Origin of the sequence: Roseovarius sp. MMSF_3281, assembly GCF_030733685.1 — a bacterium.
Lineage (GTDB): Bacteria > Pseudomonadota > Alphaproteobacteria > Rhodobacterales > Rhodobacteraceae > Roseovarius.
On sequence record NZ_JASHIM010000001.1, the window covers coordinates 50,233 to 268,985 of the forward strand.

250 protein-coding genes, 6 tRNA genes and 2 riboswitches (2 of these 258 only partly in view) are annotated in these 218,753 nt (G+C 61.1%); of the genes, 123 read left to right on the forward strand and 133 right to left on the reverse strand.

The features are described 5' to 3' along the window. The 3 genes from RBB32_RS00350 to RBB32_RS00360 form a co-directional block, all read left to right on the forward strand. A protein-coding gene (locus tag RBB32_RS00350; protein ID WP_306150684.1) for a hypothetical protein crosses the window boundary here: on the forward strand, nt 1-95 show its end. Its footprint begins 1,225 nt before the window's first position; only the last 95 of its 1,320 coding nucleotides appear in the window; its start codon lies off the left edge, out of view; its stop codon occupies nt 93-95. After that, nucleotides 53-295, forward strand: coding sequence for a hypothetical protein (locus RBB32_RS00355; RefSeq protein WP_306150685.1), 243 nt, complete (start codon nt 53-55; stop codon nt 293-295). Before RBB32_RS00350 ends, RBB32_RS00355 begins: the two co-directional genes overlap by 43 nt. A gap of 213 nt (nt 296-508) precedes the next feature. After that, nucleotides 509-1,171, forward strand: coding sequence for a hypothetical protein (locus tag RBB32_RS00360; protein ID WP_306150686.1), 663 nt, complete (start codon nt 509-511; stop codon nt 1,169-1,171). Here the strand turns inward: RBB32_RS00360 and RBB32_RS00365 are convergent. From RBB32_RS00365 to RBB32_RS00555, 40 genes are all read right to left on the reverse strand, one after another. Continuing rightward, the gene (locus RBB32_RS00365; RefSeq protein ID WP_306150687.1) at nt 1,092-1,517 is read right to left on the reverse strand and encodes a hypothetical protein; all 426 of its coding nucleotides are present in this window, start codon (nt 1,515-1,517) and stop codon (nt 1,092-1,094) included. The genes RBB32_RS00360 and RBB32_RS00365 overlap by 80 nt on opposite strands. 342 nt (nt 1,518-1,859) lie before the next feature. Then, nucleotides 1,860-2,204: a hypothetical protein gene (locus tag RBB32_RS00370; protein ID WP_306150688.1), complete on the reverse strand. Its 345-nt coding sequence runs from the start codon at nt 2,202-2,204 to the stop codon at nt 1,860-1,862. 56 nt (nt 2,205-2,260) lie between these two features. After that, nucleotides 2,261-2,701, reverse strand: a complete 441-nt coding sequence (locus RBB32_RS00375) for a hypothetical protein (protein ID WP_306150689.1) — start codon at nt 2,699-2,701, stop codon at nt 2,261-2,263. Next, nucleotides 2,698-2,934, reverse strand: a complete 237-nt coding sequence (locus tag RBB32_RS00380; RefSeq protein ID WP_306150690.1) for a hypothetical protein — start codon at nt 2,932-2,934, stop codon at nt 2,698-2,700. Before RBB32_RS00380 ends, RBB32_RS00375 begins: the two co-directional genes overlap by 4 nt. Beyond that, nucleotides 2,931-3,161, reverse strand: a complete 231-nt coding sequence (locus RBB32_RS00385) for a hypothetical protein (protein ID WP_306150691.1) — start codon at nt 3,159-3,161, stop codon at nt 2,931-2,933. The genes RBB32_RS00380 and RBB32_RS00385 overlap by 4 nt, the downstream gene beginning before the upstream one ends. Next, nucleotides 3,158-3,367, reverse strand: a complete 210-nt coding sequence (locus RBB32_RS00390; RefSeq protein WP_306150692.1) for a hypothetical protein — start codon at nt 3,365-3,367, stop codon at nt 3,158-3,160. The genes RBB32_RS00385 and RBB32_RS00390 overlap by 4 nt, the downstream gene beginning before the upstream one ends. Before the next feature lies 1 nt (nt 3,368). Beyond that, the gene (locus RBB32_RS00395; protein ID WP_306150693.1) at nt 3,369-3,629 is read right to left on the reverse strand and encodes a hypothetical protein; all 261 of its coding nucleotides are present in this window, start codon (nt 3,627-3,629) and stop codon (nt 3,369-3,371) included. 2 nt (nt 3,630-3,631) lie between these two features. Beyond that, entirely contained in the window at nt 3,632-3,811 is a 180-nt protein-coding gene (locus RBB32_RS00400) for a hypothetical protein (protein WP_306150694.1), read from the reverse strand. 7 nt (nt 3,812-3,818) lie between these two features. Beyond that, nucleotides 3,819-4,211 (reverse strand): hypothetical protein, encoded by a 393-nt coding sequence (locus RBB32_RS00405; RefSeq protein WP_306150695.1) that lies wholly within the window; start codon nt 4,209-4,211, stop codon nt 3,819-3,821. Nucleotides 4,212-4,222: 11 nt separating this feature from the next. Then, nucleotides 4,223-4,504 (reverse strand): hypothetical protein, encoded by a 282-nt coding sequence (locus RBB32_RS00410; RefSeq protein WP_306150696.1) that lies wholly within the window; start codon nt 4,502-4,504, stop codon nt 4,223-4,225. Nucleotides 4,505-4,551: 47 nt separating this feature from the next. Further along, on the reverse strand, nt 4,552-4,974 hold the full coding sequence (locus RBB32_RS00415) for a hypothetical protein (protein WP_306150697.1): 423 nt from the start codon (nt 4,972-4,974) through the stop codon (nt 4,552-4,554). A 133-nt stretch (nt 4,975-5,107) separates the two neighbouring features. Next, entirely contained in the window at nt 5,108-5,488 is a 381-nt protein-coding gene (locus tag RBB32_RS00420; RefSeq protein WP_306150698.1) for a hypothetical protein, read from the reverse strand. Between the two features lie 128 nt (nt 5,489-5,616). After that, a complete protein-coding gene (locus tag RBB32_RS00425) occupies nt 5,617-5,910 on the reverse strand; it encodes a hypothetical protein (protein ID WP_306150699.1) in 294 nt (97 codons plus the stop codon). Between the two features lie 216 nt (nt 5,911-6,126). Further along, nucleotides 6,127-6,849, reverse strand: a complete 723-nt coding sequence (locus RBB32_RS00430) for an exonuclease domain-containing protein (protein WP_306150700.1) — start codon at nt 6,847-6,849, stop codon at nt 6,127-6,129. Continuing rightward, nucleotides 6,846-7,208, reverse strand: a complete 363-nt coding sequence (locus RBB32_RS00435) for a helix-turn-helix domain-containing protein (RefSeq protein ID WP_306150701.1) — start codon at nt 7,206-7,208, stop codon at nt 6,846-6,848. Before RBB32_RS00435 ends, RBB32_RS00430 begins: the two co-directional genes overlap by 4 nt. A 22-nt stretch (nt 7,209-7,230) precedes the next feature. Next, nucleotides 7,231-7,599: a hypothetical protein gene (locus tag RBB32_RS00440; protein WP_306150702.1), complete on the reverse strand. Its 369-nt coding sequence runs from the start codon at nt 7,597-7,599 to the stop codon at nt 7,231-7,233. After that, the gene (locus RBB32_RS00445; protein WP_306150703.1) at nt 7,596-7,928 is read right to left on the reverse strand and encodes a hypothetical protein; all 333 of its coding nucleotides are present in this window, start codon (nt 7,926-7,928) and stop codon (nt 7,596-7,598) included. Before RBB32_RS00445 ends, RBB32_RS00440 begins: the two co-directional genes overlap by 4 nt. Then, nucleotides 7,925-8,347 (reverse strand): hypothetical protein, encoded by a 423-nt coding sequence (locus tag RBB32_RS00450; protein WP_306150704.1) that lies wholly within the window; start codon nt 8,345-8,347, stop codon nt 7,925-7,927. The genes RBB32_RS00445 and RBB32_RS00450 overlap by 4 nt, the downstream gene beginning before the upstream one ends. Then, entirely contained in the window at nt 8,325-8,507 is a 183-nt protein-coding gene (locus RBB32_RS00455; protein ID WP_306150705.1) for a hypothetical protein, read from the reverse strand. The genes RBB32_RS00450 and RBB32_RS00455 overlap by 23 nt, the downstream gene beginning before the upstream one ends. Then, a complete protein-coding gene (locus RBB32_RS00460; protein ID WP_306150706.1) occupies nt 8,504-10,267 on the reverse strand; it encodes a DNA cytosine methyltransferase in 1,764 nt (587 codons plus the stop codon). Before RBB32_RS00460 ends, RBB32_RS00455 begins: the two co-directional genes overlap by 4 nt. Continuing rightward, nucleotides 10,264-10,533: a hypothetical protein gene (locus tag RBB32_RS00465; protein WP_306150707.1), complete on the reverse strand. Its 270-nt coding sequence runs from the start codon at nt 10,531-10,533 to the stop codon at nt 10,264-10,266. The genes RBB32_RS00460 and RBB32_RS00465 overlap by 4 nt, the downstream gene beginning before the upstream one ends. 1 nt (nt 10,534) lies before the next feature. Beyond that, nucleotides 10,535-11,101 (reverse strand): hypothetical protein, encoded by a 567-nt coding sequence (locus RBB32_RS00470; RefSeq protein WP_306150708.1) that lies wholly within the window; start codon nt 11,099-11,101, stop codon nt 10,535-10,537. A 72-nt stretch (nt 11,102-11,173) separates the two neighbouring features. Next, nucleotides 11,174-11,704: a hypothetical protein gene (locus RBB32_RS00475; RefSeq protein WP_306150709.1), complete on the reverse strand. Its 531-nt coding sequence runs from the start codon at nt 11,702-11,704 to the stop codon at nt 11,174-11,176. 14 nt (nt 11,705-11,718) lie between these two features. Further along, nucleotides 11,719-11,949, reverse strand: a complete 231-nt coding sequence (locus tag RBB32_RS00480; protein ID WP_306150710.1) for a hypothetical protein — start codon at nt 11,947-11,949, stop codon at nt 11,719-11,721. A gap of 52 nt (nt 11,950-12,001) precedes the next feature. Beyond that, nucleotides 12,002-12,280, reverse strand: a complete 279-nt coding sequence (locus RBB32_RS00485) for a hypothetical protein (protein WP_306150711.1) — start codon at nt 12,278-12,280, stop codon at nt 12,002-12,004. Nucleotides 12,281-12,296: 16 nt separating this feature from the next. Continuing rightward, nucleotides 12,297-12,545 (reverse strand): hypothetical protein, encoded by a 249-nt coding sequence (locus RBB32_RS00490; protein WP_306150712.1) that lies wholly within the window; start codon nt 12,543-12,545, stop codon nt 12,297-12,299. Between the two features lie 102 nt (nt 12,546-12,647). Beyond that, nucleotides 12,648-13,055: a hypothetical protein gene (locus RBB32_RS00495; RefSeq protein WP_306150713.1), complete on the reverse strand. Its 408-nt coding sequence runs from the start codon at nt 13,053-13,055 to the stop codon at nt 12,648-12,650. Further along, a complete protein-coding gene (locus RBB32_RS00500; RefSeq protein WP_306150714.1) occupies nt 13,052-13,636 on the reverse strand; it encodes a hypothetical protein in 585 nt (194 codons plus the stop codon). The genes RBB32_RS00495 and RBB32_RS00500 overlap by 4 nt, the downstream gene beginning before the upstream one ends. An 11-nt stretch (nt 13,637-13,647) precedes the next feature. Then, a complete protein-coding gene (locus tag RBB32_RS00505) occupies nt 13,648-13,842 on the reverse strand; it encodes a hypothetical protein (RefSeq protein ID WP_306150715.1) in 195 nt (64 codons plus the stop codon). Beyond that, the gene (locus RBB32_RS00510) at nt 13,839-15,230 is read right to left on the reverse strand and encodes a DUF4942 domain-containing protein (RefSeq protein ID WP_306150716.1); all 1,392 of its coding nucleotides are present in this window, start codon (nt 15,228-15,230) and stop codon (nt 13,839-13,841) included. Before RBB32_RS00510 ends, RBB32_RS00505 begins: the two co-directional genes overlap by 4 nt. Further along, complete coding sequence (locus tag RBB32_RS00515) at nt 15,227-15,529, reverse strand: hypothetical protein (protein ID WP_306150717.1); 303 nt, start codon at nt 15,527-15,529, stop codon at nt 15,227-15,229. Before RBB32_RS00515 ends, RBB32_RS00510 begins: the two co-directional genes overlap by 4 nt. Beyond that, the gene (locus RBB32_RS00520; protein ID WP_306150718.1) at nt 15,516-15,800 is read right to left on the reverse strand and encodes a hypothetical protein; all 285 of its coding nucleotides are present in this window, start codon (nt 15,798-15,800) and stop codon (nt 15,516-15,518) included. The genes RBB32_RS00515 and RBB32_RS00520 overlap by 14 nt, the downstream gene beginning before the upstream one ends. Continuing rightward, nucleotides 15,787-16,089, reverse strand: coding sequence for a hypothetical protein (locus tag RBB32_RS00525; RefSeq protein WP_306150719.1), 303 nt, complete (start codon nt 16,087-16,089; stop codon nt 15,787-15,789). Before RBB32_RS00525 ends, RBB32_RS00520 begins: the two co-directional genes overlap by 14 nt. Then, complete coding sequence (locus RBB32_RS00530) at nt 16,086-16,304, reverse strand: hypothetical protein (protein ID WP_306150720.1); 219 nt, start codon at nt 16,302-16,304, stop codon at nt 16,086-16,088. The genes RBB32_RS00525 and RBB32_RS00530 overlap by 4 nt, the downstream gene beginning before the upstream one ends. Before the next feature lie 2 nt (nt 16,305-16,306). Next, a complete protein-coding gene (locus RBB32_RS00535) occupies nt 16,307-16,516 on the reverse strand; it encodes a hypothetical protein (protein WP_306150721.1) in 210 nt (69 codons plus the stop codon). A gap of 177 nt (nt 16,517-16,693) precedes the next feature. Further along, the gene (locus tag RBB32_RS00540; protein ID WP_306150722.1) at nt 16,694-16,942 is read right to left on the reverse strand and encodes a hypothetical protein; all 249 of its coding nucleotides are present in this window, start codon (nt 16,940-16,942) and stop codon (nt 16,694-16,696) included. Nucleotides 16,943-17,197: 255 nt separating this feature from the next. Further along, the gene (locus RBB32_RS00545) at nt 17,198-18,070 is read right to left on the reverse strand and encodes a ParB/RepB/Spo0J family partition protein (protein ID WP_306150723.1); all 873 of its coding nucleotides are present in this window, start codon (nt 18,068-18,070) and stop codon (nt 17,198-17,200) included. A 72-nt stretch (nt 18,071-18,142) separates the two neighbouring features. Beyond that, nucleotides 18,143-18,373 (reverse strand): hypothetical protein, encoded by a 231-nt coding sequence (locus RBB32_RS00550; RefSeq protein ID WP_306150724.1) that lies wholly within the window; start codon nt 18,371-18,373, stop codon nt 18,143-18,145. A gap of 2 nt (nt 18,374-18,375) precedes the next feature. After that, nucleotides 18,376-19,080, reverse strand: coding sequence for an HNH endonuclease (locus tag RBB32_RS21315; RefSeq protein WP_371931000.1), 705 nt, complete (start codon nt 19,078-19,080; stop codon nt 18,376-18,378). Further along, nucleotides 19,038-19,511 (reverse strand): DUF488 domain-containing protein, encoded by a 474-nt coding sequence (locus tag RBB32_RS00555; RefSeq protein ID WP_306150725.1) that lies wholly within the window; start codon nt 19,509-19,511, stop codon nt 19,038-19,040. Before RBB32_RS00555 ends, RBB32_RS21315 begins: the two co-directional genes overlap by 43 nt. On the opposite strand from RBB32_RS00555, the gene RBB32_RS00560 reads away from it, so the two are divergent. The 25 genes from RBB32_RS00560 to RBB32_RS00680 all read left to right on the forward strand — a co-directional run bounded on the left by RBB32_RS00560 (nt 19,510) and on the right by RBB32_RS00680 (nt 35,746). Beyond that, nucleotides 19,510-20,841, forward strand: a complete 1,332-nt coding sequence (locus RBB32_RS00560) for a hypothetical protein (RefSeq protein WP_371931006.1) — start codon at nt 19,510-19,512, stop codon at nt 20,839-20,841. The two genes, RBB32_RS00555 and RBB32_RS00560, sit on opposite strands and share 2 nt — an antisense overlap. After that, nucleotides 20,822-21,595 (forward strand): ParB N-terminal domain-containing protein, encoded by a 774-nt coding sequence (locus tag RBB32_RS00565; protein WP_306150727.1) that lies wholly within the window; start codon nt 20,822-20,824, stop codon nt 21,593-21,595. The genes RBB32_RS00560 and RBB32_RS00565 overlap by 20 nt, the downstream gene beginning before the upstream one ends. Beyond that, nucleotides 21,592-21,777, forward strand: coding sequence for a hypothetical protein (locus RBB32_RS00570; RefSeq protein WP_306150728.1), 186 nt, complete (start codon nt 21,592-21,594; stop codon nt 21,775-21,777). The genes RBB32_RS00565 and RBB32_RS00570 overlap by 4 nt, the downstream gene beginning before the upstream one ends. 244 nt (nt 21,778-22,021) lie before the next feature. Further along, nucleotides 22,022-22,417, forward strand: coding sequence for a helix-turn-helix domain-containing protein (locus RBB32_RS00575; RefSeq protein ID WP_306150729.1), 396 nt, complete (start codon nt 22,022-22,024; stop codon nt 22,415-22,417). Continuing rightward, nucleotides 22,407-23,972, forward strand: coding sequence for a phage terminase large subunit (gene terL / locus RBB32_RS00580; protein WP_306150730.1), 1,566 nt, complete (start codon nt 22,407-22,409; stop codon nt 23,970-23,972). Before RBB32_RS00575 ends, terL begins: the two co-directional genes overlap by 11 nt. 7 nt (nt 23,973-23,979) lie before the next feature. Continuing rightward, entirely contained in the window at nt 23,980-25,467 is a 1,488-nt protein-coding gene (locus RBB32_RS00585; protein ID WP_306150731.1) for a DUF4055 domain-containing protein, read from the forward strand. Continuing rightward, nucleotides 25,445-25,774 carry a hypothetical protein gene (locus RBB32_RS00590; RefSeq protein WP_306150732.1) on the forward strand — a complete coding sequence of 110 codons (330 nt, stop codon included), beginning with the start codon at nt 25,445-25,447 and terminating at the stop codon, nt 25,772-25,774. The genes RBB32_RS00585 and RBB32_RS00590 overlap by 23 nt, the downstream gene beginning before the upstream one ends. A gap of 137 nt (nt 25,775-25,911) precedes the next feature. Continuing rightward, complete coding sequence (locus RBB32_RS00595; RefSeq protein ID WP_306150733.1) at nt 25,912-26,712, forward strand: DUF6651 domain-containing protein; 801 nt, start codon at nt 25,912-25,914, stop codon at nt 26,710-26,712. Between the two features lie 118 nt (nt 26,713-26,830). Further along, nucleotides 26,831-28,000, forward strand: coding sequence for a P22 phage major capsid protein family protein (locus tag RBB32_RS00600; protein WP_306150734.1), 1,170 nt, complete (start codon nt 26,831-26,833; stop codon nt 27,998-28,000). An 83-nt stretch (nt 28,001-28,083) separates the two neighbouring features. Further along, entirely contained in the window at nt 28,084-28,464 is a 381-nt protein-coding gene (locus tag RBB32_RS00605) for a hypothetical protein (protein ID WP_306150735.1), read from the forward strand. Next, on the forward strand, nt 28,464-29,000 hold the full coding sequence (locus RBB32_RS00610; RefSeq protein WP_306150736.1) for a DnaT-like ssDNA-binding protein: 537 nt from the start codon (nt 28,464-28,466) through the stop codon (nt 28,998-29,000). The genes RBB32_RS00605 and RBB32_RS00610 overlap by 1 nt, the downstream gene beginning before the upstream one ends. Next, nucleotides 28,997-29,374 (forward strand): hypothetical protein, encoded by a 378-nt coding sequence (locus tag RBB32_RS00615; RefSeq protein WP_306150737.1) that lies wholly within the window; start codon nt 28,997-28,999, stop codon nt 29,372-29,374. Before RBB32_RS00610 ends, RBB32_RS00615 begins: the two co-directional genes overlap by 4 nt. Then, entirely contained in the window at nt 29,374-29,976 is a 603-nt protein-coding gene (locus RBB32_RS00620; protein WP_306150738.1) for a glycosyltransferase family A protein, read from the forward strand. Before RBB32_RS00615 ends, RBB32_RS00620 begins: the two co-directional genes overlap by 1 nt. Further along, nucleotides 29,973-30,539 (forward strand): class I SAM-dependent methyltransferase, encoded by a 567-nt coding sequence (locus tag RBB32_RS00625; RefSeq protein WP_306150739.1) that lies wholly within the window; start codon nt 29,973-29,975, stop codon nt 30,537-30,539. The genes RBB32_RS00620 and RBB32_RS00625 overlap by 4 nt, the downstream gene beginning before the upstream one ends. Then, nucleotides 30,536-31,093: a hypothetical protein gene (locus RBB32_RS00630; protein ID WP_306150740.1), complete on the forward strand. Its 558-nt coding sequence runs from the start codon at nt 30,536-30,538 to the stop codon at nt 31,091-31,093. The genes RBB32_RS00625 and RBB32_RS00630 overlap by 4 nt, the downstream gene beginning before the upstream one ends. Then, on the forward strand, nt 31,086-31,445 hold the full coding sequence (locus tag RBB32_RS00635) for a hypothetical protein (RefSeq protein ID WP_306150741.1): 360 nt from the start codon (nt 31,086-31,088) through the stop codon (nt 31,443-31,445). The genes RBB32_RS00630 and RBB32_RS00635 overlap by 8 nt, the downstream gene beginning before the upstream one ends. 116 nt (nt 31,446-31,561) lie before the next feature. After that, nucleotides 31,562-31,957 (forward strand): hypothetical protein, encoded by a 396-nt coding sequence (locus RBB32_RS00640; RefSeq protein WP_306150742.1) that lies wholly within the window; start codon nt 31,562-31,564, stop codon nt 31,955-31,957. Next, entirely contained in the window at nt 31,954-32,172 is a 219-nt protein-coding gene (locus RBB32_RS00645; RefSeq protein WP_306150743.1) for a hypothetical protein, read from the forward strand. Before RBB32_RS00640 ends, RBB32_RS00645 begins: the two co-directional genes overlap by 4 nt. Beyond that, the gene (locus RBB32_RS00650; protein ID WP_306150744.1) at nt 32,169-32,306 is read left to right on the forward strand and encodes a hypothetical protein; all 138 of its coding nucleotides are present in this window, start codon (nt 32,169-32,171) and stop codon (nt 32,304-32,306) included. The genes RBB32_RS00645 and RBB32_RS00650 overlap by 4 nt, the downstream gene beginning before the upstream one ends. Before the next feature lie 10 nt (nt 32,307-32,316). Beyond that, entirely contained in the window at nt 32,317-33,366 is a 1,050-nt protein-coding gene (locus tag RBB32_RS00655) for a phage minor head protein (RefSeq protein WP_306150745.1), read from the forward strand. A gap of 41 nt (nt 33,367-33,407) precedes the next feature. Then, the gene (locus RBB32_RS00660) at nt 33,408-33,800 is read left to right on the forward strand and encodes a hypothetical protein (protein WP_306150746.1); all 393 of its coding nucleotides are present in this window, start codon (nt 33,408-33,410) and stop codon (nt 33,798-33,800) included. Beyond that, complete coding sequence (locus RBB32_RS00665) at nt 33,797-34,198, forward strand: phage tail terminator-like protein (RefSeq protein WP_306150747.1); 402 nt, start codon at nt 33,797-33,799, stop codon at nt 34,196-34,198. The genes RBB32_RS00660 and RBB32_RS00665 overlap by 4 nt, the downstream gene beginning before the upstream one ends. Nucleotides 34,199-34,293: 95 nt before the next feature. Continuing rightward, nucleotides 34,294-34,746: a hypothetical protein gene (locus RBB32_RS00670; RefSeq protein WP_306150748.1), complete on the forward strand. Its 453-nt coding sequence runs from the start codon at nt 34,294-34,296 to the stop codon at nt 34,744-34,746. Nucleotides 34,747-34,838: 92 nt separating this feature from the next. Further along, the gene (locus RBB32_RS00675; protein WP_306150749.1) at nt 34,839-35,369 is read left to right on the forward strand and encodes a hypothetical protein; all 531 of its coding nucleotides are present in this window, start codon (nt 34,839-34,841) and stop codon (nt 35,367-35,369) included. A gap of 116 nt (nt 35,370-35,485) precedes the next feature. Further along, entirely contained in the window at nt 35,486-35,746 is a 261-nt protein-coding gene (locus RBB32_RS00680; protein ID WP_306150750.1) for a hypothetical protein, read from the forward strand. Here the strand turns inward: RBB32_RS00680 and RBB32_RS00685 are convergent. Next, nucleotides 35,740-36,123 (reverse strand): hypothetical protein, encoded by a 384-nt coding sequence (locus RBB32_RS00685; protein ID WP_306150751.1) that lies wholly within the window; start codon nt 36,121-36,123, stop codon nt 35,740-35,742. The two genes, RBB32_RS00680 and RBB32_RS00685, sit on opposite strands and share 7 nt — an antisense overlap. A 260-nt stretch (nt 36,124-36,383) precedes the next feature. Here RBB32_RS00685 and RBB32_RS00690 point away from each other — a divergent pair, with 260 nt between their 5' ends. The 9 genes from RBB32_RS00690 (at nt 36,384) to RBB32_RS00730 (ending at nt 48,670) form a co-directional block, all read left to right on the forward strand. Then, complete coding sequence (locus tag RBB32_RS00690) at nt 36,384-39,857, forward strand: phage tail tape measure protein (RefSeq protein WP_306151138.1); 3,474 nt, start codon at nt 36,384-36,386, stop codon at nt 39,855-39,857. Beyond that, nucleotides 39,854-40,786: a hypothetical protein gene (locus RBB32_RS00695; RefSeq protein WP_306150752.1), complete on the forward strand. Its 933-nt coding sequence runs from the start codon at nt 39,854-39,856 to the stop codon at nt 40,784-40,786. The genes RBB32_RS00690 and RBB32_RS00695 overlap by 4 nt, the downstream gene beginning before the upstream one ends. After that, complete coding sequence (locus RBB32_RS00700; protein ID WP_306150753.1) at nt 40,786-41,946, forward strand: pyocin knob domain-containing protein; 1,161 nt, start codon at nt 40,786-40,788, stop codon at nt 41,944-41,946. The genes RBB32_RS00695 and RBB32_RS00700 overlap by 1 nt, the downstream gene beginning before the upstream one ends. A 2-nt stretch (nt 41,947-41,948) precedes the next feature. Further along, on the forward strand, nt 41,949-42,488 hold the full coding sequence (locus RBB32_RS00705; protein ID WP_306150754.1) for a hypothetical protein: 540 nt from the start codon (nt 41,949-41,951) through the stop codon (nt 42,486-42,488). Nucleotides 42,489-42,560: 72 nt separating this feature from the next. Next, nucleotides 42,561-42,797: a hypothetical protein gene (locus tag RBB32_RS00710; protein ID WP_306150755.1), complete on the forward strand. Its 237-nt coding sequence runs from the start codon at nt 42,561-42,563 to the stop codon at nt 42,795-42,797. After that, on the forward strand, nt 42,794-43,216 hold the full coding sequence (locus RBB32_RS00715; protein ID WP_306150756.1) for a hypothetical protein: 423 nt from the start codon (nt 42,794-42,796) through the stop codon (nt 43,214-43,216). Before RBB32_RS00710 ends, RBB32_RS00715 begins: the two co-directional genes overlap by 4 nt. Next, the gene (locus RBB32_RS00720) at nt 43,213-43,968 is read left to right on the forward strand and encodes a lysozyme (RefSeq protein WP_306150757.1); all 756 of its coding nucleotides are present in this window, start codon (nt 43,213-43,215) and stop codon (nt 43,966-43,968) included. Before RBB32_RS00715 ends, RBB32_RS00720 begins: the two co-directional genes overlap by 4 nt. Next, nucleotides 43,965-44,228 (forward strand): hypothetical protein, encoded by a 264-nt coding sequence (locus RBB32_RS00725; RefSeq protein ID WP_306150758.1) that lies wholly within the window; start codon nt 43,965-43,967, stop codon nt 44,226-44,228. Before RBB32_RS00720 ends, RBB32_RS00725 begins: the two co-directional genes overlap by 4 nt. A 1,172-nt stretch (nt 44,229-45,400) precedes the next feature. Next, complete coding sequence (locus tag RBB32_RS00730) at nt 45,401-48,670, forward strand: Hint domain-containing protein (RefSeq protein WP_306150759.1); 3,270 nt, start codon at nt 45,401-45,403, stop codon at nt 48,668-48,670. A gap of 112 nt (nt 48,671-48,782) precedes the next feature. Here RBB32_RS00730 and RBB32_RS00735 read toward each other — a convergent pair whose 3' ends face one another. The 5 genes from RBB32_RS00735 to RBB32_RS00755 form a co-directional block, all read right to left on the reverse strand. Then, entirely contained in the window at nt 48,783-49,376 is a 594-nt protein-coding gene (locus RBB32_RS00735; protein ID WP_306150760.1) for a nucleotidyltransferase family protein, read from the reverse strand. A gap of 307 nt (nt 49,377-49,683) precedes the next feature. Beyond that, a complete protein-coding gene (gene dctP, locus RBB32_RS00740) occupies nt 49,684-50,769 on the reverse strand; it encodes a TRAP transporter substrate-binding protein DctP (protein ID WP_306150761.1) in 1,086 nt (361 codons plus the stop codon). Between the two features lie 24 nt (nt 50,770-50,793). Further along, nucleotides 50,794-52,119 carry a TRAP transporter large permease subunit gene (locus RBB32_RS00745; RefSeq protein WP_306150762.1) on the reverse strand — a complete coding sequence of 442 codons (1,326 nt, stop codon included), beginning with the start codon at nt 52,117-52,119 and terminating at the stop codon, nt 50,794-50,796. After that, nucleotides 52,116-52,610, reverse strand: coding sequence for a TRAP transporter small permease subunit (locus tag RBB32_RS00750; RefSeq protein WP_306151139.1), 495 nt, complete (start codon nt 52,608-52,610; stop codon nt 52,116-52,118). The genes RBB32_RS00745 and RBB32_RS00750 overlap by 4 nt, the downstream gene beginning before the upstream one ends. Before the next feature lie 361 nt (nt 52,611-52,971). Further along, nucleotides 52,972-55,389, reverse strand: coding sequence for an FAD-dependent oxidoreductase (locus tag RBB32_RS00755; protein WP_306150763.1), 2,418 nt, complete (start codon nt 55,387-55,389; stop codon nt 52,972-52,974). Nucleotides 55,390-56,147: 758 nt separating this feature from the next. Here RBB32_RS00755 and RBB32_RS00760 point away from each other — a divergent pair. After that, the gene (locus tag RBB32_RS00760) at nt 56,148-58,580 is read left to right on the forward strand and encodes an FAD-dependent oxidoreductase (protein WP_306150764.1); all 2,433 of its coding nucleotides are present in this window, start codon (nt 56,148-56,150) and stop codon (nt 58,578-58,580) included. Nucleotides 58,581-58,641: 61 nt separating this feature from the next. Here RBB32_RS00760 and RBB32_RS00765 read toward each other — a convergent pair whose 3' ends face one another. The 5 genes from RBB32_RS00765 to RBB32_RS00785 form a co-directional block, all read right to left on the reverse strand. Continuing rightward, nucleotides 58,642-58,989, reverse strand: a complete 348-nt coding sequence (locus RBB32_RS00765; RefSeq protein WP_306150765.1) for an antibiotic biosynthesis monooxygenase — start codon at nt 58,987-58,989, stop codon at nt 58,642-58,644. Nucleotides 58,990-59,000: 11 nt separating this feature from the next. Then, nucleotides 59,001-60,311, reverse strand: coding sequence for an HlyC/CorC family transporter (locus RBB32_RS00770; protein WP_306150766.1), 1,311 nt, complete (start codon nt 60,309-60,311; stop codon nt 59,001-59,003). A gap of 249 nt (nt 60,312-60,560) precedes the next feature. Beyond that, nucleotides 60,561-61,517 (reverse strand): site-specific tyrosine recombinase XerD, encoded by a 957-nt coding sequence (locus RBB32_RS00775; protein ID WP_306150767.1) that lies wholly within the window; start codon nt 61,515-61,517, stop codon nt 60,561-60,563. Then, nucleotides 61,514-63,046, reverse strand: coding sequence for a hypothetical protein (locus RBB32_RS00780; RefSeq protein ID WP_306150768.1), 1,533 nt, complete (start codon nt 63,044-63,046; stop codon nt 61,514-61,516). Before RBB32_RS00780 ends, RBB32_RS00775 begins: the two co-directional genes overlap by 4 nt. Further along, entirely contained in the window at nt 63,033-63,182 is a 150-nt protein-coding gene (locus tag RBB32_RS00785; protein ID WP_306150769.1) for a hypothetical protein, read from the reverse strand. The genes RBB32_RS00780 and RBB32_RS00785 overlap by 14 nt, the downstream gene beginning before the upstream one ends. A gap of 110 nt (nt 63,183-63,292) precedes the next feature. On the opposite strand from RBB32_RS00785, the gene RBB32_RS00790 reads away from it, so the two are divergent. Both RBB32_RS00790 and aroB read left to right on the forward strand, forming a co-directional pair. Beyond that, nucleotides 63,293-63,853 (forward strand): shikimate kinase, encoded by a 561-nt coding sequence (locus RBB32_RS00790; protein WP_306150770.1) that lies wholly within the window; start codon nt 63,293-63,295, stop codon nt 63,851-63,853. Then, nucleotides 63,850-64,965, forward strand: a complete 1,116-nt coding sequence (aroB, locus tag RBB32_RS00795) for a 3-dehydroquinate synthase (protein ID WP_306150771.1) — start codon at nt 63,850-63,852, stop codon at nt 64,963-64,965. The genes RBB32_RS00790 and aroB overlap by 4 nt, the downstream gene beginning before the upstream one ends. A 291-nt stretch (nt 64,966-65,256) precedes the next feature. Here the strand turns inward: aroB and RBB32_RS00800 are convergent, their stop codons facing one another. Continuing rightward, nucleotides 65,257-65,601, reverse strand: a complete 345-nt coding sequence (locus RBB32_RS00800) for a cupin domain-containing protein (RefSeq protein ID WP_306150772.1) — start codon at nt 65,599-65,601, stop codon at nt 65,257-65,259. 595 nt (nt 65,602-66,196) lie between these two features. On the opposite strand from RBB32_RS00800, the gene RBB32_RS00805 reads away from it, so the two are divergent. Further along, nucleotides 66,197-66,433, forward strand: coding sequence for a hypothetical protein (locus RBB32_RS00805; RefSeq protein ID WP_306150773.1), 237 nt, complete (start codon nt 66,197-66,199; stop codon nt 66,431-66,433). 190 nt (nt 66,434-66,623) lie between these two features. On the opposite strand, the gene arsH is transcribed toward RBB32_RS00805, so the two are convergent. The 6 genes from arsH to tyrS all read right to left on the reverse strand — a co-directional run bounded on the left by arsH (nt 66,624) and on the right by tyrS (nt 71,224). Beyond that, nucleotides 66,624-67,340 carry an arsenical resistance protein ArsH gene (gene arsH / locus RBB32_RS00810; protein WP_306151140.1) on the reverse strand — a complete coding sequence of 239 codons (717 nt, stop codon included), beginning with the start codon at nt 67,338-67,340 and terminating at the stop codon, nt 66,624-66,626. Further along, the gene (gene arsC / locus RBB32_RS00815) at nt 67,333-67,755 is read right to left on the reverse strand and encodes an arsenate reductase (glutaredoxin) (protein WP_306150774.1); all 423 of its coding nucleotides are present in this window, start codon (nt 67,753-67,755) and stop codon (nt 67,333-67,335) included. The genes arsH and arsC overlap by 8 nt, the downstream gene beginning before the upstream one ends. Then, complete coding sequence (arsB, locus tag RBB32_RS00820; protein ID WP_306150775.1) at nt 67,752-68,807, reverse strand: ACR3 family arsenite efflux transporter; 1,056 nt, start codon at nt 68,805-68,807, stop codon at nt 67,752-67,754. Before arsB ends, arsC begins: the two co-directional genes overlap by 4 nt. 81 nt (nt 68,808-68,888) lie before the next feature. Further along, nucleotides 68,889-69,380 (reverse strand): arsenate reductase ArsC, encoded by a 492-nt coding sequence (locus tag RBB32_RS00825; protein WP_306150776.1) that lies wholly within the window; start codon nt 69,378-69,380, stop codon nt 68,889-68,891. Nucleotides 69,381-69,392: 12 nt separating this feature from the next. After that, on the reverse strand, nt 69,393-69,725 hold the full coding sequence (locus RBB32_RS00830; RefSeq protein ID WP_306150777.1) for a helix-turn-helix transcriptional regulator: 333 nt from the start codon (nt 69,723-69,725) through the stop codon (nt 69,393-69,395). 245 nt (nt 69,726-69,970) lie between these two features. Beyond that, entirely contained in the window at nt 69,971-71,224 is a 1,254-nt protein-coding gene (gene tyrS, locus RBB32_RS00835) for a tyrosine--tRNA ligase (protein ID WP_306150778.1), read from the reverse strand. A 63-nt stretch (nt 71,225-71,287) separates the two neighbouring features. On the opposite strand from tyrS, the gene RBB32_RS00840 reads away from it, so the two are divergent. From RBB32_RS00840 to RBB32_RS00850, 3 genes are read left to right on the forward strand one after another with little or no spacing between them, the layout of a single operon-like run. Next, entirely contained in the window at nt 71,288-72,391 is a 1,104-nt protein-coding gene (locus tag RBB32_RS00840) for an anhydro-N-acetylmuramic acid kinase (RefSeq protein WP_306150779.1), read from the forward strand. Between the two features lie 15 nt (nt 72,392-72,406). Beyond that, nucleotides 72,407-73,159, forward strand: coding sequence for an aspartate/glutamate racemase family protein (locus RBB32_RS00845; protein WP_306150780.1), 753 nt, complete (start codon nt 72,407-72,409; stop codon nt 73,157-73,159). Next, nucleotides 73,156-74,289, forward strand: a complete 1,134-nt coding sequence (locus RBB32_RS00850) for a PLP-dependent aspartate aminotransferase family protein (protein WP_306150781.1) — start codon at nt 73,156-73,158, stop codon at nt 74,287-74,289. The genes RBB32_RS00845 and RBB32_RS00850 overlap by 4 nt, the downstream gene beginning before the upstream one ends. Before the next feature lie 422 nt (nt 74,290-74,711). On the opposite strand, the gene RBB32_RS00855 is transcribed toward RBB32_RS00850, so the two are convergent. The 4 genes from RBB32_RS00855 to RBB32_RS00870 form a co-directional block, all read right to left on the reverse strand. Beyond that, nucleotides 74,712-75,896, reverse strand: coding sequence for a VWA domain-containing protein (locus RBB32_RS00855; protein WP_306150782.1), 1,185 nt, complete (start codon nt 75,894-75,896; stop codon nt 74,712-74,714). Nucleotides 75,897-75,902: 6 nt separating this feature from the next. Next, nucleotides 75,903-76,070: a hypothetical protein gene (locus RBB32_RS00860; protein ID WP_306150783.1), complete on the reverse strand. Its 168-nt coding sequence runs from the start codon at nt 76,068-76,070 to the stop codon at nt 75,903-75,905. Between the two features lie 15 nt (nt 76,071-76,085). Then, the gene (locus RBB32_RS00865; RefSeq protein WP_306150784.1) at nt 76,086-77,453 is read right to left on the reverse strand and encodes a DUF2927 domain-containing protein; all 1,368 of its coding nucleotides are present in this window, start codon (nt 77,451-77,453) and stop codon (nt 76,086-76,088) included. A gap of 282 nt (nt 77,454-77,735) precedes the next feature. Further along, complete coding sequence (locus tag RBB32_RS00870) at nt 77,736-78,575, reverse strand: MoxR family ATPase (protein WP_306150785.1); 840 nt, start codon at nt 78,573-78,575, stop codon at nt 77,736-77,738. A 161-nt stretch (nt 78,576-78,736) separates the two neighbouring features. Between RBB32_RS00870 and dksA the strand changes: the two genes are divergently transcribed. Further along, nucleotides 78,737-79,192: an RNA polymerase-binding protein DksA gene (gene dksA, locus RBB32_RS00875; protein ID WP_306150786.1), complete on the forward strand. Its 456-nt coding sequence runs from the start codon at nt 78,737-78,739 to the stop codon at nt 79,190-79,192. Between the two features lie 73 nt (nt 79,193-79,265). Further along, a complete protein-coding gene (locus RBB32_RS00880) occupies nt 79,266-80,432 on the forward strand; it encodes an FAD-dependent monooxygenase (RefSeq protein ID WP_306150787.1) in 1,167 nt (388 codons plus the stop codon). A 154-nt stretch (nt 80,433-80,586) separates the two neighbouring features. Here RBB32_RS00880 and xth read toward each other — a convergent pair whose 3' ends face one another. Beyond that, complete coding sequence (gene xth, locus RBB32_RS00885) at nt 80,587-81,369, reverse strand: exodeoxyribonuclease III (protein ID WP_306150788.1); 783 nt, start codon at nt 81,367-81,369, stop codon at nt 80,587-80,589. Between the two features lie 334 nt (nt 81,370-81,703). On the opposite strand from xth, the gene RBB32_RS00890 reads away from it, so the two are divergent. From RBB32_RS00890 to RBB32_RS00905, 4 genes are all read left to right on the forward strand, one after another. Continuing rightward, complete coding sequence (locus tag RBB32_RS00890) at nt 81,704-81,922, forward strand: DUF6749 family protein (protein WP_306150789.1); 219 nt, start codon at nt 81,704-81,706, stop codon at nt 81,920-81,922. A gap of 58 nt (nt 81,923-81,980) precedes the next feature. Next, nucleotides 81,981-83,060 (forward strand): hypothetical protein, encoded by a 1,080-nt coding sequence (locus tag RBB32_RS00895; protein ID WP_306150790.1) that lies wholly within the window; start codon nt 81,981-81,983, stop codon nt 83,058-83,060. Next, complete coding sequence (locus tag RBB32_RS00900) at nt 83,057-83,953, forward strand: DMT family transporter (protein ID WP_306150791.1); 897 nt, start codon at nt 83,057-83,059, stop codon at nt 83,951-83,953. The genes RBB32_RS00895 and RBB32_RS00900 overlap by 4 nt, the downstream gene beginning before the upstream one ends. A gap of 99 nt (nt 83,954-84,052) precedes the next feature. After that, on the forward strand, nt 84,053-84,394 hold the full coding sequence (locus tag RBB32_RS00905) for a hypothetical protein (protein ID WP_306150792.1): 342 nt from the start codon (nt 84,053-84,055) through the stop codon (nt 84,392-84,394). 12 nt (nt 84,395-84,406) lie between these two features. On the opposite strand, the gene RBB32_RS00910 is transcribed toward RBB32_RS00905, so the two are convergent. Further along, on the reverse strand, nt 84,407-84,730 hold the full coding sequence (locus RBB32_RS00910) for an iron-sulfur cluster assembly accessory protein (protein WP_306150793.1): 324 nt from the start codon (nt 84,728-84,730) through the stop codon (nt 84,407-84,409). A 77-nt stretch (nt 84,731-84,807) separates the two neighbouring features. On the opposite strand from RBB32_RS00910, the gene RBB32_RS00915 reads away from it, so the two are divergent. From RBB32_RS00915 to RBB32_RS00955, 9 genes are all read left to right on the forward strand, one after another. Beyond that, nucleotides 84,808-85,977: a deoxyguanosinetriphosphate triphosphohydrolase gene (locus RBB32_RS00915; RefSeq protein ID WP_306151141.1), complete on the forward strand. Its 1,170-nt coding sequence runs from the start codon at nt 84,808-84,810 to the stop codon at nt 85,975-85,977. A gap of 2 nt (nt 85,978-85,979) precedes the next feature. Further along, nucleotides 85,980-87,809 carry a sodium:proton antiporter gene (locus RBB32_RS00920; protein ID WP_306150794.1) on the forward strand — a complete coding sequence of 610 codons (1,830 nt, stop codon included), beginning with the start codon at nt 85,980-85,982 and terminating at the stop codon, nt 87,807-87,809. Between the two features lie 33 nt (nt 87,810-87,842). Continuing rightward, on the forward strand, nt 87,843-88,496 hold the full coding sequence (locus RBB32_RS00925) for an SDR family NAD(P)-dependent oxidoreductase (RefSeq protein ID WP_306150795.1): 654 nt from the start codon (nt 87,843-87,845) through the stop codon (nt 88,494-88,496). Between the two features lie 11 nt (nt 88,497-88,507). Beyond that, nucleotides 88,508-90,253, forward strand: a complete 1,746-nt coding sequence (gene argS / locus RBB32_RS00930) for an arginine--tRNA ligase (RefSeq protein ID WP_306150796.1) — start codon at nt 88,508-88,510, stop codon at nt 90,251-90,253. 80 nt (nt 90,254-90,333) lie between these two features. After that, on the forward strand, nt 90,334-91,245 hold the full coding sequence (locus tag RBB32_RS00935; RefSeq protein WP_306150797.1) for an SPOR domain-containing protein: 912 nt from the start codon (nt 90,334-90,336) through the stop codon (nt 91,243-91,245). Then, complete coding sequence (gene nagZ, locus RBB32_RS00940) at nt 91,221-92,252, forward strand: beta-N-acetylhexosaminidase (RefSeq protein ID WP_306150798.1); 1,032 nt, start codon at nt 91,221-91,223, stop codon at nt 92,250-92,252. Before RBB32_RS00935 ends, nagZ begins: the two co-directional genes overlap by 25 nt. Further along, on the forward strand, nt 92,245-93,033 hold the full coding sequence (locus RBB32_RS00945; protein WP_306150799.1) for a ScpA family protein: 789 nt from the start codon (nt 92,245-92,247) through the stop codon (nt 93,031-93,033). Before nagZ ends, RBB32_RS00945 begins: the two co-directional genes overlap by 8 nt. 4 nt (nt 93,034-93,037) lie before the next feature. After that, nucleotides 93,038-93,721, forward strand: a complete 684-nt coding sequence (gene scpB / locus RBB32_RS00950) for an SMC-Scp complex subunit ScpB (RefSeq protein ID WP_306150800.1) — start codon at nt 93,038-93,040, stop codon at nt 93,719-93,721. 77 nt (nt 93,722-93,798) lie between these two features. Continuing rightward, nucleotides 93,799-93,939 (forward strand): hypothetical protein, encoded by a 141-nt coding sequence (locus RBB32_RS00955; RefSeq protein ID WP_306150801.1) that lies wholly within the window; start codon nt 93,799-93,801, stop codon nt 93,937-93,939. 15 nt (nt 93,940-93,954) lie between these two features. Here RBB32_RS00955 and RBB32_RS00960 read toward each other — a convergent pair whose 3' ends face one another. The 8 genes from RBB32_RS00960 to RBB32_RS00995 form a co-directional block, all read right to left on the reverse strand. Further along, nucleotides 93,955-95,028, reverse strand: coding sequence for a 2'-deoxycytidine 5'-triphosphate deaminase (locus RBB32_RS00960; RefSeq protein WP_306150802.1), 1,074 nt, complete (start codon nt 95,026-95,028; stop codon nt 93,955-93,957). 77 nt (nt 95,029-95,105) lie between these two features. Then, nucleotides 95,106-95,182: transfer RNA gene (locus RBB32_RS00965), tRNA-Pro, on the reverse strand. Between the two features lie 66 nt (nt 95,183-95,248). Then, on the reverse strand, nt 95,249-96,283 hold the full coding sequence (locus RBB32_RS00970; RefSeq protein WP_306150803.1) for a MerR family transcriptional regulator: 1,035 nt from the start codon (nt 96,281-96,283) through the stop codon (nt 95,249-95,251). Nucleotides 96,284-96,294: 11 nt separating this feature from the next. Continuing rightward, nucleotides 96,295-96,597: an integration host factor subunit alpha gene (gene ihfA, locus RBB32_RS00975; protein WP_306150804.1), complete on the reverse strand. Its 303-nt coding sequence runs from the start codon at nt 96,595-96,597 to the stop codon at nt 96,295-96,297. A gap of 110 nt (nt 96,598-96,707) precedes the next feature. Continuing rightward, a complete protein-coding gene (locus RBB32_RS00980) occupies nt 96,708-97,682 on the reverse strand; it encodes a beta-ketoacyl-ACP synthase III (protein ID WP_306150805.1) in 975 nt (324 codons plus the stop codon). After that, nucleotides 97,679-98,785 (reverse strand): phosphate acyltransferase PlsX, encoded by a 1,107-nt coding sequence (gene plsX / locus RBB32_RS00985; RefSeq protein WP_306150806.1) that lies wholly within the window; start codon nt 98,783-98,785, stop codon nt 97,679-97,681. The genes RBB32_RS00980 and plsX overlap by 4 nt, the downstream gene beginning before the upstream one ends. A gap of 25 nt (nt 98,786-98,810) precedes the next feature. After that, a complete protein-coding gene (rpmF, locus tag RBB32_RS00990) occupies nt 98,811-99,017 on the reverse strand; it encodes a 50S ribosomal protein L32 (RefSeq protein ID WP_306150807.1) in 207 nt (68 codons plus the stop codon). 167 nt (nt 99,018-99,184) lie between these two features. Beyond that, on the reverse strand, nt 99,185-99,739 hold the full coding sequence (locus RBB32_RS00995; protein WP_306150808.1) for a DUF177 domain-containing protein: 555 nt from the start codon (nt 99,737-99,739) through the stop codon (nt 99,185-99,187). An 88-nt stretch (nt 99,740-99,827) separates the two neighbouring features. Between RBB32_RS00995 and RBB32_RS01000 the strand changes: the two genes are divergently transcribed. From RBB32_RS01000 to RBB32_RS01015, 4 genes are all read left to right on the forward strand, one after another. Beyond that, nucleotides 99,828-100,286: an outer membrane protein assembly factor BamE gene (locus tag RBB32_RS01000; protein ID WP_306150809.1), complete on the forward strand. Its 459-nt coding sequence runs from the start codon at nt 99,828-99,830 to the stop codon at nt 100,284-100,286. A gap of 71 nt (nt 100,287-100,357) precedes the next feature. After that, nucleotides 100,358-101,098: a GNAT family N-acetyltransferase gene (locus RBB32_RS01005; RefSeq protein WP_306150810.1), complete on the forward strand. Its 741-nt coding sequence runs from the start codon at nt 100,358-100,360 to the stop codon at nt 101,096-101,098. An 89-nt stretch (nt 101,099-101,187) separates the two neighbouring features. Further along, complete coding sequence (locus RBB32_RS01010) at nt 101,188-103,011, forward strand: ABC-F family ATP-binding cassette domain-containing protein (protein WP_306150811.1); 1,824 nt, start codon at nt 101,188-101,190, stop codon at nt 103,009-103,011. A 53-nt stretch (nt 103,012-103,064) separates the two neighbouring features. After that, nucleotides 103,065-103,847 carry an ion channel gene (locus RBB32_RS01015; RefSeq protein ID WP_306150812.1) on the forward strand — a complete coding sequence of 261 codons (783 nt, stop codon included), beginning with the start codon at nt 103,065-103,067 and terminating at the stop codon, nt 103,845-103,847. A 4-nt stretch (nt 103,848-103,851) separates the two neighbouring features. Here RBB32_RS01015 and RBB32_RS01020 read toward each other — a convergent pair whose 3' ends face one another. The 7 genes from RBB32_RS01020 to RBB32_RS01050 form a co-directional block, all read right to left on the reverse strand. Further along, complete coding sequence (locus RBB32_RS01020) at nt 103,852-104,607, reverse strand: 3-hydroxyacyl-CoA dehydrogenase (RefSeq protein WP_306150813.1); 756 nt, start codon at nt 104,605-104,607, stop codon at nt 103,852-103,854. Between the two features lie 58 nt (nt 104,608-104,665). Then, nucleotides 104,666-105,718 carry an AbrB family transcriptional regulator gene (locus RBB32_RS01025; RefSeq protein WP_306150814.1) on the reverse strand — a complete coding sequence of 351 codons (1,053 nt, stop codon included), beginning with the start codon at nt 105,716-105,718 and terminating at the stop codon, nt 104,666-104,668. 41 nt (nt 105,719-105,759) lie between these two features. Then, nucleotides 105,760-108,000 carry a xanthine dehydrogenase family protein molybdopterin-binding subunit gene (locus RBB32_RS01030; protein ID WP_306150815.1) on the reverse strand — a complete coding sequence of 747 codons (2,241 nt, stop codon included), beginning with the start codon at nt 107,998-108,000 and terminating at the stop codon, nt 105,760-105,762. Between the two features lie 3 nt (nt 108,001-108,003). After that, nucleotides 108,004-108,462, reverse strand: a complete 459-nt coding sequence (locus RBB32_RS01035; protein ID WP_306150816.1) for a (2Fe-2S)-binding protein — start codon at nt 108,460-108,462, stop codon at nt 108,004-108,006. A 150-nt stretch (nt 108,463-108,612) separates the two neighbouring features. Beyond that, entirely contained in the window at nt 108,613-109,041 is a 429-nt protein-coding gene (locus tag RBB32_RS01040) for a heme-binding protein (protein WP_306150817.1), read from the reverse strand. A 20-nt stretch (nt 109,042-109,061) separates the two neighbouring features. Next, nucleotides 109,062-111,209 carry a malate synthase G gene (locus tag RBB32_RS01045; protein ID WP_306150818.1) on the reverse strand — a complete coding sequence of 716 codons (2,148 nt, stop codon included), beginning with the start codon at nt 111,207-111,209 and terminating at the stop codon, nt 109,062-109,064. 193 nt (nt 111,210-111,402) lie between these two features. Next, nucleotides 111,403-111,492 (reverse strand) — tRNA-Ser (locus RBB32_RS01050). Between the two features lie 128 nt (nt 111,493-111,620). On the opposite strand from RBB32_RS01050, the gene RBB32_RS01055 reads away from it, so the two are divergent. From RBB32_RS01055 to RBB32_RS01095, 9 genes are all read left to right on the forward strand, one after another. Beyond that, complete coding sequence (locus tag RBB32_RS01055; RefSeq protein ID WP_306150819.1) at nt 111,621-112,466, forward strand: DUF2059 domain-containing protein; 846 nt, start codon at nt 111,621-111,623, stop codon at nt 112,464-112,466. A gap of 2 nt (nt 112,467-112,468) precedes the next feature. Continuing rightward, the gene (locus RBB32_RS01060) at nt 112,469-113,293 is read left to right on the forward strand and encodes a DUF2059 domain-containing protein (protein WP_306150820.1); all 825 of its coding nucleotides are present in this window, start codon (nt 112,469-112,471) and stop codon (nt 113,291-113,293) included. Nucleotides 113,294-113,482: 189 nt separating this feature from the next. Then, entirely contained in the window at nt 113,483-114,166 is a 684-nt protein-coding gene (locus tag RBB32_RS01065; RefSeq protein WP_306151142.1) for a 50S ribosomal protein L21, read from the forward strand. Between the two features lie 11 nt (nt 114,167-114,177). After that, nucleotides 114,178-114,447, forward strand: coding sequence for a 50S ribosomal protein L27 (rpmA, locus tag RBB32_RS01070; protein ID WP_306150821.1), 270 nt, complete (start codon nt 114,178-114,180; stop codon nt 114,445-114,447). Between the two features lie 75 nt (nt 114,448-114,522). Further along, nucleotides 114,523-115,128, forward strand: a complete 606-nt coding sequence (locus RBB32_RS01075) for a LysE family translocator (RefSeq protein WP_306150822.1) — start codon at nt 114,523-114,525, stop codon at nt 115,126-115,128. Next, the gene (locus RBB32_RS01080) at nt 115,125-115,664 is read left to right on the forward strand and encodes a GNAT family N-acetyltransferase (protein WP_306150823.1); all 540 of its coding nucleotides are present in this window, start codon (nt 115,125-115,127) and stop codon (nt 115,662-115,664) included. The genes RBB32_RS01075 and RBB32_RS01080 overlap by 4 nt, the downstream gene beginning before the upstream one ends. 31 nt (nt 115,665-115,695) lie before the next feature. Next, complete coding sequence (gene obgE / locus RBB32_RS01085; RefSeq protein WP_306150824.1) at nt 115,696-116,733, forward strand: GTPase ObgE; 1,038 nt, start codon at nt 115,696-115,698, stop codon at nt 116,731-116,733. Continuing rightward, nucleotides 116,721-117,827 carry a glutamate 5-kinase gene (gene proB / locus RBB32_RS01090; protein WP_306150825.1) on the forward strand — a complete coding sequence of 369 codons (1,107 nt, stop codon included), beginning with the start codon at nt 116,721-116,723 and terminating at the stop codon, nt 117,825-117,827. Before obgE ends, proB begins: the two co-directional genes overlap by 13 nt. A gap of 21 nt (nt 117,828-117,848) precedes the next feature. Next, the gene (locus RBB32_RS01095) at nt 117,849-119,114 is read left to right on the forward strand and encodes a glutamate-5-semialdehyde dehydrogenase (protein ID WP_306150826.1); all 1,266 of its coding nucleotides are present in this window, start codon (nt 117,849-117,851) and stop codon (nt 119,112-119,114) included. On the opposite strand, the gene RBB32_RS01100 is transcribed toward RBB32_RS01095, so the two are convergent. Continuing rightward, on the reverse strand, nt 119,111-119,707 hold the full coding sequence (locus tag RBB32_RS01100) for a histidine phosphotransferase family protein (protein ID WP_306150827.1): 597 nt from the start codon (nt 119,705-119,707) through the stop codon (nt 119,111-119,113). The genes RBB32_RS01095 and RBB32_RS01100 overlap by 4 nt on opposite strands. A 39-nt stretch (nt 119,708-119,746) precedes the next feature. On the opposite strand from RBB32_RS01100, the gene RBB32_RS01105 reads away from it, so the two are divergent. The 3 genes from RBB32_RS01105 to RBB32_RS01115 all read left to right on the forward strand — a co-directional run bounded on the left by RBB32_RS01105 (nt 119,747) and on the right by RBB32_RS01115 (nt 121,638). Beyond that, entirely contained in the window at nt 119,747-119,923 is a 177-nt protein-coding gene (locus RBB32_RS01105; protein WP_371931001.1) for a DUF3553 domain-containing protein, read from the forward strand. A 117-nt stretch (nt 119,924-120,040) separates the two neighbouring features. Beyond that, a complete protein-coding gene (locus tag RBB32_RS01110) occupies nt 120,041-120,805 on the forward strand; it encodes a GNAT family N-acetyltransferase (protein ID WP_306150829.1) in 765 nt (254 codons plus the stop codon). Then, complete coding sequence (locus RBB32_RS01115) at nt 120,802-121,638, forward strand: lysophospholipid acyltransferase family protein (RefSeq protein ID WP_371931002.1); 837 nt, start codon at nt 120,802-120,804, stop codon at nt 121,636-121,638. The genes RBB32_RS01110 and RBB32_RS01115 overlap by 4 nt, the downstream gene beginning before the upstream one ends. Nucleotides 121,639-121,727: 89 nt before the next feature. On the opposite strand, the gene RBB32_RS01120 is transcribed toward RBB32_RS01115, so the two are convergent. From RBB32_RS01120 to RBB32_RS01130, 3 genes are all read right to left on the reverse strand, one after another. Beyond that, entirely contained in the window at nt 121,728-122,351 is a 624-nt protein-coding gene (locus RBB32_RS01120) for a thiamine phosphate synthase (RefSeq protein WP_306150830.1), read from the reverse strand. Between the two features lie 132 nt (nt 122,352-122,483). Further along, nucleotides 122,484-124,091 (reverse strand): peptide chain release factor 3, encoded by a 1,608-nt coding sequence (locus RBB32_RS01125; protein ID WP_306150831.1) that lies wholly within the window; start codon nt 124,089-124,091, stop codon nt 122,484-122,486. A 167-nt stretch (nt 124,092-124,258) separates the two neighbouring features. Continuing rightward, nucleotides 124,259-125,272 (reverse strand): Hint domain-containing protein, encoded by a 1,014-nt coding sequence (locus RBB32_RS01130; RefSeq protein WP_306150832.1) that lies wholly within the window; start codon nt 125,270-125,272, stop codon nt 124,259-124,261. Between the two features lie 152 nt (nt 125,273-125,424). Here RBB32_RS01130 and RBB32_RS01135 point away from each other — a divergent pair, with 152 nt between their 5' ends. The 7 genes from RBB32_RS01135 (at nt 125,425) to RBB32_RS01165 (ending at nt 132,075) form a co-directional block, all read left to right on the forward strand. Continuing rightward, nucleotides 125,425-126,204 carry an SDR family oxidoreductase gene (locus tag RBB32_RS01135; protein WP_306150833.1) on the forward strand — a complete coding sequence of 260 codons (780 nt, stop codon included), beginning with the start codon at nt 125,425-125,427 and terminating at the stop codon, nt 126,202-126,204. Nucleotides 126,205-126,443: 239 nt separating this feature from the next. Then, nucleotides 126,444-127,490: an ABC transporter ATP-binding protein gene (locus RBB32_RS01140; protein WP_306151144.1), complete on the forward strand. Its 1,047-nt coding sequence runs from the start codon at nt 126,444-126,446 to the stop codon at nt 127,488-127,490. A 375-nt stretch (nt 127,491-127,865) separates the two neighbouring features. Further along, a complete protein-coding gene (locus RBB32_RS01145; RefSeq protein ID WP_306150834.1) occupies nt 127,866-128,099 on the forward strand; it encodes a twin-arginine translocase TatA/TatE family subunit in 234 nt (77 codons plus the stop codon). A gap of 6 nt (nt 128,100-128,105) precedes the next feature. After that, nucleotides 128,106-128,588, forward strand: a complete 483-nt coding sequence (gene tatB, locus RBB32_RS01150) for a Sec-independent protein translocase protein TatB (RefSeq protein ID WP_306150835.1) — start codon at nt 128,106-128,108, stop codon at nt 128,586-128,588. Beyond that, on the forward strand, nt 128,585-129,568 hold the full coding sequence (gene tatC, locus RBB32_RS01155) for a twin-arginine translocase subunit TatC (RefSeq protein WP_306150836.1): 984 nt from the start codon (nt 128,585-128,587) through the stop codon (nt 129,566-129,568). The genes tatB and tatC overlap by 4 nt, the downstream gene beginning before the upstream one ends. Then, a complete protein-coding gene (locus RBB32_RS01160) occupies nt 129,565-130,407 on the forward strand; it encodes an ATP-binding protein (RefSeq protein ID WP_306150837.1) in 843 nt (280 codons plus the stop codon). Before tatC ends, RBB32_RS01160 begins: the two co-directional genes overlap by 4 nt. A 111-nt stretch (nt 130,408-130,518) precedes the next feature. Beyond that, complete coding sequence (locus RBB32_RS01165) at nt 130,519-132,075, forward strand: trimethylamine methyltransferase family protein (RefSeq protein ID WP_306150838.1); 1,557 nt, start codon at nt 130,519-130,521, stop codon at nt 132,073-132,075. 281 nt (nt 132,076-132,356) lie between these two features. Here RBB32_RS01165 and RBB32_RS01170 read toward each other — a convergent pair whose 3' ends face one another. The 10 genes from RBB32_RS01170 to RBB32_RS01215 all read right to left on the reverse strand — a co-directional run bounded on the left by RBB32_RS01170 (nt 132,357) and on the right by RBB32_RS01215 (nt 143,328). Then, the gene (locus RBB32_RS01170; protein WP_306150839.1) at nt 132,357-133,322 is read right to left on the reverse strand and encodes an ABC transporter ATP-binding protein; all 966 of its coding nucleotides are present in this window, start codon (nt 133,320-133,322) and stop codon (nt 132,357-132,359) included. Beyond that, nucleotides 133,319-134,332, reverse strand: coding sequence for an ABC transporter ATP-binding protein (locus tag RBB32_RS01175; protein ID WP_306150840.1), 1,014 nt, complete (start codon nt 134,330-134,332; stop codon nt 133,319-133,321). Before RBB32_RS01175 ends, RBB32_RS01170 begins: the two co-directional genes overlap by 4 nt. Beyond that, a complete protein-coding gene (locus tag RBB32_RS01180; RefSeq protein WP_306150841.1) occupies nt 134,332-135,291 on the reverse strand; it encodes an ABC transporter permease in 960 nt (319 codons plus the stop codon). The genes RBB32_RS01175 and RBB32_RS01180 overlap by 1 nt, the downstream gene beginning before the upstream one ends. Beyond that, entirely contained in the window at nt 135,288-136,277 is a 990-nt protein-coding gene (locus tag RBB32_RS01185) for an ABC transporter permease (protein WP_306150842.1), read from the reverse strand. Before RBB32_RS01185 ends, RBB32_RS01180 begins: the two co-directional genes overlap by 4 nt. 88 nt (nt 136,278-136,365) lie before the next feature. Beyond that, complete coding sequence (locus RBB32_RS01190) at nt 136,366-137,943, reverse strand: ABC transporter substrate-binding protein (RefSeq protein ID WP_306150843.1); 1,578 nt, start codon at nt 137,941-137,943, stop codon at nt 136,366-136,368. Between the two features lie 143 nt (nt 137,944-138,086). Next, nucleotides 138,087-139,430 (reverse strand): FAD-binding oxidoreductase, encoded by a 1,344-nt coding sequence (locus tag RBB32_RS01195; protein ID WP_306150844.1) that lies wholly within the window; start codon nt 139,428-139,430, stop codon nt 138,087-138,089. Beyond that, nucleotides 139,427-140,185: an NAD(P)-binding domain-containing protein gene (locus RBB32_RS01200; protein ID WP_306150845.1), complete on the reverse strand. Its 759-nt coding sequence runs from the start codon at nt 140,183-140,185 to the stop codon at nt 139,427-139,429. Before RBB32_RS01200 ends, RBB32_RS01195 begins: the two co-directional genes overlap by 4 nt. Further along, nucleotides 140,185-141,681 (reverse strand): aldehyde dehydrogenase, encoded by a 1,497-nt coding sequence (locus tag RBB32_RS01205; protein ID WP_306150846.1) that lies wholly within the window; start codon nt 141,679-141,681, stop codon nt 140,185-140,187. The genes RBB32_RS01200 and RBB32_RS01205 overlap by 1 nt, the downstream gene beginning before the upstream one ends. Before the next feature lie 3 nt (nt 141,682-141,684). Then, on the reverse strand, nt 141,685-142,602 hold the full coding sequence (locus RBB32_RS01210) for a dihydrodipicolinate synthase family protein (RefSeq protein WP_306150847.1): 918 nt from the start codon (nt 142,600-142,602) through the stop codon (nt 141,685-141,687). A gap of 15 nt (nt 142,603-142,617) precedes the next feature. Then, a complete protein-coding gene (locus RBB32_RS01215; RefSeq protein ID WP_306150848.1) occupies nt 142,618-143,328 on the reverse strand; it encodes a GntR family transcriptional regulator in 711 nt (236 codons plus the stop codon). A 105-nt stretch (nt 143,329-143,433) separates the two neighbouring features. Between RBB32_RS01215 and RBB32_RS01220 the strand changes: the two genes are divergently transcribed. Continuing rightward, nucleotides 143,434-144,384, forward strand: a complete 951-nt coding sequence (locus RBB32_RS01220) for a GlxA family transcriptional regulator (RefSeq protein WP_306150849.1) — start codon at nt 143,434-143,436, stop codon at nt 144,382-144,384. A gap of 125 nt (nt 144,385-144,509) precedes the next feature. Here the strand turns inward: RBB32_RS01220 and RBB32_RS01225 are convergent, their stop codons facing one another. Beyond that, complete coding sequence (locus RBB32_RS01225) at nt 144,510-144,845, reverse strand: multidrug efflux SMR transporter (RefSeq protein ID WP_306150850.1); 336 nt, start codon at nt 144,843-144,845, stop codon at nt 144,510-144,512. A 121-nt stretch (nt 144,846-144,966) separates the two neighbouring features. Between RBB32_RS01225 and RBB32_RS01230 the strand changes: the two genes are divergently transcribed. Further along, the gene (locus RBB32_RS01230; protein WP_306150851.1) at nt 144,967-145,563 is read left to right on the forward strand and encodes a LysE family translocator; all 597 of its coding nucleotides are present in this window, start codon (nt 144,967-144,969) and stop codon (nt 145,561-145,563) included. Between the two features lie 82 nt (nt 145,564-145,645). Continuing rightward, entirely contained in the window at nt 145,646-146,017 is a 372-nt protein-coding gene (locus RBB32_RS01235; protein WP_306150852.1) for a GFA family protein, read from the forward strand. Here RBB32_RS01235 and RBB32_RS01240 read toward each other — a convergent pair. Genes RBB32_RS01240 through RBB32_RS01255 form a run of 4 tightly spaced genes read right to left on the reverse strand, consistent with a single transcriptional unit; the run spans nt 146,014 to nt 149,749 of the window. Next, the gene (locus tag RBB32_RS01240) at nt 146,014-147,219 is read right to left on the reverse strand and encodes a multidrug effflux MFS transporter (RefSeq protein ID WP_306150853.1); all 1,206 of its coding nucleotides are present in this window, start codon (nt 147,217-147,219) and stop codon (nt 146,014-146,016) included. The genes RBB32_RS01235 and RBB32_RS01240 overlap by 4 nt on opposite strands. Then, the gene (locus RBB32_RS01245; protein WP_306150854.1) at nt 147,216-147,590 is read right to left on the reverse strand and encodes a potassium channel family protein; all 375 of its coding nucleotides are present in this window, start codon (nt 147,588-147,590) and stop codon (nt 147,216-147,218) included. Before RBB32_RS01245 ends, RBB32_RS01240 begins: the two co-directional genes overlap by 4 nt. A 4-nt stretch (nt 147,591-147,594) precedes the next feature. Beyond that, nucleotides 147,595-148,239: a DsbA family oxidoreductase gene (locus RBB32_RS01250; RefSeq protein ID WP_306150855.1), complete on the reverse strand. Its 645-nt coding sequence runs from the start codon at nt 148,237-148,239 to the stop codon at nt 147,595-147,597. Continuing rightward, nucleotides 148,226-149,749 carry a class I adenylate-forming enzyme family protein gene (locus RBB32_RS01255; RefSeq protein ID WP_306150856.1) on the reverse strand — a complete coding sequence of 508 codons (1,524 nt, stop codon included), beginning with the start codon at nt 149,747-149,749 and terminating at the stop codon, nt 148,226-148,228. The genes RBB32_RS01250 and RBB32_RS01255 overlap by 14 nt, the downstream gene beginning before the upstream one ends. 65 nt (nt 149,750-149,814) lie before the next feature. On the opposite strand from RBB32_RS01255, the gene RBB32_RS01260 reads away from it, so the two are divergent. Continuing rightward, nucleotides 149,815-150,438: a helix-turn-helix domain-containing protein gene (locus tag RBB32_RS01260; RefSeq protein WP_306150857.1), complete on the forward strand. Its 624-nt coding sequence runs from the start codon at nt 149,815-149,817 to the stop codon at nt 150,436-150,438. 52 nt (nt 150,439-150,490) lie between these two features. On the opposite strand, the gene RBB32_RS01265 is transcribed toward RBB32_RS01260, so the two are convergent. The 6 genes from RBB32_RS01265 to RBB32_RS01290 all read right to left on the reverse strand — a co-directional run bounded on the left by RBB32_RS01265 (nt 150,491) and on the right by RBB32_RS01290 (nt 156,123). After that, the gene (locus tag RBB32_RS01265) at nt 150,491-151,795 is read right to left on the reverse strand and encodes a branched-chain amino acid ABC transporter permease (protein ID WP_306150858.1); all 1,305 of its coding nucleotides are present in this window, start codon (nt 151,793-151,795) and stop codon (nt 150,491-150,493) included. Then, nucleotides 151,792-152,802 (reverse strand): branched-chain amino acid ABC transporter permease, encoded by a 1,011-nt coding sequence (locus tag RBB32_RS01270; RefSeq protein WP_306151145.1) that lies wholly within the window; start codon nt 152,800-152,802, stop codon nt 151,792-151,794. Before RBB32_RS01270 ends, RBB32_RS01265 begins: the two co-directional genes overlap by 4 nt. After that, nucleotides 152,802-153,173 (reverse strand): hypothetical protein, encoded by a 372-nt coding sequence (locus RBB32_RS01275; protein ID WP_306150859.1) that lies wholly within the window; start codon nt 153,171-153,173, stop codon nt 152,802-152,804. Before RBB32_RS01275 ends, RBB32_RS01270 begins: the two co-directional genes overlap by 1 nt. 10 nt (nt 153,174-153,183) lie before the next feature. Beyond that, nucleotides 153,184-153,900 (reverse strand): ABC transporter ATP-binding protein, encoded by a 717-nt coding sequence (locus tag RBB32_RS01280; RefSeq protein ID WP_306150860.1) that lies wholly within the window; start codon nt 153,898-153,900, stop codon nt 153,184-153,186. A 148-nt stretch (nt 153,901-154,048) separates the two neighbouring features. Then, the gene (locus RBB32_RS01285) at nt 154,049-154,831 is read right to left on the reverse strand and encodes an ABC transporter ATP-binding protein (protein ID WP_306150861.1); all 783 of its coding nucleotides are present in this window, start codon (nt 154,829-154,831) and stop codon (nt 154,049-154,051) included. 104 nt (nt 154,832-154,935) lie between these two features. Next, complete coding sequence (locus RBB32_RS01290) at nt 154,936-156,123, reverse strand: ABC transporter substrate-binding protein (RefSeq protein WP_306150862.1); 1,188 nt, start codon at nt 156,121-156,123, stop codon at nt 154,936-154,938. Nucleotides 156,124-156,275: 152 nt separating this feature from the next. On the opposite strand from RBB32_RS01290, the gene RBB32_RS01295 reads away from it, so the two are divergent. Together RBB32_RS01295 and RBB32_RS01300 are read left to right on the forward strand one after the other, a co-directional pair. After that, a complete protein-coding gene (locus RBB32_RS01295) occupies nt 156,276-157,367 on the forward strand; it encodes a PQQ-dependent sugar dehydrogenase (RefSeq protein WP_306150863.1) in 1,092 nt (363 codons plus the stop codon). A 55-nt stretch (nt 157,368-157,422) separates the two neighbouring features. Further along, complete coding sequence (locus RBB32_RS01300; protein WP_306150864.1) at nt 157,423-158,043, forward strand: hypothetical protein; 621 nt, start codon at nt 157,423-157,425, stop codon at nt 158,041-158,043. A 53-nt stretch (nt 158,044-158,096) separates the two neighbouring features. Here the strand turns inward: RBB32_RS01300 and RBB32_RS01305 are convergent, their stop codons facing one another. Continuing rightward, nucleotides 158,097-159,104, reverse strand: coding sequence for a GlxA family transcriptional regulator (locus RBB32_RS01305; RefSeq protein WP_306150865.1), 1,008 nt, complete (start codon nt 159,102-159,104; stop codon nt 158,097-158,099). 179 nt (nt 159,105-159,283) lie between these two features. On the opposite strand from RBB32_RS01305, the gene RBB32_RS01310 reads away from it, so the two are divergent. Next, the gene (locus RBB32_RS01310) at nt 159,284-160,657 is read left to right on the forward strand and encodes a class II 3-deoxy-7-phosphoheptulonate synthase (RefSeq protein ID WP_306150866.1); all 1,374 of its coding nucleotides are present in this window, start codon (nt 159,284-159,286) and stop codon (nt 160,655-160,657) included. A gap of 50 nt (nt 160,658-160,707) precedes the next feature. On the opposite strand, the gene RBB32_RS01315 is transcribed toward RBB32_RS01310, so the two are convergent. After that, nucleotides 160,708-161,379, reverse strand: coding sequence for a PAS domain-containing protein (locus RBB32_RS01315; RefSeq protein WP_306150867.1), 672 nt, complete (start codon nt 161,377-161,379; stop codon nt 160,708-160,710). Nucleotides 161,380-161,537: 158 nt separating this feature from the next. Between RBB32_RS01315 and RBB32_RS01320 the strand changes: the two genes are divergently transcribed. From RBB32_RS01320 to phoB, 10 genes are all read left to right on the forward strand, one after another. Continuing rightward, entirely contained in the window at nt 161,538-162,428 is an 891-nt protein-coding gene (locus RBB32_RS01320; protein WP_306150868.1) for a YicC/YloC family endoribonuclease, read from the forward strand. Between the two features lie 83 nt (nt 162,429-162,511). Next, on the forward strand, nt 162,512-163,150 hold the full coding sequence (gmk, locus tag RBB32_RS01325; protein WP_306150869.1) for a guanylate kinase: 639 nt from the start codon (nt 162,512-162,514) through the stop codon (nt 163,148-163,150). Then, complete coding sequence (locus RBB32_RS01330; RefSeq protein WP_306150870.1) at nt 163,147-163,668, forward strand: gamma carbonic anhydrase family protein; 522 nt, start codon at nt 163,147-163,149, stop codon at nt 163,666-163,668. The genes gmk and RBB32_RS01330 overlap by 4 nt, the downstream gene beginning before the upstream one ends. A 6-nt stretch (nt 163,669-163,674) precedes the next feature. After that, nucleotides 163,675-164,727 (forward strand): ATP-binding protein, encoded by a 1,053-nt coding sequence (locus tag RBB32_RS01335; RefSeq protein WP_306150871.1) that lies wholly within the window; start codon nt 163,675-163,677, stop codon nt 164,725-164,727. Nucleotides 164,728-164,924: 197 nt separating this feature from the next. Then, nucleotides 164,925-165,968, forward strand: coding sequence for a substrate-binding domain-containing protein (locus RBB32_RS01340; protein ID WP_306150872.1), 1,044 nt, complete (start codon nt 164,925-164,927; stop codon nt 165,966-165,968). 89 nt (nt 165,969-166,057) lie between these two features. Next, nucleotides 166,058-167,530 (forward strand): phosphate ABC transporter permease subunit PstC, encoded by a 1,473-nt coding sequence (pstC, locus tag RBB32_RS01345; protein ID WP_306150873.1) that lies wholly within the window; start codon nt 166,058-166,060, stop codon nt 167,528-167,530. Then, nucleotides 167,527-168,855 (forward strand): phosphate ABC transporter permease PstA, encoded by a 1,329-nt coding sequence (gene pstA, locus RBB32_RS01350; RefSeq protein ID WP_306150874.1) that lies wholly within the window; start codon nt 167,527-167,529, stop codon nt 168,853-168,855. Before pstC ends, pstA begins: the two co-directional genes overlap by 4 nt. A 17-nt stretch (nt 168,856-168,872) precedes the next feature. Further along, nucleotides 168,873-169,670, forward strand: a complete 798-nt coding sequence (pstB, locus tag RBB32_RS01355) for a phosphate ABC transporter ATP-binding protein PstB (protein WP_306150875.1) — start codon at nt 168,873-168,875, stop codon at nt 169,668-169,670. A gap of 19 nt (nt 169,671-169,689) precedes the next feature. Further along, complete coding sequence (gene phoU / locus RBB32_RS01360) at nt 169,690-170,412, forward strand: phosphate signaling complex protein PhoU (RefSeq protein WP_306150876.1); 723 nt, start codon at nt 169,690-169,692, stop codon at nt 170,410-170,412. An 18-nt stretch (nt 170,413-170,430) separates the two neighbouring features. Further along, the gene (gene phoB / locus RBB32_RS01365; protein ID WP_306150877.1) at nt 170,431-171,120 is read left to right on the forward strand and encodes a phosphate regulon transcriptional regulator PhoB; all 690 of its coding nucleotides are present in this window, start codon (nt 170,431-170,433) and stop codon (nt 171,118-171,120) included. Between the two features lie 366 nt (nt 171,121-171,486). Here phoB and RBB32_RS01370 read toward each other — a convergent pair whose 3' ends face one another. Continuing rightward, complete coding sequence (locus tag RBB32_RS01370; RefSeq protein ID WP_306150878.1) at nt 171,487-172,395, reverse strand: LysR family transcriptional regulator; 909 nt, start codon at nt 172,393-172,395, stop codon at nt 171,487-171,489. Between the two features lie 105 nt (nt 172,396-172,500). On the opposite strand from RBB32_RS01370, the gene RBB32_RS01375 reads away from it, so the two are divergent. Together RBB32_RS01375 and RBB32_RS01380 are read left to right on the forward strand one after the other, a co-directional pair. Beyond that, nucleotides 172,501-173,724, forward strand: coding sequence for an acyl-CoA dehydrogenase (locus RBB32_RS01375; RefSeq protein WP_306150879.1), 1,224 nt, complete (start codon nt 172,501-172,503; stop codon nt 173,722-173,724). A gap of 107 nt (nt 173,725-173,831) precedes the next feature. After that, the gene (locus tag RBB32_RS01380; protein ID WP_306150880.1) at nt 173,832-175,091 is read left to right on the forward strand and encodes an FAD-binding oxidoreductase; all 1,260 of its coding nucleotides are present in this window, start codon (nt 173,832-173,834) and stop codon (nt 175,089-175,091) included. 105 nt (nt 175,092-175,196) lie between these two features. Here the strand turns inward: RBB32_RS01380 and nrdF are convergent, their stop codons facing one another. The 4 genes from nrdF to nrdH form a co-directional block, all read right to left on the reverse strand. Then, nucleotides 175,197-176,177 (reverse strand): class 1b ribonucleoside-diphosphate reductase subunit beta, encoded by a 981-nt coding sequence (nrdF, locus tag RBB32_RS01385; RefSeq protein WP_306150881.1) that lies wholly within the window; start codon nt 176,175-176,177, stop codon nt 175,197-175,199. A gap of 63 nt (nt 176,178-176,240) precedes the next feature. Next, nucleotides 176,241-178,373, reverse strand: a complete 2,133-nt coding sequence (gene nrdE, locus RBB32_RS01390; RefSeq protein WP_306150882.1) for a class 1b ribonucleoside-diphosphate reductase subunit alpha — start codon at nt 178,371-178,373, stop codon at nt 176,241-176,243. Beyond that, nucleotides 178,355-178,783, reverse strand: a complete 429-nt coding sequence (nrdI, locus tag RBB32_RS01395) for a class Ib ribonucleoside-diphosphate reductase assembly flavoprotein NrdI (protein WP_306150883.1) — start codon at nt 178,781-178,783, stop codon at nt 178,355-178,357. Before nrdI ends, nrdE begins: the two co-directional genes overlap by 19 nt. A gap of 5 nt (nt 178,784-178,788) precedes the next feature. After that, a complete protein-coding gene (gene nrdH, locus RBB32_RS01400; protein ID WP_306150884.1) occupies nt 178,789-179,010 on the reverse strand; it encodes a glutaredoxin-like protein NrdH in 222 nt (73 codons plus the stop codon). A 106-nt stretch (nt 179,011-179,116) separates the two neighbouring features. Beyond that, a riboswitch (cobalamin riboswitch) is annotated at nt 179,117-179,311 on the reverse strand. Between the two features lie 126 nt (nt 179,312-179,437). Beyond that, nucleotides 179,438-179,638: riboswitch (cobalamin riboswitch) on the forward strand. Between the two features lie 113 nt (nt 179,639-179,751). On the opposite strand from nrdH, the gene RBB32_RS01405 reads away from it, so the two are divergent. Together RBB32_RS01405 and RBB32_RS01410 are read left to right on the forward strand one after the other, a co-directional pair. After that, nucleotides 179,752-180,978: an aromatic ring-hydroxylating dioxygenase subunit alpha gene (locus RBB32_RS01405; protein WP_306150885.1), complete on the forward strand. Its 1,227-nt coding sequence runs from the start codon at nt 179,752-179,754 to the stop codon at nt 180,976-180,978. A gap of 4 nt (nt 180,979-180,982) precedes the next feature. Beyond that, the gene (locus tag RBB32_RS01410) at nt 180,983-182,059 is read left to right on the forward strand and encodes a hybrid-cluster NAD(P)-dependent oxidoreductase (protein WP_306150886.1); all 1,077 of its coding nucleotides are present in this window, start codon (nt 180,983-180,985) and stop codon (nt 182,057-182,059) included. A gap of 187 nt (nt 182,060-182,246) precedes the next feature. Here the strand turns inward: RBB32_RS01410 and RBB32_RS01415 are convergent, their stop codons facing one another. From RBB32_RS01415 to RBB32_RS01425, 3 genes are all read right to left on the reverse strand, one after another. Further along, nucleotides 182,247-182,540, reverse strand: coding sequence for a hypothetical protein (locus RBB32_RS01415; RefSeq protein WP_371931003.1), 294 nt, complete (start codon nt 182,538-182,540; stop codon nt 182,247-182,249). A gap of 191 nt (nt 182,541-182,731) precedes the next feature. Beyond that, entirely contained in the window at nt 182,732-183,508 is a 777-nt protein-coding gene (locus tag RBB32_RS01420; RefSeq protein WP_306150887.1) for a DeoR/GlpR family DNA-binding transcription regulator, read from the reverse strand. A 104-nt stretch (nt 183,509-183,612) separates the two neighbouring features. Then, nucleotides 183,613-186,945, reverse strand: coding sequence for an autotransporter domain-containing protein (locus tag RBB32_RS01425; RefSeq protein ID WP_306150888.1), 3,333 nt, complete (start codon nt 186,943-186,945; stop codon nt 183,613-183,615). A 949-nt stretch (nt 186,946-187,894) separates the two neighbouring features. Here RBB32_RS01425 and aroQ point away from each other — a divergent pair. Together aroQ and RBB32_RS01435 are read left to right on the forward strand one after the other, a co-directional pair. Next, a complete protein-coding gene (gene aroQ / locus RBB32_RS01430; protein WP_306151146.1) occupies nt 187,895-188,329 on the forward strand; it encodes a type II 3-dehydroquinate dehydratase in 435 nt (144 codons plus the stop codon). Between the two features lie 4 nt (nt 188,330-188,333). Further along, on the forward strand, nt 188,334-189,077 hold the full coding sequence (locus RBB32_RS01435) for a LuxR family transcriptional regulator (RefSeq protein ID WP_306150889.1): 744 nt from the start codon (nt 188,334-188,336) through the stop codon (nt 189,075-189,077). Between the two features lie 303 nt (nt 189,078-189,380). Here the strand turns inward: RBB32_RS01435 and tsf are convergent, their stop codons facing one another. The 3 genes from tsf to parA all read right to left on the reverse strand — a co-directional run bounded on the left by tsf (nt 189,381) and on the right by parA (nt 191,983). Continuing rightward, complete coding sequence (tsf, locus tag RBB32_RS01440; protein WP_306150890.1) at nt 189,381-190,256, reverse strand: translation elongation factor Ts; 876 nt, start codon at nt 190,254-190,256, stop codon at nt 189,381-189,383. 74 nt (nt 190,257-190,330) lie between these two features. Further along, nucleotides 190,331-191,113: a 30S ribosomal protein S2 gene (gene rpsB / locus RBB32_RS01445; RefSeq protein ID WP_306150891.1), complete on the reverse strand. Its 783-nt coding sequence runs from the start codon at nt 191,111-191,113 to the stop codon at nt 190,331-190,333. A gap of 231 nt (nt 191,114-191,344) precedes the next feature. Next, a complete protein-coding gene (parA, locus tag RBB32_RS01450; RefSeq protein ID WP_306150892.1) occupies nt 191,345-191,983 on the reverse strand; it encodes a ParA family partition ATPase in 639 nt (212 codons plus the stop codon). A 212-nt stretch (nt 191,984-192,195) separates the two neighbouring features. Between parA and RBB32_RS01455 the strand changes: the two genes are divergently transcribed. Next, entirely contained in the window at nt 192,196-193,116 is a 921-nt protein-coding gene (locus RBB32_RS01455; RefSeq protein WP_306150893.1) for a pseudouridine-5'-phosphate glycosidase, read from the forward strand. A 114-nt stretch (nt 193,117-193,230) separates the two neighbouring features. Further along, on the forward strand, nt 193,231-193,926 hold the full coding sequence (locus RBB32_RS01460) for a DUF502 domain-containing protein (protein ID WP_306150894.1): 696 nt from the start codon (nt 193,231-193,233) through the stop codon (nt 193,924-193,926). Here the strand turns inward: RBB32_RS01460 and RBB32_RS01465 are convergent. Together RBB32_RS01465 and RBB32_RS01470 are read right to left on the reverse strand one after the other, a co-directional pair. Further along, the gene (locus RBB32_RS01465) at nt 193,923-194,945 is read right to left on the reverse strand and encodes a patatin-like phospholipase family protein (RefSeq protein ID WP_306150895.1); all 1,023 of its coding nucleotides are present in this window, start codon (nt 194,943-194,945) and stop codon (nt 193,923-193,925) included. The two genes, RBB32_RS01460 and RBB32_RS01465, sit on opposite strands and share 4 nt — an antisense overlap. Before the next feature lie 96 nt (nt 194,946-195,041). Beyond that, nucleotides 195,042-195,815 carry a 3-hydroxybutyrate dehydrogenase gene (locus RBB32_RS01470; protein ID WP_306150896.1) on the reverse strand — a complete coding sequence of 258 codons (774 nt, stop codon included), beginning with the start codon at nt 195,813-195,815 and terminating at the stop codon, nt 195,042-195,044. Nucleotides 195,816-196,111: 296 nt separating this feature from the next. Here RBB32_RS01470 and RBB32_RS01475 point away from each other — a divergent pair, with 296 nt between their 5' ends. Together RBB32_RS01475 and RBB32_RS01480 are read left to right on the forward strand one after the other, a co-directional pair. Next, a complete protein-coding gene (locus tag RBB32_RS01475) occupies nt 196,112-197,938 on the forward strand; it encodes an extracellular solute-binding protein (RefSeq protein WP_306150897.1) in 1,827 nt (608 codons plus the stop codon). A gap of 33 nt (nt 197,939-197,971) precedes the next feature. Next, the gene (locus RBB32_RS01480) at nt 197,972-198,085 is read left to right on the forward strand and encodes an entericidin EcnA/B family protein (RefSeq protein WP_154148210.1); all 114 of its coding nucleotides are present in this window, start codon (nt 197,972-197,974) and stop codon (nt 198,083-198,085) included. An 80-nt stretch (nt 198,086-198,165) separates the two neighbouring features. Here the strand turns inward: RBB32_RS01480 and RBB32_RS01485 are convergent, their stop codons facing one another. Then, entirely contained in the window at nt 198,166-198,750 is a 585-nt protein-coding gene (locus RBB32_RS01485; protein ID WP_306150898.1) for a hypothetical protein, read from the reverse strand. Nucleotides 198,751-198,909: 159 nt separating this feature from the next. On the opposite strand from RBB32_RS01485, the gene RBB32_RS01490 reads away from it, so the two are divergent. From RBB32_RS01490 to RBB32_RS01525, 8 genes are all read left to right on the forward strand, one after another. Then, nucleotides 198,910-199,551: a hypothetical protein gene (locus tag RBB32_RS01490; RefSeq protein WP_306150899.1), complete on the forward strand. Its 642-nt coding sequence runs from the start codon at nt 198,910-198,912 to the stop codon at nt 199,549-199,551. A gap of 13 nt (nt 199,552-199,564) precedes the next feature. Further along, nucleotides 199,565-199,858 (forward strand): DUF1330 domain-containing protein, encoded by a 294-nt coding sequence (locus RBB32_RS01495; RefSeq protein ID WP_306150900.1) that lies wholly within the window; start codon nt 199,565-199,567, stop codon nt 199,856-199,858. A gap of 5 nt (nt 199,859-199,863) precedes the next feature. Further along, on the forward strand, nt 199,864-200,313 hold the full coding sequence (locus tag RBB32_RS01500; RefSeq protein ID WP_306150901.1) for a TerB family tellurite resistance protein: 450 nt from the start codon (nt 199,864-199,866) through the stop codon (nt 200,311-200,313). 37 nt (nt 200,314-200,350) lie between these two features. Beyond that, a complete protein-coding gene (locus tag RBB32_RS01505) occupies nt 200,351-200,791 on the forward strand; it encodes a TerB family tellurite resistance protein (RefSeq protein ID WP_306150902.1) in 441 nt (146 codons plus the stop codon). A 136-nt stretch (nt 200,792-200,927) separates the two neighbouring features. Then, nucleotides 200,928-201,704, forward strand: a complete 777-nt coding sequence (locus RBB32_RS01510; protein WP_306150903.1) for an ABC transporter ATP-binding protein — start codon at nt 200,928-200,930, stop codon at nt 201,702-201,704. Between the two features lie 26 nt (nt 201,705-201,730). Continuing rightward, the gene (locus RBB32_RS01515; RefSeq protein WP_306150904.1) at nt 201,731-202,447 is read left to right on the forward strand and encodes a transporter substrate-binding domain-containing protein; all 717 of its coding nucleotides are present in this window, start codon (nt 201,731-201,733) and stop codon (nt 202,445-202,447) included. A gap of 56 nt (nt 202,448-202,503) precedes the next feature. Further along, nucleotides 202,504-203,388: an ABC transporter permease gene (locus tag RBB32_RS01520; protein WP_306150905.1), complete on the forward strand. Its 885-nt coding sequence runs from the start codon at nt 202,504-202,506 to the stop codon at nt 203,386-203,388. After that, nucleotides 203,385-204,191 (forward strand): ABC transporter permease, encoded by an 807-nt coding sequence (locus tag RBB32_RS01525; RefSeq protein ID WP_306150906.1) that lies wholly within the window; start codon nt 203,385-203,387, stop codon nt 204,189-204,191. The genes RBB32_RS01520 and RBB32_RS01525 overlap by 4 nt, the downstream gene beginning before the upstream one ends. Nucleotides 204,192-204,300: 109 nt before the next feature. Here the strand turns inward: RBB32_RS01525 and ispG are convergent, their stop codons facing one another. The 3 genes from ispG to hemA form a co-directional block, all read right to left on the reverse strand. Continuing rightward, nucleotides 204,301-205,431 (reverse strand): flavodoxin-dependent (E)-4-hydroxy-3-methylbut-2-enyl-diphosphate synthase, encoded by a 1,131-nt coding sequence (ispG, locus tag RBB32_RS01530; RefSeq protein ID WP_306150907.1) that lies wholly within the window; start codon nt 205,429-205,431, stop codon nt 204,301-204,303. Nucleotides 205,432-205,499: 68 nt separating this feature from the next. After that, complete coding sequence (locus tag RBB32_RS01535; RefSeq protein WP_306150908.1) at nt 205,500-206,741, reverse strand: helix-turn-helix domain-containing protein; 1,242 nt, start codon at nt 206,739-206,741, stop codon at nt 205,500-205,502. 112 nt (nt 206,742-206,853) lie between these two features. Then, a complete protein-coding gene (hemA, locus tag RBB32_RS01540; RefSeq protein ID WP_306150909.1) occupies nt 206,854-208,083 on the reverse strand; it encodes a 5-aminolevulinate synthase in 1,230 nt (409 codons plus the stop codon). A gap of 249 nt (nt 208,084-208,332) precedes the next feature. Here hemA and RBB32_RS01545 point away from each other — a divergent pair, with 249 nt between their 5' ends. Further along, on the forward strand, nt 208,333-209,727 hold the full coding sequence (locus tag RBB32_RS01545) for a M20/M25/M40 family metallo-hydrolase (protein ID WP_306150910.1): 1,395 nt from the start codon (nt 208,333-208,335) through the stop codon (nt 209,725-209,727). Nucleotides 209,728-209,806: 79 nt separating this feature from the next. Continuing rightward, nucleotides 209,807-210,676, forward strand: coding sequence for an alpha/beta fold hydrolase (locus tag RBB32_RS01550; protein ID WP_306150911.1), 870 nt, complete (start codon nt 209,807-209,809; stop codon nt 210,674-210,676). A 41-nt stretch (nt 210,677-210,717) separates the two neighbouring features. On the opposite strand, the gene RBB32_RS01555 is transcribed toward RBB32_RS01550, so the two are convergent. From RBB32_RS01555 to RBB32_RS01570, 4 genes are all read right to left on the reverse strand, one after another. Further along, nucleotides 210,718-210,939, reverse strand: coding sequence for an RND transporter (locus tag RBB32_RS01555; protein ID WP_306150912.1), 222 nt, complete (start codon nt 210,937-210,939; stop codon nt 210,718-210,720). A gap of 29 nt (nt 210,940-210,968) precedes the next feature. Next, a tRNA-Asp gene (locus RBB32_RS01560) sits at nt 210,969-211,045 on the reverse strand. Nucleotides 211,046-211,213: 168 nt separating this feature from the next. Further along, nucleotides 211,214-211,290 (reverse strand) — tRNA-Asp (locus RBB32_RS01565). A gap of 19 nt (nt 211,291-211,309) precedes the next feature. Beyond that, nucleotides 211,310-211,462, reverse strand: a complete 153-nt coding sequence (locus RBB32_RS01570) for a hypothetical protein (protein ID WP_306150913.1) — start codon at nt 211,460-211,462, stop codon at nt 211,310-211,312. Between the two features lie 16 nt (nt 211,463-211,478). Between RBB32_RS01570 and RBB32_RS01575 the strand changes: the two genes are divergently transcribed. Next, entirely contained in the window at nt 211,479-211,610 is a 132-nt protein-coding gene (locus tag RBB32_RS01575; protein ID WP_306150914.1) for a hypothetical protein, read from the forward strand. A gap of 24 nt (nt 211,611-211,634) precedes the next feature. Here the strand turns inward: RBB32_RS01575 and RBB32_RS01580 are convergent. The 4 genes from RBB32_RS01580 to RBB32_RS01595 form a co-directional block, all read right to left on the reverse strand. Next, nucleotides 211,635-211,710: transfer RNA gene (locus tag RBB32_RS01580), tRNA-Val, on the reverse strand. Nucleotides 211,711-211,900: 190 nt separating this feature from the next. Further along, complete coding sequence (locus tag RBB32_RS01585) at nt 211,901-212,479, reverse strand: hypothetical protein (RefSeq protein ID WP_306150915.1); 579 nt, start codon at nt 212,477-212,479, stop codon at nt 211,901-211,903. A gap of 130 nt (nt 212,480-212,609) precedes the next feature. Further along, nucleotides 212,610-212,684: transfer RNA gene (locus tag RBB32_RS01590), tRNA-Val, on the reverse strand. Between the two features lie 19 nt (nt 212,685-212,703). Continuing rightward, nucleotides 212,704-212,994 (reverse strand): HU family DNA-binding protein, encoded by a 291-nt coding sequence (locus tag RBB32_RS01595; RefSeq protein WP_306150916.1) that lies wholly within the window; start codon nt 212,992-212,994, stop codon nt 212,704-212,706. Nucleotides 212,995-213,004: 10 nt separating this feature from the next. On the opposite strand from RBB32_RS01595, the gene RBB32_RS01600 reads away from it, so the two are divergent. Together RBB32_RS01600 and RBB32_RS01605 are read left to right on the forward strand one after the other, a co-directional pair. Beyond that, nucleotides 213,005-213,241, forward strand: a complete 237-nt coding sequence (locus RBB32_RS01600) for a hypothetical protein (protein ID WP_306150917.1) — start codon at nt 213,005-213,007, stop codon at nt 213,239-213,241. A 100-nt stretch (nt 213,242-213,341) separates the two neighbouring features. Then, a complete protein-coding gene (locus RBB32_RS01605) occupies nt 213,342-213,542 on the forward strand; it encodes a hypothetical protein (protein WP_306150918.1) in 201 nt (66 codons plus the stop codon). A gap of 235 nt (nt 213,543-213,777) precedes the next feature. Here RBB32_RS01605 and lon read toward each other — a convergent pair whose 3' ends face one another. After that, a complete protein-coding gene (gene lon, locus RBB32_RS01610; protein WP_306150919.1) occupies nt 213,778-216,186 on the reverse strand; it encodes an endopeptidase La in 2,409 nt (802 codons plus the stop codon). A 238-nt stretch (nt 216,187-216,424) separates the two neighbouring features. Next, complete coding sequence (tgt, locus tag RBB32_RS01615) at nt 216,425-217,555, reverse strand: tRNA guanosine(34) transglycosylase Tgt (protein ID WP_306150920.1); 1,131 nt, start codon at nt 217,553-217,555, stop codon at nt 216,425-216,427. 66 nt (nt 217,556-217,621) lie between these two features. On the opposite strand from tgt, the gene rimK reads away from it, so the two are divergent. Next, nucleotides 217,622-218,753: the 5' portion of a 30S ribosomal protein S6--L-glutamate ligase gene (gene rimK / locus RBB32_RS01620; RefSeq protein WP_306150921.1), read on the forward strand. It continues 296 nt past the right edge of the window; only the first 1,132 of its 1,428 coding nucleotides appear in the window; its start codon is at nt 217,622-217,624; its stop codon lies off the right edge, out of view.

A 218,753-nucleotide genomic window follows, 5' to 3' on the forward strand; every position in this document is an offset into this window, starting at 1 on the left:
TCGATGCGATGTCAGGCGGTAAGCGCGAGACCCACTGCGGGAGCTGCGGCGTATGCTGGTCTTCTTCCGTTCCCATCGCCTTCATTTTGCATTGATGTCGGCTATGGGGCGGCAAGAAAAATGCGCGACGGTGTCTGAGGCGCTGGACAACATTGGGTCGCTGGCCGAGCTGGAAGGTTTCACTGATCACATCAGAAACCCCATCGCCGGGATGGACGTCAAGCAACCGACAAAATCTGAGTGGCAACGTATCGCGCAGATGAAACTACGCTTTCAGCAGGAGGGCAAAAGGTGAAGGGGCAGCCATCTATCAGCAGCATTTATCGCTTGGGCACGCCTGATGAGCAGGAAGACCCATTGCGTCAATGGGGGAGGATTGAAGCCATGCGGCGCCGTGCATGGCGCATGTGCGGGGTTATCGCGGTGACACTGAGCGAACTCCCGCCCGACCTAGAAACCCAACTGCGCCAATGGGCAGAGGACCGGTATGGAAAGAGATAAACGTAGCATGTCGATCCGCAGCGCAATTGAGTGGGCGTTTGGAACGGAAAAGGCGCAACTTGAGTTCGACGAGTCCGATGTTCAGTATCGCGTCGGCGTCGGGACCGAATACGTTTTGATGCAGCGCGCTCTTTTGGGCGGTGTGCAGATCGACGTCAGCAAGGGTCGGTCATATCCTCACGATGATGCGGAAATCATTGCTGCGGCTGTTTCGAGACTACCTCGATCACATGGCGCGGCACAGGCAGCGATTCTGGTCGCAGAGCATGGTCGGGTTTGGCGCGCGCCAGACTGGATGCCAGGCGCAGAGCCTAAGCTCGTGCCCAGAGAATGGCGGGCGCGCAACCATTTGGGCCGATGGGCGAAAACCGAGGTCGTGCGGCGCGGTTCGTACTTGGTGTCGACACCGCACCCTAAGAACCCCAAGCGACGCATTGAACGGTGGGTTAAATTCGTCGAAGAGTGGTGCCCGATCACATGGGAGCTTCACCCGCAGGAGATCGAGTCGGCCCGCATGACCTACCTACGCTGGTGGCGTGCTCTTCACTATTTGCGCGGAACGCTTGCAGGCAAGCTTGATACGATTGAGATCAATCAAACGATGCCTGAAATGAAGCCGTGGGAAGATCAATCGGCGGATTCCGAGAGGTCAGCCACCACATCGCCTTAGCGACGAAGCGCGGGGGGCCGCCGAAGCTGCCTTCCCACTTGATAACGGTTTCGGTTTCGACGTCCAGAATTTCTGCCAACTCGTCTTCTGTAAGCTCTAGTCTCTCACGCATGGCTTTGAACCGTTCGCCGGTGATATGAAAGTCGGCAGGACGATAGCCTTCAATCAGCCAATCGAGCATTCGCGCGGCGGTCGGATGAACCGGGCGCCGCCCGCGCACCCAACTTCGAACGGTATCGTCAGGCGTCGAGATCAAAGCCGCAAACTGGCCAGTTGTCATCTGGATTGTTTTCAGGCCCTCAAGGAACCCTTCGGCGGTGCTGGTGTCGATTTCGTCGTTTTGCATGTTTTGTTATCCCGGTTTTCCTGTCGTTGCGCGCGTGTGGCGGTCGGAAAGTGAGGTTTTACGTTTTTTGGGTTGTAGGGGTGGCTAGGCGTGTTTTTTGAACTGTATGGGGCTTATATCGCCTCGTTTTGCAATCGCCACCTTCTCTCACGTTCTGGCCAGTAATGTTCGCGGGCCCAATCGCTGCATTTGCGGGCGACGCTTTCAGCGCTATTTGCCAGTCGCCCCGTTCCCCCACAAGTGTTGCATGGCACCGGTGATGCGTCCCATGGATCGCGGCTTTCCCGACGCAATTCGCAAGCCGGGCAGTGTGAGCCGTTTTCGTGCAACGTGTGATCCATGTCAAAATAGCTCCAATTGCGTTTCGGTTTGCAGGCTGTCGATGTGCATCACGACGGCAAAACCGTAGTGCAGGTGGTTGTGTTTCAGGCTGCACGCCGAATTTGGCTCGTTGTAGGTCGTTTCGAGCCACGACCACGGCCCGGCGACTGTACGCCAGCGGCGCAGATCGCGGACAACAGCGCGATAGCGGTGGAGGTCACGATTGATGCCCTCGATGGTCGCCTTTCGTATCCGGTTCAACTCGGCGGATCGGCGTGGTTCGGTCATGGCGATAGCCTTCTCGACGCTGGTGGTAACGATGGGGTGTTTCACCTCGTCGCGGATCTGCTTTGGCGTCAATGGCATGCCGCCGAGTTGATAGTACCACGGGTGCCCACTTGAATATCCGCAATGCGTGGCCATCAGAATAGGCTCAGTTGCGTAGCCCCGGTGCGCTCGTCGTCGCGTTCGCATCCGGGGATGATGGATTGCTCACCGGCGTCGGTCAGTTCCGAGCGGTAGGCTTTTCGATGGGCCTCACGGCGCATCCATTCGGCAAACTCTTCGCGCCGGCGCTTTCGCTCGGCTGCCGCGGCCTTTCCGAGATCCGAGACATGCGCCAGATCGGCCGCCGTTTTGTGCCACGGCACGTCCTCGTATTGCTCGTAATTGCGAAACATATGGTGGATCATCACGCGCAGCGCCTCGTTTCCCTCGGCCTCTCGCATGATTGCCGCGACAACATAAGCGCCATCATACATTTCAAAGCAGTTATCGAAGGCGCGGCTGTCCTCGGCGCGCAGAATGCCTTGGATCGCGTAGCGGACGCGGGCAGGAAAGCTGGCGGTCGTATTGCGGGTCATTGGCCATCCTTCCAGTCGTAAATCTGCAAGGCGTCGCGTTTGATGCTAAGAACAAAAGGGGCTCCATCAACTTCACGAACTATCGCCAGGTAACTCGGAATGCCCGGCTTATACGCTTTTGCTAGAGTTTCCCCAATATACTCACCGCCAAATTGCTCGTGGCGCGTCACTACGACTTTATCGAAAACGGGAAGAATCGCGTTTGCCGCCATGATGATGTCTAAATCAGTCATTGTTGTGTCCCTTCACTATCGCGCGGCAGCGGGTATCGTCTGCGAGTCTCGAATTTCGCCTTTTGCTCGGCGCGCTCCAACACGAGACCATCAAGAATCGCTTCGGCGTAAACCATTCTTGCGAATGTCTCCGGGTCAACATGCGCGGTTGCCACGTAGAAGGCTTCTGGGGTGGCGATGCGCAGCAACGCAGCTCGCAGGTGCTTAACCTTTTCGGCATCGGTCATTGTTGCGTCCTTTCCAATTCCATGTGCCGCCGGATCGCGTCGGCCTGTGGCGGCAAATCGTTCTGGCCTTGCCGGATGCCGCGTTCGATGGAAGCGAGGCACCACGTCCGCGCCCCGTCCGTTCCTTCGATGTCGCGGCTGATCGGATGCGTCTTGCCGCAGCCATCGCAAAACCATGTGTTCGGGGTGGCGTAGGGGCCGGGCATGTCAGAATAATGCTTCTGTGATCTCGGTCGGTATTTTGTCGCCCCACGCACGAAACGCCGCTTTTTGCGCCTCTTCCAGTGTCGGCGGGGGGCCACCCCAATACCCTGTCTGCTGGATATAATGCCCCACCTTCATTGCTGCGGTGGCCTTGTTCTCGCAATCCCGTGCGCCCCGGCCATCGGCAGCGCCATGTGCGGCAGTTTTCATAAGGCCCTCGAAATCGAAGGCCACCTTTGCGGCTTTGTCCATATCGTCAGTCATCGTCATTTTTCCTTCGTTGGCGGGAATAGCCCACGCATGATCCGCGCGAACAGGTTGCCGGTGAGGCGTCGGCCGACCCGCTTGGGGATGGCCTTGCCCGGTTCCTTGTGGGTCGCCGCCTGCACGTCGCCAAGTAGCTTGGCGGTGCGGTATAGCAGGCGGCGGGTGCGGTTGATCGACATGGCGAGATCAGAAGCTGAAATCGTGGTAGTGATCGCGCTTTCCAACGATCAGCCCGCCACGGCCGACCTTGTTCCAGCGCTTGGTCTGGTCGTTCCAGTGCACGGGGTCGTATCCGCCCTGGCCGTCGCGCCGGAATGTCTCGATGCAGCCACCGGGGTTGCGTTCGTAGCGGTAGCTTTGGCAGTCGGTCATCCCGAGATCGTCAGTGCGGATCGCCGTGTCGTGCTGGACTTTCACGATCTTGCCATCGACCTCGATCACGGTCGCAGCCTTCCGGTCGGTCCAGCTCAGCAAGGTTGCGCCCATGCCGACCTCGGGTTCCGGTGCCCCCTTCGTCATGCGGCTGTAGATGTGATTGATACCGCTTCCTGTATCGGTGCCGGGTTTCATCGTGCTCATGGTGCTTCCCTTCAATCAAATTTGGCCAGAAGGTCGTAACCCTCTTGGCGCTCGGTTTCAGTGAGTTGATCATGGTGCTGGGCAAGCCATTCATCCAATGACATCGGACGAAGATCGGGGCGCCGGTCCATGAATGCCTTTGCCTGAAAGTCGAGATACGTCCCCGTGGCCATGTCACGGCCCCAAGACCATTGCTCGATGGCGCGGAGCTGGTCCCACGTTTTGCGCGGGGTTCCATCGGGATAGTTCGGCTGCCGCGCGACGTCGGCTTCGTATGCTTTGCGTCCATTCATCGTTTTGCTCTCCAAGGCTGGCCGGGGCCGAAGCCCCGGCGCAGGTGTTACGCGGCGCGTTCGGCCATCATTTGCTTGATCCGGGCGATGAAAGTCCGCATCCGTCCCGCCATCCATTTGCGGTAGCCATGAAGCGGCGCATTGAATGCGAGGAAGTAGCTTTCACCGATAGGACGATGCCAGACTTCGACCTTCGGCTCTTCGCGATGATGCAGGGTGATTTCGTAATGCCATTCGGTATCGCCATGATCCGAGGCGCGAGTGGTGAACTCGTAGCGCCCGGAGCCGAAGGGCTGGCCCTCTTTTGCGGTGATCAGCGTGCCGACCAGTTCTTCGGCCGAGAGGCTTTCGAGGTTGTTCATCGCCCATGCCAGATGCCGCCCGGTGCATTCCGGGTAGCCATCCCAATGCCGGTACAGGTGAACGGTTAAGCGGTTGGTTTTGACGGTAATTGTGGAGCGGGTTGCCATTGTCTGTGTCCTTTCTGATGGGCTTCATTGCCCGATAACCTATGCTTATCAAATATACGGATGGTTGTAAAGGGGTGTGACTGGAAAAATACAATCACACCAATGACTTACAGGAAATTTCCTGTGGTGCGGATCATGCGCCTGTCAGCCTTCCGACCAATCCGCCGCTTTCACACCATTCCTGCACGGCCTTGCTCGATCCCCAACAGGACGCCGGGCATCCGTTTTCGAGGAAATGCCGATAGGCGGGCAGGGCTGGCAAGTTTGTATCGTCAGCCTTGTACCGCGCGATCTCGAACTCGTCTGCGAATACAGCACAGAGAAACGATCCGGGGCGGATGCCGAGGATCACATGGCGCGCGATGCCTGGCTGCATGTATTTCGGCAACTTGGTCAATTCGTCAGCTTCCATGCCGCGATAGGCGCGATACGTGGCCACCGGATCTTGATCAATCGCTTTGGCGACATCGGCCCGGTGAATAACAGCGTCTTTGACGGGGTTCGGTGCATTCATTTTTCTTACCTTTCAGGTTTGGGGGTTACTCAGCTTCGGGCAAAGAGGCCCAGAGCGCTTCAAGGGCTGGCGGCTGATAGACAACGCCGACCAGGCCTGCCCGTATTCCATTGGCGTTGTTCACTAGATCACTGTTGTCGGCCGCCAGCGGTCATCGTGTCGTTTGTTCGCTTGTGGAATCGCTCAAGCTCGTTGACCCATTGCTCCATGAAGGCCAGGTCGCCATCGGTTTCCGATAAGCCATCGTCGAGTCCGGCATGCATCAGCGCGAAAAGCTCTGCGGCACCGGCGAAGAAACAGATCCGCATTGCCTGCACTTGATCATCCGGGGCGCCCGGGTAGACCGTCCGCTGAAACACCTTAAAGCTCTCGTCAATCAGTTTGCCGCGCCGGGCAAGTTTGCGGACTTCGGATCGGGTCATGTGGTCAATTGATGGCATTTGCTCTTTCCTCGAATGTTGCGTTTGGCATTTCGCGCCGGAACGCGCGAAAATCGTCTTCGGGCATGACCAACGACCCGCAGCTTGCGAAAGTCTGTCTGGGGTGGTTGGCCACGAAAACGGCGGCGTGAATATGCGCGCCGCGCTTTTCCCACCGGATCTTGAAACAACGGTAGGGGGCTTTTGGCGGGCGAGGCATCAGGCCTCCCCCCGCTCGTTGAGCCAGTGCATGCAGGTGTGCTTGACGTCCTGGTCGAAATCCTGACGCAAGACCCATTGCATGTAGCCAGATGGGATGTTGGCCCATTCTTCGCCGGAGTGTTTTCCAAATCGGCATTTCTTGAGCACGACCGGCGCAGTCGAAAGCTCGATCAACTTCTGCACGGCGATGTCCAGACGATCCTCCCACGATCCGTCATCCGGCATGACCTGATCGGTCATCCACGTCATCAGGTCGGAGGTCATCAGGGCATCGAACAGCGCCCGGTGCGGCATGTGACCGGCCTCGGGTGGCATGTCGTGGTGAAGGCCCAACTCATACCACAAGGCACCGTTCGAATGGCTCTCGGCGTCGGGCAGAAGGTGCAGCGCGCAGCGATAGGTGCAAATCCATGACTTTTCGCGCAATTCCGCTGGCAAGAAATCACGGTCATAGGCGGCATTGTGAAATACCAGCACAGTATCAGGTGCGAGGTTGCTCAGCCCGATCACCTCTGCCACTTCGACGGCAAGAGGTGCATCCATGACCATTTCGTGCGTGATGTGATGGGTGGCCATCGCGCCAAAGCTGATCTGCCTATCCTCTGGATACACAAGGCTTTGCGCGAATGTGCCATCATCCCAGACCGCGGCGATCTCGACCATCTTATCGGCCTCTGGGTCCATGCCGGTGGTTTCTGTGTCGATCACAACGTATCTCATGCGGCGCCTCCGGTCGCGGCGGCAATCGAGATCAGGTCTTTCTTTGCGCCTTTGGGGCAGCGCCGGAACGCAGAGAGCATATCAATCTCGTCACGATCCATGGCGCGCTTGCTGTCGATTGTGCCGCTGACGGCGAAGCGCGAGTCGATACCTTCCCAGAAATAGGCGATTTCGACTTGCAGGGTTTCTGCCATGAGGAACAGCTTGGACGCGCTGACGCGGTTCGCACCGGTCTCGTATTTCTGGACCTGCTGGAACTTCACGCCAATGGCTTCGGCCAGCTCGGTTTGCGTAAGGCCGAGGACGTGACGCCGGGCGCGGATTTGCTTGCCAACGTGCTTATCTACTTCGTGTGTCATGTGATCTTTCCTTGTGGTGGTTTCAGGTTTCGGCGATCTCAAAGAGTGCTTTGCGCGCTTTCCGCATGATCTTGTTTTTGATCCTTATGCGGCGGATCACCTTTGCGCGCGGGCAGGCAAAGCTAAGGCCTGGCTGCCTGCAATCAGGGTCATGGAGAAGCGGCTCGTCTGGCTTCACCAGATAAACCGCGCCCCGGTTGGAAGGGTGGCCGGCCGCAAATAGCATCGCGGCTTCGATGTCGGTGGTGACGTAGACCATCTGAGGATCGCAGACCCCAGAAGCGCCGTAGAGCGCACAGGATCGAACACCTGTGGTCACAGGTGGCAGGATCATCCGGCCGGGCAGCAAGTCTGGAACGCCGCCGTGGTAGTATCGAACGGGTTTACTCATGGTTGGTAGATGTCGAAGATATGTCCGGGGTAGATAGCCACAGGTTCCAAGGCGGATTTGCGCTGCTCGATATCTTCTTGGGTCAAGTAAGGGTCGGACACATCCCAACCGAACAATGCAGCGAGCTTGTCGCGAGCCTCTTCGATCATGGATTCGATACCTTGATCGCCACCCTGTCCATAAACCCAGACACGGCGCACCCAATCGGCGGCGTTGCTTTCATCTGAACGGATGTCGTCTGACATCATCATAATCACGGTGAAAGGTTGATGCGTGCCGTCGATAAATTGTCGATCTGCGGTTATCGCTGGAACGTCGTGCGTGCTCATAGATTTTTCCTCCAATTGAATAGGCCGAGCGCGCCCTTGACCGGGATGAACTTGACGGGTTGCACGTTTTCCAGCACGAGCCCGTAGGGGCCGAAGAACCAAGGATCATCGCTTTGTTCGACACAATCCACGATCTCGGCGGTTCCGATGATCCCGCCTTTCATTTCGGGCGGCATGGTAGAGGCTTGCCTTGCGAATTTTTTGAAGTCGGGCACCGCCTTTATCAGCGTTTGGGTGAAATCTGCTCCGTCCTGCGCATTTGGCTTATACAGGCTGGCGTGTAGGCAGATCAGGCCGCGATAATGAAACCGGCGCGGGCGGTTCTCGATCCGCTTTCCGGCGTTCAGGATAGCCCAGACCCACGGCTGGCGTATTGAAAGAGCTTTTGCGGGTAGGTCAGGAAAATCTGTGTCCGGCATTGCTTTGATCCTTTGGCTTGGTTTCGGTGAAGTCGTGCAGGGCAGCGTGTGCCTTGATGATTGCGTCATGCGCCTCGCGATTGCCGAAGGCGTTGTTGCCTAAGACCATGAGCTGGCGCTCGATCCTGCGCATTTCGGAAATGGCTTCTTGCTCGGTCATGCTGCGGCCTCGTGTTCTGGTGTCGGTGTTGGCGCGGCCATGTCGGCGCAGTTCGCGCGGACCAGGGCGGCGGCGACGTCTGGCGGGACGCTATTGCCGCACATGCGGGTCTGTTCCGTTTTAGTGAAAGCCCGCCCGTCCGACCCGTTTTCGATCTCGTAGGATTCCGGGAAGCCCTGCGCGCGGAACTGTTCGCGCGGCGTCAGCATCCGCATACCGATATCGGTGATCGCATAAATCTGGCCGTCGATCTCGACCGTGACCAAACCGAAGGTGTCGCGGGTGCCGAGCGTATGCAGCGGATCGTCGGCCCACTGGCCGAGGCCAGAGCCATAGTATTTTTGCAGGAAAGTGGCGATCATGGCGCTGTGCTGGCCGCCGGCGCAAAGCGTCGGGTGGGGTTCCTCGATCGAGGCATCGCGGCGTGCCGTGCCGTGCAGGCTTAGAAGGTTCGCCGCGACCACCTGTTGTTGTGTCCCGCGTGTGGTCAACGTGCTGAGCGGGACCGTGGCCGCGCGCCCGGCGTTGTTCTGCATCTTCGGCCCGGAATTGTGTTGGGCGAGGAAAGCTGAAACCAGAGCATGCTTTCCGCTACTCGCAACCATGTTGCCGATTGGCTTTTCGAGGCCGGGGACACGAGGCGCTTGCCCTGGGCGCTCACCGTACCCGGTTTGAACCAGTGTAGGAACGACGATGGCGTTCTGATCCTTGGTGCTGGCCGTGATCGTGTGGTGCGGTGCGTCGATCCGGCGATTGGCCCCGCCATGCTGGCCATAGGTCGAGAACGGGGCCAGGGTCGGCATGACAACGCCATGTGCGTCACGCGCCGCCGTCACCGTCTTGAACGGTTCATTCAGACCTTGGCCACGGAAATGCGGCCCCTGATGGTTGCAGGTGACGATGAACGGCTCTTTCGCCTCCAGCACGTAGCGCATCACGCCTCGCGCGATCCGGCGCAGGGTGGCATCCTTGAGGGGGCGCACGGCGCGCAGGCCATATTTCTCTTTGATCTCGGCGGCGGTGTCGAAAATCGACGGGCAGGGCAGGGACCAGTCAATGATCTCAGCAGCGGTGCGCCATGGCAGGCGCGTCCCGGCAAGAACCTCGGGGCTGTCCGGTGCGCCATGTGTCGGCTCGGGCCAAACGATGGGCTTGCCATCGCAGCGCGCGATCACAAAGAGGCGCTTGCGGATCGTCGGGGCGCCATAGTCGCAGGCCCGCAACTGGCGCCATTCCACCTTGTAGCCGAGGCGGCGCAGCCGCTTGACCCATGCGCGGAACGTATCGCCCTTGCGTTCCGGGTCTGGCTTGCCCTCCGGCGTCAGGGGGCACCAGTCCTGAAATTCCTCGACGTTTTCCAGCATGATCACTTTGGGTCGCACCCGCTCAGCCCAATGCACCACGACCCATGCAAGATCCCGGATGTTCTTGGATAGCGGCTTGCCGCCCTTCGCTTTGCTGTGGTGCTTGCAGTCCGGGCTGAACCACGCCAGCCCGACATTGCGGCCCTGGCATACTTCGCTGGGGTCCACTGCATAAACCGAATTGATCAGGTGAATGGTGTCGGGGTGGTTTGCCTCGTGCATGGCCAGTGCAACGGGATCGTGATTGATCGCCACATCAGGGCTGCGGCCAAGGGCCATTTCGATGCCGGTTGACGCCCCGCCGCCCCCTGCAAAGCTGTCGATGATCATGTCGGTGCCAACGGCCCGTGCGGGCTGCTGCGTGTCAAGGTCGAGGGCGCTTAGAGGAAGCGTCATGTGTCACCGCCTTCCGGATTGCTGCCATCCTCCGAATTTGGCGCCGGTTGCGTACAGAGCATCACGGGCGGGTGCGCAGTTCCGAGCACCATGAGCTGGACCGTGCCGCCAGATTTCAGATCCTCGATTTCCCTTGGGGTCAGTTCCCAGACGCTGATCATGTAGTTTTGGCCGTTGATCTTTTCATCGCGGATCGCCAGAGCGTGGTATTCGTCCTGGCTTTCAGCGAGAATGCGGGTCGCGTTGCGAATGCGGAGCGGCAGCATGTCAGCTAGCCTCCCGAAACAGGTGCAGGCCCTCATGGTGATCTACGGCCTGCGTCACCAGATCGAACGGATCATCGCCGACCAACAGGAAACCCTGATCGTCGCCCTCTGGGTCCCACACGATCCAGTCACCATTGAGAACTGCGGCCCGGGCCAACAGGCCTTCGACGTCACTTTCGCATGCCTCGTCGCACCATGCCGCGCACACGCTGGCCTCGAAGGTTTGACGGTGGTCGATTGCGCCGTTGCCGATTGACCAGATTTGCGCGTCATCGGAATACGGGACCAGCCACCCAGGCGCGGGGGCGTTCCACCACATCGCGCCGTTGCTGGGATGGAAGGTGCAGTCGTTCGCGAGGTGCTTGCCCTCGGCGTCGAGCCATTTGACGAGCGGCACGCCGTCACCGAACGACATCGACACTCCGGCGCAGGTAAGCACTGTGCCGACCTCGAGCGCCATCGACCATCCTTGCTGCGCGCAATAACCCGCCGGCTGCATGCCAGAGAGCCGCGCGCCCTGCTTGATTACTCGCCATTGCTGGCCTGCCTTAAAGATACGCTGTTTCATGGTCTGTGACCTCCTGTGTCACCCCAAGACGGGCTTTGTGCCTGCCAATGGGGTTTGATGTATGTGCGCCGATTACGCTGCTTGTGAGGGCTTGTATGGATCGCGGGCCGTGTTCAGGCCCGAGTAGTCCGAGAACTCGACAAAGGCCTCGCGCATAGGGGCGAGGGTGTGATTGTCGAAGTCATCGACGCGGCCGAAATCACTGGCGTCCAGATCCGGCAGTTCATCGTGGATTTCCTCGGTCAGCGCCTCGGCTATGCGAGTGAAGTCCAGATCGGCGCCAAAGCTCGGTACGCAGCCATAGCGTTCATCGCGATAGAAAAACGGTTTGCCGGTTTCGAGATTGATCTGCTTGGCGATCCGCACGATTTCTTGGGGCTCGTGCGCATCGTGAACGGCCATCCATTGGCATCCGGATTCGCTAATCGCCGATCCGTAGATCGTATAGAACTCGGCTTCGCCCGGTTCGCATTGAACAATCTCTGTCGGGGCGGGAAGGCTGTCGATCTCGGCCGAGCTTCGGTCATCGCGTACCGGGGCAACATAGAAGGCCGAGAAGGTTTCGATTTCGGCGTCGCTGGTCAGGCAGTTGAAGCGGGTCATTTCGGAATCTCCCTTTAGGCGTCGTATTTGAAGAGGCGCGGCAGGCATTCATCGACACAGGCCTCATCGACCTGCTCAGCCATTGCGAGCCATTCATCATCGGTGATCTTGCGGCCCTGTGCCTTGGCGGTGCGGGCGATGTCGCGGATCAGCTCAATCGCATCGTTCACGCTGTCGCTGTCGGGCAGGCAGGCGCGGTGCGACCAGAACATCTGGACGGCTTGGCGGGCATCTTGGGTTTGCATCGCTCTCTCCATCGGTTTGCAATCGTGGTGATTGGGGGCGCGTGACCCCCGGTTATCCGTTGGCGCCGTGCAGCATCATGCTCTCGCTGCGCTCGTCACCGTCCGCGTAGTGCTCGTTGAATGCGGCCGGGTGCATGTGACGCTTGTCGTAATCAACGATTGCGTCGGCGGGGCCGCCGTAGGAAACGTACCCGTCGCGGTGGTAGACCGTGCGACCATCCTCTCCGAGCGTGAGATCGTTGTTCTTATCGAAGGTTTCGCCGAGGCGAGGTTTGATCTGCGGGACGCCGAATTTCGGCTTGAGATCGTCGCGGAATGCGTTGGGTATCATGTGCATCGTTCTGCCCTCACACGTCTGCGGTGAATTTGTGGATTGGCACGAAGCGCTGACCGTCATCGGTGTAGATGATCGTCTTGCCATCATCGCGCTGGACTTGGACGGTGGCAGCGCGCCCGTACATTTCGTCCATCCAGTCATCGACCTCGAACTCGCCGAGGAAGGCGCTTTCGGTCAGGCTGTCATCGAGCATGACGCGATGCGCGGTGAATGTGTGAACCGGAAGTTCGGGGAAAAGTTCGGAAGGTTGAAAGGCCATCGGCTGTCTCCATTTCGGTTGGGCTTGATTGCCCGATGACCTATAAATATCGCTATTTGCGATGTAATTCAAGAAAAAAATACACCAATAGCGATAAAATAGCTATCCAGTGTCGCCATCGTCGATCAGATCGAAGTCGTCACTTTCGGCCTTTTGAGAATAGCCCATCTTGTTCGCCTTGGACCCGGCTTTGAGCACGTATGCCTTCCGCTGCTTCTTCGCTTCGCTGCGCGACATTCCATGAGCGCCGACCATATGATCCGTTGCGCCCTGCCGTGACTTGAGCAGCTTGTGGCAGATCGGACAGCGCCGGTCGGCTTGATGATCGTCGTTTAGTTTGCCTGTGAAGCGATCCGGTTTGCCCGCTGCGATGTCTTGAGCGCGGTAGACACGCTCGACGTGGTTTTTGCGCTGCGCGCGGTCGCTGCCGTCGCCTTTCCGGCATGGCTGCCCCGGCTTGGCGCCGCATTTCGGGCAGTCGGTGGTTTCGATGATCTCGTCGCGGGTCATTGGTTTGCATCCTTTGCCAGTAGGCGTTTGCGTGTTTCGTCTGCGGTTTCCTGATCGACCAGCTTGAAGCGCCCTTCCGCGGCTTTGTTCTTCCAATAGCGCTCGACTTTTAGGCCAGGTTGGAAATGACGGTCGTATCCGTACTTCCCGGGCAGTGATTTGTACGGTTCACGGCTGGCGATCTCGTCCCACTTGAGAACCAGAAACTTACCTTGGCCCTTCTCGATTGCCTTGCTGATTAGCGAGTCGATAGGTTGAAGGGCCCATGTGGTCGGCTTGTAGTCAATTTCAGGCACGGGCTTATCCGCGCTGATCTCCCGCCATACCCATCCGTTCCAGTCGCCGTTTTCAGCCCCGAACGAATATTCAACACCGCCCAACCAGAACGTCCCGGTGAACGCGTGGTTGCAGGCGTTCATTTGCACGATGTCGGCGATGAACACGTATCCGTCCTCGCCTTCCTCGGCCTCGCTGATGCGGTCCCGGTCCCACAGGTGTTCCGTGATCTCTTCGGCGATCTCGTCTAGGGCGCCGGGGTGTTTCTGTTCAATCTCTTCGGCTTCCGGGCAATCAATGCTCATGTGTTCCGTTCCTAGTTGTCAATTACGTCGAAATCGTCTTCTGACGTGAGTTCAGCGAATGCTTCGTTGAAGGCGTCGATGGCGACGATCAGACAGCGTGAGTTGATCTTTTCTGGATCACGCCGCAGGCGCCGCGCCTCGTTGCTATAGGCCTTTCGCGCCTCGAAAAGCGCTTTGGACCTGGCTTCGCCGACGGGGTCACTCATTGGCCCGGCCCGATGCTGATGAACCCGGTCGGGATGTTCGTGCCGGATTCGGCGAAGCTGGCCACTGGCAGGTCGCGCCAACCGCTGTCGATCCAGCCGCGGTCGCGCGTATGGGCATCTTCCCGCACAAGTCCGAGCTTTCCGAGGTGGCCATCGTAGAACGCTGTCGCGGGCAGGATGCAGATCAGGGTGCCGCCGCCGAAACGTCGATCCTCGGGATGGGGTTTCAGGAACTTGCGCGCATGCAGCAGGTGCTTTTGCCAGTGCAGGCCGTAGAACGGCGGGTTCATCACGATCAGGTCGTAATCTGGCGTCGGCGTGGCTTCGAGGAAGTTTCTGATGTAGACCGAATGCCCTTTGGCCCGCGCCTCTTCGGCCCGTTCATGGTTGACCTCGACCCCGCCCATGCGAACTCCGGTCAGGCATTTTTCCTGCACGGCTTCACGTATCGCATCCATGATCCGGCCGTCACCGCAACTCGGTTCAAGGATTGTCTTGACGTCCCGCCAATCCACACCACGCAAAACCTCGTCAATCACCTTGCGCGGGGTGGGGTAGAATTGCAGGTCTTTCGAGACTTCCCGAGATCGGAACAGATCGCGGTACTGATCGGGCTCGGCGTCGGGCGTGTCGGGCAGCACGTCGCCGTAGAACTCGGCCAACGCCAGATTGATCGCGCGCAGCTTTTCCGGCGTGAATTGCAGGTGGCCATTGCCGTTCTTGTAGACTTGCAGCTTCATTCCTTCGAACTCGACCTGATCGCGCTTCGCGTCCTTCACGAGATCCGAGATTTCATTGTAGCTGGTATGCGGTTGGCCCTCGAACACCCGGATCGCGTTGAGCGTGTCGCGCAGCTTCTCAAAGCCGTACCCCTGTCCATATTCGGCGCCGACGCTGCGAAGGATGATCCGTTTGGGCAGGCCCTCGACGCCCACCTTGACCTTGCTGTGCGATTTGAATGCCGGGTCCAGATCGACAAAGCATTCCGCCAGGCCTTTCAGGATATGGTGACGCGGATCTGCCACGTAATGGCCAAAGGTCGCCCGGATATTGCCGAGCGTGAACTCTGGCGGGTTTTCGAATGATCGCTCAAAGGCGTTGCGATCCGATGCGCTGGCGATCTTGTCGAGGTTCAGGCCCTTATAGACGTGCATCCACGCGGACTTGAGCAGGTTGTCGAGGATCGCCCGCTCGTGGACGTAAGGACTGCCGCGGCCCCAAACTGAATGCGCATAGGTGCCGCCAATGGTCGATTGCATTTCAATTTCGGTCACAGTGGCTTTGAACGCGGCCACGGTGTCGGCGACAGAGTCACGCTTGGTTTCGTATTCTTTCACGAGATCGGGAAGCGACCGCAGGACGGCCGGCATGTTGCTTTGGTCGGTCATGTAACCTCCAATTCTGCGGCTTTGGTTTTGGATTGTTTGGCGGGAACGATCCGGTAGCGGTAGCGCAATACCTTTGGCGCTCGGCCGATCTGATATTTCCTTGGCATTACCCACAGCCAGCACGACAACTCGTTAGGTTGCAGAGGCCCGATGTGCTCTTGCGTTGGTTTCACGCGGTCTCCGTTGATGATGTCTACCGCGTGATCGAAGAAGCGATGCACCATTGTTCCGGTCGCAACCGGAAACCCGCTGCCATCGTGATCAATCCAATCGCTCCATTGCGGCTTAGGAAAAGGCATCGGCCTGACCTTCCTGCAAATCCTCAAGCATGATTGGCCGGTCGCAATCCAAAATAATTTCCGATGCGAACGGTAGATTTGCGCCCATTCTCATTTCAGGCCCGAAAATGTGCATAAGCTCGTGAAGCTGAAACCGAGACCAACCGTCTATGCTGACTTTTGCAGGCTGGTAATTACCGTTTGAATAGGGCTCCCAATATTTACGGTGTATTTTGTGGCCCGTTTTGGTCAGCTTGACCCATACGTAATCGTTGATATTAAACTTCGGCATCGTCGGCCTCCTTTCGCGAGATCGGTTGATCGTCAGGTCGTTCGCACGCGAGCAGCATGGCGCGCATTGCGGCTTTGATGTCTGCGCGCAGGTTGGCACCGAATGCTTTGCTTTCCGCATCCATGGCCAGCGTTTCGTCGATTATGTCCCACGCCCACCTGGGCGCGCAGCGGTCGACCAGTTCGTTCCTAAAATGATCATCATGGCACTCAGGATGGTCGCAGGTGCCTGCTTCGCACATGGCGGTGATTTCGGCCTGCTCAGCGTCGTGTTCTTCAAGGGTACTCATGGGGTGTTCTCCTTGATCTCAAACGTGTCGAACGGCGCATCGCAGGCGTCGACAAGGCTTTCGCCCTGCGCAGGGTTGATCGCGTGGGAGTGTTCGAGATCCCGCAAGCGGCGATGGATCGCTTCACGCAACATTTCGTGGGTGACGTCGCTGGCATCCTCGCACGCGCTGATCAGCGAGAATCCGAGCGTGAAGGCGTGGTCATATTTTTGCATGGTTACTCTCCCTCCAATTCGATTTCCTCGCCATCGGCGCGTACTGCGATGTCCGCGCTGGCCCGATAAACGTCGATTGAGCGGACGCCCGCAGTGGTGCAGATCGAGATCAGGCAGCTTGTGCCATCGGGGAACATGACCTCTGCGATACGTTCGCCCGGTCCCGACCAATTGTCGGCCACGCAAGGGCTTTTGATGCTAGGTCGCTTCATGGGGTAATCCTTTGCTTTCGGCCCAATGGAGCTTCTTTAGGACGCGCTTGGCTGCACGTTTCTCTGCGCCATGTGGGTAGATGATGCGGGTTGACTCTTCGTGCCTGAGAACGGCCATGATGGCCCGTTCAATAGCCCTGGCTTCCTCGGGTTGAAGGGTGATCGTCAGCGCTGGCATTAGCCTGCACTTTCGGCCTGATTGGCGTGATCAAGCAGAGCTTTGGCCAAGCGCCTGGCCTCGGCCGCGGTCAATTGCGCCGCGTGAAGATTGACCGAGATCGTCACGCTCGGGGTCTCTTGCCCGTGCCAGTGCTCGGGCACGGCAAAGACAACGACTTCGTCGCCCGCCTTGGTTTCTGGAAGGGCTGTCCCGTTGCTGCCTGCCTGCCCGATGCGTGATTGATAGATGTTTCCCATGTGCGCCATGTCTGTCTCCATTTTGGCTGGGCTTCATTGCCCGATGATTAAAGTATATCGCAAATAGCGATGGATGCAAATAAAAAAACACACAAATACAATAGCTTGCCGATTGGCGTTGTCTTTGCCTTATTTGTATATCGCTATTATTGACATTTCGTGGCTTTGTTGACAAATTACCCACAGGCGCGAAAATCGTCTTGATCATGATATCCCGTCACGATGCGATGGCCGGCCCTCTGGGTCGGCCATTTCATTTGGCGGTCATGCTGCCGCCGATACCGTGGCTGAGCGGGTCAGCTCGCTTTCGATCTGGGCGATGTTCCGGCGCAGGAGTTTCAACTTCTCAATGCACCGCTGCGCCTCGTCTGGGTCGATGCTTTTCGGCGCCTTGAATGGGCCATCTTTGAACAACGGCTGCATCGCTGTCCCGAGCTTGTCGATCCGCTCGTCGAGAGACTTGAGCGACGCGCGCTTGGGGATCTGCGCCACCATCGGCATTTCGGCCTGGGCTTCCTTCGTGACTATGGCATCAGCGGCTTCGGCCGCGGCCTTGTCGGTTGACGCAAGCCCGGCCATGCAGAGTTTGAGAAACGTTTGCTGGCCATTCGGGCTGAGCCCCGCCATATGATAGGCCTGCGTGTGACTAACCACGCCGCGCGAAAGCAGATCACGGTTGTCGTCTGTCAAGCCGAGCAACTTCGTGCGATAGGTAATCCGCCACGCTTGGCTGATGCCGAGCTTCGTCGCTAATGTCTCAGGCGTGAAATCAAATTCGTCCAGCATCCGCTGGTAGGCGATTGCCTCTTCCAAGGGGGAAACCTCGGCGCGTTGCAGGTTCTCAAGGATTGCGTTGATGTGCATGTCGCGATCATCCATCCGGCGCACATGGCACAGGATGTCGAACAACTCGCCATCGGCTTCGAGTAACTTGTGGGCGCGGAAACGTCGTTCGCCCATAATGACTTGGTACTCGTGGCCCTCACCGTCACGCTCAATGGGTCGCACTGTGATCGGTTGCTGCAACCCGTTCTCGTGGATCGAGTTGGCCAATTCTTCCAGCGCGCGCTGATCGAAGTGCTGACGCGGCTGATCAGGGTTGCGGGTTATCAGATTCAGGGGTATGCGTTTGAGCATTCGCTCATTCCTTTTTCCAGAGGTTGCGATGTACTGGCGGGCCGATGCGGCAAACTGAGGCCCGCCAGTTATTTAAACAGGGTAAAGAGATCGAACGGCCTCAATGCCCTGCTTTACAAGACGATCTGGGTCGCGTCCCAATGACCTCGCAAAACGCGGGTTCTGATATGCGTCCCACCCACGCTGAACGGCGACCTTGAAGTCGCCCAACATGCGGAAAGACTTGGCGATCCTGAGCGCGTCGATCTCTCGACCCTCACGAAGCGCCTCACGCAGAAGATCGGTTTTGCGGGTGATGGTCATGGCTAGACGTCCAGTTTGGCTTGTCGGTTCGACTCCGGCGCCCCGCTCCATTGTTTCAACATGGTTCTGGTCTCCTTTGATCGGTAGTCAGTTGATTTGAGGCGCTTTCGCGCGTTACAGGAACGACAAAGCGGTTGAATGTTGTCGATCCAGTTTGTTCCGCCCTTTGCAAGCGGGATGACGTGGTCGGGTTCTAGGTCAGCATCGATCCCGCAGCATAAGCATCGGTTCCCGGTGACGTGTTGCAGTGCGGCCCATTGTTCAGCGGTGTAAGCTCCTTCCGCTTCCATGACGCGGAGGCGGCGCCGACGCCGTCGGGCGCGGTTCTTCTCGACATTCTCTCGTGGCCACCGCTTGTTCTTCTCGGAGTAATACGCTGTCCAATATGCCTCATGGTGTTCGATGCACCGAGCGGGTCCGCGGGCGGGGATTTGGGCATCGCAGTCGACGCAGGTTTTCGAGTTAGAGCGTGGCCGATACCTTTTGCGTTTAAGCTCTCGAGCTCGCTCCCTGTTGGCGATATCGTAAGCACGTTTCTTTGCTTTGTGGTTCGGGTCGGCGTCTCGAGCGAGCCTGGTGAGCGCGGCATTGCGCCGCGCACACTCTTGGCACCGTGTCGGTCCTGCTGCGGGAATCCGCGTTGGGCAGTTCCGACACTTCTTCATCAGAGAAGGGCCTTTTGATCGCCGTGGATCGCCGGGTCCCATTCCGGCACCTCGATCCCCAGACGATCTTGGAGGTATTCAGCCACCATACTTCGATGACACCAGTTCCGCTCATGCAGCGGAGCTCGCTCGAAGCACATCAGCACGGCCAAGCCGTCCTGTGATCGTTCTTCGAGGTCTTTCAGCACTTGTTGCGGATCGAGCTGCTCCAATACCTCAGAGAAAAACCGGCGACGATACTCGGGCTGTTCCTTGCACTCACGCAGGATTTCCCGGGTCGGAGCGAGTTTTTTGTAGAGGCGATACCCGGCGCTAAGGCCGCGCGGATTGCCGCGACTGATCCCGATGCGACCGGGACCGAAATACTGAAACCAACATGACGTGTAGATTTGCATTCTGCTCTCCTTTTTCCAGTGAGGATAGAATAGCAGATTACGCACGCTGTTAAAGTGTAAAGGCTTGAAATCGCTCATGTTTTTGGGAGTTGTGCCAACCGAGTGCATCCAGCAGATATTTAAGGTGATCGACTTCACCAAGGAACGGGATGTGCATATCTGTTGTTCTGGCACCTTCCGCCTTGAGCGCGCGTTGCAGGCGCTGGCGCCACAGGTGAAGGTTCACTCGAACGATGTCTCGCTCTTCTCCTGCGTGATGGGCGGCCTGGCCACGGGTGCGCCTATCGAGTTTACGTTCACGGGTGAACTTGCCGGCAAGGAAAAGCTGCTGGAAAAAGCGGACCCGGTTACGCGCGCTGCGGCTGTCATGGTGGCCTTTGAGATGGCTCGCTATGCGCGGCGCAACAACGCCTACAACGTGAAGCATTTCGACTACTATGATCGGAACTTCCTGCATTACGTCGATCGCACCGTTCCTAAGATAACGCGTACGCTTGAGGCGATGGAGGTCAATTCGTTCTTTCCGGGCGATTGGCTCAAGCATGCCCATAGTGCGATTGAGCGCGACGCGATGATCTTGGCCTTCCCGCCATTTGCCAAGGGCGGCTACGAAGCGCAGTTCAAGTTCCTCAACGAAAACGTTGAGTGGGACGAACCTGCATACGGTCTTTGGGATCCAAAGGATTTGCGTGAAGAAACGCGCAAGCTGGAGAGGGCTGGCGCACGCTATTGCATGTTGACCGATCAATATTGGGACGACCACAAGGCGGTGCTCAAATTCGCGGCCGGGCGGCGCCTACCGCACTACTGCTACGCCAAAACCAAGGCTTCGAGCTTTATCCACAAGCGTGGGCGAGCCGACGCATTCCGCTACAAGCCGGTCGATCCCGAGAAGTTGACCGCAAAGAGCAAGGTCGAGATCCTGCTGGCCGACGGCGCCAAGATGAATTTCATCAAGGACGTCTACCTCGCCAAGTCGATCACCCACGTGTCGGGCATGGTCAATTTCCTGATCCTGATCGACGACATGCTAGTCGGGTCGGTGATCTACGACGAGGGGCCCAAGACCCGGCTGGCCTATGGCGACCACACGGTGCTGATCCTTTCGGACCTCGCCATCATCAACGAGGGCAAGCTGTCGAAGTTCGTGGCAATGCTGGCAACCTCCCGCGCGCTCGTCCGCGCGATGGAGTTGAAGCTACTCAAGCGCTACGACCAGGTGGTCACGACCGCCTTCTCGCGTAACCCAAGCTCAATGAAGTACCGCGGTGTGCTCAAGAAGCTATCCCGCCGGGAGAACGATGCTGGCGACGGCTACGTGATCCAGTATGGCGGGCCGGTGTCGGATCGCACGCCTCAGCAACTCTATCAGGACTGGTGGAAGAAACATGGCCCCAAAAAAGGATAAGCTCGACACCGCCATTGAGCGGTTGCCGATCAAGCAACTCCGGCACCTCAAAAAGAACGCCCGATACATGACGGCCGAGCAGCAACAGCGGCTTACCGAGAACATCACCCGCGACGGGGCCCTGACGAGCCTGCCGCTTGTCTGGCTGATGCAGGCCAAGAACGGCAAGCCCACCGAAGACCCGCCCGTGTACGAGATCGTGAGCGGCAATCACCGCGTCATGTCGGCGCGCGAGGCCGGTCTTGAGGACATCGACTGCATCGTGATCCGCAACTGGATCAGCGCAGAGCGTCGCGTCGAGATCCAGCTCGCGCACAATGCGGTCAACGGCCAAGACGACCTTTCGGTTCTCGAAGAGCTGTACGAGGGCTTGAGCTTGTCTGGTAAGGAATACTCCGGTCTGACCGATGATGTCTTCTCCGGCCTGAAAGACCTGAGCCTGTCGGGCTTTAATGTCGACGGCCCGGATTATCAGGAAATCACGCTGTCATTTCTGCCCGAAGACGCCACGCAGTTCGAAGACCTGGTGAAGCGCGCGGGCAAAAGCCAGAAGGCTCTGTTCTACGCGGCTCGCCTCGAGGATTTCGACACCATGTTCGACGCCATCGTGCGCACCAAGGAAGCGCACAACATCCAGAACAACGCCATGGCTATCGCGGCCCTGACCGAACTGGCAATGGAACGCCTTGATCAGATTGAGGCCGAGGCCGCCGAACCCGTTGATGACGGCGACGTCGTGGAGAAGAGCGCATGAGCGCCCTTGTCGCCTATCGCATGGGTGACGCCCGCATCTTCGGAGTGGATCGCGGCTCTACCGATTACCACATCGAGGTCGAAGCGGAGGTCTTGTCTGACGGTGTCCTGCTTGTGCATGACATCAGGCAGTTTTCTGCACCTGTAAGCCCTCAAGCAACCGTGGATGACCGCAGGCGGTGACCAATTCCGGCTGAAACCTGCGAATCCTTATATTTTGGCAACATGGCCTCCGGGGCGAGTATTCGGTTTTCCGCAAAATGCTTACACAAACCGAACAATTCCGGCCTGTGATCGCCTTACCAGGGCAGTGAAGAGAACAGCGCGCCGTCGCAACAGACGCAACATTCACACGCATATGGGCTGATTAATGACTGAAACCACGGAACCAACATCCCGTCGCGGCGGGTCTCAAAAGAAGCTGACAGTGCAATCCGTTACAACGGCGCTTGAGGCTGTGGGCGGTATCATGACCGCTGCGGCGCATTACTTGGGCGTCGATAGATCGACGGTCTACCGCTTCATCAATGAGAACCCGGAACTCAAGGATGTGCGCGCGGACATCGAAGATCAAACCAAGGACATGGCCGAGGGCAAAATCGTCACGGCGATCAAGAACGGCGAAATGGACACGGTGCGCTGGTACGCGGATCGCAAGATGCGTGACCGGGGGTATGGCCACCAGGCGAAGGTTGAAGGGCCGGGCAAAGACGGGGCTTTCAGACATGAGGTCGCGACGATTGACCCAAGCAAGATGAGCACCGAGGCGCTGCGTGAACTGCGGGCCGCAACGCTCGATCAAGACGCCGCTGATGCTGAATGAAACAGATTTCGTCAATATCGACCGGGAGCTTGCAGCGCGCAGCCTGAGCGACTTCATCAGCATGTCGTGGCCGGTGATTGACGCCGAGGTGTACCAAGACAACTGGCACATGGACGTCGTCAGCGATCACCTGATGGCCTGCCATTCTGGCGAGATCAATCGCCTGCTGATCAACGTGCCGCCCGGCACCTCGAAATCCTCGGCCGCGTCGGTGTTCTTTCCCGCGTGGCTTTGGGGGCCGGGTGGGGCCCCGCATTCACGCTATATTGGCGCGGCCCACGAGCAGGGCCTCGCCACCCGAGACAACCGCCGCACGCGATTGCTGATCGAAAGCGAGTGGTATCAACGGCGCTGGCCGACGAAAATCACCAGCGACCAGAACGAAAAGACCAACTTCGAGAACAATAAGGGCGGGTTTCGGCAAAGCTCGGCCGTTGCCGGCATGACCGGCAAGCGTGGCCACTTCGTTACGTGGGACGACCCGATCAATCCCGAGGGGTCGGAATCGGACACCACCCGGGAAACCGCTGTGCGGATTTTCAAGGAAACGCTGACGTCGCGCCTGGTGAACCCGAAGACATCGGTGATCATCATCATCATGCAGCGTTTGCACGAAGATGATGTGGCCGGGCACATCCTCGCCAGTGACTACGGTTATCACCACGTCATGCTGCCGATGGAGTTCGAGGTTGAGCGGCGTTGTTACTCGGTGGTCAAGCCAAGCTGGATGGACGTCAAGCCCGTCATGGCCCGGTACGACGCGGCGCATCAACGCTGGTATCTCGAAGGCGAAGCGGTCGACGCTGACCGTCGCCAAGTGATCGAGAGCAAGCCCGTGCAAGAGGTCTACCTGCAAGACCCGCGCGAAGCCGATGGCGATCTGCTGTTCGAAGATCGGTTTTCGCGTGAGGTGGTCGAGCGCGACAAGCGGGTGATGGGATCATATGCCACCGCTGGTCAGCTCCAACAGCGTCCGACACCACGCGGCGGCGGTATGTTCCATCGGGAATGGTTCATGCCCGTTCGGGCTGCGCCCAACTGCGTGCGCTACGTGCGCGGCTGGGACATTGCCGCCTCGACCGAAAGGGACTCGGCCTACACCGCTGGCGTTCTGATCGGCGAAACGAGGGACGGCGATTACGTCATCATCGACGTTGTTCGCGACCAATTGAGCGATGCGGGGGTCAAGCGGCTCATGCGCAGCACGGCCGCCGCTGACTTCCAAAAGTACGGGGGCAGGGTGATGGGGTCGGTCCCGCAAGACCCCGGCGCCGGTGGCAAGGTCTGGGCGCAACAGCTCATCAAGGCCTGCGCTGGCTTCAACTATCGGTCTAGCTCGGAAAGCGGTGACAAGGTCACGCGGGCCTCGCCCGTATCCGCACAGGCCGAGGCCGGCAACGTGATGATCGTGCTCGGCGATTGGAACAAGGACTATCTCGAAGAACTGAGCTTGTTTCCTTTCGGCAAGTTCAAGGACCAGGTGGACGCCACCAGCCGCGCCTTCATGGAAATCTCAAAGCCGCAGGGCGTCGCCCTGACCGGCACGCAGTCATAGGACGATCATGGAACAAAAACCGGATACCCGCGCATCCGACATGGAGGCGATGCTCCCGAAGTGGCAGAAGGTCCGCACTATCCTTGATGGCCTCGCGTCCATGAGGCGTCAAGCGAAGACCTATCTGCCGCAACTGCCCAAGGAAACGGACGCACGGTATAAGTTTCGCATCGAGGTATCCAAGCTCACGAACGTCTTTGCCGACATTGTGGAAAACCTCGCGCACCGCGCCTTTGCAAAAGAGGTGACGATCAAGGAGGACACCACAGACAGCACCTTTGACGAGTTCATCGAGGACGTGGACGGCCGCGGCAACAGCCTGCACGTCGTCGCCTCCGAGAGCTTCTACGATGCCATTGCCTTTGGCGTGGACTGGATCTTGGTAGACTACACCAAGAACGTCCCTCAAAACGCCACGGTTGCCCAAGAGCGCAAGATGGGCGCGCGGCCCTATTGGGTTCGCTACCCGGTTGAAAGCGTCCGCGCCGCCTACACGGCGATGATCGAGGGCAAGGAGCAATTCGTTCACGTTCGCCTGCTTGAGCACAAGACAGTTCGCAAGGGGTTTTTCGAAACAACCGAAAAGCGTGTGCTTGAGTTCAATCGTGAGAAAGAGGGCGAAGCATGGGGCGGCGCCACGATCACGGTCTGGAAAGAGGTAAAGGGCGATGACGGTCAACTAAAGTGGATCATTGAAGAGCCAAAACGGCCACTGACCATTCAGGTCATCCCGCTCGTCGCGGTCTTGACCGGCCGTCGCAAGGGGAAAGGCTGGACGTTCAAACCTCCGATGCAGGACGCGGCCGATCTTCAAATCACCTTGTTCCAGCAGGAAACCGGGCTTGAGTTTGCAAAGACCATGTCGTGCTATCCGATGATCGCGGGCAACGGGGTTTCACCGTCCATTGGTGAAGATGGCAAGCCCGAGCCGATTGAAACCGGCCCCGGCATCGCGCTTTACGCCCCCAACACCGGGGAAGGTGGGTCGGCAAGCTGGGAAATCCTTGAGCCATCGGCCGCCTCGCTGAAATTTCTGGCTGATGACGTCAAGAACACGACGAAAGAGTTGCGTGAACTCGGGCGTCAGCCCCTCACGGCACAGTCAAGTGGCAACCTGACAAAGATCACTACGTCTTTCGCTGCCAGCAAGGGCAACAGCGCCATTCAGGCGTGGGCGATCAATGCCTCTGACGCCTACAACACCGCGATGGCATACACGGCTATGTGGCTCAAATCCGAGTTGCGCCCATTGGTCCAGATCGACACCGACTTCGATACATCTGACAGCGAAGACGATGGGTTCAGCCACGTTATGAGCCTGCGCAAGTCGGGCGACATCAGCCGCGATGCCACGCTTCACGAAGCCAAGCGGCGCAGCATTCTCGACAAGAAGTACGACCCCGAGGCCGACGCAGATTTGATCCTTGATGACCTTGAGGACGGCGACGACGAAACCGAAGACGAGGACGATGATGACGGAATCGTTGATCCATAAGCGCATCGGAATTGAGGGCGGTGATCTGGTGATCGAAACGGTCAGTGAAGCTGGCCCGATGACCCACACGGATCGCTTTTCAATCGGACTAAACCCGGACCAAGCGTACGACCTGTTTCTTGAACTCGACGAGCACTTCAACCTTGCTGGTCGCGCGCCAAAGCTCTTGCCCCGCAAGGTATTCGAAGCCCTGCCGCCGGAGGACCAGCAAGACGTGATGGCGCGCGGCTATCAGCTCTACGATTACCCGGAACATCTCGATGATGACGCGCTTGAGTACGACATCAAGCTGCGCGCACGCGGCTGACCCACACACAGAGATTCCGCAATTATGGGATTTTCCCACCATTGCGGTGAACCTGCCGCCTCTGCGGATGCAAGCGGTGCAACGGGGCTGGATAGCCTCACACAACCGGGCTGGATAGCCCAAGGAGACCAAGACCCATGCCAATGGAACTGAAAACCATCGAACACGACGGCAAGACCTTTGCAGAGGTGAAGGACGGCAAGCCCGTTTATATCGACGACGACGGGAAGGAACTTAGCTTCGACGCCGAGTTTACCCACAACAAGATCAAGGAGCTCAATTTCGAAGCGCAGAAGCATCGCGAGGCCAAGGATGCCGCCGAGGGCGCGCTCAAGAAGTTCGAAGGCATCGAAGATCCCGAGGCGGCGATCAAGGCCATCGAAACCGTCAAGAATATCGACGAGTCGAAGCTGATCGAAGCTGGCAAGGTCGAAGAGATCAAGGCCGCGGCGGTCAAGGCCGCCGAAGAGCAGCGTGAGGCGGCGATCAAGGCCAAGGACGAAGAATATGCCCCGATCATGGAAGAGCGCGACAAGCTCAAGCAGCGGCTCGACAATGAGCTGATCGGCGGTGGGTTCGCCCGCTCGAAGTTCGTGGCCGAAAAGGTCGCGATCCCTCACGACATGCTGCAATCGCGCTTTGGCCAGAACTTCAAAGTCGAGGATGGTGAGCTGATCGCCTACGACAACCAAGGCAACAAGATTTACTCGCGCGAAAAGCCGGGTGAGATCGCCAGCTTTGACGAGGCTCTGGAAACCCTCGTTGATCAGTACCCCTACCGTGACAACATCCTCAAGGGCCGCGGTCACAACGGCGGCGGGGCCAACGGCGATGATGGTCGCGGCGGTGACAAGACCATTACGCGGGCCGAGTTCGAAGCTCTCGACCACGGCCAGCGCAGCCAAAAAATGTCGGACGGCTTCACGCTAGTCGACTGACGTTCTCGCTTCGGCGGGGTTTGCCGGGTGGCGGATGCCTCCCCCGGTGCAAGGGCTGGATAGCCCGTTCCAAGCGGACGTTTTGTCTCGCTCTTTCACTTAAAAACGGAGGCCTCTCATGGCTAACAACCTGACGGCAGTTATGCCGACCCTTTATGCTGCTCTCTCCGAGGTGTCTCGCGAGCTGATCGGCTTCATCCCCAACGTGAACCGTGACTCGACCACGGAAATGGCCGCAGTCGGCCAGACCGTGCAATCGCCCGTTGTTCCCCAGAACACGCTTGAGGACATCACGCCCGGCAACGACCCGGCTGACTCCGGCGATCAGACCATCGGCAACGTCAATGTGACGATCTCGAAGTCGAAGGCCTACCCGATCCGCTGGACCGGCGAGGAACAAAAAGCCCTGTCGCCCTACGGTCAGATCAACACGATCCTCCGTGACCAGTTTGCACAGGGCTTCCGCACGCTGGCAAATGCTGTCGAGTCCGACCTTGCCGCGCAGTACGTGAATGCGTCCCGCGCCTATGGCACGCCCGGCACCACGCCGTTTGCCACGGCCGACGACATGACCGACCTTTCCGAGATCAACCGCATTCTCGATGAGAACGGTGCCCCGCAGGGCGGTCGCGTCATGGTCGTGGGTTCTTCGGCGCGCGCCAAGCTCGAAGGCAAGCAGTCGCAACTGTTCAAGGCCAACGAGGCCGGTGATGCCGGGGCCCTTCTGCGCAACCGTGAAATGCGCCGCCTGCACGGCTTTGTCATGGGCTACTCGGCTGGCATCAATGCGCACACGGCTGGCACTTCGGCTGCGTCCTCGCCGGATTACCTGGTTGATCTGGGCGCTGGTTACGACGCTGGCGACACCTCGATCCACCTTGATACCGGCACCGGTGACCACCTGTCCGGTGATGTGATCAGCTTTGCGGGTGATCCCAACAAGTACGTGATCGGCACCGGTGCTGCGGGCGATGGCGACAAGGACATCGTGATCAACGATCCCGGCCTTCTGCTGGCGCTCGATGATGGCGTCGTTGCCACCACCGACGCAAGCTACACGGCCAACCTTGGCTTCCACCAGAACGCATTGCTGCTGGCCGCGCGTCAGCCCGCCATGCCGGAAGGTGGCGACGCGGCTGATGATGTGACGACTCTGGTCGACCCTGTGTCCGGTTTGACCTTCCAGGTCGCCGTCTATCATCAGTACCGCCGCGTGAAATTCGAGATCGGCCTCGCCTGGGGTACGGCCGCTCCGAATCCGAAGTGGCTGTCCATCCTGCAAGGCTAAATTGCCTGAGCTGAGTTGAAGGGAGGGCCGTTGCGGCGGCCCTCTTGATCAACCCAGACCAGCATCAAGATAGGAGACCTAAGATGCGCATTCCCACAGTGAAAGTCATTGCCGACCATCCGCGCGGTTACATGATCATCAACAAGGCCGACTTCGATCCCGAGGTCCATGAGCTGTTCGAAAATCCGAAGCGCGCAAGCGCGGACAGCGGCGCCAAGCAACCTGCCAACGTCAAAGCGGCTGGCAATGATGCAGGGTCTGGCGCCAATGAGGCCCAGAAGCCGCAAGACACCGGCAACGACGGTGAGGTCGACATGAGCGACGTCGAGGCGATGACCTGGCCCCAACTGCGCAGTGCCGCGGCCGAGGTTTCGGACTCGCCGATTTCGACGAAAGAGGACGCCATCGACGCGATCCGCGCTCACCGTGAAAAGAAAGCCGCAAGTGATGGTGGCGCTGACTGATGGCGCTGACTGTCGAAGATGGCACGGGCCTTTCCAACGCCAATGCCTTCGTGTCCCTCGCAGAGTTCAAAGCCTTCTGCGATCTGCGGGGGCATAGCTACACGACCGATCCACTGATCGAGCAAGCTATCGTGCGGGCTACGGACTTCATGTCGAATAGCTGGGCATGGGACGGCTTCAAGCGCAAAGGACGTGGCAATGCGGATGGAGAGCAGGCACTTGCTTTTCCTCGTACCGACCTTGTCGACCGGGATGGGTACGCAGTGCCCTATGACAGCGTGCCGCAGGAGATCAAGGACGCCACGATTGAGGTGGCGCGCGTCGAGTTGACCACCCCCGGCGCCATGACCCCGACCTACACGCCGCACGAGCGCGTCAAGTCGGAGAAGGTTGGGCCCCTTTCGACCGTATACGACCTTTCCAGTTACGATGCCGAGGGCGCCCGACCGGTCATTCTGGCTGTCCGCGACCTGATCGGTGCCTTCCTGAAAAACGGAGGGCAGTCGAAGCTGTCAGGGGAGACAATGCGGGTATGAGCGATCCTGTCAAAACCGAAGTCGACTGCGACCACATCATCTACAGTGATTGGCTACGTCAGTCTGTTTTTGTTTTCACTGATTTTGATCGAGCGTGCGAAGAACTGAGCCGCCTTGGCAGCCCTTCCATTGTCATGGGCGAGGCTGGGGCCGGATACAGCGATCACCCAGACGGCAGCGCGGTTTTCTGGATGGTTTTCAAAACCGACAACCCGCGGATCGCAACGGTTGTTCACGAAGCGGTTCACGTTGCGGATTACCTTTGCGAGTTCACAGGCATCCCGATCACGCCCGACAACGTCGAGGTGCGTTGCTACTTGACCGAGTGGCTGGTGAGCGAAGTGCTGGCATACTTCAACAGGGATAATCAATGATGATCCTTTTGACGCCAACCGGCGCCCGTCCAGAAGCCTTTGCTGCCTGCGTCAATCAAATGCGTTCACAGGACTATCAAGGCCCCGTTCAATGGATCATTGTCGATGACGGGCCCGAGGCCATGCCGACACCCGAGATCGAAGGCTGGGAGATCGTGCATATCCGGCCCGAGCCGCTTTGGCAGCCGGGGCAGAATACGCAGGCGCGGAATATCCTTGCCGGGTTGCCCTACTGTACCGACCGGGTGGCAATTATTGAGGATGACGACGCATACGCGCCGGACTGGCTGGCAACCTGCGATGAATGGCTGAATGACGCCGATCTGGTGGGCGAAAGTCATAGCCTGTACCGGCACCTGAACGGGACTGAGCGCGAGTGCAACAACGCCAAGCACGCCAGCTTGTGCAGCACGGCCATGAAAGGCGAGGGGGTGGCGGCTCTGGCAAAAGCGTGCCGCTCTGGCGAGAAATTCATTGATATTCGCCTCTGGGCCACCAAGGGCATCGCAAAGGCGCTATATCGGCCCGAACCGCGCCGCGTGGCGGGTATTAAAGGTTACCCCGGAAGGCCGGGAATTGGCATGGGGCATCGCCTGAAATGACTGAAACCAGCAACGGCATTCCAATTGGCACGGTTCGCGGCAATGTGCGGGCGTGGATTGAGCGACACGCCGATAAGTTGGGCGATGATGTTCTGGAAGTTGGCTCTCGGTCACACGGCCCCGGCAAGTGGTGGATCATCAACCGCGACCTTGCCCAAGGCAAATGGACGGGCATGGATTTTCAGGACGGCGAGAACGTGGATGTTGTTGCCGACCTGCACGCCATGCCGCAGGACTGGACGGGCCGCTATTCCGGGGTGCTTTGCTCCGAGGTTATGGAGCATGTGAAGTACCCGGATATTGCGCTGGCTGAAATCAAGCGTGTCCTTCGCCCCGGTGGCGTGGCGGTGTTTACGACACTCACCGCGTTCCCGCTGCATGGGTATCCAGAGGACTACCGCCGATGGACGGAAAGCGGGCTGCGCGTGGATTTGGAACGGGCCGGGTTCAAGAACGTGAAGACCGGCAAGGCTGGCAAGGTGACATTCACGCACAGCGACCACGGCGGAAAGACCGTGGTGCAGCACTGCCCGGTGCATGTGTTCGCGGTGTGCAGCGCATGAAAACCGCTCTTGTGCTTGGCGGGGCTGACTGCCTGCATGACGATATTGCGGCGTATCAAGGGGAATATCAGGGCGTTGTTGCCTGCAATGACGCCGGGGCCGAATGGCCCGGTGAATTGGATGCTTGGGTTTCGCTGCATCCCGAGTTTTTCACCCACAAGGGTTGGCTGGATAAACGGCAAGGCCCGCCGCCCAAGCGCCTGATTGCGCATCCCGCCGCCGCACAGCCGCACCGCCGGGCGCGACTGCCCGCAAACGTGGAGTTCACAGAATACGCCTTCCCCGGCCAGACGCACAGCGGATCGTCGGGCCTGTTTGCCACCAAGGTGGCGCTGATCGACTTGGGCTTTGACCGCGCTGTGCTTTGTGGTGTGCCGTTGACACAGACGCCGCACTTCTTTGGCGGTGACCCGTGGAAAGCGGCAGACGGCTTTCGGCGGCAATGGCTGGCCCTACCAGAGGAATATCGGGACCGGATGCGCAGCCTAAGCGGCTGGACTGCGGTGCTTTTGGGGAAGCCCGAGATTGAAACCAAGGAGACCGAAAATGCCTAAACTTACCAACCGAACTGACCAGCCGATTACCGCCAGCACGGGCCACACGATCCCCGCTGAGGGCGATTTGACCGTTTCGGCGGGTACCCTCGCCCGGATTGCGAAGGAGCCGTTCATCGCCCGGCATATGCGCGCGGAAACCCTGACCGTGGCCTATGATGAACCGGAGGCCAAGGGCCTGAGCCGCGCCGATGTGGCAAAGATGAACCGGGGCGAACTGCTTGACGTGATCCTTGCGCACTATGACGACAGCGTGACCGCCGAGGACTTCAAGGGCGTTAACGTCAATGACAAGGGCGACGAAGACGGCCTGCGCACCATCGCAGCCCGCCTGTTGTTTTCTGACCTATGAGCGTTTTCAGTATCGTCGTGCATAACGTGATCGTGTTTCTTCTCGGAGTGAAATTCGGCATCGCCGTTTCGTACCTAATCTGGGACTACACGAAGCGCGAAAGGAAGAACTGAGCCATGGCCTTTGACTACACCAAATCTCGGGCCACGGCGGAAAGGCTGATCGCCCGATTTGGACAGCACGCCACCCTGCGCAAGATCACGAACAGCGGGCCGGAGTGGGCGCCCACGCAAACCGAAGCGGACACGACAATCACCGCCGTTGACCTCAATGAGCAAGTGCGCGACAATTCCGGCACCTTGGTAGGCCAGACGCGGCGCACGCTCTACGTTTCGACAAGCGCAGGCATTGCCCCGGCAAAGGGCGACAAGGTATTCGTGGGGCTGGATAAAGACGCGGTGGCGGCATTGACTGAGCAGGAACAATCCGAGGCGATCCACGAGATTGACGAGGCTTGGCCATTGGCCCCCGGTGGTGTTGACGTATTCTGGGAAGTGGATTTGGTGACATGACCCCTTTATCGAAAGAGGAAATCCAACGCGCGATTGATTACATGCGCAGCACCAATCGTCACGGCGCTCCCTACCAGTGGCCGGAAGATCATAAATTTGGAAGGCTGGAGCGCGCGGTAGACGAGTTCATGTTTCAGCTTGAGCAGGTGCCGCCGTTTTCATGGATTGAGCCTTTTCTCAACTGGCTGTCCCGCGTCATTGGTGTAAAAACTTGACCCGCCGCACGATCCTTGACGATTACCCAGAAGAAAGCGCCGCCGCGTTTGAGCAGGCCCGCGCCCTTGGCGCGTGGCACATGCTGATCTGGCTTGCGGCTTGGACCGCGTGGGCGAACGGCCTCAAACGATAGGCAACCCGACATGGCAAAACGTGAAACGCTGGCGCAAATCGCTGACCGGCTGGAACCCAGTGTGCGCCGAGCTTTTCTCGACAGCGTGCAGAACATCAAGAGCGACGTTCAGCTCAACCTTCTGATCGAGGCCATTGCGGCGAACGACACCGCCCGCGTGATCCAGTTGCTCAACCTAGAGCGGGCGTATTTCGCGCCTTTGGATCGTGGCTTGACACAGGCCTATCAAGAGGCCGGTGATGCGATCATGGCGGCGTGGATGGCGGAAGCCTCGGCCGCCGGTGTGCAGGCCCGGGCGATGTTCGATGCCCGCAACCCGAGGGCCGAAGAATGGCTGCGCACGCAATCCTCTCGCTTGATAACCGAAATCATCGAGGACCAGCGCGAAAGCGTCAGGCAACTTCTCGTGGCCAACATCGAGAAAGGCACCTCACCCCGCACCACGGCCCTTGATCTCGTGGGCCGCGTGAATCGGGCCACAGGGAAGCGCGAAGGCGGGATCGTAGGCCTGCACAGCGGTGACGCCGCAAACAAAGCCCGTGCCCTGTCAGAGCTTCGCTCCGGCGATCCTGCGGCCATGCGGAACTACCTGACCCGCAAGACCCGCGACAAGCGGTTCGACGGTATCGTGCGCCGGGCCATTCGCGACGGCAAGCCGGTCCCGGCCGAGAAGGCCCGCAAGATGATGGTTGGAATGGAAAACCGCATGCTGCGCAATCGCGGCGAAGCCATCGCCCGCACGGAGCTTCTTGGAAGCACTCACGCTGCGCAAGACGAAGGGCTGGATCAGATGATCGAGGACGGCAAGTTGTCGGCCCAGAACGTCAGCGGCGAATGGGATGCGTCCGAGGATGGCGCGACGAGAGACAGTCACCGGGCCATGGATGGTCAGGTGCGCCGCCATGGCGAGGCGTTTGTGACCGGAGCGGGTTATCGCATGATGCGCCCCGGAGATCGTTCACTTGGCGCCCCGGCCAAAGAAATCATCAACTGTCGCTGCGTGAAGCGCATCGACATCGACTGGATCGCGCAGGCGGCGATGGAGTCCCGTGCCGCATGACGAAATACAGCTTTGCGGATTTGGACAAATGGGCGCGAAAGATGGAGCGTCGACAAGACGCCATTCTGCGCCAATCTACGAACGACCTGTTGAAAGGCATCGACATCCGGGCGGGCCTGACACGAGGCGGCACTTTCAAACGCGGCGTTATCCCGCGCCATCTTGGGGCTTTGGCCGGCTCTCTACAGTCGACTTTGATGGGATCGACCGCGATCAGCGGCACCGGCGAGAACAGCTATGTGATGGTGATCGGTGAACTCAAAGGCGGCGACCGAGTTCGGTTTGTCTGGGGCGGGGCCAATGCGCCATATGCTCCGGCGATCCACTACGGTTTCGACAGTTATCCCGGCACATTCTGGCGTGATGACGCGGCCGCCAAATGGCAGGGCTATGTGCGAGCTGCAACAGCAAGGGCAAAGGTGCAAATACCATGAACACGAAAGACATCCGCAACGCCCTGAAATCCCGCCTCGTATCGGCCAACATTGGCCCAAACAGAGCGCATCCAAACGTAGAGCCGACCGGTGGCCGCCCATTCTTCGAAATGTCCTTTACCGGGATCGACCGTGAGGGCGGCACGCTCAAGGGCAATGAAATCCTGTCTGAAACAGGGCAATTCACTGCCGTAGTGGTGGTGGATCAAGGCGGCGGTGAAGACGACGCTTTGGACTATGCCGACGCTGTGGCGGCGCTGTTCCCAGAAGGACAGCGCATCACCATCACTGACGGCGAGATCGTCATACGACGCCCTGCCGAAATCCGAGGCGGATACCCCACCGATGCGGATTACCGCGTGCCTGTCGCGGTCTTTTACCGCGCTAAGGCTGACTGAAAACGCGCCATCAGGCGCAACGTAATCCGGCCTCCCCGGCGGGCCGGTCCCCTGTGCGGGTGACATGCCGGGATCACTCAGCATAGGAGGCCACTATGGCAAATGCACCCACAACGCTCGTGGGCGTGACCGTCGCAATTGCGGCAAGCGTCCCGGCAACCGAAGACGCCAGTGCATATGGCGCAATCAGCACCACCGAAATCGGCAAGGTTCTGTCGGTTCCCGAAACCGGCAACACCTCGAACGCTGGCACCGTCACGCTTCTGAAAAACGGCGTGACGCAACACTACAACGGCTCGAAGATCGTGTCGCCCTTCACCGTACCGTATGTCTATGACCGCGACGACGCGGGCCAGACCATCGTTCGGGACAATGAGAACGGCACACAGGAATGCACGCTCGAAATCACCGACCCGGACGGGGATGTTTACTACATCCAAGGCGTTGTCGGCTCCGTGATGCAGGCCGCGCGTGAGCCGGACGCCTACAAGGGCGAGAGCTTCGAGTTCCGCCCGATCACGCTGTTTACCAAGGTAGACGGCTCCTAAATCCCTTCCGAGGGTAGGCGCGGCGCTGGAAGGTGGTTTCATCCTGTGCCGCGCCGCTTTTATCGAAACCTGAAACCAAAGGATTACCCAACATGGACATGAGTTCATTCGATGGCCGCAAGCGGGCCGAGGAAGGCGTTTTCGAACCCCTGCGCCACCCTTACACCGGCGAACCCCTCGCTACTGGCAAGGGCGCCCCCGGTTTTTACGTGCGCGGCACTGCGGCCCGGAGCGTGCAGATGCGTCTTGCAGAAATGCAGAAAGAGGCCAAGGACGCGGCAAAAGACGATGAGACACAGGAAGCCGCAATGGAGCGCCTGCACGAGCGCCTGATTGACGGAGCCATGAAGTACATCATCCGGGCGGATGACAAGATGGAATATGATGGTCAGCCCGTTGGCGAAGATCCCGAACTAATCCGTAAGGTTCTAGACGGCACCTTTCCCGAAATGCGGATCGTCAAAGACGTTGACGGCAGCCCGATCACGCATGAGATCAAGGACGATAACGGGGAGCTGATCGAAGTGCCGAAGTTCGAAATGGCCAACGAACCTTTTGCTCAGCAAATGATCAAGGCGGCGGAGGACGGCAGCCGTTTTTTCGGCAAAACCTCGAAAGGCTGAAACTCGCCGCGCGGCAATTGGGGTTTTATCAAGGCACGCCGGAACACGGCGAATGGAAAATCAAGTGGGATTGCACGAGATTGCAAGCCCTTGAAAAGCAGGGCAAGCGCCCGAGAATGCCAGACCTGTCGCGCGGTGAATATCTGCTAGAGGCAATGCAGGTGCTTGGCCCGATCCGCCACGGCGACATGGGTGGCATGAGGGTTGTGGACTGGCCCGAGATCGTGGCCTTTGCCCAAGGCACGCAGCGTATATCTGAGCCTTGGGAGATTGAGCAAGTCCACGATATGGCTCTGGCCTACCTGGCGGGATACCGCACTGGCTGCAAGCTCTTTGGGATCGAACCCATGGAGCAAGAAGAGGAAGGGGATCAGTAGGGCAGTTGCGCACCTTCGTGCGGATATGTCCTTCGGATCGCCTGACCGTTTTTCATCAGCACGACCCACGGCTGCGCACCTGTGTAGCCGCCAAAACTGTTCTTGGCATTGACGCTTGCGACGATGCGATACCCGGCTTGCTTTGGAATGCCCATGATCGGGATCGAGTGCATGACGGTTTTTTCGCATGTGCCGTAGGTGATCCGCGCCGATTGCGGGTCTTTCAACCCCTGTAAAATGTTCTGCTTGGCGATGGTTTCGCATTCGGACTGAGCCATCGCCCGGCCGTAATCCGCGCTTTGCCGGTCGGCGACCGTGGCTGGTTCGCTACAGGCCGCAAGCGTCAATGCGGCCCCAAGGGCAATAAATCTGATCATCTGAACTTCTCCGTTGGTTTCGGCGCTCCACGCTAAGCCTACGGCCCCGCTTTATCAAGGACTCCCCCCAAATGGATATGGCCTTTCTCGGCATGGACGTGGATTCGCGTCCTGTAAGGAAAACGCGCGAAGAAATGGATCGCTTTGTCCGGTCGGGCAAGGAGACCCAAGGCGCTGCACATGGCGTTGAAAAGTCCACCGGACTGATGGCTGCCGGCATGAAGCGCGCGGCAATTGCGATCACGGCAACGGTCGGGGCAATGGCAGCTATCGGTGGCGGCGTTCGCACTCTTGCGGATTTCGAGAAGCAGATGAGTACGGTGGGCGCAGTGTCTCGGGCCTCTGCTGATGAATTGGCGGCGATGCGTGACATTGCAGCCGATCTTGGTTCAACAACCGAGTTTACCGCCAAGCAAGCGGGGCAGGGGCTTGAGTTCCTTGCTCGCGCCGGGTTTTCGGCATCCGAGGCCGTTGAGGCGATCCCCGCTGTGCTTGACCTTGCCACGGCGTCGGCCATGGGCCTTGGCAGCGCAGCAGATATTTCTTCGAACATCATGTCAGCCTTTGCCATCGAGGCTGAGAATTCGGCTGCTGTTGCTGACGTTTTGGCTGCGGCTTCGAGCCGCGCCAATACGGACGTGCAGCAACTTGGTGATGCGATGTCCTATGTCGGTCCCGTTGCGTCTTCGCTTGAGGTGTCGATGTCAGACGCGGCCGCGGCGATTGGCGTTCTCTCTGATGCGGGTATTCAGGGCAGCATGGCAGGGACAAGCCTGCGGCGTGTTCTTTCCTCGCTGGCCAACCCGACCAAGGATGCAGTGGCAACGCTTCGTTCGCTCGGGCTGGAAATGGAAAACCTCAATCCGCAGACAAACGATCTTACCGAGATCGTGCAACGGCTATCCGATGCCGGACTTTCTGCGGCTGATGCACTGACTGTTTTTGGTGATCGAGGCGGCCCAGCGATTCTGGCGCTGACCAGCCAAACCGGTCGCCTTGAAGAATTGACCGGGGCACTGATGGATGTCGAGGGCGAGTCCGCGCGCATGGCCGATACGATGCGTGATAACCTCGGTGGCGACATCGACAGCCTTTGGTCTTCGATCCAAGGGCTTATCATCGCCTTGGGTGATGCTGGGCTGACGGCTGTAGTGCGTGGCGTGATCAAGACGATCACAATGCTTGCGCGCGGGATCACGACTGTCGTTGATGCTGTCGCCGACTTTGGTGAGGCAATTGGCGACCTCGTGCGCCCTTCCGAAAACCAACATATCATCAACGAAGCTCTGGAGGCTGGGTTCGACAACATCACGATTGCCATCGGCGATCAGATGGTGGCCCTCGAGAAATACCAGAAACTGCAAGCCGAGGGCGTTCAAATGAGCACCCGTGAGCTTGAGCTTATGGCGGCCAAGCTACGTGCCCGTCGCGAGGAAATTCTTGCCATTGAAGAAGAGCGCCGGGCCCTTGCCCTACAATCCGAGCGCTATCAGGGAATCCTTGACGACATTCAGGTTGCTCGGGATGCGCTCAATAGCGTGCGGATCGCTGATGCTGAGCAGTACGAAAATGCTGAGCAGCATCTTGTTGATATGCTTAATCGTCAAAAGCAGTTCATCGCCGATCTGGGATTGAAAGTTGCTCTGACCGAAGAAGAGCAGGCAGCGATGGCCGAGATCAACGCAGCCCTTGCCGAGATCAATGGCAAAATCGAAGATCGCAACAACAAAGAAGCTCAAGGAGTTAAGCTGAGCGAGAGGATCGCCGCCGCGTTCAATCTTACGGCAGACGCCATTGGTGAAACATCATCCCGCGCCAGCTTGCTTGTGGACACCCTTGATGGGGTGTGGAGTGCGGCCGCCAGCATTTACGACGCGCTTTCCAAGGTCGTTGGGCTGTTCCGCACTATTGGCGCAGGGCTGAGCGCCCTCAGTCCAGCATTGGGCATGATCAGCCAGTCGACCGGTGCGCTTGGCACTGTGATCAAAAGCGTCGTCGGATCGGAAGCTGTTGCCGGGTTGTCGGAAACCCTTGGGGACGTTGGCAGCAAACTTTCTCGCATGCACACTGCTTCTGTTGAAGCCGCTGGCGGGTTGAAGCGTGTTGAGACAAGCGCGGGTGGCGCCAGTAAAGCCGCCAAGAAACTCGGCAAGGATCTTCCCGTATCAGAGGCCGAGGCGTTTAACGAAGCCCTCGAGGACGCGGCCATGACCGCAGAAGACTTCGGCAAGGCAAAGGCCCAGACGCTTATCCGGGGCATCGACGATGTTTCTCATGCTTGGGCCGGCTTTATTTCCAGTGGCTTCAAGGATTTCAAAGGCTTTGTTTCGAGCGTTTGGGACGCCTTCAAGGGCCTACTTGTGAACATGATCGCCTTGGCAGCCCGCAACAAGATCATGATTGGACTCGGCTTGTCAGGTGGCGGGGTGGCTGGTGCCGCCAGCGCTGCAACCGGGGGCGTCATTGGCGGTGGCGGCGGTGTTCTTGGCGGCCTGAGCAACGCCGGTGGCCTTCTGGGCAGCATTGGCGGCATCGGCAGCGCCCTTGTTGGTGGTCTGACCAATACCATAGGTGCCACGATTAGCGGCGGTCTTGGAATGGGTCTTGCCAGCATCGGTGGGCAGATCAGCACGGCTATTGCCGCGCCGACCCTGACTTCCATTGCCGGTGCCATTGGCGCGGCCGCCCCTGTGATCGGTGCGGTGGCTGTTGCCGCACAGGCGCTGACCAAGGCTTTCAGCCGGAGTTATTATGGCAGTGGTGTGCGAGGCTCCCTTGGGCCGGATGGCGCTGATGTTCAGTCATTCGACTTCTACAAAGGCGGTGCGTTCAAAAGCTCCAAGACGGTCTACAAGCCGCTCGAAGAGGAAATGCAGCGCATGCTCGATGACACCTCGACAGGTCTCGCCGATACCGTGCGCAACATGGCCGATACGCTTGGGCTCGCATCTGAGGCCATTGACGACTTCACAGGTGAGGCTTTCACGATCTGGGCCAGCGGTCCGCACGCCGACAAGCTGCAAGAGAACCTTCAAAATGAACTCAACAAGCTGGCCGTCGGCATGGCGGACAGGGTTCTGACGACCGACGAGTTCAGCAGGGCGGGGGAAACCTCTTTCGACACGCTGGAGCGCCTGAGCAATGCCCTGAGCGCAGTAAATGGGGCTTTCGACACCCTTGGCCTGCAACTCAAGGAGATCGGCCTTGCTGGCGCTGATGCGGCGTCGTCGTTCATTGATCTGTTTGGCGGCTTGGACCAGTTCAACGCGTCGGTTTCGTCGTACTACCAGAACTTCTATTCAGACGCTGAGAGGACCAAGCGTGCCACCGAGGTTCTGACCGAGGAACTGAATGCCCTCGGCATTGACGCCTTGCCGAAAAGCCGCGCGGCGTTCCGGGCTTTGGTGGACGAAGCCAACGCGCTTGGTGACGATGAATTGACCGCTGCGCTGATCCAATTGGCCCCGGCCTTTGCCCAAATCACCGATGGCGCGGACGCCCTGACAAACAGCCTTCTTGATAGCCCGCTCTATCGCACATCTGCCGATGCGATCTACGCGAACACGGCGGATGGATACCGGGCGAATATTCAGGAGATCAGGGACGCGGAGGAAACCAAAGACCTGCTTAAAGAGGTGGTGAGGGCGATCCGCGAGGGCAACATCAACAACGCCCGCTTGAGTGACCGGCTTTATCAGGAAACGCGGCGCGGCAATTTGGAGTCGCAGGTATGAAGATTCTGACGCCATTCCCGGTGACGGACAGCACGCTGACGAGCATCAACATCACCGAAGATGATTATGCCGAGTGGGACCAAAGCACCAGCTATGACCGGGGCGATTTTGTCATCAGCACCGCCACGCATACGGTCTATCGGTCCCTGACGGATAGCAATCTGGACAACGATCCCGATGTCGAGGTTGCGGCGCTTGCCGATCCGCTCATTGATGATCCCGACCCGGTGAATTGGCAGGTCATCAGTGCCACCAATCGGTGGAAGTTGTTTGACCAGAAGCCCAGCCGATTGGCGACAAATTCAGGGTCAATCGAGATTGAACTGACGCCAGAGGTGTTCATTGGCGGCGTCGCCGGGTTCGGCCTTTCGGCAGATGACGTGCGGGTCGAGGTCTACGCCGATGCGGAGAAGATTTACGACCGAAGCGAAGATTTGCTTGATGAAAGCGCCGTCACGGACTGGCTGGCGTATTTCACGGAGCCTTATCGACCGCTGACCGAGTTCGTATTCAGTGATCTTCCCGTTTTGGCTATCCCACGCATCGTTGTGACCCTGACTTCCACATCAACAGTTTCGGCCGGTCAGATAATCTTTGGCCGATTGGACGAAATGGGGGTCGCCACGCAGGATACGCGGTTCTCTGGCCTCGATTACAGTTATGTTGAGGTTGACGAGTACGGTGACCTTACGTCCGTGCAGCGTCCAGCGACCCGCCTCTTTGACATCAACACAGTTGTCCCGCGCGAAAACCTCTTTTCCATCGTGCAGATTTTCAACCGCCTGCGCGGTGGCATCCCTGCGGTCTGGATCGCCGATGAAAACTCTCGGATCGCGGCCATCGGGTACGGCTTTTATCGCGGGTATCGCGAAGTCTATCTCGGCCCTGATCACGCAGAAATCGCAATTGAAGTACAAGGAGTCGTCTGATGGCGCAGCCTACCAAACCCACTGTTCCGGCCCCCGCCCTCCGAAGTGACCCGGATACTTTTAAGGAGCGTGCGGAAAGCAACATCCTGTTTTGGGAAACCTTCGCTGATTACATGGACCAAACCAACGAGTGGGTGTCAGAGAAGTCGGACCAAGCCACAGCGGCAGCGCTGGCAGGTGATCTTCCCGACCTAAGCGGCAGCGGCGGCAAGCTCCTTCAGGTAAAGGCCAATGAGAGCGGTCTTGGCTTTGCGGTCATCACCACAGGCAAAGATGACAACACACCAAACGCAATTACAAAGGTCGGTGACGGGGGGCACCTTGGAATTGGCCCCGACTGCGCTGACTGCGATGATCCGCTATGGGGTAGCACTCAACGCGTCGCTGTATCGACCGAAAATGCGCCACTGGGAAATTCGGCGGGCTCTTTGAGATCAGATGCGTGGACCGCAACTACTGGTACGCAATACTTCCTGTCTTTCTTCCCTGCTCCGGATAAGGGCAACCTGTATACCCGCGTTGTGGATTCCGGGGTGTGGACGCCTTGGCTTCGTGTGTACGACACGGGCAATCTCGCTGCTTTGGAGGGCCTCGGTGACCTGACGCTCGCGGAGGGCGACCTGCTCTACGTCAACGCCGACGGTGACATTGTGAACCTTGGCCTCGGCGAGTCCGGGCAGGTGCTGACCGCAAAAACGCCACTTGTTGGTGACGACAAGCCAGAGTGGCAGTATCAAGGCGGCGCTCCGGATGCTGTTCTTGAAGAGCAAACGGCGGATGGGATTGCTGGCACAACAATCACATCATCGAACACCTGGATCACCATCGAACTTAACACGACTGTCCGCAACGAACGGTCAGTTTTGTCGTTGTCCAGCAATGAGTTCACACCCAGCGTCAATGGGTGGGTGGAGTGGTCCTACCCCAACCGAGACAACTTTCAGACCCGGATCTACAACGTGACGGACAGTGTGGTCGTGCAGCAAGGCATGAGCGTTTCATCAGCAGCCGGTGGCCAGAATAACTCACTCGGCGGTGCAGAGGTTTTCTCGGGCAAAACCTATCGTCTGGAAGTCAACAAGAACAACACAGCATCTAGCGCCGCTGCGAACCGCGGTGATGGCGAGGTTTATACGCGCTTGGTCTTTTGGAGGGAATAAGTATGCCGGTATTCAAAGCAGTAGATGGAGTGGTCGTGCGGGTCTGGCGCGACGTGGCATCCATCGAGGAATTTCACGACAAGTATGGCGAAGAGGAAGGTTTGCAAGAAGGGGAGGCTCTTCCCGGCCAACTATGGGATGGGGAAAACCTAACCAATCCCTTGCCACCAGTGACGGCGGATCAAGTGGATCACGAGCGCACCAGACGCCTTGAGGCAGGCGCTGCCCTCTCCGTCACTGGCATTTCGGACCCCATTCCGCTCACCGGACGGAACTTTGATCGGACAGTGTATCTGGGCCTTCTGGCGAAGGCACAGGGTTACAAGGCGGCAGGCACCACAGACCCCGTCTTGCGCGTCCGTGACAGGGACAACGTGATCCACATGCTAACCCCTGACCAGATGATCGAACTGATCACGCAGGCGATGAACTGGTTCGAGGACATCATGGCGATCTCGTGGGCCATGAAGGACGGCACGGCACCATTCGAGGCTGGCATTCCGCAAGACGTCACAGCAGACGCGCATTGGGTGGTCTCATGACCGAACTGACCATCGCACTGCTGTTCTACGCGGTCGCCCAGATCGCCAAGAGATAAGAATTGAGGCCCGAGATTGAAAGACCCGACAAAAATTCCCGAGCATTGGGGCGACTTGGAGCCGGAGCAGCGTGCAGCACTTATGGCTATGGCCGAGGACCGGATATGGTGGGAGGGCGCGAAAACCCGAGTGCGAAAACTAGGTCCATGGATGTCATGGGCCACAGTCATCATCGGCGGCTTTGTCTTTTTCAAGGATCACATCATTTCCTTGGCCGCGTGGGTGGCCAGCTTCGGCGGGCCTGCAAAATGATTAGGCGCCCCTTAGTCCTTCTCGCGTCGATTTATCTTGCCGCTAAGCTCCTGCCCGCCACGGCGCTTGTCTATTGGCCTTCCGAGGTTTGGGTCGAAGCGGACGGGGATGTGACCGTTGATCGAACATTCCCCGGTGATTACCTCGGCCTGCCGCGCCCGCGCATTTCCTTCATCGAGACAGTTGACCCGATCTCGCCGCAGACACACGGCGGGCAGGACTGCGAGATCAAGGGTGGCCCAGACAGGTACGATGATCCGGCTGAATTGGGGCGATGGAATATCGCGTCATGGGCCGAGCCGTGCCTTGCCGATCCGCAGGGTTACCGCTGGTCCGCAACGTGGACATGGCACATCGGCAGCTTCCGGCTGGGCGGCGTGGAGCTTTCCAAGACAATCATCAAGGAGATCGAAGAATGAAACTCGTGAAAGACGCCGGGCGCATTGCTTGGCGGTCATATTCTCTATGGGTTAACCGCGCGGCCTTTGCCTGCATGATTGCGCCCGAGGCGATATTCTGGGCCACCGGCATTGATACAAATCCCCGCCTGTGGTTCCTGATTGGCGCGGCCCTTTACGTCGCGGTCGAGATCGCGCGGTACATTAAGCAAGAGACAATATCAGGCATCACCCGCAGCCCCGCCATGGTGGCCCTCATGGCCTTCCTCATGGCGGCAGGGGTGCCGGAGCAGCCGAAACCGGCCCAAGGCACCACAGAAGCCGCTACGCTGTCTGTAGCCGTGCCTCTGATCGCCAAGTGGGAAGGACTGCGCACTACGGCCTACCGAGACATCGTGGGCGTCTGGACGGTATGCTACGGCGAAACCAAGGGGGTGCGACCCGGTGATAGCTACACGAAAGCCGAGTGCCGCGCCATGCTGGCCCGTGAGGTGGCGGAATACCGCGACGGGCTGCACGAGCATTTCACGCCCGAGACAAAGCAGCACCGCCTGACGCCCGAACGGGACGCGGCCTATGTCAGCTTGGCTTACAACGTGGGTATTGGGGGGGCAGGGCGCAGCACCGCCACGCGCCGCCTGAACGCCGGGGACATCCGGGGCGGCTGCAAGGCAATTGGGTGGTGGAACAAGGCCGGGCAGCGCGTCGTTCGCGGTCTGGTACGACGCCGGGCCGATGAGGTGACTCTGTGCCTCAAGGGGCTGGCGACGTGAATTGGCTGGCCTCTCTTGTCGTGCCGAAGTGGGCAAAGTGGGCCGCCGCCGGTCTGATCGCCCTTATCATTGTCATCGCCGTTGTCAGGCAGGACGCCAAGAATGATGTGCGCACGGAACTGGCCGACGACGCCAAGGCCGCGCGGTTAGGCCATCGCGAAAACGCGGAGGATGCGAAAGATGAAGTGGATACTATGGCCGGTGATGGCCTGTTGCGTGAGCTTACTTGCCGCCTGTCCGGGGCCTGTCCTGACAAGTGACGCGCTGTTCAAGGACGTGTCGCGCCCACCACCTAAAGACGTGCCCGCGCCGGTGATCAAAAGCATTGCGACGGACGCGCCCCAACTCGGCCGATGGATCATTTACCAGGATAAAATGTGCGAGACCCACGGGTGCTTGTCTGGGTTTTGAAATAGCCGCACGTCGCGGTTATGCGCGCCCGACGCTTTCGGGCCGTTCCATGGCGGCGACCTTGGCCGTTTGGGATGTAACTGCCAAAATCAGACTTGCCCCGGCCCAAGCGGTCGGGGGTTTTTCGTTTTGGGCAATGTGCATTTTTTGCACATTGCTGGCTTGGTTCCCCGTATATTACCCACGGCATTTTCTATTTATCTGATTTAAAGCGATATTCGGACGCCCACCTTGGGCACCATTTCCCTGTCTTTTCCTGATTAACCGCCGTTGGCGGGCGCCCTGTCATGGTCTGTGCATCCATGCCGATACAGGCGACGGGCGGGGGCAACGATTCGGTGGTGGCGGGGCATAGATTCGCCGTTCATGGCCGGACTTTGTTTCGTGATCCGGGCTTTTGCGGCAAAATGCGGAAAATTGAACACGAATTAAGCGGTTTGTATTAACCAATTCATGGCCCGGGCTGCCTTTTTTTCGCCTTTTTCAATTGTTTCGCAAATGGATACAAGCTGCGGTTCATTTTCTACGTGAGCGTGTATGATTGATAGGTGACGAAAGTCCGCAAGCCACTGATATAATGTAGAAAATTCTATTTTCTGACAGTTTTAGAACGGAAAACAATGCCCGGTGTTCGATCTTTCAAATGGGGTGAAAATGGGGCGGTCCCGGCAAGATGTGCCCCGATTTGATCGTTTTTCGGACATTTTTCCCCTTCGTGATCCTTACCGCGACGGTTACAACAGACGTGCCCAACTGGGGGGTGTCGAAAAATGGTCACGGGGGCGACCGTCATGACGATCCTGCCTATCTTCGGATAGGGCGGAGTGTTGTGGACCGGGTCGCGTTGCCTTTGAATAAAGGCTCGGTTTCCACGTGGGGAACCGGGAACCGCCCGGGCATCACCAGCACTTCGTTATCTTCCGGTCAGGCAGTGAGTTGTGAAGTTTTTTTCGCCACTTGGGGGTGGCGTGTCACGCTGCCGGTTCAGCATCGGCACTAAAAGGTCGAAGGGGGGGTAGTAATGCCTGATCTTATTCTGGACTGGGGGCTGTTTGGCGCCAATGGGACAAGTCTTAACGATGGTGGAACCGTGGACACGGGGGGTGTCGAGGTCACGCTTGGGTTCACCTCGGAAGATGAAGGCGCTTTCGCGCGGTATTTCGAGTACGGTCAGTATGTAGACACCGCATCGGGCGAAACTTTCGATCCGATGTCGGCGCTCAAGCTGTATGGCGCGGGCGGTGAAGGCGGTGTCGACAACACATCGACCACCACGATTGATTTCAGCGCCAGCGACGACGCCTACAGCGACAACGTGCAGGGTGTATCGTTCCGGATCAACGACCTGGATCTGGGTCAACGCGGTGCTGACTATACCGATATCGTAACGGTGCGGGCCTATGATGCCGAGGGGAACCCGGTTGACGTGACCCTGACACCGGGGGCTGACATCCTGACCAGTGGCGATACGGCCACCGGCAACGATGTGGACAGCGATTTCGTGACCCCGCCGACCGACCCTGATACCTCGCTTCTGGTGGATGTCACCGGGCCGGTATCGCGGATCGAGATCGACTATGATAACGGCGGCACCGATAGTCAGGGTGTCTGGGTGACCGATGTGCATTTCAGCACCATGGACGCGGGCGAAGAGTTGGACGGTATCGTGTCGAACGGGGACGAGGGTGCGTTGATCGCCACCGACCCCGACAGCGACCCCGGGTATGTCTATACCGGCGACCCCGAGGGCGACCTGGTGGATTCGGGCGACGCGATCCTGCCCGGCGAAGCGCCGGAGGATGACATCATCCACGCGGGCGGCGGCAATGACACGATCGAAGCCGGTCTTGGCGACGACGAGGTCGATGCGGGCACCGGCGACGATATCGCCTTCGGTGAAGACGGCGAGGACGAGATCGACGGTGGCGAAGGCGACGACACCATCGACGGTGGCATCGGCAACGACACCCTTATCGGCGGCGACGGCAGCGACAGCGCCGTAGGGGGCGACGGTGACGACGTGATCGACACGGGCAATGCCGATCCGCTGAACGATTACGAGACCTTCTCCAACGATCCGGTCCCGGGGGCGCCCTTTGCCTTTGAAACCGGGGCAGATCAGCTCAATGACATGGACACGGTCTTTGGCGGGGCGGGTGACGATACCATTAGCACCGGTGACGATGCCGACTATATCTCGGGCGATGCGGGCAATGACAGCATCGACGGCGGGATCGACGATGACACCATCCTTGGTGGGACCGGTGACGACTATATCAACGGCAATCTTGGTAGCGATTCGATCGAAGGTGGCGACGGCAATGATACCATCGACGCCGGGGTCGATGCCTTCTCGGATTACGAGGGGGATGACCCGATCCTGCCGAATGCAGGGCTTGTCGATCCGGCCACGGGCCTCCCGGCCCTGAGCGATCCCAACCCCGACGACGGGCGCGATTTCGTCGATGGTGGCGCGGGCGATGACCTGATCACCACGGGCGACGATGCGGACACCATCCTGGGTGGGAGCGGTGACGACACCGTGAATGCCGGTATCGACGACGATATCATCGAAGGCAACGGCGGCAACGATAGCCTGACGGGTAGCCATGGCTCGGACACCGTCGACGGCGGTGCGGGCAACGACACCATCTGGGGCGGCTTCGGCAATGACCCGATTGCCGGGATCGACGGCGAGGTTCCAGATGCAACCGACCCGGTTCCGGAAAACGGGCGTGACCTGCTGCTTGGCGGCTCGGGCAATGATGTCATTTACGGTGAAGACGACGATGACACCATCGAAGGCGGCAGCGGCGATGACACGATTGACGGCGGCGTCGACGACGACCTGCTGCTTGGTCAGGGCGGCGCGGATTCCATCCTTGGCGGCCAAGGCAACGACACGGTTGTCGGTGGCGCCGATGAGGACACGATCGAAGGCGGCGAGGGTGACGACTCGATCACCGGAGACCGTGGCGATGACCTGATTGATGCAGGCACCGGCGATGACTTTGTCAACGGCGGTATGGACAATGACACGGTTATCGGTGGTCTTGGCAATGACTTCCTGCAGGGTGGTCTGGGCGATGACACGATCATTTCGGGGGTTGCGGGAGACACCGGCATTCCCGACGCGACGGACCCCGACCCGATGGATGACATGGACACCGTCGAAGGTGGGGCCGGCAATGACTTCATCTTTACCGGCGACGACGATGACGAGATCATCGCAGGCGGCGGCAATGACACGGTCGACGCGGGTATCGACGATGACTCTGTGCGGGGCAACTCGGGTAACGACTCGCTGATTGGCGGCGAGGGCAACGACAGCCTCTTTGGCGATCAGGGCGAAGATACGCTGGAGGGGGGCCTTGGCAACGATGTCCTGAACGGTGGCGCGGATAACGACGTGGCTTACGGCGGTGCCGGGAACGATACCGTTCTTGGTGGTGGCCAGGGGAACGACACCCTGTTCGGTGGTGATGACCGCGACACCTTTAGCGATGCCGGGGCTGGCGATGTGGTTGATGGCGGCACCGGCGGCGATGATTTCGATACGCTGGACCTGAGCGGACGCGGTGATTTCCGCGTGGTGGGGGAAACCGTTGACGCCGATGGTGATTCGACCTCGGGCACGGTGGAATTCCTTGATGGCGACGGGACGGTCTCGGGAACCCTCGGCTTCACCGAGATCGAGAATATCATCCCCTGCTTCACGCCGGGCACCGTGATTGCCACGCCGAAAGGCGAACGCCTGGTGGAAGACCTGCAGATCGGCGACCGGGTGATCACCCGCGACAACGGGTTGCAGGAAATCCGCTGGGTCGGGCGCCGGGATCTGAGCGGTCAGGAGTTATGCCAGTCGCCGAACCTCAAGCCGGTTCTGATCAGGGCCGGATCGCTGGGCCGTGGCTTGCCCGAGCGTGACATGATGGTCAGCCCGCAGCACCGCCTGCTGATCAACAACGACCGCAGCGCGCTGTATTTCGATGAGCGCGAGGTTCTGGCCGCGGCCAAGCACCTGACGGGCACCGAAGGTGTCGATACGGTCGAGGCCAGCAGCGTCAGCTACATCCACTTCATGTTCGACCAGCACGAGGTTGTCCTGTCGAACGGGTCCTGGACCGAAAGCTTCCAGCCCGGTGAACAGGTCATGGATGGCATGGGCGAGGCGCAACGCAACGAGATCTACGATCTTTTCCCCGAACTGCGCGACGCGGAGGGCCTGAAGGATTATCAGGCGGCGCGCCGCTCGCTCAAGAAGCACGAAGCGAAGCTTCTGGTCTCTTAAACCCGATAGGTTGCAGCGGGCCGGCGCACATCCCGTGTGCCGGTCACCAGAAATCGGGTTGGGGGGCTGTTCCGGTTTCGAGTAGGGCAGCCCCGGCAGGTGCCGGGGTTGCCTATTCGCGTGCCTGCCTGGCGCGCCATGCGGCCCAGGCTTCGGGGGTGTCGAGATCGGTGCTGGCGCGCAGGCCGGGCAGGGGGCAAAGGCGGGCCGGGTGGTCCGCCAGGATGGGTTTGGCCCCGTCGTCGCCCCGGAGGGTTTGCATCGCGTCGAAATAGCTGGCCGGAAAGATTACCGGGTGGCCGGGCTTGCCGCTGTCATCGGTGGCACGGCAGGGCCGCGTCGGGTCTTGCGCAAAATACGCGGCGACGCTGTGCAGATCGTCCGGTGTGAGATCCGGCAAATCCGCCAGCAGCACCATGAGTGCGGCCAGGTCTTGGGCCTGTGCCCAGGCCGCGCCACATCTGAGGGAGGCGGCGAGGCCTTCGGCGGCGTCGGGCACCCCGCGCGGCTCGACCCCTTCGGGCAGGACCCCGGCGCGCGCATCGCCGGGGCGCAGGGTCACGAGAACAGGCCAGCCCGTTGCCAGAGCCAGTTGCGCTTGGCGAGTGAGAAGAGGCAGTTCGCCGACGGGCTCCAGGAGCTTGTCGCGCCCGCGCATCCGCGAGGAGTTTCCCGCCGCTGGAATGACAATACCGATGCCCTGCATGGGGCCTCCCTTCGTTTTAAGGGGCGCTGCCCCTCTTGGCCTGCGGCCAATTCACCCCGGGATATTTTCAAAAAGAAGAAAGGGCTTCATCTTTCCCAGAATACCCCTGCCGGAGCGTTTGTCGTAGGGTGATGGATTTCATGAAGAAAGCAAACGTATTTTCAGGCGCTTGGCCCAAACCGCTGCCTGTGGGAAAGCATTGCGATGGCGGGCGCAACGGGCCTTTCGCGCTTCCCCCCGTGTGAATCGAAAATGCGCGCTGGATAGCAGCGCGCATTCCCATGTTCAGTGCCTTTCACGTGAAGGGTTATTCCACGCAATCACGCAGCGCGTCAGCGTCCGGCCCATTCGGGGTGCGGCCCAGGTTGAACGGCGCCGAAGCATCACGCCATTGGGCGTAATCGTTCAGGTATTCCACCATGCTCAGGTAAACCTTGGCCGAGTTCGGGTTTTCACAGGCCGTTTCGACGATGACTTCGTTTGCCATCTTTTGAACCTGCTCAAGCGTTTCGTCGTCGTAGCGGTTGATTTCGACGGCTTCGTCGAATTTTGCATAGGCTTCGGTGGCGCGCTTTTCGGTGAAGGCCAGCGACCACAGCAGGGTTGCGTCAGCCGCGATCTGGAGCTTTTCCTGGGTTTCCGCGCTCAGGGCATCCCACGAGGCCTTGTTGATCATCACACCGAAGACCGAGGCCGATTGGTGCCAGCCCGGGGTTGCCCAATAGGAGGTGACTTGCTGGAAGCCGCCGGACCAGTCGACGTTCGGGGTTGAGAATTCGGCACCGTCGATCACGCCGCGTTCGAGCGACTGATAGATTTCGCCGCCCGCCATCGAGACCTGGTTGCCGCCCAGACGTTCCAGCAGTTTGCCCTGCTCAAGACCGGACAGACGCAGCCGTTTGCCTTGCAGGTCGTCAAGGTTCACGATCGGGTCGTTGGTGCGGAAGCCGGATTCGTTGTTGGTCACGCCGTAGGGCAGGTAGACCATGCCGAAGTTGCCGTAGATCTCGTTATAAAGCTCTGCGCCGCCCCATTGCTGGATCCAGTTGACGTAGTCCACGGCGTTGAACAGCGAAGGCGTGGTTGCCAGCGGCGAGAATGCCGCGTCGCGGCCCGCCCAGTACCCGGGCCAGTCCGCGCCGGCCTGGATCGTGCCTGATTCAACCGCGCCGAAGACTTCGCCGGAGGGCACCAGCGAACCACCGTCGAAGAATTCGATCGTCAGTTCGCCCGCGGTCAGCTTGTTGGCAAGATCGACGAAATGCTTGTCGGTTTCGATCAGTTCAAGCGATGAGGGCCATGTGGTTGTCATGGTCCAGTTTTCCTGGGCCATGGTCTGACCTGCCATGGCCGTTGCCGCGGTGGCGGCAAGAGCGATTGCTTTGAAAGTCATGGTAATCTCCTCTCTGGGTTGAATTTACTTCGTATAGAGAACATCCGGCAGCCAGATCACCAACGACGGGAACAGCGCCACCAGAAGGCACATGATCACGATCAGGCAGATGAACGGCAGGACACCCCGGATAATGGCGCCTGTGCGCACCTCTGGAGGGGCGATGGCGCGCAGGTAGAACAGGGCATAGCCGAAGGGCGGGGTCAGGAAGGAGGTTTGCAGGACCACCGCCATGAGAACCACGAACCACAAAAGGCTGACATCCGGCATTTCCTGAATGATCGGCAGGAAAATCGGGAAAGACAAAAGCACGATGCCTGTCCAATCCAGAAAGGCGCCAAGGATGAAGACCACGAACAACATCATGGTGATCAGCATCCAGGGGTCCATGTCCAGGGCGCGGATCAATTCCTGAGTGGCGCGCAGGCCCCCGGTGATATTGAAGACGCCGGTAAAGGCTGTCGCGCCCACCACGATGAACAGGATCATCGCCGAGGTTCTGCCGGTTTCCAGCATCGCGCTGTAGAAGGTTGCGAGCGTGAACTTGCGGCGGATGATCACGATCAGCAGGGCAAGGGCCGCGCCGATGGCCGAGGCCTCGGTGGCGGTTGCGATCCCGGCCAGAAGCGAACCGAGGATGCCGAAGATCAGCGCCAGCGGCGGCATGGCTTCGACGACCAGCATGCGAAGCAACTCGCCGCGAGAGAGTTTTTCGTCGGGTTCGACCGAGGGGGCCAGATCGGGGCGCAGAACGGAAATGATATACACGTAGAGCGCATAACTCAGCCCCAACAAGACACCGGGGATCATCGAGCCCGCGAACAACTCACCCACCGAGAGCGGCGAGTAGCTTGCCATCAGGATCAGCATGATCGACGGCGGAATGAGAATGCCAAGGCATCCCGACGCGGCGATGACGCCGGAGGTCAGCGTGGGGGCGTAGCCATATTGCAGCATCGGACGCAGGGCCATGACCCCCATGACGGTGATCGAGGCACCGATGATACCGGTCGTCGCGGCCAACAGGATCGAGATGAAAACCACCGCCAGCGCCAGGCCGCCCCGAACGCGGCTGAGCAACAGCCGCAGGGTTTCGAACATTCGGTCCGTCACCCCGGAATCCGACAGGAAGCGCGCCATGAGGACAAATAGCGGAATGGCAATCAGCGTGTAATTGTCGAGGACATCGCCGAAAATCCGGTTGATCACGATGCCAAGCACCATCGGCTTGCCAGCGATGATGGCGGTCAGAACGGCGGTGCCCCCCAGAACGAAGGCCAGCGGGTGCCCCATGAACAGGCCCGTCACCAACAGGCCGAACATCAAAACGGCGATATATTCGGGACTCATCGGTTTGCCTCCTGACTGCCGAACAGCAGTTTGAGCACCTCGGAAATCCCCTGCAGCAAGAGCAGCCCGGCGGCGGCGCACATGGCCATTTTCAACGGGTAAACGGGCATCTGGATGGCGCCGTAGGTTACTTCGCCTTGCGACCAGGACCGCGACGCGAAATCCCACGAGCGGGTCATGAATATCCATGTGAAGGGAAAGAAGAACACGGCATATCCCAGCAGTTCAAGCGCCTTGCGGAAACGCGGGCCAAGGGTCTCGGTCAGGATATCAACCCGCACATGCGCATTGTGGCGCAAGGCGTAGCCGCCCAGCATGACGAAATAGAAGCCGAACATCTGCTTTGAAACGTCAAAGGCCCACCGGGTGGGCTCACTGAACGCGTATCTCATGATGACGTCGAAAATGATGATCGCGGCAAAGAAAAAAGCCACAACCGAAACGATCTTGCCCACAAGCTCGTTCAGGTCATCTATCAAACGCATAACCAAAAGACCCACCCCCCTTGCTTTTCCTCGATGCCTGCATTCAAGCCGTTTTGAAAGCGAACAAAGAATCTTGCAATCCTGCACGAAAGTTGGACCGTTTGTCGGATGAGTGCAAGTGAATTGCATGCTGCTGTATGCGGTGCGCGCCCATTGCCCCGATGCAGGAGGGGAGGGAGCGCGGTGCTTCCCGTCGACCCCAAGGAGCATCGGGCGATTGTCGCGGGGCGGTCGAGAGGGGCCTTAATCGTGTTCTTGGCAATGGTCTTGCGGACAGGCCCCGTTGCACGGGCGATCCCGGCCGCGCCGGGTATGACGCGGCGGGCCGCCCGTGGCCAAGGGGGCCGGGGGCTGCATGTCCGGCGGATCAGCCCCGCATGCGTGCGCCGTCCGCATCAAAGAGTGGCTCGGTGATCAGGCGGGCCGGGCGCATCTCGCCCAGGATTTCGATCTGGGCCTCCTGTCCCTCGCTGGCCTTGGCGCGGGGGATGAGGGCGAGGGCGATGGATTTGCCCGCGTGGTGCGAATAGCCCCCCGAGGTGCAAAAGCCCTGGACCTTGCCGTCGATCCAGACGGGTTCATAGGCGTTCACATCGGTATCCAGCGCGTCCACTTCGAAAACCGCAAGGCTGCGGGCGGGGGGTGTTTGGCGTTCCGCCTCGGCCGGTTTGCGACCGATGAAATCGACGTTTTTCTTGAAGGAAATGAAGCGGTCGAGGCCTGTTTCCGCAGGGGTATAATCGGGGCCGAACTCGTGCAGCCATGCGCCGAAGAATTTATCCAGTCGCAGGGACATCATCGCGCGCATGCCGAAGGGTTTCATGCCGTGGTTTTGCCCTTCGGTCCAAAGCACATCCCAAAGCGCGCGTTGCGCCATGGGATCGCAGTAGATCTCGTAGCCCAGATCGCCGGTGAAGCTGACCCGTTGGATCAGGCAATCGACCATGCCGATGCAGGCGGGGCGCACGTCCATGAAGCGCATGTCGGCGACGTTATCGCGGGTGCAGGCCATCAGAACCTCGCGCGCCTTGGGGCCAGCGATCTGGAAACCGTTGAGGCGGTCGGAGATGTTTTCGACCTGCGCGCCCTCGGTGGCGTTCTGTTCGAACCAGCGCATGTGATAGGCCTGTGCGCCGTAGGAGGCGGTGAGTTGGAAGGTCTGCTCATCAAGGCAGGACACGGTGAAATCGCCGATGATGCGGCCTTGGGGGCTGAGCATCGGGGTCAGGGAAATCCGGCCCGGTTTGGGGATGCGGCCCGCCATGATGCGATCGAGCCATGCGCGGGCATTGGGGCCGGTGACGCGGTATTTGCCGAAGTTGTGCACCTCGTTGATGCCCACGCCCTCGCGTACGGCTTTGACCTCGCGCGCCGTGGCCTCCCATGCGTTGGAGCGGCGGAAGGAGGGGGTTTCATAGCGCGGCTCATCGCCTTGGGCGAAGTAGTTTGGCACCTCAAGCCCGTATTGGTGGCCCCAGACCGCGCCCATTTGGTCGAACAGGTCGTACATCGGGGTTTGCCGGAAGGGGCGCGCGGCGGGGAGTTCTTCGTTGGGGTAGGAGACCGAGAAGCGTTTCTGGTAGTTTTCGATCACCTTGGGGCGGGTGTAGCCCGGGGTGATCCAATCGCCGTAGCGCGCCACGTCCATGGCCGAAACATCGCGTTCGCATTCGCCTTGGGTCATCCATTGCGCCAGCATCAGGCCGACGCCGCCGCCTTGGGAGAAGCCCGCCATCACCCCGCAGGCGGACCAGTAGTTGCGCAGGCCCGGCACGGGTCCCACGAGCGGGTTGCCGTCGGAGGCGAAGGTGAAGGGGCCGTGGATCACCGATTTAACGCCCGCACGTTCCAGCGCGGGGAAGCGTTGATAGGCGAAGGTGATGCTGTCTTCGATCTTGTCGAAATCGTCGGGCAGGAGTTCGTGGCCGAAATTCCACGGTGTCCCATCGACCGCCCAGGGGCGGCAGGGTTGTTCGTAAAACCCGATGCAAAGCCCGCGGCCTTCTTGGCGCAGGTAGGATTCGCCGGCGGGGTCCATGACGTGGGGGTGTTCGCCGCCTGCGTCGATTATGTCCGCGATTTCAGGGACTTCCTCGGTGACGATATATTGGTGTTCCATCGGGTGGAGGGGCAGGTAGACGCCGGCCATGGCCCCCACTTCGCGCGCCCAGAGGCCAGCGGCATTGACCAGATGTTCGGCGTGGATGGTGCCCTTGTCGGTGACCACGTCCCATGTGCCGTCGGGGCGTTGGTTGGTCTCATGCACGTGGCAGTGGGTCTCAATGGTGGCGCCGCCCATGCGGGCGGCCTTGGCATAGGCGTGGGTGGTGCCCGAGGGGTCGAGGTGGCCATCGAGGGGATCGAACAGCGCGCCGAGGATGCCATCGGTGTTGGTCACTGGCGCGATCTTGGCGATTTCCTCGGGGCCGACAATCTCGGTTTCCAGCCCCATGTAACGGTGCTTGGCGCGTTCGGCGAGCAGCATGTCGAAGCGGTCACGGTTATCGGCCAGTGTCACGCCGCCGACGTGGTGCAGCCCGCAGGAGAGGCCGGTGATCTCCTCCAACTCCTTGTAAAGCTTGATGGTATAGCCCTGAAGCGCGGCCATGTTGGTATCGCCGTTGAGGGTGTGAAAGCCGCCCGCCGCGTGCCATGTGGAGCCCGAGGTCAGCTCGGAGCGTTCGATCAGCATGACATCGGACCAGCCGAGTTTCGTCAGGTGGTAAAGCACGCTGCATCCGACGACACCGCCGCCGATGACGGCCACACGGGTGGTGGTTTTCATGGGGGACCCCTCCTTTGGCTTGATGCGCCCAGACTGTGGGTCTGAGGATGTGGCGCTTGTCAGTTTGCGACAGGGTGTGTCGTGAATGGGATCGGGGTTGATCGTGGCGCGCTTATCAGCCCTTACGGGCTTCTTCGCGGGAGCGGATGTGATGCGTGATTATCGGGTTCAGCATGCGACGGATGCCCATGGGGTCTACCAAGTGGCGGCTTATGAAACCTCTCGCCATTTTCGTTGATAGGTTGTTAACTATTTCAAGCGCGGCGTTTTGTGAGGAGGGGGTAGATTGAAACCGAAATTTGTTTTCGTCGCTTTGATGGCGTCTTTGACTGTCGCGCCTTCCCCGGGGTGGACGGGCGCGAAAATGGCGGGTGCACCGATTGGGGTGACCGTGGAGGCGTCGGAGTTTCGCGATCGTCTCAAGGCCATGAGTGGCGGGAAATATATCCCGGCGGCCTGTTGCAAGACCTGCCGCAAGGGCAAGGCCTGTGGCGACAGTTGTATTTCGAAATCGAAGGCTTGCCGGAAGGCTCCGGGCTGTGCCTGTGACGGTTGAGAGCCGAGGATATAAGGCCATGCGCTCACCGTGATTGGGGCCGCCGTGGTTGCGGGCCCGGGGGGCTGTGACGCAAAGCGAAAGATTCTGCCGCAAACAAATTGCAGATTTGTATCACCGCGACCAAGAATGTCGGGAACCGGCAATACGCGGCCCTTAAGCGGCGTCAGGTTGTCCTTTAGCAACAACCAAGGGACCAGTTATGAAAACCCATGCACAGGCTGTCGTGATCGGCGGGGGCGTTATCGGATGCTCGATTCTTTACCATCTGACCAAGATGGGATGGACGGATGTGGTCCTGCTGGAGCGTGACGAACTGACGTCGGGCAGCACGTGGCACGCGGCGGCGAATATTCACGGGCTGCACGACAGCGCCAATATCAGTCGCCTGCAGCACTACACGATGAACCTGTATAAAGAGCTGGAGGCCGAGACGGGCCAAAGCTGTGGCGTTTTCCAGCCCGGGAGCCTGTATCTGGCCCAGACCGAGGCGCGCGAGCACCAGTTGAAGCTGCAGGCCGCCAAGGCGCAGCTTTACGGCATGAATTTCGCCGAGATCAGCCGCGAAGAGGCCGAGGAAAAACATCCGCTGGTCAATTTCGACGGGGTGCGTTGCATCATGTGGGAGCCGGATGGCGGCAACGTGGACCCGTCGGGTGTGACCAATGCCTATGCCATGGGCGCGCGGCAGAAGGGGGCCGAGATTTACCGCTTTACCCCCGTCACCGCCACCACGCCGCAGCCCGATGGAAGCTGGATCGTGGAAACGCCCAAGGGCAATATCCAGACCGAGTGGGTGATCAATGCCGCCGGTCTTTGGGGCCGTGAGGTGGCCAAGCTGGCGGGGATCGAAGTGCCGCTGCAACCCACGGAACACCAGTATTTCGTGACCGAGACCATCGCCGAGATCGACGGCATGGACCGGCGCCTTCCTTCGGTCGCGGACCGGGACGGGGAATATTACTTGCGTCAGGAGGGCAAGGGGCTGCTCATCGGGGCCTATGAGCGCGACATGCGGTTCTGGGCCGAGGGGGGCACGCCCTTGGATTTCGCGCATGACCTTTTTGCCGATGATCTGGACCGGATCATGGAAAACGTGATGCGCGCGATGGACCGGGTGCCATTGGCCGCCGAGGCGGGAATCAAGCGGGTGATCAACGGGCCGATGATCTGGAGCCCGGACAGCAACGTGATCCTTGGGCCGGTGCCGGAATTGAAAAACTATTTCATGTGCGGCGGGATTATTCCCGGGTTCAGCCAATCGGCAGGTATGGGCCTGATGGTGGCGCAGTGGATTATCGAAGGGGAAATGCAATATGACATGTTCCCGTGGGATATCGCGCGCTTTGGCCTTTGGGCCAATGACCGGGACTTCGTGAAGGCCAAGGTGGAGGATGTCTATGCCCACCGTTTTGCCATTCACTATCCCAACGAGGAGCGCGAGGCGGGCCGCCCGCTGCGCACCCGTCCGGTGTACCAGATGCAAAAGGACATGGGGGCGGTCTTTGGCCTGAACTATGGCTGGGAGCATCCGCAGTGGTTTGCCGAAACGCCCGGGACCAAGGACACCAACGGGTTCACCCGGCAAAACTGGTGGGGGCCCGTGGGCGAGGAATGCAAGATGCTGCGCGAGCGGGCGGGGATCATCGACATTTCGAACTTCGCCAAGTACCGCGTCAAGGGGCCGGGGGCCGAGGAGTGGCTCAATTCGGTTTTTGCCAACCGGATGCCGAAAAGCTTGGGGCGGTCCTGCCTGACGCCGCTGATCTCGGTGCGTGGCGGGATCGCGGGCGATGCCACGGTGACGCGGGTGGCCGAGGATGAATTCTGGATCGTTAGTTCCGGGATGGCCGAGCGCTATCACAAGCGGTTCTTTGACATGGTGCCCTTGCCCGAGGGGACGACATTTGAAAGCCGGACCGAGGCGATGTGCGGGTTTAACGTGGCTGGCCCGAAAAGCCGCGAAATGTTGCAGCGTTTGACCAATACGTCACTGGCAACCGAGGACTTCCCCTTCATGCGATCACAACAGATCGAACTGGCGGGGGTGAAATGCCTTGCCCTGCGGGTGAGTTTCACCGGCGATCTGGGGTGGGAGTTGCATTGCACGACGGAAGATCAGGCGCGGTTGTATAGTGCGCTGTTGGAGGCCGGGAAGGATTTCGGCGCCGGGCCTGTGGGCGCGCGGGCGCTGATGTCGATGCGCATCGAGAAGGGCTATGGCTCGTGGAGCCGGGAATACAGCCCCGAGTATTACCCGCACGAGGTGGGTTTTGCGCCGCTGTGCAAGATGGACAAGGAGTTCCTGAACAAGGCGGCGGCGGAGGCGGCCATGGCTGCGCCCCTGCGCGAGGAGCTGGTCTTGATCCATCTGGACGAGGCGGATGTGACGGCCTCGAACGCCGATGCGACGGGGGGTGAGCCGATCCGCGATGCTGATGGCGCACCTCTGGGGCGCGTCACCTCGGGGACCTATGGCTATACCGTGGGGATGAGCCTTGCGCTTGGTTACGTGAAGGCCGGGACGGTGAAGGCCGGGGACGCGGTGCAGGTTATGGTGCTGGGGCGGCCGCACGGGGGCCGTATCCTGCATGAGCCGCCGTTTGACCCCAAGGGCGAGACGTTGCGGGCGTAAGTGCCGTTTCGGGGTGCGGGCGGGCCTTTGGGCATCCGTCGGAACCGGGGGGCAGCCTGCGTCAGCCCAGGGTGCGACCTTCGGGGCCGGAATAGGCGCGTTCGACGCGGGCGATGCGTAGGGTGTAGTGGCTGTACCAGCGGTCGATGCCTTGTTTTTGGGCGACTAGGTGTTTCGCCTCGGCTTTCCATTTGGCGATGCTGTCTTCGCTGTCCCAGTAGGAGACGGTGATGCCGAAGCGGGCGGTATCACGGGCGGTTTCGGCGCCGAGGCAGCCGGGTTGGGCTATGGCAAGGTCGAACATGGCTTCGCCCATCTCGGCATAGCCTGCGTCGTCTTCTGAAAGCTGACTGGTGAAGATGACCGCGTAATAGGGGGGCTTTGGCATTTGGGCAAAACGGTCGGTCATCCAGGCCACCTTCAGAGTTTGCGAATCTTCAGCTTGGTGATGCGGTTGTCGGTTTTTTCGATCACTTCGAAGCGGAAGCCATGGAAATTGAACACCTGGTTGGCCTCGGGGATCATCTGCGCCTCGTGGATGACGAGGCCCGCGATGGTGTTGGCCTCTTCATCGGGCAGGGTCCAGTCGGTGGCGCGGTTCAAATCGCGGATGGTCATTGCCCCGTCGACGAGGAACTGGTTGTCTTCGCTGCGGCGGATAGGGTGATCGGCGTCGGGGTCGAATTCATCGGTGATCTCGCCGACGATCTCTTCGAGGATATCCTCAAGCGTGATCAGCCCCTGCAGGGTGCCGTATTCATCGACCACCAAGGCAAAGTGGCTGCGCATGCGCAGGAACTGGCGCATCTGGTCGTCCAGCGTGGTGGTTTCGGGCACGAAATAGGGTTTCATCGCCACGCTTGAGATATCGAAGTTGTCGAGGGCATCGGCGCTGACCTGTTCGCCGCCCATGGCCAGCTTGTGCATGGCGCGCAGCAGGTCCTTGGCGTGGACCACGCCGGTGATGTTGTCGGGGTCGTCGCGGTAGACGGGCAGGCGGGTGTGATTGGATTGCAGGCATTGATCGAGGATCGCGCGGGGCTCGTCCTCGGCGTTGATCATCTCGATTTGGCTGCGATGGAGCATGATTTCCTCGACCGCGCGTTCGCCCAGGTCGAGCGCGCCAAGGATGCGGTCACGGTCTTCTTTTTCGACGACACCCTCGGAGTGACCGAGGTAAAGCGCGCCGGCGATTTCCTCGCGTACGGCGAGGATGTGGCTATCAGGGTCGGTCTTGACGCCGAAAATACGCAACACGCCCCGCACCAGCCAGCGCACGGCGCTGACCACGGGCGAAAAGACGCGGACAACCACGCCGATCACCGGCGCCACGCGCGAGGCGGCGGGTTCGGCATTGGTGATGGCATAGGTTTTCGGCAGAACCTCGGCGAAGATCAGGACCAGAAGGGTCATCACGAGGGTGGCCAGCGCGACGCCGGATTCGCCGAAAAGCCGGGTGAACAGCGCCGTTGCCAGCGATGTGGCAAGGATATTGACGAGGTTGTTGCCCAAAAGCACCGAGCCGATCAGGCGTTCGTTATCCTCGGTGATCTGAAGCGCGCGGTCGGCGCCGGTGTCGCCCTTGTCGGCACGGGCGCGCAGCTTGCCGCGCGAGGCGGCGGTGAGCGCGGTTTCACTGCCCGAGAAGAAGCCGGAAAGCACCAAGAGCGTCAGGATGGCCCCCGAGGTGACCCAGAAGGCGAGATCGAGTGATGGTGATGCGGCGTCCATGAAGTTCGGCGTCCTTTTGTGCAGGGATGTTATGGGGTGCGCGTCCGGCAGGTTCAAGGGATAGGTTGCGGTGCTTGCACGGGATTTGGGGTGGCTGGAGGGCATGACCCCGGTGCTTGGCGGTGCGTCATCCAACCCCGTGGCCTGAAAGGTGGTAGTTCGCAAACCCGGCCATGATCATCAGGTCACCCGTGCTGCGATGCAGATGGCGGGCTTGGCGCATGGGTATGGCAAGGTAATTCCGGGGGGCTATTGACCGTCGGAAGAGGTATCGCCGCGCCCGTTGCGGCGGGCCGCCTTGGACAGCGGGTGATGATCCTGCACCAGATCGCGCAGGCGGTCTTCGAGGACATGGGTGTAAATCTCGGTGGTGCCGACATCGGCATGCCCCAGAAGGGTCTGGATCGCCCGCAGGTCGGCCCCGTTGGCCAGCAAATGCGTGGCGAAGGCATGGCGCAGGGTGTGCGGCGTGACCTTGGCAGGCGACACCCCGCCCGCAACCGCCAAATCCTTGATGAGCAAGTAAAAGCGGTGCCGCGTCAGGTGCCCGGCCTTGCCGCGCGACGGGAAAAGGAAGGGCGAGGCGGGCTTGCCCTTTTGGCGGGCCGCGTCGCGGGTTTTGAGCCAATCTGCCAGGGCCACGCGGGCCGGGGGCGAAAGGGGGACCATACGTTCCTTGCCGCCTTTGCCCTTGATCAGCAGCAGGTTGGGATCGCCGCGCGCCGCCGACACGGGCAGGCCGACCAGTTCCGACACGCGCATGCCCGTGGCGTAAAGCAGTTCCATCAGACAGGTGTTACGCAAGCGGTCGGTTTCGCGCCCGTGACTGCGGGCCGCCGATAGCAGGCGGTCGACTTCGTCTTCGCCCAGGGTTTTGGGCAATCTTTTATCGCGGCCGGGCCCCTTGATGCGAATGGCGGGATTATCTTCGCGCAGGCCTTCATCGAAGGTGAAGCGGTACAATTGCTTGATCGCCGAAAGCCGTCGCGCGCGGGTGGATTTGGCCAACCCCTGAGCGTCGCAATGTACGAGGTAGGATTCGATATCCTGTTGTGCGGCCGAGGCAAGGCCAGTGTCCTTGGAGGCCAGCCAATCGGTAAAATCGCTCAGGTCGCGGGCATAGGCGGCCAACGTGTTGTGCGCCGCGCCCAGTTCGGCGGCATGAGCATCGAGGAAGGCTGACAGCCAATGGCGGTCGGTGCTCATGGCTGGCTGCTCAGTAGCAGGCGTTGCAGGGCGGCGCGCCGCGCGGTGTCTTCCAGCCCAACGGCACGCAGGGTTGAGAGCGCATCGTGCAGGTCATCGGTATCGGCAGGGCCGGTCCGATCCAGCCGTGTCGCGGCGGCAAGGATTGCCTCGCCCAGTTTTCCGGCCTCCAGTAGCGCAACGTCGCGCGGGGCGGCGGCGGTCGTGGCGAAGGCCCGGGCAATCGCGCGTTCTTCGGGCGATTGGGCAAGGGCTTCATCCGGGGTGCCTTGGGCAAGCCCTGCGTGGAAGGCAAGCGGACTGTCGGCTGTGACGTTCTGCGCGGCCGCTTCATAGCCGGGTGAGAGCAGCGCCACCCGAAGCGCCATGTCCCGTGCCGCACCTTCCAGCGCGATCTTGGCCAGGGCCTCTCCAAAGAGTTCGGCGAAGGGCACGGAAAGCCCTTGGGCCTGCATGGCCTGCCATGCCGCGGGGAGGGTTTTCGCCACTTCCTGGGGCTTTTCCCGGGTCAGCGCGTGGTCGAAGGCCTGCAGGGCCTCGACCCTGTCCCAGATGCCGCCCGAGGCGGCGGGCTGTCTGTCGGTGTAAAGGCCAATCAGGCGATTGGCGGGCAGGGCGCCGGTGCGGGCAAGCCGCTCGGCAGCCTCAAGCTCGGCCTTCCAGCCGGAGGTGCCGCGCAAATCGGCGACGGCAAAGGCGCGCGGCAGGTTGCGTGTGGGCATGGGGCGGCCAACGGCCTCGTAGAGGCGGAAGGTCAGTGGGCTCATGTCCTTGGGCGGCGCAAGGTTAAGCGTGCCCTCTATCATCTCGGGATCAAGGAACTGCGCCAGAAGGCCGGCTTGGGTTTGCGGCAGGATGCCAAGCGCCTGAGTGGTCTCGAAGGTCAGGGCGGCGGTTGTCCAATCGCCTGCGCGCGCCATGCAGAAAATGCGCGCGGCATAGTCGCTGCTGAGCGTGGGGGCTTGGGCCAGGGCGTTGCAGGGGGCATCCTCGGCCCCGTTCAGTAACGCCAGATCAAGCCATTGGTCGAACACCGTCTTGCGCTGCGGCCCCGCGCGTTCAAGAAGCGCAAGGGCCGGGGCCACGGCCCCGAAGCGGCGCAGGGCCTCGACCCGTGCCTGCAAAAGCGGCGCCCCCTGGGTGATATCATTGGGTGGCTCGGCCTCGGCCAGCAACAAGGTGTAGTAAAGCGCCTGTGTCGCGGGCAAGGGGCGATCAGGCAGGCGGTTGAAGCGCGTCACGATGCGGCTGGCGCGGCTTTTTTCCCACAGCGAGGGCGGCAGCCCGGTGGTGGATTGCGGCAGCAGGCCCACCGCGTCGGGCACGGTTTCCCCCAGCGGCATGACGGCGACGTCAGGAACGGTTGCCCCGTCGCTGACCGGGGGCGCATCCGGAGGGGCGATCCGCGGTTGCGCCACGGTCACAGGGGTCGGGGTATTGAGCCAGTCGATGGCCGAGAGCGGCTCGTCCTGCGCGAAGGCGGGCAGCGCCATAAGGGTAGCGGCAAAAGCAGGCTTAATCGGTCTCAAGAATGATGTCCTGACGAATCTCTTCCGTGGGCGGCGCGAAATCGACGCCGAAAAACGGCCCCAAATAGGCAAAGATAACCAGAGCGATGAACCCAAGAATTGCAAGGTAAATCAGCCATTTGAGTAGTCGAAACATCTTTGCCTGCCCGTTTTGCTTTTGCCTGTATTGTGTTTATAGCTGGCCTTTGATGCAAGATCACGTCATTCAGGGACGGATTTGAAAAAATTGGCAGGGGAGCGCCGAAGGTGTCAGGCACCGGGCCTTGGAAATTGAAGAAGACCGTTGTTCTGGTGGGTATGATGGGGGCCGGGAAAACTGCTGTGGGGCGGGCCTTGGCGGCGAAACTTCATGTGCCGTTCCTTGATTCGGATGCCGAGATCGAGGCGGCGGCGGCGATGAGGATCGCCGAGATTTTCGAACGCGACGGCGAGGCGTTTTTCCGGGATCGTGAAACGCAGGTGATTGACCGGTTGCTGGAAGAAGAGCGTGGCATCCTGTCCACGGGCGGTGGGGCCTTCATGGCCGAGCGGAACCGGAAGCTGATGTCCGACAAGGGGGTTTCCGTTTGGTTGAGGGCCGATTTAAGCCTGTTGTGGAATCGCGTAAAACATAAGGATACCAGGCCCTTACTACGCACAGATAATCCATATGAAACGCTGCGCGAGATATATGAGGCGCGGGTGCCGATTTATGAACAGGCTAATCTGGCGGTTGAATCGCGCCCCGAGTATTCGATTGACGATATGGCCGAGAAGGTTTTGCAGGCCCTGCGCGCGCGGCCGGATGTTTTGGAGGCAGTGAAATGATGGAAACCGTGCATGTGCCGCTTGAGGGGCGCGCGTATGACATCCACATCGGGCCGGGGCTTCTGGCGCGGTCGGGCGCCTTGATCGCGCCTTTGCTGCCCCGGCCACGGGTGGCCATCGTGGCCGATGAGCATGTCGCCGAAATACATTTAAGAACGCTTCTTAAGGGATTGGAATCGCAAGGTATTTCCGCCGTGCACATGACCCTTCCACAAGGCGAAGGCACCAAGAGCTGGCCGCATTTCGAACGGGTTGTCGAATGGCTTTTGGAGCAGAAGGTGGAACGCAAGGACGTGGTCGTGGCCTTCGGCGGCGGCGTGATCGGCGACCTTGTGGGCTTTGCCGCGGCGGTGCTGCGGCGTGGGGTGCGTTTCGTGCAGGTGCCGACAAGCCTTTTGGCGCAGGTCGATAGCTCGGTCGGGGGGAAGACCGGGATCAATGCGCCGCAGGGTAAAAACCTGATCGGGGCCTTCCATCAACCCAGCATGGTTTTGGCCGATACCGAGGTTCTGGGCACCCTGACCGAACGCGATTACCTGGCCGGATACGGCGAGGTCGTGAAATATGGCCTGTTGGGAGATAGTGAGTTTTTTCAATGGCTTGAAAGTAATGCTTCACGTGCGGCGGGCGGCGATATGGAGGCCCGGATCGCGGCCGTGAAACGCTCGGTCGAGATGAAAGCCGAAATCGTGGTGCGCGACGAAACCGAACAGGGGGACCGGGCGCTTTTGAACCTGGGGCATACCTTCTGTCATGCCCTGGAGGCGGCGACGGGATATTCGGATCGTTTGCTGCATGGGGAAGGCGTGGCCATTGGATGTGCCTTGGCCTTCGAACTGTCATCGCGGATGGGGCTGTGTTCACAGGAAGACCCAAGCCGGGTGCGCGCCCATTTGCGTGACATGAAGATGAAGGTTGATCTATCTGATATTGAAGGAGAATTGCCGGACGCCGAAGGCCTTCTGGACCTGATGGGACAGGACAAGAAAGTGGTCGATGGCAAGCTTCGATTCATCCTTGCCCGCGGTATTGGCGAGGCCTTCGTGACATCGGAGGTGGACCCGGCCATGGTGCGCGATCTGCTGCAAGAGGCGCTGGACGCGCGCGGCTAAGGCATTTTCGTACGAGTCGTACGCTTTGCCTGCGGATTTCGTACGAAAATTGAGGGGCGCGGCGCGGACATCGTACGAGTCGTACGAAAACGCGCTTGTGTTCTGTACAGATTGTACAGTGTCGGGCCGGTTTTTGTACAGAAACCGGGCCCTTGCCGGGCCAATCTGTACAGGTTGGCGGGACCGGGCGGGCCAAAGACGGGCGCCCGACGCGGCAAGATATTGTTAAGAATTTTCTGCGAAGGTCGGGTTCGACGCTGAACAACCGAGGAGATTCGAAATGCCCTGAACCTAGGCCGGTTGACGATCACCGCGTGTCGTTGGTGCGGAGATAACGAGAAAGCGGACGTCCTGCCCCTTACTTTCGTTACGTGCCTGATGCGTTTGGCCGGGCCGGATGTTCAAACTATCGAAGGGGTGCAAGCGATGGATCGCGCCCTCCACCTCGATGGTCAGCCTTCCGGCAAGGACATAGAAAACCTGATTTGCCCGGTCATGAGCGTGCATCACCTCTGACGTCGCTGGTGGCATGCGCTCTTCGATCACGGACAGGTCGTCGCCATCCAAAAGACGCCAGCCGTCGCAGGTGCCGCCCCAGTGGTAGTGGCAGGCGTTATCACGATTTTTAATGCTCATGGTGGTTTGATAGCAGCTGTTTGACGGGGTGTCATGACGCGATCATTCGGCCCAAGCGGAGAGGAGAGCCTCGCAGATCAAGGATTCGCCAAAGCGTTTCGTGAAATGCAGGGCTCCGCTCAATCGTTGCACGGGTTCCGCCTTTCGCCGGTGTTTCAGGTTAAGGGCGGAACGCCTTAAACCCCATTCGCCACAGGCGTTCCGGCGTGCGTTGATGGGACAGGTGAAAGGCGGAACGCGTTAAAGCGTTTCCAGTTATTGCTGCATCCCCAATACCCTGCCAGGCCTGCGGGTTTCTCGGGACATTGGGGATGCACTTTGGTTCAAGGTAAACTGGATACGCTTTAGGTGCCGAATGGCGGCTGTTTCGGCTTGGCACAGGGAATGGAGCGACATGGAATGGCTCCACCGTGAAGGGCGGTCCAGAAACCGGCGGCATGGTTCGGGGAAACGCATCTGCGCCAAGTGCTTCCATGCGCATTGATTTTACCGTATTTTCCTGCCTCATGATGGCATGTTTTACGGGATTGCCTTGCGCCGTTGATCGCCATGGCCGGTGCCCCGGGCATGGATTGATGAACCTTGGGGACCGTCGATGATCAGAGCGGCGTTTTTGCTGGCCTTGCTTGGGCTCTTCTGCGTGTTTGGATACCTTTACTATGTCCAGTATTTCAAATGGCGAAGCTGTTTCAACGCATTGGGCCGCTGTTACGATGCCGAGGCGGGCGTTGTATATCACGCGCAGTCCGGCACGATCTGGGCGTCATTGGCGGGTTTGATGCTGTTGGCCGCGCTGTATCAGGCGTGGCGCTTGCGCCGGGCGAAAGGCTGACGCGGTGCGCCGCCAAGCGTTTCGCGACATGCAGCGCCGCCCTTGATCCCTGCACGCCTTTGGCGGGGGCCTGGGATCAAGGGTAATGCGCTTGCGCCCGGATAAACCGGAGCCCCCCGGAGAGCGCGGCAGGCTGCGTGATCAGGACGCAAGCTTGAGGCGCGGCCCCGACGCGGGGGGCGCGGTGCGGTCAGGTGGCCTTGGGCAGGTTGACGCGTTTCGAAAGGTCTTCGGCGCTTTCCACGCGTTCGGAGTAGCGATCGGTAAGATAGGCCGATTGCCCGCGCGTGAGCAGGGTGAATTTGACCAGTTCCTCCATTACGTCGACCACGCGGTTGTAATAGGGGCCGGGTTTCATGCGGCCGTCGTCGTCGAATTCATCCCATGCCTTGGGCACCGAGGATTGGTTGGGGATGGTGAGCATCCGCATCCAGCGCCCAAGGATGCGCATTTGATTGACCGCGTTGAAGCTTTGGCTGCCGCCGCAGACCTGGGCGATGGCAAGCGTTTTGCCCTGCGTGGGGCGGATGCCGCCGATGGGGGCCAGCGGGATCCAGTCGATTTGGCTTTTCATGACGCCGGTCATGGCGCCGTGGCGTTCGGGGCTGACCCAGACCATGGCCTCGGACCACATCACCAGATCGCGCAGTTCGGCCACCTTGGGGTGGTCGGCCTGGGCATCGTCGGGCAGGGGCAGGCCCGAGGGGTTGAAGGTTTTCGTCTCGGCCCCGAGGCGCCCGAGGATGCGGGCGGCTTCCTCGCTCAGCAATCGTGAGAAAGACCTCTCGCGCAGGCTTCCGTAAAGCAGCAGGATGCGGGGGGCCTGTGTGGGGCGGTCGGAGGGGAAAAGCCGGTCTTCGTCGATCCGGTGGAATTGGCTGTCGTCGATATTGGGCGTGTCAGGCAAGGGGCTGTCCAGTCTCGTCAAGGATCATCTGGCCGTCTTCCTTGTAAAGCGGGCCGTTCGGGGGTGTCTCCAGCAGGTCGAGCACCGTTTCAGAGGGGCGGCAGAGGCGCACGCCCCTGGGGCTGCAGACGATGGGGCGATTGACCAGCACGGGGTGGTCCAGCATGGCCTCAATCAGGGTTTCGTCGGGGGTGGCCGGGTCGAGCAGGCCCAGGTCCTCGGCGGGGGATTTGCTGGTTCGCAAGGCCGCGCGCGGGGTGAGGTTTGCCGCCGCAAAGAGCGCTAGCAGTTGCGGGCGGGTCCAGCCGGTTTCGAGATAGTCGATCACCGTGGGGTCGGCGCCGCTGGCGCGGATGATGGCCAGCACGTTGCGCGAGGTGCCGCAGGCGGGGTTGTGGTGGATGACGATGCTCATCGGGCGTGGCCTGCGAATGTGCCGCGTGTGCGGTTGGCGAAGGCGACGAGAGAGAGCATCACGGGAACCTCGACCAGGACGCCGACCACGGTGGCCAGTGCCGCGCCCGAGTTGAGGCCGAAGAGGCTGATGGCGACGGCAACGGCGAGTTCGAAGAAGTTCGAGGTGCCGATCATGGCGCAGGGGGCGGCGATGCGGTGGGGCACCTTCAGCGCGTAGGCCGCCCCGTAGGCCAGGGCGAAGATGCCGTAGCTTTGCAGCAGGATCGGCACGGCGATCAGGGCGATCACGAGGGGGTTGGACAGGATCACCTCGCCTTGCAGCCCGAAGAGGATCACCACGGTCGCGATCAGGCCGATGATGGACCAGGGCTTCACCTTGGCGGTGAAGCGGTCGATGGCCTGTTGCGAGCCGAGCAAGCGACGGGTCAGCAGGCCCGCCGCCAGCGGCAGCAGGACGTAAAGCACCGTGGCGGTGACCAGCGTTTGCCATGGCACGGTGATGTCGGTGACGCCCAGCAGGAAGGCCACGATGGGGGCGAAGGCGAACACCATGATGACGTCATTCACCGAGACCTGCACCAGCGTATAGGTGGCATCCCCCTTGGTCAGTTGCGACCAGACAAAGACCATGGCGGTGCAGGGGGCCGCGCCCAGAAGGATCAGCCCGGCGGTATATTGCGCCGCATCGGCAGGGTCGATGAAGGGCGCGAAGACGTAATCGAAGAACAGCACCGCCAGCAGCGCCATGGTAAACGGCTTGACCAGCCAGTTGACGACAAGGGTAATGATCAGGCCGCGCGGTTGTTTCGCGACGCCGGGGATGGTTGAAAGATCGACGCCAATCATCATCGGGTAGATCATCGCCCATATTAGCGCGGCGACCACAAGGTTGATCGAGGCGACTTCGGCCCCTGCGATGGTTTCGACGAGGCCGGGGGCGATGCTGCCGATGCCGATCCCGATTACGATCGCCAAGGCGATCCAGAGGGTCAGGTATCTTTCGAAAACGCCAAGGCCGCTGTCCTTGGCCGTGTCGGATATGTCAGTCATGTTGGGGTCTTTCCGGGGTGAGTTGTCTTGCTGTGCGCCTCGGTGAGGCGGCGGGCAGGTCGAAGATCAGGCCGGGGATGATCAGGCCGGGGCCTCGGTGTCTTCGCCGATGTCATCGAGCCGGGCCTTAAGCGAAAGGCTGTCGAGCGTTTCGAGGGGCAGGGCGGTGAAGGCCTCGATCCGGCGGGTCAGGGCGCGGCAGGTGTCGGCGAAAGCGGCGGCGATTTCGGCCTCCGAGCCGGTGACGGCGGCCGGGTCGGGCAGGCCCCAATGGGCGCTGACCGGTTGACCGGGCCAGACCGGGCAGGTTTCGCCCGCCGCACTGTCGCAGACGGTAAAGATGAAATCCATTTGCGGCGCGTCGGGGGCGGCAAATTCATCCCAGCTTTTGGAGCGCAGGCCCGAGGTGTCATGGCCGAGGCTTTCCAGAAGGCGGATGGCATGGGGGTTGGGCTGACCCGTCGGCTGGGAGCCAGCGGAAAACCCCTGAAAGCCCGGTTGGGCCGAAACGATGGCTTCGCCCAGGATCGAACGGGCGGAATTGCCGGTGCAGAGGAAGAGGACGTTTTTCATGCGCGTAGCCTTTCAGCAGGAGCAGGTGAGGGTATCGAGGAGCGGTTCGCAGGCCTCGGGCGCGCCGCCGCAGCAATCTTCCATCAGGAAGGACAGAAGGCCGCGCAGGGCGGGCATATGGGCGCGGTAGAGGATCGAGCGGCCTTGGCGGCTGGAGGTGATGAGGCCCGCGTTGGCCAGGATCGACAGGTTGGCCGACATGGTGTTTTGCCGCTGGCCCAGTTGCGCCGCGATTTGCCCGGCGGGCAGGCCTTCGGGCCCGGCCTTGATCAGCAGGCGGAAGGCATCGAGGCGCGCGGGTTGCGACAGGGCCGCGAAAGCGGTGAGGGCGTTTGATTTATCCATATATCATGGATTATGGATATAATACGGAAAGCGCAAGTGAAGGTTTTGTGACAGGGCGTGCCGAAGCGTGGCGCGGAAACAAGGCGCGTAGCGCCGCCGCGCCATCGGCGGGCCGCCCGCACGGCCCGGCGATTGGGTTGGCCTTGATGCTGCGTGGAAAGGTTGCGCGCCAGTGGTATGGATAAAGCGCATCACATCGAAACGTGGATCGCCGCGCCGCGGCCCGCCGATGGCGCGGCTTACGCCTAGTTCCCTTCCAGTTTCACCAGCGCGTGGCGTTTCTTGCCCGCCGAAAGCTTGATCGGCGAGGCCAGCGCGTTGGCGTCCAGCATCATGCCCGCATCGGTAAGCGGGGCGTCGTCGATCTTGGCGCCGTTCTCGGCGATCAGGCGTTTGGCCTCTTTGCCGGAATTGGCCAGCCCCGATTTGACAATCAGTTGCACGATGGAAATGCCATCGCCCAATTCATCGGGGGCAAGTTCCAGGGTGGGCAGGTCATCGCCCGCGCCGCCCTTTTCGAACACCTCGCGCGCGGTGGCCTCGGCGGCCTTGGCGGCGTCGGCCCCGTGCAGCAGGGTTGTCACCTCGTTGGCGAGGATGATCTTGGCCTCGTTGATCTCGGAGCCTGCCAGCGCACCGAGGCGGTTGCATTCCTCGACCGGCAGTTCGGTGTAGTATTTCAGGAAACGCCCGACATCGGCATCGGTGGTGTTGCGCCAGAACTGCCAGAATTCATAGGACGACAGCATATCCCCGTTGAGCCAGATCGCGCCGCCCGCGGATTTGCCCATCTTGCGGCCGTCCGAGGTGGTCAGAAGCGGCGAGGTGAGGCCATAGACCTCGTGCCCGATGACGCGGCGGGTAAGGTCGACACCGTTGACGATATTGCCCCATTGATCCGAGCCGCCCATTTGCAAGGTGCAGCTGTAGCGGCGGTTGAGTTCAAGGAAGTCATAGGCCTGCAGGATCATGTAGTTGAATTCCAGGAACGACAGCGATTGTTCGCGGTCGAGGCGGGATTTCACAGACTCAAAGGATAGCATCCGATTGACCGAGAAATAGCGCCCGATGTCGCGCAGAAACTCGATATACCTGAGGTCATCGAGCCATTCGGCATTGTTGAGCATCAAGGCGCCGCCTTGCCCCTGGTAGGACAGGTAGCGCGCGAAGACCTGCTGCATGCCGTCGATGTTTTCCGAGATCTGCGCATCGTCCAGAAGCGGGCGTTCGTCCGAGCGGAACGAGGGGTCGCCGACCCGGGTGGTGCCGCCGCCCATCAGGGTGATCGGACGGTGGCCGGTTTTCTGCAACCAGCGCAGCATCATGATATTCAGCAGGTGACCGACGTGCAGCGATTTGGCGGTCGCGTCATAGCCGATATAGGCCGTCACCGTGCCCGACATCAGGCTGTCGTCAAGCGCTTGCAGATCGGTGCAGTCGGCCAGGAAGCCGCGTTCGATCATCACGCGCAGGAATTCGGACTTGGGGTGGTAGGTCATATGGCTTGTCCCGCTGTTGATTGCGCGGCATGTATAGGCAGGGATCGGGCGAAGGAAAAGGCCATGTTGAAGGGTGAACGGATTCGGGCGCTTGGGGCGATGTCGGGGACGTCTTTGGATGGCGTCGATGCGGCGGTGGTCGAGACCGATGGCGCGCGGATCTTCGGCTTTGGCGAGAGCCGTTACCGGCCCTACACCGAGGATGAGCGCGGCGTGCTGCGCGGCGCCTTGGGGCGCTGGCCCGGCGAGGATTGCGCCGCGGCGCTTGAGGTGGTGCAGCGCGCGCACCTTGAGGCCTTGGCCGGGTTCGGGGATGTGGCGCTTGTCGGGTTTCACGGCCAGACGCTGGCGCATGAGCCGCGCGGGCGCGGAACGCATCAATTGGGCGATGGCGATTCGCTGGCGCAGGGCCTTGGCCTGCCCGTGGTCTGGGATTTCCGCAGTGCCGACGTGGCCCTTGGCGGAGAGGGGGCGCCGCTGGCCCCGTTCTATCATTTCGCCTGTGCGCAATGGATGGGGGCCGAGGCGCCGGTGGCATTCTTGAACCTTGGGGGGGTGGGCAATGTCACATGGGCCGATCCGCGCCGCGCGGCCCCCGAGGAGGCCGGCGCGCTTCTGGCCTTTGATACCGGCCCTGCCAATGCCCCGATCAACGATGTGATGCAGGACCGGCGGGGGCTGGCCTTTGACGAGGGCGGCGCGCTGGCCTTGGCCGGGCAGGTGGAGCAGGGCGTGGTGGAGCAATTCCTGACCCATGGGTATTTCCACCGGATGCCGCCCAAATCGCTGGACCGGGATGATTTCAAGGGCTTGCCCGACATGGTCAGGGGGCTGGAGGATGCCGATGCCGCCGCCACCCTGGTCGAGGTCTGCGCCGCCAGCGTGGCGCGTGGGCTGGAGCATTGCCCCGAGCCGCCCGCGCAACTTCTGGTCACCGGCGGCGGGCGCAAGAACCCGGCCATCATGGCCCGGCTTGCCGCGCTTTTGCCCTGTGATGTCGCCCCCGTCGAGGAGGTGGGCCTTGACGGCGATATGCTGGAAGCGCAGGCTTTTGCCTTTCTGGCGGTGCGCGTGGCGCGGGGCCTGCCCACCTCCTGCCCGGGAACGACCGGGGTGGCGGGGGCAGTGGCCGGCGGCACCCTGAGCCGCCCCGAGAAAGCCGCATGAACAAAGAGGAATGCCATGCAGTATGAAATCGATACAGGTGCGGGCGGCGGGTGCCGCCTTGGGCTGATCGTGTTGAGCACCGACGAGACCTTGGAATACGAGGCCCGGCAGGTTCTGGCCGGGCGCGCGGTGAACCTTTTGCACGCGCGCATCCCGGCGCGGGCGGATGTGACGCCGGATGATCTGGTGACCATGGCCGATGAAATGACCAGCACGGCGGCGTGCCTGCCCGAGGGCCTGCGGGCGGTGGGCTATGGCTGTACTTCGGGGGCGACGGTGATCGGCCCGGCCCGGGTTCAGGAACTGGTGCAAAAGGCGCAGGGCGATGTGCCGGTGACCAACCCGATGTCGTCGGTGATCGCGGGGCTTGAAGCGCTTGGCGCGCGGCGCATCGCGCTGGTCACGCCCTATGTGCCCGAGGTCACCGCGCCGATGATCGCCTATCTGGCCCGGCAGGGAATCGAGGTGGTCAGCGAAGCGAGCTTCGGGCAAAGCGATGACTGGACGGTGGCGCGGATAAGCGAGGCCTCGACCCGCGCGGCGATGCTTGAGGCGGGCCGCGCGCCGGGGGTGGAGGCGGTGTTCGCCAGTTGCACCAACCTGCGGACCTTTGGCGTGATCGGCGCGGTCGAGGCCGAGTTGGGCCTGCCGGTGGTCAGCTCCAACCAGGCGCTTTTGTGGCACCTTCTGTCGATGGGCGGAATCGATGCACAGGGCTGGGGCCCGGGGCGGCTTTTTGCACGGAACAATGAAAGGATACTGGCGTGAGCAATTGGAAACCGGCCACGGTCGCCGCGCAAGCGGCCGGCGCGGCCCAGCACGAAACAGGCGGCGTGGTGCCGGGCATCTCGATGGCCTCCACCTACGGGCGCGACAAGGATTATGCGCTTTGGCGTCCCGACAACATGTATGGCCGGGATGAAAATGACACCGTGCGACAGGCCGAGGCGGTGATCCGCGCGCTGGAAGGGGCGGCGGCGACCCGGCTTTTCCCCTCGGGCATGGCGGCGATCGCGGCGCTGTTTCGCACGGTGCCGAGCGGCGGCCGGATCGTCATGCAATCGGGCATCTACTGGGGCACGGTGAAATGGGCGCGCGACTTCTGCGCGCGGCGCGGCATCGCCTTGCAAGAGGTGGATGCCTCTGATCCGGCGCTGCTGGCACGGGCCTTGGAGGCCAAGGCCGACCTGGTCTGGATCGAGGTGCCTTCGAACCCCTGGCTGAAGCTGGTGGATATCGCGCAGGCGGCAGAGATGGCCCACCGGGCAGGCGCGCCTTTGGCGGTGGATGCCACGGCGGCGACGCCGGTTCTGATGCATCCCATGGAAATGGGGGCCGACCTTGTGATGCATTCGGCCACCAAGGCGCTCAATGGCCATTCCGATGTCGTGGGGGGCGCTTTGTCGGTGGCTGACGAAAACCTGCCCGCATGGCAGGCCGTTTGCACCGACCGGCACGATGCCGGCGCCATCCTCGGGCCGTTCGACGCATGGCTTTTGATGCGGGGCATGCGCACCCTGCCGCTAAGGGTCGAGCGCAGCAGCGAAAACGCCCTGCGCCTTGCACAGGCGCTTGAACATCATGCCGGGCTCGAGGCGGTCTGGTATCCGGGCCTTGCCGCCCATCCGCAACACGACCTGGCCCAACGCCAGATGCGGGGCGGCTTTGGCTGCCTCGTGTCGATCTTGGTCAAAGGCGGGTTCGAGGGTGCGGCGCGACTGGCCTCGCGCCTGCAGGTCTTTCACCGCGCCACGTCACTGGGCGGCGTCGAAAGCCTGGTCGAGCACCGCCAAGTGATCGAACCCGACACCGGCATCCCCGAAAACCTGCTGCGCCTGTCGGTGGGGATCGAGGACGCGGGCGACCTGATCGCGGATATCGAACAAGCCCTCGAATAGGCTTTCTTCTTTTCACAAGTATCCCGGGGAGTTTGAGGGGCAGAGCCCCTCATCCCCACTAACCTGTGCGGCGCAGCCGCGCCTTTCGGTCAGGCCTGGCGGGCCAGTTTGTCGCGTTCGCGGATCATCGCCTTGGCGGCGATATGCATGCCTGCGTCGCGCAGGGATTGGATGCGGGTTTCAATTTCTTCGATGGTCATGGTCATTCTCCTTTTTCTTGTTTGGCGGCGGTCCAAAGCACGGCACGGCGCATGGGCGCCGTGGAGGAAAGGGATCGTCGCTGGTTATCGGGCGGACCGGCGGTGTCGCTCGTGGTCCGGGCGCGGATCGTGCCGCTTTCCCGTGAACGGGGCAGGCCCTTGGCCGCCCGCGGTGGTCAGAGATGTAACAGGTCTTGGCGCGGTTTCAACCGGGGTGACGGATCACCGCACCAGTTCGCGCATGCCTGCATCCAGCCCTTCAAGGGTCATCGGCACCATGCGGCCCTCGAAAATCTCGTGGATCATCTTGATCGACTGGGTGTAGGGCCAGTGCCCCTGTGGCACCGGGTTGATCCACAGGTGATCGGGCCATTGCTGCCGGGCACGGTCCAGCCATGTCTGGCCCGCTTCGGCGTTCCAGTGTTCATTCGCGCCGCCGGGATAGGCGATCTCGTAGGGCGACATCGAGGCGTCGCCGACGAAGATGCATTTATAATCCGGCCCGTAGGTGTGCATCACGTCCCATGTCGGCGTCACCTCGTTCCAGCGGCGGGCGTTGTCGCGCCAGACGCCTTCGTAGAGGCAGTTGTGGAAGTAGTAGTATTCGAGGTGTTTGAACTCGGCCCGGGCGGCGGAAAACAGTTCCTCGACCACCTTGATATGGTCGTCCATCGAGCCGCCCACGTCGAGAAACAGCAGTACTTTCACGGCATTGCGCCGTTCCGGGCGGGTTTGCACGTCAAGGTAGCCATGTTCGGCGGTGGCGCGGATGGTGCCATCGAGGTCAAGCTCTTCATCGGCGCCGTCGCGCACCCATTGGCGCAGGCGTTTGAGCGCGACCTTGATGTTGCGGGTGCCAATCTCGACGCTGTCGTCGAGGTTGCGGAACTCGCGCTTGTCCCAGACTTTCACCGCGCGGCGGTGGCGGGATTTGTCCTGTCCGATGCGCACGCCTTCGGGGTTATACCCGTAAGCGCCGAAAGGCGAGGTGCCGGCGGTGCCGATCCATTTGTTGCCCCCCTGGTGGCGGCCTTCCTGTTCCTTCAACCGTTCCTTGAGGGTTTCCATCAGTTTGTCGAAGCCGCCAAGCGCCTCGATCTCGGCCTGTTCCTCGGGCGACAGGTGCTTTTCGGCCATCTTGCGCAGCCAGTCTTCGGGGATGTCCACGGCGTTCAGGACATCCTGCGCCGTGATTTCCTCAAGCCCTTGGAAGCAATGCGAAAAGGCGCGATCGAAGCGGTCGATCATCCGCTCGTCCTTCACCATCGCTGACCGTGCGAGGTAGTAGAATCCTTCGACGTCATAGGTGACCAGATCGGCGGTCAGCGCCTCAAGAAAAGTCAGGTATTCCCGCAGGCTTACGGGCACGCCGGTTTTTCGCAGGGTATCGAAGAAGGGCAGGAACATCGCGGATCAGGCAGCGCCGCGATAGATGAAGATGGTGATGAACAGTGACGCGAGCGTGAAGACGAGGCAATAGACAAAGGCGTATTGCAGGATATCCGCCGTGTTGCCCTTGCGGCGTTTGGCGATCATCGCGCCGGTGAGGGCACCAAGGATGGCGCCAATAATCATGATCATGCTGTGCCAGCCCTGTTAGAGGTTCGCTCCTTTAAGCGGGCTGAGCGCCGAGATGTCGCGCAGTTTGGCGCGCACGGCCCAGTCCGCGCCGAATCCGTATCGTGCCCAGCCCAGACTGTCCAGTCGAACGGCCTGCGCCTCGGCGACGCGGCCGGTGAGTTCCAGCGCCTCGGCGCGCAGCATCATCAGGGTTGCCAGCAGGGCGGCGTTTTCATGGCGTTCGGCGGTGGCAAGGTGCGGGGTCAGCAGCATCAGGGCATCTTCGCCGCGGCCCTTGGCGATGGCATAGGCGGCCAGTTGCGAGGCGGTATAGGCGCGGTGCAGGCTGGTGCCCGGTGTCCGTTGGTAGAACTGTTCGGCGATGACGAATTGATCCTGGGCGAAATCGGGGTCGGAGGCCTGTGTCAGGCGGCCAAGCGCGAAATGCGAAAAGGCGCGGCGGTGATCGGTCCAGCCCACGGCCTCGGCGATGCGCAGGGCCTCGCGCGCGGCGCTGCGGCGTTGCGCCGAGCGCGCGCCCGGGCCAAGCGCCGTCTGGATGTTGCGCACCCATGCGCGCGGCGTGCTGGAGGCATGGCGCGGGGCGATTTGATCGCCCGTCGGGTTCAATCGGCTGAGGATGGCCGGCAAGCGGCGGGCCACCTGCGCGCGGGTCATGCCCGAGTGCAGATCGGGCGAATAATAGGCGCGCAGGATCAGCATATCAAAGCCGGTGAGCACGGTATGCACGTTGTCGTCGTTGAAGACGGAATCGGGCAGGCGGTAGAGGTCATTGAGCGGCCCGATGGCCTGTGCCAGTTCCTCGTGCAGGCAATCGCGCACCTCTTGCGGGGAGCTGTCGCTGGGAATGAACACGGCCAGTTTCTCGCGCGTTTTCAGCAGCGACCAGTTGGTGATCCGGCTGTGGCGGGCTTTGCGGTATTGCGACAGGCGCGAGATGTTGGGCACCACGAAACAGGCCGCTTGCGGCAGGTGGCGGCGGATTTCGCTACGCGGCACCGCCTCGATGGTGATGTTGGCGGTGTCCGAGCGGACGCGCGCCACGTCGATCCCGGCCTCGGTGCGCAGGCGGTGCACGAGGCGGTTGAGATCGGGAACGAGGGTTGGCGGCGGGCTGCCGGTCACGCGGATCGAGATCGGTTCCTCGAACCGCGAGAAATGCTGCAGGGGCCTGCCGGATTCCAACTGGAAGCTGAGTTCGAGAAAATCGCGTTGGATATCGCGATTCGAACGCTGCGGGGGCACCGGGCGCGGGGCGGAAAACCGCTTCATCGCGGGCATGGTGCTTTCGTGATGCGTGGCCGCCCGCGAGGGCATGTCGCCCGGCGTACCGGACATGCAGCCGCCCAGCATCAAACAGATAGGTAAAATGACGCGACGCATCTGCCCCCCGAAGCCTCTAGTTCCCAACACATGCGCCCACCCGGACGGGTCGGGCGCATCTGTCCTGCGTCGGCGAGATGCGGTCAGCGGTGCGTTGTTCCTGTGCGCCTGTTGTCCGGTCTGTTTGCTGCCCGTGCAGGTTCGGAGGTATTTATGCCCCTCATCCTGTCCACCGTAAGGAGCGAAAAAGGCAAAAATGTGACCGATTCGGCGGGAGGCCGAACCGGTTGCAGGAGATGGAGAATTATTGCCTTTTATCAATGGCCTGGTTTCTTTTTGGGATTAACGTTGACGTCGCGCCATGAAGGCGAGGCGCTCAAAAAGATGAACGTCGGCCTCGTTCTTGAGAAGGGCCCCGTGCAGTTTCGGCAGGGCATCGGCGCCATCCCGCTTGAGATCGGCCGGGTCGAGGTCTTCGGCCAGAAGCAGTTTCAGCCAGTCCAGCACCTCGGAGGTGGAGGGCTTTTTCTTCAGCCCCGCCTGTTCGCGGATTTCATAAAACTGCGTGAGCGCGGTTGTCAGAAGCTGATCCTTGATGCCGGGGTGATGCACCTCGACGATCTGTTTCATGGTCTCCATGTCCGGGAAGCGGATGTAATGGAAGAAACAGCGGCGCAGGAAGGCGTCGGGCAGTTCCTTTTCGTTGTTCGAGGTGATGATCACGATGGGGCGGTTTTGCGCGCGGATGGTTTCGCCGGTCTCGTAGACGTGGAATTCCATCCGGTCGAGTTCTTGCAGCAGGTCGTTGGGAAACTCGATATCGGCCTTGTCGACCTCGTCAATCAACAGCACGACTTTCCTGTCCGCCTCGAAGGCCTGCCAGAGCTTGCCCTTGCGGATATAGTTTGTCACGTCGTGGACGCGTTCATCGCCCAGCTGGCTATCGCGCAGGCGCGACACGGCATCGTATTCGTAAAGGCCCTGTTGCGCCTTGGTTGTGGACTTGATGTTCCATTCGATCATCTCAAGGCCGAGGCCCTGGGCCACTTGCCGGGCCAGTTCGGTCTTGCCGGTGCCGGGTTCGCCCTTGACCAGAAGGGGGCGTTCCAGGGTGACGGCGGCATTGACCGCGATGGTGAGGTCATCGGTGGCGACATAGGCCTCGGTGCCTTGAAATTTCATGTGTTTCCTTACCTTTGCGCTAGCGTGCATAACGTTTCAGCGCGGACAGTAAGGCCAAGCACGAAACACATCAATCCGCAGTGATTGCCTAGTGACATTGCCGCGTGGCGGGTGTAATGCGACCCCATGGAGGCGCCAACGGTCTGAGGAGACAATACGCCATGCCAGACATTGGCCTTGATGAGGGGAGCACCATGAAAGCCGAAGTCTTTCTACCTGAAGACTATCGCCCGGCTGAAGACGAGCCGTTCATGAACGAGCGTCAGGTGGAGTACTTCCGCCGGAAGCTGATCAACTGGAAAAACGAGCTGTTGGAAGGCAGCCGGGACACCATCGAGGGGCTGCAGGACAGCACCCGGGCGATCCCGGACGTGGCCGACCGTGCCAGCGAAGAAACCGACCGTGCCATCGAGTTGCGTACCCGTGACCGTCAGCGCAAGCTGGTCGCCAAGATCGACAGCGCGCTGCGCCGGATCGAAGAGGGCGAATATGGCTATTGCGAAGTGACCGGAGACCCGATCAGCCTGAAACGGCTGGATGCGCGGCCGATCGCGACCATGAGCCTTGAAGCGCAGGAACGCCACGAGCGGCGCGAGAAAGTACACCGCGACGATTGATCGTCGCCGCGGTGGGAGTTGGGGAGCGCCGGGGCGATGGCCTCGGCGTTTTTCGTCTGGGGCGGGAAATGCGATGAGCCTTGAGGGATTGAAATGCCTTGTGATCGGCGCCGGGATCGGTGGCTTGGCCGTTGCGCGCGCCTTGGCGCTGCGCGGGGCCGAGGTGACCGTGTTGGAGCAGGCCGATGCGATTCGCGAGGTCGGCGCGGGCCTGCAGATCAGCCCCAACGGCTTTGCCGTGCTGCGCGCGCTTGGGCTGTCGGATGCCTTGCGTGCGGTGGGCGTGCAGGCGCAGGCGGTCAGCCTGCGGGATTATCACAAGGGCGAGGTGACGCGGCTTGACCTGACCCGGCTGGACAGCCGCGACTATTATTTCCTGCATCGGGCCGATTTGATCGAGGTGCTGGCCGAAGGTGCCCGCGCCGCGGGGGTGCGCATCCGGTTGTTGCAGAAGGTGGCGCGGGTGGAGCCGGGCGCGCGCCCGGCGGTGTATTTGAGCAATGGTGCCGTTCTGGAGGCCGATGTCGTTGTCGGTGCCGATGGTCTGCATTCCAAGACGCGCCATGCGCTGAACGGCACGGTGGCCCCGTTTTTCACCCGGCAAGTGGCCTGGCGCGCGGTGATCCCCAATGCCGAAGGGCGCGGGCCGGAGGCGCGAATTCACATGGGGCCGATGCGCCATCTGGTCAGTTATCCGATGCGCGGCTCGAAGGTGTTGAATGTCGTCGCCGTGCAGGAGCGGGCGGCATGGACCGCGGAAAGCTGGAGCCAGAAAGACGACCCGCTGTCGTTGCGGGCGGCCTTTGGGGATTTCGGGCCCGAGGCGCAGGATATGCTGGCGCGGGTCGAGGAAGTGTATCTTTGGGGGCTGTTCCGGCATCCGGTTGCGGCCAAGTGGCATGGTGGCGGTGTGGCCCTGTTGGGCGATGCGGCGCACCCGACGCTGCCGTTCATGGCGCAGGGGGCCTGCATGGCGCTTGAGGATGCATGGGCCTTGGCGGACAGTCTGGCGGGGGCGGGCGACACGGAGGCGCGCCTGACACGATACCAGGCGCGGCGCGCGGAGCGGGCCAAGCGGGTGGTGGACGCGGCCAGCGGCAATGCATGGAAATATCACCTGAGCCTGCCGCCGCTGCGGTGGGCGGCGCATGGCTTGTTGCGTGTGGGCGGGCGTTTTGCGCCGGACCGGATGATGCGACAGTTCAATTGGATTTACGGCCACGACGAGACCGCAGTCTAAAGCGTTCCGCCTTTAACCTGATGCATCAGCGAAAGGCGGAAGGCGTGCAACGATTGAGCGGAGCACTGCGTTTCGCGAAAATCTGTTACTCAGGTTTTTCGCGAAACGCCTTAGGCGCGCTTGTCAGGCCGTTTTGGCCTGTCTCGCGCTGTCTTCAGGCGTCGAGTTCCACCCAGATGGGCACGTGATCGGAGGGTTTTTCGCGGCCCCTGATGTCCTTGTCGATCTGACAGTCCAGCAACAGGTCGGCGCATTGCGGGCTAAGCAAGAAGTGGTCGATGCGGATGCCGTCATCGCGGTTCCATGCGCCGGCCTGGTAATCCCAGAAGGTATAATGGCCGGGCCCGTGGTGGCGGGTTCGGAAGGCTTCGGTAAAGCCGAGGTTCACGATCCGGCGAAAGGCGGCGCGGCTGTCGGGCAGGGCAAGGGCATCCTTGGCCCATGCCTCGGGGCGCTTGGCGTCTTCATCTTGCGGGATGATGTTGTAATCGCCCGCCATGAGAAAGGGTTCCTCGGTTTCAAGCAGGGTTTCGGCGCGGGATTTGAGGCGCTCCATCCACTTGAGTTTGTAATCGTATTTCGGACCCGGCGCGGGGTTGCCGTTGGGCAGGTAAAGCCCGCAGAGATGCACCGGGCGCTTGTCGCCCATGACCGTGGCCTCGATCCAGCGGGCCTGTTGATCCTCGTCGTCGCCGGGCAGGCCGCGGGTGACATCCTCAAGCGGGAGTTTCGAAAGGATGGCCACGCCATTGAAGCTTTTCTGCCCGTGCGTTTCGACGGTATAGCCCATGTCCTCGAAATGTTCGCGCGGGAAATTTTCGTCGATGGACTTGATTTCCTGCAAAAGCGCGACGTCGGGCTGCGCCTCTCGTAGCCAATCAGTCAGCGCGCCGATGCGCGCCTTGATGCCGTTGATGTTGAAGCTGGCGATTTTCATGGGTGACCCCTTGGTGTTTGGCCCATCTATCGCGCAGCGTGCCCGCGGGGGCAAGGGGCACCGAACCGTCCATGGAAAACCGGAGTATCCCTTGGGTTGATTCGCGGTGTAAAAATCGTTTTTGGGTTGAAATTATCCACATTTGGGATGTGTGGATAAGAATTTATACCAGATATCGGCGCGGATTTTCCAAACGAGAACTCAGATATTTGTGCGCATGCATAGGTTGTGGATTGCGTGTGGATAACGATTAATGCGCGAAAATTCGCTTTGGAAAGCAATCTGACCGTGCAAGCGTTTGCATGCTGCAACCAACGCAACCTTGGAGAAAAACATGCTTGCACAACTGAAAACCGAAGAGCGCACCCCCCACACGGTCGAAGCCGATCTGCACGGCGGTCAGGCGGTCGAGGCCTTTACCACATCCCTGATCGCGGGCAGCGACATGGGGCTTGGTGAGGGCGTGGAACTGATGACGACCTCGTTGGGGCCGGTGGCCACGAGCGATGCCCAAACCGGTGAAGCGGTTGAGGCTTTCACCACAAGCCTTTGAGGCGTCAAGGAAACGGGGCATTCGCCCTTTGCACAGCCCTGTGAAAAGGAGATCACCGATGGATAACGTTGTTCAACTGGATGTCCCGTTTCGCCAGAACAGCATGGCCGCGCGGCAGGCGGCCATGCTGGATGTGTTCGCCAGGGAGCGCCGGTTTGACGGCGACGTGTTCTGGCTGAAGGAAAATGCCGAGGCGCTTAACGTATTGGAAAGCAGCGGCGCGGTATTGCCCGAGGGCGCGCTGGAGGTGCATCGCGCCTTTTACGACGAGATTGAGCGGCGCATGGGGTTCTTCCCGCAATATTACCGGTTTTTCCTGGGCCTTTGCCTGGACCTGGAGGACCTGGGGATTGGCGGGAACAAGGGCGAAGGCCTTGCCCGTTGGGTCGCCCAGCAAGGCCTGCCGCGGGCCGAGCTTTCGGATTTGCAACGCGCCGAGGCGCGGCGTCTGTGCCTGCGGCGCGGCGTGGACCCGGTGGCCGAGGATGAGGGGCTGACCGACCGTTTGCGCGGCTTTGCGCAGCGCTCGGAAACCTTTACGCTGCCCAACAAGAAGGCCGCCTACGAGCTGACCCATATCGTGTTTTACCTGTCGGAATATGGCCGGCGCGATCCGCAGGTGGGCAAGGATTTCATCGACAGCCTGCATTTCGCCGGAACGCTGGCGTTTCTGGAGTTGAACCTTGATTTGCTGGCCGAGATTTGCATTGCCCTGCGCTTTGCCGGAGACACCCCGCCGGAGGTTTGGGAACGCTGGCTGCGCGATCAGGCCGGGCTTTTCCGGCTGGAGGCCGTGCCGGGGCAGGGCGCGCCACAGGATGATTATCACCCGTGGCTGGTGGTGAACTGGGCGATGCAGGTGGCCGGCCAAGGCGGATTTGCCCAGCAAATCCCCGAGGGCCGCGTGGTGTTTCGCCAGCCCAGCCCGGCGGCGGGGCCGCTGCGCGAGCTGTCGGATTGCATTTACCGGATGGAGGGCGCGCGCAGTGCCGATTGGCACAAGATGCGCGACCGCGTGCAGGAGGCGCTATCGGAGGAGGCGCGCCGGGTGCTTTTGGCGGCCGAGGCCGCGACCGACCGGTTTGAGGCCTTTTTTGCCGGGTTTGCCCGGACGGGCATGCAGCAGGCCGCCCTATGACGGCGCGCCCGGTCATGCTTGGCGGGGCCTTGTGCCTTTTGTACACGCTGTTGATCACCGGGGCCGACGCCATAACCAAGCAGTTCGGCCAAGCCTATGCCGCGCCGCAACTATTTGCCCTTTCGGGGCTTTTGGTGGCGGGCCTGTGCCTTGTCATGGGCCGGGTCGGGGCTGCGCGGGGGCAGGGCCTTGGAACCCGGTGCCCAATGGCCATGACCCTGCGGGCCGGGGCCACGGTTTCGGGATCGGTCGCATTTTACTATGCCTTCGCCCTGCTGCCCTTTGCCGAGGTTTTCATCTTCATCGCACTGATCCCGCTTATGGCGGCGTTCCTGTCTGGCCCGGTTCTGGGCGAGGGGGTGCGCGGCCCGGTCTGGGGCGCGCTTGGCGCGGGGGCGCTTGGGGTGATGTGCCTGTTTCCCGGTGGGCTGTCGTCCATCGGGCCGGGGCATCTTGTGGCCATGGCGGCGGTTCTGCTTGGGACCGTATCGCTGGTCACGTCGCGCTATATCGGGCAGCGCGAAAGCAACCTTCTGGCGCAGGTGTTTTACCCCAATCTTGCGCTTGGGGTGACGATGGGCGCGGCGCTGCCGTTCGTCTTTGCGCCGATGGGCATGGCGGATGTGGCATGGGCCACGGTCTATGCCGTGTTGCTGTTCGCGGCGCGATGGGTCTTGGTGGCCGCCTTGCGGGCGCTGCCGGCCTATGTGGTGACGCCGCTGATGAATATGCAGTTCGTCTGGATGGTCGCCATCGGGGCGTTTGTCTTTGGCGAACAAACGGGGCCGGGGGTGTTTCTTGGCGCGGGGATCGTGATTGCGGCGGGCCTTTGGCTGGTGCGCGATCAGGCCCGGCCGTCGCCCGAACGTGCACCTGCATTGCCCGCGGAATAGGCAAGTCACGGCTCATGCGGTGGATTCTCATGATTTCCCCGCGAAATCCCGGCCCGAAATGCGTTAGCCTTGGCCAGATCAATAACCAAGGGGGATAATATGTTCGATTTTCTTAAGCGTCTGCGTGGGGGGGCCGAAGCCGCCAAGGAAAACCAGCGGGAGCGGTTCACACGCTTGATCGAGGAATTGAACGAAGCGATCGCCGACTTGCCCGAGAAACCGGCGGTGACGGTGACACCCGAGACCGGCAGCCTGTCGTTCGACCTGCCCGAGCAATTCCCGGACGAGGCCTTGGCGCTGCCCAAGCCGGAGGAAGACCCCGCGCCTGAAACCCGGCCCGCCGACGCGACGGAATCCGAGGATGCCGCGACGGAAGACGAGGCCAACCAAGACGAGGCCGAAGACGTTGAGGCCAAGGAAGATGAGGCCAAGGCGGCCTGAGCCGCCTTGCGTTTACATCGAAAAGGACGTGCCGCAGCCGCAGGAACTGCTGGCGTTGGGGTTCTCGATGGTAAACCGCGCGCCGATCAGTTCCTCGGTGAAATCAATCGTCGCCCCGGTCAGGAAGGGCAGGGAGATGGCATCGACCACGACTTTCTGTCCCTGACCTTCGAGGATCATGTCATCTTCGGCGGGGCTGTCCAGTTTGATGTCGTATTGAAAGCCCGAACAGCCGCCGCCTTCGACGGCGATGCGAAGGGCCTGGCCCTGGTCACCGGCGCCGATCTCGGCCAGCCGGGAGAATGCACGGTCGGTCACTTTCGGGGGCAATTGCATGGCGCGCTCCTGACGGTTCCTAATTGAATTGGTTTACAATATATGGGGCGCGTCAACAGGCGACAAGGATGGCTGTCATGCAAATGCCCTATGCCTCGGTTCCCGGTCAAAGCCGGGGCCGCTTGGTGGATGAAGAGGAAAGCGCGCATCGCTCGTGTTATCAGCGGGATCGCGACAGGATCATCCATTCCAGCGCCTTTCGCCGACTCAAGCACAAAACGCAGGTCTTCGTGGAACACGAGGGCGATTATTTCCGCACGCGGTTGACCCATTCGATCGAGGTGGCACAGGTGGCGCGGACCGTCGCCGGGGCGCTTGGCCTGAACCAGGAACTGACCGAGGCGGTGGCACTGGCCCATGATCTGGGGCACACGCCCTTTGGGCATACCGGCGAAGATGCGCTTGATGCCTTGATGCAGCCCTATGGCGGGTTCGACCATAACGCACAGGCCGTGCGCATCGTCACCAGCCTTGAGCGGCACTATTCCGAGTTCGACGGGCTGAACCTGACGTGGGACACGCTGGAAGGGATTGCCAAGCATAACGGGCCGGTCACCGGCAAGTTGCCCTGGGCCCTGGCCGAGTACAATGCGCGGCACGATCTGGAATTGCACAGCCACGCCAGCGCCGAGGCGCAGGTGGCCGCCCTGGCCGATGATATTGCCTATAACAACCACGATTTGCACGATGGCTTGCGCGCGGGCCTGTTCAGTGAGGCCGATATCCGCGCCTTGCCGATTGTCGGGCCGTGTTACGCCGAGGTGGATGCGAAATATCCCGATATCGACGATTACCGCCGACGGCACGAGGCCCTGCGCCGGGTCTTTGGCGTTATGGTGGGCGATGTGATCGAAGCCTCGCGCGAGATTCTTTCGGAGGCGGCGCCGGAGACGGCGCAGGCGGTGCGCGACCTGGGGCGCCCGGTGATCCGGTTTTCCGATCAGGGCGGGCGCGATATCCGCGCCATTCACGAGTTCTTGTTCGAACGCATGTACCGTGCGCCAAGTGTGATCGAGATGCGCAAGCGGGTGACCCATGTTGTCGAAGAGCTTTTCCCCTTTTACATGTCGCACCCGGGGCATTTGCCCGCCCGTTGGCAGGGGGATGTGGCGCAGGTTACCGATGAAACCGGGCTTGCGCGGCTGGTCAGCGACTATATCGCCGGAATGACCGATCGCTTTGCGTTGGAAAGTCATGCGCGGCTTTTGGGGGATGGCAGTATGAGTATTGAACGTGGAGGCGTGTAGACATGGCTGTTGAGACTGCTGCCGACGGGGCGTTGAGCCCGGTGATGGCAATCGCGCTTGTGGGCGCGCTTGGCGTGGGGGCGCAATGGCTGGCGTGGCGGTTGCGCATGCCGGCGATCGTGTTGATGCTTCTGGCCGGGTTGGCGGTTGGGCCGGTGTTCGGGGTTTTTGACCCCGAGCGTGATATCGGCCCCCTGATGAAGCCGATGATCGCGGTCGCCGTGGCGATCATCCTGTTTGAAGGCGGTCTGACTCTGAGCCTGCATTCCCTGCGCGGGGCGGCGGAAGGCGTGAAGCGACTGGTTGTCGTGGGCGCGCCTGTTGGCTGGCTTTTGTCCGCCTTGGCGTTGCATTACGTGGCGGGGCTTGATTGGGCCTCATCGGCTGTTTTTGGTGGTATCATGATCGTCACCGGGCCGACGGTGATCGCCCCCTTGCTGCGGCAGGCGCGCCTGCACCGGAGACCGGCGCAATTGTTGCAATGGGAGGCCATTGTCAACGATCCGATCGGTGCCCTGGCCGCGGTGCTGGCCTTCGAGGTGGTGCTTGTCCTGCAGGCGGCCGAGACCATGGGCGACGCTGTGTGGGACATGGTGCGCGGCGTGGTGGTCGCGGGGGTTTTGGGTGCTGCGTCCGGGTGGACCATATCCGAAGGCTTCCGGCGCGCCTATGTTCCCGAATACATGAAGGTGCCGGTGCTTTTCGCCGTTCTGTTGGGGGTTTTTGCCCTGTCGGATTACGTGTTGCATGAAAGCGGGTTGCTGGCCGTTACGGTCATGGGCATCTGGATCGCCAATGCCGATTTGCCCAGTTACACCGAGTTGCGCCGTTTCAAGGAACACGCAACGATCCTTCTGGTTTCGGGCGTGTTCATCCTTCTGGCCGCCAATATGGATTTCGAAACGCTGGCGCTGTTGGATTGGCGCGCGGGGCTGTTCGTTCTGGTGGTGATCCTTGCGGTGCGGCCCTTGACGGTGCTTCTGGCGCTGTTTGGCACCAATTTACCGATGAAAGAGCGTTTTCTGGTAGGGCTGACGGGGCCGCGCGGTGTGGTCCTTGTGGCCGTGGCGGGCCTTTTCGGGGAGCGCTTGGTTGCGGAAGGCATTGAAAAGGCGGCGCTTTTGACACCCTTGGCCTTTGCGCTGGTGGCGGCGACGGTTGTCTTGCATGGCTTTTCCCTGCGCCCCATGGCGCGGGCCTTGGGGCTGGCCGGGGCGGCCACGCCGGGGGTCATCATCGCCGGGGGCTCGCAGTTCGCCGCCTCGCTGGCCAAGGCGCTGCGCGATTTGGAGGTGCCGGTGTTGATCGCGGATGCCAACCGGACCCGGTTGCGGAGCGCGCGGGAAGAAGGATTGCCGGTGTTTTTCGGCGATATCCTGTCGGAGGCCGCCGAACATGGTGTTGAGATCATGAGTTTCGGCAAGGTTGTCGCCGCCTCGGACAATGACGCCTACAACACGCTTGTCGCCACCGATCTGGCGCCGGAATTCGGCCGTGACAATGTCTTTCAGCTTAAGCGCGCCAAGCAGGACAGTCGCCGCCATTCGCTGCCGTCGACCTTGGGGGGGCGCGCCATTGCCGGGGGGCTGACCTATTACGAGATCGCCTCGAAGATGAATGCCGGGTGGAGAGTGCGGGCCACGCGGCTGAGCGAGGATTTCACGCTTGATCAATGGCAGGAGACCAACCCCGATGCTATCTTGCTGGCCGAGGTGTCCGAGGGCGGGGGCCTGCGCCTTTTGGCCGAGAACGCAACGCCCAAGGCGGGGCCGGGCATGCGTGTTCTGGCCTTGATGACGCCGAAGGAGGTGGCAAAAGACGGGCAAGGATAAACAGGCGGGCGGTTTGGCCATCGGGTATGAGTGATGATGGATGCGATGGAATTCAGGGACAAGGTCGTGGTGGTCCTTGCCGCAGGCTGTACCGAAGGGCGTGATCTGGCCCGGATGGCGGCCCGTGCGGGGGCGCGCGTTGTCGTGGTGGACCATGATGAACGACAGGTAAACGCGATTGCCGCGCTGGCCCCGGACCGGATCGAGGCGCTGCGGCTTGATCTGTTCAAACCGGCGCAGTGCCGCGCGTTTTACGAGGTATGGGCGGACGAACCGTTGGATCTTTTGATCCAGTGCCATCCCCTGCGCGCGCCGCATCGCCTTGGTGCCGCTGTACAGGCCATGTCAGCCATGGCCAAGGGCTTGGCGGGGGGATTGGCGCGGGGCCGGGGCCGGGTTGTCATGCTGCATTCTGCCGTCGAGGCGGGGCAAGAGGCAGGCGACAAGGCCCTGACCCAGGCCCTGGAGGTTTTGCCGGGTGTGATGCAGGCCGAACCCTGGGCCAAGGCGCTTTGGGTGACGGGGCTGCGGTTGCCGGGGAATGGCGCCGCGCCAATGGGGCTGCGGCAGGCCCTGTGCGCGGTGATGGCGCGCGATGGTGCCTTTGCGCCGGGCCATGTCTTGCCTCTTGCGCCCGATGCCGTTGACGCGGGGCGTGGCGGTGTTAAACCGGCGCGCGACGAATGAAGGATGTGACGATGAACCTTTTCACCGAAATCCATGCGCTGGTTCTGGATGCGCTGGCCGCGATGCAGGCCGAGGGCGCGCTGCCCGAGGGGCTTGACCTTGGCAATGTGACGGTCGAGCCGCCGCGCGACCCCGCGCATGGCGACATGGCGACGAATGCCGCGATGGTCTTGGCGAAACCGGCGAAATCCAAGCCGCGCGATATTGCCGAGGATCTGGCCACCCGGTTGCGCGGTGACGACCGGATCACGCAGGCCGAGGTGGCCGGGCCGGGTTTCCTGAACCTGCGGCTGGCGCCTTCGATGTGGCAGGCGGTGATGCGCGCCGCGCTGGAAACCGGCGATGATTTCGGGCGCTCGGACATGGGGCAGGGCAAGCGCGTGAACGTCGAATACGTCAGCGCCAACCCCACCGGGCCTTTGCACGTCGGCCACACGCGCGGCGCGGTATTCGGCGATGCTTTGGCCAGCCTTCTGGATTTCGTGGGGTATGATGTGACCCGCGAGTATTACATCAACGATGGCGGCGCGCAGGTCGATGTCTTGGCGCGCTCGGTTTACTTGCGGTATCTTGAGGCGCATGGCCGCGAGGTGGCGTTCGAGGACGGCACCTATCCGGGCGATTACCTGATCGAGGTGGGCGAGGCCCTGATGCAAGAGGTGGGCGAGGCCTATGTCGATCAGCCCGAGGCCGTATGGCTGTCCGAGGTGCGCGCCTTTGCCACCGAGGCGATGATGGGGATGATCCGCGAAGACCTCAAGGCGCTTGGCGTCGAAATGGATGTCTTCTTTTCGGAAAAATCGCTGTATGGCACGGGCCGGATCGAAGAGGCGCTGGACGCCTTGGAGCGCAAGGGCCTGATCTATGAAGGCGTGCTTGAGCCGCCCAAGGGCAAGAAGCCCGAGGATTGGGAGCCGCGCGAACAGACGCTGTTCAAATCCACCGAACATGGCGATGACGTGGACCGCCCGGTGAAGAAATCCGACGGAAGCTGGACCTATTTCGCCCCCGATATCGCCTATCACTATGACAAGGTGGAACGCGGGTTCGAGATGCTGATCGACGTCTTTGGCGCCGATCACGGGGGATACGTCAAACGCATGAAGGCCGCCGTGTCGGCCCTTACGGATGGCAAGGTGCCGCTGGATATCAAGCTGACCCAGCTTGTGAAGCTTTTCAAGAACGGCGAGCCCTTCAAGATGTCGAAGCGCGCCGGCACCTTCGTAACCCTGCGCGATGTCGTGGATGCCGTGGGCAAGGACGTGACGCGCTTTCACATGCTGACCCGCAAGAACGACGCGCCGCTGGATTTCGATTTCGACAAGGTGCTGGAGCAATCCAAGGACAACCCGGTGTTTTACGTCCAGTACGCTAATGCCCGCGTGAACAGCGTGCTGCGCAAGGCACGTGAGGCCGGGATTGACGTGGAGGACGCCACGTTGGCCAAGGCCGACCTGGCCAGCCTGAGCCACGAGGCCGAGCTTTCGGTGGCCAAGAAACTGGCCGAATGGCCGCGTATGGTGGAAATTGCGGGCCGCACGAACGAGCCGCATCGCGTGGCCTTCTACCTTTACGATCTGGCCAGCGAATTGCACGCGCTTTGGAACCGGGGCAACGATGATCCGTCCCTGCGGTTCTTGCAGGAGGGCGATACGGCCACGTCACAGGCGAAAATCGCGCTGGCGCGGGCCACGACCGTTGTTATTTCCGCAGGTCTTGGTATTCTTGGTGTCACTCCGGCCGAGGAGATGCGGTAACAAAACCGCACGCATGCGCCGGGGTGAGGCAGATAAGTAATCCCCGGCGGCCATGTCCCGCCGTGGCAGTGAGGCGAGAGATGGCAGATATGCACGGGGCGCAGTATGGCGCTGCGCCGGAGCAGAACAACGGTATTGCGAAAATGGCCAATCTGGCGGGGGCGGCGGTGTCGCTGGCCCTGATCGTGGGGATTGGCGTTTGGGGCTACAAGATCATGGTTCGCGACGTCAGCGGTGTGCCGGTGGTGCGCGCCGCCGAAGGGCCGATGCGCATTCAACCCGAAGATCCGGGTGGGCGGCAGGCGTTGAACCAAGGGCTGGCCGTCAATGAGGTGGCCGCCGTGGGCACTGCCTCGGGGCCGGTCGAACAATTGATCCTTGCGCCCGAACCGCTGGACCTGACGCTGGAAGATACCCCGCCGCAAGAGGTGGCCGAGGCGGCCGCATCGGCAGAAGACGAGGCGACCCCGACCGCCGAAGCGGGCGAGCCGCGCAGCGCCGAAGACGAGGCCGTGCAACTGGCCGCGGTCGAGGCCCTGGCGAATGAGCTTTCGGATGGCGTGACGCCCTTGGAAGACCTTTCCCCGGTGACCGAGCCCGCGCCGAAGGCCGAGGTGAAAGGGGGTTTGAAGGTTTCTCTGCGTCCCAAGCTGCGTCCGGCGGGCCTGTCGAACCTGCAACAGGTGGCCGCCGCGCCCGAACCGAGCGGCCCCCGTGACGTCGACCCCGAGAGCATCCCAACCGGCACCCGTTTGGCACAGCTTGGCGCTTATGAATCCGCCGAGGTTGCCCGCAAGGAATGGACACGGATTTCAGGCCGCTTCGAGGATTACCTGCAAGACAAGGATCGCGTGATCCAGAAGGCGCAAAGCGGCGGGCGGACCTTTTATCGCCTGCGGGCCATGGGGTTTGACGACCTCAGCGATGCGCGGCGCTTTTGCTCGGCCCTGGTGGCCGAAAACGCCGAATGCATCCCGGTGGTGACACGGTGAGCGGCGGCATCGGGGCCTGTATCCTTGATGCCGAGGGCCTGCGCCTGACCGCCGAAGAAAAACGGTTTTTCGCCGGGGCCAACCCCTTTGGATTTATCCTGTTCGCGCGCAATATCGACACGCCCGATCAGGTGCACGCGCTGTGTGATGAGCTGCGCGAGGCCGTGGGGCGCGAGGCGCCCATCACCATTGACCAGGAAGGCGGGCGTGTGCAGCGCCTGCGGGCGCCACTGTGGCGCGAATGGCTGCCGCCGCTTGAGCATGTCGAGGCGGCGGGGGACCGCGCCGAAGAGGCCATGTACCTGCGCTATCGCATGATTGCGCATGAATTGCGCGATCTAGGCATCGACAGCAATTGCGCCCCCTTGGTCGACGTGGCGGGGGCGGCAACACACCCTTTCCTGAAAAACCGCTGTTACGGCACCGATCCGGCACAGGTGGCGCGCATGGGCCGGGCCGTGGCCGATGGCATGTTGGAAGGCGGGGTTTTGCCGGTGCTCAAGCATATCCCGGGCCATGGCCGCGCGCAGGCCGATAGCCATCTGGAATTGCCCGTGGTCGATGCCCCGCGCGACGATCTGGAGGCGGTGGATTTCCTGCCGTTTCGCGCGCTCAATGGCCTGCCCATGGGGATGACGGCGCACCTGGTTTATTCGCAGATCGACCCGCGCCCCGCGACCCTTTCGCCGGTGATGATGCAGCTGATCCGCGACCAGATCGGCTTTGACGGGCTGATCATGACCGATGATATTTCGATGAAGGCGCTTTCGGGGTCGTTGGAGGAGATTGCCACGGGGTCCATCGCGGCGGGCTGTGACGTGGTCTTGCTGTGCAATGCGACGCTTGAGGATCGCCGGGCCGTGGCCGAAGCGTCGGGCCGCTTGGAAGGGGCATCCGAGGCCCGCGCGGCCCGCGCCATCGCCGCCCGTCAGACCCCCACGGAGGTTGACATTCCCGCCCTTGAGGCAAAGCTGGACGCGCTGATATCAGGGCGCGGTGATGGCTGAGGACGATTTCGAGACAGAAACCACGGTGACCAGTGTTTCCGACCGCATGGCGGCGGAGGCGCTGATCGTCGATGTGGACGGCTTTGAAGGGCCTTTGGACGCGCTGTTGACCCTCAGCCGCACGCAGAAGGTGGACCTGCGCAAGGTTTCGGTTTTGCAATTGGCGCAGCAATATCTGGCCTTTGTTGACCGGGCCAAGCAGTTGCGCATCGAACTGGCCGCCGATTATTTGGTCATGGCGGCATGGCTGGCCTTTTTAAAGTCGCGCCTGTTGTTGCCACCCGACCCCGAGGAAGAGGGGCCATCGGGCGAGGAACTGGCCGCGCATCTGGCGTTCCAGCTTGAGCGCCTGCAGGCCATGCGCGAACATGCCGCGAGGCTGATGGCGCGCGATCAGATGGGCCGCGATTTCTTTGTCCGTGGCGTCCCCGAAGATGTGCAGAGGGTCAAGAAGGTCACCTATACCGCGACGCTGTTGGACCTGATGCAGGGTTATGCCCGCATCCGCACCAAGGATGAATTTCGCCCCTATGTCATGGATCGCGATGCGGTGTTCACGCTGGAGCAGGCGCTTGAACGGATGCGGCCCCTGATTGGGTTTGCAGGCACGTGGACCGATATTTCCACCTATCTGCCCGAGGAGTTCGCCGGGGATCCGGCGCGCATCCGGTCGGCCACGGCCTCGACCTTTGCGGCCTCTTTGGAACTGGTGAAAGAGGGGCGTGCCGAGATCAGGCAAAGCGAAACATTCGCGCCCATCGAATTGCGGCGCAAGGATTAAGATCATGTCGGAAGATATTGAAAACGCAGGGGAAACCGGCGACGGTTCGCAAACGGCAGAAAGCCTGTTCGAGGCCCCGCCCATCGCCGAGCAGGAACGCATGTGCGAGGCGATCCTTTTTGCCTCGGCCGAACCGGTGAGCATCAAGGAGATGGAGGCGCGCATGCCGCATGGCTGTGACGCTGCCGAGGCCATGGTGCACCTGCGCAAGCGGTACGAGGGGCGCGGGGTGCGCGTGGTCAAGGTTGGGGATGCATGGGCCATCCGCACGGCGCCCGACCTGGGGTTCCTGATGCAAAAGGAAACCGTGGAGACCCGCAAGCTGTCCCGCGCGGCGATCGAGACGCTTGCCATCATCGCCTATCATCAGCCCGTCACCCGCGCCGAGATCGAGGAAATTCGCGGTGTGTCGGTCAGCCGGGGCACGGTGGATCAACTGCTTGAGATGGAGTGGATTCGCTTTGGTCGCCGCCGGATGACGCCGGGCCGTCCGGTGACCTTCGTGGTCACGCAGGAATTCCTGGATCACTTCGGGTTGGAATCGGCGCGTGATTTGCCCGGGCTGAAAGAGTTGCGCTCGGCCGGTCTTTTGGAAAACCGCCCGCCGCCCGGGGCGATGCCGCAAGTGGGCGACGGCGAAGATAGCGAGGAAGACGACGAGGATCAAAGCGAGATGTTCGAGGAGTGAGGGAAATTTACCCTCGTGCCCTGAAAATTGCACGATTCCATGTTATATGAGCCCCAGAGGCACGGAAGGAGGGCGCAATGAACGCCAACCAGATCATCAATATGGTCATGCGAATGGTCATGCGCAAAGTGATTGGCACGGGCATCAACAAGGGCATGGGCGCTGTCAGCAAAGGTGTTGGCAAGAATCGTCGGCCCCGCGATCCCGATCAGCAATAAGCGGTTCGCGCCGTGTCAGGCGCGGAAATGCTTGGATAGCTTCAGGCCCTGACCCTGGTAATTCGATTTGATCCCCGCACCATAAAGTTGCTGCGGGGCCTGATCCATGTGTTCATAGACCAAGCGGCCCACGACCTGCCCGTGTTCAAGCACGAAGGGCGCTTCGTGACAGCGGACTTCCAGAACCCCGCGTGATCCCTTGCCGCCTGCCGCGTCGTGGCCGAAGCCGGGGTCGAAGAACCCGGCATAGTGCACCCGGAATTCGCCAACCATGGCCAGATAGGGCGCCATCTCGGCGGCATAGTCGGGGGGGATATGCACCGCCTCGCGGCTGACAAGGATATAGAACGCACCGGGATCAAGGATGATCCGCCCGTTGCCGGAATGTACTTCTTCCCAGTATTCCGCCGCGTCGTATCCAGCGATGTTATCAAGGTCGATGACCCCGGTGTGGGGCTTGGCCCGGTATCCGACCAGCGTGCCCTTCTCAGGGCGCAAATCGACGGAAAAGCCCAAGCCATCGCTGATGACGGCCTCGCCATCCACAAGCGGCGTTTCGGCGTGGAGGGCGCGAAGCGCGTCGTCGGGCAATTGCGCCTGGCCCGCGCGGAAGCGGATTTGATTGAGGCGCATCCCCGGACGGACCAGAACCGAGAAAGACCGCGGGCAGATCTCGGCGTAAAGCGGGCCGGAATAGCCCTGTGCGATGCGGTCGAATTCGGTGCCGCCATCGGTGATGGCGCGGGTCAGCAGATCAAGCCGCCCGGTCGAGGATTTGGCATTGGCCACCGCCTGCATATCGGAGGGCAGGTCGAGATGCTCCATCAGGGGCACGACATAGACACAGCCCTTTTCCAGCACCGCGCCTTGGGACAGGTCGATGCGGTGCATCTCGAACTCTTCCAGACGCTCGGCGACGGTGCGGCCATGCCCGGCCAGAAACGAGGCGCGAACGCGGTAGGCGACCGTGCCAAGGCGCAAATCAAGACTGGCGGGTTGGACTTGTTCGGGCAGGATGGCGGGTTGGGCAGAAAGACGGCCATCGGCGATCAGGGCCGAGATCTGCTGGCTTGCCAAAACACCGGTCATTGTCGCCCTCCCTGCGCGGGCGCCCTGCATCGGATCGTGCCGGGGCAGGGGCCAGAAATGTCGGGGGCGGTGTGAAATGGTCGGGCTAGCAGGATTCGAACCTGCGACCTCCCGTCCCCCAGACGGACGCGCTACCAGACTGCGCTATAGCCCGACTGAGGCGTTACATACCTGTTTTCGCACCGGGAACAAGGGGGATTCTTGCAAATTTCTTCGAAACTCAGGCCTTGGCCGAGGTTCCGTCGTGCAGCTTGCGAAGGCGATCCATCAACGGTGCCAATTCGCGTGCCGTCTCCGGGGCGATTGGCCCGGCGTGATCCAGAAGATGCGACAGGAAACCGGCCTTGGTGGCGATGTCATCCTCGGGGTCGTCGGGTATATCGACCGTTGCAGGGGCGGGCAGCGTATCTGGCGCGTCCTTCGCCGCGGTCGCGGTATCGTCCCCGGTGGCAGCGGGCGCATCTTGCGGGGCATCTTCCGTGTCGCGCTGATGCAGGAAGCTGGGCATGACGGTCTCGACCGGGGAGGCGTCGTCCTGCGCGGTTTCGGAGGCGTCTGTGCCGCTGGTTTCAGGGGGCTCTGATGCGTAGCCGGTTTCAGCCAAGGCATTCAAAACCGTGTCCTCCGCGCTGTCGGGAACGCCCCCGGCCAGGGTATCCGGGGCCTGGGTCGGTGTGGTGGCGCTGTCGTCAATTGCCACACTGTCGGGCGCGTCCGCGGCAAGGGTGTCGGGGGCTTCCGACGGGGGGCTGACGTTGTCATCCGCTGGCATGGATGAGGCGACCTTGGAGGTGGTGCTGGACGCGTGGTGCGGTTCGTCTTCCGCTTCCACGTCCGGTTCTGGTTCCGCCGCTGGCGGTGCGGATGATGTGGCATCCTCTTTCCTGGACGAGGATTTGAAATCGACAACCGTGGCGCCTGTCGATTCCAAAGGCTCTGCATCCAAGGTGATGCCGCCATCGGCGGCCTCGACCTCTTCGTCGAGAGGGGCTGACAGGGACGCGACGTGCTTGATGCCTTGTTCGCGCAGCACCTTTTGAACACCTTTGATGGTCATGCCATCGTCGTGCAGCAGTTTCTTTATCCCGCCAAGCAAGCGCATATCGGCCGGCCGATAATAGCGACGCCCACCGGCCCGTTTGACGGGTTTGACCTGACTGAATTTGCTTTCCCAGAACCGCAGGACATGCGCCGGGGTCTCAAGCCAATCGGAGACTTCGCTTATGGTGCGAAAGGCATCTGCGGATTTGGGCATAACGGATGCGGTTACCCTTTGTTGCCAGCGGCCACACGTTCCTTCATGAGATGCGAAGGCCGGAAGGTCAGCACACGGCGGGGTTTGATCGGAACCTCCTCGCCGGTTTTCGGATTGCGCCCCACGCGGGCGGATTTTTCACGCACCGAAAAGGTGCCGAAGGACGAAATCTTGACCTGCTCGCCGGTGGCCAGGGCATCCGACATATGTGTCAGAACGCTTTCCACCAGTTGCGACGAGTCATTGCGCGAAAGCCCAACTTCACGAAAAATGGCTTCGCTCAAATCCAGTCTTGTTAATGTCTTGTTTTGCATCACGACCCCTCTGTCTTTGGACAGACTTTAGGGCCGAAGGATTTTCCGAGTCAATGTCAACGGCTTGCAGGCTGTTCTTTAACCCCCGGAAAAGAGCGATTTTTTGCGCTTTACCAGCGTAAAATCACCGAGCCCCATGCCAACCCGCCGCCGATGGCCTCGGAAAGGACCAGGTCGCCCGGTTTGATTTTGCCTTCGGAAACGCCAACCGAAAGCGCCAGCGGAATCGACGCCGCCGAGGTGTTGCCGTGGTCCTGAACGGTGACGATAACCCGGTCCATCGGCACAGCCATCTTCTTGGCTGTGCCCTGGATGATGCGAATATTGGCCTGATGGGGAACGATCCAATCAATGTCGGACCCGGCAAGGCCGATTTTGCCCAGGGCCGTATCGGCGGTCGAGGTCAGCTTTTCAACGGCTTGCCGGAAAAGCGGGTTGCCCTGCATGCGCAGTTTCCCGGCCGAGCCGGTGGTGGAAACCCCGCCATCGACGTAAAGCATGTCGCGATAGCGCCCGTCAGAGTTGATATCCGACGAAAGGATGCCGCGATCGGTATTGTCGCCTTGGCCGTCCTGCGCGCCAAGCACCAATGCACCGGCGCCATCGCCAAACAGAACGCAAGTCGACCGGTCGGTCCAATCCATGATTCGGCTGAATGTTTCGGCACCGATCACCAACAGGCGTTTTGCCTGTCCGGCAATGATCAGGGCATTGGCATTGGCCAGCGCATAGATGAAACCGGCGCAAACCGCCTGCACGTCAAAGCCGAATCCGTGGTCCATGCCAAGGTCGCGTTGCACCATGGTGGCAACCGACGGAAAGGTCAGGTCGGGGGTAGAGGTGGCAACGATGATGCCATCGATGTCATCCACGCCCAGCCCGGCGTTTTCAAGGGCGGCCTGCGCCGCGTGCACGGCCAAGTCCGACGTGGTTTGATCATCGGCGGCAAAGTGCCGACGTTCAATGCCGGACCGGGTGCGAATCCACTCATCCGAGGTATCCAGCGTTTTTTCGAATTCCGAGTTGGGAACCACACGGTCGGGCAGGTAATGTCCAACGCCTTCGACAACGGCGCGTAAAGTCATTCTTTTTCACCGTCGCTTGAGTCTTCGGTCGTTGCATCTTGTTCGAGCATTGAGGCGGATGCAACCCGCGCCGCAAGCTTTTCATTGAAACCGGTCTGGGCCAGTTGGAAGGCCAGTTTCACCGCCGAGGAGACGCCCATTTCATCGGCCGCGCCATGGGATTTGACGACCGTTCCGTTCAGGCCAAGGAACACCCCGCCATTGGCGCGGCGCGGGTCGACGCGTTTTTTCAAACGCTTGAGAGAGGTATAGGCCAGAAGCGAGGCCAGGCGCGACAGCGGCGAATATTGGAAGGCTTCGCGCAGCAAGTCGGTGATCAGCCCGGCGGTGCCTTCGCCGGTTTTCAGCGCCACGTTGCCGGTAAACCCATCGGTCACGATCACATCGCATGAGGTGCCGGGCAGGTCACGCCCCTCGACGAAGCCGACGAATTCGAAATCCGCATGCCGTGCATTGGCCGAGATCAGGTCGTGCGCTTCCTTGAGTTCGGCGCGGCCCTTGTGTTCCTCGGTGCCGACATTCAGCAATCCGACACGCGGGCGGGTCAGGTCAAACCCGTTGCGCGCATAGGAAACCCCCATGAGGGCATATTGCATGAGATCCTTGGCGTCGGCGCGGATATCGGCGCCGCCATCCAGCATGATGTTGAAGCCTTGCGGGTTTTGCGATGGCCAAAGCACGCCGATGGCCGGGCGGTAAATGCCGGGCAGTTTGCGCAGGCGCATGACGGACAATAGCATCAAGGCCCCGGTGTTGCCGCAGGAAACGCAAACCGTGGCCTCGCCGTCGCGGACCGATTCAAGGGCCGACCACATCGAAGTTTCGCGCCCGTTGCGCAAAACATTCGTGGGCTTGTCTTCCATTGACACGACGTCAGGTGCATGGCGCACCTCGCAGCGTCCGGCCAGATCGCGGCGCTTTGCCACCAAGGGCTCCAACACCTTTTTCTGACCGTGCAGAATAAAGCCGATGTCGGGATTCTTATGCGCCGAACGGGCAATGCCGGCAACCACGGCTGCCGGCCCCTGATCGCCACCCATGGCGTCAACTGAGATAACGATGCGCCCTTGCGCCGCGGTCGAGTGATCCGATCGTGCGGTCATGCGGACGCCCGCCCCCTAAAGTGTCTTAGGCTGCGTCGTCGTCCAGATCGACTTCGTCGGCCATGGCCACGACTTCGCGGTCGGCATAGTGACCGCAGGCCGAGCACACATGGTGCGGGCGCTTGAGTTCGCCGCAGTTGGGGCATTCGTTCGGGTTGGCCGCAGTCAGCGAGTCATGCGCACGACGATTGTTGCGACGCGATTTCGATACTTTGTTCTGTTGGACAGCCATGTCACAACCTCAATTTCCTGTGGGCCGATGCGGCCCGGGTTTCACGGGTCAAGGCGGCTCTTAATCCGTGATGAGCCGCCGGTTCAACCCCAAATTCCGATGAGAGCGCGAAAATACAGCGAATCCCTTTCAGGGCAAGCGGTTTTTTGCAGCGTCGGGCAGGGGGGTTAATCACCGCCTTCCAGCTTCTTTTTGAGATCGGCAAGACCGGCGAATGGCTTTTGCCGCTCCTCTTCCAGGGGCCGGGCGCCGGGAGGGGTGAATTCAGCCTCGACCGGGGCGGCCTCGTCCTTGCGGGGATAGTCGGGCAGGGCCAGCGCGAGGGCTTCGATCATCACCGCCTCAAGGTCGATACGTTCGCGCAGCGGCTCGATGGTTTCGTCCTCGGACATCTCGATTTCTTCGGCGTTGCTGGTCTCGTGCGGCATCTCGTCCAGAAAACGCCGGGTCACGGGGACATCCAGCCGCGTGGTCACCGGCTCAAGCGTGACGACGCAGGGCTGTGTCACCGTGGCCCCCAGGGTTGCCTCAAGCCGCCAGTCGCGGCCACGGTCCGGATGCAATGCGCCCACGAAAGAAAGTTTGCGCAGGCCCGTCAGGTCAAGTTGTGCGGCAATCGCCTCGGAGGCGGGGCGATCGGGGCGCAGGTCAAAGCGATGCGGCCTGCGTTGCGGCAAATCGGCAACCCGCAAGACAGTGGTCTGAGGTGTGGTTTCGGCCATGGGCTGCGATCATCCTTTCTTGAACCTTGTACTCACCTTGTTGTAAGCGGGATAAAAGCCGCGTGCGGTCAAGATCAAGGGGGCAGAGATGTCTGCGAGTAGAAACCGTGTCATGAGCATCGTTGCCGCTTTGGGCCTCTCGGCGCTTACAGCGTGTAGTGCGACCTATCGCAATCACGGCTACGTTCCGCCTGAAGACGACTTGCAACAACTGGTCGTCGGCGTCGATACACGCGCCACGGTGGATGATGTTGTTGGCCCGCCCTCGGTGGGCGGTGTGCTGGGCGACGGCAATTATTATTACGTGCGCAAGCGCGTTCGCGAATACGGCATGTTCCGCCCCGAGGTCGTCGAACGGCAGGTGTTGGCCATAAGCTTTGACGACACGGATGCCATTGCCAATATCGAACGGTTCGGCCTGTCCGACGGGAACATCGTGCCGCTGTCGCGCCGGGTGACCGATTCTTCGGTGGTCGATAACGGATTCCTGCGGCAAATGCTTAACAACATCGGCAATATCAACCCCGCCGACGCCTTCGGAGGATAACGTCACAGCCCTGTCATGGCTTGCGTGCTAGGGGAGGCGCGCATACGCTTTGCCACAGCGGGAGTAAGCTGATGACAGGGTTTTCAAAGGGGCGGTACAGCGCGCGCCATGCCACGGGCCCCGATGATATCGAGGCCGCCCAGAGGCTGCGGCACCTGGCCTTTCACGGGCCTTCGCGCGAAGGCCTTGACCGTGATCCTTTCGATGACATCTGCACGCATATCCTGGTTGAAGAGGCCGCCAGCGGGCGATTGGTCTGTTGTTTTCGCATTCTGCCCCTGGCCTGCGGTGGCGAGATCGGGCGGAGTTACTCGGCGCAGTTTTACGAATTGTCGGCCTTGTCGGCCTTCGAGGGCCCGATGGTGGAAATGGGCCGATTCTGCGTGGACCCGGAGGCGCGCGACCCCGATATCGTTCGCGTGGCATGGGCCGCGATGACCCGGTACGTGGATGACAATGGCGTTGAAATGTTGTTTGGCTGCTCCTCGTTCAAGGGGACGGATTGCGACGCCTATCACGATGCCTTTGCCATGCTGGCGGCCAAACATTTGGCCCCGCGACGTTGGTGGCCGCGGGTCAAGGCGCCCTCGGTGGTGGAGTTCGCCAAGAAGCTGGGACGCCGCAAACCGGATGCCAAGCAGGCCATGTTGCGCATGCCGCCTTTGCTCAGGACCTATCTTTTGATGGGGGGATGGGTCAGCGACCACGCGGTCGTGGATCGGCAGATGAACACGCTGCATGTTTTTACCGGGCTTGAGATCGCCACGATTCCGCCGGCCCGCAAGCGGCTTTTGCGGGCCGTGGCGCAATAGCGCGCTTCGCGGACAGTCCAGCGGTGTTTTCCAAACGCGGGAATTCGAGCCACCTTGACGGCTGCGCAGCGCCGGGATAGCCCGCCTGCATGGCTCGTGCTCCGCTTATGCAACTTTCCGATATATCGCTCACCTTCGGCGGTGAGCCCGTGTTCCATGACCTGTCACTGGTGATTCAACCGGGTGATCGGGTGGCCCTTGTCGGGCGCAATGGTTCGGGCAAATCCACCTTGATGAAAGTCATGGCCGGACTGGTCGAAAGTGACGCCGGGGACCGTGTTGTGCCGCCGGGAACCAGCGTTGGCTATATGGAACAAGAGCCTGACATGTCAGGATTTTCCACGCTGGGAGAGTTTGCCTCGAGCGCCTTGGACGCGGGCGAGATGTACCGGGTTGAGATGGCTGCCGAAGGTCTGAAATTCGATCCCGGCCGCCCGGTGGAAACCGCCTCGGGCGGGGAGCGGCGGCGCGCGGCCTTGGCCAAACTGATGGCCGAAGCGCCAGATCTGATGCTGCTGGACGAGCCGACCAACCACTTGGATATCGAGGCCATCGCATGGCTTGAAGCCGAGTTGAAACAGACCCGCGCCGCCTTTGTGCTGATTAGCCACGACCGCGCCTTTTTACGTGAACTTACCCGTGCAACCCTTTGGATTGACAGGGGAAAAATGCGCAGGCAAGAGCGAGGTTTCGAAGGGTTCGAGGCCTGGCGCGACAAGGTTTGGCAAGAAGAAGACGACGCCCGCCACAAGCTGGACCGCAAGATCAAATCCGAGGCTCGCTGGGCCGTGGAAGGCATCAGCGCCCGGCGCAAGCGCAACCAGGGGCGGGTGCGCGCCTTGCAAGACCTGCGTTCCGAACGCGCCGCGCAAATCAAGCGGCAAGGTACCGCGGCCATGGCGCTGGAGTCGGGGCCCAAGTCGGGTAAGAAGGTTATCGAAGCCAAAGATATTTCAAAGGCTTATGCCGATAAGGTGATCCTGCGCGATTTCTCGATTCGTGTTCAACGCGGTGATCGTGTGGCCTTTGTCGGCCCGAATGGCGTGGGCAAAACCACGCTTCTCAAGATGCTGTTGAAAGAGGTTGAGCCGGATAGCGGCAGCGTTACCCATGGCACCAACCTGCTGCCCGTGGTCTTTGATCAGGCCCGCGCGCAGCTTGACCCGGACATGACCCTTTGGGACAGCCTGACCGGCGACAAGGATATGCGGGTTTCGGGGCAGGCCGATCAGGTCATGGTGCGCGGCCAGCCGCGCCATGTGGTGGGCTATCTCAAGGACTTTCTGTTTGATGAAAGACAGGCAAGAGCGGCTGTTAAGTCATTGTCAGGCGGGGAAAAAGCGCGTTTGCTTTTGGCCAAGCTGATGGCGCGGGAAAGCAATGTTCTGGTGCTGGACGAGCCGACCAACGACTTGGACATCGAAACGCTGGACCTGTTGCAGGAACTGCTGGACGACTATGACGGCACCGTCCTTCTGGTCAGTCACGACCGGGATTTTCTGGACCGGGTGGCCACCACAACCATTGCCATGGAAGGCAACGGGCGGGCCACGGTCTATGCCGGGGGTTGGAGCGATTATCAGGCGCAGAAGGGGGACGTTGCCAAGCCTGGCGAGCCCAAAAACGCCGAAAAATCAAAGCCCAAGAAGCAAGAGGAAAAAAACGCCCCACAGGCCAAACCCAAGCTGAGCTTTACCGAGAAACACCGGCTTGAGGAACTGCCCAAGGAGTTGGAGCGGCTGGAAGCCGAGATTGCCAAGCTGGAGGCGCTACTGGCCGATTCTGAGCTTTTCACCCGTGAGCCGGTCAAGTTCAAGAAGGCCACCGAGGCCCTGACCACCCGGCAGGAGGCGCTTGAGGCGGCCGAGGAAGAGTGGCTTGAGTTGGCCGAGAAGGCAGAAAATGCTGGCTGAATCGGCTTGTCGGTATAACGTCGGCATCATGTCGGTACTACGTCGGTGCGAAAATGTCTGAGGACAGGCCCCTGAAGGATCGTGTCAGGCTGCTTTACGAAGGGCGCAGCCAACGCGCGTCGCGCTTTCGCTATGCGCTTTTGTTTTTCGATGCGGTGACGATCATCTTCTTTCTGGCCACGGCGGCCATGCCGATCACCCGCGAATTGCTGATGGCCGATGCGGTTATCGGCGGGTTGATCGCGCTGGACCTGATCCTGCGGGTCTGGATTGCCGATAACAGGATGCGTTTCCTGCGGCGGTTTTACGTGATCGTGGACATCGCGGTTCTGGCCTCGCTTCTGGCGACGCCGTTCTTGGGGCAGGGGTTGGCGGTGCTTCGGGTGCTTCGCTCGCTTCGCCTGATCCATTCCTATCACCTGATGCGCGACCTGCGGCGGGATTCGCTTTTGTTCCGGCGGCATGAGGATGCGATCATCGCGGCGGTGAACCTGTTGGTCTTTATCTTTGCGATGACGGCGATCGTGCTGGTCGTGCGTGGGCAGGAGGAGCCGGGGATCACCAATTATGTCGATGCGCTGTATTTCACGGTTGCCACGCTGACCACGACGGGCTTTGGAGATATCACCATGACAACGCCCATGGGGCGGCTACTGTCGGTGGGAATCATGGTGGTTGGGGTTGGCCTGTTCCTGCAATTGGTGCGGGCGATATTCTCGCCCGCGAAGGTCAAGCACAAGTGCCCGGAATGCGGGCTGACCAAGCATGATACGGATGCTATTCACTGTAAGCATTGCGGTCACGACCTTAAGATCGAGACCGAGGGCGCGACCTAACGCGTCACTGCATGCGCAGGGCGCCGTCGAGGCGGATAACCTCACCGTTCAGGTAGTCGCATTCCACGATGAAGCGGGCAAGCGCGGCGTATTCCGCCGGATCGCCAAGGCGCTTGGGGAAGGTCACGTCCTGCGCAAGGCTGTCCTGTACCTCGTGAGGCAGACCCTGCATCATCGGGGTGAGAAAGATGCCCGGCGCGATTGCCATCACGCGGATGCCTTCGCGCGTGAGATCCCGCGCCATGGGCAGGGAAAGGCCGACGATCCCGCCCTTTGAGGCGGCATAGGCCGCTTGCCCCTTCTGCCCGTCGAAGGCGGCGATGGAGGCAGTGTTGATGATCACACCGCGTTGGCCGTTTGCATCCGCGTCGTTTTGGGCAATCTCGGCGGCCGCAAGGCGCGCCACGTTGAAGGACCCTATCAGGTTGATGTCAATCGTACGCTGGAAGGCGGCCAAGTCATGCGGGCCGTTCTTGCCAAGGGTTTTCTCGCCAGTCGCGATCCCGGCACAGTTGAGGGCGGTGGTGATCTTGCCCATGCGCGATTTGGCGGTGGCAATCGCGTGTTTGACCGAGTCTTCATCGGTTACGTCGGTTTCAACGAAGGTCGCGCCGATTTCTTTCGCGGTAGCCTCGCCTCGTGCGGTGTCACGGTCGAGGATCGTGACCTTCGCGCCCTGGTCGCGGAAATGGCGGGCCGTGGCCTCGCCCAGCCCGGAGGCGCCCCCGGTGATGATCGCGGCGGAATCGGTGATGCGCATGGGGACCCCCTTTGCAATAAATGAACAAGTGTTCAGCTAGCGTAAGGGTGGGCCCCTGTCAAAGGAAACGGCGCAGCCAACGACGGGTAAGCGACAGCCCAAGCACGGTGACAATGATGCGCCAGATATGGTGCAGGGTGACAAGCGCCGGGTTGGCCTGAAGGCTGAGGGCGACAAGCGCCATTTCGGTCACACCACCGGGGGCGAAGGAAATGAGCATGGTGTCGAAGGGTTCGTCAACGGTAAGATAAAGCGCCTCGGCGCATATGGCGGCAAGGATGAGCATCCCGGCGACAGAAACCAGTGAAAGCGCCACGCCACGCAGGATCAGGGCGTGGCTAAGGCCGGTAAAGCGCATGCCAAGCGCTGTGCCCACCACCACCTGTGCCACGTTGACCAGCCATTGAGGAATATCGATCGGGAAAGCCCCGGTAAGCGACAAAAGCGCGGCCACCGCCATCGGCCCGGTAAGTTGCTTGGCAGGCAAACGCAGGACGTGGCCCAATGCAAGGCCGGCCAGACCGGCAAGGACGATCCAGGGAAGGGAATGCCATGGCACGGCATCGCGGGCCAATGTCATGCCGCCCGCACTGCCCACAGGCTCCCCAAGCCAGAACGAAAGTCCAAGGGGCAGGGCGGTGACCACCACGATCACGCGCAGGAATTGTTGCAGGGTCAGGCGCGCAAGATCGGCCCCGGCCTCTTCCCCCATGGCGATGGATTCGAAAAGGCCACCGGGGGTCGCCGCGTAAAAGGCCGTAGCGCGATCATAGGCGCCGAGGCGACGAAAGACCCAGAAGTTAAAGCCATGCGCCACCACGACAAAAAAGGTAAGCGCGACGAGGCTGAGCATCAGGCGGGGGATTTGCACGAAAAGCTCGGGCGTGACCTGCGCCCCGATCATCAGGCCGATCACGGCGATGAACAGAAGCCTGAGCCAATGCGGGAATCGGTAGCCGTCGGGCAGGTGCGCAGGAAAGGCCATGGCCACGGTAGCGCTTAGCACAAGCGCCCCCATGAGGAAGGGCAGTGGCAGGCCAAGGGCCTGCGCGGCGAGGGCGGCGATCGTGCTTAGGCCAAGCAGCGCGAATGTAGTCAGGATATGCGGCATAGCTCCATGAAGCACCCCGCGCCGGGCTTGGCAAGGCATGGTCAGAGGAAATCGACCTGCTTGTTGAAGGGCATATCGCGCAGACGCTTCCCGGTGGCGGCAAAGATCGCATTGGCCAGGGCCGGCGCGGCGGGGGGCACTGGCGGTTCGCCCACGCCCCGGACGCTGGCGCCGTTCTCAAGTCCGCGTACCTTGATTTCGGGGCATTGGTATTGGCGCAGGAAGGGGTAGGTGTCGAAGTTCTGTTGCTCGGTGCGGCCTTCGGCGAAGGTAATCTCGCCCATCATGGCATGACCAAGGCCCCAGATCAGGCCGCCTTGCACTTGGTTCTCGAAATTCACCGGGTCGAGGACGCGGCCCACTTCGGCGGCGACGAAGGCCTTGTCGAGCCGAAGGCCATCTTCGGTTTGCGTGACCTCGATCACTTCGGCGCAGGGCACGCCGAACGAAAGGCAATAGGCCACGCCGCGGCCCTGGTTTTCGCCCAAAGGTGCGCCCCAGTTTGACATTTCGCCCACGGCCTCAAGCACTTTGCGGGAAGGGGCGTGATTGCACAGGCGAAGGCGTTCTTCCAATGGATCGGCACCGGCGGCGTGAATCAGTTCATCGAGGAAACTGTCGTGGAAAAACCCGTTGGACGAGGCCCCGACCGAGCGCCAGGAACTGATGGGGGGCAGGCCTTCGGCGCGGTAGCCCGTCACGCGGTAATGGGGGATGGCAAAGGGTTGATCCCAAGCGCCTGCGACGATTTGCAGGTCGGGCCCGGCAATGGGCAGGCCCTGCCGGCCCATCTGTGACCCCATGACCGAAGGCATGGCGATACCAAGGTCGCAGGCGGTGACCCGGCCGTTTGCCACCGCGCCGCGCCCGCGCGCCATGGCGATCTGCCGGGGAAAGTCGTGCGAGATATCTTCTTCGCGGCTGTAGGTGAGTTTGACGGGGCGGCCCTTGGCCTGCATCGCCAGTTCGGTGGCTTGGCGGACAACCATATCTTCCAGCCTATGGCCAAAGCTGCCGCCCATCATCAGCACGTGAACGTGGACCTCTTCGGCATTGAGGCCCGTGATTTCGGCCACGTTATCCTGCACGAAGCGGGGGATTTGTGTACCGGTCCAGACGTCGGCGCGGCTGTCGGTGACGCGGACGGTGGCGTTGATCGGTTCCAGCGGTGCGTGTGCAAGGTAAGGCGCGCGGTATTCGGCGTCGATGACCCTTGCCGTGTCCAACGCCGCATCTACGTCGCCTTCGTTCTTGTACTGACTGTCTTGGGCATCGGCGGTGAAGCTTTGTTCAAGCTTTGCCCAATGGTCGGCCTGGTCGGCGGGATAGGGGGCCGGGCCCCACTCCACCTTGATCGCCTGCACGGCCTGAAAGGCGCGCCATGTGTTGTTGGCCAGAACACCAACGCCACCGGTGATCGGCACCACCTTTTCGACGCCCCGCATGGTTTCGGCCTGCGTTGCATCAAAGCCCAGCATCTCGCCGCCCATCGCGGGGTTGGTGCGGACAGCGGCGTGGATCAGGCCCTCCATCTCAAGGTCGATTCCATAGTCTTGCGTGCCGGTGGATTTGGCAAGGATGTCAACGCGCTGCATCGGCTGTCCCAAAAGCTGCCAGTTTGCGGGGGCACGCGGGCTGACGTCCTCGACCGGATCAATCTGGGCTGCTTTGGCGGCAAGGTCTGTATAAGGCAGGCGGGTGCCGTCGGGCAGGATCACCGCGCCGGTTTTGGTAGTAAGGTCAGCGCGCGGCGTGCCGGTGTCCTGTGCGGCGGCTTCTTTCAGGGTTTCGCGGGCCATGGCCCCGGCGCGGCGCAGTTTTTCGTAAGAATCCGGCACGGTGGTGGACCCGCCGGTGATCTGAACCCCCAGAAATTTCATCGGCGCATCCAGAACGGCGCGGGTGGTTTCGGCCATGAACCCGGTATCGGTCGCCGGGAAGGGGGCGGCATCGCCGGAAAGCGCGGTGTTGTAATAGGCGGGGCTGGGTGGGCCGGGATCAATGGTGACATCGGCCAGGTCAACGTCCAATTCCTCGGCCAACAGCGCGGCCTGCACGTGATAGGCCCCTTGGCCAAGGTCGGCGCGCGGGGTGATGAGGGTGATCCCCTCGGGCCGGATCAGGACATAGGGCGTGAGGGCCGCCTCGCCGTCTTGCAGGTCATCCAGCAGCGGGTTGGCATGCGGGCGCTTATAGGCCACCACGCCAAATGCCACGCCCCCGGCAATGGCGGCAGACCCGATAAGAAACGTGCGGCGGGCGATTTTTCCGGCGCGGCTCATCCCTTAACCCTCCTGCAATTTCTTGGCGGCGGTTTTCACGGCGGCGCGGATGCGCGGGTAGGTGCCGCAGCGGCAGAGGTTGCCGCTTAGCGCGTCGTCGATATCGGTATCGGTGGGGTTGGGCACCTCGGCCAGAAGGGCGGCGGCGGCGGTGATTTGCCCCGACTGGCAATAGCCGCATTGCGCCACTTGATGCGCGACCCAAGCCGCTTGGACGGCGTGCAGGGTTTCGGGCGAGCCAAGCCCGTGAATGGTGGTCACCTCGCCCCAGACATCGCCGGCCATCACCTGACAGGAGCGGACGGCCTGCCCGTCGATCTGCACGGTGCAAGCCCCGCATTGCGCGATGCCACAGCCGTATTTCACGCCCTTGAGGCCCAGTTCATCGCGCAAGACCCACAGAAGGGGCATATCCGGTTCGACATCAAGTTCGTGCGTCGTGCCGTCGATGGAAAGTTGCATGGCGGGCATCCTGTGAGTGACTGCCCCACAAGGGTAAACGGATGGGTTCAGTTGTCTAGGGGTGTCGCCACTTACCCGGCGTCATTTTGACGGGGTCGCCAGTACACTGCCCCTGCACCTGCACCTGCACCGGCGCAGGGGCCTTATGCGTTAATCCTCCGGGGTCAGACCCACGGACTTGATGCCAGCCACGGCGGCGATGACATCGTTGTCGGAGGTGTCGCCGGTGACACCCACAGCCCCCATGATATTGCCGCGTTTGTCGCGCACCAGAACACCGCCCGGCACCGGCACGACCTGTCCGCCGTAAACGCCATTCACGGCAGCCATGAAATAGGCCTGTTGCTCGGCGCGGGCCATTTGGGCGCGGCCCGCCATGCCCAGCATGATCGCGCCATAGGCCTTGCCATGGGCGATGCCGAAACGGCCCGGTGCGGCGCCGTCTTCACGTTCGAAGGCCTTCACGTGACCGCCCGTATCCAACACCACGACCGAAAGCGGTTTGAACCCTTCCTCGCGGCCCTTGGCAAGGGCCTTGCGGATGATGGTGCGGGCGCGGGTGAGTGAGAGTTCTGCCATTGTGGCCTCCTTCTACGTGTTTAGGCCGATTGCGCGGCTTTGAGTTCCAGCCGGCGGCGGTGCAGGACCGGCTCGGTATAGCCCGAGGGCTGCTCGCGGCCTTTGAAGACCAGATCGCAGGCCGCCTGAAAGGCGATCCCGTCGAAACCGGGGGCCATCGGGGAATAGCTTGGGTCGTCGGCATTCTGGCGGTCCACCACCTGCGCCATCTTTTGCATGGCCTCCATGACCTCGGCTTCGCTGACGACGTCGTGGTGCAGCCAGTTAGCGATATGTTGCGAGCTGATCCGACAGGTGGCGCGATCCTCCATGAGGCCGACATCGTTGATGTCGGGCACCTTGGAGCAGCCCACACCCTGATCCACCCAACGAACGACATAACCAAGGATGCCTTGGGCGTTGTTTTCGACCTCTTTGAATATCTGGTCTTTCGACCATTTCCGGTAGCTGGCCAAGGGGATATCCAGAAGCGTATCGACAAAGGCGCGCCGCCCCCCGGCCTTGAGCTTGTCCTGCACGGCGAAAACATCGACCTTGTGATAATGCAGCGCATGCAGGGTGGCCGCCGTGGGCGAGGGAACCCAGGCGCAATTGGCCCCCGATTTGGGGTGTTCGATCTTTTGCTCCAGCATCGCGGCCATCATGTCGGGCATGGCCCACATGCCCTTGCCGATCTGCGCCTTGCCCGACAGCCCGCATTCCAGCCCGATATCGACGTTCTGGTTTTCGTAGCCGCCGATCCATGCCTTGCGCTTGATGAAGTCCTTGCGGCTGAAGGGGCCGGCCTCCATGCTGGTGTGGATCTCGTCGCCGGTCCGATCAAGGAAACCGGTGTTGATGAAGGCCACACGATTCTTGGCGGCGCGGATGCATTCCTTGAGGTTGACCGAGGTCCGCCGCTCTTCGTCCATCACGCCGATTTTCACGGTGTATTGCGGCAGTCCAAGGAAGTCCTCAACCTGATTGAAAATCTCGTTGGTAAAGGCCACTTCTTCGGGGCCGTGCATCTTGGGCTTCACGATATAGATCGAGCCATGCACCGAATTGCCGCTGTCGCGCTTGAGGTCATGCATGCCAATAAGCGTGGTGATGGCGGCATCCATCAGACCTTCGGGAATCTCGTTGCCCTCGGCATCCAGAATGGCGGGGTTGGTCATCAGGTGGCCAACATTGCGCACCCACATCAGGGCGCGGCCTTTGAGTGTCAGGTCACTGCCATCCGGGGCGGTATAGCGGCGGTCATCGGCCAAGCGGCGGGTGATGGTCTTGCCGCCTTTGTCAAGGCTGGCCTCAAGATTGCCCTGCATCAGGCCCAGCCAGTTGGAATAGGCCAGAACCTTGTCCTCGGCATCGACGCAGGCCACGGAATCCTCGCAATCCATGATGGCCGATACGGCGCTTTCGACCTGGACATCGGCCAGAAGCGCCTGATCGCGGCAACCGATGAAATGCGCGCGGTCAAAGATCAGTTCCACATGCAAGCCGTTGTTGCGCAGCAGGATAGCATCGGGGGCCTTGGGGTTGCCGCGATAGCCCACGAATTTTTCCGGGCTGGCCAGCGGGCAGTCATCCACCAAAAGCGCGCCATCCTGTACATGGTAGCGGCGCACATCCGCGTGGCTTGTCCCGACCAGCGGGAAGGCTTCGTCCAGGAATACCCGGGCGCGCGCCACGACGCGGGCCCCGTGACCACGGTCATAGCCGCCCTTGGGGGGCGGGCTGCCCATGGCGTCGGTGCCATAGAGGCAGTCATAGAGGCTGCCCCAGCGGGCATTGGCGGCGTTGAGCGCATAGCGCGCGTTGGTGATCGGCACAACGAGTTGCGGGCCGGGGACAAGCGCGATTTCAGGGTCGACATTGGTGGTTTCAATCTCGAAATCGGGGCCTTCGTCGACCAGGTAACCGATCTCTTTGAGAAATGCCTTATAGGCTTCGTGATCATGCGGTTGGTTGCGATGGCGGATATGCCAATCGTCTATCTGGCGCTGAACCTTTTCGCGCGTCTCAAGGAAAGCTTTGTTTTTCGGGGATTTGTCTTGCACCAAGGCGGCAAAACCCGCCCAAAACGCCTCGGGTGCCACATCGGTGCCGGGCAGGGCCTTTTCATCGACGAACCGGGCCAGTTCCCCGGCCACTTGCAGGCCGTGCTTTTCGATACGCTTTACCATGTCTCGCTCCCTCCCCCGTGATGCCTAAAATGGGTATGCTATTGCATGCGGTTTTCGGGAAGGTAGCGACAAAGTTTCCTATCGGCAACATGATTGGTAAAAAAGAATTACCAATTAACTGCTGCGTCGACAAACACCATGGGCGGTCGGCGCCCTACGGCGCGGCACAAGGTTTGCATTTGTCTGGGTAAAATGGCGGAGAGACAGGGATTCGAACCCTGGGATCCCGTGAAGGATCAACGGTTTTCGAGACCGCCCCGTTCGACCACTCCGGCACCTCTCCGCGGGGGTCTGGGGGCCAGCGTTTAATCGCCTCTGTCGGGTAAGACAAGGGGGTTTTGCATTGTTTGTGCAGAGTTTTTGCATAGGTTGGCGATAAGGGCGAAAAACTTCGCCATGAAAGGAGATACCATGACGATCAGAGTTGCGCGCGGCCCGTTGCTGGTAATGGCGTTATCAGTCCTTTTGGGTTTGGTCCTTGCTGTGCCGTCCAAAGCCGCGGATCGCGACCGTCTTGAAGCGTTTCTTGACGTTACCGGTTTCGGCGTGGCCCTTGATAGCCTGACCTTGAGCGCGGCGGAGGCCCCGAAGATGCTGGGCATGCAAGCCAGTGATTTCGGAAGCGACTGGGAAAAGGTGGCGAATGATGTGTTCGACACCGACGAGATGCGCAATACCGCGCTTGATATCCTGTCTCAAACGCTTTCGGACAAGGGGTTGGCCCATGCCGCCGGGTTTTATGCCTCGGACTTGGGGCAACGTCTGGTCGCGGTCGAAAATGCCGCGCACATGGTTGAGGATGACAGCGCCAAGCGCGAAGATGGCGAAGACCGTGTGGCCGAGATGATCCGCGCAGGTGATGAACGCCTTGAGGTTCTCAAGGAATTGAACGCTGCGGTGGATCAATCCGATACCGCGGTACGCGCGATACAAGAAGTACAGGTCAGGTTCCTGATGGCCGCCTCGCATGCCGGGGTTCTGGATCGTTCGATTGATGAGCAATCCCTGCGCGCGCTGCTCAAAGAGGGTGAGGACGAATTGCGCATCGAGCTAAAGGCAGGCGCCTTGGCCAATGCGGCCCACACCTATGCCGATATTTCCACCGAAGACCTTGCGGCGTATCGGGATGCACTGGAGCATCCGTTGATGCAGCGGGTGTATGAACTGATGAATGCCGTACAGTTCGAGATCATGGCAAGCCGTTACGAACGGCTGGCCGCGCGCATGGCCGATCTTCACCCCGGGCAGGAGTTGTAAGCATGCATCGCCTGTGCCGGATCGTCCTGACCGTTTGGTTGACCCTGTTGCCAGTGATGGGCCTTACCCAGGACACTGGCGCGTTGGATCGTTTGATGCAGGTGCTTCGCATCTCCGACACGATTGAGATCATGCAGGAAGAGGGGCGGCGATACGGGGCCGATGTGGCGGCCGAAATGCTGCCCGGCGCGGATCGCGATAGCTGGGACGATACGGTGATGCGCATCCACGACCCCGAGCGTATGCAGCGCCTGATCCGCCAAGGGTTTGACCAATCGCTGTCGGCGCGGGAAATGCAGGACATAGTCAACTTCTACAGCAGTGACGCCGGCGCTGAAATCATCGCGCTTGAGATATCGGCGCGGCGCGCCTTTCTGGAGGCCGAAATCGAAGACAACGCGCGCGCACGATATGCCGGGGAGCTGCCGGAGGATTCACGGCTTCGCGGGCAGGTGGACGAAATGATTGCCGAAAGCGACTTGGTCGATCGGAATGTCACCGGGGCGATGAATTCGACCATAATGTTTTATCGTGGCATGATGGACGGTGGTGAGCTGGAGATGACGGTCGAGGATATGCTGGCCGATCTATGGTCGCAGGAAGACGCCTTTCGCAGCGACTCGGAAAGCTGGTTGGGGGGCTTCTTTTTGATGGCCTATGCCCCACTTTCGCCCGAACAGATGGAGGATTTCCTGATCTTCTGGCAAAGCGACGCCGGGACAGCGTTCAACATGGCCCTGTTCAAATCATTCGACCGGATGTACGAGGAGTTGTCCTATTTGATGGGACAGGCCGTGGCCCAGCACATGCAGAGCGAAAAACTCTGACAGTCGCGGCCCAAGCCCCCTTGACTTTGGGCCCGATCTTTTGAATAAGCGCGCATCCCGGCAGCATCGGTTGCGCGGGACTATTGTGAATTACGTCCAGGAAGGGCGCGCTGTTCGACGGTGGCAAGGGCCGAAAACACCTGCACAGGCAGGGACCACAGAACGCGGCAACGGAAAAGGAAGACGCAAATGTTTGCGGTCATCAAGACCGGTGGCAAGCAATATACGGTGCAGTCGGGTGACATGCTCCGTGTCGAGAAACTTGCAGCGGACGCCGGTGAAAAAGTCCAATTCAACGAAATTCTGATGCTCGGCGGTGACAAGCCGGTCGTGGGCGCCCCCTTGGTGGACGGTGCTGCCGTTCAGGCCGAGGTCGTCGATCAGGTGAAGGGTGACAAGGTCATCAACTTCGTCAAGCGTCGCCGGAAACACAGCTCGAAGCGGACCGTTGGCCACCGCCAGCAACTGACGCTTCTGCGCGTGACCGAGATCCTTGAAAAAGGTGGCGACAAATCGGGCGTGAAAGCCGCGGTTGGTGCAGGTTCGGTCGCCGCTGTGGCAGCAGGTGCTGCCGCTACTGCGAAACCCGCTGCCAAGAAAGCTGCGCCGAAAAAGGACGAAGCCAAGGCTGAACCCAAGAAAGCCGCCCCGAAGAAAGCCGCCAAGGCCGACGCGGGCGACGATCTCAAGAAGTTGAGCGGTGTTGGCCCGGCGCTTGAGAAGAAGCTGCACGAAGCAGGCGTCACCAGTTTTGCCCAGATCGCGGCATGGACGGACGCGGACGTTGCTGATATGGACGAGAAACTGTCGTTCAAAGGCCGGATCGAGCGCGAAGGCTGGATCGAACAGGCCAAAGAACTGGCTAAAGGTTAAGGAGAGACCCAATGGCACACAAGAAAGCAGGCGGTTCATCCCGTAACGGTCGCGACTCTGCCGGTCGTCGCCTTGGCGTCAAGAAATACGGTGGTCAGTCGGTTATTCCCGGCAACATCATCGCGCGTCAACGCGGCAACAAGTTCTGGCCGGGCGAAGGTGTGGGTCAAGGCAAAGACCACACCCTGTTCGCGGTTGTCGAAGGCAACGTGAAGTTCCACAAGGGCCTCAAGGGCCGCACCTTTGTATCGGTTCTGCCAGTGGCGGAGGCCGCCGAGTAAGCCGACCTTAGGATATTTGAATCAAAAGGGGATCGGCACCGCCGGTCCCCTTTTTCTTTTGCAGGAGGCAACCGCATGGGCGTTGCCACGATCAGTTTTCTGGCCTTCGCCGCCAGCCAGGTGGGTACGCCGGGGCCGGCCAACATGGCGCTGTTGGCCACCGGCGCGCGCTTTGGCTTTCGTGCGGCTTTGCCGTTTGTCGGCGGTGTGGCGCTTGGCAAGCAACTGATCATCTGGCCCGTGGGTTTTGGCCTGATGGAACTGGCGGCACAGGCCCCTTGGGTCTTTACCGTGCTCAAGTATGCCTCGGTGGCTTATATTTTCTGGCTGGCGTGGAAGGTGGCCAACCTGCGGCTGGAGCAAGGCCGCGAGGTGGAACAGGTTCCGGGGTTTGTGGCGGGGCTTGTCGTGCATCCGCTGAACCCCAAGGCATGGGCGATGATCGTGGCGGGCTTCACCAATTTCGTGGCCCCCGGCACGCCCGCGTTTCAGGCCACCGTGGTGATCGCGGCGGGGCTTTTGGCGCTGCAACTGCTGTTACACCCCGTTTGGACATTCGCGGGCGACCGGATCGCCCGAACCGTTGCGGGGACGCCTGCGGAGAAATACCTGATGTGGACCTTGGCGGGGTTAACCGTCGCCTCGGTTCTATTCGTGCTGTTTGGAGGAGGACAGGCATGACGATGGAAATACCGATCAATCAACCGATGATCGAGGGTGATCGTTTTGACTTGCGGCCTTTGCGGGCCTCGGATGAAGGCTTGATCGAGCTTTACGCCGGCGACGAGCGGGTTGCCGCTATGACCTCGTCGATCCCGCACCCTTTGCCGCCCGGCACGACCGAAGCCTTTGTCGCCCGTGCCCAGGCCGCTGACCGGGTTGAAGATGTCTGGGCCATGGATGGCACCAAGCAAGGCGGGCCCGAGGTCATGGGCGTGATCAGCCTCAAGCGTATTGAGCAGGGCCAATCCGAAGTCGGGTATTGGGTGGCACCCGCATTCTGGAATACCGGCGTGGCCTCATCCGCGCTTGAGGCATTGCTCAGCGCCAACCCGCACGCCTGCCGGACCTTTTTCGCCACCGTTTTTCAGGATAACCCGGCTTCGGCACGGGTTTTGACCAACGGTGGTTTCGCCTATCTTGGCGATGCCGAAACCTTCTCGGTTGCGCGGGGGGCCAAGGTGCCCACCTGGACCTATAGCCGCAAAGTGGATTGAGGCCGGCACGGCCTTTGCGTAAGGAGACGACATGAAATTTCTCGATCTAGCAAAGGTCTATATCCGCTCGGGTGCGGGGGGATCGGGCTGCGCCAGTTTTCGGCGTGAAAAATACATTGAATACGGCGGCCCCGATGGCGGCGACGGCGGCGGCGGCGGCTCGGTTTATGCCGAGGCGGTTGAGGGGCTGAACACCCTGATCGACTTTCGCTATCAGCAGCACTTTTTTGCCAAGAACGGCCAGCCGGGCATGGGCAAGCAGCGCACAGGTAAGGATGGCGACGACATCGTGCTGCGCGTTCCCGTGGGCACCGAGATCCTGGACGAGGATCAGGAAACGGTGATCGCCGACCTGACCGAAGTGGGCCAACGTGTGGAACTGGCCCGTGGCGGCAATGGCGGCTGGGGCAACCTGCATTTCAAATCCTCCACCAACCAAGCGCCGCGCCGCGCCAATCCGGGCCAGCCGGGGGTGGACCGGACGCTGTGGCTGCGCCTGAAACTGATTGCCGATGTGGGGCTTTTGGGCCTGCCCAATGCGGGCAAATCGACCTTTCTTGCCGCCACGTCGAACGCGCGGCCCAAGATCGCCGATTACCCCTTTACCACGCTGCACCCCAACCTTGGGGTTGTGGGGGTCGATGAAGTGGAATTCGTCGTCGCCGACATCCCGGGCCTGATTGATGGCGCAAGCGAGGGCAGGGGCCTTGGCGACCTGTTCTTGGGCCATGTGGAGCGCTGCGCGGTGCTGTTGCATCTGGTCGATGGCACGTCTGAAACTGTGGCCGAAGATTACCGCACGATCATTCACGAGCTGGACGCCTACGGTGGGGAGTTGGCTGATAAACCGCGCGTGACGGTGTTGAACAAGGTGGATGCGCTTGACGATGACCGCCGTGCCGAGGCCAAGGCCGAGCTTGAAGAGGCTTGTGGCTGTGCGGTTTATGAGATGTCGGGTGCTGCGAAACTGGGCGTGACCGAAGTGTTGCGCGCCCTGCGGTCCGAGATCGACGACAACCGCCTGCGCCAAAAGGCCCAAGACGAAGAGCCTGAGCCGTGGCATCCCTAAGCACCGCCCGCCGGATCGTCATCAAGATCGGCTCGGCCTTGTTGGTCGACCGGGACAGCGGTGATCTGCGCGCCAAGTGGCTGCGCGCCTTGGCCGATGATGTGGCCTGGCTACGTGGGCAGGGGGTGGATGTGATCTTGGTATCCTCTGGCTCCATCGCGCTTGGCCGCAGTGCGCTTGGTCTGCCCATGGCGGACCTCACGCTGGAACAATCGCAGGCGGCAGCGGCTGTGGGGCAAATCGAACTGGCCCGCGCCTATGCCGAGGCATTGGCGGGTCACGGGCTGCGCGCCGCCCAAGTCTTGGTGACACTGGAAGACAGCGCCGACCGGCGGCGATACCTTAATTCCCGCGCCACGCTTGAGCAGCTTTTGCAACTGGGCGCGGTGCCTATCGTGAACGAAAACGATACCGTCGCCACCGATGAAATCCGCTATGGCGATAATGACCGGATGGCGGCGCAGGTCGCGGTGACGGCGGGGGCCGATCAATTGATCCTGCTGTCGGATGTGGATGGCTTTTACACCGCCAACCCGGCGCAAGACCCCGATGCCCGCCGCTTTGACGTGATCGAGGCAATCACCCCCGAGATCGAGGCCATGGCAGGCGATGCCGGGTCGGGCCTTTCCAAGGGCGGTATGAAAACCAAGCTGATGGCAGCGAAAACCGCCACGGCAGCGGGATGTGACATGGCGATCACCGAAGGATCGGTTCTGAACCCGGTGCGCGCGCTTGACGGTGGCGCGCCCGTCACGTGGTTCCGCGCCCAAGGCGACCCGCAGCAAAAGCGCAAGGCATGGATCGCGGCGATGAAGCCGCGTGGCCGCGTGATTGTGGATGCCGGGGCGGCCAAGGCCCTGATGCGCGGCAGTAGCCTTCTGCCCGCCGGGGTGAGTGCCGTCGAGGGCGGGTTCGAGCGCGGTGATCCGCTGGAAATCGCCGATCAGGCAGGCCGGGTTCTGGCGCAGGGCCTGACGCGCTATGATGCGAACGACGCGGCGAAAATTCGTGGCCGCCGCAGCGAAGAGGTTGAGGCGGTTCTGGGCTATCCGGGCCGAGGGCCGTTGATCCACCGCGATGATATGGCGTTGTAAATGATTTGACAGGATTGAACGATGAAAGACCTTGAAAACATCCCCGCCCTGATGGCCGAAATTGGAAGGCGCGCCCGCGCGGCTTCTGCTGAATTGGCGGTGGCCAGTGCTGACGCAAAGAAAGCCGCGCTTGAGGCGGCTGCCGATGCGGTTTGGGCCCGCCGCGCCGAGATTATCGAGGCCAATACCAAGGATCTGGAGTTCGGCCGCGACAAGGGCCTGTCGGATGCCATGATGGACCGGCTGTTGCTCAACGAGGACCGCATTCTGGGAATCTGCGACGGGCTGCGCGCCGTGGCGGCGCAAGACGACCCGGTGGGCGAGGTTTTGGCCGAATGGGATATGGACAGCGGCTTGCACATCCGCCGCGTCCGCACGCCTTTGGGGGTGATCGGGGTGATCTATGAAAGCCGTCCGAATGTTACCGCCGATGCCGGCGCGCTGTGCCTCAAGTCAGGTAATGCGGTGATCCTGCGCGGTGGTTCGGAAAGCTTCCATTCCTCAGGGGCGATCCATGCCTGTTTGGTCGAAGGGCTTAAATCCGCGGGTTTGCCCGAAGAGTCCGTGCAACTGGTGCCCACCCGCGACCGCGCGGCGGTTTCCGAGATGCTGACAATGACCGATTTTATCGATGTCATCGTGCCGCGTGGCGGCAAGGGCCTTGTGGGGCTGGTTCAGCGTGAGGCGCGGGTGCCCGTCTTTGCCCATCTCGAAGGTATCGTGCACATCTATCTTGATAAGGACGCCGACCCTCAGAAGGCCCTGGACGTTGTGATGAACGCGAAAACGCGGCGCACGGGCATTTGCGGCGCGGTGGAATGTCTTTTGATCCACAAGGATGTGGTCGACACCATCGGTCAGGGCCTGATCCGTGCGCTGATGGACGCGGGCGTTGAAGTGCGTGCCGACGCGGCGCTTCAGGCGATCGAAGGCACCCAAGCGGCCAGCGATAACGATTGGGGATGTGAATACCTGGACAAGATCATCGCGGCCAAGGTGGTCGAAAATATCGACGATGCGATCGGCCATATCCGAACCCATCATTCGCAGCATACCGATTGCATCATCACCGAAAATGATGCCGCCGCCGGCCAGTTCTTTGCCCGGTTGGATAGTGCGATCCTGATGCGCAATGTCTCGACCCAGTTTGCCGATGGTGGCGAGTTTGGCATGGGGGCTGAGATTGGCATCGCCACGGGTAAAATGCACGCCCGCGGCCCGGTGGGCGCGGCGCAATTAACCAGTTTCAAGTATCTGGTCGAAGGTGACGGGGCGGTGCGGGGTTAAAGCGCCAGGCTGACCTTGGCGTCGCCCATATGACAGCGGCAGGTCTTGCCGCGCTGTGCCAGAAAGTGCGGCAGAAGCGCGAACTGCACATGCGCCGGGGCAAGATCGCAATCGGGGTAAGAGCGTTGCAGGTTTTCCCATAGGTTTGCATCTGGTGAAACCCGCGCGCCCGTGGCCTCAAGCAGCCAGCCCTCTGCGCCGGTGGAAACCCGTATCGTGCCGCCTTGGGGCAAGGCCTCTTCGCAGCACAAAAGCCCCAGAATAAGAGCCTGGGCATCGTGGCGGGGCAGGTCCGGTGGGCTGGGCCAATCCACCGTCAATCGGCTTTGCTCATAGACATCGCGCAGGATCGCAGCGATCTCTTGACCGCTTGTTATCTGGTCTTCCGTGGCCTGCCCGAAGGCCAGTCGAAACAGGCGGATACGGGCATTGGCATTGGCCGCGCTTTCATTGACCAGGTCAAGTTCGGGGCCTGTCCCACCGGCCATCGACATCAGTTCAAGCCCATTGGTCACGGCGCCGATCGGACTACTTAAGTCGTGACAAATGCGCGACCCTATCAGCGCGGCAAGGTTATCTATATGCTGGCCCATGACGGTCCTTTCAGACAAGGCGAATGCGTTGTGACGAACATGAACTCGATACTCGAACCCGGGATGCTGGTGCGCCACCCGACGCAATCCGATTGGGGAACCGGGCAGGTCCAATCGAACATCGCGGGAAAGGTGACGGTGAATTTTCCCGATCACGGCAAGGTCGTGATCGACGGGGCCCGCGTGGAACTGATACCGGTCTTTGATGACCGATGAGAGTTACTAGAGCGTTAACACAACCTTGGGGTGTTTGAAAGATATCGCGGGCGGAGCGTTGCCAAGGCAGGTCGCTCTGCATAAAACGCCGTTAAGACAATGGGTTGAGGGGCGGGCATGAATGCTGTGCCAGATTTTCGGGTGAAACTTGCCGAGACCGAAGACGAGATGCGGGCGGCGCAGCGTCTTCGTTATCGCGTGTTCGTTGAGGAATTGGGCGGTGATGGCCCTTTGGTGGATCACGACGCGGGGCTTGAGCAGGATCGGTTTGATCCGTTTTTCGACCACCTTCTTTTGTTGGATGACACAAAAAATGGCGCAGTTGTAGGGGTTTACCGCCTGTTGCGCGATGATCAGGCCAAACATGCTGGGCAGTTTTATTCCGAAGATGAGTATGACCTTTCGGTGCTCAGGTCCTCGGGGCGGAGGTTGATGGAATTGGGGCGCTCTTGCCTGGATGCGAAATACCGCGGTGGGGCGGCGATGTTTCACCTTTGGCAGGGTTTGGCGCGCTATGTTGCTGATCACAATATAGAAATTCTGTTCGGCGTGGCCAGTTTCCATGGAACGGATGCGGCCGATTTGGCTGAACCATTGTCCATGCTGCATCATAACCACCTTGCGCCCGAGGCGCTTCGTGTCTGTGCCAAAGGTTCAAGTTTTCAGGATATGAACCTGATATCAAACGATAAATTAAATCGGCCTTCCGCCATGAAACAGGTTCCGGCCTTGATCAAGGCCTATCTGAGGTTGGGCGGTTACGTGGGAGAGGGCGCATTTGTGGATCACGCGTTCAATACGACGGATGTTTGCCTTGTGATGGACAGCAAGCGTATGTCGAAAAAGCAAAAAAACATTTATTCCAAAGGGGTTGCCGGGTGAACTCAACGTGGAGCCCGGACGATGAACCCCTCGTGGCCCCGATCACGCCGGCAGGTTGGGGGCGCTTGATGCTTCGAGGCGCGGCTCTGAGCATCGTGATTGGATTAAGTGTTGTCCTTATGGGATTGATTAGACTTGTAGAAAAACCCGTTTATGGTGTTAGCCGCCCTTGGACGCCATGGATTACCCAATGGGTTTGCCGCAGTGCCTTTGCAATCTTGGGTATGCAGCATGAAACGCAAGGTGTGCGCATGACGCGGCCCGGCGCGGTGGTGTCTAACCATGTGTCATGGTTGGATATTTTCGCGCTCAATGCGCGCAAGCGGATCTATTTCGTTTCGAAATCCGAAGTGGCCGGTTGGCCCGGAATCGGGCTTTTGGCGAAAATTACCGGGACGGTGTTCATTGCGCGGGATCCGAGACAGGCGAAACATCAGCAGGAGGTGTTTGAAGAGCGTCTTTTAGCAGGTCACAAACTGTTGTTTTTTCCGGAAGGCACCTCGACAGATGGGATGCGGGTTTTACCATTTAAATCAACGCTTTTTCAGGCGTTCTTCACCCGGGAATTGCGGCATGAATTGCATATCCAACCGGTCACGGTGGTCTATACGGCACCCGCAGGTGAGGATGCGCGGTTTTACGGCTGGTGGGGGGCGATGGAATTTGGCCCGCACCTTGCGAAAATGCTGGCGGCCAAGCGGCATGGTTCTGTGAAAATTATTTATCATCAACCGGTTAAGGTGGATGACTTCCCCAATCGCAAGGTCTTGGCCGCGCATGTGGAAGGGGTGGTCCGGGGCGGTATGCCAAGGGACCGGCAAATTTCTGGATAAGTCGTACGAGTCGTACGCTTACCCCGGCATTTTCGTACGAAAATCACGGTGGCGCGAAACCAGGTCGTACGAGTCGTACGAAACGCGCCTTACCCCTGCATCGCCGTGATCAGGTCACCCAATCTTGCGGCGGGGTCGTCGGCCTGCCAAATCTCATCACCCAGCCCGAAGAAATCGGTGACCGGGGCGAGGCTGCGCACGAGGTGTTCATCAAGCGCGCCTTCGGCCACCACGGGCAGTTCGATCATTTGGCTCCACCAGTCAAACAGATCTGCCGGGGCCTGCTCGCCATCGTTCAGGGTCGATGCGCCCACCGGGCCAAAGCTGATGTAATCGGCCCCGGCCTCACCGGCATTCATGCCGTCATGCTGCGAGGCGCCGCAGTAAGCGCCGACGATGGCGTCATTACCCAGTTCCTTGCGCGCCTTGCGGACCGAGCGCGCGCCATCGATCAGATGCACCCCATCAAGCCCCAGACGATCCACCAGCAGGATATGGCTTTCGATCACCAGCGCGATATCGCGGGCATGGGTCACCTCGCGGCAGGCATCGGCGGCGCGGCAAATGGCATCCTCGTCACGGGTGGCCAAGGCAAGGCGGACACAGGCCACGTCATGCGCATCAAGAACCTGCGATAACACGTTGGGAAAGCGTGATAATTCAACCTCGGGCGGGGTGATCAGGTAAATCTGCGGCTGCTCGTCTTGTGCCATGTCTTGAGGCCTCCTGAGGATGGTTCCCGCCCTATAGCCGGGATTGCGGCCTGCGTCCATCTTTGGCTTGGGTAACCGGATTTTAACCCGCCCCGGTCTATACCGAGGCGAGAAACAAACCAGACGGAGGTGCTAAACCATCATTTCCTTGGTCGCCGAAAGGGTGATGTCGGGGTAATCCCGTTCCACCCGGTCGATATCCCATTGCAGGCGGGTAAGGTAGACAACATCGCCATCGTGATCGTGGCTGATGTGCTGTTTGTTCGCCTCGGTGAATTTTTCGACGGCTGCCTTTTCGCCCGTGACCCAGCGGGCCGAGGTGAATTGCGAGGCTTCGAACCGCACCGGCAGGCCGTATTCCATCTCGATCCGGCTGCCCAGCACTTCGAATTGCAGCGCGCCCACGACGCCCACGATAAAGCCCGAACCGAAAGCGGGTTTGAAAACCTTGGCCGCGCCTTCCTCGGCGAATTGCATGAGGGCCTTTTCAAGATGCTTGGCCTTCATCGGGTCGCCCGCACGGGCCGATTGCAGAAGCTCCGGCGCGAAAGAGGGGATGCCGCTGACGCGCAGGGCCTCGCCCTCGGTCAATGTGTCGCCGATGCGCAATTGCCCGTGGTTGGGGATGCCGATGATATCCCCGGCCCAGGCCTCATCGGCCAGTTCGCGATCGGAGGCAAGGAAAAGCACGGGGTTGGAAACCGCCATGGGCTTCTTGGTGCGCACATGGGTCAGTTTCATGCCGCGCTTGAAGTGCCCCGAGGCCATGCGGACAAAGGCCACGCGGTCGCGGTGCTTTGGGTCCATGTTGGCCTGCACCTTGAAGACAAAGCCCGAGACCTTCTTTTCCTCGGGCGAGATTTGCCGGGGCGAGGCGCTTTGCGGTTGCGGCTCGGGGCCATAGGCGCCGATGCCATCCATCAGTTCCTTGACGCCGAAAGAGTTGATGGCCGAGCCGAACCAGATCGGCGTCATATGCCCTTCGAGCACCGATTGCGGGTTGAGGGTTGGCAGCAGTTCGCGCGCCATCTCAACCTCTTCGCGCAATTGTTCCAGCAAATGCGCGGGGATGTTCTCGGCCAGCTTGGGGTCGTCCAGCCCTTCGATCTTGATGGATTCGGCCACCTTGTTGCGGTCGGCGCGATCCATCAGTTCCAGCCGATCATTGAGCATGTCGTAACAGCCCAGAAAATCGCGGCCCACGCCGATGGGCCAGCTGGCCGGTGTGACGTCGATCGCAAGGTTTTCCTGAATTTCGTCGATGATCTCGAAGGTGTCGCGGCTTTCGCGGTCCATCTTGTTACAGAAGGTCAGGATCGGCAGATCGCGCAGGCGGCAGACCTCGAACAGTTTCCGTGTCTGGGATTCGACGCCTTTCGCCCCGTCGATCACCATGACGGCGGCATCGACGGCGGTGAGGGTGCGATAGGTATCCTCCGAGAAATCCGAGTGACCCGGCGTATCGACCAGGTTAAAGCGGAAGTTATTGAAATCAAAGGACATCGCCGAGGCAGAGACCGAAATACCCCGGTCTTTTTCCATCTGCATGTAATCCGAACGGGTGCGCCGCGCCTCGCCCTTGGCGCGCACCTGGCCCGCCATCTGGATGGCGCCGCCGTAAAGCAGGAATTTTTCGGTCAGGGTGGTCTTGCCGGCATCAGGGTGGCTGATGATGGCAAAGGTACGCCGCCGCGCGATTTCGGGCGGCAGATCGGGGCGGTTATGGGCGGTATCCAACATGGATGCGCATATAGAGCGGCGGGCAGGGCGGTGCAATACGAGGGGATGATTTGGCCTGTTTACGCACCGTATCTGCCGGGTTTGCCTTCCCGGGGTCGGGCGCGGCCCTTCTTCAACCGAGACCGGATTTTCCTGAAACCGGATTGGACGGCGCGGGCCGCGCGGCCTTACCGCGTCGAGGCGCGCTTGAGCAGTTTCGCCGCGTCGGTGTGGTTCAGCAAAGCCTCGGTCACCTCGAAATCCCTGCGCACGCGGTTGTCGTGGCCGGGCAGGGCTTGGGCGAGTTTCTCCGACAGGTCCTCGGGCAGGGCGGGCCTTGTGCGGGTGTCGACCAGCAGGGTTTCGGCGGCGATGCCTTCGGCATAGATGATCTGGTGCGTATCGAAGAGCAGTTGGAAATACTCGACGAATCCGCCCCCCTCCTGCACAACGGTATCGCCGTTCACAAGGTGCCGCGCACGTACCAGAACCTCGTGCCGTCCGGCGCCCAGCTCGTCGGAGCGTTGGTAGATGAAAAGCCGGTGATCGGGGCTGACCCGCAGGTCGTTGAGATTGTGCAGGGTGTCGGCCTTGATGCGGATGGGCGCGAACTCGCCCACCGCGCGCACGGTGGAGGCGCCGATCCAGCGCACCTCCTGCGGGCCGTCATCGCGGGTCAGCACCATGTCGCCAAGGGCCAGGTCTTCGATCATGCGCTGTTCGCCCGAGGCCATGGTGATATGGGTGCCCCGGGTGAAGGAGACACAGCCCACCTCGGCAAATTTGCGGCGGGCATTGTTACGGTCGATGCCGACAAGGGCATAGCCGATGCGCGGCACAAGTTCGGCCAGCGGCAGGATATAGACCTCGGCCACGCAGCCCGCATCGTCCACTTCGACCAGCACCAGAACCTCGGTCGTCTGGCCGGTGCCCGCCATCATGGTCAGGCAGCAATCCAGGTGCAGCGCCGCGCCGGGGCGGCCGATCTCACTGCTTTCGGCGATGGTGAACCGGCCGCTTTCGTCCATCAGGACGGCCAGCCGCTCTTGCAGGGCGGTTTGATGCAATTCGTAGGTATCGCCCTGATCCAGTTCGGCGGCAAACGAGATCGGATCGCCCAGATTCGCGCCATTGACCACGGTGAAATCCACCGCTGCGTAGACAGGGATGGTTTGGGCGGGCCGGGGCGTGGTTTGTACCATGGGTGTGGGGCTGTCCGTTGGGTGTATTGAACCGGTGACAAGTGCTTTAGCTTAGGATTGTGGCAGGATCGGGTCAACGTCACGGTGTTTCGCTGGCATTCTGCCCCGGGTTGCTGCTAATCGTCACGGGGAAAATGAACAGGAGAGCAACCATGGATCTGGGACTTAAGGGAAAACGCGCGCTGGTTTGTGCATCGAGCAAGGGGTTGGGCCTTGGCTGTGCCCGGGCCTTGGCCGAGGCGGGGGTTGATCTTGTGATGAACGCGCGCGGGGCCGAGGCGCTGGAGGCTGCGGCCGAGGGTATTCGCGCCGATTTCGGCGTCGAGGTGACAGCCGTGGCCTGTGATGTGACCACGCCCGAGGGGCAGGCCAAGCTGCTGGAGGCGGCGGGCGCTGTCGATATCCTGGTCAACAACGCCGGCGGCCCGCCCCCGGGCATGTGGACGGATTGGGACCGCGAGGATTTCATCGCCGCGCTGGATGCCAATATGCTGACGCCCATTGCCCTGATGAAGGCCATCGTGCCGGGGATGATGGAGCGTGGCTGGGGCCGGGTGGTCAATATTACCTCGCAAAGCGTGAAATCGCCCATTCCGGTGCTGGGCCTGTCCAACTCGGCGCGCGCCGGGCTGACGGGCTATGTCGCGGGCACCTCGCGGCAGGTGGCGGGCAAGGGCGTGACCATCAACAACCTTTTGCCGGGTATCCATGCCACCGACCGGGCCGATTCGCTGGATAAGGGCGTGGCCGAGCGCGAGGGGATTTCGATCGATGAAGCCCGGGCGCAGCGTTTCGCCACGATCCCGGCAGGGCGCTATGGCACCAAGGAAGAGTTCGGCGCCGCCTGTGCCTTCCTGTGTTCGCAGCACGCGGGCTTTATCGTGGGCCAGAACATCCTGCTGGATGGCGGCGGGGTGAACGCGACGCTGTAATCGCGCAGTGTAATCCCGAGGTGCGCCAAGCCCCCGACGCAGGGGCTTGGCCCGGCCCTTGCGCTGCGCGGGGCGGTGTGAAGTGACGGCCGGCTTTGCCGGGCCGGGCAGGCGACCTTGCACGCGGCGTGCGGGGTTGCTATCTGCGCTTGAGAAAACCCGATAAAATCAATCGGAATGACCAAGAGGCAACCCGCGTGCAGCCCACCTCCGCCCCGCGACTGGAAACCAAGCACCTGATGCGCCGCTACGGCGGACAAGTGGTAGTGGACGACGTGTCGCTTGAGGTGATGCCGGGGCAGGTGACCTGCCTGCTTGGCCCTTCGGGCTGTGGCAAATCGACGACCCTGCGGATGATCGCGGGGGTCGAAATGCAGGACCAGGGCGAAATCTGGGTCGATGGCAAGCTGATCTGCGACACGGTGTTTCGCGTGCCGCCCGAGCGTCGCCATATCGGGTTGATGTTCCAGGACTTCGCGCTGTTTCCGCATCTCAGCGTGGGGGCGAACGTGGCCTTCGGCCTGTCCGGCGACAAGGCCGGGATGGGCCGCCGGGTGGAGGAATTGCTCAAGCGCGTGGGGCTTGGCAGCTATGCTGAAAAATACCCTCACGAACTGTCGGGCGGCGAACAACAGCGCGTGGCGCTGGCCCGTGCGCTTGCCCCGCGTCCGCGTATCATGCTGATGGATGAGCCTTTCTCGGGCCTTGATAACCGGCTGCGTGACGGGATTCGCGACGAAACCCTCGATATCCTGCGCGAACAGGACACGGCCGTGCTTTTGGTCACGCATGAGCCGGAAGAGGCCATGCGCATGGCCGACCAGATCGCCCTGATGCGCCACGGCAAGATCGTGCAGCAAGGCGCGCCTTACAACATCTATAACGCGCCGGTGGATCGTGATGCCGTGGCCTTTTTCAGCGATATCAACGTGATCCGCGGAAAGGTGCAGGGCAGCCTGGTGCAAACCGCCTTTGGCCAATTCCTTGCGCCCGGTGTGCATGAGGGCAACGAGGTGGATATCGTCATCCGCCCGCAACACATGAAGATCGATTTCGACCGGCAGGGGCGGGGGCCCGATCCGACCATCGAATACGGCACGGCGGCACGGGGCGTGGTGACTCGGGCGCGTTTCATGGGCTCGGAAAGCCTTGTGGAATTCCGCATGGACCACGACGGCTCCCATCTCAAGGCGACGGTGCCAAATGTCTTCTTGCCCAAGCTGGACACGGCGCTGTGGCTCATGATCCGGCGTGACCGTTGCTTTACCTTTCCGGTCAAGGACTGAACCGTCGTGGGAAAGGGGGCGCTGCCCCCGCCGCCCTGCGGGCGACTCCCCCGGAGTATTTTAAGAAAGATGAAGGCTTTCCTGGCTGTTTTCATCTTTCTCCAAATACTCTCGCCGGAGGCCCCGGTTTGCCATGGTGCAGGCCGCTGGACCGGAGGGCGCACCGCCGTGCCACGGGCGGCACGCGCCCGCAGGGCGCTTGGCCCGTGCGCGGGCTTGACCGCGCCCAACCGGGTTTGAAGGGGAATTTTTTGTCCGAATCCGGCGGATCAGGGCGCATTGCGCCTTCCAACCGGCGCGCAGAGGGCTTAGATACGGTTGACGAAAATCCCGGGGGCGCGCACAAACGACCCCCGACACTGGGAGAGAGAGACCATGTTCAATAATATCGGCCTTCCGGGCCTTCTTCTGATCGCCGTCGTGGTGCTGGTGCTTTTCGGCCGCGGCAAGATTTCTTCGCTGATGGGCGAAGTGGGCAAGGGGATCACTTCGTTCAAGAAGGGCGTTGCCGAGGGCAACAAGGAAATCGAAGACGCGGGTGAAGAGGCCGAAGATTCGACCGAGAGTGCGAAAGACGTCACGCCCGACGCCGAAAAAGACAAGGCGTAAGCCTCGATGCTTGATCTTGGCTGGACCGAGCTGCTGCTGATTGGCATCGTGGCGTTGATCGTCGTGGGGCCGAAGGACCTTCCGGGGATGTTCCGGACGGTGGGCAACTTCGTGGGCAAGGCCAAGCGCATGGCGCGCGATTTCAGCCAGGCGATGAACGATGCCGCCGATGACGCGGGCGTGCGGGATGTCTCGGATTCGCTGCGCAAGGCGACCAACCCGGTGGGCAGCGCCATGGACGAGGCCAAGAAGGCCACATCGACCTTTACCCAGGACACCATGGCCGGCCCGAAGAAAAGCGCGTTGAACGAAGAGCGCGCGGCGGATGCCGAGAAGATTCGCCAGAAATCCGCCGAGGTGGCGCAGGCACGGCTTGATCGCGAGGCCGAAGAGCGCGCCGCCAAGGAGGCCGAAGCCGCCAAGGCGGAGGAGGCCGCAGGCGAGGCTGGCAAGGATGGGGCCGAGGCCTCCGAGGACAAAACTAAATGAGCCCCACCGACGAGATCGAAGACAGTTCCGCGCCGCTGATCGAGCATTTGACCGAACTGCGCACGCGGTTGATCAAATCTGTCGTCGGCTTCCTGATCGGGATGATCATTTGCTTCAGCGTCGCCACGCCTATCTTCAATTTCCTGACGGCGCCCCTGTGCGATGTCCTGTCCAGCCGTGGGCAGGATTGCGACCTGATCTTCATCAGTCCGCAAGAAGGCTTCTTCGTGGCGATCAAGGTTTCGCTTCTGGGCGGCTTCATCCTGGCCTTTCCCTATATCGCCAACCAGATGTGGCGGTTCGTGGCGCCGGGCCTGTATAAATCCGAGAAGGGCGCGTTCCTGCCCTTCCTGATCGCCTCGCCTTTCATGTTTTTCCTTGGCGCGGCCTTTGCCTTTTACGTGGTCACGCCGCTGGCCTATGATTTCTTCTTGGGGTTCCAGCAGTTCGGCTCGGGCGGGGAGGCACTGCCCGATGGCGACCCGCAGAACGCCGCGCCGCTGAGCGTGGTTTTCCAGGGGTCGGCGCAGGAATACCTGAACCTGACGATCAAGTTCATCGTGGCCTTTGGCCTGTGTTTCCAGCTGCCGGTGCTTTTGACCCTGATGGGCAAGGCGGGCCTGGTCAGTTCCCAGGGGTTGGGCAATGTGCGCAAATACGCGGTTGTCGGTATCCTGGTGCTGGCCGCGCTTGTGACCCCGCCGGATGTCATCACGCAGGTGATCCTGTTTGTGGTGGTTTACGGCCTTTACGAGATTTCCATCTTCCTTGTGCGCCGGGTCGAGAAAAAGCGCGAGGAACAACTGCGCGAAGAGGGCCTGTGGTTCGACGAAGACGAGGACGAGGCCGATATGGATGAGGCCGAAGCCGCATCCGAACCCGCCGAAGACCCGCTTTTGAAAGACGACCCGTTGATGGATGAATTCGACGAGGATGACGACGAGGACCCGGGCATGGTCAACCGTGGCGAGGACAAATGAGCGCCGATGCACTTGAACGGATCGCCGCCGCGCTAGAGCGGATGCATCCGGCGCCCATGGCGGCGCCCGAGTTCGGGGCCGCCGATGCCTTTGTCTGGCATGTGGACCCCGATCGCCTGCAGCCGGTGGCGCAGGTCAACCGGGTCGAGATGTCGCTTCTGGTGGGCATCGACCGGTCACGCGATACGCTGCTTGAGAATACCCGGCAATTCGCCAAGGGCCTGCCGGCCAACAATGCGCTTCTTTGGGGGGCGCGGGGGATGGGCAAGTCCAGCCTTGTGAAGGCGGTTCATGCCGCCGTTCTGGACGAGGGGTTGCCGCTCAAGGTCGTGGAGTTGCAGCGCGAGGACCTGGTGAGCGTGGGCCGGTTGCTGACCCTGCTGCGCACCGCGCCGGACGAACGGTTCATCCTGTTTTGCGACGACCTGTCGTTTTCCCATGACGATCAGCATTACAAAAGCCTCAAAGCGGTGCTGGATGGCGGGATCGAAGGGCGGCCCGAGAACGTGGTGTTCTATGCCACCTCGAACCGGCGCCACCTGATGCCGCGTGACATGATCGAGAACGAACGCTCCAGCGCGATCAACCCCTCCGAAGCGGTCGAGGAAAAGGTGTCGCTGTCGGATCGCTTCGGGCTTTGGCTGGGCTTCCACCCCTGCGATCAGGATGAATATCTTTCGATGATCGAGGGCTATTGTGCCGCCTATGACGTTGCGATCGCGCCCGAAACCCTGCGCGCCGAGGCAATCGAATGGCAGGCGACGCGCGGTGGCCGGTCGGGCCGGGTGGCCTGGCAGTTCTTTACCGATCTGGCGGGGCGGCACGGCGTCAGGGTTTGACCACGGGCGCAAAATCGGCCGGGTCGTTTTTTTACAGGGATATATCGCAATCCTGCAGGTGGCGGCGGCCGCTTCTGACGAGACTGAAGTCAAATCAGAAGGAGACGCCAGATGACCCTGCAAGAGCGCAAACCCCGTAGCCGGTCCGGTGGCCGGTCTGCCCGCCGCGCCCTGCGCACCGCCCCCAAGCACGATATGCTGCCCGGTCTGACCCGCGGTCTTCCGCTTTGCGAGGTGATGGACGGGGCACAGGTTGAGCGGATCGACGCGGCCTCGATGGATATCCTGGAAAATGTCGGCGTGCAGTTCCGCGATCCGATCGCGTTGGAAGACTGGAAGCGTGTTGGCGCCAAGGTCGAGGGGGAGTTCGTGTATCTGGATCGCGGCCTTGTGCGCGAGTTGATCGCAACCATCCCCGAAAGCTTTACCTACCACGCCCGCGATCCGATGAAGAACGTGGCCCTTGGCGGGCCGCATTCGATCTTCGTGCCGATGACAGGCGCGCCTTTCCTGCGCGATCTGGACGACGTGCGCCGCAATCCGACGCTGGATGACCTGGCGATGTTCCACAAGCTGAGCCATATGCTGCCCGGGCTGCACAGTTCGGCCCACCACATCGTGGAACCCTATGACCACCCGATCAGTCAGCGGCACCTGCGTATCACCTATTCGTCGATGAAACACTCGGACAAGACCTTCATGGGCATGACCACAAGCCCGAAGAACGCCGAGGACGTGATGGAGATGTGCGCCATCCTCTTTGGCGAGGATTTCCTTGAAGATCACCCGGTGACCACCGGCAACTGCAACGGCAATTCGCCGCTTGTCTGGGATGAAACCATGCTGGGCGCGATGCGCGCATTTTGTAAGCGCAAACAGCCGGTGCTGTGCTCACCTTTCGTTTTGGGAGGGGCCAATACACCGGCCAGCGTGCCCGCCACAGTGGCGCAGCTCAATGCCGAGGCGCTTTCGGCGCTGGCCTATACACAGGTTATCCGCAAGGGCGCCCCGGCGATCTACGGCCATTACCTGTCGACCGTCAGCATGAAATCCGGCGCGCCCATGGCCGGTACACCCGAGATCAGCCTGATGAACTTCATGATCGGGCAGATGGCGCGGCATTACGGCGTGCCGTGGCGCACCTCGAACACCCTTGGCGGGGCCAAGACCTTTGACGCGCAGGCAGGCTATGAATCGGCCACCACGCTGTCGGCGGTGATCCATGCCGGGGCGAACTATATCTGGCATTCGGCGGGATGGAACGAGGCGGGGATGCATTGTTCGACCGCGAAATTCGTGGTCGATGCCGAACAATGCGCCATGGCCCACAAGATGGCGCGCGGCCTCGACTGGGGGGATTTCGATCAGGCTATGGCCGCCGTGCCCGACGTGGGGCCGGGCGGGCATTACCTTGGCCATCCGCATACGCAGGAGAATTTTCAAAGCGCGTTCTTCATGCCGGATCTTTTCGACAACAACTCAATCGAACAATGGATCGCCGAAGGCAGTGTTGAGATCACGGAACGCGCGCTCAACCACGCCCGCAAGCTTTTGTCGGAGTATCAAGAGCCGAAACTGGACGAAGCCAGGAACGAGGCGCTATTGGATTATATCGCAAGGCGTGAACGCGAAATCCCGGCGGCGGATGCTTTGAACCAGGATTACTAAAGCGTTCCGCCTTTAACCTGAGACATCGGCGAAAGGCGGAACGCGTGCAACGATTGAGCGGAGCACTGCGTTTCGCAAAAATCTGTGATCCAGGCTTTTCGCGAAACGCTTTAAGCGGCGTGGCTGCACCACGCTTTATGGTTGGAGTGAGGGGCGCTGCCCCTCAAACTCCCCGGGGTATTGGGACCAAGAAAAAACCCTTGAAGTGCTATGGGTTTTTCTTGGCGAAAATACCCCCGCCGGAGGCATCCGACGGCAACGCCGGGTGCCAGCGGTCGGAATCATTCGGCCAAGTGGCAGGCCACGCGGGTGTCGCCGATTTGGCGCATCTTGGGGCGTTCTTTCTTGCAGCGATCCACCGCCAGCGGGCAACGCGGGTGAAAGGCGCAGCCCGGGGGCGGGTTGATCGGGTCGGGGATTTCGCCCTTGGGCGGGTCCACCTCGCGCCCGAAGCCATCCATGCGCGGGGCGGCGTCAAAAAGCATTTGGGTATAGGGGTGCTTGGGGTCTGAAAAAAGCCGGTCGCGCGGTGCTTCTTCGACAAGGCGGCCAAGGTAAAGCACCCCGATGACATCGGCCATATGGTGCACCACCGTGAGGTCGTGACTGATGAAGAGATAGGTCAGGCCCATCTCTTCCTGCAAATCCGACATCAGGTTGAGAACCTGGCTTTGCACCGAGACATCCAGTGCCGAGGTCGGCTCATCACAGACGATGATGCGCGGGTTGGAGGCCAGTGCGCGGGCGATGCAGATCCGCTGCCGTTGCCCGCCTGAAAACTCATGCGGGAACTTGCCCGCGTCCTTGGCCGACAGCCCCACCTGTTCCAGCAGCTTTTCGGCCAGCCCTTCGGTCTTGCCGCCGCGCGCCGCCATGGGTTCGTTGATGATCTCGCGCACCCGCCAGCGCGGGTTGAGCGAGGCGTAGGGGTCTTGAAAGATCATCTGCACTTCGGCGCGGACCTCGGCCACTTTGGCCGGATCGGTTTCGGTGGCCAGGTCGACACCGTCGATTTCGACATTGCCGTCGCTGGCGGGCAGCAGGCCCACCACGATCTTGCCGATGGTGGATTTGCCCGAGCCGCTTTCGCCGACGAGGGCGTAAACGGTCTTGTCCTCGACATCGAAGCTTACCTCCGAAACGGCGGTAAGGTAGGCCTTGTCGCGCCGTTCGATCACCCGGTTGAGCCATGGTTTCGAGACATCGAACACCCGGGTGAGGTTCTTGATGGAAATCAGCGCGCTCATGCGGGCTCTCCCTTGGTGGTCTCGGGTTGGGGCAGGGGGTGCCAACAGGCCGCGCGCCCGTCGCAGTAATCAATCCGTGGCGGCGGGTCGGCGCGGCATTCATCAGTGGCCCGGTCACAACGTGGATGGAAGGCACAGCCATGCGGCAGCGACCCCAGCCGAGGCATGGCGCCGGGGATTTGCCGCAGGCGTTTCGCGCCTTGGCTGGCCATCGGGGTCGAGGCCATGAGACCGGCGGTATAGGGGTGGCGGGCCTGGGTGATCACCTCGCGCACGGGTCCGAGTTCGGCCAGACGCCCGGCATACATCACTGCCACGCGGTCGGCGGCCTCGGCAATCACGCCCATGTCATGGGTGACCAGCATGACCGCCACGCCGCGTTCGCGGCAGAGCCGTTTGAGGAGGGCGACGATCTGCGCCTGAACGCTGACGTCCAGCGCGGTGGTCGGCTCGTCGGCGATGATCAGGTCCGGCTCGGCGCAAAGTGCCAGGGCAATCACCACCCGTTGGCGCATGCCGCCGGAAAACTCGTGTGGGAAGCTGCCGATGCGGTCGCGGGCGGCCGGGATGCCCACTTCCTCAAGCGCGGCAATGGCGCGTTCCTGCGCCTCGGATTGGTTGACATCCAGATGCTCAAGGATGGTTTCGGTCAGTTGGTCACCGATGGTCAGCAATGGGTTGAGCGAGGTCAGGGGATCCTGAAAGATCATCCCCATTTTCTTGCCACGCAAGCGCCGCAGGGCCTCGCGCTTGATGTTGTGAATGGGCTGGCCCGACAGCAGGATTTCCCCTTGGGTGATCCGCGCGGGCGGGTCCAGAAGGCCGATCACCGCGTTGCCGGTCATCGACTTGCCGGCCCCGGATTCGCCCACCACGCCAAGGATTTCCCCGGCGTGGATGTCGTAACTGACCCGGTCCACCGGGCGCAGGATGCCGTGGCGGGTGGGAATTTCCACCACCAGATCGCGGACGGAGAGTACCGGGTCTTTGTCCATCTCGGGGCCTTTCATTATCGCAGCCTCGGGTTCAGCGCATCGCGCAGCCAATCGCCCAGAAGGTTGATCGACAGGGCCAGTGCCAGAAGCGTTGCGGCGGGGAAGACCAGAATCCACCATTCGCCCGAGAACATGAATTCCTGCCCGATGCGGATGAGCGTGCCGAGCGAGGGTTTGGTGGGCGGTGCGCCAACGCCAAGGAACGACAGCGTCGCCTCGGCGATAATCGCCAGGGCCAGTGAAATCGTCGCGATCACCAGCACCGGGTTCAGCACGTTGGGCAGGATATGGCGCAGCATGATCGACAGAGGCTTGCGCCCCACAAGGCGCGCGGCCTGCACGTATTCCTTGTTCTTTTCAACCAAGGTGGCCCCGCGCACCACGCGGGCAAACTGCACCCAATCCGACAGGCCGATGGCAAGGATCAGCACCCAGATTGCCATCTGGTCGCGGTATTCGGGGGGCGTGATCCCCTTTGCGATGCCAAAGATCAGCATCGCCACGAGGATCGCCGGGAAGGTCAATTGCACATCGGCCACCCGCATGATGATGGTTTCCGTCCAGCCGCCGGAATACCCCGCCAGAAGCCCTAGGATCACGCCCAGCACCATGGCCAGAAGCACCGCCGAGAAGCCGACGAACAGCGAAATCCGCATCCCGTAAAGGATGGTGGAAAACACGTCACGCCCTTGGTCATCGGTGCCAAGCAGGAAACTGTCGCCGGTAAAGGCATTGGCTTCGCCCGGTGGGGTAAAGCCGTTCATCAGGTTCAGGGTGGCCGGATCAAACGGATCATGCGGCGCGACAAGCGGGGCAAGGACCGCGCAAAGCACAAGCGTCAGCACCACGCAGAACGAGAGGACCGCCACCGGCGCGCGGCGGAAGGAATAGAGGAAATCGCTTTGCCATGCGCGGGCCAGACGGCTGGGCGCGCGTTCGGGCGTCGGCGGGATGGGAGGGGCGGTATCGGTCATGTGGTTTTCCCCGCGCTGCGATCCACCCGGAGGCGTGGATCAATGGCGAAATACAGCAGATCGACAATCAGGTTGATGCCCACGAACATGACCGAAATCATCATCAGGTAAGCGGCCATGACCGGGATATCGACGAACTGGATCGCGTTGATGAACAGAAGGCCGACGCCGGGCCATTGGAACACGGTTTCGGTGATGATGGCGAAGGCGATGATGCTACCCAACTGCAAACCGGTGATGGTGATCACCGGTACAAGGGTGTTCTTCAGGGCGTGTTTGAAATGAACCGAGCGGTCGCGCAGGCCCCGGGCGCGGGCGAACCGGATGTAATCGGTGCGTAGAACCTCAAGCATCTCGGTGCGAACCAGCCGCATGATCAGGGTCATCTGGTAAAGGCCAAGCGTGATGGCCGGCAGGATCAGCGCCTTGAGGCCGCTTTCGGTCAGGAAGCCGGTGGTCCACCAATCGCCGATGCGGGTCACGTCACCGCGCCCGAAGCTGGGCAGCCAGCCCAGTTCGACGGAAAAGAGGTAAATCAGCAAAACGCCGATCAGGAAGGTGGGCAGCGAAACCCCGATCAATGACACCGTCATGATGGTATTGGCCGAGAACCCGCGTTTTCGGATGGCGGTGAAAATGCCAAGGCCGATCCCGCCCAGAAGGGCCAGCACACCCGAGACAAAGGCCAGTTCCAGGGTCGCGGGTAGTCGCTCCATCAGGATTTCCGACACCGGGCGGCCCTGGCGGTAACTCAGGCCGAAGTTTCCCTGCACGGCCTGCTCCAGAAAGCGCCAGTATTGCACCGGGAAGGGCTTATCGAGGCCCAGGTCCGCGCGCAGCCGTTCGATATCGGCCTGTGTGCGTTCCTGGCCCAGCATGTTGTCCACCGGGTCGCCCACGAAGCTGAACATCGAAAAGGCGACAAGCCCGACGACCAGCAGCACAAGCAAAGACTGGACCACGCGACGAATGATATAGGCAAGCATGACGGTCCCCCGATCACGTCAGAAAACCGCGCCCTTGCGAAAAGGGCGCGGCGGGGCAGGGCCGCCGCATCGGGCGGCCCCCCGGGCCTTAGTTCATGGTGAAGAACTTCATTTTCGGGTCATCCTCGGGGCTGACCTCGGTGCCGACCTTGTTGGTCATGCCCCAGTTCAGCACCTGGTGGTGGATCGGGATATAAAGCTGTTCGTCCTGAACGACGTTCCAGATGGATTGGATGGTGTCGTTCCGCTTGTCCAGATCGGTTTCCGAGGCAAGGCTGACGATCATTTCATCCACTTCCGGGTTCGAGAACCCGGTGCCGTTCCAGCTTCCGCGTTCTTCGCCGCGGGTATGGACGAGGAAGTTGAAGATGTATTCCGAATCGTAAGTCGGAACACCCCAGCCCAGCATGTAGAAATCCGTCTGATCGTTGGTGATCAGCGGGAAGTGCTGTGCCTTGGGCTTGGCATCGAGGTTCACCTTGACCCCGATCTGCGCCAGCATGCCGACGGCGGCCTGACAGATCGCCTCGTCGTTGACGTAGCGGTCATTCGGGCAATCCAGCTGGATCGAGAAACCGTCTTCATAGCCCGCTTCGGCCATCAGCGCCTTGGCGGCATCCACATCGGTTTTCGAGGCGCTGTCCATCTCGGCGGTCCAGCCGTTGACGAAGGGCGGCGCGATCATGCCCGCCGGTTGGCTTTGGCCGCGCATCACCACTTGCTTGATTGCATCGCGATTGATGGCCATCGACATGGCCTTACGGACGCGCACATCGGCCAGCGGGTTGGTGCCCTCGACATCGTCACTGGCAAGATCGTCCGCACCCATGTTCAGCCCGAAGAAGATCGCCCGGTTCTGCGGCGCGGTCTTGACGACAAGGCCTTCGGTCTCGGCCACGCGGCCAAGGTCTTGCACCGGGACGTCCTGGATAAAGTCCACTTCACCGGACAGCAGCGCGGCAACCCGTGTCGCGGCATTTTGAATCGGGGTATAGACGATCTCGGAGATGTCGAGCGGGAAATCATCCTTGCCCCAATAGTTTTCATTGGCGGTCAGAACGGTTTTCACGTCGGGTTCGCGGCTGACCAGAACATACGCGCCGGTGCCGTTTGTATTGGTCGAGGCAAAGGTTTTCTCGCCGCCTTCGACATCCTGCACTTCGACCACGCCATTGTCCTCGGCCCAGCCCTTGTCCATCATGAACAGGTTGGTCAGGTTCGAGGGCAGGATGGGGTTTGGACCGTTGGTAACGAATTCCACGGTGTGATCATCTACCGCGCGAACCTCTTTGATCGAACTCAGAAGTTCCTTCATGTTCGACTTTTCGGATTTCGCACGGTTGATCGAAAACACCACATCCTCGGCGGTGAAATCGGCGCCATCGTGGTATTTCACACCCTCGCGCAGGTTGAAGACCCAGACATTGGGGTCATCCGCCTTGGGGCCCCAATCGGTGGCCAGTGCACCCTGCATCGCGCCGGTATGGTCGCGGATGATCAGCGGCTCGTACATCTGGTGGGCCAGTGTATGGGTCGGCCCCTCGTTCTGTGCGTGGGGGTCAAGCGTGAGCGAATCGCCCGCGCGCGCCCATCTCAGCGTTTCCGCCGAAGCCGATAACGTCGTGCTGGCCAGCAGAAGGGCCGTAAGTGCACCTACAACTTTCATCGAAGTATCTCCCTGTGATTGGTTGGATCCTGGCCACCTGTTGCCGGCGGCTCTGGCATGGTAGCTTAAATCTTTTGCTTCAACTGGCAAGTGTATGCACAAGATTTGATCGTCACAGGGGGGCTGACGTGGGGGCAGGCGCGTTATTCTTCACGCGCCTGCCACTCTTTCCAACGCAGCACGGCATTCGCGCCCCATTCGCGAAAAGGCTGTGGTGGCAGGCGTTTAGGCGCGGCTTCGTGGGTGAAATGTGCCGTGATTTCAGTGCCGTGACCGCAGGCGAGTTCGGCAGCGCCCATGCCGGTCAGCGTGCCGCGCGTGGTGCCAAGCCCGTTCTGCACGCAGGCCGAATAGACGCCGTTGGCGACCTCGCGCATCAGCGACACGCCATTGAGGCTCAGGCACAGGTGCCCGGCCCAGGCATGCGCCATCCGCATGCCCTTGAGCATGGGAAACCGTGCTTCGAACTTGTTTTGCATGACCCGCGCGGCGCGGGTGACATCGGATTGGCGCGCCGCCATGCCGGGGCGAAGGGCAGCACAGGTGCGGGTGATGATTCGGTTGCCGCCCTGGCCGGTGTCGATCCGGCGGACGGTGGTGCCCATCGGGTCGGACGGGGTTATGCCCCAACGCGGCGCACCGCCCAGCGCCTTGATCTGCTCATCGGTCAGGTCCGGTGTCATGGTGGCAAAGAGGAACAATTGCATCAGCCGGCCAGGGGCCACCCCGAAACTTTCCAGGTGGCCGTTGACCGACAGGATCACGCGTGCCGCCGTCACCGTGCCCTTGGGGGTCACACAGGCCCAATCGCGGCCCTTGGGCGTGATTTTCTGCACCGGGGATGTCTCGTATATTTCAACGCCGTCGCGGCGCAGCCCCTTGGCCATTCCGCGAATGAAGCCCGCGGGTTGCAACATCACGGTGCCGGGGGTGTAGAGGCCGGATTGATAATGCGAACTGCCGGTCAGTTCCCGCATGGCTTTCGCGTCCAAAGCCTCGCTTGGCTCGCCCAGGCTGGCCAAATGCCGCGCGTAACTGTCGTTATGGGCATGGGCGGCGTCACTCACCGCGCCGTTTACCTTGCCCGCCTGGTCGAAATAATCGGGCGAAATGCCGTAGTCTTCAACCGCCGCACGGGCAAAGGCCTGTGCCCGCCGGTTGAGGGCGATTATCGCCCGGTCATCGCCAGCCCCGGCATAATCTTCCGAGGTCAGCTCATGCGGCAAGTCGATCATGAAGCCCGAATTGCGCCCCGAGGCCCCTTCGGCCACGCGGCCCGCCTCCAGCACAACCACTTTGGCCTGCGGCTCAAGCTGTTTGACCCGCCGCGCCGCCGCCATCCCGGCAAAGCCCGCGCCCACCACGACGACGTCCGCCGTGGTGTCGGCCTCCAAGACCTGCGCGGGGTCTTGCCCCGGCAGGATGACCGACCACGCCGCAGGCCCCCGGTGCAGGGGCAGATGACGCGCGGTGAAGTCCTGTGTCATACCTCTGGCAATCCAAGCCTTGGGCGAAAGGCATCCAGCCCTTCGGTCAGCTCTTCGCGTGCGCCTTGCATCCGGTCGCGCAGGGTGGCGTTCAATCCGCCCTCGGTGGAAAGCGCGTCCAGCAAGGTTTTGACCTCACCCGATCCATCAAAGCGCATGCCCTTGAAATAGCCCGCGATCAGGGCCGCGACATAGGCTTCGGCCTTGGCCTCATCGCCGGTGACACCCGCAAGCCAGTCTGCGGTTGTTAGCATCTCGGCCAGAATGACCGAGGACAGCGCCAAGGCCGCGAAATGGGCATTGAGCGCGGCTTCGCTCTTGACCGGCAGAATGATGTTCTCGGCCCCAAAAAGGGCCTGAACGCTGCCAGTGTCGGGATAGACGGGCAGCGGACAGCCCCCTTTCGCGATAAAAGGCATCGGGATGGTCACGGATATATCGGTGGCGGGGGCCACCAGCCTGCGCAGGGTCTCCACCGAAACGTCGACCATGACCGAGATCAGTTTTTGCCCCTCGCGAAAGGGCAGATCGGACAGCACCTTTGGCGCCACATCGGCCATCAGGCAGGCAATGACCACCTCGCTGCCGGAAACGACCTGCTCATTCGAGGCAACGCTGACCTCGTCGAACTGTGCGGCAAGGCGCGCCGAGATATCGGCACTGCGCTCCGAGACAAGAATCTTGTGACCCTTGCCGGCAAGCGCTTCGACCATCGGCGCGGCAATCCCGCCAGTTCCCAGAAAGCCGATTTGCATCAGTCCACGGCCTCGTCGTCATCGTCGGCCAGATCAATCCAGATGGTTTTCAACTGGGTGTACTGGTCATGGGCATGCAGGCTGTTGTCGCGCCCGCCAAAGCCCGATTGCTTGTACCCGCCGAAGGGGGTGGAAATATCGCCCTCGCCAAAGCTGTTGACCGTCACGGTGCCCGCCTGCAGCATCCGTGCGCCGCGAATGGCGCGTTTCGCATTGCCGGTGAAGATCGACGCGCAAAGGCCATAATCGGTGTCATTGGCCACTTTGATCGCTTCATCAAAGCTGCCCACTTCGATCACCGACAAAACCGGGCCAAAGATTTCCTCGCGCGCCAGCGTGTCGTCGTTGCTGGCCACATCCACCACGGTCGGTTCGACAAAACCCTTGTCGGCTTTGCCGCCCAGAACGATGTTCTCGGCCTTCTCAAGATAGCCGCAGACTTTCTTGAAATGTGTCTCGCTGACCAAGGCCCCCACGCGGGTTTCGGGGTCCAGCGGGTCACCCACCACCCATTCGCGGGCATGCGCCTCGATCCGTTTCATTAGATCGGCTTTGGCGTCCCTGTGGACGATCAACCGCGAGGTGGCCGAGCAGTTTTCGCCCATGTTCCAAAAGGCGCCGTTGACAATATGCGCCGCGACCCGGTCAAGGTTTTCGGCGTCATCCATCACGACGGCGGGGTTCTTGCCGCCCATTTCAAGCACGACTTCCTTGGCGTTGCTTTCCGCGGCATAGGTCAGGAAACGCTTGCCCGTCACGGTGGAGCCGGTGAAGCTGACCATATCCACGTCCATATGACGGCCCAGCGGTTCACCCACCTCGGCCCCGCCACCGGGCATCACGTTCAGCACCCCCTTGGGAAGGCCCGCCTCGCTTGCCAGTTCCGCCACGCGCAGCGCTGTCAGGCTGGTTTCCTCGGCGGGTTTCACCACAACCGAACAGCCCGCCGCCAGCGCCGGGCCGATCTTCCACGCCAGCATCAAAAGCGGGAAGTTCCACGGCAGGACAAGGCCCACCACGCCGATCGGTTCGCGCACCACCATGGCGATATGGTCGTCACTGGCCGGGGCGACCTCGTCATTGATCTTGTCGATCGCTTCGGCATGCCACTTGATGGCATGGATGGTTTCGGGGATATCCACGGTTTCGCAATCGAAAATGGTCTTGCCGCTATCAAGGCTTTCCATCACGGCCAGTTCGCGGGCATTGCGCGTCATCAGTTTGCACAGCCGGATCAGAACGTCCTTGCGCTCGCTGGGGTGCATCTTGGACCAGCGGCCATCGTCGAAGGCCTCGCGCGCCTTCAGTACGGCGAAATCCACATCTTCGGCCCCGCAGGCTGCAATCTCGGTCAAGGCTTCGCCCGTCGCCGGGTTGACGCTGGTGAAGGTCTTGCCCGAACTTGCGGCGCGATAGCCGCCATCCACGAAGGAGGAGGTCGGCAGGGTCAGGCCCTTGGCAATCGCCTTGTATTCGTCTTTGGTCAGCAAACCCATGGCTCAGCCCTCCGCCGTAATATCTGCAATGGTTGTCTTGAGAACGCGCGTCACTTGCTCCAACGCGCGCTTGTCGTCCTTGTTGAGCGGCTTCAGCGGCGGGCGGACCGTGCCGGTGTCGATCCCCGCCATGGTCACGCCGTGCTTGATCGTCTGGATGAACTTGCCGCCCTGTTCCAGGACCCGCATCAAAGGCATCAACGCCGACATGATCCGGCGGCCCTTGACGAAATCGCCCTCAAGCACACAGGCGTTGTAAAGTGCCACATGTTCCTCGGGCAGGAAGTTCGACCCGCCACAGACCCAGAAGGGCGACCCCCAGGCGAAGAATTCCAGTGCCTGATCGTCCATGCCGCATCCCATCTGGATATGCGGGTAATCGCGGGCAAGAAGATGCACCCGGTTGATATCGCCCGAACTTTCCTTGATGCCGCAGAAATTCCGGCTGCGGCCGACGCGATCCAGAAATTCCTCACCCATCATGGTGCCGGTACGATCCGGGTAGTTATAGAGCATGACAGGAAGGTCCGCCGCCCGGTCAATCGCCAAGGCATTCAGCGCGTTTTCCCGATCCGTCGGCACCGAATAGGGCGGGCTGGCCAGAAGGATGCAATCGGCCCCAATCTCCCGCGCGGCCCCGGCCAAGGCCATGCTGTCCGGCGTCAGCATCGCGCCGGTGCCCATCACCAAGGGCACCCGGCCCTTGATCCGCTCATGGGTGAACTTGGCCAGCTCAACTCGTTCATCCACGGTCTGGGCATAGTTTTCGCCGGTTGATCCACCGGTGATGATCCCATGCACGCCCTTGTCGATCAGGTTTTCGATGACATCGCCCAAGGCGTCCCAGTCGGGTGTGTGATCGGTGAAATAGGGGGTGACGACAGGGGTATATATCCCCTCGAACTTGAAAATGGGCGTCATAAGCAGGCAGCCTTCTTATGCTGAGGTTGAACGGGGCAGGGTGCCAAGCGGTTGGTCCATCCCCGCCGGCATCACGAAGCTTTCGATCTGGTTGCGCGACAGGTTCCAATGATCCTCGGCCAGTTGCGCCGCCGTCGCCTCATCCCGCGCCGCGATGGCGGCGATGATGGCGTCGTGCTGTTGGCTGGCCTCGGATACGTTTTCGACCATGGCGGGCGTCACGGGGCGGTAAAAGGTCATGGAAATCCGCGCGTGATCGATCAACAGCCGGTGGAACGAGGGCAAAAGATAGATATTGCCCGCCATCTCGCCGGTGATCTCGTGAAACCGGTTGTTGGCCAGGGTCCGGTCGGTGGTCGACCCCCGGTGCAGGGCGGCGCGGAAGTCCTCCTGCGCGGCCTTGATCGCCTCGATCTGTGCGGGCGCGGCATTGAGGGCCGCCAACCGCAGGATCGCGCCATAGATCATCGGCGCGGCCAGAAAGAAATCGCGCAGCGTGGTGTGCGACATTTCCGAAACCCGCGCCCCGCGATTGGTGCGCAGCTCGACATAGCCAAGCCCGGCCAGTTCGCGCAGCACCTCGCGCAGGGGCGTCCGCGACAGCCCGGAGTCGGCGCAAAGCTGTGCCTCGTCCAGATCGGCGCCGGGGCGCATCCCTTGCGTCAGGATCGCGCGTTTGAGCCTGTCCAGCAAATGCGCCTTACGGTCTTTCGTGGTGTCGGGCATGGCAATGTTCCATGTTGCGAGTCATGATGTATTTTTAAAAAATACATATTGCATACATTTTGTAAATCCGGAAATATACGACGCAATGATCCCAAGGCGCGACCCATGACCAAGCCCCAGCATTTCATATTCATCCTGATCGAGGATTTCGCCCATCTGGCCTTGTCCAACGCGGTGGAACCTTTGCGCATCGCCAACCTGATCAAGGGTGAGGCGCTTTATTCATGGTCGCTTGGGGCCGAGAATGGCGATTCCGTGCGCGCCTCGAACCAGACCGTGACACTGGTTAACCATGGGCTTGGGGATTTGCCGCGTTGCGCGCGCCTGTTCGTTCTGTCCGGCCTTGAGATGCGCAACCGGATCACCCCGGCGCTTTTGACCATGCTGCGGCGCGAACGGGCGCGCGGCACCAATATCGGGGCGCTGTGTTCGGGGGCCTATATCCTTGCCAAGGCGGGTTTCCTGGAAGGGCAGAAATGCGCCATCCATTGGGATTACCACGACAGTTTCATGGAGGAGTTCCCGGAAATCCCGCTGGTGCGCAACGTCTTTGTCGCGGATGAAAAGCATATCACCGCCGCGGGCGGCTCGGCCACCGCCGACCTTATGTTGCACCTCATTGAACACGACCATGGTCGCGACCTGGCGGTCGCCGTGGCCGATCAGATGGTCTATACCGCCGCGCGCGAGGCCACCGCCGAACAGCGCGTATCGCTGCAATCGCGCAACGGCATGCGCAACCCGCATCTGACCAAGGCCATCGCCCGGATGCAGGAGCATATCGAAGACCCGATCTCGCCCTCGATCATCGCCGAGGGCCTGGGGATTTCCACCCGGCAGCTAGAGCGGCTTTTTGGCCGCTACCTCAATACCTCGCCCAAGAAGTATTTCATGGAATTGCGGCTTGAACGGGCGCGGCATCTGCTGTTGCAAACCGAGATGTCGGTGACCGAGATCGCCTGTGCCTGCGGGTTCGAGGCCACGGGACATTTCACCCGCGTCTACAAGGCGGCCTATGGCGTGACACCCACGGCGCAAAAAGCGAAACTTGGCTAGAGCGTTTCCAGTTCACCTTGAATCAAAGCGCATCACCAATATCCCGAGAAGGCCGAAGGCCTGGCAGGGTATTGGTGATGCAATAATAACTGGAAACGCTTTAACCGCGCTGCGCCGCGCCCATATCAATGCGGCGTGGTGTTCGAAAATAGCTGGATCACGACGATCCCGCCCAGAATCATGCCGGTGCCGATGATGGCGGGAGTGTCCAGCCGCTGCCCGAACATGGCAAAGCCGATGATGGCGATAAACACGATGCCCAGCCCTGACCACACCGCATAGGCAATGCCCACTGGAATGTACTTTAAGGTCAGCCCCAGCAAGTACAGCGCCACGGCATAGCCCACGACCGCCAGAAGCGTCGGCCCCAGCCGCGTGAACTGCTGGCTGGCCTGCAAGGCGCTTGTGGCCACCGTTTCGGCGGCAATGGCAAAGATCAGCAAAATGTAAACCTGTGTCATGGGGGGCGGTCCTTTCGCGTCGCGTGCCCTTGCTACGCGTTTCGCTGTGCCGGGGCAATCCGCAAGAACCGGGTCGCTTCAAGGCGCGGATCGGGCTTTGCTGAATGGTCAGGAGGCCCGCATGTTCCAGACCCTGACCGCCCTTTTGATCTTCCTGTTCCCACTGGCCTACAGCCCCGGGCCGGGGAACCTGTTTTTTGCCGCCAATGGTGCGCGGTTCGGTTTCCGTGCAACCCTTTGGGCCACGGCGGGGTATCATCTGGCAACCTGGGTGGTGACGGCATTGATTGGCTTTGGCCTGTTGCGGGCCTTGCAAGCCGCGCCGGGGGTGTTTCACATCCTGCAGATGGCCGGGGCGGGCTATGTTTTGTGGATTGCCTGGGGGATGCTGCGGGCGGGGGCCTTGGACAAGGCAGGCAAGGCGCGCCCGGCGTCTTTCATGGATGGGGTGATCCTGCTTTTGCTCAATCCAAAGGCCTATGTGATCATCACGCTGATGTTCACGCAGTTCCTGGCCCCCGGTGCGGTGAATCATGTGGGGTTGGTGCTGATGATTACCACGGTGTTCACGCTCAATAACCTGTTTGCCTTTTCGCTGTGGACCATGGCGGGCGACAGGCTGGCAGGCATTTTCGCCAGGGACAGCAGCGCACGGCGGCTGAACCTGCTGTTCGGGACGATGCTTGCGGCGGTGGCGGTCTGGATGGCTTTGGCCTAAGCGGCATCTGCATTTCGTGAAAAGCTGTGTTCCAGGTTCTTGCGAAACGCTTTAGGGTGCCGGCAAACGCGGGAGGATCGCCATGAGAACCGGACGATGTGAATGTGGCCAGGTGGCCTTCGAGGTGGACGAGGTGCGAGACACGGTAACCATATGCCATTGCAGCCAATGCCGCCGGACGAGCGGCCATTTGTGGGGCTCGACCCATGCGCCCTTCGCGGCGCTTCGGTTGACACGTGACGACGGGCTTCGATGGTATGCCTCCTCCGAGATCGCCAAGCGGGGCTTTTGCCGGTTCTGCGGTTCCAGCCTGTTTTACCGGATGAACGATGAAGACGGTATCGGCATCGCCGCGGGCTGTTTGGATGACACGCGGGGCCTGACTGTCAGCAAGCATATCTTTACCGACGACAAAGGCGATTACTATGACCTGCCCGAAGCGCCGGGATCCTAGGCGTATTCCTCGGCCCGTTCCAGCCGTGTCATCAGGAACCGCGCAAGGCTGACCGCGACCAGAACCCCCATCAACAAGGGCAGGGGCGTGCCATCGAATGCCTGCCCCACCGGGATCGTCAGGATGACCGACCCCACGGTGGCCAGGGCCCCGACGACGCTGGCCGCCATGCCCGCCACATGGCCCAGGGGTTCCATCGCCAATGCGTTGATGTTGCCCAGCGTCAGCGCGGCCTGGAAAAAGATCGTGGTTTGCCAGACAAGGTAAACCGGAAAGCGCAGGCCCTCGGGCAGGCCGACGAGGAACAGCGCCAGCACCAGCGCGGTAAAGCCGATCTGCAGGGCCAAGGTAACCGAGATCATCCGCCGCATGCCAAGCCGCATCACCAGCGCCGCGTTCAAAAGGCTGCCGGTGCCCGCACAGATCGCCATCATGAAGAACCAAAGCGGGAATTGATCGGCACGGTCGAAGGTCACTTCGAACAACTGCTGGATGGAACTGATGGAGCTGAAAAGCGTGGTCAGGCAAAGGGCTTGCACCGCGATCGAAATGCGCACGACCCTGGGGGCCAGCACGGCGCGCAGCGCCTCAAGCAGCGCCTTGCCCCGAAACGGGCGGCGTGCCTCGGGGGGTAGGGGTTCGGCAAGACGGAAAGACAGCCAAAGGCTTGTTATCGTGGAAAAGATCATGAAGCTGCCGAAAATCCCGCGCCAGCCGCTCAGCGCGATGATGCCGCTTCCGATCAAGGGGGCCACGGCGGGGGCAAGGGTGAAAACCATCATCACGAAGCTGACGATGCGCGCCATGTCCCGGCCTGAATAAAGGTCACGGATCATGGCCAGCGACACCACCCGCGCGGTCGCAGCGCCCAGCCCCTGCAACACCCGCGCCGCAAGGACCAGTTCCAGCGTGGGGGCCATGGCGGCAAGGGCCGCACCGGCCATGTAGACCGCCGCCCCGTAAAGGATCACCCGCTTGCGTCCGAAACTGTCCGACAGCGGCCCGGTGAAAAATGTGCCCACGCCAAGCCCAAGGATAAAGGAGGTGACGATCAGTTGCGCGCGGTTCGGCGCATCGGGCGTCAGTTCCTGCCCGATGCGGGGCAGGGCAGGCAGCATGGCGTCGATGGAAAAGGCCACGGTCGCCACCAGCATCGCCATCAGCGCCACGAATTCCACTCGGCCGGGTGTTCTTGCGCTCATCGGTTTTGACCTTCGGGAATGTCGGGATCGTTCGCCGCCTTGGGCTCGTCCCGCGGATCCGGCTGACGGTGCCCCAGCCGCGCAATCAGCCATTCGGTATGTTCCTCGCGCTTCTTGACTGCGAAAGCGCCGAATTGCTGGATCGCCACGGCAAAGATACCAAGGCCCACGAGGATGAAAACCGTGGTGCCGATCTTGCCCATCGGCGTTGCCGGGACCAACTCGCCATAGCCCACGGTCGACAGCGTGACGACCGTGAAGAAATAGCTGTCAAGCCACGACCATCCCTCGACATGGTGGAAAAACACCGTGCCGCCGGCGATGATAAGCAAAAGCATCGCCAGAAGGGTCAGGGCCTTGGCTCCGCGCATGTGTTCACCTTTCCTCGGTCAGTTGGCCGGTGATCTCGTCGATCACCTTGATCCACAACTCGGGCGGTTGCGCCCCCGGAACGGCGTGCTCGCCGTTGACGATGAAAGTGGGGACCGAGGTGATGCCCATCTCGCGGAACTGCTTGTCGCGCTCGCGAATGGCCTCTTCGTCGGCATCGCTGTCAAGCAGGCGGCGCACCACGGCGGCGTCCATCTCAAGCCCGTCGGCCAGATCGGCCAGAACATCGCGGTCACCGATATCGCGGCCTTCCTCGAAATAGGCTTTGAAAAGCGCAACGGCCATGGCCATCTGCCGGTCTTCGATCCCGGCCCAATGAATCAGGCGGTGCGCATCCAGCGTGTTGGGGGTGCGTTCGATGGCTTCGAAATTGATATTCAGACTGGCCTCGCGGGCCTTTTCCACCACTGGCAGATAAGCCTGTACCGCGCCGTCCTGCCCGCCGAACTTGGCCTCAAGATATGCCCGGCGGTCCATGCCGTCGCGCGGCATCTCGGGGTTAAGCTGGAACGGGTGCCAGTTGATCGAGAACGGGTGGTTCGGGCGCTCGGCCAGCGCCTGGTCCAGAAGGGTTTTCCCGATATAGCACCAAGGGCAGATCGGATCGGAGATGATATCAAGCTTGACCATGTCGGGCCTTGTAGATCGGCCGCAATTCGCGACGCAGGATTTTTCCGTTGGCGCCCGAGGGCAGCGCATCGAGGTGGTAAAAGCCGCGCGGGCGTTTGTAGGCGGCAAGGTTCTCGGTCACGTAGGCCTCAAGCGCCTCGGGATCAACCGGCTGGGGCGCGGTGTAGAAGGCCATGATGACGCGGGCGTCTTTCTTGACCTCGATGTCGGTGACGGCGGATTGCGTGATGCCGGGGAAGGCATTGAGCACCGCCTCGACCTCCAGCGGCGACACCCGAAAGCCGCCGGCATTCATCATATCGTCGGCACGGCCCAGATAGGTGATGTCACCCGCGGCATCCATCATGCCCTGATCGCCGGTCAGGAACCATTCGCCCTGGAACTTGTCGCGCGTGGCCTCCTCGGCCCCGAGATAGCCCAGCATCAGGCCCGGGTCGCTGTCATGCACGGCGATCGTGCCTTCCTCGCCGATCCCGACCGGGCCATCGGGGCCAATCACTGCCACGCGCCGCCCCGGTTGCGGGCGGCCCAGCGTGCCGGGGGTGGCCGGGTGGTCGGGGCTGGCCGAGATGAAGGTGGAACATTCGGACATGCCGTAAGCCTCGTGAATGGCGGTGCCGGTGGCCTCTTCCCAAGCCTGCCGGATGGTATCGGAAAGCTTTTCACCCGCCGCCAACCCGTGCCGCAGCTTGGGCAGCGAAAGCGCCTCACCGGTCAGCATCTTGCGATAAACGCCGGGGGCTGCGGCAAAGATCGTCGCATCGTGCCGCTTGAGCAAAAGCGGCAGTTGCGCCGGTTCGATCCCCGCCTCGGGGATCAGGGCCGTGGCCCCCATGGTCCACGGGTCCATAAGGCCGGTGCCAAGCGTATAGGTCCAGTTGAAGGCGCCCGCGTGCAACAGCCGGTCTTCGGGCCGCAACCCGTACCACCCCTGCATCATCATCTGCCGTGCCCAGATCGCGCGGTGGGCATGGCACACGGCGCGCGGCACGCCCGAGGTGCCCGAGGTATAGATGATATAGGCAAGGCGGTTCGGATCGCCCATGTCAAACTCGGCCGGGGGCAAATCACGCATCGCCTCAAGATCGGATTGATCCAGCACCGGCACATCCGTGTCCGGGCATGCAATCCCGTCGCCGCGCAGAATCAGCGAGGGGTTCAGCGTGTCGATCATCTTGGCCACTTCGGACGCCGTCAGCTGGCTTGAGGTGGGCACAGGGACAAGGCCCACGGCAATCGCCCCCAGGTAGGCAATGGGAAATTCCACCGTATTGCCAAGCCGCATCAAGACCCGGTCACCGGGTTCAAGGCCCGCCTGCAAAAGCCCCGTTCCGGTCCCAAGAACCGCCGATTTCAGGCGCGCATAGCTCCAGCGTTCCGAGCCGCTCAGGCGCAGAACGGCCAGCGCGATCTTGTCGGGCGTGTCTTCGGCATGTCCCAGCACATGCGCGGCAAGATTGAAGGGCGCGGGGCAGGGAGGGGCGATATCGGGGTGGGTCTCGGCTTGCATATCCACCGATTAGGCCGCGCGCCGGTCAGTTGCAAGTGGTCCGCCTGAAGCCTATAGGATGAGGCATGCAAAAAACGACGCCCGAGAACCTGATCCGCGTGGCCCGCGAAAACGGCCAGCAAGAGGTGGCAGAGCCGCTCAACCTTGGGGAACGCGTGCGCGAATTACGCACCGCGCGGGGCTGGACGCTGGAACAGGCGGCGAAACAGGCGGGTTTGGCGCGATCCACACTGTCGAAAATCGAGAACGGTCAGATGTCGCCCACCTACGAGGCGTTGAAAAAGCTGGCCGAGGGTCTTGAGATTTCCGTGCCGCAACTGTTCACCCCGCCGCAGCGCGAACAGGTCAATGGCCGGATGTCGGTGACCAAGGCGGGCGAGGGCACGCATCAGGCCACCGCCACCTATGAGCACGAGTTGCTGGGCGAGGCGCTGACCAAGAAACAGATGCTGCCCTATCGCGCCCGCATCCGCGCCCGCGACACTGCCGAATTCGATGGCTGGGTGCGCCATGACGGCGAAGAGTTCCTCTATGTCCTCACCGGCGTCGTGCGGCTGTACACCGAGTTCTACGAGCCGATCGAGATGCGCCGGGGCGACAGCGCCTATTACGACGCCACCATGGGGCATAACGTGATCTCGGTCAGCGACGAGGATGCGACGATCCTCTGGGTGACCTCGCTGGTTTGACGCGCCGTGCAAGGGCTTTGCAAAGCCCTTGGCCCTTGCGCACCCCCGGCGCTTACCGCCCCGGGATCAACCCCCGCGGACTGAACCGCAGCACCAAAAGCAGGATCACCCCCATGGTCAGCAGGCGCATATGCGCGGCGCTTTGCAAAAGGTGCTCTTTCAGCGCGCTACCCTCGGCCAAGGGCGCAGTGACGGTTTGCAGGAACCACAGGCCCATCGGCTCCACCTGCACCCAGAGGAACCAGATCAGGAACCCGCCCAGCACCGCCCCGAAGTTGTTGCCCGAGCCGCCGACAATCATCATCACCCAGATCAGGAAGGTAAAGCGCAGCGGCTGGTATGAGGTGGGAATGAATTGCCCATCCAGCGTGGTCATCATCGCCCCGGCGACGCCGCAAACGGCACTGCCAAGAATGAACACCTGCAAATGGCGGCGGGTGACGTCCTTGCCCATGGCCCGTGCGGCGGTTTCATTGTCGCGTATGGCGCGCATCATCCGGCCCCAGGGGCTGTTGAGCGCCAGTTGCGCAAGGATCAGGATGATCACCAGCACCACGGTGAAAAGCGCGGCATAGCCCAGCTTCACCGTCAGCGAGGAGGCCGTGACCGGATCAAGCCCCAGCCCCGTCACCCGGTCCACGAAGCCCGGATCGTTTTGCAAATCCACCTCGTAGGGCACCGGGCGCGGCAGGCCGTTCACGTTCTTTACGCCCCGCGCCAGCCAATCCTCGTTCTTCAGAACGGCCAGGATGATCTCGGCGATCCCAAGCGTCGCGATAGCAAGGTAATCGCTGCGCAAGCCCAGCGCCGTCTTGCCGATGATCCACGCCGCCCCGGCGGCCAGAACACCACCCACGGGCCATGCCAGCACCACGGGCAGGCCAAGGCCGCCAAGGTATCCGGTAGCCGCCGGGTTCACATCCTCGACCGCTTCGACGCCCCCGTCGAACACCGCGCGAAAGGCGAAAAAACCCGCCACAAGCACCACCAGCATAGCCAGCAGCCGCATCCGCCCGGCGGGCATGCGGTTATAGGTCAGTACCGCCACCACGATCACCGCCGCGCCAAGTGCGAGCCCGGCCAAAACGCCGACACCTCCGGCGGCCCAGGCCTCGGGCACCGGGGGCATGGAGACCAGCACCGTGGCCAACCCGCCCAGCGCCACGAACCCCATGACGCCGACGTTGAACAGCCCCGCAAACCCCCATTGCAGGTTGAGGCCCAGCGACATGATTGCCGAAATCAGCCCCATGTTCAGGATCAAAAGCGCGGTGTTCCAGCTTTGCACCACCCCGGTGCCGACGATCAGCAGGGCCACAAGGGCGAAAAGCCCGGTGTTCTTGACGCTCTCGCTCATACCGCTTTCCCCCGGAAAAGGCCCGTCGGGCGGAACAAAAGCACGATCAGCAAGATCACGAAGCTGACCGCGAATTTATAATTGGTCGACAAAAGCTGTACCAGGCCGTCGGGTTCCAGGGCCTCGGGAACAAGGTAGGTCAGCACCTTTTTCCACGCATAGGTGATCAGCACCTCGGAAAAGGCGATGACATAGCCGCCCGCGATGGCGCCCAGGGGGCTGCCAAGCCCACCCACGATGGCGGCGGCAAAGACCGGCAGCAACAGTTGGAAATAGGTGAAGGGCTTGAAGCTTTTATCGAGGCCGTAAAGCGTGCCCGCCACGGTGGCCAGCGCCGCCACGATCAGCCATGTCACCATGACCACCCGGTCGGGATTGATCCCCGACAAAAGCGCCAGATCCTCGTTGTCCGAATAGGCGCGCATGCTTTTGCCGGTGCGCGTGCGGTTGAGAAACCAGAACAACAGCGCCACCACGATCACCGCCGTCACCACGGTAATGCCTTGCGTGGTCTTCAGGGCCAGCCCCTCGCGCAACCCAGTCATGTCCTTGAAGTCGCGCGCCGTGATGATGAAATTTTCACCATCGCGAAAGCGCTGATCGCCCGGCCCGATAATGAACCGCACCAGACCGTTCAGGATGAACATCACGCCGATCGACACGATCACGAAGACCACCGGCTTGGCCTTCTGCGCGCGGTAGAACCGGTAGACCATCCTGTCGGTCACCAACACCAGCGCCATGCAGGCCGCGATCCCGAAGGGCAGGGCCAGAAGGGCGGTGGGCAGGGGGCCGAAACCGACGCCCAAGGCCTGTAGCCCCCATGTCACAAGGATCGTCACCATGGTGCCAAAGGCCATGGTGTCGCCATGGGCAAAGTTGGAAAACCGCAGGATTCCATAGATCAGGGTGACACCAAGCGCCCCAAGCGCCAACTGGCTGCCATAGGTCACCGCCGGCACCAGCACGAAATTCGAAAGCGCCACGATGGCATTGAGAAGGTCGATCATTCCCGGCACTCCCCGTGATAGCACACCGCGTAAGAGCCCTCGAAAAGCCCCACCTCGGCATAGCTGGCCGCCCAGTCGCTCAAAAGGGTCATCAAGCCCACCGCACCATTCTGCGCGTCCGAAACAAAGGCACGATGCCCGTCTTCCTCCGACATCAGATCGAAGGCGCGTTCGGCCGCGATACCCGACATCAAGAAACGCTCGTTCACCGCGCCGAATGTCACCTCATACGTCGTGTCCTGACAGCCTTCTGTATCAAGACATTCAGTGGTGAAGGTACAGGTCAGTGGCATTGCCACGGCGGGCAGGGGCAAAAGACAAGCCAACGCCCAGATCACTAGTCGGCTCTTCTTGGCAAACATACTCAAATCCATCCCCTCAACCGCCAAGAAACGACCGGCGCACTTCAGGGTCGGCCAGCAATTCCTTGCCCGATCCCGTATGCGCATTGCGTCCCTGCACCAGAACATAGCCCTTGTCGGCAATCTCCAGCGCTTGGCGCGCGTTCTGTTCGACCATCAGCACCGGCAAGCCGGTTCGCGCCACCTCGATGATCCGGTCAAAAAGCTCGTCCATCACGATGGGGCTCACCCCGGCCGTCGGCTCATCCAGCATCAAGACCTTGGGCCGGGTCATCAGCGCGCGGCCCACCGCCACTTGTTGGCGCTGCCCGCCCGAAAGCTCACCTGCCGCCTGATCCCGCTTGTCGCGCAAGATCGGGAACAACTCGAACACCTGCTCCATGGTCCCCGATATGTCATCGTTGCGGATGAAGGCGCCCATCTCAAGGTTCTCTTCCACCGTCATCGAGGTGAAGATATTGTGCGTTTGCGGCACGAACCCCATGCCATGGCGCACCCGCTCCTGCGGGCTGAGCGCGGTGATCTCCTGCCCATCCAAGCGCACCTGGCCCCGCCGCAGATCCAGCATGCCGAAAACCGCCTTCATCGCGGTGGATTTGCCCGCCCCATTCGGCCCGACGATCACGGCAACCTCGCCGCGATCCACGGCAATTGTGCAGTCATGCAGGATATCAGGCCCCCCACGGCCATACCCGCCGGTCATGGCCTCGCCGATCAGGAAAGGATCACTCATGCCGCAGCCCCTTTTTCTTGGTCCAAGTACCCCGGGGGGAGCGTTGAAAATCGCAGATTTTCAACGTGGGGGGCAGCGCCCCCAAGGCCTGCGTGGCCTGAACGCATAACACCCTGGGTGGCGCAGCCACGCCTTTGGATCAAACCCGTCACGCGCCCACCTGTTCCTTGTTCTTCAACCCGGTGCCCAGGTAGGCCTCGATCACCGCCTCGTTGGCCTTGATCTCCTCCAGCGTCCCCTCGGCCAGAACCTTGCCTTCGGCCATGCAGATCACCGGGTCGCACAGCCGCCCGATGAAATCCATGTCGTGTTCGATCACCACGAAGGTATAGCCGCGTTCGCGGTTCAATTGCTGGATGGCATCGCCGATGGTGCGCAAAAGCGTCCGGTTCACGCCCGCGCCCACCTCGTCCAGGAAGACAATCCGCGCATCCACCATCATGGTGCGGCCCAGTTCCAGCAATTTCTTCTGACCGCCCGAAACGGCCCCGGCGGGGTGATCGGCCAGATGTTCGATGGTCAGGAACTCCAGCACCTCGTCGGCCTTGGCGCGCAGTGCGCGTTCCTCATCGGCAATCCGCTTGCGCCCGAACCATGTGTTCCAGAGCCGCTCACCCGATTGCCCGCCCGGCACCGTCATCAGGTTCTCGCGGCAGGTCATCGATGTGAACTCATGGGCAATCTGGAATGTCCGCAAAAGCCCCTTGTGAAACAGCTCATGTGGCGGCAGGCCGGTGATATCCTCGCCCGCCATGGTGACCCGCCCCGAGGTGGGCGGCAAATCCCCGGCAATCACGTTGAACAGGGTCGTCTTGCCCGCGCCATTGGGGCCGATCAACCCGGTGATCGTGCCTTCGCGAATGCCCAGGTTTGCGCCGTCAACGGCGTGAAACCCGCCGAAATGCTTGTGCAGGTCCTCAACGACGATCATGGCAGTCTATCCCCCAAAACGGCCCTTGTCGTGGCCGTTTCTTCTTGTTGGAACGGCCCCGCGCATCTCACGGGGCCGTTCGTTACCTTGGCGATGGCGCCAGATCAACGGTATTTGACGGTTTCCATCTTGCCGTCTTCGAAGATGATCTCGCGGTAGTTGCCCGCCGATTCACCCGGGCCGATCAGTTCCACCGCGGTGGCGCCCACGTAATCCACGTCACCGCCACCGGCGATGATCTCAAGCGCCTTGCCCAGGTCCCCGGGATAGATCTTTTCGCCCGGCGCATTGGCCACGTCCATGACATGATCCTTGTAATCGCCCGACTCCACCGACCCTGCGGCCTGCATCGCCAACATGATCAGCGCCGCCGCGTCATAGCTTTCGGGCGCGAAGGTCGATGTCGCATCGAAGCTGTCGCCGGCCAGTTCGACGAATTTATCGCCGCCGGGGCTGTCGGTGCCGGGAAGCTGCCCGCTCGATCCGTCAAGCGCATCGCCGAAGTTCTCTTCCAGCGCCGTGCCGATCATGCCGTCGGGGAAGTGGAAGGTATCGAAGGCGCCGGTGTCCAGCGCCGAGCGCACAACACCGCTGCCGCCCTGATCGACGTAACCGGCCACGACCAGAAGATCGCCCCCCGCCGAGGCCATGGCGCCCACTTCCGCCGAATAGTCGGCCTTGCCGTCCTCGTGGGCGGTGTTGATGGTCACCGTGCCGCCCTTGTCCTCGAAGGCCGTGGCGAAACTGTCGGCCAGCCCCTTGCCATAGTCGTTGTTGGTATAGGTCAGCGCCACTTCTTCCATGCCACGCTCCATCAGGATCGTGGCCATGATCTCGCCCTGGCGCGCATCCGACGGCGCGGTGCGGAAGAACAGCCCGTTATCCTCGACGCTCGACAGCGCCGGCGAGGTGGCCGAAGGCGACACCATGACAACCCCGTTCGGCACCGCCACGTTCGACAGGACCGCACCGGTCACCCCCGAGCAATCCGCGCCCATAATCCCCTTGACCCCTTCCGAGGTGATCAGGCGTTCGGCGGCGGCACTCGCGGCGCCTGCGTCGATGCAGGTACTGTCGGCGCGCACCGGCACCACGGTCATCCCGTCCAGCAACTTGCCGCTGTCACTCACTTCGCTCATCGCCATTTCGGCACCTGCCGCCATATGCGGTGTCAGCGATTCAATCGGGCCGGTGAAGCCAAGGATAATGCCCAGCTTGACTTCGTGATCGTCGGCATGGGCCGCCCCGGCCAAAAGCGCCGCGGTCGCTGTTGCAGTCAGAAGTGTTTTCATCAGTTTACCTCCCTGTGAAACGATTTTCCGTCGGCGAGGGTATGGGTTACATCGCAAAAGGCAAGCGGTTTCAGGCACCAATCCGCCCAGACGGGATTTGACCCGGGGTCACCCCGGCCCCATCTTAGTCATATGTTTACCCGGAGGATCCCATGCGCCGCTTTCTTACCCTGATCGCCTTGTCTTTCGGCCTTGCCCCCGTGGCGCAAGCCATGGACAGCAGCGCCGGCCCACTGGAAATCAGCCCCATCGTCACCGGCCTCGATACGCCATGGGCCGTCGATACCTTGCCCGACGGGCAGGTTCTGATCACGGAACGCAACGGGCGGCTGCTGATCCTCGGGAACGGTCAGGCCCGCACCATACAGGGCCTGGGCCAGGTTGCGGCGCGCGGGCAGGGGGGATTGCTCGATATCCTTGTGCCGCGCGATTTCGCCCAGACGCGCGAACTGCTGTTCACCCTGTCCAAACCGCAACAGGGCGGGGCCGGCACGGCACTGGCCCGCGCCACGCTGGCGCCCGATAACCTCCGCCTGACCGATTGGCGCATCCTGTGGGAACTTACCCCCGGCTCCTCGGGCGGGCGGCATTTCGGCTCGCGGCTGGTCGAGGCCCCGGATGGCAAGATTTTCCTGACGGTCGGCGACAGGGGCGACCGGCCCTCGGCACAGGATCTTGGCCGCGAAAACGGCTCGGTGCTGCGGCTCAACCGCGATGGCAGCGTGCCTGCCGACAACCCCTTCACCTCCACTCAAGGCGCGCGACCTGAAATCTGGTCCTACGGTCACCGCAATCCGCAAGGTGCCGCGCTTGATCCCTCGGGCCGGCTTTACGTCGTTGAACACGGCGCCCGCGGCGGGGACGAGGTGAACCGCATTTCCAAGGGGGCAAACTATGGCTGGCCCGTGATTTCCTACGGTCGTCACTATTCGGGGGGCAAGATCGGCGAAGGCACGTCAAAACCCGGCATGCAACAACCCGTGCATTACTGGGACCCTTCCATCGCGCCTTCGGGCATGATGTTCCACGATGGCAAAGAGTTTTCCGACTGGCGCGGTGATGCCTTCATCGGGTCGCTGAAATTCGACTATATTTCAAGGCTTTCCGGTGACCCGCTGCGCGAGGTCGAACGCCTGGAATCGCCCGAAACCCTGCGCGTGCGCGACGTTATCCAAGGCCCCGATGGTGCCATCTGGTTCCTGTCCGAAGGGCAGGGCGCGCTTTATAGGATGTCATCACCCTGATAGCTGTGTCCCTATCAGGCTTTACCGCCCAAAGGTGTGTCGGTAGATGTATGGGATGGATGGATCCTTTGTTACCTTCACCGGCTTGTCGGCCCTGTTTGTCTTCGGGGCCTCGCAGCTATGGGATCTTACCCGGGAACATCGAAAGTCACAGCGCGCAACCCAAAGCTATATCAGGGCACTATTCGCGGAAATCGACTTCAATACAGCGGACTTGCACCGATTTAACGAGTCAACAATCGCCACGTCTGTTCTTATTAAGGCATTTCAGCGAAATAACGGTCTAATTCCGCATATTTCCGATGCAAGTCACACGATTGTATACTCGACCAACTTGGCAAGGCTAAGCGACCTTCCCAACGGACTTATTCGGGATGTCGTGGAATTTTATGGGGACCTTGCCAAAATCCGGGAGAGTGTCGCTGGTCTGGAGAAAGAAAGCTTCAAAACTATCTCGCCGGAAGGCAAAGTGAATGTCATTGAAGGTTTGTATCGCCGATCCATTAGCACAGAAGGCCTTGGCGAGTCCTTGCTCAATAAATTTGGGGAAGAGTTTTCGGATTTGAGCTTAAGAAGAAAAGAGCATTGCCACGACGAAGATCACCTGAGTGAAAGACTTGCAGACCTAGCCGAAAAAATACAGGCCGCACGGCGGCGTCATGACCTGCCCCTCTAGCTTCAACATTTTGCGAGGCTACTTCCCTGATTTTGGGCGAAAAATCAACCGTTTCACACCGAAAGCCGCGCCGCCTGCGCGCCGCGCTCGCGGTAGGGTGTTGTGTTGTAATGCGCGCGGTAGCATTTCGAGAAATGCGAGGGCGAGGCAAAGCCACAGGCCAGCGCCACGTTGATCACCGTCATGTCGGTCTGCATCAACAGGTTGCGCGCCTTTTGCAGGCGTAACTCCATGTAATAGCGCTTGGGCGAGCGGTTCAGGTACCGCCGGAACAGCCGCTCCAGCTGCCTGGTCGACATGCCGACTTCCTTGGCAAGGATCGAAGGGCTGATCGGCTCTTCGATATTGGCCTCCATCATCTGGATGACCTGGCTCAACTTCGGGTGGCGTACGCCGATCCGCGTGGGCACCGACAGGCGTTGCGTGTCCTGATCGGTGCGGATCGAGGAATAGATCAACTGGTCGGCCACCGCATTGGCCAGTTTCTCGCCATGGTCGTCGGCGATCAGCTTCAGCATCAGGTCGATGGACGAGGTGCCGCCGGCGGTCGTCATCCGGTTGCCATCCACCACGAAAACCGACTTGGTCAAATCGACCTCGTCGAATTCCTCGGTGAAACTGTCGTGATTTTCCCAATGGATCGTTGCGCGCTTGCCGTCCAGAAGCCCCGCACGGGCCAGCGTATAGGCCGCCGTGCACAATCCGCCCAATCGCAGGCCGCGCCGTGCCTCGCGCCGAATCCAGTTCAAGAGTTTCTTGGTCGTGGCGCTTTGCACGTTGGCCCCGCCGCAAAGCAAAACCACGTCATCGCGGTTCAACTCGCTCAACGGGCCATCCACCTTGAACCGTGACCCGCTGGAGCATGAGACCATGCCTTCGTCATCGGAATCGCCGGTGATAAACCATTCGTACAGGGTTTGCCCCGCCATGCGATTGGCAATCCGCAGGCTGTCGACCGCCGAGGCAAAGCTGAGCAAGGTGAAATTCTCAAGCAGAACGAAGACAAAGCGCTTGGGCGCGCCCGTCGCCTCAACCTCAACTTTCGATGTCTGCGTGGCCATTTCTCGCTACTCCCGACCGTGGACCGGCACCGTCCCCAACGTAAAGCCTGTTTCACGAACACCCCGCATTGGCAAGGGTCAAGGCAGAAAAACGCGAAAAACGGGGCGCTCCGCATATGGTCTCTTGTGTTTTGGTTTAGTATAGACACATTTCGACTGTCTTTAAGCGGAGAATGACAATGAGCAACTGGCAGAAGTCCGACTGGCGCAAGAAACCGCGCGTTCAGATGCCGGAATACACCGATGCAGCCGCGCTGGCGCAGGTGGAAAGCCGCCTGTCGCATTATCCTCCGCTGGTTTTTGCCGGTGAGGCGCGCAAGCTGAAACGCCAACTGGGCGCGGCCTCGCGCGGCGAGGCTTTCCTGCTTCAGGGCGGCGATTGCGCCGAGGCCTTCGATCAATTCAGCGCCGATGCCATCCGCGATACCTTCAAGGTGATGCTGCAAATGGCCATGGTCCTGACCTACGGGGCCAAGGTGCCGGTGGTGAAAGTGGGCCGCATGGCCGGCCAATTCGCCAAGCCGCGCAGCGCGCCGACGGAAACCGTCGATGGCGTGGAACTGCCCAGCTACCGGGGCGATATCATCAACGAGTTGGATTTCACCCCCGAGGCGCGCATCCCGAACCCTGAAAAGATGCTGCAGGCCTACACGCAGGCCGCGGCCACGCTGAACCTTTTGCGCGCCTTTTCGACGGGCGGCTATGCCGATGTGCATCAGGTCCACCAGTGGACGCTCGGCTTCACCGAGGGCGAAAAGGCCGAACGCTACCGCGACCTGGCCAACCGGATCACCGACACGCTGGATTTCATGAAGGCCGCCGGCATCGAAAGCGATCAGGCCCACACCCTGCAATCGGTCGATTTCTACACCAGCCACGAGTCCCTGCTGCTGGAATACGAAGAGGCGCTTTGCCGCCTCGATTCCACCTCGGGCAATTGGCTGGCGGGGTCGGGCCACATGATCTGGATCGGCGACCGCACCCGGCAACCCGATGGCGCGCATGTCGAATTTGCCCGCGGCGTCCTGAACCCCATCGGCCTCAAATGCGGGCCGAGCATGGAAAGCGATGACCTCAAGCGGCTGATGGCCACGCTGAACCCCGAGAACGAGGCCGGTCGCCTGACCCTGATCGCGCGCTTCGGTGCGGGCAAGGTCGGCGATAACCTGCCGCGCCTCGTCCGGGCGGTGGAAGAGGAAGGGGCCAACGTGGTCTGGGTCTGCGACCCGATGCACGGCAACACCATCAAATCCGCCACCGGCTACAAGACGCGACCCTTCGACAGCGTGCTGCGCGAGGTGCAGGATTTCTTCGCCGTTCACCGCGCCGAAGGCACGACACCGGGCGGTGTGCATTTCGAAATGACCGGGCAGGACGTCACCGAATGCACCGGCGGCATGCGCGCGGTGAGCGAGGAAAGCCTTTCCGATCGCTACCACACCGCCTGCGACCCGCGCCTCAATGCCAGCCAATCGTTGGAACTGGCCTTCCTGGTGGCCGAGGAACTGTCAAACCTGCGCAGCAGCCGCGAGACGGCGGCGCAGGTGGGCTGACCCCCGCCCGAAGGATGCAATCAAAGGCCGCGCCAGTTGCGCGGCCTTTTTTACTTCACCACCCGCAGGTAGGGCCGCTCGGCCGGGTGCGGTATGGTCCTCGGCGAAGGGGGCGCCGCCGGTGTGATGGCGGGCATGCCTTCGGCCCCGATCGGGCAACGCTCGATCGCGGCAATTCGAAACCGGCGCGGCGCGCGGCCAATCGGGCCTTGGGTGACAAGACAGCCCAAGGCGCGGCTGATATCGCCCAGATCGCTGCGCAGCGGCAACAACAGCATCCGCCCGGTCAAGGCAGGACGGCCCAAACCGCCCTCGGCCTCAAGCGTCACTTCCACCCGCGCGGGCCGGTCGAAGAGGTCAACCATGGCATCGGAAAAACGATCTCGATCCGAGGGCGCGATCAGGCAGGACAGCGGCATCGCCCGCACCTCCATGCCCATCACATCCGACAAATGCATGCCCGCGATCCGCAAGCGCGCCATCCCCGGCGCGATCCGCTCACCGACGAAGGCATGGGATAAAAGCGCCTCGATTCCGCGGGGATCAATCTGCGACCGGCGCGGGATATCCCCCTTTGGGCATTGCGCCGCCCAATAGGCCTGAAACGCGGCCAGGTCCGCGCGGCGATCCACCACCGGGGCGCGGCGCAGCGGACCCCCGCCATGCAGGGCGCGCAGTTTTTCTTTCACATCATCCAACATCGACTCACCCCCGTCATCCATCACGCAGCCCACCAAAGGCCCGTCTTGGCCTGACACCTGTTTGCCACGAGTCGGTCGGAATTTATTAAAGTTTCCACGAAATTGGTTAACGGCTCCAAGGCTTGCCAGCCTGCATCAGACCCACTAGGACAGCTCAAACCCTGCCCGCCGGAGGAAACATGCTCAGATCAATGACCGCATTTGCCAGCGCCAAGGGCGCGACCGAGGGCTATCGCTGGACATGGGAATTGCGCAGCGTGAACGGCAAGGGGCTGGACCTGCGCCTGCGCCTGCCCGATTGGATCGAGGGGCTTGAGGCCGCTTTGCGCGCCCGCCTCGGAAAGACCCTGTCGCGCGGCAACGTCAACCTCAACCTGCGGATCCAGGCCGAGGATCAGACCGGGCGCTTGGCGCTCAACCCCGGGCAGTTGCACGACGTGCTGGTCGCCATGGCCGAAGTCGAGGCACAGGCAATGGACCGTGGCCTGTCGCTGGCGCCGGCGACGGCGGCGGATATCCTTGGCCTGCGCGGCGTGCTGGATAGCGGGGCAGGGGAACAGGATACAACGGCCCTGAAAACCGCCCTCATGGACGACTTCGAAAGCCTGCTGTCGGCCTTCCTGGAGATGCGCGAGGCCGAAGGTGCCGCGCTGAATGACGTGTTGAGCGACCAGTTGAACCAGATCGCCACGCTGACTGAAGAGGCTGCGAAAGCCGCCGAGGCCCGGCAGCCTGAAATGCAAAAGGCCACCCGCGCGGCGCTGATGCGCGTGATGGAAAATGCAGACGGCGCCGACGAGTCGCGCGTGGCACAGGAACTGGCGCTGATTGCCGTGAAGGCCGATGTGACCGAGGAAATCGACCGCCTGCGCGCCCATGTGCAGGCCGCGCGCGATTTGTTGGCCCAAGGCTCTCCCATCGGGCGGAAAATCGACTTTCTGTCACAAGAGTTTAATCGTGAGGCCAATACATTGTGCTCCAAGGCGCAGAACGCGGGGCTGACAAGCCTGGGCCTCGACCTCAAGGCCGTGATCGACCAGATGCGCGAGCAGGTACAGAACGTGGAATAACCGGCCAGTGTTCCGCCCCGGGGGTTCTATCCCCGGACCCCCGGGATATTTGGAAAAAGAAGAAGTAGGAAAGATAACTAAAGATGACGCGCCGTGGGCTTTTGATCATTCTCAGTTCCCCGTCGGGGGCGGGCAAATCCACCCTGACCCGGCGGTTGCGCGATTGGGACCCCTCGCTCAGTTTCTCGGTCTCGGCCACCACCCGAACCCCGCGCGAGGGCGAGGTGGACGGCAAGGATTACCATTTCATGAGCCAGGCCGAATTCCAGCGGCAGGTGGCCGATAGCGGCATGTTGGAACACGCCCATGTCTTCGGCAATTTCTATGGCTCGCCGCGCGGGCCCGTGGAGGAGGCGATCAATAGCGGCAAGGATGTGCTGTTTGACATCGACTGGCAGGGCGCGCAGCAGATTCAGAACTCGGCGCTGGGGCAACACACGCTGTCAATTTTCATCCTGCCGCCCTCGATCCGCGAATTGCACCGGCGGCTGGTCACGCGCGGGCAGGACAGCGACGATGTGATCGCCAAGCGGATGCGCAAAAGCTGGGACGAGATCAGCCATTGGGCGGAATATGACTATGTTCTGGTCAATGACGATCTTGAGCAAACCGATAAACGGCTGAAAACCATCGTCGAGGCGGCGCGCCTGAAGCGTTTGCAACAACCGGGGCTGAATGCCCATGTCAAAGCCCTGCATTCCGAGTTCGAGGAGACCCAATGACCCTTTACATGCTGGATGGCCATAGCCCGAAAATCGCCCGCGACACGTGGATTGCCCCCGATGCCAACCTGATCGGCAAGGTGGTGATCGAGGAGGCGGCCTCGGTCTGGTTCGGCTCCACCCTGCGAGGCGATAACGAAGAGATCGTGATCGGTGCCGGGACCAACGTGCAGGAAAACACCGTGATGCATACCGATATGGGCTATCCCCTGGTGATCGGGGCGGGCTGTACCATTGGGCACAAGGCCATGCTGCATGGCTGCACGCTTGGCGAGAACACCCTGATCGGCATGGGGGCCACCGTTCTGAACGGCGCCAAGATCGGCAAGAACTGCCTGATCGGGGCCGGGGCCCTGGTGACCGAAGGCAAGGAAATACCCGACGGCAGCCTCGTGATGGGCGCGCCGGGCAAGGTGGTGCGCGAACTGGACGAAAAGGCCATTGCGGGCCTTCGCGCCTCGGCCCTGCATTACCAGGAAAACATGCGCCGCTTCCGCGACGGGTTGCAGGCGATTTAACGGGCGATGGATCACTCGACCATCCCCGCGCTGTTGCAGGCCATTCCGCTGCCCTCGGTGCTGATCGGGCGGGGCGAGCGGATACTGGGCGCCAACGAGGCGGCGCTGACCCTGCTGGGCCGGGGGATCGTGGGGCGGCATTTCATCACCGCCATTCGCCAGCCCAATGTGCTGGACGCGATCGAGACCACCCTGCGCGAACGCGGCCAGCGCACCGCGCGCTATCTGGGCAGCGACGGGGATCAGGACACCACCTTCAACGTGACCTGCTCGAAGGTGCAGACCGACCTGGGCAGCGGTGTCCTGGTCTGTTTCGAGGATGTCACCCATTTCGAGACCGCCAGCCAGATGCGCCGCGATTTCGTGGCCAACGTCAGCCATGAATTGCGCACGCCGCTGACCGCGCTGATGGGGTTTATCGAAACCCTGCAAGGCCCGGCCAAGGGCGATGCGGCGGCGGTTGAGCGGTTTCTTGGCATCATGGCCGGCGAGGCCGCACGGATGGAGCGGCTGGTCAAGGATCTCTTGTCGCTCAGCCGGGTCGAGGCCGATGAACGGGTCCGCCCGACCGATCCGCTTGACCTGGGCACGGTGCTGCAATCGGTGGCGCATTCCATCCGCCCGCTGGCCGATGAGGCAGATGTCGAGATCGCCCTGACCCTGCCCGGGGAGGTCGTGACCATCCCCGCCGACGACGATCAGATCCGGCAGGTGTTCACCAACCTTATCGAGAACGCCATCAAGTACGGCGGGTCCGGGAAAACCGTGCATGTCACCTTGCGGCTTTCCGATCACGCGCCATCCCTGCGCGGCCCCGGTGCCGTGGTCGAGGTGCGCGATGAAGGGCCGGGAATCGATCCGCTGCACATTCCGCGCCTGACCGAACGCTTTTACCGTGTGGATAGTCACCGGTCGCGCGAAATGGGCGGCACGGGGCTGGGCCTTGCCATCGTCAAACACATCATCAGCCGCCATCGCGGGCGCCTGCGCATCGAATCAGAACCGGGGCAGGGCAGCACATTCCGCGTGATTCTACCGCGGCTTGTCACAAACGCCTGACCCCGCCTTGCCACGGGCAGAACCGGACAAATTTCTTATTTGTCTACACCCTATGTTTTCTTGGGTTTTCGGGCCATCCGCCGGGCTGTCATGAAACCGTTACAAAACTTTAACAAAAGGGTCGCGTAACGCGCCTAGCAGGCAAGGCGAGGCCATCGAACGCGATGGCTGAAACCAGAAAAACTCAGGAGCTCTACATGTCCTTTCTGAAACTCACCGCGTCGGCGACTGCCATCGCAGCGCTCTCCACCACCGCCGCTTTTGCCCGTGACAACGTGCAGGTCGCCGGGTCGTCCACCGTTCTGCCCTACGCCTCGATCGTGGCCGAGCTGTTTGGCGACAACACCGACTTCCCGACCCCGGTTGTCGAATCGGGCGGCTCCTCGGCGGGCCTCAAGCGCTTCTGCGAAGGCGTCGGCGAGAACACCATCGACGTGGCCAACGCCTCGCGCGCCATCCGCGAAAAGGAAATCAAGGCCTGTGCCGAAAACGGCGTGACCGACATCATCCAAGTGCGCATCGGCTATGACGGGATCGTCTTTGCCAGCCAGCAGTCGGGCCCCGAGTTCAAGGCCTTCCAACCGTCGGACATCTTCAACGCCATCGGCGCCACCGTCCTGAAAGACGGCGAACTGGTCGACAACCCGCACAACACCTGGGCCGAGTTCAACAGCGATCTGCCCGATGCCGAGATCGCCATGTTCATCCCCGGCACCAAGCACGGCACCCGCGAAGTCTTTGAAGACAAGGTTCTTCTGAAAGGCTGCGAAGACACCGGCGCCATGGACGCCATGATGGAAAGCGGCATGGACGAAGACGCGGCCGAAGATGCCTGCCTCGACGTGCGCCAGGACGGCGGCAAGTCGGTCGATATCGACGGCGACTACACCGAAACCCTTGCCCGCATCGACGCCAACACCAACGGCATCGGCGTGTTCGGCTTGGCGTTCTACGAGAACAACACCGACAAGCTGAAGGTTGCCACCATGGGCGGTGTTGCACCTTCGACCGAAACCATCGCCTCGGGCGAGTACCCGGTTTCGCGCCCGCTGTTCTTCTACGTGAAGAAAGCTCACATCGGCGTCATTCCCGGCCTGAAAGAATACGCACAGTTCTTCGTCGCTGACGAGATCGCTGGCCCCGGTGGCCCGCTGTCGAACTACGGCCTCGTGGCTGACCCGGAACTGGCCGACACCCAGGCCGCTGTCGCTGACGAAGTGACCATGGGCGAAGGCATGTAATCCATCCGATTGCTGTCAGGGGGCGGCATATTCCGCCGCCCCCTTTTCCTTTTTGGACCTTTTGAACATCACAAAACATCGGGGGGCACATGCCACTGTTTTGGCTTATCATGATCGTGCTTGCGATTGCGGCGGGGGGCTTTGCCCTTGGGCGGCAGCGCAGCTTGGCCAGTGCGGGCGGCGATAACCGCAAACTGCACTCTTTGCCCTCTTATTACGGCTGGAATGTCGCTTTGAAGGCCGCGGTACCGGCGTTCCTGCTGATCATCGTCTGGCTTTTGGCACAGCCGCTTTACGTGGGCTCGACCGTGTCGTCGATGATCCCCGATCGCGCGGTCGCCGACAACTCCTCGCGTGGGCTTGTCATGGCCGAGGTGCGCCGCACCGCCGAAGGCCTCGACAATGCCGTTGCCGAAGGCATCATGACCGAGAATTTTGCCCGCGATCTGCGGGCCGATATCACCGATGTGACCCAACGCCTCAAGGATGCGGGTCAGATCGTCACCTCCGAAGTGACACAGCCCATTCTTAACGCCGCACAGCGGTTCCGCGTGATGAATGCCGCGGGCAACCTTTACATGACCATCGCCGCGCTGGTTCTGGCCGTGTTGGGCGCGCTTTGGGGCCTCAAGGAAGCGCATTTCGATTTCCGCGCCCGCAACGTGGTGGAACACAGCATTCGCGCCATCCTTGTCGGCGCGGCCTCCATCGCGATCCTGACCACCATCGGCATCATCCTAAGCCTTGTCTTCAACACCATCGAATTCTTCCGGCTTTACCCGGCGTGGGATTTCTTCACCGGCACAAGCTGGGCACCCAGCTTCTCGGGGCGGGGCGGAAGTTCGGACCTGGGCGTTCTGCCCTTGCTCTGGGGGACATTCTATATCTCCATCGTGGCGCTGGCCGTGGCCGTACCCATCGGGCTGTTCTCGGCGATCTACCTCTCGGAATACGCCAGCCCCCGGGTGCGCGCCTTTGCCAAGCCGATGCTCGAGGTTCTGGCCGGTATCCCGACCATCGTTTACGGTCTTTTCGCCCTGCTGACGGTTGGCCCGCTTCTTCTTACGATCTTTGGCCGCGATGGCCTTGACTGGATGCAGGCCGGGACCGCCGTGATGACCGCCGGTCTGGTCATGGGGATCATGCTTATCCCCTTCGTCAGCTCGCTTTCGGATGACATCATCAACGCCGTGCCACAGGCGATGCGCGATGGCTCTTACGGGCTTGGCGCAACCAGGTCGGAAACCATCCGGCAGGTGGTCATGCCTGCCGCTCTGCCGGGCATCGTGGGGGCGATCCTGCTGGCTGCCTCGCGTGCCATCGGTGAAACCATGATCGTGGTGCTGGGGGCAGGGGCCGCCGCCAAGCTCAGCCTCAACCCCTTCGAGGCGATGACCACGGTAACCGCCAAGATCGTCTCGCAGCTGACGGGCGATGCCGATTTCGCCAGCCCCGAGGCGCTTGTCGCCTTCGCCCTCGGCATGACCCTGTTCGTCATCACCTTGGGCCTCAACGTCCTCGCCCTCTACATCGTGCGCAAATACCGGGAGCAGTACGAATGACCGACGCATCGCTCAATCCATCGGAGGCCCCGCGCAAGGGCTCCCTGCACACTCAAAACGCGCGCACCGTCCGCCGCAACCGCGCCGAGGCCCGCTTCAAGGGCTATGGCATCGCCGCGATCCTTGTTGGCCTGTTCTTCCTCGTGGTGCTTGCGGTCTCCATCGTCCGCTCGGGCGCGCCGGCCTTCACCCGGACCGTGGTTGACGTGGAATTCACCCTCAGCGCCGCGCAACTGCAAGAGGCCGAAAGCCAGCTTTTCAAGACCAAGGCCTATCAAACCGCCTTTATCAATGCGCTCAAGGGGCAGCTTGATGAACGCGGCATGCAGGTCGAGGTCGACAATGCCGCCATCGAACGCCTGATGGGCAAAATCGGCGGCGACCTGCGCAGCTTTTACGCGGACAACCCCGATCAGGTGGGCAAGGCGGTCTCGTTTCAATTGGCCGCGTCCTCGCGCGTGGATCGTTACCTGAACGGCGACCTGACCCGCGACAGCATCGAAGACAGCCGCTTCCTGATGAAGACCGATCTTGATCTGGTCGATGCCCTGGAAGAGGCCGGGATCATCCGTAACGCTTTCAACTGGACCTTCATCACCGGCACCGACGCCGGCGTGGACAACCCCGGCGGGGCCGGGCTCGGGGCCTCGGTCATCGGCTCGTTCTTCATGATGCTGGTGGTGCTGGCCCTGTCACTGCCCATCGGTGTCGCCGCCTCGATCTACCTTGAGGAATTCGCCCCGCAGAACAAGTTCACCGACCTGATCGAGGTGAATATCTCGAACCTCGCCGCCGTGCCCTCGATTGTCTTCGGTATCCTTGGCCTGGCCGTCTTCATCCAGTTCATGCACCTGCCGCAATCCGCGCCGCTGGTGGGGGGGCTGGTGCTGACCCTGATGACCCTGCCGACGATCATCATCTCGACCCGCGCCTCGCTCAAGGCCGTGCCGCCCTCGATCCGTGACGCGGCGCTTGGGGTAGGGGCCTCGAAAATGCAGGCGGTCTTTCACCACGTCCTGCCGCTGGCCATGCCCGGTATCCTGACCGGCACGATCATCGGTCTGGCGCAGGCTTTGGGCGAAACCGCGCCGCTGCTGCTAATCGGCATGGTGGGCTTTGTCGCCCGCGGCTACCCCGACGGCATCATGGCCGGCTTCACCGAGGCCAACTCGGCCATGCCCGCCCAGATCTACACATGGGCCGCCCGCGCCGACGCCAGCTTCTACGAGAAAGCCTGGGGCGGGATCATCATCCTGCTGGCCTTCCTGCTCACCATGAATATCATCGCCATCATCCTGCGCCGCCGCTTCGAGCGTCGCTGGTAATCCGAGGGACCAACCCCATGTACGACGCACCCAACCTGGAGAGAACCGTGGCCCAAGACGACATTAAATTCGCCGCCCGCAAGGTGCAGGTCTACTACGGTGACACCCACGCCATCAAAGACGTGGACGTGGACATCGAAGACAAAACCGTGACCGCCTTCATCGGCCCCTCGGGCTGCGGCAAGTCGACCTTCCTGCGCTGCCTCAACCGGATGAACGACACCATCGACGTCTGCCGCGTCGAAGGCGATATCCACCTCGACGGCGAAGACATCTACGACAAGCGCGTCGACCCGGTGCAACTGCGCGCCAAGGTGGGCATGGTCTTCCAGAAACCCAACCCGTTTCCCAAGTCGATCTACGACAATGTCGCCTACGGCCCGAAAATCCACGGCATGGCCAAGAACAAGGCACAACTCGACGAGATCGTCGAAAAGGCCCTGCGCCGCGGCGCCATCTGGGACGAGGTGAAAGACCGCCTCGATGCCCCGGGCACCGGCCTCTCGGGCGGCCAGCAACAGCGGCTGTGCATCGCCCGCGCCGTGGCCACCGAACCCGAAGTGCTGCTGATGGACGAACCCTGCTCGGCGCTTGACCCGATCGCCACCGCACAGGTCGAAGAACTGATCGACGAGCTGCGGCAGGACTACTCGGTCGTCATCGTGACCCACTCCATGCAACAGGCCGCCCGCGTCAGCCAGAAAACCGCCTTCTTCCACCTGGGCAACCTCGTGGAATTCGGCGAAACCGGGCAGATTTTCCAGAACCCGCAAGACGAACGCACCCAGAATTACATCACCGGCCGGATCGGCTAAGGTTTAAGGATCCAAGACAATGAGTGACCAACACATCGCCTCGGCCTTCGATCGCGATCTCGAAACCATCCAGGCCCAGATCATGAAAATGGGCGGGCTGGTCGAAGAGGCCATCCTCAACGCCGCCACGGCGCTTGAAAAACGCGACGAGGAACTGGCCGAAGAGGTCCGCAAACGCGACCGGGCCATCGACACCCTCGAAGAACAGATCAACGAAGAAGCCGCGCGCGTCATCGCCCTGCGCGCGCCCACCGCGATCGACCTGCGGCTGATCCTCTCGGTGATCAAGATCTCGGGCAACCTCGAACGGATCGGCGATTATGCCAAGAACATGGCCAAACGCACCACCGTTCTGTCGGGTATGCCGCAAATCAGCGGCGCCACCGCCGCCCTGCGCCGCATGGCAAGGGAAGTCGAACGCATGCTGCGCGACGTGCTGGATGCCTATATCCAACGCGACGCCGACCTGGCCCACGACGTGATGCACCGCGACCACGACGTGGATCAGATGTACAATGCGCTGTTCCGCGAATTCGTCACCTTCATGATGGAAGACCCGCGCAACATCACCCCCTGCATGCACCTGCATTTCATCGCAAAGAACACCGAACGCATGGGCGATCACGTTACTTCGATCAGCGAACAGGTGATCTACCTGGTGACCGGGGAGATGCCCGAGGAAAACCGCCCCAAGAGCGACAAAACCTCGGTCAACCCGGAATACTCGGAACCCAAAGACTAAAACTCAGGAACGCGCATCATGGCCTCCGATCAACCCACCGTCCTGCTTGTCGAGGATGAACCGGCCCAACGCGAAGTGCTGGCCTATAACCTTGAGGCCGAAGGGTTTCAGGTGTCCCGTGCCGAAAACGGCGAGGAGGCCCTGATGCTGGTGGACGAAGGCGCGCCCGATCTCATCGTGCTCGACTGGATGCTGCCCAATGTCTCGGGGATCGAGGTCTGCCGCCAGCTCAAGACCCGCTCCGACACGCGTGGGGTGCCGATCATCATGCTTTCGGCCCGCTCCGAGGAAGTGGACCGTGTCCGCGGGCTTGAGACGGGCGCGGACGACTACGTGGTCAAACCCTATTCGGTGGTCGAACTCATGGCGCGTGTGCGCGCCCAACTGCGCCGCACACGGCCCAGCACCGTGGGCGAACGCCTGGAATACGAAGACATCGTGCTCGACTCCGAAACCCACCGCGTCACCCGCGACGGCAAGGACCTCAAACTCGGCCCAACCGAATTTCGCCTGCTGTCCACCTTCATGGAAAAACCCGGCCGGGTCTGGAGCCGCGAACAATTGCTCGATCGCGTCTGGGGGCGCGATATCTATGTCGATACCCGCACCGTCGATGTGCACATCGGCCGCCTGCGCAAGGCGCTCAGCAAACACGGCGGGGCCGACCCCCTGCGCACCGTGCGCGGCGCTGGCTATGCCCTGGGGTGACGGGTTTCCTCCAAGACTTGTACGTTTTGTACGAAAATCGGGGGGGAAACGTACAACTTGTACAAAACAGGCACCTGTTTGCCCCGTGACGCAAATCGCATAAGCAATACAGGCTAGCTTATGACATTTTCGCAATCCCGACCGGTGCCCTGACCGCCACCCGCCCGACAATGGGTATTTAAAGCGTTCCGCCTTTAACCTGATGCATCAGCTAAAGGCGGAACGCGTGCAACGATTGAGCGGAGCACTGCGTTTCGCGAAACGCTTTGACCAAGAAAAAGCCGGGGAATGGTTTTTTCTTGGGCCAAATACCCTGGGGGAGGCGCCCGAAGGGCGGCGGGGGCAAAGCCCCCAAGAATAATGCGCTTACCGGGGCAAGGGGTCTTCGTCCTCGGTCTGTGTCGCCAACCAGTCGCGAAACTTGGCCAGGGCCGGATCGCGTGATTTCTCCACCGGCCAGACAAGGTGATAGGCGCCGGGGGTTTGCGTGGCCCCGCCCCAGGCGCGCACAAGGCGGCCGGTGGCCAAGTCCTGTTCGGCCAGATAGTCCGGCAGCAAGGCCACCCCCAAACCATGCAGCGCCGCCTGCGTGATGGTCGAAAACTGGTCATAGATCGTGCCGGTCACTTGCACGCCCTCGATGCCGTGGGCGGCAAACCACGCGGGCCAGGCCTCGGGCCGGGTTTCGATATGCAAAAGCGGCAGGCGCAGCAGGTCTTTCGGTTCGCCGGGGCTGTAATCGCGGCGCAATTCGGGCGCGCAGACCGCCACCACCGACTCGGATTTCAGGCGCATGGCCTGCGTGCCGGGCCAATCGGCCTGCCCGAAATGTATAGCCGCATCAAAGGCTTCCGTGGCAAAGTTAAACGGCTTGAGCCGCGTTGACAGGTTGATCGTCACCTCTGGATGCCGGCGCGCGAAATCGGCCAGGCGCGGCACCAGCCAGCGCATCCCGAAGGTGGGCAGAATGGCCAGGTCAAGGCTGCCGCCCGCCGGGTTCACGGCCAGTTTCATCGAGGCCTGGCTGATTTTCTGCAAGGCGCCGCGCACCTCGGCGGCATAGTCGCGCGCCTCGGGTGTCAGCCAGATGCGCCGCCCTTCGCGGATGATCATCTCTACACCCAGCTGGCTTTCCAGCGTCTGCAACTGGCGGCTGACCGCGCTTTGGCTGAGGTTCAGTTCCTCGGCTGCCGCGGTGGCGCTGCCCAGACGGTCAAGTGCCTCCAGCGCGCGCAACGCGGTGGTGGAAGGCAGGAAGCGGCGGGCAGGGGGCATGTATGCGGTTTCCTCATTAATGATTGCAGAATTGGCGATATTTATTACTGCAAACTTAAGATACCGTACAGGAAACACGCAATTTTTGCATATGGAGCAAGACATATGAGCCTCGACGCCCCGAAACTCGCCCCGAAAGACAGGCCCGATCTTGGGTCATTCGATTGGGCCGATCCATTTTACCTTGAAAATCAATTGCTTGAAGAAGAGCGCATGATCGCCCAAAGCGCCCGCACTTTCGCGCAAGAAAATCTTCAGCCGCGTGTGATCCGCGCCTATGCCGAGGAAACGACCGACCCCGAGATTTTCCGCGAGATGGGTGAAATGGGTCTTTTGGGCACCACGATCCCCGAGGAATATGGCGGTTTATCAACCGGTTACGTCAGCTACGGCCTTGTCGCCCGCGAGATCGAGCGCGTCGATTCCGGCTATCGCTCGATGATGAGCGTTCAATCCTCGTTGGTCATGTACCCGATCTATGCCTACGGCAGTGAAGACCAGCGTGCTAAGTACCTGCCAGGATTGGCAAAAGGCGAATTGATCGGCTGTTTCGGCCTGACCGAACCCGATGCCGGATCGGACCCTGCGGGCATGAAAACCCGCGCTGAAAAGATCGACGGCGGCTATCGAATCACCGGCTCCAAGATGTGGATTTCCAATTCGCCCATTGCCGATGTTTTCGTCATCTGGGCCAAGTCCGATTCGCATGATGGCAAGATTCGCGGCTTTGTTCTCGAAAAGGGCATGAAGGGCCTCAGCGCACCGAAAATTCAAGGAAAACAAAGCCTTCGCGCCTCGATCACCGGGGAAATCGCGATGAATGGCGTCGAGGTGGGCGAGGACGCGCTCCTGCCCAATGTGCAGGGCCTCAAAGGTCCTTTCGGATGTCTGAACCGCGCGCGCTATGGCATCGCCTGGGGTGTCATGGGCGCCGCCGAATTCTGCTGGCACGCCGCCCGACAATACGGTTTGGACCGGCAACAATTCCGCCGGCCGCTGGCGCAAACACAGCTTTACCAGAAAAAGCTTGCCGATATGCAAACAGAGATCGCACTGGGCCTTCAGGCGGCGTTAAGGACTGGCCGTTTGATGGATGAGGCCAACGCGGCCCCCGAAATGATTTCGCTGATCAAGCGCAACAATTGCGGCAAGGCCCTGGATATCGCCCGGCAGGCCCGCGACATGCATGGTGGCAACGGTATTTCCGAGGAATTTCAAGTTATTAGGCATATGATGAACTTGGAAACCGTGAACACCTACGAAGGCACCCACGACGTGCACGCCCTGATCTTGGGCCGTGCACAAACCGGGCTACAGGCGTTTTTCTGAAGCTGCCTCTTGTCTTGGGCGGCAGGGCCGATACCTTGCCGTCCAATGAACCTGTCAGGCTTTGAAATGCATGTCACCTTGATCCCCAATCCATCCCGAGGGCCGTTATGAGCGGCCTGTCCTCGCTCTGGTCACAAAGCAGCACCGAGACCTTCGGTGCGTCGCATCTTCAAGGTGACGATACCGCCGACCTCGCGATCATCGGCGGCGGGTTCACAGGCTGTTCCGCGGCTTTGGAAGCTGCAGCGCAAGGGGCCGATGTCATCCTGATCGAAGCGCAGGGCATCGGCCATGGCGGCTCGGGCCGGAACGTCGGATTGGTGAATGCAGGGCTTTGGCTGCCCCCCGACGAGGTCTGTCAAACACTCGGGGCCGAGGCGGGTGAACACCTGAACCGTGTCCTTTCCGAGGCGCCAGAAGCAGTATTTTCCCTGATAAACCAATATGGTATCGCCTGTGAGCCCACACGGAACGGCACCCTTCATTTGGCGCATGCGCCCGGCGCGATGACGCAACTTGAAACCCGTCACGATCAGATGGCCGCGCGCGCCGCGCCTGTGACCCTGTTGGATGCAGCCGAGGCCCGGGCGCGTACGGGAACGGCGCAGGTTCACGGTGCCCTGCATGACGCCCGCGCCGGAACCATCCAGCCGCTGGCGTATGTCCAAGGGCTGGCAAGGGCGGCCAAGGGGCAGGGCGCGCGCATCCATGAAAACACCCCGGCGCTTTCGGCGGCGCAACATGGTGGGCAATGGATCATCCGAACCCCAAGCGGCAAGATTCGTGCCAAGCGCCTTTTGGTGGCCACCAATGCCTATCACGAAGGGATTCAAAACCTGCGCATGCCAGACGCGTCACGCGTCAATTTCTTCCAACTGGCGACGGAACCATTGGGCGACAATCTTGCCGGAGACATCCTGCGCGGCGGCGAGGGATGCTGGGACACCGGGCTTGTCATGTCGTCCTTGCGCCGTGACAAGGCGGGCCGGATCATTCTGGGCGGGATGGGCGACGATACAGGGATACAGGCAAACTGGGCGCGTCGAAAGCTGTGCAAGCTGTTCCCGCATCTTGCCGAGGCCAAGATCACGCATGCATGGGCCGGACGGATTTCCATGACCTATGATCACTTGCCGCGTATTCTGCGCATTGGGGGCAACGGCATGGCTGTTTTTGGCTATTCGGGCCGCGGCATCGCGCCGGGCACGGTTTTCGGCACCAGCATCGCACGTGCGCTTCTCACGGGTGAGGAACGGGATCTTCCGATTGCCCCAGTGGATCAGCACAATGAATCCTTCACCACCGTCAAATCGGTATTCTTCGAAGCAGGGGCACGCCTTAAACACTTGATCGAGGGTCGTGGGTAAAGCTTTCTGCGATGGCATTCGTCCGCCTTAATACGTCAGGGGGCAATTCCCCACGGGCACCTACATAGCACTCGGCCTAGTTTATCCTGCGCGCCGCGTGGCGTTTCAGAAATCCCAATCCTCGTCTTCGGTCGCGACGGCCTTGCCGATCACGTAGCTGGAGCCAGAGCCCGAGAAGAAATCGTGGTTCTCGTCGGAATTGGGGGAAAGGGCGGACATGATCGCCGGGTTCACCTTGCAGGCATCATCGGGAAAAAGGGCCTCGAATCCAAGGTTCTGAAGTGCCTTGTTGGCGTTATAGTGCAGGAAATGCTTTACGTCCTCGGTCAGGCCCAGACCATCGTAAAGCTGCTCGGTATAGCGGGCCTCGATATCATAGAGATCGAAGAGGAGGGAAAAGGCAAAGTCCTTGATTTCACTCCGCTCTTTCTCGGACAGACGTTCGAGGCCGCGCTGGAATTTATAGCCGATGTAATAGCCGTGAATCGCCTCGTCGCGAATGATCAGGCGGATGAGGTCGGCGGTGTTGGTGAGCCGGGCGCGCGAGGACCAGTGCATCGGCAGGTAAAAGCCCGAGTAGAACAGGAAGGACTCGAGAAAGACGCTGGCCACCTTCTTGCGCAGGGGCGAAGCGGTGGCATCGTATTCATCGAGGATCAGGCGCGACTTGGCCTGAAGGTGTTCGTTCTCGGCCGACCAGCGGAACGCCTCGTCCACCTCGGCTGTCTGGCAAAGCGTTGAAAACACAGAAGAATAACTGCGTGCATGGACCGCTTCCATGAAGGCGATATTGCTGAGCACGGCCTCTTCATGCGGCGTGATTGCATCTTCCATCAGGGTCGGTGCGCCGACGGTGTTCTGGATCGTATCCAGCAGCGTCAGCCCGGTGAAGACCCGGATGGTCAACTGCCGCTCATCATCGGTCAACTGTGACCAGCTTTGAATGTCGTTCGACAGCGGCACCTTTTCCGGCAGCCAGAAATTCACCGTCAGGCGGTTCCAGACATCAAGGTCGATATCGTCCTCAAGCCGGTTCCAGTTGACGGCGCGGGGGACGGGGCGGGGCGTGTCGGCGAGGTCTTTCATCGGGAACTCCGGGGCAAAAACGGGGGCTGTATCGTGTCGGTATAACGTCGGTGCGCCATCCGCTCAGAGCGAACAGGAGACGCAGCCCTGCACCTCGGTGCCTTCAAGGGCCATCTGGCGCAGACGGATGTAGTAGATCGTCTTGATGCCTTTTTTCCACGCGTAGATCTGGGCGCGGTTGATATCCCGCGTTGTCGCCTCGGCCGGAAAGAACAGCGTCAGCGACAGGCCCTGGTCCACGTGTTGCGTCGCCGCGGCGTAGGTGTCGATGATGGCCTCCGGCCCGATTTCATAGGCATCGCGGTAATAGTCGAGATTGTCGTTGGTCATGTAGGGCGCGGGGTAATAGACGCGGCCGATCTTGCCCTCCTTGCGGATTTCGATCTTCGAGGTGATCGGATGAATCGAGGAGGTGGCGTAGTTGATATAGCTGATCGAGCCGGTGGGCGGCACCGCCTGAAGGTTGCGGTTGTACAGACCGTCCGCCATCACCGCGTCACGCAGGGCGGCCCACTGATCGCGTGTCGGCACCTCGATCCCGGCCTTGGCGAACAGCTCGCGCACGCGGTCGGTTTCAGGGCGCCAGTCCTGATCGATATATTTTTCGAAGAAACTGCCATCGGCATAGGCAGATTCTTCGAACCCCTTGAAGCGGCCCCCTTTTTCACGGGCCAGCGCATTCGAGGCGGCAAGCGCGTGATAAAGGACCGTGCAGAAATAGATATTGGTAAAGTCGATCCCCTCGGGGCTGCCGTAATGGATACATTCACGGGCAAGGAAACCATGCAGGTTCATCTGCCCCAGCCCGATGGCGTGGCCGTCGTCGTTGCCCTTGCGGATGGACGGTACACTGTCGATCGCGCTCATTTCCGATACGGCGTTCAGCGCGCGGATCGCGGTTTCCACCGACCCGGCCAGATCGCCGCCATCCATGGCGCGGGCGATATTCATGGAACCGAGGTTGCAGGAAATATCGCTGCCCATGTGGGCATAGCTGAGGTCGTCGTTGAATTCCGATGCCTCGTTCACCTGAAGGATTTCCGAACACAGGTTCGACATGGCAATGCGGCCCGCGATCGGGTTGGCGCGGTTCACCGTGTCCTCGAACATGATGTAAGGATAGCCGCTTTCGAACTGGATTTCGGCAATGGTCTGGAAGAAGGCCCGCGCGTTGATCTTTTTCTTGCGGATTCGCGGGTCATCGACCATCTCGTGATACTTATCGGTGACCGAGATATCCGAGAAGGCGCAGCCATAGACTTTTTCCACGTCATGCGGCGAGAACAGGTACATATCCTCGTTCTTCTTGGCCAGTTCAAACGTGACATCGGGAATGACCACGCCCAGCGAAAGGGTCTTGATGCGGATCTTTTCATCGGCATTCTCGCGCTTGGTGTCGAGAAAGCGCAGTATATCCGGGTGATGCGCGTTGAGATAGACCGCGCCCGCGCCCTGCCGCGCACCAAGCTGATTGGCGTAAGAGAAACTGTCTTCCAGCAGTTTCATCACCGGGATCACGCCCGAGGACTGGTTTTCGATCCCCTTGATGGGGGCGCCGTGCTCGCGGATGTTGGTCAGCATCAGGGCCACGCCGCCGCCGCGTTTGCTGAGTTGCAGAGCGGAGTTGATGCCGCGCCCGATGCTTTCCATGTTGTCTTCGAGGCGCAGCAGGAAGCAGGATACGAATTCGCCGCGCGCCTTTTTGCCGGCATTCAGGAAGGTGGGCGTGGCGGGCTGGAACCGGCCTTCGATGATCTCGGTCATCAGGCGCATGGCCAGCGCCTCGTCGCCGCGCGCCAGCGTCAGCGCATTCATCACCACGCGATCCTCGTAGCGTTCGAGGTAACGCTGCCCGTCGCGGGTTTTGAGTGTGTAAGAGGTGTAATACTTGAACGCGCCAAGGAAGGACGGGAAACGGAACTTTTTCCCGTAGGCGGCATCCCAGATTTCACGCTGGAAGTTCTTTGAATACTGGTCGAGGACCGTTGTGTCGTAATAGCCCTCATCGACAAGATAGCCGAGCTTTTCATCGAGCGAATGAAAGAACACCGTGTTCTGGTTGACGTGTTGCAGGAAATACTGCCGCGCGGCCATGCGGTCGGCCTCGAACTGGATGTTGCCCTCGTCGTCATAGAGGTTCAGCATCGCGTTGAGCGCGTGATAATCGAGATCGGCGGTTACGCTTGCATCAAGCATGTCTTGTCCCCTGTTTCAGCCCAGAACCGGGCCAGCCCGTCGCGGATGCGGGCGGTTTCTTCTTCGCTACCTGCCAGTTCGAACCGATAGAGCAACGGCACGCCGCATTTGTCGGCGATGATACGGCCCGCCAGGGCGAACTTATCCCCGAAGTTCCGGTTGCCGCTGCCGATCACCCCACGCAGCAGGGCGCGGGTTTCGGGCCGGTTGAGAAAACGGATCACCGGTTTGGGCACCGCCCCGCGGCCCAGCCCGTCGGCATAGGTCGGGCAGATCAGGACGAAAGGCCCGGTCATCACCGGCATCGTCGTATCTGCCCCCCGTGGCAGGCGTGTGGCGGGCAGGTCCAGCCTGTCGATCATGCGCCGGGTATTGCCCGACGCGCTTGAATAATAGACCAGCCCGCCCATGAGAGTCAGGCCAGCCGACCGATCATGTCAGGGCGAAAGCCCGCCCAGTGATCATTCCCCGCGACAACGACCGGCGCCTGCCGATAGCCCAGCTCCTGCACGTGCTCCATGGCCGCGGCGTCTTCGGTCAGGTCGATGATCTCGTAAGGCAGCCCGCGCGCATCCAGTGCGCGGGTGGTAGCGGTGCATTGCACGCAGGCCGGTTTGGAATAAACGGTGATGGTCATTGCTCGGTCCCCTTTCAATGGTCTTGTGGGCATCGGAAAAAGGGGGCACGGGGAACAGGATACCGCTACGGTACCTAGCCACGCGCCCGGGCCCTCCGCCCGCGGTCGTCGTTTATCTTGCCTTGGCAGGTTTCCTGGCTTCGCGGCTCTTGCGCCTTGGCCCGCCTTCCCGGTGTCTGCCGCACCAGTGGTTCCGGACCTTGGCTTGCCGCTTACAGTTGCGGGGGCAGTGCCGGATTTTCACCGGCTTCCCTTTTCACCCACGAGGCGACTCGCAGGCACCAAAGCAACACCATATTGATGCCGACGGCGCAAAACTGTCAATATATAGATTGAAGCCACGGTGAAAAATTCTTCGCCCGTCGGCGCGATGTCTGTTTCCTTCCTGTGAAGGTCGCAAATTACCCACTGCGCCTTTGCGAATGCGGCTATCTGGAAACGGTAAGGTGCCGCCCTCGGGCGGAGAATTGGGAAGCCGGTGAGAATCCGGCACTGCCCCCGCAACGGTAAAGGTGTTGTATGGGCGCGGTCATGACCACTGGGGAAGAGGACCCCGGGAAGGTGCCGCGCGCAGGTCCGAACGGACCGCACCACAGTCCGGAAACCAGCCTTGCAGAACGTCAAACCGCGGGTGGCGGTGCGGGCGCTGTTTCGGGTTGGCGCCTCTTTGCCGGTCCTGCAAACCGCCCCTGCCGATCGCCCGCCCGAAATCGCCGCGGGGCGCGGCAGGAGGCCAGAAACATGACCCAACCAATCAGCGATCTGCTGGCACGGCGGCGGCCGGGCTATGCATTGGAACAGGCATTCTATACCGACCCGGAGATTTTCCGCGCGGACATGGACACCATCTTTTACCGCGACTGGCTTTTTGTCGCGCCGGCCTGCGAACTGCCCAAGTCTGGCAGTTACATCACCCATCAGGTGGGCGATTACGGTGTCATCATCGTGCGCGGCGCGGATGGTGAGATCCGCGCCTTTCACAATGCCTGTCGTCATCGTGGCTCGATCCTGTGCAAGGCGGCCAGGGGGAACGCGCCCAAGCTGGTCTGCCCCTATCACCAGTGGACCTATGAACTGGACGGTCGTTTGCTCTGGGCGCGCGAGATGGGCGATGATTTCGACGCCGGTCAGCACGGGCTGAAGCCCGTCCATTGCCGCGAACTGCAGGGGCTGCTCTATATCTGCCTGGCTCAGGATGCGCCGGACTTCGATGCCTTCGCAGACGCGGCCCGCCCCTATCTTGAGGTGCATGACCTGAGCGAGGCAAAGGTCGCGCATGAGACAAGCATCATCGAGCAGGGCAACTGGAAACTGGTCTGGGAAAACAACCGCGAATGTTATCACTGCGGCGGCAACCACCCGGGTTTGTGCCGTTCGTTCACCGACGATCCCACGATTACCGGCATCGAGGACGGTGTCACCCCGCCGCGCCTTCAGGCGCATTTCGACAGGCTGGAGGGGCAGGGCTATCCATCGCAATTCCGCATGTCGCAGGACATGCAGTACCGGCTGGCGCGGATGCCGCTGCTGCCGGGCGCCAAGAGCTTTACCATGGACTTGCAACCGGCGGTGACCAAATGGCTGGGGCGGGTCCGGGACGAGGCCGCTGGCACGCTGCTGAAATACCACTACCCGACGACATGGAACCATTTCCTGCCGGACCATTCCATCGTCTTCCGGGTGACGCCGCTGACGCCCACCACGACAGAAGTCACGACGAAATGGCTGGTCCACAAGGATGCCGTCGAGGGGGTGGACTATGACCTGCAACGCCTGACCGAAGTGTGGATCGCCACCAATGACGAGGATCGGCAGGTGGTCGAGGATAACCAGAAAGGCATCAATTCCCCGGCCTACGAACCGGGCCCTTATTCCCCGATCCACGAGACCGGCGTGATGGGGTTCGTCGATTGGTACTGCAATACCATGACCCGGCGGCTGGACCCTGTCGCCGTGGCGGCGGAGTAGGATCATGCAGGACTTGTCGAATATTCCCGATCGCGCGATCTGGTCGGATGACGAGATGCTGGAATGCGTCTCGGTCATTCCCGAGGTGCCCAATACCGCGACTTTCACGTTCCGGGCGCCCTCGGGCGCGTTGTTCGATTTCCTGCCGGGGCAGTTCCTGACGCTGGAAATCCCGGTGCCGGGCGGGCCGGTGCATCGGACCTACACGATCTCTTCCTCGCCGTCACGGCCACGGTCGATCTCGATCACCGCCAAGGCGCAAGCGGACAGCATCGGCACCCGCTGGATGCTGGACAATCTTGCGCCGGGGGTGAAGATCAAGGCGATGGGACCGGCGGGATTGTTTTCGCACCTCAACCAGGAGGCGGGCAAATACCTGTTCATCTCGGCCGGGTCGGGCATTACCCCGCTCATGTCGATGACCACCTGGATGTTCGACCTCGGATCAGAGCCGGATATCGTCTTCATCAACTGCGCCCGCCGCCCCGGCGAGATCGTGTTTCGCGAGCGGCTGGAACATATGTCCAGTCGCGCGCCGGGCATCGACCTGCACTGGGTCGTCGAACACCCCGACCGCTATGCCCCGTGGACGGGGTATCGCGGCACGTTCAACCAGTTGATGCTGGGCTTGATGGCCCCGGATTACCTTGAGCGTGAGATTTACTGCTGTGGCCCGGAACCCTTCATGCAGGCGGTGCGCGAGGCGCTTCAGGGGCTGGGCGTCGACATGGATCACTATCACCAGGAGAGTTTCCACGCGCCGGTGGAAACCCCCGCCGATGTCCCGGAACTGGACGATGTGGTGCCTGATGAGGACACCCGCGCCGAGATCACCTTCATCGGCTCCGGTGTCACCGCGAAAGTGGCTGAAACCGACACTATTCTGGGCGCGGCCAGGGCCAACGGCCTTAACATCCCGTCTGGCTGTACCTTCGGGGTTTGCGGCACCTGCAAGGTGCGCAAGACCGCCGGTGAGGTGCATATGGTGCATAACGGCGGGATATCGGAAGACGACATCGCAGAGGGGTATGTCCTTGCCTGTTGTTCGCACCCCATCGGCAAGGTGGAGGTCGACGTGTGAGCACCGTGCCGCAGCCCGGGAGTATCGGGTCGATGTGAAACCGGGCGCCCGCAAGGACGAGAACAGGGGCGTGAGGCCATCCCACGTCTTGGGCGTGGATTGCAGGTAAGCTCCTAATCACCAAACTTCTGTCCGAGCGTGATTTTCTGTTACTTGCGGGTCACAAAACCACGCATCCGCATCGATCTCAGCCTTGAGATGCCGCCAGAAGGAGAGAATTCGGCGCCGCGGTCCAAGGTGATGGACTGGCGTGCATAAGCGGGCAGGGGGCGAGGCCCTGGATCAGCTCCTTGAACGGCTTGGACTGGCGATCCTCGTTGCGCATGACCAACGGCACAGCGGCTGGCGCGCTCAGGCCTGTGTGACAGGCTTTGGACGTCGAAGAATGGCGATAGAATTGCTCGTCGCGACCGTCTGTCGAATAGGCGAAGCGGTGGATGGTCTCGTGGCTCACGCGGATCGGATGGTGTTCGAGCCGCATCCGTTTTCGATTGTCCGATACCCTAGAAATGAGACTGAGAACTGAATGAAAACAACGACTGAATTGCACAAGTTTCAAGACTCTTTCAGGCCGATCTTCGGTTGGAAGCCGCGATGCTTGGGCCTGTTACGTTCTAAAGTCCGGCCGACGCAACCGCCTTCGCTCACGGCTTTCGCGAACCTAATCGCTCCTTAGACCTTGACGTGAATATACCGCAAGCCCGCGCCCTCGATCTGCTGGCGAAGTTGCTCGGGCAGAACGTGATCCGTGACAATCACGTCCATGTCGGTCAACGGCCCAAGCCGCACCAGACCGCGCTGGCCGAACTTGTTCCCATCAATGGCCAGAAGCTTCGAAGACGCGTTCCTCATCGCTTCCCGGACAATGTTCACTTCGGCCGGATCGTCATCGCTAAGCGTTCCGCGCCAGTCCAGTCCACTGACGGAAATCACCGCCATATCGAATTGAAACTGTTCGAGAAATGCGTTGGAATTGTCCCCGAAGACACCGCCATCGACCTGCCGGACGAACCCGCCCGGGATGGCGACCACGAATTCCGTCATCTCGCGCAGATAGGCCGCAATTCGCAGGCTGTAGGTGACAACACGCAGGTCTCGATGGCTCAGAAGCGCGCGGGCGATCGCCTCGCAGGTAGTGCCGGTGTCCAGGAATATGGCCGCGCCATTGTGGATCTCCTTTACCGCAGCCGCCGCGATCCGCTCTTTTCGCCCCACGTTGTGGGACCGGCGGTGGCGCAGCTCGTCGGGCGGGATCGCGTTGATCGTGATCGCCCCACCGTGCATCCGTCGCAGGCGGCCCAACTCCTCCAGCTCGATAAGGTCGCGCCGGGCGGTCTGCGTCGTCACGCCGAATCGCCGCGAGATGGCTTCGAGCGACAGGTAGTTCTGCTGTGCCAGCTCGGCCAGCAGTCGGGACTGGCGCTGACCTTTCTTGGTGGTATCGGTCATCTTCTTCGCGTCTTTGAATCCTAGCCTCACGATAGTGGAAAAACCTTGAAGCGAAAAGCCGCGGCAGACGGGCTGCCGCGGCTCATGGCAATGCGAAACGCGGATCAGAAGCGCATCGACATGCCCACTTTCACGGAAGAGGCATCGCTACCGTCACCGAAGGCCGCGTTGAAGCTGCCGATCAGTTGCGTGTTGTTGCCAAGATCATAGCCGACACCGACACCAACCCGCACTACATCCCCGGCCATTCCGGCTGCGGACACATCAAAGGCCGAACCACCGGCAAATGCCGCTCCCAAGGTTGCCGTCTCGCCATCAAGCAGCGCCCGATAGGAGATGTCCGCGTGCAGAACGGTTTTGCCAGACGCGCCAGCCGTAGTCTGCATCCGCGTACCGACCTCGGCCCAAGTTGCGTCGTAGCTGTCGTTGAAGAAACTCAGCGCCGCATCGCCGCCGGTTTCCGCAACGCCATCCGCACTGACCCGGACATGCGCCAGCCGCGCAAACGGTTCCAGAGCGACCGTGCCGACCTTCGCCTCGTGCGATGCCTCGACAAAGGCCTGCGTGCTGCGCATAGAACCGTCCAGCGTCAGGCGCTGAAAATCGTTCGCGATCGCGACATTGCGGTGTCCCGACAAGCTGGAGTGGCTGTAGATCAGGCCGCCACGAAGGCTGGTGGCGCCCAGATCGGTGCCCAGGGACAGACCGAAGTGAACGTCATCGGTCTCGACCTTCCCGGCACCGCGCTCAATCGAGGCTTCACCCTTGCCGAAGCCCGCCATCAGGCCGAAAGTAAAGCCGTTGTCGGTGGCTGTGGTGACCCCCAGCAGTGTACCCGTCGCGTTGCGATCGGCGTCGCGCAGACCGTCAGTCCCCGCATTCACGCCATTGCCCGCATAGCCGCTGATCCAGACGCCGGGCCCGGCCTCGTCGGCCGACGCGTAAGGACGCCAGACATCGCTCAGCATGGCGCTCTGCTCGGCCAGCGCGCCAAAACTTGCGGCGCGGCCTTCACCGGAAAGGTCGTCAAACGCCGTGCTGGCGCTTTCACCGCCCAACATGACCACGCGATCAAATAGCGCATTGCCCATACCCAGATCCTCGACCGCATCGGCCGTGGCGCGGGCGTTGCCCCCGTTGGCCAGCGTGTGGAAGGCGGTGTCGTTGCGCTCAAGCCTAAGCCCCATCGACGTGTCAGAGTAGCTCAGATTCCCGTCGAGGAAGGCCAGGCTCGAGTTGACGCTGTCGAAGGTGCCGACGATACCGCCTGCTGCCGTCATAACCTCATAATCTGTTCGATAGGCGTAGGGGCCGTTTTCAGAAATTGTAAATACGCTGCCACCGTTGATGGTCGCGGTTCCGGTGACATCAACGCGATCGGCGTTGCCCGCCGCGTCAGTCTCGACCTCAAACCCAGCGCCAGAGTCGAACGTCAAATCGCCGTCAACAGTCAGTGTGCCGATGCTGTTGCCTGCGCCAAGCGTGCCGCCAGAGGCAACCCTTACGCTGGCAGTGGTGCCGGTGCCACCAAGGCGCGCGCCATCTTCCACAGTCAGCAGATCCGACCCCGCGATGGACCCATTGACAGAAAGCGTACCCGCCTTGACCGCAGTCGCGCCGGTGTAGGTATTGGTGCCGGAAAGTACCAGGCGCCCGCCACCACGCTTTTCAAGTCCACCCGTGCCAGAGATCACACCACTGGCATCGACATTGCCTTCGGCGTCGCGAACATCCAGCCAGCCGCCGTTGCCTTCCAGCGCGACGTCACGGCCCAGTTCGTTCATCCCGGTGCCAAGCACCGCGAGGCCACCGTCGTTCAGACGCAGGTTCGCCTCGGCGTTGCCAAGCGCGGCATCCTCATACACCACGACGGTACCACCATCGGCCACCAGCGTCTCGTCGATAAAGCTGTGGTCGTCGATGCAATACTCCGCCACCGCTTGCTGGAAGCGCGGATCGGTCGTGGTACAATCCAGCTCCGTCTTCTTTTCCTCCAACGTCAGGTCGGTGAAGATCGGGTTTCCGTTCTCGTCCGAGATCTGACCCAGATAGACATCGTTCCGCATGTTGTTGCGGGTTAGCAGGAACTCCCCGTCGCTCTCGTCCCAGGTGCTTGCACCGGAATCCCAGGCAAGTCGGGTCTGATCCGTATTATAGGTTTCAAGACGCGGACCGACCCAGGCCAGCTCATGCGCCACCGGCTCGTGGTCGGAAATCGGTTTGAGGTTACCGTTCTGGTCCACCACTTCGATACCCGAGATCACACCCAGGTAGGGATCGGTCTCGTCATCGACGACTTCGAACCACTTGCCAAAGGGCCGCGCTATAAGGAAATGGTCGATCTTCGTGCGATCCCAACTAGTCCAAGTATTGGTACGATCCTCCAGCTTGGACGTCCAGGTGACGCTACCGTCGTCCAGTTCGTGCGGCGCAAAACGCTCGCGGTCGCCCTCGGTCTGCATCAACATGAACTGCTTTTTCAGAATGTTCATGGTCGTCGGAATGTTGTCTTTGACCGGGTAGGTCTCGTCGACAAAAGTCAGGCCCTTATCGGCCATGTCCTGCGCGATAATGGTCTCCCACTGACGCCAGCTCAACTGTCCGATGTCGGTTTTGCCCGGGAATTCAGCGCGATTCGCGTCAAAGTAATTCTGAAGAACCTCGCGATAGCGCGGCTGCCCATCTTCCTGTTCGCGCATGGAGGCCATATAGGCCCCGAACTCCGCCTCACGGCCTTCGGGGGTGTATTGCTCTGCCAGATCCTGCCAAATCTGCGAACTGCCGCTGTCCATCAACACGCGGGCGAAAAGATAGGATTGCTGTTCGGCACGGTGCAGACCACGTTCGGCCACGTCACCGGCGTTAAAGTCACCTGCCATAATCAGCGGGCCGGTTTGGATGCGCGCCCAGTCGTTCAACGCCTTGGCCTCCTTGGTCCGATTGGCCGCGCTGTCGTAATAGTTGAAGTGGACACTGCCAACGACAGTATCGGGACGACCATCGGCGGCATCTGCACGCGCCCATGCAATATTGCTGCCCTGTGAATTGACGCCGGAAAGCTTGTGGCTGCCGGTGCTGCCCGGCAGACGCGATAGGATGGCTGCACTGCCCAGAGTGGATGACTGGTAGGTGTCTGCGCCCGCATCCTCTAGCAAGCCGGGAAGATGGCTGCCATAACGGGTGTACCGACCTGCCTCCTGCAACATGATCATGTCGTAGTCGCCGGGCGCGATGAACTGTGCGGGGGCTTCGGGGTGCTGGTCGAAACGGTGCCAGACATTGAGCGTCAGCAGGCGCAGCGTGGCGCCATCATCTGGCGCATGCTGCGCTTGGGACAGCGACGGCGTGATTGCAAGAGCGGCAAGGGCCGCACCGCATAGCAGTCGGCAACGAGCGGGGCGCCGCGCAAGGCGCGCACTACGGTCTTTGGTATTCATGATGGATGATCCTGAGTGGTTCACAAACAAAGTGGCGATGCCGCCGCCTTCCTCTCAAACCTTTATGTAGGTAATATAACAAATGTCGATTTTAGTACATATTATAAAATAGGCAGGGTAATCCGGTAATCCCCAAGAGAGATCCAGGGGCGTGCGGGAGTACAATCTCCTAGAAGGTGAAGAGAGGATTCTGGTAAAGAAATCAAAGTATAGCTGCGCGCAAATCATGACGATTGATCTGCCTGAATCGCCCTAGGCTAGGCTGCATTCTGAAACGCTCCGGATGGTGTTCGAGCATCAAGGTTCAAAGGCCGCGTGGCGGACGCTGATCCGGTATGAACAGCACTTTCGCGATGTCTTGCGGATACGGTCAGCGACTTCAAAGAAGATAGGCATTCTCACCGAACTTCTGTCCGTGCTTGACCTGCTGTTGGAAGCACGCATTTTCCCGGCGCATTCAAAGCAGGGCACTCCGACGCGGTACCTTGGGCAGACATTCCGGGTCTGTCACTCGATCGAACACCGCAAAGCGCTTGCAGTTGTGATTTGCTTGCTGGAGGACAGCTACGGAATTTTCGGCTTTGATCAGTCACAACGCCCGATGCGTGAGATTCAGTACCTAATGGGGCAGACACGTTTGACCGGCTCGAATGACACATCCTCAACATCGCGCGGCAGGCATTGCCGATCTGACAGGGGATAGCCAATGCTCACAAGGATCCATCCAGTTCCAAAATAGGGGTCTCAGTTTTAAGGCAACTGTACACGCGCTCCCGCGTTAACAGATAATTCGCATAATCTGTATTATGTTAAATTAATAGCCGTGATGAGTCACTCTTAAGCCACGGAACTTCCCCAATATATGCAGCACCTTAGCGCCCGTTGCTAAACTTTCTGGACGCGGCGGCCTATGGCGGTTTATCAGTGTTCCAAAGGGATGGTGATGCCTATGACCTCAATCTTGATCCTCAACGGTCCGAACCTCAACCTGCTTGGCACACGCCAGCCCGAGGTTTACGGTCACACGACGCTGGCCGATATCCAAGCGCTTTGTACGGATACGGCCAGGGATCTGGGCTGTTCCATCGCCTTCGAACAAAGCAATTCCGAAGGCTTTATGATTGATTTGATCCATGCCGCCAAGGGAACGCATGACGGGATCATCCTGAATGCAGGCGCTTATACGCATACGTCGGTCGCTTTGATGGACGCCCTCGCCTCGGTCGAAATCCCGACGGTCGAGCTGCACTTGTCAAACATCCATGCCCGCGAAGAATTTCGCCACACCTCCTATATTTCCAAGGTGGCGATTGGCGTGATCTGTGGCTTTGGCGCCAATGGCTACCCCATGGCTTTGAAGGCATTGTGCGAACATCTGGCGTGACATGATGATCGACCCGGGGAAGCTGAACAATCTTCTGAACGCGCCCGGGATCGAGGCCTTATGGGACATGCATTGCCGCCAGATGGCCGAGTTCGGCTTTGATCGGCTTCTCTATGGGTTCACGCGTTACCGGACGCCGACAACCCTTGGCGATCCCGAGGATTTCGTTCTGCTTACAAATCACAGCCCGGATTACACCGAAGGCTTCATCAACGGCAGGCTCTATACCGATGCGCCCATGGTTCGCTGGGCACTGGAAAATGATGGCGCGCAGTCTTGGTCGCATATCAGAACCCTGAAGCTGAGCCCCGAAGAAGAACGTGTTTTGGCTTTCAACAAGGCGCATGGTGTCACCGCGGGCTACTCGATCAGTTTCAAAAGTGTCTCGCCGCGCGCCAAGGGTGCGATTGCCCTCACGGCGCGGGCCGGTATGTCTCAAGACGAGATTGATCGCCAATGGGCCGACAAGGGCGAGATCATTACCGCACTCAACACGGTGGTGCATCTGCGTATCCTGTCCCTGCCCTACAATGCGCCGGGCCGCGCCCTGACCAAGCGACAGCGCGAGGTGCTGGAATGGGTCGGCGACGGAAAAACGGTGCAAGACACCGCGATCCTGATGGAGCTGACACCCGCAACCGTGGAAAAGCATCTGCGTCTTGCGCGTGAGGCGCTGAGCGTGGAAACCACCGCGCAGGCGGTCCTTAAAGCCGCCTTTCAGAACCAGATGTTCGTGATCGAACCCTGATGGGATATCGTCAACAACCCAACGGGTATGGAATCCCTGACTTACTTAACCTTGGGTAAATGCGCACAGTGTCGGGGTTCCGTGAGTGGTGGCTTTAAGCCTTGGAACACGAGGGGGTTGTACTACCGGACGATTTCACGGCTCTACAGCCCTTTGTCCTACCGGACGGCTGATCGTCGGCCTTTATACTCGGGCCGGCGGTCAGGTTAACCCGGCCTACTTCATCCCCAATGACGGGCCGGAAAAAATAAGGTGCCGCCGAAGCCCGGCGGCACCTTTACTTTTTCGACGTGAAGAAGGGGCTTAGCCCTGAGCGGCTTTGGCCACTTCGGCTGCGAAATCTTCTTCTTTCTTCTCGATACCTTCACCCACTTCCAGGCGCACATACCCGAGGATATCGGCGCCGGCTTCCTTGGCGGCGGCTTCAACGGTCAGGTCGGGGTTGATCACGAAGGACTGACCCAGAAGCGTGACTTCCGACATGAACTTTTTCATGCGGCCTTCGATCATCTTTTCGATCACGTTGTCGGGCTTGCCGGACTCTTTCGCGATGTCGATTTGAACCTGGCGTTCTTTCTCGACAATCGCCGGGTCCAGTGCGGCCTCGTTCAAAGCGGCGGGGTTGGTGGCGGCGATGTGCATGGCAACCTGCTTGCCAAATGCCTCGTCCCCACCCTTCAGGGCCACCAGAACGCCGATTTTGCCCATGCCGTCGGCCATGGCGTTGTGCACGTAGCTGACAACGATATCGCCTTCGATCTTGGCCATGCGACGCACGGACATGTTCTCGCCGATGGTGGCGATCTTGTCGGTGATGGTGTCGGCCACGCTTTTGCCGCCCAGATCCGCGGCGTTCAGCGCGTCCATGTCGGCCACGCCAAGCGCGGCATTGGCGATGTCGCCAACCATGGTTTGGAATTCGGCGTTCTTGGCAACAAAGTCGGTCTCGGCGTTCACCTCGACAGCGACCCCGGTGCCACCGTCCACCTTGACGGCTACAAGGCCCTCGGCGGCGGTGCGGTCGGATTTCTTGGCGGCCTTGGCAAGGCCCTTGGTGCGAAGCCAGTCAACAGCGGCCTCCATGTCACCGTCGTTTTCGGTCAACGCTTTTTTCGCGTCCATCATGCCTGCGCCCGTCGCGTCGCGCAGTTCTTTCACCATTGCAGCTGTGATCGCCATCTTGGCTCTCCTTGAAAGTCAGGGAATGCAGGGCGTGGTATGACCACGCCCCATGTCAAATTCGTGAAAGCGGCTTAGCTTTCGGCCGGGGCTTCAGCAGCGGCCTCTTCGGCGGCGTCCTCGGCAGGCGCTTCGCTCATCGCACCGATGTCGACGCCTGCAGCGCCCAGTTGCGCGGCGGTCCCGTCCAGCGCGGCACGGCTCACCAGGTCGCAGTAAAGCGAGATGGCGCGCGCGGCGTCGTCGTTGCCGGGGATGATGTAGTCAATGCCATCGGGCGAGCAGTTGGTGTCGACCACGGCCACAACCGGGATGCCAAGCTTGTTGGCTTCGGCAACGGCCAGCGCTTCTTTCTTGACGTCGATAACGAACAGCATGTCCGGCACACCACCCATTTCGCGGATACCGCCAAGGCTGGCTTGCAGTTTTTCCTGGTCGCGCTCGATGCCCAGACGCTCTTTCTTGGTCAGGCCCTCACCACCGGCGGCCAGAACTTCGTCGATATCGTTCAAACGCTTGATCGACTTCGAAACGGTCTGCCAGTTGGTCAGCGTGCCGCCCAACCAACGGTGGTTCATGTAGTATTGTGCGCATTTCTCGGCGGCTTCGGCCACCGGGCCGCTGGCCTGACGCTTGGTGCCGACGAACAGAACGCGGCCGCCTTTGGCAACGCATTCACGAACAGCATGCAGGGCGGCGTCCAGCATCGGGACGGTCTGCGTCAGGTCCATGATGTGGATGCCATTGCGCGCACCATAGATGAACTCGCCCATACGGGGGTTCCAGCGCTGCGTTTGGTGACCAAAGTGAACGCCAGCTTCCAACAGCTGACGCATGGAGAATTCGGGAAGACCCATGTCGTTTTTCCTTTCCGGTTTTCGCCTCGGTACGGGATGAGAAGCGGATGCTTCAACCGGTGGACCGCCGGGGATGTCTCCCCCGATCAGCCCGCCCATACCTGCGGATTGAGTAGCGCGCGTATAGACCCATTCCCTACCCCGCGCAACCCCCCCCTGCGTCATGCCCCGGACCAAGGGGCGCAGACAGTTCACGAGTATCGACCATCGGCCGCACGCCAAACCGCAGCTTCACATCCCCAGAAGCCCGGATACCTCATGCGCCATGGCCCGCACCTCGTTCGAGGCTGCCACCGAGCGTTTCGCCTCGATCACCCCCAAACCACGCCCCAGTGCTTCGGCATAGATAACCCTGTTGGCCAGTGTCGCCTGCAAGGGCCTTGCCTCAAGTCCGGCCACCGAATTGGCAACATCTTCCCCCACGCGTGTACCTGTCCGCGTGCGGTTCATGACGATATGCGTCGGCTTCCCGGCACGGTCCGCCAAGTCCAAAACATCATGCGTGGCCCAGACATCGGCCTGACTGGTGGCAACCGGTATCAGCACAAGATCCGACTCGCGCAAAACCTGCCGGATATCACTGTCGGCCTTGGGCGGCGTATCCACCAGGATAACATCCGCTTCATTTCCGATCCCCCGCAATGCGCGGGAAATGCCATAGGCCGTCGCCGTCGCGAACTGGAGGTTTTCGTTTTCCCCCAAAGTCTCTTCCCGAACATCCAGCCATTTTCCAAGACTGCCCTGGGGATCGGTATCCAGCAAGCCAACGCGCTTGCCCTCCGCCAGATAGGCAATTGCCAGGTTCGAGACGAGTGTCGTCTTGCCCGCCCCGCCCTTCTGCTGCGCCACGCAGATGATTTCACCGCTCATATGTCCAGCCTCCACAGGGTTTTCTGCGGTGCAGCATACATCGTCAACTCGAGAAAAGCGATAGGGCCGTGGCAATGGGCCACGCAAGGCAACCCGTCGCGCCGTACCAAGGATGGGCGGACCATCGCCACACCCACGAGGTGCAGAAATGGGTTTTTACTGATAATCAATGGCTTAGCATCGATTCGCCCCATCCGCCGAGGACAGCCCCCGTGACCGCCAATTTCACCCCCAGCCCAGAGGTGCAAGAGGCCCTTGATCAATCCCGTCCCGTGGTGGCGCTTGAATCCACCATCATCACCCACGGCATGCCCTACCCGCACAACGTTGAAACCGCGCGTATGGTCGAAGACGAGGTGCGCCAAGCCGGGGCCGTGCCCGCCACCGTGGCCGTTATCGACGGGGCGCTGCGCGTGGGGCTTGGGGCAACTCCCCTTGAAACCCTTGCCCGATCCACCGGGGTTGCCAAGCTCTCGCGTGCCGATCTGGCGGTTTGCATGGCCCAGGGCGGCACCGGCTCAACTACCGTATCCGCCACCATGATCGCCGCCCATCTGGCAGGCATCAGCGTTTTCGCCACCGGCGGCATCGGCGGCGTGCATCGCGGGGCCGAGCAAAGCTTTGACATCTCCGCTGACTTGCAAGAACTGGCGCAAACCCCCGTCACCGTGGTCTGCGCCGGGGCCAAGGCCATTCTGGACCTGCCCAAGACCTTGGAAACATTGGAAACCCTGGGGGTTCCGGTCATCGCCTACGGGCAAGACGCCCTGCCCGCCTTCTGGTCGCGCGACAGCGGCTTGCCCGCCCCATTGCGCCTTGACGACGCCGCCCAGATCGCCCGCGCCCACCGGATGCGCGCGGCCCTTGGCCTGCCCGGTGGCCAATTAATCGCCAACCCGGTACCGCCGGAGCATGACATCCCGGCCGATACCCTACACCCGCTTATCGTCCAAGCCCAATCCGAGGCCCAAGCGCAGGGCATTGCCGGCAAACCCGTCACGCCTTTCATGCTGCGCCGGATTTTTGAACTGACCGAAGGCCAAAGCCTTGCCACCAATATCGCTCTCATCCGCAACAACGCCCGCCTCGCCGCGCAAATTGCAGTTGAAATGGCCTGCCAATTGCCTTCGTAGCGCATATTTTGCGGGCAAACCCGGCATTATTTCATCGCGCGCGATCCCCGGGCCATTGTGACTGCCGGGTAATCTGCTTAGATACGGGCAAGATCGCACAGGCTTGTTTCGCCCATGAATACCCCGTTTGACGAAGAACCACAGCTGACCCGCAAACCCGGCATGTTCGCCGGTCTGCGCGCCAGCTTCCTGACGGGCATCGTCGTCATTGCCCCGGTGGCCCTTACCGTCTGGCTGGTTTGGACGCTCATGGGATGGGTCGACAGCGTGGTTTTGCCGCTCATTCCCTCAAGTTTCCGGCCCGAGCATTATATCGGCATCAACCTGCGTGGCGTCGGCGTGATCATCTTTCTTGTGTTCACCATCGTCGTCGGCTGGATCGCCAAGGGCCTGATCGGCAAATCGCTGATCCTCTTCGCGGAATCGCTGGTCGATCGTATGCCGGTGGTGCGCTCGATCTATTCGGGCGTCAAACAGATCGCTGAAACGGTCTTTGCCCAAAGCGAACGCAGCTTTGAAAAGGCCTGCCTGATCCAGTACCCGCGCAAGGATATCTGGGCGATTGGCTTCATCTCGACCGCCGCCAAGGGCGAGGTCAACGCCCGCGCCGAATCCGGCTCGGACCTGCTGAGTGTTTTCGTGCCGACCACCCCCAACCCGACCAGCGGCTTCTTGTTGTTCTTTCCCAAGGACGACGTGATCGAACTGGATATGAGCGTCGAAGACGCCGCGAAACTGGTGATCTCGGCGGGGCTCGTCTATCCCGGTCAGGTTGACCCGGACGACCCCCGCCTGAAGGCCAAGGCCTAACCGTACATCGCGGCCATATCCACCGTGCTGCCCTGGCCCAGGTCATCCCGGTGCGCTGCCAAAAAACGCTCCGCCGCCGCATGGCCCGCATCACGCAAGCGATACAGCGTGTAAGGGGACGGCACCAGTTTCGTCGCGACCGACAAATCGCGCATCAAGACATCATCGGCAATCATATGCACGTAAAGCCGTTTCATCGTCCCTTCGCGCAACGATCCATCATTCAGCAAACGCTGCACGAAGTGAATCGCCCGCAACTCCCGCAAAAGCGAGGAATTAAAGCTGATCTCGTTGATCCGGTTCTGAATCTCCTGCGGGCTTTTCGGAACGTCCTCGCGTTCAAGCGGGTTGATATGCACGATCAGGATATCGCTCGGCAAATTCCCTTCGAACAGCGGAAACAGTGCCGGGTTGCCGGTATAGCCACCATCCCAGTAATGCGCCCCGTCGATTTCCACCGCCTTGAACAGGGTCGGCAAACAGGCCGAGGCCAAAAGCGCCTCGGTCGAGATTTCCGCGCCGCGAAACACCTTGATCTTGCCGGTGTGCACATTGGTGGCGCCGACGAAAAACGCAGGCCCCTCCGCGGCGCAAACCGTGTCATAGTGGAACTGCTCGACGATGCGCTTAAGCGGATTGGAATAAAACGGCCCATAGGCATAGGGGCTGATCATCCGGCTCATGGCATCGGCGAAAAGATAGGGCGGCGATAGCTCCAGGGCCCCGCTCACGGCATCCGGTTGCGGCACAACGCCCGCCATCCAGGCTGGCATGCGCATGTCCTGCACCGCGCCCATCTGCTCCCAAAGCCATGCCAGGTTCGCCCGCGCCCCCTCGCGCCCGGCCTCCAGCAACCCCGATTTCACCGCCGCCCCGTTCAGGGCCCCGGCCGAGGTGCCCGACATCCCGGCAATCTCGATTTCCTCGTCTTCCAGAAGACGATCCAAAACGCCCCAGGTAAAGGCGCCATGCGCCCCGCCACCCTGTAGCGCCAGATTGATCCGCTTTGGATTGCTCACCCCTGCCCCGCCTTTTTCTTGGTCAAAATACCCCGGGGAGCGCGAGGGGCGGCGCCCCTCGCCCCGGTCGGATCGCCCCGGCGATCCGAGACCGCGTCACATGGCCGTCCAGCCACCGTCGACACTGATGGTCGTGCCCGTCACCTGCGCCGCCGCATCCGAACACAGGTAAAGCGCCGTACCGCCCAGTTGCTCCACCGTGGCAAACTCTTTCGACGGTTGCCGCGTCAGCATGACGTTCTTGATCACATCCTCGCGGCTCATGTCGTATTCCTTCATCGTGTCGGGAATCTGCGCTTCGACCAGCGGGGTCAGAACATACCCGGGGCAGATCGCATTGGCCGTGATCGGCTCTTGGGCCGTCTCAAGGGCGGTGACCTTGGTCAGGCCCACAACCCCGTGTTTCGCGGCCACGTAGGCCGATTTGAACGGGCTTGCGCGCAAGCCATGGGCGCTTGCCACGTTGATCACCCGGCCCCAGCCCGATTTGCGCATCACCGGCAGCGCGGCGGCGGTGGTATGGAAGGCCGAACTCATGTTGATCGCGATGATCGCGTCCCATTTTTCCATGGGGAATTCCTCGATCCCGGCCACATGCTGGATACCTGCATTGTTGACCAGGATATCGCAGGCGCCCGCCTGCTCGACCAAGGCGCGGCATTCGTCGGGCTTCGACATATCCGCCTTGATATAACGCGCCTCGATGCCGTGGTCCTTGCCGATCCGCGCGGCCAGCGCGTGATCCTCGTCATTGTCGGTAAAGGAGTTCAAAACCACGTTGGCCCCGGCCTTGGCCAGTTCCTCGGCGATTCCCAATCCGATGCCTGAATTCGATCCTGTGATGATGGCGGTCTTGCCTGTGACGCTCATATCGGTCTCTCCCGTAGGTTTGCGATTGCAGCATAAATGCCGCGCGCGCGAATTGCACCGGGAAAGACGGAATTGTGAAGAAAGCTGCCCACAGGTCATGCGATAAAAAAAAACGCCGGCACGAAGCCGGCGTTAAGTTATTGAGGCAGGTTTCATACAGGCAAGAAACCTATCGAGCAGTGACCCCTTTATAAGCAATCTGGCGCTGTGATCCAAGCTAAAAGTTTGAAAAGGCAAGAATCCCTCTCTACGGTCCATCCTCAAGCATATCAGGGGCCGCAGGGATTGTTGCCAAAATGAGACCAGAATTTTTCCGTTCGCTTTGCCGCGCGGCGACGTTTTTTTTACTGCTTTCGGGCAGCACAGCCGCCCATGCCGAAAAGGCGCATGGCATAGCTATGTATGGCCAACCCGCCCTTCCACCTGATTTTGTGTCTCTGCCCTACGCCAATCCCGATGCCCCCCAGGGTGGCCGGGTGGTGACCGGCAATGTCGGCAGCTTCGATTCGCTCAATCCTTTCATCCTCAAAGGCAGCGCGCCGTGGCAGCTTCGCTACCTCACGCATGAATCCCTGATGGGCCGCTCCTGGGACGAACCGTTCACCCTGTACGGTCTTCTTGCCGAATCGATTGAGACCGGACCGAATCGCCAATGGGTGGAATTTACCCTGCGCGAAGAGGCCCGATTCTCGGATGGCAGCCCCGTCACCGTCGAAGATGCCATTTGGTCGTTCAAGACCCTGGGCACCCAAGGTCACCCGCGCTACCGCGCCTTCTGGGACAAGGTCGAGGCGATCGAACAAACCGGTCCGCGCAGCCTGCGCCTGACCTTTAACGAAGACGACCGCGAACTCGCCCTCATCGCGGGCCTGCGCCCGATCCTGCAAAAATCCCAATGGCAGGGCAAAAACTTCGCCGAAGGCACCATCAACGACATTCCCCTCGGCTCCGCGCCCTATGTGGTCGAGGATTTCGAGGTGGGCCGCCATGTCACCCTCAAGCGCAATCCCGATTACTGGGGCCATGACCTGCCCCTGCGCCAAGGGGTGCATAATTTCGATGAGATCCGGATCGAGTTCTACGGCGATAACACTGTCTTGAAAGAGGCCTTCAAGGCCAAGGCCGTGTCCTACATCCGCGAATTCAACGCCGAACGCTGGGAAAACCAATATGACTTTCCCGCCGTGCAATCGGGTGAAATCGTCAAATCCGAAATCCCGCATCGCAAACCCTCGGGCATGACCGGTTTCGTGATGAACACCCGCAATCCGCCGCTTGATGACTGGCGCGTGCGCGCGGCGCTGATCCATGCCTTTAATTTCGAATATATCAACGACACGCTCACCGGCGGGCGGCAACCCCGGATCACCTCCTATTTCTCGGGCTCCGAACTGGCGATGCAGCTTGGCCCGGCCAAGGGGCCGGTGGCCGATCTTTTGGCCCCCTTCGCCGACAGCCTGCCACCCGGCGCAGTTGAAGGCTATGAGCTTCCCAAAGGCGACGGCTCCAAGCGGAACCGCCGCAACCTGCGCCGTGCCGTCAAACTCCTGTCCGAGGCTGGCTGGACCGTTCAAGGCGGAAAGCTGCGCAATGATCGGGGCGAGGCATTGCAGCTGACCGTACTTTTGCAACAGGACGCGCTTATTCAACAGGCCACGGCGATCATGGATATCTACGCCCGCGCGCTTGAACGTCTCGGGATAACGCTCGTCGTGCAATCCACCGACAAGGCGCAGTATAACGAACGCCAGCGGGTCTATGATTTTGATCTCACCTTCGCCCGCTGGTCGCTCAGCCTCAGCCCCGGAAACGAACAATTGTATTATTGGGGATCCGACGCCGGCGACCAACCCGGTAGCCGCAATCTCATGGGCATGAAAAGCCCCGCCGCCGAGGCGATGATCCAAAAAATGCTCACGGCGCGCAGCCGGGAAGATTTCACCGCCGCCGTGCGCGCCTTGGACCGGGTGTTGATTTCAGGTCGCTATGTCATACCGATTCACAGCTATGCCATTGGCCGCATTGCCCATTTGCGCGAATTGCGCTATCCACAGGATCGCTTACCGATCTACGGGGATGGCATCGGCTTTCTCCCCACGGTTTGGTGGCACGAGGCAGAATAAGAAGCAGTCTTGATAAACAAGAGGCACGAAGCCATGAAGAAACTGATCGCTTTCGCCCTGATCGCGACATTGGCCGGTTGCGCAACCGTCGACGGCGTCGGCCGCGATATTTCTGGCGCGGCACGCGGGGTCCAAAGCTGGTTCTGAGCTGAACCACTCCACCCCGGCCTACCCGGCTTACTTGATCCCGGCGCATGATCCGCATGATCGCCGCCCATCGTGCTGTTTCATCGGGGCTTTGACGGCAAGAACCGCATGATCTGCTGGGTAACGCCCAACTCCAAAATCGGGCTGAACAGGTCCCGAAGCAGGCTGGGATCGCGGGCAAACCTTTGATCTTCCCGGCCTGCATCCAGGCAAAGCGTATCATCCAGAAGCGTGGATAAAATCCGTTCATCCAGTATCCAACGCCCCCGGCGCCCTTCCTCCCGATCGCTTTGCTGAAACTCAAGCCAACGCGCCACCCGCTTGCGCGCGGCGATGTCCTGATGCGGATAGGCAAGGTAAAACCCGCTGTTCACCCGCAAACAGATATTGTCCAGGACACGCGCCGCCCCGCGAAACTCCGGTGGGACGTCGCGTTTGCGAATATAGTTGAACCGTTCCGGTTCACCGTTGAAAAACGCCTCAAGGGCCGCCCCAAGGTCGATTCCCTTTTGCGCCATGATCCAGCCAAGCACCGCCTCGGGATGCATTGACCAGTCATAGGCGCGGGCAAGGCCGGGCAAATCCTCCCGCGGCACCTTTTGGACCAGGGCAAGATGCTCCGCCTCGCTGCCTGTGCTCCAATCGTAGCCCTCAAAAAGGTGCATTCCGTTTCTCCGAAACCGACGTTAGGCTTATTGCATGGTGAACAAGGTGAAATTGCACCGCGAAAACGCTCAGATTTTGGAGCAATTGTGACGGTCTTGCGGCCATCGGCATGGGGCGCTCTTTTTCTCTGCGGGCTCACCGGTATCCTTCCAGGTGCCTTGCACGCGCAAGCCATCGAACCTGTCCCCTATGCCGATCTGCAATCGACGCTGCAGGCGCGCATAACCTTCGACACTCTCCCGCGACAACCTGAACCCGGGTTCAAGTTTGACGCGGCCATGCGGCTTGGCAGGGCATGGATGGGGCAGCATTTTGACGGTCAATCACGGCACAACCGTGGCGGCTTTGATCATGTCACCGGCACCCCCGATGCCCCGCTCCGCGTCCAACCCGGCGCGCGTGGTCAAAACCTCTCGGTCGCATATCACCAGGGCTTTGAAAGCAATGCACTTTTCCCTCTTGGCCCGGCCGGGTTCCCTAGCCTTTCGGCGCGTGGCGAAGGGGCCGTTGCCCTGCTGTTCGACCAAGGCCAGCACGCCTTGGCGTTGAAGGTTCATTCCGATTACGTCAGTCCCTTGGGCCGCGCCCCCGAACCCGGCCAGGTATTCCTGACGCTCTACACCCGCCAGGGCATGGTCATCGCCCGCCATACACGGCCCTTGCGCCCCGGCATCACCCAAATCGGCCTGCGCCGCGCCAATGGTCTGCCCGATATCGCCGGTGTACTGATCACCAATGACGACCCCGGCGGGATTGCCATTGACGATATCCTCTATCAAACTGCCCCTGCTGCATTCTGAACCGGAGGGATAGATGCCAAAAGGCTACTGGGTGGGACACATGGAAATTGATGGCCCCGCACAATACGAAAACTACAAAACCGCGAATGCGGCCCCCTTCGCGGAATACGGCGCACGCTTCCTTGCCCGTGGCGGCCCGTTTGAATGTGTCGAGGGCGAAACCCGCGCCCGCACCGTGATCATCGAATTTCCCAGCTATCAGGCCGCGCTTGATTGCTATAACTCCGACGCATACCAAAAGGCCAAGGCCCTGCGCGATCCCGTGGCGCGCGGTGATCTGGTCATCGTCGAAGGCTACGAAGGATAAAGCGCATGTTCCAAGGCATCCTGAACGCCCTCAAGGCGCCCACGCCGCAACCCCTGCCCGAACCCGACGCCAAGCTGGCCCTTGGTGCGCTGCTGGTTCGCGTGGCACTGTCCGATCACCGTTACCGTGTCGAGGAAATCGGCCGGATCGACTGGCTGCTGGCACGGATCAACGGCCTTAACCCGGTTGAGGCCGCCAAGATGCGCGCCACCTGTGAAAAGCTTGAAAAACAAGCCCCCGACACCCAGGATTTCGCCCACCTCATCCGCGAAACCGTCAGTTTCAACGCCCGCATCGACGCGCTTGAAGCGATGTGGGAAGTCGCGCTTGCCGATGGTGTTCGCCAGGACGAAGAAGTGGCCGTTGTCCAGGCCGCGCAAGAGGCCCTCGGCCTCTCGCAACATGACAGCGACGCCGCCCGCGCCCGCGCCGAATCCGAAATGAAACCGGGCTGACACTGGCCCCCGCCGCGATAAGGCTTATATTCCCCCCATGTTTGCAGATTTCATCAAATCCCTGTTTCAGGATGATCCCGAACCTCTCACCGATCACGACGCGCGTATTCCGTTGACGGCCCTTCTGGTGCGCTTGGCGCGGTCCGACAACGATTATGCCGCCGCCGAGATGATCCGCATCGAACAAATCGCGCAAACCCGTTTCGGCCTGACCAAGCCCGAGGCCTCCCGCCTGCGTGCCGATGCCGAACAGTTCGAGTCCGAGGCCCCCGATACCGTCCGCTTCACCCGCGCCATCAAAGAGGCCGTGCCCTATGAAGCCCGCATCGGGGTGATCGAGGCCCTGTGGCAGGTGGCCCTTGCCGACGGCGAGCGCGACCAACACGAAGATGCCCTGATCCGATTGGCGGCCAATCTTCTGGGGGTGAACGATCGCGATAGCGCGCTGGCCCGTCAACGGGTCGATACCCAAGGCTGACAACACCCTCCAAAATGGGCTGACCCTGCGTCAGAACGGCGGAATTTTCCCCGTTGCCTCCGTTTTGCAAGTTGCATCGCGCCATTTTTTCGGCCCTATTGTCGTGTCAGAATGTAAATCACTCACGGATGCTGCCTTGGCCAACGACACGCCCGTCATCGAAATTCGCAACCTGCACAAGGCCTATGGTGCGCTCGAAGTGATCAAGGGCGTGGATATCACCGCCCACAAGGGCGATGTGATCTCGCTGATCGGCTCCTCCGGCTCGGGCAAATCCACCATCCTGCGCTGCGCCAACCTTCTGGAAGACAGTCAGCAGGGCGATATCCTTTTCAAGGGCGAGCCGGTGAAATGGCGCGGTGAGGGCCTGCACCGCCACCCCGCCGACCCGCATCAGGTGCTGCGCATCCGTACGAACCTGTCCATGGTCTTTCAACAGTTCAACCTTTGGGCCCATATGACCGTTCTGCAAAACGTCATGGAAGCCCCGGTAACCGTGCTTGGCCGCGACCGCGCCGAGGTGGAAGAAGCCGCCCGTGGTTACCTCGACAAGGTCGGCATCGGCGACAAGGCCGATGTCTACCCCGCGCAGATGTCCGGCGGCCAGCAACAGCGCGCGGCCATCGCCCGCGCGCTTTGCATGGAACCCGAGGCGCTTTTGTTCGATGAACCCACCTCCGCCCTCGACCCCGAGCTGGAACAAGAGGTGGTCCGCGTCATCAAGGATCTGGCCTCCGAAGGGCGCACCATGATGATCGTCACCCACGATATGAAAATGGCGGCGGATGTTTCCGATCACGTCGTTTTCCTGCACCAGGGGCTGATCGAGGAACAGGGCGCACCCGATGCCCTCTTCGGCGCCCCCAAATCCGAGCGGCTGCAACAGTTCTTAAGTTCGACAATGGCCGCTTGATCCAACCAACCAAAGGGAGAAACTTTATGAAGAAACTGATCCTCTCCACCGCGGCACTGGCCTTTACCGCCAGCTTCGCCATGGCACAGGACGTCGTCCGCATGGGCACCGAGGGCGCATACCCTCCGTGGAACTTCCTCAACGACGCGGGCGAGGTTGACGGGTTCGAGCGCGAACTGGGCGATGAACTGTGCAAGCGCGCCGAACTCAACTGCGAATGGGTAACCAACGAATGGGATTCGATCATTCCCAACCTCGTTTCGGGCAACTACGACGTGATCATCGCGGGTATGTCCATTACCGACGAACGCGATGAAGTGATTGATTTCACTCAAAATTACACGCCGCCCGACCCCTCGGCCTATGCCGCGATGTCCGATGACGTGGATGTTGAAAACGGTGTGATCGCCGCACAGACCGGCACCATCCAGGCAGGCTATATCGCCGACTCCGGCGCGACCCTGATCGAATTCGCCTCGCCCGAGGAAACGCTGGCCGCCGTTCGTAACGGCGAGGCCGACGCGGTGCTGGCCGATAAATCCTTCCTCGTGCCCTTTGTCGATGAAGACCCCGACCTTGTCTTTACCGGCCCCGACGTGCCGCTTGGCGGTGGCGTGGGCATGGGCGTTCGCGAATCCGACACCGAACTTCGCGAAACCTTCGACGCCGCCATCCAGTCGATGAAAGACGATGGCTCGCTCAACGAAATGATCACCAAGTGGGACGTCTCTTCCACCTTCTGATCACACGACCCCGACGGAGGCCCGCGCGGCCTCTGTCTCTCTTTTCGGGCCGATAAATGTTTTCCTACTGCGCCGATCCATCCACGCTGACGGGCCTCACATGGCTCTCGTGCTACCTGACCACGGGCAAGCACATGGCCTTCTATACCTCCTTCGGCGTGGTGCTGTTGCTTCTGGCCATCACCGCACCCACCGCGCTGGCCTTCGGGTTTGGCGGGGCCGCGGCGGCGCGTTCACGGTTCCTGCCGATGCAACTTTTCGGCAAGGGTTATATCGCCATCGTGCGCGGCGTGCCCGACATCGCCTTTTTCCTGTTTTTCGTCATCGCCCTCGATCAGGGTTTTGAATGGCTGCGGCATCAGGTGCTTTGCCCCGACTGGGATCAACCCATCCGGCAGGGCAATGATTTCGTTGTCTGCCAGGCGGCCAAACTGCCCCTGGGCAACGCGCCGCAATGGATACATGAGGTCTATGGATTCCTTCTCGCGATGCTGACCTTCGCCATCGTCTTCGGCGCCTTCGCGGCCAATGTCCTATTCGGCGCCATGCGCGCGGTACCGCACGCCCAACTGGAAACCGCCGAGGCCTATGGCATGACCCGCCGCCAGACCTTCTGGCGTATCCTCGTCCCGCAAATGTGGGTCTATGCCCTGCCCGGCCTTTCCAACCTCTGGATGGTGCTGATCAAGGCCACGCCGCTGTTGTTCCTGCTGGGGGTCGAAGACATCGTCTATTGGGCGCGCGAACTGGGGGCCACGGCCAACCCGCGCTTCACCCAGTACCCGCACGGCGACTGGCGCATGTGGTACTTCCTTGCGCTGCTGATCTTCTACCTCGGGTTCACGCGTGTTTCCGAGGTGCTGCTCGAACGCCTGATGCAAAAGCTGACCCACGGCCAGGCCACCACCGGCGGCGAAGCGCAACGAAAGGCGGCGACATGAGCTGCTGGGAAACCATCGCGGATTACGGATTGCGCAGCCTCGGTATCGGCGAACGCCTCCTGCCGCGCGAAAACTTCACGCTTTGCCAACAGGTTACGCTGATTGGCTCGGGCCTTTTGTGGAACATCTACTTCGGCGTACTGGCGCTTCTAAGCGGGTTTTTCCTTGCCACCGCCGTGGCGCTTGGCAAGTTCTCGAACAACCGGGTTCTGCGCAAAGCTTCGGAATGGTTCATCTTCGTTTTCCGCGGCTCACCGCTTTTTATCCAGTTCTTCTTTGCCTATTTCGCCTTCCAATCGCTGAAATCGGTCTACCCGTTCTTTGACCCCTTCACCGCCGCATGGCTGGGCGCCCTGATCGTGCTTTTCCTCAACACCGCCGCCTACTCGGGCGAGATCTTTTACGGCGCGCTGCGCTCCATCCCAAAGGGCGATGTCGAGGCCGCCGATGCCTATGGTTTTTCGGGCTGGGCGCGCTTTCGGCGGATCGTCTGGCCCACCATGCTGCGGCTGGCATGGCCCGCCTACACGAACGAGGCGATCTTCCTGTTCCACGCCACGACGCTGGTCTTCTTCTCGGGCTTCCCGGCGTGGCAACAACGCGGCGATGCGCTCTATTACGCCAGCTACTTCGCCGACAAGACCTTCAACCCCTTCGTCCCCTATCCGATCCTTGCCGGGTACTTCATCCTGCTGACCTTGCTGATCATCGCGATCTTCGGGTTGATCAACAAACGCCTCAATCGGCACCTGCCCCAAGCGGCCAAGCGTGGGCTGAAATTTCGGATGAACCTGATCCGTTGAAACCACGGGCCAAGCCCGTTCGAACGGGCTTGCACCACGCGGTTTCGAAACCGCGTCAAAAGGGCCTTCTAAGGCCCTTGCCCCAAGCCGCTTCGAAGCGGCTTGGATGTCATTCCGCCGCTGTCGCCTCGGCTTCCCCGGCCTCGATCTCTTCGGCGCGTTTCTCGACTTGCTCGACGATATGGTCGATCATCTGGTCGTTGGTCATCTTGTGGCTGGCCTTGCCCGCCAGATAAACCATACCGCTGCCTGCGCCGCCGCCGGTAAAGCCCACGTCGGTCATCAGGGCCTCGCCGGGGCCATTCACCACGCAGCCGATAATGCTCAGGCTCATCGGTGTCTTGATATGCTCCAGCCGTTGCTCAAGCGTCTCAACGGTCTTGATCACGTCAAAGCCCTGCCGCGCGCAGCTTGGGCAGGAAATGATGTTCACCCCGCGATGCCGCAAGCCCAGAGATTTCAATATCTCATAGCCGACCTTGACCTCTTCCACCGGATCGGCCGACAGGCTCACGCGCAGGGTATCGCCAATCCCCATCCACAACAGGTTGCCCATGCCGATCGAGGATTTGATCGTCCCGCTCATCAATCCCCCCGCCTCGGTGATCCCAAGGTGAATCGGCGCGTCACAGGCCTCGGCCAATTGCTGATAAGCGGCGGCGGCCATGAAGACGTCACTGGCCTTCACGCTGATCTTGAACTCGTGGAAATCATTGTCCTGCAGGATGCGCATATGCTCCATGCCGGATTCGACCATGGCATCGGGGCAAGGCTCGCCGTATTTTTCCAAAAGATGCTTTTCCAAGCTTCCGGCATTCACCCCGATCCGCATGGAACAGCCATGATCTCGTGCCGCCGCGATCACCTCGCGCACGCGCTTTTCATCCCCGATATTGCCCGGGTTGATCCGCAAACAGGCCGCCCCGGCCTCGGCCGCCTCGACCCCGCGCCGGTAATGGAAATGGATATCGGCCACGATAGGCACCGGGCTTTCGCGCACGATCTCTTTCAGGGCCTTGGCGCTTGCCTCATCCGGGACCGAAACCCGCACGATATCCGCCCCCACTTCGGCAGCGGCCTGCACCTGTGCGACGGTGGCCGCGACATCGGTGGTATCGGTATTGGTCATGGTCTGCACCGAAATCGGCGCATCGCCCCCGACAGGGACGTTGCCCACGTGAATCTGGCGGCTCTTGCGGCGATAGACATTGCGCCACGGACGAATGTGATTGAGCGACATCAGGCCCCCTTCAGGGATTGGATACTGTCTTCACGGGGCAAGATAGGGCGCATGCCCCGGGGCTGCAATCACTCGGATGCAGTGGCTTCCTGCGGCACGTCGCCCGTCTGCAACTCCGCCACATAGCGTGACAGGTCCTCGTCCCGGGTCAAATCGGCCACATCATAGGTTTGGCTCAGGTCGGTCGCATCCAACGCCAGGTCCGAGGTAACCGATCCGCGCGGCCCCGCAGGCCCGTAATGCTGACCGTTGACGTTGAAATAGATCGCACCGGATTCGCCCACCCGCAGGGTCGGCGGCTCTTCCGTCGGCGGTACATCCCATGTGTCCCCGGCATTCATGATGCCTTCGTAAATCACCGTGCCATCGGCGGCCCGCACCCGCACCCACGCAGGCCGAACCGCGACCATGCGCACACCGGCAGGCGGCGTTTCCAGAACCTGTGGGCTGGGCCGATCCTGCGCCTCGGTCACCGCCACTTCGATCGACTCGCGGTCGGCCTGCGGCAAATCGGGCCGCAACAGGCCCACCTGCGCCGGGCTCAGGGTCGAAATCGGCGCATCGCGCGCCACCATCACGGGCACGTCCAATGCCTCGGGCCGATAAAGACGGTCCAGGCGGTCCTCGACATCTGGCGCGGCGAATCCGCCGGCAATCTCGGTGCTGTCCTCGTCCCGGTCCTCGGTTTCACGAACGGCCGTTTGCAAAGGGTCCAAATCCGACAGGACATCAGGCGTGTTTTCGACCGGGGCCACCTGCACGCGCTGAACTTCGTTCAAAACGCTCCACCCGCCATAGCCGATGCCGCCGATCAAAGCCAAAAGCACCAGCGCCGAGCCGATGGCCCCCGGTTCGATCCGCGCAAGAAAGCTCTCGCTGGCCGGAACAAAGGGCGTGCTGGGCGACATCAAGGGGTCGACCGGTTTTTTCGATTGGCTTGCCAGACGCGATGTGCTGTCGCTCTTGCGCCGCCCCGAGGCCTCCGCCGACATGCCATGCGCGGTGGAAAAGCCACTCTCGGCGCAAAATGCCGCGAATGACTTGTCGGGGTCCATGTTCAGATAACGGGCATAAGACCGGACATAGCCGGGAATGAAACCGGGCGTGTCAAAGGCATCGGGATCGGCGTTTTCAATGGCCGCGATATAGCTGGCCTTGATCCGCAGTTCTCGTTCGACGTCCAGAAGGGATTTGCCAAGGGTTGCGCGTTCACCGCGCATCATATCGCCAAGCCGTAACTCAAAATCGTCAAACCCACGGGGTTCAACTTCCTCGTCGTCTGGCTTGCGCGAAAAACGGCGCCCAATCATGCAACCTGCCCCTTAGCGATGCTGCCCACGCCCCAATGTCCCGATTCGAGCGTTTTCATGTTTGTTTAGGGAAAATTAGCACATCGCAAGGTTAATTGCACCTGCGGCGCGCTCAACCGGTTAATTCGGCGCGATTCAGCGCACAATGGCTCCATAATTCATCCATGGCCCGCACAAGTGCATCCATTTCGTTCGGTCCATGTACCGGCGAAGGTGTAAAGCGCAACCGCTCGGTGCCGCGCGGCACAGTCGGGAAGTTGATGGGCTGAACGTAGCAGCCATAGCCATCCAGCAACATATCCGACAGTTTCTTGGTATGCACCGGGTTGCCCACGATCACCGGCACGATATGGCTACCGTGGTCAATAAGCGGCAGGCCCATGCCCTTCAGGCGGGTCTTGAGGATCTTGGCCTGGGTCTGTTGCTGATCCCGCAGCTTTTGACCTTCCGAGGTTTTCAGGAAGGCAACCGAGGCCGTGGCCCCCGCCGCCAAGGTCGGCGCCAGCGAGGTCGAAAAGATGAATCCCGGCGCGTAACTCCGCACCGCGTCACACATTTTTGCCGAGGCCGCGATATACCCGCCCATCACGCCATAGGCCTTGGCCAGCGTGCCGTTGATGATGTCCAGACGGTGCATCAGGCGGTCGCGTTCGCAAATCCCGGCCCCGCGCGGGCCGTACATGCCGACCGCGTGCACTTCATCGATATAGGTCAGCGCGCCAAATTCGTCGGCCAGATCGCAGATCGCTTCGATGGGTCCGAAATCGCCATCCATCGAATACACCGATTCAAAGGCGATCAGCTTGGGCGCCTTGGGGTCGTCGGCGGCCATCAACTCGCGCAGGTGTTCCACGTCGTTGTGGCGGAAAATCCGCTTGGCGCCGCCGTTGCGGCGCACGCCTTCGATCATCGAGGCATGGTTCAACTCGTCGGAATAAATGATCAGCCCGGGGAACAGCTTGGGCAGCGTACTCAGCGTGGCGTCATTGGCGATATAGGCACTGGTGAACAAAAGCGCGGCTTCCTTGCCGTGCAAATCGGCAAGCTCGGCCTCCAGCCGCTTGTGATACACGGTGGTGCCGGAAATGTTGCGCGTCCCGCCCGATCCGGCGCCGGTGGCATCCAAGGCCTCGTGCATGGCTTCCAGAACGACGGGATGCTGACCCATCCCAAGGTAATCGTTGCCGCACCAGACCGTAATCGGTTGCTCGGACCCGTCGGGTTTGCGCCATGTGGCATGGGGGAACTGGCCATTCTGGCGCTCAATATCGATAAAGGTGCGATAACGCCCTTCCTCGTGTAGCTTCGCAATCGCCGCATCCAGCTGTGCCGAATAATCCAACGGGTTCCCCTCCTTGGTCGTATCCGCATGAGATCGCCGCCCACACGGAGCAGTCCTCCTCAGGACTGACATATTCATCAACTTAGATGCATATATCGCGCGCACCTCTCACGCAACAGGTTACAATTTGCCGCCCCCCATCACTTTGATTTTGATCAAGTTCCGCATGCGAGTTCGGTCAAGGTGCTGGACAGTCCCGCGCGCCCTGTTACCCTCCGCGCAAAACACCAACCAACCAAGGAAAGCGCCATGTCCATCGACGCCGTTCTGTCCCGAATCGACGATCAACTGCCCGAGGCGACGGAACGCCTGCTAGAGCTTCTGCGCATCCCCTCGATCTCGACCGATCCGGCCTATGCCGACCATTGCCAAAGCGCGGCCGACTGGCTGGTCAAAGACCTGCAAAGCCTTGGTATAAAGGCCGAAAAGCGTACAACCCCGGGCCACCCCATGGTCGTGGGGCACGTCGAAGGGCCCAAAGACTCCGCGGCCCCGCACCTGCTGTTTTACGGCCATTACGATGTGCAACCCGTCGACCCGCTGGACCTGTGGGACAATGACCCCTTCGACCCGCAACTCGAAGACACCCCCAAGGGCCGGGTGATCCGTGGCCGGGGCAGTTCCGACGACAAGGGCCAGCTTATGACCTTTGTCGAGGCCTGCCGCGCATGGAAGGCGGTCAACGGCACCCTGCCCTGTTCCATCACCTTCTTTTTCGAAGGCGAAGAAGAATCAGGCTCGCCCTCGCTAACCCCCTTCATGAAAGAAAACGCTGACGAGTTGCGCGCCGATCTCGCGCTGATCTGCGACACCGGCCTCTTTCAATCGAAAACCCCGGCCATCGTCACCATGCTGCGCGGCATGCTCTCCGAGGAGTTCACCATCACCGGGCCACGCGTCGATCTGCACTCCGGCTTTTTCGGTGGCCTCGCCATGAATCCTATTCGCGTGATGTCGCAGGTGCTGGCCGATCTGCACGACAGCCAGGGCCGGGTCACCATCCCCGGCTTTTACGATGGCATCCCCGAACTCTCCGACGAGGTGCGCGCCCAATGGGACGGCCTCGGCTTTGACTGGCAAAGCTTCCTTGGCGGCGTCGGCCTGTCGAAACCCGCAGGCGAAGAGGATCGCACCCCGCTGGAAATGATCTGGTCCCGCCCCACGGCGGAAGTCAACGGCATCTGGGGCGGCTATACCGGCGACGGGTTCAAAACCGTCCTGCCCGCTGAGGCCCACGCCAAGATCAGCTTTCGACTTGTCGAAGGTCAGGACCCCTTGAAACTCCGCGCCGCATTCCGCGATTTCGTGCAATCCCGCCTGCCCGAGGATTGCAGCGTTGAGTTCAAGGGCTACGGCGCCTCGCCCGCCTCGATCATGGACAACACCGACCCCGCCTTCGAGGCCACCCGCCAGGCCCTGTCCGAGGAATGGCCCGATCCCGCCGCCTTCGTCGGCTGCGGCGGCTCGATTCCCATCGCGGGCCATTTCGGCAGCATCCTTGGCATGAACGCCATGCTTGTGGGGTTCGGCAAGGATGACGACGCCATTCACTCGCCCAACGAAAAATACGACCTGGAGAGTTTTCACAAAGGCACGCGAAGCTGGGCGCGCATCCTGCACCGGTTGGCGGCTAACGCGGCATAAATGTCTCGCCCGGCGGCATCACCCGCCGGGCAGCGCCGACCCGCCCTATCGAATAGTCCCAGCCTAGCAGGGCAGACACATGACCATCCCCGGCTTCACCGACCATGCCATAACCCTCGCAGGCCAGGACATCGCCTATTCCATCGGCGGCTCCGGTCCGCCGCTCCTGCTATTGCACGGCTTCCCGCAAACCCGCGCCATGTGGGCCCGCATCGCACCGGAACTGGCGCAATCTCATACCGTGGTCTGCCCCGATCTGCGCGGCTATGGGCAATCCGGCAAACCGCAGGAGGTCAGCGCCTACAGTTTCCGCGCCATGGCCGAGGACATGCGCCTGCTGATGGGCCACTTGGGCCATACCGAATTCGCCGTGGCGGGCCATGATCGCGGCGGGCGCGTCACCCATCGTTTGGCGCTTGACGCGCCGCAATGCGTGACCCGCGCCTGCGTGATGGATATCGTACCGACCCACACACTCCTGTCGGACCTGAAACAGGAGGTGGCGACAGCCTATTATCACTGGTTCTTTCTGGCCCAGCCCGCGCCGTTTCCCGAAACCCTTATCGGGCACGATCCCGACGCCTATTACCAATCCTGCCTTCTGGGCTGGGGCGGTGCGCGGCTCTCGGATTTCGACGCCGATCAGCTGGCCGCCTACCGCGGGGCGTGGCGCGATGCCGAAACCATTCGCGGCATGTGCAACGATTACCGCGCCACGCTCAGCCATGACATGGCCCACGACAGCGCCGATCTCACCCAACGCATCGGCTGTCCTACGCTGGTCTTGTACGGGGCCGATGGCGCGATGGCCCAACACTACGATGTCGCACAAACGTGGGCCGCAAAATGCACCCAGATGCAGGCCCACCCGATCCCCGGCGGTCACTTCTTCCCCGACACGGCCCCAAATGAAACCACAGCCGCGCTAAAGGCGTTCTTCACTCTCTAGCGCAAGCCGATTTCTTCAAAAGAAATCGGACCGAAATCTTTTCAAGATTTCGGCATCGCCCGCCCGCCCTTCACCAAAGCCAAGACCCACGGGGCCGAATGCAGGATCAGGTCAAACCAATCCAGCCCGCCGCGCAACTCCCCGGCAAACAGCATCTTCAGCTTTTCCCAGATATGCGGCTCGGGCGTATAGGGTGCCAATCCAAGCGTCAGTACCATGAAACCGACGATCCACCACGGAAGCCTGTCTATGAAACCACCCATGGGCCTGCTCGCATCGTGGTTGGGGAAAATGGCGCGGTTGACGGGGCTCGAACCCGCGACCTCCGGCGTGACAGGCCGGCACTCTAACCAACTGAGCTACAACCGCGCGTGAGGGGCTGATTAAATCACGCCCCTGCCCCCGTCAATGGGCAATTCACCGATAATTCCACCCATGTAATACCCGCGTTTTCCCAACGCGCCGAACGCCCCTTAAAGGCGTGAAAAAAAGGCGTGAAAATTGTCACATGATTTTCCGGGAAAAGAGACGCAGCAGTGGCGCGGTTGACGGGGCTCGAACCCGCGACCTCCGGCGTGACAGGCCGGCACTCTAACCAACTGAGCTACAACCGCCCGCTGCGTGAAGGGCGGTTTACGCCGCCCGCCTGCCCCCGTCAAGCGCCTCTTTCACATCCATGTCGGATTTTTCGCCACCCGCCCAAAGCGCGGCATTCCGGCGCAGCTTTCCCAGCCGTGTTGTCGGCGTGAAACCGCCGCCTATTTCGTCACCTGAAAAGGAAACCACCAGAAGGAAATGCAATATGTTCAAAGGCTTCGGTACCGCCATGATCTTTGTCACGGGCTTTCTCGTGGCACTTCCCGCCGTCTTCGCCCTTGCGGTATCCGGCGACGGCTGGCTCCAGCAACTTGACCAGATGTCACCCTTTTTCTAAGGGCCAGTTCTTGCAAAGGGGAAATGGTGGGTCGTGAGAGGCTCGAACTCCCGACATCTTCGGTGTAAACGAAGCGCTCTACCAACTGAGCTAACGACCCGATGCGCGGGTATTTAGCCCGGCTTTTTCAAAGGCGCAAGGGGTGTTGTTGCACGATTGTCCCTTAACTCGGGCAATAGGGCGCCAAGCCATATGAAAGCGGTTTCGCGAAATGCCGTGCATCGTTCAATGGTTGCCTGCGTGCCGCTCTTTGCCGATGTCTCGGGTCAAAGGCGAAACGCTTTCAACACCTATCCATAAAGCCGCCGGGTAAACCGCCGCCACATCAAAAGCGGTGTGGCCAACACCATGAAAAACATCACCCCGCCCGAAAGCTGCACCCACCATGGAATTTGCAGCATGGTGTGGATCAGCGTGAACAGCCCAAACAGGAACGGCGGGCTGATGAACGACAAGATCACCGCAAGGTTGAAAACCCATTTCTTGACCCGAAAGGCCGCCGTTTTGTTGAGGTGTTGACGATATTCATACCAATAAACGTCCCCCTTGGTGTCAACGCTTTGCTCCTTGCGAAACAGGAAACGGTCGATCCCTGCAATCGTCAAGGCATCGTCGATCCAGAACAGGAACAGCGTGATTGAAATCACGGTCAGCACGCACATCAGGGCAAAGACAAAGGCCGCGTTCTGCATGATCTTTTGCGCCACTTCACCGCCGCCGACGACAACGCTGAAGATCCCGAAGAAAGAAAGCACCCCAACGTTGATCAAGCTCAGGCGGACATATTCAAACTGCTGTCGGCTTCGGCGGTTTTTCTCCTCGCGGAGCATCGCCAACTCGTTCAGCATGATGTCCTTTTCAATATCCATGGCGCGGTCCTGATCCTGCGTGGGGGCTGGCCTTATATTGCCCGCCCGCGTGATCGTTTTTCAAGGCAAACCGACACGACCTGGCCCTTAAACAACAACGGCGCACCTATTTAGGCACGCCGTCGGGAAATGGTGGGTGATAGAAGATTCGAACTTCTGACATCTTCGATGTGAACGAAGCGCTCTACCACTGAGCTAATCACCCGTTGCCGGGTTCATTAGCGTCACTCAGCAGCCTCTGCAACACCATCTTTGGGATTTTCTGCATCGCCTTCGCCCGCCTCGCTTTTCTTGGCTTTGCTCTGGCGAATCTTGGCCACCGTGACCCTCACGTTCGACGAGTCCTTGGTGCGCTGTTGCTTGATCTTGGCAAAAGGCGGCAAGTTCAGGTCGCGGCCCTCGCCGATCGCCTCGCCCATGACTTCCATCATCGCCTCGATAACGGGCTTGGCAAATTTCTTGCGCACGCCCGAGCGTTCGATAACCGCATCCATCAGCTCTTTCTTGCGCAGCATCGGGGCATGGGTGCTGGGGGTGCTTTCGCTGACCACCGTGGCCTTGGGCGCGGGTGTCGATGCCACCTCGATCTTGGCCGCGGTCGCGGGCTTCTTCACGTTCGCCTTGGTCGGTGCCGTCGCTTTGCGCGCGGATGCGGTTGAGCGTGTTTTGGAGGTTTTGCCCGCTGTCGTCGACGGCTTCACTCGCGTTGACGTGCCGGTTTTGCGTCGCGTGCTCATAATGGCCTCAATTGTTGCTCTTTGATCAACAATTTAACGCAAAAGCATTGACAATACCACCCGAGAGTTGACCAGCAAGCGCCAGAATCGGTACTTTAAAGCCACACTATCCGGGGAAGATAATCGTGAAAAAGACAATAACAGCCCTCCTGTGCGCCGCCAGCCTCATCACCACGACACCGGCTCTCGCCGGAAGCCTCTCGGACCCCGTTGTCGCACCCGAAGTTATCATCGAAGAGACAATCCAAAGCTCCTCGTCCGAGAAACTGCACGGCCTCTTGGCAGCCCTGACAATCGTGTTGATCATCGTCGGCAAAGGCGCCTGATCAAGCAACCCTGCCCTAAAGCGTTTCGCGAAAAACCTGAATCACAGATTTTCGCGAAACGCAGTGCTCCGCTCAATCGTTGCACGCGTTCCGCCTTTCGCTGATGCCTCAGGTTAAAGGCGGAACGCTTTAGGCAGGGCCACCACGGTAAAACGCGAAAAACCCCGCCGGAGTGTTCCGACGGGGTTTAAAGCTTCTGTGCTGGGCTGATCGCTCAGGGCAAAGACACAACGCTTTAGTGCGCCGTCGCCCCTGTTCCGTCCCCGCCTTTCATCGCGGCTTCGGCAGCGGCGGCCTCTTCGGCCTCCTCGTCCCATTCCACCGGCTCGGGCGTACGCACCAAGGCCAGTTTCAGAACGTCGCGCACGTGATCGACAGGGATGATATCCAGCCCCTCTTTCACGTTGTCGGGAATCTCGACAAGGTCCTTCTCGTTCTCACGCGGAATAAGCACCGTCTTGATCCCACCGCGCAGCGCCGCCAACAGCTTTTCCTTCAAGCCGCCAATCGCCAGGGCATTGCCGCGCAGCGTCACCTCGCCGGTCATCGCGATATCCTTGCGCACCGGAATACCCGTCAGGACCGACACGATCGAGGTGACCATGGCCAAGCCGGCACTCGGGCCATCCTTGGGCGTGGCGCCCTCGGGGACGTGCACGTGAATATCCCACTTTTCAAACCGCGGCGGTTTCACCCCGATGTCCGGGCTGATCGACCGAACATAGCTCGAGGCCGCGTCGATGCTTTCCTTCATCACATCGCCCAGCGTCCCGGTGGTCTTCATCCGGCCCTTGCCGGGCAGGCGCACCGCCTCGATGTTCAAAAGCTCACCGCCCACCGAGGTATAGGCAAGGCCGGTCACGACACCCACCTGGTCCTTCTCTTCGGCAAGGCCGTACTTGAACTTCTTGACGCCAAGGAAATCACCAAGGTTCTCCGGCGTCACCTCGATGGTCTCGGCCTCTTTCTTGATGATCTTGGTCACCGCTTTCCGCGCCACCTTGGCCAATTCACGCTCAAGGTTCCGAACACCGGCTTCACGGGTGTAATGCCGGATGATGTCGGTCAGCGCCCCGTCGCTCAGGTCGAATTCGCCCTTCTTCAGGCCATGGTTCTTGACCTGCTTGGGCAGAAGGTGCTGCTTGGCGATCTCGCGCTTTTCGTCCTCGGTGTAACCCGCCAGCGGAATGATCTCCATCCGGTCCAAAAGCGGCCCCGGCATGTTGTAACTGTTCGCCGTGGTCAGGAACATCACGTCGCTCAGGTCGTATTCCACCTCCAGGTAGTGGTCCACGAAGGTCGCGTTTTGCTCGGGGTCCAGAACCTCCAGCATCGCTGACGCCGGATCGCCCCGGAAATCCTGCCCCATCTTGTCGATTTCATCGAGCAGGATCAGCGGATTGGTGGTTTTGGCCTTTTTCAACGCCTGGATGATCTTACCGGGCATCGACCCGATGTAGGTCCGGCGGTGACCGCGAATTTCGCTTTCGTCACGCACGCCGCCAAGGCTGATGCGGATGAACTCGCGCCCCGTCGATCGCGCAACACTTTCCCCGAGCGAGGTTTTCCCCACGCCCGGCGGGCCGACAAGGCACATGATCGGCCCTTTGAGCTTTTTCGAGCGTTGCTGCACCGCCAGATATTCCACGATCCGTTCCTTGACCTTCTCAAGGCCATAGTGATCGGTATCGAGGATTTTCTCGGCGCGGCTAAGATCCTTCTTCACGCGGGATTTCTTGCCCCACGGAATCGACAGCATCCAATCCAGATAGTTGCGCACAACCGTGGCCTCGGCGCTCATCGGGCTCATGTTCTTGAGCTTTTTCAGCTCGCCCTCGGCCTTTTCGCGCGCTTCCTTGGAAAGCTTGGTCTCGGCAATGCGGTTTTCCAGCTCTGCAATTTCGCCTTCGCCATCCTCGCCATCGCCAAGTTCCTTCTGAATGGCCTTCATCTGCTCATTCAGGTAATATTCGCGCTGCGTGCGCTCCATCTGGCTTTTGACGCGTGTCTTGATCTTCTTCTCGACCTGCAAAACGCTCATCTCGCCCTGCATCAGGCCGTAAACCTTCTCCAAACGCTCGCTCACGCTCAGCGTTTCCAGCAGGTCCTGCTTTTGCTCCACCTCGATGCCCAGATGCCCGGCCACCAGATCGGCCAGTTTCGCGGGCTCCTCGGATTCACTGACCGCGGCCAATGCTTCCTCGGGGATGTTCTTTTTCACCTTGGCATAGCGCTCGAACTCGTCGCTGACGGTCCGCAACAGCGCGTCAATCGTCGCCTGATCGCCCGGCATCTCGGTCAGGTACTCGGCCCGCGCCTCGAAATAATTGTCGTTTTCAAGGTATTCGGTGATCTTCACCCGCGCCACGCCTTCGACCAGCACCTTAACGGTGCCATCGGGCAGTTTCAGCAGTTGCAGTACATTGGCCAGCACACCGCTTTGATAAATCCCTTCGCTCGAAGGGTCGTCTTCGCCGGCGTCGATCTGACTGCTCAGCAGGATGTGCTTGTCGTCCTGCATCACCTCTTCCAGTGCCCGGACCGATTTGTCTCGGCCCACGAAAAGCGGCACGATCATGTGGGGGAAAACCACGATATCGCGCAGCGGCAGCACAGGGTAAGATGCGTTGAGAGGCTCTTGCATGCTCGTTTCCTTCGTTCTGGGCAGGTGATCCGGGCCCCTGTCACAGGCAGCCGCGCCCACCTCCACGTTTCCTGATTGTTAACTTGGGGCGCAGGCCCACCCGTTTCAACCAATTGCCGCACAGTTTGCCCCTGTAGGCGGGCCGCCACAAGGCCTCATTGCGCTGCAATCGCGGCAAATCCGGCAAAGCCGCCGCACGGCATGACTTTTTCCTGATCCCCCGGCACTGCGGCGGGGATCAAAGCCGTTCGATATCCCCGGCCTTCCGCGCCTCGTGGAAATCGGCCTCCCATTCGGCAAACCGTCCTGCGGCAATCGCCTGCCGCATCCCCTCCATGATCTGCTGGTAATAATGCAGGTTATGCCATGTCAGAAGCATGGAACTTATGATTTCCTGGCTGCGGAACACATGATGCAGGTAGGCGCGTGAATAATTCCGGCAGGCCGGACAGGTGCACTCTTCATCCAAGGGGCGCGGGTCGTCCTGATGCCGGGCATTCTTGATATTAAGTTGCCCGTGGCGGGTGAAGACCTGCCCGGTGCGCCCCGACCGCGACGGCAAGACACAATCCATCATGTCCACGCCACGTTTCACCGCGCCAACGATATCGTCGGGCTTGCCCACCCCCATCAGGTACCGCGGTTTCCCGGCAGGCAGGTAGCCCGGCGCATAATCCAGAACGCCGAACATCGCCTCCTGCCCCTCGCCCACGGCCAGCCCGCCGATGGCATAGCCGTCAAAGCCGATTTCCGTCAGTGCCTTGGCCGATTCTTCACGCAGCCCGGGGTTGACGCCCCCCTGCATGATGCCAAACAGCGCATGACCGGGCCGGTCGCCGAAGGCCTCTTTCGACCGCGCCGCCCACCGCATCGACAGGCGCATCGCGCGGGCGACCTCCTCGTCGCTGGCAGGCAGCGCCGGGCATTCGTCGAAACACATCACGATATCGCTGCCCAGAAGCCGCTGAATCTCCATCGACCGTTCGGGCGTCAAGGCGTGCTTGGACCCGTCGATATGGCTTTTGAAGGTCACGCCCTCTTCGGTCAGCTTGCGTAACCCTGCAAGGCTCATCACCTGGAAGCCGCCGCTATCGGTCAGGATCGGCCGCTCCCAGTTCATGAAACGATGCAACCCGCCCAAACGGTCGATCCGCTCGGCCGTCGGGCGCAGCATCAAATGATAGGTATTGCCCAGCAGGATATCGGCCCCGGTGTCCCGCACCGACTCGGGCATCATCGCCTTCACCGTGGCCGCCGTGCCCACCGGCATGAAGGCCGGTGTGCGGACCTCGCCCCGTGGGGTGGAAATCACGCCTGTCCGCGCCGCCCCATCAGTGGCCTTGAGTTCGAAGCCGAATAATGCTGTCATCAGAGCCTCATATGCTGGTTGCGCCCATATCGGGCAAATCACGCCCCATGACAAGAAGGCTGACCCATGAGTGATACCGACAATCCCACCGAACCCCTGAATTTCGGCTGGGAGGAATGGATCAGCTTACCCGACTTGGGCGTGCCCGCCCTGCGCGCCAAGGTCGACACCGGGGCGCGCACATCCGCTTTGCACGCCTTCGATATCGAAACCTTCGGGCCAAGCTCCAAACCCAAGGTGCGTTTTACCGTCCACCCGATCCCCGGGCGCGACGACCTGGTGATCCCCTGCTCCGCCCCGATCCTCGACCGGCGCGAGGTCGCCTCCTCGAACGGCGAAAAAGAACTGCGCTACGTGATCGAAAGCACCCTGTCGGTCAACGGCGATGCCTGGCCGATCGAGATCACCCTCACCAACCGGTCGACCATGACATCGCGGATGCTCTTGGGGCGCCAGGCGCTCAAGGATCATATCTCGATCGTCGCCACCGACCGCTTCTTGCAGCCCGAGCTTAGCTACGATGTCTATCACACCTCCAAGATGCGCTCGGTCCAACCCAACCGCGCCCTGCGGATCGCGGTTTTATCGCGCGAGGATAACTATTCCACCCGCCGCCTTGTCGAAGAAGGCGAAAAGCGCGGCCATGCGGTTGAGGTGATCAATACCACCCGGTGTTACATGGCGATCAATGCCATGGCCCCCGAAGTGCATTACGACGGCAAGCGCCTGCCGCGCTTCGATGCCGTGGTTCCGCGCATCGGGGCATCCATCACGCCTTACGGAACCGCCATCATCCGGCAGTTCGAAACCATCGGCACCTATTGCGTGAACGGCAGCGATGGCATCTCGGCCAGCCGCGACAAACTCTATGCCCATCAGATCATGGCCCGCGCCAAGATCGGCATGCCCAACACCGCCTTTGCCGCCTCGCCCAAGGATACCGGCAACCTCATCGGGCTTGTCGGCACCGCCCCCCTGATCGTGAAGCTTTTGGAATCCACCCAGGGCAAGGGCGTGGTGCTGGCCGAAACCAAGAAAGCCGCCGAATCCGTGATCGACGCCTTCCGGGGCCTCAAGGCCAACTTTCTCGTGCAGGATTTCGTCAAGGAAGCCGCCGGTGAAGACATCCGTTGCCTCGTGATCGGCGGCAAGGTGGTGGCCTCGATGAAGCGCACCGGCGCCGATGGCGATTTCCGCT

Bases quoted from the DNA above. Each gene is read 5' to 3' on its own strand.
- RBB32_RS00355 (WP_306150685.1), top strand. From the start codon at position 53: ATGCTGGTCTTCTTCCGTTCCCATCGCCTTCATTTTGCATTGATGTCG.
- RBB32_RS00360 (WP_306150686.1), top strand. From the start codon at position 509: ATGTCGATCCGCAGCGCAATTGAGTGGGCGTTTGGAACGGAAAAGGCG.
- RBB32_RS00365 (WP_306150687.1), bottom strand. From the start codon at position 1,517: ATGCAAAACGACGAAATCGACACCAGCACCGCCGAAGGGTTCCTTGAG.
- RBB32_RS00370 (WP_306150688.1), bottom strand. From the start codon at position 2,204: ATGCCATTGACGCCAAAGCAGATCCGCGACGAGGTGAAACACCCCATC.
- RBB32_RS00375 (WP_306150689.1), bottom strand. From the start codon at position 2,701: ATGACCCGCAATACGACCGCCAGCTTTCCTGCCCGCGTCCGCTACGCG.
- RBB32_RS00380 (WP_306150690.1), bottom strand. From the start codon at position 2,934: ATGACTGATTTAGACATCATCATGGCGGCAAACGCGATTCTTCCCGTT.
- RBB32_RS00385 (WP_306150691.1), bottom strand. From the start codon at position 3,161: ATGACCGATGCCGAAAAGGTTAAGCACCTGCGAGCTGCGTTGCTGCGC.
- RBB32_RS00390 (WP_306150692.1), bottom strand. From the start codon at position 3,367: ATGCCCGGCCCCTACGCCACCCCGAACACATGGTTTTGCGATGGCTGC.
- RBB32_RS00395 (WP_306150693.1), bottom strand. From the start codon at position 3,629: ATGACTGACGATATGGACAAAGCCGCAAAGGTGGCCTTCGATTTCGAG.
- RBB32_RS00400 (WP_306150694.1), bottom strand. From the start codon at position 3,811: ATGTCGATCAACCGCACCCGCCGCCTGCTATACCGCACCGCCAAGCTA.
- RBB32_RS00405 (WP_306150695.1), bottom strand. From the start codon at position 4,211: ATGAGCACGATGAAACCCGGCACCGATACAGGAAGCGGTATCAATCAC.
- RBB32_RS00410 (WP_306150696.1), bottom strand. From the start codon at position 4,504: ATGAATGGACGCAAAGCATACGAAGCCGACGTCGCGCGGCAGCCGAAC.
- RBB32_RS00415 (WP_306150697.1), bottom strand. From the start codon at position 4,974: ATGGCAACCCGCTCCACAATTACCGTCAAAACCAACCGCTTAACCGTT.
- RBB32_RS00420 (WP_306150698.1), bottom strand. From the start codon at position 5,488: ATGAATGCACCGAACCCCGTCAAAGACGCTGTTATTCACCGGGCCGAT.
- RBB32_RS00425 (WP_306150699.1), bottom strand. From the start codon at position 5,910: ATGACCCGATCCGAAGTCCGCAAACTTGCCCGGCGCGGCAAACTGATT.
- RBB32_RS00430 (WP_306150700.1), bottom strand. From the start codon at position 6,849: ATGAGATACGTTGTGATCGACACAGAAACCACCGGCATGGACCCAGAG.
- RBB32_RS00435 (WP_306150701.1), bottom strand. From the start codon at position 7,208: ATGACACACGAAGTAGATAAGCACGTTGGCAAGCAAATCCGCGCCCGG.
- RBB32_RS00440 (WP_306150702.1), bottom strand. From the start codon at position 7,599: ATGAGTAAACCCGTTCGATACTACCACGGCGGCGTTCCAGACTTGCTG.
- RBB32_RS00445 (WP_306150703.1), bottom strand. From the start codon at position 7,928: ATGAGCACGCACGACGTTCCAGCGATAACCGCAGATCGACAATTTATC.
- RBB32_RS00450 (WP_306150704.1), bottom strand. From the start codon at position 8,347: ATGCCGGACACAGATTTTCCTGACCTACCCGCAAAAGCTCTTTCAATA.
- RBB32_RS00455 (WP_306150705.1), bottom strand. From the start codon at position 8,507: ATGACCGAGCAAGAAGCCATTTCCGAAATGCGCAGGATCGAGCGCCAG.
- RBB32_RS00460 (WP_306150706.1), bottom strand. From the start codon at position 10,267: ATGACGCTTCCTCTAAGCGCCCTCGACCTTGACACGCAGCAGCCCGCA.
- RBB32_RS00465 (WP_306150707.1), bottom strand. From the start codon at position 10,533: ATGCTGCCGCTCCGCATTCGCAACGCGACCCGCATTCTCGCTGAAAGC.
- RBB32_RS00470 (WP_306150708.1), bottom strand. From the start codon at position 11,101: ATGAAACAGCGTATCTTTAAGGCAGGCCAGCAATGGCGAGTAATCAAG.
- RBB32_RS00475 (WP_306150709.1), bottom strand. From the start codon at position 11,704: ATGACCCGCTTCAACTGCCTGACCAGCGACGCCGAAATCGAAACCTTC.
- RBB32_RS00480 (WP_306150710.1), bottom strand. From the start codon at position 11,949: ATGCAAACCCAAGATGCCCGCCAAGCCGTCCAGATGTTCTGGTCGCAC.
- RBB32_RS00485 (WP_306150711.1), bottom strand. From the start codon at position 12,280: ATGATACCCAACGCATTCCGCGACGATCTCAAGCCGAAATTCGGCGTC.
- RBB32_RS00490 (WP_306150712.1), bottom strand. From the start codon at position 12,545: ATGGCCTTTCAACCTTCCGAACTTTTCCCCGAACTTCCGGTTCACACA.
- RBB32_RS00495 (WP_306150713.1), bottom strand. From the start codon at position 13,055: ATGACCCGCGACGAGATCATCGAAACCACCGACTGCCCGAAATGCGGC.
- RBB32_RS00500 (WP_306150714.1), bottom strand. From the start codon at position 13,636: ATGAGCATTGATTGCCCGGAAGCCGAAGAGATTGAACAGAAACACCCC.
- RBB32_RS00505 (WP_306150715.1), bottom strand. From the start codon at position 13,842: ATGAGTGACCCCGTCGGCGAAGCCAGGTCCAAAGCGCTTTTCGAGGCG.
- RBB32_RS00510 (WP_306150716.1), bottom strand. From the start codon at position 15,230: ATGACCGACCAAAGCAACATGCCGGCCGTCCTGCGGTCGCTTCCCGAT.
- RBB32_RS00515 (WP_306150717.1), bottom strand. From the start codon at position 15,529: ATGCCTTTTCCTAAGCCGCAATGGAGCGATTGGATTGATCACGATGGC.
- RBB32_RS00520 (WP_306150718.1), bottom strand. From the start codon at position 15,800: ATGCCGAAGTTTAATATCAACGATTACGTATGGGTCAAGCTGACCAAA.
- RBB32_RS00525 (WP_306150719.1), bottom strand. From the start codon at position 16,089: ATGAGTACCCTTGAAGAACACGACGCTGAGCAGGCCGAAATCACCGCC.
- RBB32_RS00530 (WP_306150720.1), bottom strand. From the start codon at position 16,304: ATGCAAAAATATGACCACGCCTTCACGCTCGGATTCTCGCTGATCAGC.
- RBB32_RS00535 (WP_306150721.1), bottom strand. From the start codon at position 16,516: ATGAAGCGACCTAGCATCAAAAGCCCTTGCGTGGCCGACAATTGGTCG.
- RBB32_RS00540 (WP_306150722.1), bottom strand. From the start codon at position 16,942: ATGGCGCACATGGGAAACATCTATCAATCACGCATCGGGCAGGCAGGC.
- RBB32_RS00545 (WP_306150723.1), bottom strand. From the start codon at position 18,070: ATGCTCAAACGCATACCCCTGAATCTGATAACCCGCAACCCTGATCAG.
- RBB32_RS00550 (WP_306150724.1), bottom strand. From the start codon at position 18,373: ATGACCATCACCCGCAAAACCGATCTTCTGCGTGAGGCGCTTCGTGAG.
- RBB32_RS21315 (WP_371931000.1), bottom strand. From the start codon at position 19,080: ATGGGACCCGGCGATCCACGGCGATCAAAAGGCCCTTCTCTGATGAAG.
- RBB32_RS00560 (WP_371931006.1), top strand. From the start codon at position 19,510: ATGTTTTTGGGAGTTGTGCCAACCGAGTGCATCCAGCAGATATTTAAG.
- RBB32_RS00555 (WP_306150725.1), bottom strand. From the start codon at position 19,511: ATGAGCGATTTCAAGCCTTTACACTTTAACAGCGTGCGTAATCTGCTA.
- RBB32_RS00565 (WP_306150727.1), top strand. From the start codon at position 20,822: ATGGCCCCAAAAAAGGATAAGCTCGACACCGCCATTGAGCGGTTGCCG.
- RBB32_RS00570 (WP_306150728.1), top strand. From the start codon at position 21,592: ATGAGCGCCCTTGTCGCCTATCGCATGGGTGACGCCCGCATCTTCGGA.
- terL (WP_306150730.1), top strand. From the start codon at position 22,407: ATGCTGAATGAAACAGATTTCGTCAATATCGACCGGGAGCTTGCAGCG.
- RBB32_RS00585 (WP_306150731.1), top strand. From the start codon at position 23,980: ATGGAACAAAAACCGGATACCCGCGCATCCGACATGGAGGCGATGCTC.
- RBB32_RS00590 (WP_306150732.1), top strand. From the start codon at position 25,445: ATGACGGAATCGTTGATCCATAAGCGCATCGGAATTGAGGGCGGTGAT.
- RBB32_RS00595 (WP_306150733.1), top strand. From the start codon at position 25,912: ATGCCAATGGAACTGAAAACCATCGAACACGACGGCAAGACCTTTGCA.
- RBB32_RS00600 (WP_306150734.1), top strand. From the start codon at position 26,831: ATGGCTAACAACCTGACGGCAGTTATGCCGACCCTTTATGCTGCTCTC.
- RBB32_RS00605 (WP_306150735.1), top strand. From the start codon at position 28,084: ATGCGCATTCCCACAGTGAAAGTCATTGCCGACCATCCGCGCGGTTAC.
- RBB32_RS00610 (WP_306150736.1), top strand. From the start codon at position 28,464: ATGGCGCTGACTGTCGAAGATGGCACGGGCCTTTCCAACGCCAATGCC.
- RBB32_RS00615 (WP_306150737.1), top strand. From the start codon at position 28,997: ATGAGCGATCCTGTCAAAACCGAAGTCGACTGCGACCACATCATCTAC.
- RBB32_RS00620 (WP_306150738.1), top strand. From the start codon at position 29,374: ATGATCCTTTTGACGCCAACCGGCGCCCGTCCAGAAGCCTTTGCTGCC.
- RBB32_RS00625 (WP_306150739.1), top strand. From the start codon at position 29,973: ATGACTGAAACCAGCAACGGCATTCCAATTGGCACGGTTCGCGGCAAT.
- RBB32_RS00630 (WP_306150740.1), top strand. From the start codon at position 30,536: ATGAAAACCGCTCTTGTGCTTGGCGGGGCTGACTGCCTGCATGACGAT.
- RBB32_RS00635 (WP_306150741.1), top strand. From the start codon at position 31,086: ATGCCTAAACTTACCAACCGAACTGACCAGCCGATTACCGCCAGCACG.
- RBB32_RS00640 (WP_306150742.1), top strand. From the start codon at position 31,562: ATGGCCTTTGACTACACCAAATCTCGGGCCACGGCGGAAAGGCTGATC.
- RBB32_RS00645 (WP_306150743.1), top strand. From the start codon at position 31,954: ATGACCCCTTTATCGAAAGAGGAAATCCAACGCGCGATTGATTACATG.
- RBB32_RS00655 (WP_306150745.1), top strand. From the start codon at position 32,317: ATGGCAAAACGTGAAACGCTGGCGCAAATCGCTGACCGGCTGGAACCC.
- RBB32_RS00660 (WP_306150746.1), top strand. From the start codon at position 33,408: ATGGAGCGTCGACAAGACGCCATTCTGCGCCAATCTACGAACGACCTG.
- RBB32_RS00665 (WP_306150747.1), top strand. From the start codon at position 33,797: ATGAACACGAAAGACATCCGCAACGCCCTGAAATCCCGCCTCGTATCG.
- RBB32_RS00670 (WP_306150748.1), top strand. From the start codon at position 34,294: ATGGCAAATGCACCCACAACGCTCGTGGGCGTGACCGTCGCAATTGCG.
- RBB32_RS00675 (WP_306150749.1), top strand. From the start codon at position 34,839: ATGGACATGAGTTCATTCGATGGCCGCAAGCGGGCCGAGGAAGGCGTT.
- RBB32_RS00680 (WP_306150750.1), top strand. From the start codon at position 35,486: ATGCCAGACCTGTCGCGCGGTGAATATCTGCTAGAGGCAATGCAGGTG.
- RBB32_RS00685 (WP_306150751.1), bottom strand. From the start codon at position 36,123: ATGATCAGATTTATTGCCCTTGGGGCCGCATTGACGCTTGCGGCCTGT.
- RBB32_RS00690 (WP_306151138.1), top strand. From the start codon at position 36,384: ATGGCAGCTATCGGTGGCGGCGTTCGCACTCTTGCGGATTTCGAGAAG.
- RBB32_RS00695 (WP_306150752.1), top strand. From the start codon at position 39,854: ATGAAGATTCTGACGCCATTCCCGGTGACGGACAGCACGCTGACGAGC.
- RBB32_RS00700 (WP_306150753.1), top strand. From the start codon at position 40,786: ATGGCGCAGCCTACCAAACCCACTGTTCCGGCCCCCGCCCTCCGAAGT.
- RBB32_RS00705 (WP_306150754.1), top strand. From the start codon at position 41,949: ATGCCGGTATTCAAAGCAGTAGATGGAGTGGTCGTGCGGGTCTGGCGC.
- RBB32_RS00715 (WP_306150756.1), top strand. From the start codon at position 42,794: ATGATTAGGCGCCCCTTAGTCCTTCTCGCGTCGATTTATCTTGCCGCT.
- RBB32_RS00720 (WP_306150757.1), top strand. From the start codon at position 43,213: ATGAAACTCGTGAAAGACGCCGGGCGCATTGCTTGGCGGTCATATTCT.
- RBB32_RS00730 (WP_306150759.1), top strand. From the start codon at position 45,401: ATGCCTGATCTTATTCTGGACTGGGGGCTGTTTGGCGCCAATGGGACA.
- RBB32_RS00735 (WP_306150760.1), bottom strand. From the start codon at position 49,376: ATGCAGGGCATCGGTATTGTCATTCCAGCGGCGGGAAACTCCTCGCGG.
- dctP (WP_306150761.1), bottom strand. From the start codon at position 50,769: ATGACTTTCAAAGCAATCGCTCTTGCCGCCACCGCGGCAACGGCCATG.
- RBB32_RS00745 (WP_306150762.1), bottom strand. From the start codon at position 52,119: ATGAGTCCCGAATATATCGCCGTTTTGATGTTCGGCCTGTTGGTGACG.
- RBB32_RS00755 (WP_306150763.1), bottom strand. From the start codon at position 55,389: ATGAAAACCACCACCCGTGTGGCCGTCATCGGCGGCGGTGTCGTCGGA.
- RBB32_RS00760 (WP_306150764.1), top strand. From the start codon at position 56,148: ATGAAAACCCATGCACAGGCTGTCGTGATCGGCGGGGGCGTTATCGGA.
- RBB32_RS00765 (WP_306150765.1), bottom strand. From the start codon at position 58,989: ATGACCGACCGTTTTGCCCAAATGCCAAAGCCCCCCTATTACGCGGTC.
- RBB32_RS00770 (WP_306150766.1), bottom strand. From the start codon at position 60,311: ATGGACGCCGCATCACCATCACTCGATCTCGCCTTCTGGGTCACCTCG.
- RBB32_RS00775 (WP_306150767.1), bottom strand. From the start codon at position 61,517: ATGAGCACCGACCGCCATTGGCTGTCAGCCTTCCTCGATGCTCATGCC.
- RBB32_RS00785 (WP_306150769.1), bottom strand. From the start codon at position 63,182: ATGTTTCGACTACTCAAATGGCTGATTTACCTTGCAATTCTTGGGTTC.
- aroB (WP_306150771.1), top strand. From the start codon at position 63,850: ATGATGGAAACCGTGCATGTGCCGCTTGAGGGGCGCGCGTATGACATC.
- RBB32_RS00800 (WP_306150772.1), bottom strand. From the start codon at position 65,601: ATGAGCATTAAAAATCGTGATAACGCCTGCCACTACCACTGGGGCGGC.
- RBB32_RS00805 (WP_306150773.1), top strand. From the start codon at position 66,197: ATGATCAGAGCGGCGTTTTTGCTGGCCTTGCTTGGGCTCTTCTGCGTG.
- arsC (WP_306150774.1), bottom strand. From the start codon at position 67,755: ATGAGCATCGTCATCCACCACAACCCCGCCTGCGGCACCTCGCGCAAC.
- arsB (WP_306150775.1), bottom strand. From the start codon at position 68,807: ATGACTGACATATCCGACACGGCCAAGGACAGCGGCCTTGGCGTTTTC.
- RBB32_RS00825 (WP_306150776.1), bottom strand. From the start codon at position 69,380: ATGAAAAACGTCCTCTTCCTCTGCACCGGCAATTCCGCCCGTTCGATC.
- RBB32_RS00830 (WP_306150777.1), bottom strand. From the start codon at position 69,725: ATGGATAAATCAAACGCCCTCACCGCTTTCGCGGCCCTGTCGCAACCC.
- tyrS (WP_306150778.1), bottom strand. From the start codon at position 71,224: ATGACCTACCACCCCAAGTCCGAATTCCTGCGCGTGATGATCGAACGC.
- RBB32_RS00840 (WP_306150779.1), top strand. From the start codon at position 71,288: ATGTTGAAGGGTGAACGGATTCGGGCGCTTGGGGCGATGTCGGGGACG.
- RBB32_RS00845 (WP_306150780.1), top strand. From the start codon at position 72,407: ATGCAGTATGAAATCGATACAGGTGCGGGCGGCGGGTGCCGCCTTGGG.
- RBB32_RS00855 (WP_306150782.1), bottom strand. From the start codon at position 75,896: ATGTTCCTGCCCTTCTTCGATACCCTGCGAAAAACCGGCGTGCCCGTA.
- RBB32_RS00860 (WP_306150783.1), bottom strand. From the start codon at position 76,070: ATGATCATGATTATTGGCGCCATCCTTGGTGCCCTCACCGGCGCGATG.
- RBB32_RS00865 (WP_306150784.1), bottom strand. From the start codon at position 77,453: ATGCGTCGCGTCATTTTACCTATCTGTTTGATGCTGGGCGGCTGCATG.
- RBB32_RS00870 (WP_306150785.1), bottom strand. From the start codon at position 78,575: ATGAAATTTCAAGGCACCGAGGCCTATGTCGCCACCGATGACCTCACC.
- dksA (WP_306150786.1), top strand. From the start codon at position 78,737: ATGCCAGACATTGGCCTTGATGAGGGGAGCACCATGAAAGCCGAAGTC.
- RBB32_RS00880 (WP_306150787.1), top strand. From the start codon at position 79,266: ATGAGCCTTGAGGGATTGAAATGCCTTGTGATCGGCGCCGGGATCGGT.
- xth (WP_306150788.1), bottom strand. From the start codon at position 81,369: ATGAAAATCGCCAGCTTCAACATCAACGGCATCAAGGCGCGCATCGGC.
- RBB32_RS00890 (WP_306150789.1), top strand. From the start codon at position 81,704: ATGCTTGCACAACTGAAAACCGAAGAGCGCACCCCCCACACGGTCGAA.
- RBB32_RS00895 (WP_306150790.1), top strand. From the start codon at position 81,981: ATGGATAACGTTGTTCAACTGGATGTCCCGTTTCGCCAGAACAGCATG.
- RBB32_RS00900 (WP_306150791.1), top strand. From the start codon at position 83,057: ATGACGGCGCGCCCGGTCATGCTTGGCGGGGCCTTGTGCCTTTTGTAC.
- RBB32_RS00905 (WP_306150792.1), top strand. From the start codon at position 84,053: ATGTTCGATTTTCTTAAGCGTCTGCGTGGGGGGGCCGAAGCCGCCAAG.
- RBB32_RS00910 (WP_306150793.1), bottom strand. From the start codon at position 84,730: ATGCAATTGCCCCCGAAAGTGACCGACCGTGCATTCTCCCGGCTGGCC.
- RBB32_RS00915 (WP_306151141.1), top strand. From the start codon at position 84,808: ATGCAAATGCCCTATGCCTCGGTTCCCGGTCAAAGCCGGGGCCGCTTG.
- RBB32_RS00920 (WP_306150794.1), top strand. From the start codon at position 85,980: ATGGCTGTTGAGACTGCTGCCGACGGGGCGTTGAGCCCGGTGATGGCA.
- RBB32_RS00925 (WP_306150795.1), top strand. From the start codon at position 87,843: ATGATGGATGCGATGGAATTCAGGGACAAGGTCGTGGTGGTCCTTGCC.
- argS (WP_306150796.1), top strand. From the start codon at position 88,508: ATGAACCTTTTCACCGAAATCCATGCGCTGGTTCTGGATGCGCTGGCC.
- RBB32_RS00935 (WP_306150797.1), top strand. From the start codon at position 90,334: ATGGCAGATATGCACGGGGCGCAGTATGGCGCTGCGCCGGAGCAGAAC.
- nagZ (WP_306150798.1), top strand. From the start codon at position 91,221: ATGCATCCCGGTGGTGACACGGTGAGCGGCGGCATCGGGGCCTGTATC.
- RBB32_RS00945 (WP_306150799.1), top strand. From the start codon at position 92,245: ATGGCTGAGGACGATTTCGAGACAGAAACCACGGTGACCAGTGTTTCC.
- scpB (WP_306150800.1), top strand. From the start codon at position 93,038: ATGTCGGAAGATATTGAAAACGCAGGGGAAACCGGCGACGGTTCGCAA.
- RBB32_RS00955 (WP_306150801.1), top strand. From the start codon at position 93,799: ATGAACGCCAACCAGATCATCAATATGGTCATGCGAATGGTCATGCGC.
- RBB32_RS00960 (WP_306150802.1), bottom strand. From the start codon at position 95,028: ATGACCGGTGTTTTGGCAAGCCAGCAGATCTCGGCCCTGATCGCCGAT.
- RBB32_RS00970 (WP_306150803.1), bottom strand. From the start codon at position 96,283: ATGCCCAAATCCGCAGATGCCTTTCGCACCATAAGCGAAGTCTCCGAT.
- ihfA (WP_306150804.1), bottom strand. From the start codon at position 96,597: ATGCAAAACAAGACATTAACAAGACTGGATTTGAGCGAAGCCATTTTT.
- RBB32_RS00980 (WP_306150805.1), bottom strand. From the start codon at position 97,682: ATGACTTTACGCGCCGTTGTCGAAGGCGTTGGACATTACCTGCCCGAC.
- plsX (WP_306150806.1), bottom strand. From the start codon at position 98,785: ATGACCGCACGATCGGATCACTCGACCGCGGCGCAAGGGCGCATCGTT.
- rpmF (WP_306150807.1), bottom strand. From the start codon at position 99,017: ATGGCTGTCCAACAGAACAAAGTATCGAAATCGCGTCGCAACAATCGT.
- RBB32_RS00995 (WP_306150808.1), bottom strand. From the start codon at position 99,739: ATGGCCGAAACCACACCTCAGACCACTGTCTTGCGGGTTGCCGATTTG.
- RBB32_RS01000 (WP_306150809.1), top strand. From the start codon at position 99,828: ATGTCTGCGAGTAGAAACCGTGTCATGAGCATCGTTGCCGCTTTGGGC.
- RBB32_RS01005 (WP_306150810.1), top strand. From the start codon at position 100,358: ATGACAGGGTTTTCAAAGGGGCGGTACAGCGCGCGCCATGCCACGGGC.
- RBB32_RS01010 (WP_306150811.1), top strand. From the start codon at position 101,188: ATGGCTCGTGCTCCGCTTATGCAACTTTCCGATATATCGCTCACCTTC.
- RBB32_RS01015 (WP_306150812.1), top strand. From the start codon at position 103,065: ATGTCTGAGGACAGGCCCCTGAAGGATCGTGTCAGGCTGCTTTACGAA.
- RBB32_RS01020 (WP_306150813.1), bottom strand. From the start codon at position 104,607: ATGCGCATCACCGATTCCGCCGCGATCATCACCGGGGGCGCCTCCGGG.
- RBB32_RS01025 (WP_306150814.1), bottom strand. From the start codon at position 105,718: ATGCCGCATATCCTGACTACATTCGCGCTGCTTGGCCTAAGCACGATC.
- RBB32_RS01030 (WP_306150815.1), bottom strand. From the start codon at position 108,000: ATGAGCCGCGCCGGAAAAATCGCCCGCCGCACGTTTCTTATCGGGTCT.
- RBB32_RS01035 (WP_306150816.1), bottom strand. From the start codon at position 108,462: ATGCAACTTTCCATCGACGGCACGACGCACGAACTTGATGTCGAACCG.
- RBB32_RS01040 (WP_306150817.1), bottom strand. From the start codon at position 109,041: ATGGCAGAACTCTCACTCACCCGCGCCCGCACCATCATCCGCAAGGCC.
- RBB32_RS01045 (WP_306150818.1), bottom strand. From the start codon at position 111,209: ATGGTAAAGCGTATCGAAAAGCACGGCCTGCAAGTGGCCGGGGAACTG.
- RBB32_RS01055 (WP_306150819.1), top strand. From the start codon at position 111,621: ATGACGATCAGAGTTGCGCGCGGCCCGTTGCTGGTAATGGCGTTATCA.
- RBB32_RS01060 (WP_306150820.1), top strand. From the start codon at position 112,469: ATGCATCGCCTGTGCCGGATCGTCCTGACCGTTTGGTTGACCCTGTTG.
- RBB32_RS01065 (WP_306151142.1), top strand. From the start codon at position 113,483: ATGTTTGCGGTCATCAAGACCGGTGGCAAGCAATATACGGTGCAGTCG.
- rpmA (WP_306150821.1), top strand. From the start codon at position 114,178: ATGGCACACAAGAAAGCAGGCGGTTCATCCCGTAACGGTCGCGACTCT.
- RBB32_RS01075 (WP_306150822.1), top strand. From the start codon at position 114,523: ATGGGCGTTGCCACGATCAGTTTTCTGGCCTTCGCCGCCAGCCAGGTG.
- RBB32_RS01080 (WP_306150823.1), top strand. From the start codon at position 115,125: ATGACGATGGAAATACCGATCAATCAACCGATGATCGAGGGTGATCGT.
- obgE (WP_306150824.1), top strand. From the start codon at position 115,696: ATGAAATTTCTCGATCTAGCAAAGGTCTATATCCGCTCGGGTGCGGGG.
- RBB32_RS01095 (WP_306150826.1), top strand. From the start codon at position 117,849: ATGAAAGACCTTGAAAACATCCCCGCCCTGATGGCCGAAATTGGAAGG.
- RBB32_RS01100 (WP_306150827.1), bottom strand. From the start codon at position 119,707: ATGGGCCAGCATATAGATAACCTTGCCGCGCTGATAGGGTCGCGCATT.
- RBB32_RS01105 (WP_371931001.1), top strand. From the start codon at position 119,747: ATGAACTCGATACTCGAACCCGGGATGCTGGTGCGCCACCCGACGCAA.
- RBB32_RS01110 (WP_306150829.1), top strand. From the start codon at position 120,041: ATGAATGCTGTGCCAGATTTTCGGGTGAAACTTGCCGAGACCGAAGAC.
- RBB32_RS01120 (WP_306150830.1), bottom strand. From the start codon at position 122,351: ATGGCACAAGACGAGCAGCCGCAGATTTACCTGATCACCCCGCCCGAG.
- RBB32_RS01125 (WP_306150831.1), bottom strand. From the start codon at position 124,091: ATGTTGGATACCGCCCATAACCGCCCCGATCTGCCGCCCGAAATCGCG.
- RBB32_RS01130 (WP_306150832.1), bottom strand. From the start codon at position 125,272: ATGGTACAAACCACGCCCCGGCCCGCCCAAACCATCCCTGTCTACGCA.
- RBB32_RS01135 (WP_306150833.1), top strand. From the start codon at position 125,425: ATGGATCTGGGACTTAAGGGAAAACGCGCGCTGGTTTGTGCATCGAGC.
- RBB32_RS01140 (WP_306151144.1), top strand. From the start codon at position 126,444: ATGCGCCGCTACGGCGGACAAGTGGTAGTGGACGACGTGTCGCTTGAG.
- RBB32_RS01145 (WP_306150834.1), top strand. From the start codon at position 127,866: ATGTTCAATAATATCGGCCTTCCGGGCCTTCTTCTGATCGCCGTCGTG.
- tatB (WP_306150835.1), top strand. From the start codon at position 128,106: ATGCTTGATCTTGGCTGGACCGAGCTGCTGCTGATTGGCATCGTGGCG.
- tatC (WP_306150836.1), top strand. From the start codon at position 128,585: ATGAGCCCCACCGACGAGATCGAAGACAGTTCCGCGCCGCTGATCGAG.
- RBB32_RS01160 (WP_306150837.1), top strand. From the start codon at position 129,565: ATGAGCGCCGATGCACTTGAACGGATCGCCGCCGCGCTAGAGCGGATG.
- RBB32_RS01165 (WP_306150838.1), top strand. From the start codon at position 130,519: ATGACCCTGCAAGAGCGCAAACCCCGTAGCCGGTCCGGTGGCCGGTCT.
- RBB32_RS01170 (WP_306150839.1), bottom strand. From the start codon at position 133,322: ATGAGCGCGCTGATTTCCATCAAGAACCTCACCCGGGTGTTCGATGTC.
- RBB32_RS01175 (WP_306150840.1), bottom strand. From the start codon at position 134,332: ATGAAAGGCCCCGAGATGGACAAAGACCCGGTACTCTCCGTCCGCGAT.
- RBB32_RS01180 (WP_306150841.1), bottom strand. From the start codon at position 135,291: ATGACCGATACCGCCCCTCCCATCCCGCCGACGCCCGAACGCGCGCCC.
- RBB32_RS01185 (WP_306150842.1), bottom strand. From the start codon at position 136,277: ATGCTTGCCTATATCATTCGTCGCGTGGTCCAGTCTTTGCTTGTGCTG.
- RBB32_RS01190 (WP_306150843.1), bottom strand. From the start codon at position 137,943: ATGAAAGTTGTAGGTGCACTTACGGCCCTTCTGCTGGCCAGCACGACG.
- RBB32_RS01195 (WP_306150844.1), bottom strand. From the start codon at position 139,430: ATGACACAGGACTTCACCGCGCGTCATCTGCCCCTGCACCGGGGGCCT.
- RBB32_RS01200 (WP_306150845.1), bottom strand. From the start codon at position 140,185: ATGCAAATCGGCTTTCTGGGAACTGGCGGGATTGCCGCGCCGATGGTC.
- RBB32_RS01205 (WP_306150846.1), bottom strand. From the start codon at position 141,681: ATGGGTTTGCTGACCAAAGACGAATACAAGGCGATTGCCAAGGGCCTG.
- RBB32_RS01210 (WP_306150847.1), bottom strand. From the start codon at position 142,602: ATGACGCCCATTTTCAAGTTCGAGGGGATATATACCCCTGTCGTCACC.
- RBB32_RS01215 (WP_306150848.1), bottom strand. From the start codon at position 143,328: ATGCCCGACACCACGAAAGACCGTAAGGCGCATTTGCTGGACAGGCTC.
- RBB32_RS01220 (WP_306150849.1), top strand. From the start codon at position 143,434: ATGACCAAGCCCCAGCATTTCATATTCATCCTGATCGAGGATTTCGCC.
- RBB32_RS01225 (WP_306150850.1), bottom strand. From the start codon at position 144,845: ATGACACAGGTTTACATTTTGCTGATCTTTGCCATTGCCGCCGAAACG.
- RBB32_RS01230 (WP_306150851.1), top strand. From the start codon at position 144,967: ATGTTCCAGACCCTGACCGCCCTTTTGATCTTCCTGTTCCCACTGGCC.
- RBB32_RS01235 (WP_306150852.1), top strand. From the start codon at position 145,646: ATGAGAACCGGACGATGTGAATGTGGCCAGGTGGCCTTCGAGGTGGAC.
- RBB32_RS01240 (WP_306150853.1), bottom strand. From the start codon at position 147,219: ATGAGCGCAAGAACACCCGGCCGAGTGGAATTCGTGGCGCTGATGGCG.
- RBB32_RS01245 (WP_306150854.1), bottom strand. From the start codon at position 147,590: ATGCGCGGAGCCAAGGCCCTGACCCTTCTGGCGATGCTTTTGCTTATC.
- RBB32_RS01250 (WP_306150855.1), bottom strand. From the start codon at position 148,239: ATGGTCAAGCTTGATATCATCTCCGATCCGATCTGCCCTTGGTGCTAT.
- RBB32_RS01255 (WP_306150856.1), bottom strand. From the start codon at position 149,749: ATGCAAGCCGAGACCCACCCCGATATCGCCCCTCCCTGCCCCGCGCCC.
- RBB32_RS01260 (WP_306150857.1), top strand. From the start codon at position 149,815: ATGCAAAAAACGACGCCCGAGAACCTGATCCGCGTGGCCCGCGAAAAC.
- RBB32_RS01265 (WP_306150858.1), bottom strand. From the start codon at position 151,795: ATGAGCGAGAGCGTCAAGAACACCGGGCTTTTCGCCCTTGTGGCCCTG.
- RBB32_RS01280 (WP_306150860.1), bottom strand. From the start codon at position 153,900: ATGAGTGATCCTTTCCTGATCGGCGAGGCCATGACCGGCGGGTATGGC.
- RBB32_RS01285 (WP_306150861.1), bottom strand. From the start codon at position 154,831: ATGATCGTCGTTGAGGACCTGCACAAGCATTTCGGCGGGTTTCACGCC.
- RBB32_RS01290 (WP_306150862.1), bottom strand. From the start codon at position 156,123: ATGAAAACACTTCTGACTGCAACAGCGACCGCGGCGCTTTTGGCCGGG.
- RBB32_RS01295 (WP_306150863.1), top strand. From the start codon at position 156,276: ATGCGCCGCTTTCTTACCCTGATCGCCTTGTCTTTCGGCCTTGCCCCC.
- RBB32_RS01300 (WP_306150864.1), top strand. From the start codon at position 157,423: ATGGATGGATCCTTTGTTACCTTCACCGGCTTGTCGGCCCTGTTTGTC.
- RBB32_RS01305 (WP_306150865.1), bottom strand. From the start codon at position 159,104: ATGGCCACGCAGACATCGAAAGTTGAGGTTGAGGCGACGGGCGCGCCC.
- RBB32_RS01310 (WP_306150866.1), top strand. From the start codon at position 159,284: ATGAGCAACTGGCAGAAGTCCGACTGGCGCAAGAAACCGCGCGTTCAG.
- RBB32_RS01315 (WP_306150867.1), bottom strand. From the start codon at position 161,379: ATGGATGACGGGGGTGAGTCGATGTTGGATGATGTGAAAGAAAAACTG.
- RBB32_RS01320 (WP_306150868.1), top strand. From the start codon at position 161,538: ATGCTCAGATCAATGACCGCATTTGCCAGCGCCAAGGGCGCGACCGAG.
- gmk (WP_306150869.1), top strand. From the start codon at position 162,512: ATGACGCGCCGTGGGCTTTTGATCATTCTCAGTTCCCCGTCGGGGGCG.
- RBB32_RS01330 (WP_306150870.1), top strand. From the start codon at position 163,147: ATGACCCTTTACATGCTGGATGGCCATAGCCCGAAAATCGCCCGCGAC.
- RBB32_RS01335 (WP_306150871.1), top strand. From the start codon at position 163,675: ATGGATCACTCGACCATCCCCGCGCTGTTGCAGGCCATTCCGCTGCCC.
- RBB32_RS01340 (WP_306150872.1), top strand. From the start codon at position 164,925: ATGTCCTTTCTGAAACTCACCGCGTCGGCGACTGCCATCGCAGCGCTC.
- pstC (WP_306150873.1), top strand. From the start codon at position 166,058: ATGCCACTGTTTTGGCTTATCATGATCGTGCTTGCGATTGCGGCGGGG.
- pstA (WP_306150874.1), top strand. From the start codon at position 167,527: ATGACCGACGCATCGCTCAATCCATCGGAGGCCCCGCGCAAGGGCTCC.
- pstB (WP_306150875.1), top strand. From the start codon at position 168,873: ATGTACGACGCACCCAACCTGGAGAGAACCGTGGCCCAAGACGACATT.
- phoU (WP_306150876.1), top strand. From the start codon at position 169,690: ATGAGTGACCAACACATCGCCTCGGCCTTCGATCGCGATCTCGAAACC.
- phoB (WP_306150877.1), top strand. From the start codon at position 170,431: ATGGCCTCCGATCAACCCACCGTCCTGCTTGTCGAGGATGAACCGGCC.
- RBB32_RS01370 (WP_306150878.1), bottom strand. From the start codon at position 172,395: ATGCCCCCTGCCCGCCGCTTCCTGCCTTCCACCACCGCGTTGCGCGCG.
- RBB32_RS01375 (WP_306150879.1), top strand. From the start codon at position 172,501: ATGAGCCTCGACGCCCCGAAACTCGCCCCGAAAGACAGGCCCGATCTT.
- RBB32_RS01380 (WP_306150880.1), top strand. From the start codon at position 173,832: ATGAGCGGCCTGTCCTCGCTCTGGTCACAAAGCAGCACCGAGACCTTC.
- nrdF (WP_306150881.1), bottom strand. From the start codon at position 176,177: ATGAAAGACCTCGCCGACACGCCCCGCCCCGTCCCCCGCGCCGTCAAC.
- nrdE (WP_306150882.1), bottom strand. From the start codon at position 178,373: ATGCTTGATGCAAGCGTAACCGCCGATCTCGATTATCACGCGCTCAAC.
- nrdI (WP_306150883.1), bottom strand. From the start codon at position 178,783: ATGGGCGGGCTGGTCTATTATTCAAGCGCGTCGGGCAATACCCGGCGC.
- nrdH (WP_306150884.1), bottom strand. From the start codon at position 179,010: ATGACCATCACCGTTTATTCCAAACCGGCCTGCGTGCAATGCACCGCT.
- RBB32_RS01405 (WP_306150885.1), top strand. From the start codon at position 179,752: ATGACCCAACCAATCAGCGATCTGCTGGCACGGCGGCGGCCGGGCTAT.
- RBB32_RS01410 (WP_306150886.1), top strand. From the start codon at position 180,983: ATGCAGGACTTGTCGAATATTCCCGATCGCGCGATCTGGTCGGATGAC.
- RBB32_RS01415 (WP_371931003.1), bottom strand. From the start codon at position 182,540: ATGCGGCTCGAACACCATCCGATCCGCGTGAGCCACGAGACCATCCAC.
- RBB32_RS01420 (WP_306150887.1), bottom strand. From the start codon at position 183,508: ATGACCGATACCACCAAGAAAGGTCAGCGCCAGTCCCGACTGCTGGCC.
- RBB32_RS01425 (WP_306150888.1), bottom strand. From the start codon at position 186,945: ATGAATACCAAAGACCGTAGTGCGCGCCTTGCGCGGCGCCCCGCTCGT.
- aroQ (WP_306151146.1), top strand. From the start codon at position 187,895: ATGACCTCAATCTTGATCCTCAACGGTCCGAACCTCAACCTGCTTGGC.
- RBB32_RS01435 (WP_306150889.1), top strand. From the start codon at position 188,334: ATGATCGACCCGGGGAAGCTGAACAATCTTCTGAACGCGCCCGGGATC.
- tsf (WP_306150890.1), bottom strand. From the start codon at position 190,256: ATGGCGATCACAGCTGCAATGGTGAAAGAACTGCGCGACGCGACGGGC.
- rpsB (WP_306150891.1), bottom strand. From the start codon at position 191,113: ATGGGTCTTCCCGAATTCTCCATGCGTCAGCTGTTGGAAGCTGGCGTT.
- parA (WP_306150892.1), bottom strand. From the start codon at position 191,983: ATGAGCGGTGAAATCATCTGCGTGGCGCAGCAGAAGGGCGGGGCGGGC.
- RBB32_RS01460 (WP_306150894.1), top strand. From the start codon at position 193,231: ATGAATACCCCGTTTGACGAAGAACCACAGCTGACCCGCAAACCCGGC.
- RBB32_RS01470 (WP_306150896.1), bottom strand. From the start codon at position 195,815: ATGAGCGTCACAGGCAAGACCGCCATCATCACAGGATCGAATTCAGGC.
- RBB32_RS01475 (WP_306150897.1), top strand. From the start codon at position 196,112: ATGAGACCAGAATTTTTCCGTTCGCTTTGCCGCGCGGCGACGTTTTTT.
- RBB32_RS01480 (WP_154148210.1), top strand. From the start codon at position 197,972: ATGAAGAAACTGATCGCTTTCGCCCTGATCGCGACATTGGCCGGTTGC.
- RBB32_RS01485 (WP_306150898.1), bottom strand. From the start codon at position 198,750: ATGCACCTTTTTGAGGGCTACGATTGGAGCACAGGCAGCGAGGCGGAG.
- RBB32_RS01495 (WP_306150900.1), top strand. From the start codon at position 199,565: ATGCCAAAAGGCTACTGGGTGGGACACATGGAAATTGATGGCCCCGCA.
- RBB32_RS01500 (WP_306150901.1), top strand. From the start codon at position 199,864: ATGTTCCAAGGCATCCTGAACGCCCTCAAGGCGCCCACGCCGCAACCC.
- RBB32_RS01505 (WP_306150902.1), top strand. From the start codon at position 200,351: ATGTTTGCAGATTTCATCAAATCCCTGTTTCAGGATGATCCCGAACCT.
- RBB32_RS01515 (WP_306150904.1), top strand. From the start codon at position 201,731: ATGAAGAAACTGATCCTCTCCACCGCGGCACTGGCCTTTACCGCCAGC.
- RBB32_RS01520 (WP_306150905.1), top strand. From the start codon at position 202,504: ATGTTTTCCTACTGCGCCGATCCATCCACGCTGACGGGCCTCACATGG.
- RBB32_RS01525 (WP_306150906.1), top strand. From the start codon at position 203,385: ATGAGCTGCTGGGAAACCATCGCGGATTACGGATTGCGCAGCCTCGGT.
- ispG (WP_306150907.1), bottom strand. From the start codon at position 205,431: ATGTCGCTCAATCACATTCGTCCGTGGCGCAATGTCTATCGCCGCAAG.
- RBB32_RS01535 (WP_306150908.1), bottom strand. From the start codon at position 206,741: ATGATTGGGCGCCGTTTTTCGCGCAAGCCAGACGACGAGGAAGTTGAA.
- RBB32_RS01545 (WP_306150910.1), top strand. From the start codon at position 208,333: ATGTCCATCGACGCCGTTCTGTCCCGAATCGACGATCAACTGCCCGAG.
- RBB32_RS01550 (WP_306150911.1), top strand. From the start codon at position 209,807: ATGACCATCCCCGGCTTCACCGACCATGCCATAACCCTCGCAGGCCAG.
- RBB32_RS01555 (WP_306150912.1), bottom strand. From the start codon at position 210,939: ATGGGTGGTTTCATAGACAGGCTTCCGTGGTGGATCGTCGGTTTCATG.
- RBB32_RS01575 (WP_306150914.1), top strand. From the start codon at position 211,479: ATGTTCAAAGGCTTCGGTACCGCCATGATCTTTGTCACGGGCTTTCTC.
- RBB32_RS01585 (WP_306150915.1), bottom strand. From the start codon at position 212,479: ATGGATATTGAAAAGGACATCATGCTGAACGAGTTGGCGATGCTCCGC.
- RBB32_RS01595 (WP_306150916.1), bottom strand. From the start codon at position 212,994: ATGCTGCGCAAGAAAGAGCTGATGGATGCGGTTATCGAACGCTCGGGC.
- lon (WP_306150919.1), bottom strand. From the start codon at position 216,186: ATGCAAGAGCCTCTCAACGCATCTTACCCTGTGCTGCCGCTGCGCGAT.
- tgt (WP_306150920.1), bottom strand. From the start codon at position 217,555: ATGACAGCATTATTCGGCTTCGAACTCAAGGCCACTGATGGGGCGGCG.